This is a genomic window from Bradyrhizobium sp. 930_D9_N1_4 (assembly GCF_052076015.1).
Lineage (GTDB): Bacteria > Pseudomonadota > Alphaproteobacteria > Rhizobiales > Xanthobacteraceae > Bradyrhizobium.
On the sequence record NZ_CP197236.1, the window covers coordinates 4879392 to 5101809 of the forward strand.

The 222418-nt window shown below is 64.5% G+C and carries 225 protein-coding genes, 2 tRNA genes, 1 pseudogene and 1 riboswitch (2 of these 229 only partly in view); of the genes and pseudogenes, 105 read left to right on the plus strand and 123 right to left on the minus strand.

Going from position 1 to position 222418, the window contains the following annotated elements:
• On the plus strand, positions 1 to 1032 hold the 3' portion of the coding sequence (locus AB7532_RS23235) for a restriction endonuclease (RefSeq protein WP_441237026.1). It extends 51 nt beyond the left edge of the window; only the last 1032 of its 1083 coding nucleotides appear in the window; its start codon lies beyond the left edge, outside the window; its stop codon occupies positions 1030 to 1032.
• Between the two features lie 51 nt (positions 1033 to 1083).
• Here the strand turns inward: AB7532_RS23235 and lepB are convergent, their stop codons facing one another.
• From lepB to AB7532_RS23260, 5 genes are all read right to left on the minus strand, one after another.
• A complete protein-coding gene (gene lepB, locus AB7532_RS23240) occupies positions 1084 to 1827 on the minus strand; it encodes a signal peptidase I (protein WP_441237027.1) in 744 nt (247 codons plus the stop codon).
• A 156-nt stretch (positions 1828 to 1983) separates the two neighbouring features.
• Positions 1984 to 3135 carry an SPFH domain-containing protein gene (locus AB7532_RS23245; RefSeq protein ID WP_441237028.1) on the minus strand — a complete coding sequence of 384 codons (1152 nt, stop codon included), beginning with the start codon at positions 3133 to 3135 and terminating at the stop codon, positions 1984 to 1986.
• Between the two features lie 333 nt (positions 3136 to 3468).
• A tRNA-Asn gene (locus tag AB7532_RS23250) sits at positions 3469 to 3536 on the minus strand.
• A 5-nt stretch (positions 3537 to 3541) separates the two neighbouring features.
• Positions 3542 to 3610: transfer RNA gene (locus AB7532_RS23255), tRNA-Leu, on the minus strand.
• Between the two features lie 193 nt (positions 3611 to 3803).
• Positions 3804 to 4643 (minus strand): LysR family transcriptional regulator, encoded by an 840-nt coding sequence (locus AB7532_RS23260; protein WP_441237029.1) that lies wholly within the window; start codon positions 4641 to 4643, stop codon positions 3804 to 3806.
• A gap of 127 nt (positions 4644 to 4770) precedes the next feature.
• Between AB7532_RS23260 and AB7532_RS23265 the strand changes: the two genes are divergently transcribed.
• The 3 genes from AB7532_RS23265 (at position 4771) to AB7532_RS23275 (ending at position 7468) form a co-directional block, all read left to right on the plus strand.
• Positions 4771 to 5364, plus strand: coding sequence for a cysteine hydrolase family protein (locus AB7532_RS23265; protein WP_441237030.1), 594 nt, complete (start codon positions 4771 to 4773; stop codon positions 5362 to 5364).
• Positions 5365 to 5376: 12 nt separating this feature from the next.
• Positions 5377 to 6006 (plus strand): glutathione S-transferase family protein, encoded by a 630-nt coding sequence (locus AB7532_RS23270; protein ID WP_441237031.1) that lies wholly within the window; start codon positions 5377 to 5379, stop codon positions 6004 to 6006.
• 109 nt (positions 6007 to 6115) lie between these two features.
• Positions 6116 to 7468, plus strand: coding sequence for a caspase family protein (locus tag AB7532_RS23275; protein WP_441237032.1), 1353 nt, complete (start codon positions 6116 to 6118; stop codon positions 7466 to 7468).
• Positions 7469 to 7486: 18 nt separating this feature from the next.
• On the opposite strand, the gene AB7532_RS23280 is transcribed toward AB7532_RS23275, so the two are convergent.
• The 7 genes from AB7532_RS23280 to AB7532_RS23310 form a co-directional block, all read right to left on the minus strand.
• Positions 7487 to 8923 (minus strand): NAD-dependent succinate-semialdehyde dehydrogenase, encoded by a 1437-nt coding sequence (locus tag AB7532_RS23280; protein WP_441237033.1) that lies wholly within the window; start codon positions 8921 to 8923, stop codon positions 7487 to 7489.
• A gap of 12 nt (positions 8924 to 8935) precedes the next feature.
• Positions 8936 to 9595, minus strand: a complete 660-nt coding sequence (locus AB7532_RS23285) for an ATP-binding cassette domain-containing protein (protein ID WP_441237034.1) — start codon at positions 9593 to 9595, stop codon at positions 8936 to 8938.
• Complete coding sequence (locus AB7532_RS23290) at positions 9596 to 10297, minus strand: ABC transporter ATP-binding protein (RefSeq protein ID WP_441237035.1); 702 nt, start codon at positions 10295 to 10297, stop codon at positions 9596 to 9598.
• A complete protein-coding gene (locus AB7532_RS23295) occupies positions 10294 to 11037 on the minus strand; it encodes an ABC transporter ATP-binding protein (RefSeq protein WP_441237036.1) in 744 nt (247 codons plus the stop codon). The genes AB7532_RS23290 and AB7532_RS23295 overlap by 4 nt, the downstream gene beginning before the upstream one ends.
• Entirely contained in the window at positions 11034 to 12077 is a 1044-nt protein-coding gene (locus AB7532_RS23300; protein WP_441237037.1) for a branched-chain amino acid ABC transporter permease, read from the minus strand. The genes AB7532_RS23295 and AB7532_RS23300 overlap by 4 nt, the downstream gene beginning before the upstream one ends.
• A 3-nt stretch (positions 12078 to 12080) precedes the next feature.
• On the minus strand, positions 12081 to 13001 hold the full coding sequence (locus AB7532_RS23305) for a branched-chain amino acid ABC transporter permease (RefSeq protein WP_441237038.1): 921 nt from the start codon (positions 12999 to 13001) through the stop codon (positions 12081 to 12083).
• Positions 13002 to 13101: 100 nt separating this feature from the next.
• Positions 13102 to 14394, minus strand: coding sequence for an ABC transporter substrate-binding protein (locus AB7532_RS23310; RefSeq protein WP_441237039.1), 1293 nt, complete (start codon positions 14392 to 14394; stop codon positions 13102 to 13104).
• A gap of 136 nt (positions 14395 to 14530) precedes the next feature.
• On the opposite strand from AB7532_RS23310, the gene AB7532_RS23315 reads away from it, so the two are divergent.
• Both AB7532_RS23315 and AB7532_RS23320 read left to right on the plus strand, forming a co-directional pair.
• Entirely contained in the window at positions 14531 to 15364 is an 834-nt protein-coding gene (locus tag AB7532_RS23315; protein WP_441237040.1) for a MurR/RpiR family transcriptional regulator, read from the plus strand.
• Between the two features lie 22 nt (positions 15365 to 15386).
• Positions 15387 to 16208, plus strand: a complete 822-nt coding sequence (locus AB7532_RS23320; RefSeq protein ID WP_441237041.1) for an SDR family NAD(P)-dependent oxidoreductase — start codon at positions 15387 to 15389, stop codon at positions 16206 to 16208.
• Between the two features lie 63 nt (positions 16209 to 16271).
• Here the strand turns inward: AB7532_RS23320 and AB7532_RS23325 are convergent, their stop codons facing one another.
• Positions 16272 to 17345 carry a DUF2778 domain-containing protein gene (locus AB7532_RS23325; protein ID WP_441237042.1) on the minus strand — a complete coding sequence of 358 codons (1074 nt, stop codon included), beginning with the start codon at positions 17343 to 17345 and terminating at the stop codon, positions 16272 to 16274.
• A gap of 775 nt (positions 17346 to 18120) precedes the next feature.
• Between AB7532_RS23325 and AB7532_RS23330 the strand changes: the two genes are divergently transcribed.
• Positions 18121 to 18645 (plus strand): FecR domain-containing protein, encoded by a 525-nt coding sequence (locus AB7532_RS23330; RefSeq protein WP_441237043.1) that lies wholly within the window; start codon positions 18121 to 18123, stop codon positions 18643 to 18645.
• 92 nt (positions 18646 to 18737) lie between these two features.
• Positions 18738 to 20624: a CHASE2 domain-containing protein gene (locus AB7532_RS23335; protein WP_441237044.1), complete on the plus strand. Its 1887-nt coding sequence runs from the start codon at positions 18738 to 18740 to the stop codon at positions 20622 to 20624.
• 181 nt (positions 20625 to 20805) lie between these two features.
• Here AB7532_RS23335 and AB7532_RS23340 read toward each other — a convergent pair whose 3' ends face one another.
• The 4 genes from AB7532_RS23340 to AB7532_RS23355 form a co-directional block, all read right to left on the minus strand.
• Positions 20806 to 22308, minus strand: coding sequence for a glycosyltransferase family 39 protein (locus tag AB7532_RS23340; RefSeq protein WP_441237045.1), 1503 nt, complete (start codon positions 22306 to 22308; stop codon positions 20806 to 20808).
• Between the two features lie 7 nt (positions 22309 to 22315).
• On the minus strand, positions 22316 to 23443 hold the full coding sequence (locus AB7532_RS23345) for a glycosyltransferase family 2 protein (protein ID WP_441237046.1): 1128 nt from the start codon (positions 23441 to 23443) through the stop codon (positions 22316 to 22318).
• A 261-nt stretch (positions 23444 to 23704) separates the two neighbouring features.
• On the minus strand, positions 23705 to 23908 hold the full coding sequence (locus AB7532_RS23350) for a hypothetical protein (RefSeq protein ID WP_441237047.1): 204 nt from the start codon (positions 23906 to 23908) through the stop codon (positions 23705 to 23707).
• 88 nt (positions 23909 to 23996) lie between these two features.
• Positions 23997 to 24377 carry a hypothetical protein gene (locus AB7532_RS23355; protein ID WP_441237048.1) on the minus strand — a complete coding sequence of 127 codons (381 nt, stop codon included), beginning with the start codon at positions 24375 to 24377 and terminating at the stop codon, positions 23997 to 23999.
• A gap of 101 nt (positions 24378 to 24478) precedes the next feature.
• On the opposite strand from AB7532_RS23355, the gene AB7532_RS23360 reads away from it, so the two are divergent.
• Both AB7532_RS23360 and AB7532_RS23365 read left to right on the plus strand, forming a co-directional pair.
• The gene (locus tag AB7532_RS23360) at positions 24479 to 25315 is read left to right on the plus strand and encodes a DUF72 domain-containing protein (protein WP_441237049.1); all 837 of its coding nucleotides are present in this window, start codon (positions 24479 to 24481) and stop codon (positions 25313 to 25315) included.
• Positions 25316 to 25324: 9 nt separating this feature from the next.
• Positions 25325 to 25786 (plus strand): DUF488 domain-containing protein, encoded by a 462-nt coding sequence (locus AB7532_RS23365; protein WP_441237050.1) that lies wholly within the window; start codon positions 25325 to 25327, stop codon positions 25784 to 25786.
• Positions 25787 to 25964: 178 nt separating this feature from the next.
• On the opposite strand, the gene AB7532_RS23370 is transcribed toward AB7532_RS23365, so the two are convergent.
• From AB7532_RS23370 to AB7532_RS23395, 6 genes are all read right to left on the minus strand, one after another.
• Entirely contained in the window at positions 25965 to 26879 is a 915-nt protein-coding gene (locus AB7532_RS23370; protein ID WP_441237051.1) for a PhzF family phenazine biosynthesis protein, read from the minus strand.
• A 566-nt stretch (positions 26880 to 27445) separates the two neighbouring features.
• Complete coding sequence (locus AB7532_RS23375) at positions 27446 to 28753, minus strand: adenylate/guanylate cyclase domain-containing protein (protein WP_441237052.1); 1308 nt, start codon at positions 28751 to 28753, stop codon at positions 27446 to 27448.
• Between the two features lie 30 nt (positions 28754 to 28783).
• Positions 28784 to 29947, minus strand: coding sequence for an ABC transporter permease (locus tag AB7532_RS23380; protein WP_441237053.1), 1164 nt, complete (start codon positions 29945 to 29947; stop codon positions 28784 to 28786).
• Positions 29944 to 30876 carry an ABC transporter ATP-binding protein gene (locus AB7532_RS23385; RefSeq protein ID WP_441237054.1) on the minus strand — a complete coding sequence of 311 codons (933 nt, stop codon included), beginning with the start codon at positions 30874 to 30876 and terminating at the stop codon, positions 29944 to 29946. The genes AB7532_RS23380 and AB7532_RS23385 overlap by 4 nt, the downstream gene beginning before the upstream one ends.
• Positions 30873 to 31781 carry an HlyD family secretion protein gene (locus AB7532_RS23390; protein ID WP_441237055.1) on the minus strand — a complete coding sequence of 303 codons (909 nt, stop codon included), beginning with the start codon at positions 31779 to 31781 and terminating at the stop codon, positions 30873 to 30875. Before AB7532_RS23390 ends, AB7532_RS23385 begins: the two co-directional genes overlap by 4 nt.
• The gene (locus AB7532_RS23395; protein ID WP_441237056.1) at positions 31778 to 32470 is read right to left on the minus strand and encodes a TetR/AcrR family transcriptional regulator; all 693 of its coding nucleotides are present in this window, start codon (positions 32468 to 32470) and stop codon (positions 31778 to 31780) included. The genes AB7532_RS23390 and AB7532_RS23395 overlap by 4 nt, the downstream gene beginning before the upstream one ends.
• Before the next feature lie 107 nt (positions 32471 to 32577).
• On the opposite strand from AB7532_RS23395, the gene AB7532_RS23400 reads away from it, so the two are divergent.
• The 3 genes from AB7532_RS23400 to AB7532_RS23410 are packed head-to-tail and all read left to right on the plus strand — an operon-like array spanning position 32578 to position 33809.
• Entirely contained in the window at positions 32578 to 32913 is a 336-nt protein-coding gene (locus tag AB7532_RS23400; RefSeq protein ID WP_441237057.1) for an ArsR/SmtB family transcription factor, read from the plus strand.
• Complete coding sequence (locus AB7532_RS23405; RefSeq protein ID WP_441237058.1) at positions 32910 to 33383, plus strand: SRPBCC family protein; 474 nt, start codon at positions 32910 to 32912, stop codon at positions 33381 to 33383. Before AB7532_RS23400 ends, AB7532_RS23405 begins: the two co-directional genes overlap by 4 nt.
• A gap of 12 nt (positions 33384 to 33395) precedes the next feature.
• The gene (locus AB7532_RS23410) at positions 33396 to 33809 is read left to right on the plus strand and encodes a GFA family protein (protein WP_441237059.1); all 414 of its coding nucleotides are present in this window, start codon (positions 33396 to 33398) and stop codon (positions 33807 to 33809) included.
• 120 nt (positions 33810 to 33929) lie between these two features.
• On the opposite strand, the gene AB7532_RS23415 is transcribed toward AB7532_RS23410, so the two are convergent.
• The 10 genes from AB7532_RS23415 to AB7532_RS23460 all read right to left on the minus strand — a co-directional run bounded on the left by AB7532_RS23415 (position 33930) and on the right by AB7532_RS23460 (position 41886).
• Positions 33930 to 34340, minus strand: a complete 411-nt coding sequence (locus AB7532_RS23415) for a DUF2000 family protein (RefSeq protein ID WP_441237060.1) — start codon at positions 34338 to 34340, stop codon at positions 33930 to 33932.
• Between the two features lie 80 nt (positions 34341 to 34420).
• Entirely contained in the window at positions 34421 to 34810 is a 390-nt protein-coding gene (locus tag AB7532_RS23420; protein WP_441237061.1) for a DUF4189 domain-containing protein, read from the minus strand.
• Positions 34811 to 35038: 228 nt separating this feature from the next.
• Positions 35039 to 36643, minus strand: a complete 1605-nt coding sequence (locus AB7532_RS23425; RefSeq protein ID WP_441237062.1) for an NTP transferase domain-containing protein — start codon at positions 36641 to 36643, stop codon at positions 35039 to 35041.
• Positions 36640 to 37341, minus strand: a complete 702-nt coding sequence (locus AB7532_RS23430; protein ID WP_441237063.1) for an XdhC family protein — start codon at positions 37339 to 37341, stop codon at positions 36640 to 36642. The genes AB7532_RS23425 and AB7532_RS23430 overlap by 4 nt, the downstream gene beginning before the upstream one ends.
• Before the next feature lie 2 nt (positions 37342 to 37343).
• Positions 37344 to 37667: an XdhC family protein gene (locus AB7532_RS23435; RefSeq protein ID WP_007602422.1), complete on the minus strand. Its 324-nt coding sequence runs from the start codon at positions 37665 to 37667 to the stop codon at positions 37344 to 37346.
• Positions 37668 to 37678: 11 nt separating this feature from the next.
• A complete protein-coding gene (locus AB7532_RS23440; protein WP_441237064.1) occupies positions 37679 to 38881 on the minus strand; it encodes a vWA domain-containing protein in 1203 nt (400 codons plus the stop codon).
• 126 nt (positions 38882 to 39007) lie between these two features.
• On the minus strand, positions 39008 to 39913 hold the full coding sequence (locus AB7532_RS23445) for an AAA family ATPase (protein WP_441237065.1): 906 nt from the start codon (positions 39911 to 39913) through the stop codon (positions 39008 to 39010).
• Between the two features lie 61 nt (positions 39914 to 39974).
• Positions 39975 to 40781 (minus strand): FAD binding domain-containing protein, encoded by an 807-nt coding sequence (locus AB7532_RS23450; RefSeq protein ID WP_441237066.1) that lies wholly within the window; start codon positions 40779 to 40781, stop codon positions 39975 to 39977.
• A gap of 33 nt (positions 40782 to 40814) precedes the next feature.
• Entirely contained in the window at positions 40815 to 41300 is a 486-nt protein-coding gene (locus tag AB7532_RS23455; RefSeq protein ID WP_008137528.1) for a (2Fe-2S)-binding protein, read from the minus strand.
• A 139-nt stretch (positions 41301 to 41439) separates the two neighbouring features.
• On the minus strand, positions 41440 to 41886 hold the full coding sequence (locus AB7532_RS23460) for an SRPBCC family protein (protein ID WP_441237067.1): 447 nt from the start codon (positions 41884 to 41886) through the stop codon (positions 41440 to 41442).
• Between the two features lie 170 nt (positions 41887 to 42056).
• On the opposite strand from AB7532_RS23460, the gene AB7532_RS23465 reads away from it, so the two are divergent.
• The 3 genes from AB7532_RS23465 (at position 42057) to AB7532_RS23475 (ending at position 44717) form a co-directional block, all read left to right on the plus strand.
• On the plus strand, positions 42057 to 43412 hold the full coding sequence (locus AB7532_RS23465) for a 3-carboxy-cis,cis-muconate cycloisomerase (protein ID WP_441237068.1): 1356 nt from the start codon (positions 42057 to 42059) through the stop codon (positions 43410 to 43412).
• Between the two features lie 19 nt (positions 43413 to 43431).
• Positions 43432 to 44214, plus strand: coding sequence for a 3-oxoadipate enol-lactonase (gene pcaD / locus AB7532_RS23470; protein WP_441237069.1), 783 nt, complete (start codon positions 43432 to 43434; stop codon positions 44212 to 44214).
• Positions 44215 to 44324: 110 nt separating this feature from the next.
• Positions 44325 to 44717 carry a carboxymuconolactone decarboxylase family protein gene (locus AB7532_RS23475; RefSeq protein WP_441237070.1) on the plus strand — a complete coding sequence of 131 codons (393 nt, stop codon included), beginning with the start codon at positions 44325 to 44327 and terminating at the stop codon, positions 44715 to 44717.
• Here AB7532_RS23475 and AB7532_RS23480 read toward each other — a convergent pair.
• Entirely contained in the window at positions 44679 to 45203 is a 525-nt protein-coding gene (locus AB7532_RS23480) for a hypothetical protein (protein WP_441237071.1), read from the minus strand. The genes AB7532_RS23475 and AB7532_RS23480 overlap by 39 nt on opposite strands.
• A 195-nt stretch (positions 45204 to 45398) precedes the next feature.
• On the minus strand, positions 45399 to 45560 hold the full coding sequence (locus AB7532_RS23485) for a hypothetical protein (RefSeq protein ID WP_441237072.1): 162 nt from the start codon (positions 45558 to 45560) through the stop codon (positions 45399 to 45401).
• Between the two features lie 285 nt (positions 45561 to 45845).
• Between AB7532_RS23485 and AB7532_RS23490 the strand changes: the two genes are divergently transcribed.
• The 5 genes from AB7532_RS23490 to AB7532_RS23510 all read left to right on the plus strand — a co-directional run bounded on the left by AB7532_RS23490 (position 45846) and on the right by AB7532_RS23510 (position 50951).
• Positions 45846 to 46763: an ABC transporter permease subunit gene (locus AB7532_RS23490; RefSeq protein WP_441237073.1), complete on the plus strand. Its 918-nt coding sequence runs from the start codon at positions 45846 to 45848 to the stop codon at positions 46761 to 46763.
• Positions 46764 to 46772: 9 nt separating this feature from the next.
• A complete protein-coding gene (livM, locus tag AB7532_RS23495; protein ID WP_441237074.1) occupies positions 46773 to 48092 on the plus strand; it encodes a high-affinity branched-chain amino acid ABC transporter permease LivM in 1320 nt (439 codons plus the stop codon).
• On the plus strand, positions 48089 to 48934 hold the full coding sequence (locus AB7532_RS23500) for an ABC transporter ATP-binding protein (protein WP_441237075.1): 846 nt from the start codon (positions 48089 to 48091) through the stop codon (positions 48932 to 48934). Before livM ends, AB7532_RS23500 begins: the two co-directional genes overlap by 4 nt.
• Positions 48931 to 49671, plus strand: a complete 741-nt coding sequence (locus tag AB7532_RS23505; protein ID WP_441237076.1) for an ABC transporter ATP-binding protein — start codon at positions 48931 to 48933, stop codon at positions 49669 to 49671. Before AB7532_RS23500 ends, AB7532_RS23505 begins: the two co-directional genes overlap by 4 nt.
• Before the next feature lie 161 nt (positions 49672 to 49832).
• The gene (locus AB7532_RS23510; protein ID WP_441237077.1) at positions 49833 to 50951 is read left to right on the plus strand and encodes a branched-chain amino acid ABC transporter substrate-binding protein; all 1119 of its coding nucleotides are present in this window, start codon (positions 49833 to 49835) and stop codon (positions 50949 to 50951) included.
• A gap of 75 nt (positions 50952 to 51026) precedes the next feature.
• Here AB7532_RS23510 and AB7532_RS23515 read toward each other — a convergent pair whose 3' ends face one another.
• A complete protein-coding gene (locus AB7532_RS23515; protein WP_441237078.1) occupies positions 51027 to 51413 on the minus strand; it encodes a response regulator in 387 nt (128 codons plus the stop codon).
• Between the two features lie 268 nt (positions 51414 to 51681).
• Between AB7532_RS23515 and AB7532_RS23520 the strand changes: the two genes are divergently transcribed.
• Entirely contained in the window at positions 51682 to 54462 is a 2781-nt protein-coding gene (locus tag AB7532_RS23520; protein ID WP_441237079.1) for a PAS domain S-box protein, read from the plus strand.
• Between the two features lie 54 nt (positions 54463 to 54516).
• Complete coding sequence (locus AB7532_RS23525) at positions 54517 to 55515, plus strand: P1 family peptidase (protein WP_441237080.1); 999 nt, start codon at positions 54517 to 54519, stop codon at positions 55513 to 55515.
• Positions 55516 to 55670: 155 nt separating this feature from the next.
• On the opposite strand, the gene AB7532_RS23530 is transcribed toward AB7532_RS23525, so the two are convergent.
• The gene (locus AB7532_RS23530; protein ID WP_441239342.1) at positions 55671 to 56423 is read right to left on the minus strand and encodes an EF-hand domain-containing protein; all 753 of its coding nucleotides are present in this window, start codon (positions 56421 to 56423) and stop codon (positions 55671 to 55673) included.
• Between AB7532_RS23530 and AB7532_RS23535 the strand changes: the two genes are divergently transcribed.
• The 5 genes from AB7532_RS23535 to AB7532_RS23555 all read left to right on the plus strand — a co-directional run bounded on the left by AB7532_RS23535 (position 56305) and on the right by AB7532_RS23555 (position 58712).
• Positions 56305 to 56562: a hypothetical protein gene (locus AB7532_RS23535; RefSeq protein ID WP_441239426.1), complete on the plus strand. Its 258-nt coding sequence runs from the start codon at positions 56305 to 56307 to the stop codon at positions 56560 to 56562. The two genes, AB7532_RS23530 and AB7532_RS23535, sit on opposite strands and share 119 nt — an antisense overlap.
• Positions 56563 to 56736: 174 nt before the next feature.
• Positions 56737 to 57438, plus strand: coding sequence for a ribulose-phosphate 3-epimerase (rpe, locus tag AB7532_RS23540; RefSeq protein ID WP_441237081.1), 702 nt, complete (start codon positions 56737 to 56739; stop codon positions 57436 to 57438).
• 49 nt (positions 57439 to 57487) lie between these two features.
• On the plus strand, positions 57488 to 58045 hold the full coding sequence (locus AB7532_RS23545; protein WP_441237082.1) for a hypothetical protein: 558 nt from the start codon (positions 57488 to 57490) through the stop codon (positions 58043 to 58045).
• Positions 58046 to 58315: 270 nt separating this feature from the next.
• Positions 58316 to 58495 (plus strand): hypothetical protein, encoded by a 180-nt coding sequence (locus tag AB7532_RS23550; RefSeq protein ID WP_441237083.1) that lies wholly within the window; start codon positions 58316 to 58318, stop codon positions 58493 to 58495.
• A gap of 25 nt (positions 58496 to 58520) precedes the next feature.
• Positions 58521 to 58712, plus strand: a complete 192-nt coding sequence (locus AB7532_RS23555) for a hypothetical protein (protein ID WP_007602380.1) — start codon at positions 58521 to 58523, stop codon at positions 58710 to 58712.
• 89 nt (positions 58713 to 58801) lie between these two features.
• On the opposite strand, the gene AB7532_RS23560 is transcribed toward AB7532_RS23555, so the two are convergent.
• The 5 genes from AB7532_RS23560 to AB7532_RS23580 all read right to left on the minus strand — a co-directional run bounded on the left by AB7532_RS23560 (position 58802) and on the right by AB7532_RS23580 (position 63150).
• The gene (locus AB7532_RS23560; RefSeq protein WP_441237084.1) at positions 58802 to 60235 is read right to left on the minus strand and encodes a protein kinase domain-containing protein; all 1434 of its coding nucleotides are present in this window, start codon (positions 60233 to 60235) and stop codon (positions 58802 to 58804) included.
• A gap of 6 nt (positions 60236 to 60241) precedes the next feature.
• Positions 60242 to 60982, minus strand: coding sequence for a metallophosphoesterase family protein (locus AB7532_RS23565; RefSeq protein ID WP_441237085.1), 741 nt, complete (start codon positions 60980 to 60982; stop codon positions 60242 to 60244).
• Positions 60983 to 61098: 116 nt separating this feature from the next.
• A complete protein-coding gene (locus tag AB7532_RS23570) occupies positions 61099 to 61704 on the minus strand; it encodes a hypothetical protein (protein ID WP_441237086.1) in 606 nt (201 codons plus the stop codon).
• The gene (locus tag AB7532_RS23575; protein ID WP_441237087.1) at positions 61697 to 62383 is read right to left on the minus strand and encodes a hypothetical protein; all 687 of its coding nucleotides are present in this window, start codon (positions 62381 to 62383) and stop codon (positions 61697 to 61699) included. The genes AB7532_RS23570 and AB7532_RS23575 overlap by 8 nt, the downstream gene beginning before the upstream one ends.
• On the minus strand, positions 62380 to 63150 hold the full coding sequence (locus tag AB7532_RS23580; protein ID WP_441237088.1) for a MotA/TolQ/ExbB proton channel family protein: 771 nt from the start codon (positions 63148 to 63150) through the stop codon (positions 62380 to 62382). Before AB7532_RS23580 ends, AB7532_RS23575 begins: the two co-directional genes overlap by 4 nt.
• A gap of 197 nt (positions 63151 to 63347) precedes the next feature.
• On the opposite strand from AB7532_RS23580, the gene AB7532_RS23585 reads away from it, so the two are divergent.
• Together AB7532_RS23585 and AB7532_RS23590 are read left to right on the plus strand one after the other, a co-directional pair.
• Positions 63348 to 64733, plus strand: coding sequence for a sensor histidine kinase (locus tag AB7532_RS23585; protein WP_441237089.1), 1386 nt, complete (start codon positions 63348 to 63350; stop codon positions 64731 to 64733).
• 7 nt (positions 64734 to 64740) lie between these two features.
• A complete protein-coding gene (locus AB7532_RS23590) occupies positions 64741 to 65391 on the plus strand; it encodes a response regulator (RefSeq protein ID WP_441237090.1) in 651 nt (216 codons plus the stop codon).
• Between the two features lie 132 nt (positions 65392 to 65523).
• Here the strand turns inward: AB7532_RS23590 and AB7532_RS23595 are convergent, their stop codons facing one another.
• Positions 65524 to 66108, minus strand: a complete 585-nt coding sequence (locus AB7532_RS23595; protein ID WP_441237091.1) for a TetR family transcriptional regulator — start codon at positions 66106 to 66108, stop codon at positions 65524 to 65526.
• A 557-nt stretch (positions 66109 to 66665) separates the two neighbouring features.
• On the opposite strand from AB7532_RS23595, the gene purB reads away from it, so the two are divergent.
• Positions 66666 to 67973, plus strand: a complete 1308-nt coding sequence (purB, locus tag AB7532_RS23600; RefSeq protein WP_441237092.1) for an adenylosuccinate lyase — start codon at positions 66666 to 66668, stop codon at positions 67971 to 67973.
• A gap of 109 nt (positions 67974 to 68082) precedes the next feature.
• The gene (locus tag AB7532_RS23605) at positions 68083 to 69255 is read left to right on the plus strand and encodes a M20 aminoacylase family protein (protein WP_441237093.1); all 1173 of its coding nucleotides are present in this window, start codon (positions 68083 to 68085) and stop codon (positions 69253 to 69255) included.
• A 90-nt stretch (positions 69256 to 69345) separates the two neighbouring features.
• On the opposite strand, the gene AB7532_RS23610 is transcribed toward AB7532_RS23605, so the two are convergent.
• The 5 genes from AB7532_RS23610 to AB7532_RS23630 form a co-directional block, all read right to left on the minus strand.
• Positions 69346 to 70299, minus strand: coding sequence for an IS481 family transposase (locus AB7532_RS23610; RefSeq protein ID WP_441232939.1), 954 nt, complete (start codon positions 70297 to 70299; stop codon positions 69346 to 69348).
• A 120-nt stretch (positions 70300 to 70419) separates the two neighbouring features.
• Positions 70420 to 71745, minus strand: a complete 1326-nt coding sequence (locus AB7532_RS23615; protein WP_441237094.1) for an LVIVD repeat-containing protein — start codon at positions 71743 to 71745, stop codon at positions 70420 to 70422.
• A gap of 134 nt (positions 71746 to 71879) precedes the next feature.
• Complete coding sequence (locus AB7532_RS23620; RefSeq protein ID WP_441239343.1) at positions 71880 to 73709, minus strand: caspase family protein; 1830 nt, start codon at positions 73707 to 73709, stop codon at positions 71880 to 71882.
• The gene (locus AB7532_RS23625) at positions 73700 to 75502 is read right to left on the minus strand and encodes a caspase family protein (protein ID WP_441237095.1); all 1803 of its coding nucleotides are present in this window, start codon (positions 75500 to 75502) and stop codon (positions 73700 to 73702) included. Before AB7532_RS23625 ends, AB7532_RS23620 begins: the two co-directional genes overlap by 10 nt.
• A 207-nt stretch (positions 75503 to 75709) precedes the next feature.
• The gene (locus AB7532_RS23630) at positions 75710 to 77617 is read right to left on the minus strand and encodes an acyl-CoA synthetase (RefSeq protein WP_441237096.1); all 1908 of its coding nucleotides are present in this window, start codon (positions 77615 to 77617) and stop codon (positions 75710 to 75712) included.
• Positions 77618 to 77863: 246 nt separating this feature from the next.
• Between AB7532_RS23630 and AB7532_RS23635 the strand changes: the two genes are divergently transcribed.
• Both AB7532_RS23635 and AB7532_RS23640 read left to right on the plus strand, forming a co-directional pair.
• Complete coding sequence (locus AB7532_RS23635) at positions 77864 to 78946, plus strand: SecDF P1 head subdomain-containing protein (RefSeq protein WP_441237097.1); 1083 nt, start codon at positions 77864 to 77866, stop codon at positions 78944 to 78946.
• Between the two features lie 263 nt (positions 78947 to 79209).
• The gene (locus AB7532_RS23640; RefSeq protein WP_441237098.1) at positions 79210 to 80016 is read left to right on the plus strand and encodes a Crp/Fnr family transcriptional regulator; all 807 of its coding nucleotides are present in this window, start codon (positions 79210 to 79212) and stop codon (positions 80014 to 80016) included.
• Between the two features lie 7 nt (positions 80017 to 80023).
• On the opposite strand, the gene AB7532_RS23645 is transcribed toward AB7532_RS23640, so the two are convergent.
• On the minus strand, positions 80024 to 80665 hold the full coding sequence (locus tag AB7532_RS23645) for a glutathione S-transferase family protein (RefSeq protein WP_441237099.1): 642 nt from the start codon (positions 80663 to 80665) through the stop codon (positions 80024 to 80026).
• Positions 80666 to 80885: 220 nt separating this feature from the next.
• A complete protein-coding gene (locus AB7532_RS23650) occupies positions 80886 to 81437 on the minus strand; it encodes a cytochrome b (protein ID WP_441237100.1) in 552 nt (183 codons plus the stop codon).
• 159 nt (positions 81438 to 81596) lie between these two features.
• Between AB7532_RS23650 and murI the strand changes: the two genes are divergently transcribed.
• The 5 genes from murI to AB7532_RS23675 all read left to right on the plus strand — a co-directional run bounded on the left by murI (position 81597) and on the right by AB7532_RS23675 (position 85449).
• Positions 81597 to 82388 carry a glutamate racemase gene (gene murI, locus AB7532_RS23655; protein ID WP_441237101.1) on the plus strand — a complete coding sequence of 264 codons (792 nt, stop codon included), beginning with the start codon at positions 81597 to 81599 and terminating at the stop codon, positions 82386 to 82388.
• Positions 82389 to 82448: 60 nt separating this feature from the next.
• On the plus strand, positions 82449 to 83222 hold the full coding sequence (locus AB7532_RS23660) for an HpcH/HpaI aldolase family protein (RefSeq protein ID WP_441237102.1): 774 nt from the start codon (positions 82449 to 82451) through the stop codon (positions 83220 to 83222).
• A gap of 68 nt (positions 83223 to 83290) precedes the next feature.
• On the plus strand, positions 83291 to 83674 hold the full coding sequence (locus AB7532_RS23665) for a cupin domain-containing protein (RefSeq protein ID WP_441237103.1): 384 nt from the start codon (positions 83291 to 83293) through the stop codon (positions 83672 to 83674).
• A gap of 175 nt (positions 83675 to 83849) precedes the next feature.
• Positions 83850 to 84578, plus strand: coding sequence for a HipA family kinase (locus AB7532_RS23670; protein WP_441237104.1), 729 nt, complete (start codon positions 83850 to 83852; stop codon positions 84576 to 84578).
• The gene (locus AB7532_RS23675) at positions 84562 to 85449 is read left to right on the plus strand and encodes a DUF3037 domain-containing protein (protein WP_441237105.1); all 888 of its coding nucleotides are present in this window, start codon (positions 84562 to 84564) and stop codon (positions 85447 to 85449) included. Before AB7532_RS23670 ends, AB7532_RS23675 begins: the two co-directional genes overlap by 17 nt.
• Before the next feature lie 56 nt (positions 85450 to 85505).
• Here the strand turns inward: AB7532_RS23675 and AB7532_RS23680 are convergent, their stop codons facing one another.
• The gene (locus tag AB7532_RS23680; protein ID WP_441237106.1) at positions 85506 to 86006 is read right to left on the minus strand and encodes a hypothetical protein; all 501 of its coding nucleotides are present in this window, start codon (positions 86004 to 86006) and stop codon (positions 85506 to 85508) included.
• A 382-nt stretch (positions 86007 to 86388) separates the two neighbouring features.
• Between AB7532_RS23680 and AB7532_RS23685 the strand changes: the two genes are divergently transcribed.
• From AB7532_RS23685 to AB7532_RS23695, 3 genes are all read left to right on the plus strand, one after another.
• A complete protein-coding gene (locus tag AB7532_RS23685) occupies positions 86389 to 87156 on the plus strand; it encodes an acyltransferase (protein ID WP_441237107.1) in 768 nt (255 codons plus the stop codon).
• Between the two features lie 197 nt (positions 87157 to 87353).
• Complete coding sequence (gene rpsD, locus AB7532_RS23690; RefSeq protein ID WP_441237108.1) at positions 87354 to 87971, plus strand: 30S ribosomal protein S4; 618 nt, start codon at positions 87354 to 87356, stop codon at positions 87969 to 87971.
• Between the two features lie 89 nt (positions 87972 to 88060).
• Positions 88061 to 89128: a threonine aldolase family protein gene (locus tag AB7532_RS23695; RefSeq protein WP_441237109.1), complete on the plus strand. Its 1068-nt coding sequence runs from the start codon at positions 88061 to 88063 to the stop codon at positions 89126 to 89128.
• A 10-nt stretch (positions 89129 to 89138) separates the two neighbouring features.
• Here the strand turns inward: AB7532_RS23695 and AB7532_RS23700 are convergent, their stop codons facing one another.
• The 3 genes from AB7532_RS23700 to grxD form a co-directional block, all read right to left on the minus strand.
• The gene (locus AB7532_RS23700; RefSeq protein WP_441237110.1) at positions 89139 to 90422 is read right to left on the minus strand and encodes a serine hydrolase domain-containing protein; all 1284 of its coding nucleotides are present in this window, start codon (positions 90420 to 90422) and stop codon (positions 89139 to 89141) included.
• Entirely contained in the window at positions 90403 to 91689 is a 1287-nt protein-coding gene (locus AB7532_RS23705; protein ID WP_441237111.1) for a serine hydrolase domain-containing protein, read from the minus strand. The genes AB7532_RS23700 and AB7532_RS23705 overlap by 20 nt, the downstream gene beginning before the upstream one ends.
• Before the next feature lie 145 nt (positions 91690 to 91834).
• Positions 91835 to 92161 carry a Grx4 family monothiol glutaredoxin gene (gene grxD / locus AB7532_RS23710; RefSeq protein ID WP_085404302.1) on the minus strand — a complete coding sequence of 109 codons (327 nt, stop codon included), beginning with the start codon at positions 92159 to 92161 and terminating at the stop codon, positions 91835 to 91837.
• A gap of 238 nt (positions 92162 to 92399) precedes the next feature.
• Here grxD and egtB point away from each other — a divergent pair, with 238 nt between their 5' ends.
• Positions 92400 to 93695 carry an ergothioneine biosynthesis protein EgtB gene (gene egtB, locus AB7532_RS23715; protein WP_441237112.1) on the plus strand — a complete coding sequence of 432 codons (1296 nt, stop codon included), beginning with the start codon at positions 92400 to 92402 and terminating at the stop codon, positions 93693 to 93695.
• Positions 93696 to 93745: 50 nt separating this feature from the next.
• Positions 93746 to 94717 carry an L-histidine N(alpha)-methyltransferase gene (gene egtD / locus AB7532_RS23720; protein WP_441237113.1) on the plus strand — a complete coding sequence of 324 codons (972 nt, stop codon included), beginning with the start codon at positions 93746 to 93748 and terminating at the stop codon, positions 94715 to 94717.
• 178 nt (positions 94718 to 94895) lie between these two features.
• Here the strand turns inward: egtD and AB7532_RS23725 are convergent, their stop codons facing one another.
• Complete coding sequence (locus AB7532_RS23725) at positions 94896 to 96089, minus strand: low temperature requirement protein A (protein WP_441239344.1); 1194 nt, start codon at positions 96087 to 96089, stop codon at positions 94896 to 94898.
• A gap of 38 nt (positions 96090 to 96127) precedes the next feature.
• Entirely contained in the window at positions 96128 to 96364 is a 237-nt protein-coding gene (locus AB7532_RS23730) for a BolA/IbaG family iron-sulfur metabolism protein (protein WP_441237114.1), read from the minus strand.
• 200 nt (positions 96365 to 96564) lie between these two features.
• Between AB7532_RS23730 and AB7532_RS23735 the strand changes: the two genes are divergently transcribed.
• Positions 96565 to 96924, plus strand: a complete 360-nt coding sequence (locus AB7532_RS23735; protein ID WP_441237115.1) for a DUF427 domain-containing protein — start codon at positions 96565 to 96567, stop codon at positions 96922 to 96924.
• Positions 96925 to 97057: 133 nt separating this feature from the next.
• Here the strand turns inward: AB7532_RS23735 and AB7532_RS23740 are convergent, their stop codons facing one another.
• Positions 97058 to 97231, minus strand: a complete 174-nt coding sequence (locus AB7532_RS23740; protein ID WP_441237116.1) for a DUF1328 domain-containing protein — start codon at positions 97229 to 97231, stop codon at positions 97058 to 97060.
• Between the two features lie 182 nt (positions 97232 to 97413).
• On the opposite strand from AB7532_RS23740, the gene AB7532_RS23745 reads away from it, so the two are divergent.
• The gene (locus AB7532_RS23745) at positions 97414 to 98601 is read left to right on the plus strand and encodes an acyltransferase family protein (RefSeq protein ID WP_441237117.1); all 1188 of its coding nucleotides are present in this window, start codon (positions 97414 to 97416) and stop codon (positions 98599 to 98601) included.
• Positions 98602 to 98715: 114 nt separating this feature from the next.
• On the opposite strand, the gene purL is transcribed toward AB7532_RS23745, so the two are convergent.
• A complete protein-coding gene (purL, locus tag AB7532_RS23750; RefSeq protein ID WP_441237118.1) occupies positions 98716 to 100926 on the minus strand; it encodes a phosphoribosylformylglycinamidine synthase subunit PurL in 2211 nt (736 codons plus the stop codon).
• 184 nt (positions 100927 to 101110) lie between these two features.
• Here purL and AB7532_RS23755 point away from each other — a divergent pair, with 184 nt between their 5' ends.
• On the plus strand, positions 101111 to 101590 hold the full coding sequence (locus AB7532_RS23755) for a PaaI family thioesterase (protein WP_441237119.1): 480 nt from the start codon (positions 101111 to 101113) through the stop codon (positions 101588 to 101590).
• A gap of 75 nt (positions 101591 to 101665) precedes the next feature.
• On the plus strand, positions 101666 to 102634 hold the full coding sequence (locus AB7532_RS23760) for a DMT family transporter (RefSeq protein WP_441237120.1): 969 nt from the start codon (positions 101666 to 101668) through the stop codon (positions 102632 to 102634).
• A 10-nt stretch (positions 102635 to 102644) separates the two neighbouring features.
• Here AB7532_RS23760 and AB7532_RS23765 read toward each other — a convergent pair whose 3' ends face one another.
• Both AB7532_RS23765 and AB7532_RS23770 read right to left on the minus strand, forming a co-directional pair.
• Complete coding sequence (locus AB7532_RS23765; RefSeq protein ID WP_441237121.1) at positions 102645 to 104000, minus strand: NAD(P)H-dependent oxidoreductase; 1356 nt, start codon at positions 103998 to 104000, stop codon at positions 102645 to 102647.
• A 211-nt stretch (positions 104001 to 104211) separates the two neighbouring features.
• The gene (locus AB7532_RS23770) at positions 104212 to 105102 is read right to left on the minus strand and encodes a LysR substrate-binding domain-containing protein (protein WP_441237122.1); all 891 of its coding nucleotides are present in this window, start codon (positions 105100 to 105102) and stop codon (positions 104212 to 104214) included.
• Positions 105103 to 105386: 284 nt separating this feature from the next.
• On the opposite strand from AB7532_RS23770, the gene AB7532_RS23775 reads away from it, so the two are divergent.
• Both AB7532_RS23775 and AB7532_RS23780 read left to right on the plus strand, forming a co-directional pair.
• Entirely contained in the window at positions 105387 to 106409 is a 1023-nt protein-coding gene (locus AB7532_RS23775; RefSeq protein WP_441237123.1) for a TRAP transporter substrate-binding protein, read from the plus strand.
• On the plus strand, positions 106406 to 108286 hold the full coding sequence (locus tag AB7532_RS23780; protein WP_441237124.1) for a TRAP transporter large permease: 1881 nt from the start codon (positions 106406 to 106408) through the stop codon (positions 108284 to 108286). The genes AB7532_RS23775 and AB7532_RS23780 overlap by 4 nt, the downstream gene beginning before the upstream one ends.
• A gap of 15 nt (positions 108287 to 108301) precedes the next feature.
• Here the strand turns inward: AB7532_RS23780 and AB7532_RS23785 are convergent, their stop codons facing one another.
• From AB7532_RS23785 to purQ, 3 genes are all read right to left on the minus strand, one after another.
• Complete coding sequence (locus AB7532_RS23785; RefSeq protein ID WP_441237125.1) at positions 108302 to 109039, minus strand: hypothetical protein; 738 nt, start codon at positions 109037 to 109039, stop codon at positions 108302 to 108304.
• Between the two features lie 181 nt (positions 109040 to 109220).
• Positions 109221 to 110192: a tripartite tricarboxylate transporter substrate binding protein BugD gene (locus tag AB7532_RS23790; RefSeq protein ID WP_441237126.1), complete on the minus strand. Its 972-nt coding sequence runs from the start codon at positions 110190 to 110192 to the stop codon at positions 109221 to 109223.
• A complete protein-coding gene (gene purQ / locus AB7532_RS23795) occupies positions 110189 to 110890 on the minus strand; it encodes a phosphoribosylformylglycinamidine synthase subunit PurQ (RefSeq protein WP_441237127.1) in 702 nt (233 codons plus the stop codon). Before purQ ends, AB7532_RS23790 begins: the two co-directional genes overlap by 4 nt.
• A gap of 168 nt (positions 110891 to 111058) precedes the next feature.
• Between purQ and AB7532_RS23800 the strand changes: the two genes are divergently transcribed.
• On the plus strand, positions 111059 to 112075 hold the full coding sequence (locus tag AB7532_RS23800) for a magnesium and cobalt transport protein CorA (RefSeq protein WP_441237128.1): 1017 nt from the start codon (positions 111059 to 111061) through the stop codon (positions 112073 to 112075).
• 16 nt (positions 112076 to 112091) lie between these two features.
• Here the strand turns inward: AB7532_RS23800 and AB7532_RS23805 are convergent, their stop codons facing one another.
• From AB7532_RS23805 to purC, 3 genes are all read right to left on the minus strand, one after another.
• Positions 112092 to 112631 carry a hypothetical protein gene (locus tag AB7532_RS23805; protein ID WP_441237129.1) on the minus strand — a complete coding sequence of 180 codons (540 nt, stop codon included), beginning with the start codon at positions 112629 to 112631 and terminating at the stop codon, positions 112092 to 112094.
• Positions 112632 to 112811: 180 nt separating this feature from the next.
• A complete protein-coding gene (gene purS / locus AB7532_RS23810; RefSeq protein WP_008135030.1) occupies positions 112812 to 113054 on the minus strand; it encodes a phosphoribosylformylglycinamidine synthase subunit PurS in 243 nt (80 codons plus the stop codon).
• A 13-nt stretch (positions 113055 to 113067) separates the two neighbouring features.
• Positions 113068 to 113835, minus strand: coding sequence for a phosphoribosylaminoimidazolesuccinocarboxamide synthase (purC, locus tag AB7532_RS23815; RefSeq protein WP_172782948.1), 768 nt, complete (start codon positions 113833 to 113835; stop codon positions 113068 to 113070).
• 331 nt (positions 113836 to 114166) lie between these two features.
• Here purC and AB7532_RS23820 point away from each other — a divergent pair, with 331 nt between their 5' ends.
• Positions 114167 to 114490 carry a DUF1476 domain-containing protein gene (locus AB7532_RS23820; protein WP_441237130.1) on the plus strand — a complete coding sequence of 108 codons (324 nt, stop codon included), beginning with the start codon at positions 114167 to 114169 and terminating at the stop codon, positions 114488 to 114490.
• 62 nt (positions 114491 to 114552) lie between these two features.
• On the opposite strand, the gene cynS is transcribed toward AB7532_RS23820, so the two are convergent.
• On the minus strand, positions 114553 to 115041 hold the full coding sequence (cynS, locus tag AB7532_RS23825) for a cyanase (protein ID WP_011088475.1): 489 nt from the start codon (positions 115039 to 115041) through the stop codon (positions 114553 to 114555).
• A gap of 84 nt (positions 115042 to 115125) precedes the next feature.
• Entirely contained in the window at positions 115126 to 116691 is a 1566-nt protein-coding gene (locus AB7532_RS23830) for an alpha/beta fold hydrolase (protein ID WP_441237131.1), read from the minus strand.
• Between the two features lie 147 nt (positions 116692 to 116838).
• Here AB7532_RS23830 and mddA point away from each other — a divergent pair, with 147 nt between their 5' ends.
• From mddA to AB7532_RS23850, 4 genes are all read left to right on the plus strand, one after another.
• Positions 116839 to 117621, plus strand: a complete 783-nt coding sequence (gene mddA, locus AB7532_RS23835; protein ID WP_441237132.1) for a methanethiol S-methyltransferase — start codon at positions 116839 to 116841, stop codon at positions 117619 to 117621.
• A complete protein-coding gene (locus tag AB7532_RS23840) occupies positions 117618 to 118271 on the plus strand; it encodes a helix-turn-helix transcriptional regulator (protein WP_441237133.1) in 654 nt (217 codons plus the stop codon). Before mddA ends, AB7532_RS23840 begins: the two co-directional genes overlap by 4 nt.
• Positions 118271 to 119248 carry an NADPH:quinone oxidoreductase family protein gene (locus AB7532_RS23845; RefSeq protein ID WP_441239345.1) on the plus strand — a complete coding sequence of 326 codons (978 nt, stop codon included), beginning with the start codon at positions 118271 to 118273 and terminating at the stop codon, positions 119246 to 119248. The genes AB7532_RS23840 and AB7532_RS23845 overlap by 1 nt, the downstream gene beginning before the upstream one ends.
• A gap of 123 nt (positions 119249 to 119371) precedes the next feature.
• A complete protein-coding gene (locus AB7532_RS23850; protein ID WP_441237134.1) occupies positions 119372 to 120124 on the plus strand; it encodes a PaaI family thioesterase in 753 nt (250 codons plus the stop codon).
• 103 nt (positions 120125 to 120227) lie between these two features.
• Here AB7532_RS23850 and AB7532_RS23855 read toward each other — a convergent pair whose 3' ends face one another.
• Positions 120228 to 121427: a TrmJ/YjtD family RNA methyltransferase gene (locus AB7532_RS23855; protein ID WP_441237135.1), complete on the minus strand. Its 1200-nt coding sequence runs from the start codon at positions 121425 to 121427 to the stop codon at positions 120228 to 120230.
• Between the two features lie 351 nt (positions 121428 to 121778).
• On the opposite strand from AB7532_RS23855, the gene AB7532_RS23860 reads away from it, so the two are divergent.
• Positions 121779 to 122993 (plus strand): NADP-dependent isocitrate dehydrogenase, encoded by a 1215-nt coding sequence (locus AB7532_RS23860; protein ID WP_441237136.1) that lies wholly within the window; start codon positions 121779 to 121781, stop codon positions 122991 to 122993.
• Positions 122994 to 123093: 100 nt separating this feature from the next.
• Positions 123094 to 123588, plus strand: a complete 495-nt coding sequence (locus AB7532_RS23865; RefSeq protein WP_441237137.1) for a DUF3455 domain-containing protein — start codon at positions 123094 to 123096, stop codon at positions 123586 to 123588.
• 4 nt (positions 123589 to 123592) lie between these two features.
• Here the strand turns inward: AB7532_RS23865 and AB7532_RS23870 are convergent, their stop codons facing one another.
• Together AB7532_RS23870 and alaS are read right to left on the minus strand one after the other, a co-directional pair.
• Complete coding sequence (locus tag AB7532_RS23870; protein ID WP_441237138.1) at positions 123593 to 124819, minus strand: cyclic nucleotide-gated ion channel; 1227 nt, start codon at positions 124817 to 124819, stop codon at positions 123593 to 123595.
• A gap of 5 nt (positions 124820 to 124824) precedes the next feature.
• Positions 124825 to 127503 (minus strand): alanine--tRNA ligase, encoded by a 2679-nt coding sequence (gene alaS / locus AB7532_RS23875; RefSeq protein WP_441237139.1) that lies wholly within the window; start codon positions 127501 to 127503, stop codon positions 124825 to 124827.
• A gap of 235 nt (positions 127504 to 127738) precedes the next feature.
• A riboswitch (glycine riboswitch) is annotated at positions 127739 to 127830 on the plus strand.
• A gap of 143 nt (positions 127831 to 127973) precedes the next feature.
• Between alaS and gcvT the strand changes: the two genes are divergently transcribed.
• The 3 genes from gcvT (at position 127974) to gcvP (ending at position 132594) form a co-directional block, all read left to right on the plus strand.
• On the plus strand, positions 127974 to 129122 hold the full coding sequence (gene gcvT, locus AB7532_RS23880; RefSeq protein WP_441237140.1) for a glycine cleavage system aminomethyltransferase GcvT: 1149 nt from the start codon (positions 127974 to 127976) through the stop codon (positions 129120 to 129122).
• Positions 129123 to 129133: 11 nt separating this feature from the next.
• Positions 129134 to 129502, plus strand: coding sequence for a glycine cleavage system protein GcvH (gcvH, locus tag AB7532_RS23885; RefSeq protein WP_441237141.1), 369 nt, complete (start codon positions 129134 to 129136; stop codon positions 129500 to 129502).
• A 227-nt stretch (positions 129503 to 129729) separates the two neighbouring features.
• Positions 129730 to 132594, plus strand: coding sequence for an aminomethyl-transferring glycine dehydrogenase (gcvP, locus tag AB7532_RS23890; RefSeq protein WP_441239346.1), 2865 nt, complete (start codon positions 129730 to 129732; stop codon positions 132592 to 132594).
• A gap of 619 nt (positions 132595 to 133213) precedes the next feature.
• On the opposite strand, the gene recA is transcribed toward gcvP, so the two are convergent.
• Complete coding sequence (recA, locus tag AB7532_RS23895; protein ID WP_441237142.1) at positions 133214 to 134302, minus strand: recombinase RecA; 1089 nt, start codon at positions 134300 to 134302, stop codon at positions 133214 to 133216.
• Between the two features lie 241 nt (positions 134303 to 134543).
• Here recA and AB7532_RS23900 point away from each other — a divergent pair, with 241 nt between their 5' ends.
• Positions 134544 to 134942, plus strand: a complete 399-nt coding sequence (locus AB7532_RS23900; RefSeq protein WP_441237143.1) for a response regulator transcription factor — start codon at positions 134544 to 134546, stop codon at positions 134940 to 134942.
• A 148-nt stretch (positions 134943 to 135090) separates the two neighbouring features.
• Positions 135091 to 135366 carry a hypothetical protein gene (locus AB7532_RS23905; protein WP_441237144.1) on the plus strand — a complete coding sequence of 92 codons (276 nt, stop codon included), beginning with the start codon at positions 135091 to 135093 and terminating at the stop codon, positions 135364 to 135366.
• 336 nt (positions 135367 to 135702) lie between these two features.
• Here AB7532_RS23905 and AB7532_RS23910 read toward each other — a convergent pair whose 3' ends face one another.
• The gene (locus AB7532_RS23910) at positions 135703 to 136032 is read right to left on the minus strand and encodes a hypothetical protein (protein ID WP_441237145.1); all 330 of its coding nucleotides are present in this window, start codon (positions 136030 to 136032) and stop codon (positions 135703 to 135705) included.
• A 474-nt stretch (positions 136033 to 136506) separates the two neighbouring features.
• On the opposite strand from AB7532_RS23910, the gene AB7532_RS23915 reads away from it, so the two are divergent.
• The 4 genes from AB7532_RS23915 to AB7532_RS23930 all read left to right on the plus strand — a co-directional run bounded on the left by AB7532_RS23915 (position 136507) and on the right by AB7532_RS23930 (position 138290).
• Positions 136507 to 136845 carry a hypothetical protein gene (locus AB7532_RS23915; RefSeq protein ID WP_441237146.1) on the plus strand — a complete coding sequence of 113 codons (339 nt, stop codon included), beginning with the start codon at positions 136507 to 136509 and terminating at the stop codon, positions 136843 to 136845.
• 99 nt (positions 136846 to 136944) lie between these two features.
• Positions 136945 to 137400, plus strand: a complete 456-nt coding sequence (locus tag AB7532_RS23920) for a hypothetical protein (RefSeq protein ID WP_441237147.1) — start codon at positions 136945 to 136947, stop codon at positions 137398 to 137400.
• Between the two features lie 243 nt (positions 137401 to 137643).
• Positions 137644 to 137829 (plus strand): hypothetical protein, encoded by a 186-nt coding sequence (locus AB7532_RS23925; RefSeq protein ID WP_441237148.1) that lies wholly within the window; start codon positions 137644 to 137646, stop codon positions 137827 to 137829.
• Between the two features lie 293 nt (positions 137830 to 138122).
• Positions 138123 to 138290, plus strand: coding sequence for a hypothetical protein (locus AB7532_RS23930; protein WP_441237149.1), 168 nt, complete (start codon positions 138123 to 138125; stop codon positions 138288 to 138290).
• A 721-nt stretch (positions 138291 to 139011) separates the two neighbouring features.
• On the opposite strand, the gene AB7532_RS23935 is transcribed toward AB7532_RS23930, so the two are convergent.
• Positions 139012 to 139251 (minus strand): DUF2798 domain-containing protein, encoded by a 240-nt coding sequence (locus AB7532_RS23935; protein ID WP_441237150.1) that lies wholly within the window; start codon positions 139249 to 139251, stop codon positions 139012 to 139014.
• On the opposite strand from AB7532_RS23935, the gene AB7532_RS23940 reads away from it, so the two are divergent.
• From AB7532_RS23940 to AB7532_RS23950, 3 genes are all read left to right on the plus strand, one after another.
• Complete coding sequence (locus tag AB7532_RS23940; protein ID WP_441237151.1) at positions 139250 to 139543, plus strand: hypothetical protein; 294 nt, start codon at positions 139250 to 139252, stop codon at positions 139541 to 139543. The genes AB7532_RS23935 and AB7532_RS23940 overlap by 2 nt on opposite strands.
• 511 nt (positions 139544 to 140054) lie before the next feature.
• Positions 140055 to 140243: a hypothetical protein gene (locus tag AB7532_RS23945; RefSeq protein ID WP_441237152.1), complete on the plus strand. Its 189-nt coding sequence runs from the start codon at positions 140055 to 140057 to the stop codon at positions 140241 to 140243.
• 125 nt (positions 140244 to 140368) lie between these two features.
• Complete coding sequence (locus tag AB7532_RS23950; RefSeq protein ID WP_441237153.1) at positions 140369 to 140602, plus strand: DUF6894 family protein; 234 nt, start codon at positions 140369 to 140371, stop codon at positions 140600 to 140602.
• A gap of 9 nt (positions 140603 to 140611) precedes the next feature.
• On the opposite strand, the gene AB7532_RS23955 is transcribed toward AB7532_RS23950, so the two are convergent.
• Together AB7532_RS23955 and AB7532_RS23960 are read right to left on the minus strand one after the other, a co-directional pair.
• On the minus strand, positions 140612 to 140866 hold the full coding sequence (locus AB7532_RS23955) for a hypothetical protein (RefSeq protein WP_441237154.1): 255 nt from the start codon (positions 140864 to 140866) through the stop codon (positions 140612 to 140614).
• Positions 140867 to 140969: 103 nt separating this feature from the next.
• Positions 140970 to 141266 (minus strand): hypothetical protein, encoded by a 297-nt coding sequence (locus AB7532_RS23960; protein WP_441239347.1) that lies wholly within the window; start codon positions 141264 to 141266, stop codon positions 140970 to 140972.
• 380 nt (positions 141267 to 141646) lie between these two features.
• Between AB7532_RS23960 and AB7532_RS23965 the strand changes: the two genes are divergently transcribed.
• Positions 141647 to 142111: a PaaI family thioesterase gene (locus tag AB7532_RS23965; RefSeq protein ID WP_441237155.1), complete on the plus strand. Its 465-nt coding sequence runs from the start codon at positions 141647 to 141649 to the stop codon at positions 142109 to 142111.
• A gap of 122 nt (positions 142112 to 142233) precedes the next feature.
• On the opposite strand, the gene AB7532_RS23970 is transcribed toward AB7532_RS23965, so the two are convergent.
• Complete coding sequence (locus tag AB7532_RS23970; RefSeq protein WP_441237156.1) at positions 142234 to 142527, minus strand: HdeA family protein; 294 nt, start codon at positions 142525 to 142527, stop codon at positions 142234 to 142236.
• Between the two features lie 184 nt (positions 142528 to 142711).
• Between AB7532_RS23970 and AB7532_RS23975 the strand changes: the two genes are divergently transcribed.
• Entirely contained in the window at positions 142712 to 142954 is a 243-nt protein-coding gene (locus AB7532_RS23975; protein WP_441237157.1) for a PilZ domain-containing protein, read from the plus strand.
• 483 nt (positions 142955 to 143437) lie between these two features.
• On the opposite strand, the gene AB7532_RS23980 is transcribed toward AB7532_RS23975, so the two are convergent.
• The gene (locus AB7532_RS23980; RefSeq protein ID WP_441237158.1) at positions 143438 to 143674 is read right to left on the minus strand and encodes a hypothetical protein; all 237 of its coding nucleotides are present in this window, start codon (positions 143672 to 143674) and stop codon (positions 143438 to 143440) included.
• Positions 143675 to 143842: 168 nt separating this feature from the next.
• Here AB7532_RS23980 and AB7532_RS23985 point away from each other — a divergent pair, with 168 nt between their 5' ends.
• Together AB7532_RS23985 and AB7532_RS23990 are read left to right on the plus strand one after the other, a co-directional pair.
• Positions 143843 to 144247, plus strand: coding sequence for a hypothetical protein (locus AB7532_RS23985; protein WP_441237159.1), 405 nt, complete (start codon positions 143843 to 143845; stop codon positions 144245 to 144247).
• A 112-nt stretch (positions 144248 to 144359) separates the two neighbouring features.
• On the plus strand, positions 144360 to 144689 hold the full coding sequence (locus tag AB7532_RS23990) for a hypothetical protein (protein WP_441237160.1): 330 nt from the start codon (positions 144360 to 144362) through the stop codon (positions 144687 to 144689).
• Between the two features lie 57 nt (positions 144690 to 144746).
• Here the strand turns inward: AB7532_RS23990 and AB7532_RS23995 are convergent, their stop codons facing one another.
• The gene (locus tag AB7532_RS23995) at positions 144747 to 145214 is read right to left on the minus strand and encodes a DUF6691 family protein (RefSeq protein ID WP_441237161.1); all 468 of its coding nucleotides are present in this window, start codon (positions 145212 to 145214) and stop codon (positions 144747 to 144749) included.
• A 5-nt stretch (positions 145215 to 145219) separates the two neighbouring features.
• A complete protein-coding gene (locus AB7532_RS24000) occupies positions 145220 to 145648 on the minus strand; it encodes a YeeE/YedE family protein (protein ID WP_441237162.1) in 429 nt (142 codons plus the stop codon).
• A gap of 169 nt (positions 145649 to 145817) precedes the next feature.
• On the opposite strand from AB7532_RS24000, the gene AB7532_RS24005 reads away from it, so the two are divergent.
• Positions 145818 to 146987 (plus strand): GNAT family N-acetyltransferase, encoded by a 1170-nt coding sequence (locus AB7532_RS24005; RefSeq protein WP_441237163.1) that lies wholly within the window; start codon positions 145818 to 145820, stop codon positions 146985 to 146987.
• A 7-nt stretch (positions 146988 to 146994) separates the two neighbouring features.
• Here the strand turns inward: AB7532_RS24005 and AB7532_RS24010 are convergent, their stop codons facing one another.
• Together AB7532_RS24010 and AB7532_RS24015 are read right to left on the minus strand one after the other, a co-directional pair.
• A complete protein-coding gene (locus AB7532_RS24010) occupies positions 146995 to 147660 on the minus strand; it encodes a DsbA family oxidoreductase (RefSeq protein ID WP_441239348.1) in 666 nt (221 codons plus the stop codon).
• Between the two features lie 76 nt (positions 147661 to 147736).
• On the minus strand, positions 147737 to 148558 hold the full coding sequence (locus AB7532_RS24015; RefSeq protein WP_441237164.1) for a helix-turn-helix domain-containing protein: 822 nt from the start codon (positions 148556 to 148558) through the stop codon (positions 147737 to 147739).
• Positions 148559 to 148659: 101 nt separating this feature from the next.
• Between AB7532_RS24015 and AB7532_RS24020 the strand changes: the two genes are divergently transcribed.
• Both AB7532_RS24020 and AB7532_RS24025 read left to right on the plus strand, forming a co-directional pair.
• A complete protein-coding gene (locus tag AB7532_RS24020; RefSeq protein ID WP_441237165.1) occupies positions 148660 to 148890 on the plus strand; it encodes a hypothetical protein in 231 nt (76 codons plus the stop codon).
• 35 nt (positions 148891 to 148925) lie between these two features.
• Positions 148926 to 149324 (plus strand): hypothetical protein, encoded by a 399-nt coding sequence (locus AB7532_RS24025; protein WP_441237166.1) that lies wholly within the window; start codon positions 148926 to 148928, stop codon positions 149322 to 149324.
• A gap of 171 nt (positions 149325 to 149495) precedes the next feature.
• Here AB7532_RS24025 and AB7532_RS24030 read toward each other — a convergent pair whose 3' ends face one another.
• A complete protein-coding gene (locus AB7532_RS24030) occupies positions 149496 to 150056 on the minus strand; it encodes an SET domain-containing protein (RefSeq protein WP_441237167.1) in 561 nt (186 codons plus the stop codon).
• Positions 150057 to 150216: 160 nt separating this feature from the next.
• On the opposite strand from AB7532_RS24030, the gene AB7532_RS24035 reads away from it, so the two are divergent.
• Complete coding sequence (locus tag AB7532_RS24035) at positions 150217 to 150822, plus strand: hypothetical protein (protein WP_441237168.1); 606 nt, start codon at positions 150217 to 150219, stop codon at positions 150820 to 150822.
• Here the strand turns inward: AB7532_RS24035 and AB7532_RS24040 are convergent.
• Positions 150819 to 151427, minus strand: coding sequence for a DUF6321 domain-containing protein (locus AB7532_RS24040; RefSeq protein ID WP_441237169.1), 609 nt, complete (start codon positions 151425 to 151427; stop codon positions 150819 to 150821). The genes AB7532_RS24035 and AB7532_RS24040 overlap by 4 nt on opposite strands.
• A 74-nt stretch (positions 151428 to 151501) precedes the next feature.
• On the minus strand, positions 151502 to 152239 hold the full coding sequence (locus AB7532_RS24045) for a TetR/AcrR family transcriptional regulator (protein WP_441237170.1): 738 nt from the start codon (positions 152237 to 152239) through the stop codon (positions 151502 to 151504).
• Positions 152240 to 152346: 107 nt separating this feature from the next.
• Between AB7532_RS24045 and AB7532_RS24050 the strand changes: the two genes are divergently transcribed.
• The 7 genes from AB7532_RS24050 to AB7532_RS24080 all read left to right on the plus strand — a co-directional run bounded on the left by AB7532_RS24050 (position 152347) and on the right by AB7532_RS24080 (position 157794).
• Positions 152347 to 153744, plus strand: coding sequence for a carotenoid oxygenase family protein (locus AB7532_RS24050; RefSeq protein WP_441237171.1), 1398 nt, complete (start codon positions 152347 to 152349; stop codon positions 153742 to 153744).
• 74 nt (positions 153745 to 153818) lie between these two features.
• Positions 153819 to 154082 carry a hypothetical protein gene (locus tag AB7532_RS24055; protein ID WP_441237172.1) on the plus strand — a complete coding sequence of 88 codons (264 nt, stop codon included), beginning with the start codon at positions 153819 to 153821 and terminating at the stop codon, positions 154080 to 154082.
• A gap of 76 nt (positions 154083 to 154158) precedes the next feature.
• Positions 154159 to 154734, plus strand: a complete 576-nt coding sequence (locus AB7532_RS24060; protein WP_441237173.1) for a hypothetical protein — start codon at positions 154159 to 154161, stop codon at positions 154732 to 154734.
• A 14-nt stretch (positions 154735 to 154748) separates the two neighbouring features.
• Positions 154749 to 155303: an inner membrane-spanning protein YciB gene (locus AB7532_RS24065; protein WP_441237174.1), complete on the plus strand. Its 555-nt coding sequence runs from the start codon at positions 154749 to 154751 to the stop codon at positions 155301 to 155303.
• Positions 155304 to 155407: 104 nt separating this feature from the next.
• Positions 155408 to 155704, plus strand: coding sequence for a hypothetical protein (locus tag AB7532_RS24070; protein WP_211397620.1), 297 nt, complete (start codon positions 155408 to 155410; stop codon positions 155702 to 155704).
• 13 nt (positions 155705 to 155717) lie between these two features.
• Positions 155718 to 156638 carry an SH3 domain-containing protein gene (locus AB7532_RS24075; protein ID WP_441237175.1) on the plus strand — a complete coding sequence of 307 codons (921 nt, stop codon included), beginning with the start codon at positions 155718 to 155720 and terminating at the stop codon, positions 156636 to 156638.
• A 142-nt stretch (positions 156639 to 156780) separates the two neighbouring features.
• Entirely contained in the window at positions 156781 to 157794 is a 1014-nt protein-coding gene (locus tag AB7532_RS24080; protein ID WP_441237176.1) for a DUF3616 domain-containing protein, read from the plus strand.
• A 39-nt stretch (positions 157795 to 157833) separates the two neighbouring features.
• On the opposite strand, the gene AB7532_RS24085 is transcribed toward AB7532_RS24080, so the two are convergent.
• Positions 157834 to 159489 (minus strand): fumarate hydratase, encoded by a 1656-nt coding sequence (locus AB7532_RS24085; protein WP_441237177.1) that lies wholly within the window; start codon positions 159487 to 159489, stop codon positions 157834 to 157836.
• Between the two features lie 245 nt (positions 159490 to 159734).
• Between AB7532_RS24085 and AB7532_RS24090 the strand changes: the two genes are divergently transcribed.
• The 3 genes from AB7532_RS24090 to AB7532_RS24100 all read left to right on the plus strand — a co-directional run bounded on the left by AB7532_RS24090 (position 159735) and on the right by AB7532_RS24100 (position 161426).
• The gene (locus tag AB7532_RS24090; RefSeq protein ID WP_441237178.1) at positions 159735 to 160208 is read left to right on the plus strand and encodes a hypothetical protein; all 474 of its coding nucleotides are present in this window, start codon (positions 159735 to 159737) and stop codon (positions 160206 to 160208) included.
• 253 nt (positions 160209 to 160461) lie between these two features.
• The gene (locus AB7532_RS24095; protein WP_441237179.1) at positions 160462 to 160635 is read left to right on the plus strand and encodes a hypothetical protein; all 174 of its coding nucleotides are present in this window, start codon (positions 160462 to 160464) and stop codon (positions 160633 to 160635) included.
• A 116-nt stretch (positions 160636 to 160751) separates the two neighbouring features.
• Positions 160752 to 161426, plus strand: coding sequence for a methyltransferase family protein (locus tag AB7532_RS24100; protein WP_441237180.1), 675 nt, complete (start codon positions 160752 to 160754; stop codon positions 161424 to 161426).
• A 282-nt stretch (positions 161427 to 161708) separates the two neighbouring features.
• Here the strand turns inward: AB7532_RS24100 and AB7532_RS24105 are convergent, their stop codons facing one another.
• The 10 genes from AB7532_RS24105 to flgB all read right to left on the minus strand — a co-directional run bounded on the left by AB7532_RS24105 (position 161709) and on the right by flgB (position 171022).
• A complete protein-coding gene (locus AB7532_RS24105; protein ID WP_441237181.1) occupies positions 161709 to 162416 on the minus strand; it encodes a glutathione S-transferase in 708 nt (235 codons plus the stop codon).
• 192 nt (positions 162417 to 162608) lie between these two features.
• Complete coding sequence (locus AB7532_RS24110) at positions 162609 to 163289, minus strand: lectin (protein ID WP_441237182.1); 681 nt, start codon at positions 163287 to 163289, stop codon at positions 162609 to 162611.
• 146 nt (positions 163290 to 163435) lie between these two features.
• Positions 163436 to 164467 (minus strand): Tim44 domain-containing protein, encoded by a 1032-nt coding sequence (locus AB7532_RS24115; RefSeq protein ID WP_441237183.1) that lies wholly within the window; start codon positions 164465 to 164467, stop codon positions 163436 to 163438.
• 325 nt (positions 164468 to 164792) lie between these two features.
• The gene (cckA, locus tag AB7532_RS24120) at positions 164793 to 167363 is read right to left on the minus strand and encodes a cell cycle histidine kinase CckA (protein ID WP_441237184.1); all 2571 of its coding nucleotides are present in this window, start codon (positions 167361 to 167363) and stop codon (positions 164793 to 164795) included.
• 157 nt (positions 167364 to 167520) lie between these two features.
• Positions 167521 to 168597 (minus strand): flagellar biosynthesis protein FlhB, encoded by a 1077-nt coding sequence (gene flhB / locus AB7532_RS24125; RefSeq protein ID WP_441237185.1) that lies wholly within the window; start codon positions 168595 to 168597, stop codon positions 167521 to 167523.
• Between the two features lie 9 nt (positions 168598 to 168606).
• Positions 168607 to 169377 carry a flagellar biosynthetic protein FliR gene (gene fliR / locus AB7532_RS24130; protein WP_441237186.1) on the minus strand — a complete coding sequence of 257 codons (771 nt, stop codon included), beginning with the start codon at positions 169375 to 169377 and terminating at the stop codon, positions 168607 to 168609.
• A gap of 17 nt (positions 169378 to 169394) precedes the next feature.
• Positions 169395 to 169658 (minus strand): flagellar biosynthesis protein FliQ, encoded by a 264-nt coding sequence (fliQ, locus tag AB7532_RS24135; protein ID WP_007612284.1) that lies wholly within the window; start codon positions 169656 to 169658, stop codon positions 169395 to 169397.
• Between the two features lie 169 nt (positions 169659 to 169827).
• The gene (fliE, locus tag AB7532_RS24140) at positions 169828 to 170154 is read right to left on the minus strand and encodes a flagellar hook-basal body complex protein FliE (RefSeq protein ID WP_441237187.1); all 327 of its coding nucleotides are present in this window, start codon (positions 170152 to 170154) and stop codon (positions 169828 to 169830) included.
• Positions 170155 to 170170: 16 nt separating this feature from the next.
• A complete protein-coding gene (flgC, locus tag AB7532_RS24145) occupies positions 170171 to 170596 on the minus strand; it encodes a flagellar basal body rod protein FlgC (RefSeq protein ID WP_441237188.1) in 426 nt (141 codons plus the stop codon).
• A 21-nt stretch (positions 170597 to 170617) separates the two neighbouring features.
• Complete coding sequence (flgB, locus tag AB7532_RS24150) at positions 170618 to 171022, minus strand: flagellar basal body rod protein FlgB (RefSeq protein WP_441237189.1); 405 nt, start codon at positions 171020 to 171022, stop codon at positions 170618 to 170620.
• A gap of 352 nt (positions 171023 to 171374) precedes the next feature.
• Between flgB and AB7532_RS24155 the strand changes: the two genes are divergently transcribed.
• Entirely contained in the window at positions 171375 to 172364 is a 990-nt protein-coding gene (locus AB7532_RS24155) for a flagellar biosynthetic protein FliO (RefSeq protein WP_441237190.1), read from the plus strand.
• Entirely contained in the window at positions 172361 to 173140 is a 780-nt protein-coding gene (fliP, locus tag AB7532_RS24160) for a flagellar type III secretion system pore protein FliP (protein WP_441237191.1), read from the plus strand. Before AB7532_RS24155 ends, fliP begins: the two co-directional genes overlap by 4 nt.
• Positions 173141 to 173306: 166 nt before the next feature.
• Here the strand turns inward: fliP and AB7532_RS24165 are convergent, their stop codons facing one another.
• The 6 genes from AB7532_RS24165 to fliL form a co-directional block, all read right to left on the minus strand.
• On the minus strand, positions 173307 to 173543 hold the full coding sequence (locus tag AB7532_RS24165) for a hypothetical protein (protein WP_441237192.1): 237 nt from the start codon (positions 173541 to 173543) through the stop codon (positions 173307 to 173309).
• Positions 173544 to 173625: 82 nt separating this feature from the next.
• Positions 173626 to 177393, minus strand: coding sequence for a tetratricopeptide repeat protein (locus tag AB7532_RS24170; protein WP_441237193.1), 3768 nt, complete (start codon positions 177391 to 177393; stop codon positions 173626 to 173628).
• Positions 177394 to 177495: 102 nt separating this feature from the next.
• Positions 177496 to 178257 carry a MotE family protein gene (locus AB7532_RS24175; RefSeq protein ID WP_441237194.1) on the minus strand — a complete coding sequence of 254 codons (762 nt, stop codon included), beginning with the start codon at positions 178255 to 178257 and terminating at the stop codon, positions 177496 to 177498.
• Positions 178258 to 178266: 9 nt separating this feature from the next.
• Positions 178267 to 178713 carry a DUF6468 domain-containing protein gene (locus tag AB7532_RS24180; protein ID WP_441237195.1) on the minus strand — a complete coding sequence of 149 codons (447 nt, stop codon included), beginning with the start codon at positions 178711 to 178713 and terminating at the stop codon, positions 178267 to 178269.
• A complete protein-coding gene (gene fliM / locus AB7532_RS24185) occupies positions 178710 to 179912 on the minus strand; it encodes a flagellar motor switch protein FliM (RefSeq protein ID WP_441237196.1) in 1203 nt (400 codons plus the stop codon). Before fliM ends, AB7532_RS24180 begins: the two co-directional genes overlap by 4 nt.
• A 30-nt stretch (positions 179913 to 179942) precedes the next feature.
• On the minus strand, positions 179943 to 180440 hold the full coding sequence (fliL, locus tag AB7532_RS24190) for a flagellar basal body-associated protein FliL (RefSeq protein WP_441237197.1): 498 nt from the start codon (positions 180438 to 180440) through the stop codon (positions 179943 to 179945).
• A gap of 380 nt (positions 180441 to 180820) precedes the next feature.
• Here fliL and flgF point away from each other — a divergent pair, with 380 nt between their 5' ends.
• From flgF to flgH, 4 genes are read left to right on the plus strand one after another with little or no spacing between them, the layout of a single operon-like run.
• Positions 180821 to 181582, plus strand: a complete 762-nt coding sequence (flgF, locus tag AB7532_RS24195; protein ID WP_441237198.1) for a flagellar basal-body rod protein FlgF — start codon at positions 180821 to 180823, stop codon at positions 181580 to 181582.
• Between the two features lie 16 nt (positions 181583 to 181598).
• Positions 181599 to 182387, plus strand: coding sequence for a flagellar basal-body rod protein FlgG (flgG, locus tag AB7532_RS24200; protein ID WP_441237199.1), 789 nt, complete (start codon positions 181599 to 181601; stop codon positions 182385 to 182387).
• A gap of 10 nt (positions 182388 to 182397) precedes the next feature.
• Complete coding sequence (flgA, locus tag AB7532_RS24205) at positions 182398 to 183537, plus strand: flagellar basal body P-ring formation chaperone FlgA (RefSeq protein ID WP_441237200.1); 1140 nt, start codon at positions 182398 to 182400, stop codon at positions 183535 to 183537.
• A 3-nt stretch (positions 183538 to 183540) separates the two neighbouring features.
• The gene (gene flgH / locus AB7532_RS24210) at positions 183541 to 184305 is read left to right on the plus strand and encodes a flagellar basal body L-ring protein FlgH (protein WP_441237201.1); all 765 of its coding nucleotides are present in this window, start codon (positions 183541 to 183543) and stop codon (positions 184303 to 184305) included.
• A 363-nt stretch (positions 184306 to 184668) separates the two neighbouring features.
• On the opposite strand, the gene AB7532_RS24215 is transcribed toward flgH, so the two are convergent.
• Together AB7532_RS24215 and AB7532_RS24220 are read right to left on the minus strand one after the other, a co-directional pair.
• Positions 184669 to 185448 (minus strand): 2-keto-4-pentenoate hydratase, encoded by a 780-nt coding sequence (locus tag AB7532_RS24215; RefSeq protein WP_441237202.1) that lies wholly within the window; start codon positions 185446 to 185448, stop codon positions 184669 to 184671.
• An 84-nt stretch (positions 185449 to 185532) separates the two neighbouring features.
• Positions 185533 to 186560: pseudogene (locus AB7532_RS24220) on the minus strand (SDR family oxidoreductase).
• Between the two features lie 91 nt (positions 186561 to 186651).
• Here AB7532_RS24220 and AB7532_RS24225 point away from each other — a divergent pair.
• Positions 186652 to 187050, plus strand: a complete 399-nt coding sequence (locus tag AB7532_RS24225; protein WP_441237203.1) for a winged helix-turn-helix transcriptional regulator — start codon at positions 186652 to 186654, stop codon at positions 187048 to 187050.
• 282 nt (positions 187051 to 187332) lie between these two features.
• Here AB7532_RS24225 and dksA read toward each other — a convergent pair whose 3' ends face one another.
• Positions 187333 to 187698, minus strand: a complete 366-nt coding sequence (dksA, locus tag AB7532_RS24230; protein WP_008554760.1) for an RNA polymerase-binding protein DksA — start codon at positions 187696 to 187698, stop codon at positions 187333 to 187335.
• 215 nt (positions 187699 to 187913) lie between these two features.
• A complete protein-coding gene (locus tag AB7532_RS24235; protein ID WP_441237204.1) occupies positions 187914 to 188525 on the minus strand; it encodes an NAD(P)-dependent oxidoreductase in 612 nt (203 codons plus the stop codon).
• A gap of 148 nt (positions 188526 to 188673) precedes the next feature.
• Here AB7532_RS24235 and AB7532_RS24240 point away from each other — a divergent pair, with 148 nt between their 5' ends.
• Entirely contained in the window at positions 188674 to 189045 is a 372-nt protein-coding gene (locus AB7532_RS24240; RefSeq protein WP_441237205.1) for a winged helix-turn-helix transcriptional regulator, read from the plus strand.
• 161 nt (positions 189046 to 189206) lie between these two features.
• Here the strand turns inward: AB7532_RS24240 and AB7532_RS24245 are convergent, their stop codons facing one another.
• Positions 189207 to 189620: a flagellar assembly protein FliX gene (locus AB7532_RS24245; protein ID WP_441237206.1), complete on the minus strand. Its 414-nt coding sequence runs from the start codon at positions 189618 to 189620 to the stop codon at positions 189207 to 189209.
• A gap of 282 nt (positions 189621 to 189902) precedes the next feature.
• Between AB7532_RS24245 and AB7532_RS24250 the strand changes: the two genes are divergently transcribed.
• The 4 genes from AB7532_RS24250 to AB7532_RS24265 all read left to right on the plus strand — a co-directional run bounded on the left by AB7532_RS24250 (position 189903) and on the right by AB7532_RS24265 (position 192435).
• Positions 189903 to 191027: a flagellar basal body P-ring protein FlgI gene (locus AB7532_RS24250; protein WP_441237207.1), complete on the plus strand. Its 1125-nt coding sequence runs from the start codon at positions 189903 to 189905 to the stop codon at positions 191025 to 191027.
• Positions 191027 to 191407, plus strand: coding sequence for a flagellar assembly peptidoglycan hydrolase FlgJ (flgJ, locus tag AB7532_RS24255; protein ID WP_441237208.1), 381 nt, complete (start codon positions 191027 to 191029; stop codon positions 191405 to 191407). Before AB7532_RS24250 ends, flgJ begins: the two co-directional genes overlap by 1 nt.
• A gap of 11 nt (positions 191408 to 191418) precedes the next feature.
• Positions 191419 to 191916 (plus strand): hypothetical protein, encoded by a 498-nt coding sequence (locus tag AB7532_RS24260; RefSeq protein ID WP_441237209.1) that lies wholly within the window; start codon positions 191419 to 191421, stop codon positions 191914 to 191916.
• Between the two features lie 159 nt (positions 191917 to 192075).
• On the plus strand, positions 192076 to 192435 hold the full coding sequence (locus tag AB7532_RS24265) for a hypothetical protein (RefSeq protein WP_441237210.1): 360 nt from the start codon (positions 192076 to 192078) through the stop codon (positions 192433 to 192435).
• Positions 192436 to 192438: 3 nt separating this feature from the next.
• On the opposite strand, the gene AB7532_RS24270 is transcribed toward AB7532_RS24265, so the two are convergent.
• The 6 genes from AB7532_RS24270 to AB7532_RS24295 form a co-directional block, all read right to left on the minus strand.
• On the minus strand, positions 192439 to 192804 hold the full coding sequence (locus AB7532_RS24270) for a hypothetical protein (RefSeq protein WP_441237211.1): 366 nt from the start codon (positions 192802 to 192804) through the stop codon (positions 192439 to 192441).
• Positions 192805 to 192817: 13 nt separating this feature from the next.
• Complete coding sequence (gene flaF / locus AB7532_RS24275; RefSeq protein ID WP_441237212.1) at positions 192818 to 193186, minus strand: flagellar biosynthesis regulator FlaF; 369 nt, start codon at positions 193184 to 193186, stop codon at positions 192818 to 192820.
• 286 nt (positions 193187 to 193472) lie between these two features.
• Positions 193473 to 195755, minus strand: coding sequence for a DUF1522 domain-containing protein (locus tag AB7532_RS24280; protein WP_441237213.1), 2283 nt, complete (start codon positions 195753 to 195755; stop codon positions 193473 to 193475).
• 231 nt (positions 195756 to 195986) lie between these two features.
• Positions 195987 to 198266 carry a DUF1522 domain-containing protein gene (locus AB7532_RS24285; protein ID WP_441237214.1) on the minus strand — a complete coding sequence of 760 codons (2280 nt, stop codon included), beginning with the start codon at positions 198264 to 198266 and terminating at the stop codon, positions 195987 to 195989.
• Positions 198267 to 198600: 334 nt separating this feature from the next.
• Entirely contained in the window at positions 198601 to 200880 is a 2280-nt protein-coding gene (locus tag AB7532_RS24290) for a DUF1522 domain-containing protein (protein WP_441237215.1), read from the minus strand.
• A gap of 369 nt (positions 200881 to 201249) precedes the next feature.
• Positions 201250 to 203529, minus strand: coding sequence for a DUF1522 domain-containing protein (locus AB7532_RS24295; protein WP_441237216.1), 2280 nt, complete (start codon positions 203527 to 203529; stop codon positions 201250 to 201252).
• A 321-nt stretch (positions 203530 to 203850) separates the two neighbouring features.
• Here AB7532_RS24295 and flbT point away from each other — a divergent pair, with 321 nt between their 5' ends.
• The gene (gene flbT, locus AB7532_RS24300) at positions 203851 to 204288 is read left to right on the plus strand and encodes a flagellar biosynthesis repressor FlbT (RefSeq protein WP_441237217.1); all 438 of its coding nucleotides are present in this window, start codon (positions 203851 to 203853) and stop codon (positions 204286 to 204288) included.
• An 84-nt stretch (positions 204289 to 204372) separates the two neighbouring features.
• On the opposite strand, the gene AB7532_RS24305 is transcribed toward flbT, so the two are convergent.
• From AB7532_RS24305 to AB7532_RS24345, 9 genes are all read right to left on the minus strand, one after another.
• Entirely contained in the window at positions 204373 to 205872 is a 1500-nt protein-coding gene (locus tag AB7532_RS24305) for a pyridoxal phosphate-dependent decarboxylase family protein (RefSeq protein WP_441237218.1), read from the minus strand.
• The gene (locus tag AB7532_RS24310; protein WP_441237219.1) at positions 205869 to 207122 is read right to left on the minus strand and encodes an ATP-grasp domain-containing protein; all 1254 of its coding nucleotides are present in this window, start codon (positions 207120 to 207122) and stop codon (positions 205869 to 205871) included. The genes AB7532_RS24305 and AB7532_RS24310 overlap by 4 nt, the downstream gene beginning before the upstream one ends.
• A 1-nt stretch (position 207123) precedes the next feature.
• Positions 207124 to 208746, minus strand: a complete 1623-nt coding sequence (locus tag AB7532_RS24315) for a hypothetical protein (RefSeq protein ID WP_441237220.1) — start codon at positions 208744 to 208746, stop codon at positions 207124 to 207126.
• Between the two features lie 10 nt (positions 208747 to 208756).
• On the minus strand, positions 208757 to 209539 hold the full coding sequence (locus AB7532_RS24320; protein ID WP_441237221.1) for a hypothetical protein: 783 nt from the start codon (positions 209537 to 209539) through the stop codon (positions 208757 to 208759).
• Positions 209540 to 209611: 72 nt separating this feature from the next.
• Positions 209612 to 211495 (minus strand): flagellar protein, encoded by a 1884-nt coding sequence (locus tag AB7532_RS24325; protein WP_441237222.1) that lies wholly within the window; start codon positions 211493 to 211495, stop codon positions 209612 to 209614.
• A 20-nt stretch (positions 211496 to 211515) separates the two neighbouring features.
• Positions 211516 to 213399 carry a flagellar hook-associated protein FlgK gene (gene flgK, locus AB7532_RS24330; protein WP_441237223.1) on the minus strand — a complete coding sequence of 628 codons (1884 nt, stop codon included), beginning with the start codon at positions 213397 to 213399 and terminating at the stop codon, positions 211516 to 211518.
• A 36-nt stretch (positions 213400 to 213435) separates the two neighbouring features.
• A complete protein-coding gene (locus AB7532_RS24335) occupies positions 213436 to 215688 on the minus strand; it encodes a flagellar hook-basal body complex protein (RefSeq protein ID WP_441237224.1) in 2253 nt (750 codons plus the stop codon).
• A 250-nt stretch (positions 215689 to 215938) separates the two neighbouring features.
• Complete coding sequence (gene msrB / locus AB7532_RS24340) at positions 215939 to 216451, minus strand: peptide-methionine (R)-S-oxide reductase MsrB (protein ID WP_441237225.1); 513 nt, start codon at positions 216449 to 216451, stop codon at positions 215939 to 215941.
• 87 nt (positions 216452 to 216538) lie between these two features.
• Entirely contained in the window at positions 216539 to 217996 is a 1458-nt protein-coding gene (locus AB7532_RS24345; protein WP_441237226.1) for an NAD(P)/FAD-dependent oxidoreductase, read from the minus strand.
• Positions 217997 to 218192: 196 nt separating this feature from the next.
• Here AB7532_RS24345 and AB7532_RS24350 point away from each other — a divergent pair, with 196 nt between their 5' ends.
• The 3 genes from AB7532_RS24350 (at position 218193) to AB7532_RS24360 (ending at position 220315) form a co-directional block, all read left to right on the plus strand.
• Positions 218193 to 218723 (plus strand): SixA phosphatase family protein, encoded by a 531-nt coding sequence (locus tag AB7532_RS24350; protein WP_441237227.1) that lies wholly within the window; start codon positions 218193 to 218195, stop codon positions 218721 to 218723.
• Between the two features lie 100 nt (positions 218724 to 218823).
• Positions 218824 to 219249 (plus strand): universal stress protein, encoded by a 426-nt coding sequence (locus AB7532_RS24355; RefSeq protein ID WP_441237228.1) that lies wholly within the window; start codon positions 218824 to 218826, stop codon positions 219247 to 219249.
• 112 nt (positions 219250 to 219361) lie between these two features.
• On the plus strand, positions 219362 to 220315 hold the full coding sequence (locus AB7532_RS24360; RefSeq protein WP_441232939.1) for an IS481 family transposase: 954 nt from the start codon (positions 219362 to 219364) through the stop codon (positions 220313 to 220315).
• Positions 220316 to 221221: 906 nt separating this feature from the next.
• Here the strand turns inward: AB7532_RS24360 and AB7532_RS24365 are convergent.
• A complete protein-coding gene (locus AB7532_RS24365; RefSeq protein ID WP_441237229.1) occupies positions 221222 to 221458 on the minus strand; it encodes a DUF1127 domain-containing protein in 237 nt (78 codons plus the stop codon).
• A 185-nt stretch (positions 221459 to 221643) separates the two neighbouring features.
• Between AB7532_RS24365 and AB7532_RS24370 the strand changes: the two genes are divergently transcribed.
• Positions 221644 to 222418: the 5' portion of a PLP-dependent aminotransferase family protein gene (locus tag AB7532_RS24370; RefSeq protein WP_441237230.1), read on the plus strand. Its footprint extends 569 nt past the window's final position; 775 of the gene's 1344 nt are visible here — the first part of the coding sequence; the start codon lies at positions 221644 to 221646; the stop codon falls past the right edge of the window.

Genomic DNA, 222418 nt, shown 5'->3' on the forward strand with positions numbered 1-222418 from the left:
GTCACCTCCGACAATGCTGAAATTTCATGGAATGAAAAAATCAACGGACGTCAATTCGATGTCGTCGTTCGATTCAAATTAGGCACGCTATCATATCTCGTTCTAATTGAAGTAAAGAACCGATCAAGGAAAGCCTCCGCATCAGATCTTGAAGCCTTTGCGCTCAAAGCTCGCGACCATCTCGCCAGCAAATCGGTCTTCGTGACAACGGCAGGCTTTCAAAGTGGAGCACTCGACGTCGCTAAACGACACGGAGTCGATCTTTTCACGGTATCCTTCGCGGACAAACCCCAACTCGCGAAGCAGGGGAGTTGGATCACTCTCAGAAAAACGGAAGACACCGCTCCGCCATACATTGAGGTTGGAGAAGCGCAGACTGTCAACCAAATCGAAAAAATCACTCTTCTGTATTTCGGCGGGCAAGCCGTCACGTTTCCTGACGAACCGTCGCAAATGATGTACTACGCAGCGAAAAGCAAGCTGTCGGACGGGCGAACGCTACATGACGTACTTCAAGCAGTATTCATTCCTCACCTTGAACTGACTAAGAGCTATTCTGGCAAGTTTGACTTTCGACCACCACTCGAACTTCAGCCACCAGATGAGCTATTCTATCGTGCGGGCTTACTGAGCGGCATAACTTACGAAGCAACTGCACGCCTCGGACGTCCCATCAAGGGCAACGCTCAGATTGAACCGACCGCTTTCAGTTCGCCCGTCGTCTACACGGACGTGATAGCTGGCCAGACAACTGAGTTTAACCTGAGCACGCTCCCACTTGGGGACGCAAGCGCTACACCCGATCGGTATTATCTTCTACTCAATCCACTGAGATATTTCTACTGCGCGTCGATCGACCGCACCAAAATTACTTGGCATCTAATCGAAAGCTTTCAGAATGCAACTCTTGTCAGAGGAACGTTCACACAGGACCTGAAATATTCTCGATTTTATGTTCCTGTAACCGACATACAGACGCTCAAGCGGCTAAGAGTTAGGCTAGATCTGTACAATGCTCTGCGCTCAAAGTGAGCTAACGACGCGAACTGTCCAGGCTTTCGCACCGCCCGGAATAACTCCCCCTCACCGCACCTTCCCCATCCGCTCGAAGCGCGGCTCGCCGTCGTCGTCGAGGGACCAGATGATCCGCGTCACTCGGCCGACGAGATTGTCCATCGGGATAAAGCCCATCGTGGCCATCACGCGGCTGTCGGTGGAGTTGTCGCGGTTGTCGCCGAGCACGAAGAAGTGGCCTAGCGGGACCGTGAAGACGCCGGTGTTGTCGTAATAGCCATTGTCGACGCAGTCGTAGGTGACGTAGGACGCGCCGTTCGGCAGCGTCTCGCGCCAATTCCTGACTTTCGCGTCGTCGGCGCCGCAGGCGTCTTCACCGTCTACCTCCTTCAGCGCGACACGCGTCACCGGCCTGTCGTTGAGGACAAGTTGCCCCTGCCGCATCTGGATGCGGTCGCCGGGCAGACCCACCACGCGCTTGACGTAGTCGACCGAAGTGTCCTTTGGCGTCCGGAACACCACGACGTCGCCACGCTCGGGCTCCGCGGCGAAGACGCGGTGCGTGATCAGCGAGGATGCGAAGGGAAACGAATAGGGCCCGTATCCATAGGCGCCCTTCGACGCAAAGACATAGTCGCCGGTCATCAGCGTCGGCGTCATCGAGCCGGAAGGGATGCTGAACGGCTGATACAGGAAGAATCGAAACAGGAACGGCGGCGACCACAGGAAGGGCACGAGCAGGATCAGGACGACGATCGCCTTCCATTCCCGCGACCTGGCCTGTGGGCGGATCGATTGTTCAAGAGTGGTCATGCGCCTGCCTGATCGAGATCGTCGTCGCGAGATTACGCAACCTTCGCGCGCGCGCAATCCCCTCTCAGGATATTGGTCGCAGGGGCGCGCTCACGCGTTCACGGCTAGCAAATACAACAAAAATATGAAGGGCCGCCCGTGGGCGGCCCTTCCGTTTCACGTGCTCTCGGGCGCCTTCAGGCGCACGAGCTTGGTCAGGAGGGCATCGAGACCCTCGCCGTTGCCGGCGTGGAGATCGATGCGGCCGACCTTCTCGACCAGCCGCTCCAGCGACTCCAGCTCCTTGAGCCGCAGCAGCAGCGGGTTCTCCTCCATCAGGCGGGCGGTGTTCAGAAGCGAACGCGTCGCCGCGGTCTCCTCCTGCCGGCGGATCAGGTTCGCCTTCGCGACCCGCTCCGCTTCCACCACCTTGTTCACCAGCTCCCGGATCTCGCCGGGCAGGATCACGTCCTTGACGCCGAGCTCGGTGACCTCGACGCCGGAGTCCGCGACGCGTGCACGGACGTAGTCGCGCAGCTCCGCATCCAGCGCCGCCTTCGCAGACAGCACCTCGTCCAGCGTCCGGCCGGCCACCGCCTCGCGGATCGCGAACTGCACCAACCGGTACAGCCACGCATCCACGTCGGGCACCGTCGCCACCGTGCGCTCGGGATCAACCACCCGACGGAACGCCGTCAACGTCACCCGCAGCGCGATGCGATCCTTGGTCAGCATCTCCTGCGCCGTGATCTCGACCGCCTGGGGCCGCAGGTCGAGGCGCTTCACCTCGATCTTGCGGCCGACGGTCCAGAAGGCGTGCCGGCCGGCCGCGAGCCGCTCCACGAGCCGGCCCTCGACATAGAGCAGGCCCGCCTCGTGGTTCTCGACCACCGCCTCCATCGAGACGGTCGACCGGTTGCGCTCGATCATGGTCAGATGCCGCGCGCCGATCCTGACATCGCTCGACACATCGATGCGCTCGACATCGATGCGGGTCGCGACCTTCCAGTAGACGCGCACCTGCCAGGGCGTCATCAGATGCATGGGCCGGCCGTCGAGGCTGACGATGGCAACCTCGTCCGCCGTCGTCTCCACAGCCTCGAACAGTTCGGCTGCGAGATCAGGGCGCGCGGCCTTCAGCACCGCGTAGCGATCCGCGGGGAATTCGGTCGCCACGACATTGTACACGGTCGCCGTCAGCTCGTTGCGCAGGTCGAACAGGCGATGCCGTCCCGGCGCGAGCACGCGCTCGAGCTGGCCGTTTCGCGTGAGTAGTGCGCGCTCACCGTCCTTCACGGTGATCTTGGTTGTCAGCAAATGCCAGTCCATGGCACGCCTCCTTCGTTTGCGCCCGGCCGGATGCCGGACAACAGGTTTCGTTTGCAAAGGACGTAAGGACGCGGACGACGCTTCCTGTGACATCGGCGGACCGGGGTGTGAGCTTGCACGACGACGGGCGCACGCGCGCGATCGCCCGACGGGTGCCGAGCGGTCGTGCGGAGCCCACCCGGCATCAACGCAAGCGGTATCTACCCGCGGCGCGAAGCCGGTCTCACAGTGTTGTTGTTCGGACGAAAGCCTTTTGGGCAATGCGGCCGGACGGCAACTGAAGCGCGCGTCCGGTCCTCTTCAGAGGTGTCAGTTTTTCAGGCTGACCCGTAGCGCTGGAGCGGGATTCGAACCCGCGTCACGATGATTAACAGTCATCTGCTCTACCAAGCTGAGCTATCCTTTGTGCAAGAGACCGGAATCGAACCGATGCCTTCGGGTTTTACCCCGACGCTCTCCATGAGCTACGTCCCGCGTTTGGCCTTCATTCGGCGGAACACGAAACCGGAGACCGGATCGCGCCAGCCGGGATCTCAACGAGCCCGGACACATGGCCTAGCGAAGGAGCGCGTCAATAGACTAAGCACGTTCGGGTTGCAAGGCCCATCGCAAAGTTTTTTCGTCGCGCACCACATACTGTGACGCGATGAGCACAACGCGATGTGACGTCAGGCGCGCGACATGTCCTGAAAGCACGCCCTCACCCAGTCGATCGTTACACGCGTCGCGGGATCGCGCTTGAGGTGGTTCTGCACCAGGAGCCACACGTCGCGACGTCTCGGCAACAGCGTCGCGCGCAAGCCGCGGTCGGCGAGCAGTTCGCCGCAGCTGTGCTCGGGCAGCACGCCGATGGCCTGATGCGACTGGATCATGGTGCGGGCAATGCGGACATTGTCGGTGATACAGCGCGCGTTTGTCAGCCGCCTGGCGCGCAAATACTGCGCCTCGGGAATGGCGTCGAGCTCATCGGGAAAGCCGCACACGACGGGCTCCTCGCCGGTGCGATCGACCGGCTCGAAGAAGTACAACCGCATGTCGCCCAGTTTGGAGATGGTGAAGTCGCCCTTGTCCGGCTTGCGCAGGCGGATGGCGAGGTCGGCCTGCCAGCGCGAGAATTTGACGTTGCCGCTGGAGGTCAGAAACGCCAGCGTCAGTCCGGGATGATCGCGCAGGAAGCGGCTCGCGTGCGGCGCCAGCAGCTCCTCGGCGACCGCATTGGTCGAGGCGATGCGCAGGCGGCCGACGGGGCCTGGCTGGTTCTCCTTGATGCGATCGATCGCCGCGACATGCGCGGCCATCGCGCCGACATGCTCCAGCACCGCCTCGCAATGGCGCGTCGGACGGCGCAAGCCGTCCACCGCGTCGAACAGCGGCACGCCGAGGTCGCGCTGGATCCGCGCCAGCCTGCGGCCGACGGTGGTCTCGTCGATGCGCAGCCGCGCGCTGGCGCCGGCATAGGTGCCCTCGTCTCTCACCGCGGCGATGATGCGCAGATCGTCCCAGTTCATCGGGCGAGCCTAGCAGGCGGCGCGGTGTCCTGCAAATTTGCAGCCATATGCTGCAATAGTCCTGCACAATGGCAGGCCGTGGCCGCGCTAGTGTCAGGGCATCCGATTTACCCAGAGGCTGACCAGCATGACCGCTCCCAAGACCCTGCTCGAACTCTCCGGCGCCGATCTCAATCCGCCGAAGCTCTCCGATTCCTGCCTCGTGCTGATCGACATCCAGAATGAATACCGCGCCGGCCCACTCGCCCTGCCCGACGCGGAGCCGGCGATTGCAGTTGCCGCAAAACTGCTCGCGCGTGCACGGCAGAGCGGTGCTACGATCTTCCACATCGCGCACAAGGGCCGCGCGGGAAGCCTGTTCGACCGCGAGGCCGAGCGCGGTGCGATCGTCGAGAGCCTTAAGCCGCTCACGAACGAGGCCGTGATCGAGAAGGGGTTGCCGAACGCGTTTGCCGGCACCGATTTGCAAGCTCGCCTCGCCGCGACCGGCCGCACCAACATCGTGCTGGCGGGCTTCATGACCCATATGTGCGTAAGCTCGACCGCGCGTGCCGCACTCGATCTCGGCCTGCGCATCACGATTGCGGCGGATGCCTGCGCCACGCGCGACCTGCCGGACGGACGCGGCGGTGCACTCTCCGCGAGGACCATTCACGAGGTCGCGCTGGCCGAATTGTCGGACCGCTTCGCGATCATCACGCCAGGCGAAGCACTGACCTGACGGAACGATGCGATGCTGCAACTCTATTTCTTTCCGATGGCCTGCTCGCTTGCCAGCCGCATCGCACTGATGGAGGCCGGCATCGAGGCGCGCTATCACCTCGCCCATATCTGGACGAAGACGGTCGTGGATGACGGCAGCGATTTCCGCGGCGTGTCGCCGAAGGGCGCGGTGCCGGTCCTGGTGCTGGAGAACGGCGAACGGCTGACCGAGAGCGCGGCGGTGCTGCAATACATCGCCGACGCGAAGCCGGAGGCGGGCCTCGCGCCGCGCTTGGGCGATCCCGACCGCTACCGCCTCCAGGAATGGCTGAGTTTTGTCGGCGCCGAGATCCACAAGGCGTTCCTGTTTCCGACCTTCTGGTACAAGGACGATGGCTCTCTGGCCAAGCCGCGAGCCCGGATCACGCACACCTTGGCAGTGCCGTCAGCGCATCTCGCGGACCGCGAATTCCTCGTCGGCGACAGTTTTAGCGTCGCGGATGCCCACCTGACCTGGGCGCTGCTGCTGCTTCGCCCGGCAGGCGTCGACATCGCGCAATGGCCTTCCTTGTTCGCCTATCTCGGCCGCATGCAGGCGCGCCCCGCAGTGCGGGAGGCGATCGCAACCGAGGTGGCGCTGCGCAAAACCCTGACGGCGTGACAGGATGCCACGGCCGCGAAATTTGAGGGTTCCATCGCGAGGGCATTGATGCCGGCGCGGCATGCGCTAATCTCGGGGGATATTTTTTGATTTTTCCCGGACGGCTTTCATGCGCACCCTTTCCAGACTTCATATCTCCGGCATTTTCTTGGCCCTCCTCGCCTGCTGGCTTGACCCCGCTCCCGCATCGGCGGACACGCGGGTCGCGCTGGTGATCGGGAACGGCGCCTATGTCTCGACGGCGCAGCTTCCCAATCCCTCGCACGATGCCGAGGACGTTGCGGCCTCGCTCAAGCGCAGCGGCTTCGAGGTGATCCAGGGCATCGATTTGCGTCAGGCCGACATGCAGGACCTGACCATCCGCTTCGCGCGCGCCGCGAGCAAGGCCGACGTCGCCATGTTCTACTACAGCGGCCACGCCATGCAGTACAACGGCGTGAACTACCTGATGCCTGTCGACGCCGCGCTGACCGACGAAGCCGACCTCAAGCGCTTCGTGCGGGTCGACGACATCATCAACGATTTGCAGCAGGCCAAGAATTTGCGCATCCTCATCCTCGATTCCTGCCGCGACAATCCTCTGGCGGACATGCTCAAGCGCTCCGCCACGCGCGCCGCCTCGGTCGGGCGCGGCCTGTCGAAGGTCGAAGCGCCGCGCGGCACGATCGTGTCGTTCTCGACGCAATCGGGACAGGTCGCCGCCGATGGCACCGGCCGCAACAGTCCCTATACGACCGCGTTCCTGAAGCACATCGAGGAGCCGCAGGAGATCGGCGAGGTCTTTCGCGACATCAGCAGCGACGTCTACGATTCCAGCGGCAAGACCCAGCTTCCGGAGCTGTCGCTGTCGATCATCGGCAAGTTCTATCTGAACGGACCCGTGACGGTTACGGTTGCCCCTGCGGCGCCGCAGGCCGCGCCGAAAGCCGACCCGTGCGCGGCCGCGGAAGCGCACTGGAAGGCCGCCGACGGCATCGGCACGCTGGGTGCCTTCGAGGATCATCTCGCGAGATTCCCGAACTGCATCTTCGCCACGCTCGCCAAGGCGCGCGTTGAAGGGCTGAAGCAGAAGGTGGCGCTGGCGCCCAGCGGCAACGCCAAAACCGCAGGAAGCAAGGATTTTGACGGCAGTTGGGACGTGACCTTGAATTGCCTGGCCACCGGCAAGGCGCAGGGCTTTACCCGGCCCCTGGTCGCCACCGTGACCAACGGTGTGTTTCACGCCGAGGCGCAGGGCCCGGGCAACAATATCAACCGGCTGGAGATCGACGGCCAGATCCCCGCGGACGGCAAGACCACATTGAGCGCGCGCGGCACGACCGGGGCGAGCACGTACACGCTGAATAACCTCGCGCCCGGCTCGCCTTACGCCTTTACGGTCGATGCGCAGTTCGATCGCACCCGCGGCACCGGCAAGCGCAACGAGGCGCGTGCCTGCAATCTGGTGTTCGTGAAGCGGTAGCTGCGCATCACCCAGCGCTCACACGCCGGTCTGGCTGATGAACTTGGTGTTGAAATAACCCTCCATCGCCTCGGTGCCGCCTTCGGAGCCGTAGCCGGAATCCTTGATGCCGCCGAACGGCACTTCGGGCAGCGCGAGCCCAAAACTGTTGATCGACATCATGCCGGCCTCGACCGCCGCGCCGACCGCGGCCGCCGTCCTGGCCGAGCTGGTGAACGCGTAGGACGCAAGGCCGAAGGGCAGACGGTTGGCCTCCTCCACCACCTCGTCGAACGACGAGAAGCGCGAGATCAGCGCGAGCGGGCCGAACGGCTCCTCGTTCATGGCACGGGCATCCTTCGGCACATCGCTCACCACCGTCGGCTCGAAGAAGTGCCCCTTGTTGCCGACGCGCTTGCCGCCGGTCTCGAGCGTCGCGCCCTTGCCGACGGCGTCCTGCACCATGCCTTCGATCGCGGTGACCCGGCGCGGATTGGCGAGCGAGCCCATCTTGGATTCGGGATCGAGGCCGTTACCGACCTTGAACGCCTTGGCGCTGTCAACGAACGTATCGACGAATTCGCGGAACACGTCGTCCTGCACCAGCATCCGCGTCGGCGAGATGCAGACCTGGCCGGCGTTGCGATATTTCGCGGCCGCCAGAATCTTCGCGGCCGACTTCACGTCGGCGTCCTTGAAGATGATCGCCGGCGCGTGGCCGCCGAGCTCCATCGTGGCGCGCTTCATGTGCAGGCCGGCGAGCGCGTTGAGCTGCTTGCCGACATGAGTCGAGCCCGTGAAGGAGATTTTCCTGATCACTGGATGCGGGATCAGATATTCGGAGATTTCCGAGGGCACGCCGTAGACGAGGTTGATGACACCGTCGGGTACACCCGCGTCCGCGAACGCGCGGATGAGCTGCGCCGGCGAAGCCGGTGTCTCCTCCGGCGCTTTCACGATAATCGAGCAGCCGGCGGCGAGCGCGGCCGAGAGCTTGCGCACGACCTGGTTGATCGGGAAATTCCACGGCGTAAACGCCGCCACCGGGCCGACCGGCTCCTTCATCGCGATCTGGTAGATGCCGGGCCCGCGCGCCGGGATCAGCCTTCCATAGGCGCGCTTGGATTCCTCCGCGAACCATTCGATCACGTCCGCGGCGGCCATTGCCTCCATCCTGGCTTCGCCGAGCGTCTTGCCCTGCTCCATCGTCAGCAGCGGCGCGATCTCGTCATTGCGCTCGCGCATGATGGCGGCGGCCTTGCGCATGATCCGGCAGCGCTCGAACGGCGCGACATTGCGCCAGACCTTGAAGCCGGCACTCGCCGCCGCCAACGCCTCGTCGAGGTCGGACTGGCCGGCATGGGCGACGGTCCCGATCACCTCCTCAGTTGCGGGATTGCGGACCTCGATGACTTGGCCCGAATGGGCCGGTCGCCATTTTCCGGCAATGAAAAGCTGGGTGTTCGAATAGGCCAATGGAGTCTCCTTCTAGGTCGAGCTGTGAGCAGCGCCGTGACGAATCGCGTCCGCCGCCTTTGTCATGTCCGGCCCGAGATACGCGCGGCAGCGCGGATCGGCGACGAGCGAGCCGAAATCCGCCATGGGCGTCACGCCGCCACCGGCCACGAACAGGAAGCGTCCTGCGATCTCGGAGAGGATGTCGAGATGCCAGCTCGCTGTCGGATGCATGCAGAGGATGACCAGCTTGCCCTCGTCGCGCAGCTTGCGGAAGAAATCGAGCATGAAGCCGATATAGCCGTCCTGCAGGTTGAATTGCGGCTCGTCGAACAGATGAACCAGCGGCGCCTTCGTTGGCGACGGCGCCAGCAACGCAGACGGCACGCGCTTGCGGAAGCGCCTGACCTGGTAGGACTGGTGATAGTGGATCGCGAGCCGGTCGCGCTCGCGATATTTGACAGCGTGGATATCCGTGCCCGCGACCAGCACCCGCCCCGAGGTCGGCGCGTTCGAGCCGGTCATCATTTCGAACAGTGTGGTCTTGCCGGCGCCGTTCGGCCCGACGACGCCGACGATGCCGGGTTCGTCCAGCGACAGATTTGCCTGAAGCGTGAAGGTCGGACGGCGGACGATGCGGCCCCGCGTATAGACCTTGCGGATATCATCGAGAACGAGCAGCGGTGCGGCCACTTAGTGTACTCCCAGCAGGCGCTGACGAAGGGCGCGGTCATCGCGCAAGGCGGCGGCCTCCCCGGTCCAGACGATCCGGCCGCGATCGATCACCGCGGCACGGTCCGCGACCGACAGCGCGATCTCGGCATTCTGCTCTACGACCAACGAGGCGATGCCTTCGTCCTTCATCCGCAAAATTGTGGCGAGCACGTCGCCGACGATCTTTGGCGCCAGACCCTGGCTCGGCTCGTCGAACAGGACCAGCCCCGGCGATCCCACCAGCGCGCGCGCAATCGCGACCATCTGCATCTCGCCGCCCGACAGGTTTTCGCAGTCGCGCTCCATGAGGTATTCGAGCGGCGAAAAGATTGCGCTCGCCTCCTTGACGCTCCAGTGGCGAAAGCGCGTGCGCTTCTGCGCGATCGAGAGATTGCGCGCCACCGACAAGGTCGGACACAGCCGCCGGTCGTCGGGCACCCAGCCGATGCCGGCGCGTGCGATCTCGTGGGTCGGCTCGCGCGTCACGTCGTGACCGTCGAACCGGACAGCGCCGCGGCGCGGCCGCGTCAGTCCGAGGATCGAGCGCAGCATGGTGGTCTTGCCGGCGCCGTTGGGCCCGAGCAGGGCAAACACTTTTGCGCTCTCGATGGCGAGCGAGGCGCCAAACAGCGCCTGGGTCTCGCCGTAGAAGGTATCGACCGCGTCAACTTCGAGGATCATGCGAACTTCCCGAGATTGGAGCGGCGCACCCATTCGTTCTGCTGCAACTCTTGCGGCGTGCCGCGCGCCACCACCTGGCCCCAATGGATCACCGAGATGCGGTCGGCGAGCGAGAACAGGAATTCCATGTCGTGCTCGATGGCGACGATGGTCAGCCGACCCTTCAGGCGCGCGACCAGCGTGGCGAGCCGCTGCACGCCGTCGGAGCCGAGGCCGGAGGTCGGCTCGTCCAGGCAAAGCACGCGCGGCGCCTGCGCCAGCGCCACCGCAATCTCCAGCGCGCGGCGGTCGCCATAGGAGAGGTCCTTGGCGCGGATATCGCCCTTGTCGGCGAGGCCGACCGCGGCAAGCGCTTCGGAGGCCTGCTCGGCAAACCTGCGGTCCGCGGCTGCGGCGCGCGCGATATCGAGGCCGCGGGCGCGAAATTCGGGCAAGCCCATCATGACGTTGTCGCGTGCCGAAAACTCGTCGAACAGCGTCATGATCTGAAACGAGCGGGCAATGCCCTTGTTCGCGATGCGATGCGGGCTGAGGCCCGTGACGTCTTCGCCACCAAGACGGATCTTGCCGCGGCTTGGCTTGACCCGACCGGTAAGGACATTGAAGAACGTGGTCTTGCCCGCGCCGTTCGGGCCCATCACGCCGTGAAACTCGCCTTCGGCCACCGCGAGATCGACGCTTTCCAGCACGACGCGATCGCCGAAGCGGACGTGGACGCCTGCGGCCTCCAACATACTCATCGCCCGCCTCCGACCAGCAGCCGCATCGCGGATGTGCCGCGACGCCTCAGCGCGTTGAGGGAATGCTGCTGCACGGCGGCCGAGAGCGCGCCGGCAATGCCTTCAGGGCGGAACAGCACGATCGCAATGAACAGCAGACCGAAATAGAGCATCCAGGCATTGGTCAGCGCGCCGATCACGTCGCGGGCGGTGAGGAAGAGAAACACCCCGATCACCGGACCCCAGAAACTGACGAGCCCGCCGCCAACCAATGTCATCATCACGACGTAGCCGGATTGATGCAGGCTCATGACGTCGGGGAATGCGGCCAACTGCGCCATCGCGAATAATCCGCCGGCAAAGCCGGAGACAGCCGCCGACAGCGCAAACACCGATGCCTTGTAGAGCCACACGTTATAGCCGAGATGGGATGCGCGAACCTCGCTCTGCCTGATCGCAGCAACCACGCGGCCATAGGGCGAATGCACGAGCCGCCACAATGCGGCAGTGCCGACCGCGAACACCGCGAGCACGAAATAGTAGAACGCGACATTGTCGGTGAGATCGAACGACACCAGCCCGAAATCGGCTGGCAGCCGCTTGATCTTGAGCAGGCCGTCCTCGCCGCCGGTGATCCGGTGCGACTTGATCGCCAGCGTCCAGAAAATCTGGCCGAAGGCGATGGTCATGAAGGCATAGTAGATGCCGCGCCGGTGCGAGATGAACAGCGCCACCAGCACGCCGGCGAGCCCCGCGACCACGGCCGCGGCCGTGAGGCAAATCCAGAGATTGGCGACGATATCGAGCTGACAGAGCCCGAACGCGTAGGCGCCGATGCCGAAATAGGCGCCATGTCCGAACGACGGAAGTCCGGCCGTGCCCAGCACCAGATTGAACGCCAGCGCATAGAGCGACCAGATCAGGATTTCGATCCCGAGATAAGGATAGAGCCCGACCTTGGTGATCCAGAGCGGCACCGTTGCAAGCACGAGCCAGAGCACCAGCATCGTCGGCGTGACGAGGCGTGCGGCGTCGGATGAAGACTTTGATCCCACAATCATTCCCTAGGCCTCGAGCACGCTTTTTTTGCCCCACAGGCCGCGCGCGCGGAATGTCACGACGGCGACGAGCAGGATGTACATCGACAACAGCGACCATTCGGACGCGTAGGCGCCGGCAAGACCGACACACAGTCCGACCAGAAGACCAGCCACGACCGCGCCCCAGAAGCTGCCGACGCCGCCGAGCACGATCACCAGGAATGCCGGGATGACCGCATCGACGCCCATATGCGGACGAATGCCCCAGATCGGCGCAACGATGATGCCGGCGACCGCGGCCAGGATCGTGCCGAACACGAACACCAGCAGCCGCAACCGCGACAAATTGATGCCGAGCGCGCGGACGATCTCGCTGTCATGCGCACCGGCCTTGACCGTCGCGCCGAACGAGGTCTTCTCGATCAGCAGCCAGACCAGGCCGATGATTCCCGCCGCGATGCCCGCCGCGTAGAAGCGATAGGTCGACCAGATCAAATCGCCGAACAGGAAGCCGCCATTGATGGCGGACGGCACCTGCAAGACGTAGTCGCGGGTACCCCAGACCAGCCGGATCAGTTCCTCGATCACCATCGCCGCGCCGAAGGTCAGCAGCAGTCCGTACAGCGGATCCTTGCCGTAGGTGCGCCGCATGCAGAGCTCGATCAGCATGCCGACCAGACTCACGGTCACGGGCGCGATGACCAGCGTGGCCGCATAGCGCCAGCCGAGCGGCAGCGCGAGCCACATCGTGGCGAGATCGGCCGGCAATGGCGGGCGCGGTCCGGTCAGTTGCATGGCGACATAGGCCCCGAGCGCGAACAGGGAGCCGTGCGCGAGGTTGATCTGCTCCATCAGCCCGACAATGAGCATGAAGCCGAGCGCGATCAGTGCGAACAACAGGCCGAGCGTCAGGCCGTTCAGAAGATGCGGAAGAAGGTCGAACAAGGTTTTGGCTCTCGCAACTGGCATTGCTCGCCGGACGGATGGCCCGGCGCGCGGCGCACGAGATTGCGCGCCGCTCGGTCTGCGACGTGACGTACCGGCTCTAGGAGTCGACGGTCGGCACCTGCTCGTAAGGCGTGAGCTTGCACTTAGCCGGAGCGGCGTCATCGGCAGCCGATTTCGGCTCGGTCCAGCTGATGATCTCGAACAGGTCGGTATTGTCCGCCGGTTTGGCGTTGCGCCGCGCCAGATAGATCGTCTGCTGCATCTGATGCGTCGCTGGATCCATGTAGGCATCGAAATGCTGCATGCGGTCGGTCGCCGAGACCTTGAGGTTCTCGAGCTCCTTGATGATCTTGACGTTGTTGGTCGACCCTGCCCGCTCGATCGCACGCAGCAGTTCACGCGTCGACATGTAACCGTTGTAGGAGACGTTGCCCGGCACCGGGATCGGGCCGTCCTTGTTGGCGGCCTGCCACTTCTTGACGAAGTCGGCGACGCCGGGCAGTTGCAGCTTGTGATACCAGGTGGTGCCGAACACGCCGAACAGGCTGTCGGGCGCCCCCCAGACGTCGGGCCAGTCCTGCTGGTTGTTGATCCAGGCCGGCTTGCCGTCGAGCTTGAGCTGCGCCACCTGCTCGCGCAGCGCCTTGATGTCATCACCGCCGATCGCGGTCGCGACCACGTCGGGCTTGGCCTGCTGGATCTTCAGCAGGTAGGCGGTGAAGTCGCGCGTGTTCTGCGGCACCAGCAGATTGTCGACGATCTTGCCGCCGGCAGCCTCGACCTGCGCCTTGGTCGCAGCGGACGTGGTGTGACCCCAGACGTAATCGTTGGTCAGCAGCATCCAGTTCTTGCCGATGGAATCGACCGAGTTCTTGACCGACGCCTTGGAGAAATTGGTGCCGTTGCCGTCCCAGACGAATTTCACGCGCGAGCAGTTCTCTCCGGCTTCGCTCGGCGCGGAGGAATTGGTGTTCATGTAGATCACGCCGTATTTGCTGGCGACCTGCGTGATCGCGTTGGCGACGCCGGAATGCAGCGCGCCGATCAGGATGGTGCAGTCCTCGCGGGTGATGAAGCGCTCGGCGACGCGGCTGCCGGTGGCCGGCGTCGTCTCGGTGTCCGCGGTGATGAACGAGACCTGACGGCCGAGCACGCCGCCTTTGGCGTTGATCTCGTCGATCGCCATCTTGATGCCGCGGAAATCATCCTGGCCGCTGTTGCCATATTGGCCGCTGGCATCGCAGGTCAGGCCGAGCTTGATCGGCTTCGCGCCTTGCGCCCACGCGTGATTCTCTTTCCACGGCCCAAAGAAGCTGCCGGTGCCGCCGATGACGCTCGCCATCAAGCTGCCCTTCAGAACGCTTCGCCGTGAGATCTGACGCCCTCTCATCGTTTCCTCCCGTTTTCGAAGTCTTTTGCTTTTTTGTGCACTTAGAATATTCATTCCATTTGTTATGTAAAGTGGAATATTTGATCCAAACAGTGAAATGCCGTTAAACAGGCGACCGATCAGGAGACCCGAGACGATGAACAAGGCCCAGGGCGCGATGAGCTACGACGAGTTGCGCGGCGCCATTGCGCAGCGGCACCGGGCGCTGTCCGGCCGGCTGCAGCAGATCGCGGAGTTCGTGCTCGATCATCCGACCGATGTCGCGCTCGGCACCGTCGCGGAGGTGGCGCAGCGCTCGGGCGTGCCGCCATCGGCGATCGTCCGCTTTGCCCATGCGCTCGGCTTCGGCGGCTTCACCGAGATGCAGCAGGTATTCCGCTCCCGCCTCGTCGCCGGCGTCGCGCCGAGCTACAAGGCGCGGCTCGCCCGCATGAAGAGCGAGGAAAAATCCGTGCTCGGCCGCCAGCCGGCGGCGGTGCTGTCACGTTTCGTCTCGGAAGCGCAATCGTCGCTCGTCGCGCTGAGCCAGTCCGTGCATGCGCGCGAGCTGGACACGGCAACCGCGATCCTGGCGAAAGCCCGTGACATCTATCTGCTCGGCCTCGGCGGCTCGTTTCCGGTCGCGATCCACCTCGCCTACGTGCTGCGCAAACTCGGACGGCGCGTCGTCCTGCTCGACGGTCTGGGCGGCAGCATTCACGAACAGTCGCATGCCGCGACCACGGAGGATGCGCTGGTCGCGATCAGCTTCCGCAATTACTATCCGGATACGGCGCGGCTGTTTCCCGAGCTTGTCGCGCGCGGCGTGCCGACGATCTCCATCACCGACAGCCTGTTGAGCCCGATCGTCGAGGGCGCGCGCGTGGTTTTCGAGATCCAGGACATGCCCGAGCCGGCGTTGCGCACGCTGGTCGCCCCGATGTGCCTGGTGCAGGCGATGGCGATCAGCCTCGATCTCGCGGCCGACTGACATTTCACAACAGGAGAAGATCATGGCATCGCATGACGGAAAAGTATTGTCAGGACAGGTCGCGCTGGTGACAGGCGCGGGCCGCGGGCTCGGGCGCGCCTTTGCGGAGAAGCTGGCCGCGCTCGGCGCCGACGTCGCCATCCACGGCATGCGCGAGAACGGCCCGGCGGAATATGGCGAGGGCACCACCCTCACCGCCGTCGCCGCCGAGATCGGCCAGCAATTCGGCGTCCGCAGTCAGCGCGTGCTCGGCGATCTCACCAAGGGTGAGGACATCGCGCGCGTGATTGCGGAGACCGAAGCAGCCCTCGGCCCGATCGACATTCTCGTCCACAATGCCGGCGGCGATATCGCGGCTGCCGGCGGCAAGCCCGACCCGAACGATGCGGTGAACATCAAGGAGGCCGACGTCCGCGCGGTGCTGGAGCGCAATTTGCTCTCGACCATCCTGACCTGCCAGGCGGTCGCGAAGGGCATGATGGAACGAAAACGCGGCCGCATCGTCACGCTCGGCTCGGTCGCCGCCTTCAAGGGGCGCACCCAGGGCTCGATCTATGCGGTGTCGAAGGCAGGCGTCACCCATTACACGCGGTGCCTTGCCGACCAGCTTCGTTCCTACGACATCGCCGTCAACTGCATCGCGCCCGGCGATACCCGCACCGGCCGCTTCCTCGGCACGCGCGCGGTGGACGCGAACCGGATGGTCGAAACCGGCACACTCGACCGCATCGCGACCGTCGACGAAGTCGCGCGCGTCGTCGAGTTCTTCGCCGGTCCCATGGGCGCGTTCGTCTCCGGCCAGGTGCTTCGTATCGACGGTGGCGGGCAGTGCTGGCCGGGCTGACGCACAAAAGAAAAGGGCCGCTGAGAGCGGCCCTTTTGCACGATTTGAATGAGCCAGCTGAGCTTATTCGACCCGCGCCAGCACCGCGAGCTTGCGGATGCCCTTGTTGCGGTAGGCGTCGAGGAATGCGTAGTAATCCTTGAACGACACGCAGCCGTTGGAGTCGCCGTTCGGCCCGAGCATGAAGGTGTGCGCGAGCAAACCGTCGCGGCCGTAGATCGCACTCTCTCCGCCGATCGGGGTCAGGCGCAGCGCCGGCACGCCGTGGAACAGCGCCTCGCGCGGCTTCAGCGTGTAGATGTGCGGCGGCGTCACGCCGCGCATGCGGGTGCGCGAGGAACGCGGATCGTCGAGATTGGGGCCGAGGCCGGAATGCGCCTCGAGCTTGGTGCCGTCGGGCAGGTAAACCGTCTTGGCGGTGATGTCATAAACTGCGGTGTCGCGCTCATAGGGGTACGAACCACCGAGCATGGGGTTCTGCTCCTTCGGCGCGATACTCGCGGTGATGCTGGCGTCGGCCGATGCATAGGCCAAAAGCCCGCCGGACGGCTCGCGCTTGCCCCAGAGCTTCTCGACCATCGACTGACGTGGGCCGGTGATCGACATCACCGCGGCCTTGGCGCGATCGGCGATGGATTTCGGCTTCGCCTCAGGCGCCGGGACGATTTCGGCGGAATCGGCCGAGGCCAGTTGCACCGGCGCGTCAGCGCGCTTGCCCTTGACGGCGTCGGTGATCTTTTCAGTGACCTTGGCCGCGGTCGGCTTCAGCACTTCCGCGACCTTGGCGATCACGGTGGGCTTCGGAGCCTCGGCAACCCTGGTTGCGGGCGCAGCACTCGCAGCGTTCGACGCAACGCCCTGCGTCGCAGCCGCGGCGAAGCGCTCGTTGAACATCTCGCGCGAGATCGGGGCTGCGACCTGGAGCCGGTCGGGCAGCAGCGCGAAAGTCTCCCTGATGGCGTCGCCGGCCTCGCGCAGCGCGACCTTGGGGGCGCGCTTGATCACGGGCTCGTCGTAGCCAATGCTGCCGACGGTCGGAAAAGCGCTCGCGCCGAAGACGTTGCTGTAGATGGTCCAGCCGGCGCCCATCACGGCGCAGCCGATGGCGGCGGCGCCAAGCCAATTGGTCGTGGTCATTTTCCGGGAAGGTTTCCGCGAATTCTGCTTCGAGAAATTTTTGGACTTCCGTGCCGCGTTACTCTGCGCAGCGATACTCATACTCATTCGCCTAGCGTCCAGGACGGTGTCACTCAGTCCCCCTTCGAAGTGCCGCTGGTCACGATCCGGGAACAGCATCTCGCAGAAGGTCGGAGCGTCATTAGGGCGACTTTTAGTTAAATGCGGATTAAGTTCGGGCAGATGTGAGGCACCGCGTTAACGCTGTCCCATTTCGAGAAAAAAGCCCGCAGAACTACGGACTTAGGCAAAACTGTTAACCACGATTCTCGGCCGGTTCAGCACGGTTGGCGGGCGTCTCCGGCCGCACCTCTAAACCCACCAACCGAGTCCTTTTCGTGTCTTCAATACCCCGGACGATAACGGTGAAGCGTTGCGCGGGGCTGGTGCGCGATGGGTGTCCCTCGCCGCCAATGGGGAAGCCCACGCGCGGCCATCCTTCGGGACGCCCGCCTGCGGCGGGCCCTCAGGATGAGGTCTCGTTTTGCGGCCAAATATCAGACCCTCATGGTGAGGAGCCCGCCAAAGCGGGCGTCTCGAACCATGCAGGCCGGGCTCGTCCGGCAGCCTCTCGGCGTCATAGGGCGCCTTGACTGAAAGTTGATCGCGACGGTCTGGAAAAGGCCGCTCCGAGAAAATAGCTGCGAGAGCGGCACTTTTCAGCAGCCTCTGCGGGTGATACGGTACCGTATCGACATCGCCTTGAACTGTGCCGAGCACGCAAACGGAGGCTGGCATGAGAGGGTTCGCGCGCGCAGGGCTTTTCGCCCTGGCGGGGTTATTTCCGTTGATTGGATCTGCAATCGCACAGCCCGCCGCCAATGCGGGCTGCACGGCATCGCCGTCGGCCGCCGGCACGCAAGTCTGGCGCTGCGACAACGGCATCACGATCGTCGCCGAAAGCGGCGCCCGATTTGAACTAAAGGACGCCAACCGCGACGGACATATAGACTCCGTGGAGTTGAGCAGCAAAGCGCTGCTGGTCGAGGTGCCCAAGAAGCCCGGCGGCAATCCCTTCAAGGTGCTGACGCCGCAAGCGATCGCCGCCGTGCGCGGCACCAAATGGGCCGTCGATGTCGCTGAAGCCAAGACTTCGGTGTTCGTCGCGAATGGCCGTGTCGGCGTGACCCGCAGGGCGCGTGGACGTGGTGTCGTGCTTGGCCCCGGCGAAGGCGTCGATGTCGAGGCAACCGGTCCGCTGACCGTCAAGACATGGGGCCAGCCGCGCGTCGACGCGCTGATGGCAAGACTGGGTCAATAGCGACTGGGTCAATAAGACTTGGTCAATAGACCCTGGTCGATACGGCCTGCCCGGTCAGGCCCTGACAACACAGAAGATTGCAGTACGACGGTATGAAGAGACGCGTTCAGATCCTGGTGGCCCTCGCCCTCACCGCGCTGTGGGGCGCGGGTATCTATGCCGGCCACGCCAACGGTCATCTGCGCTTCCTCGATCGGCTCGAGGCGACGCTGACGGACTGGCGAACGCAGGTCCGCGGCGTGCAGGCGCCGCCCGATCTCGTCACCATCGTCGCGATCGACGACACCGTCGTGAAGCGTGGCGGCAGCTATCCGCTGCCGCGCGCCGATCTCGCCCGTGTCGTCGACACCATCGTGCAGTTCAAGCCGAAGGTCGTCGCCATCGATCTGCTGCTGCTCGACCGCAGCGCTGCGATCGGCGACGCCACGCTCGCCAACACGCTTGCCACCGGCCCGATGGTCCTCGCCGCCGCGGCAATCTTTCCCAGCGCCAGCGAGACCGTCGAGCCCAGCAGCCAGGGTCCCCTCGCCGTCCTGCCGCAGGCCGAGCGCTTCCTGCTGCCGCTGCCGGCGTTCGCCGATCACGCCGAGGTCGGCGTGGTGAACGTCGCGACGGGACAATCGGGCTCGCCGCTGTCGGTGCCGATGCTGTTCCGCACCCGCGACAAGGTCGAGCTGTCGTTTCCCTTGCGTGTCGCGACGCGTGCGCTGGACAAGCCGCTGACGATCGCACCGGATCATCTCATGCTCGGCGACCGCATGGTGCCGACCGACACCGATTTCGCGCTGCCGATCACTTATTACGGTCCGCGCCGGACCATCCGCACCGTCAGCGCGCAGAGCATCTTCGACGGCACGCTCAATCGCGCCGCGATCGAGAACCGCATTGTCGTGATCGGCGCCTCGGTCGCCGGCGGCGGCGACTTCTATCCGACACCGTTCGATTCCCTGATGCCCGGCGTCGAGGTGGTCTCGACCGCGATCACCCATCTCGTCGCCGGCGACGGCATCATGCGCGACCGCAAGGTCCATATCGCCGACGCGCTCACCGCGATCCTGCTGCCGCTGCTGCTGGTCGGCCTGCTCGCCTGGCGACGCAGCGCGCTCGGCATCATGGCGGCGGCCGTGGTGATGATCGCCTGGGCCGGGCTCAACCTGTTCGCATTCACGCACGGCGTCTGGCTGAATGCCGCAACCACGCTCGCCGCCGCCGTGCCACCGGTCGTGGTCTTTGCCGGCGTGCAATTGTGGGCGGGAGGCCGCCGCACGCAATATCTCGCCGCCAAGAGCCGGTCGCTCGCGCAATTCCAGGCACCCGCCGTGCAGGAGTGGCTGGCGCGCGATCCCGATTTCCTGTCGAAGCCGGTCCGGCAGGACGGTGCCGCCGTCTTCATCGACCTCTCCGGCTTCACGGCGCTCACCGAAAAGATCGATCCGGACGAGCTCCAGGACATCCTCAAGGCGTTCCATGTGCTGATCGACAAGACCGCGGTCGATTGCGGCGGCATGATCACCAGCTTTCTCGGCGATGGCGCCATGATCCTGTTCGGCCTGCCACGCGCGATGCCCGATGACGCAGCGCGCGCGCTGAAATGTGCGATCGAGCTGCACCGCGGTGCCGAGCGCTGGATCGCGTCACTGCCGCCGGCGATCAGCGGCCGGCTTAGTTTCAAGATTGGGGCGCATTGCGGCCCGATCGTTGCCTCCCGTCTCGGCGAGAGCCACCAGCACATCACGGCGAACGGCGACACCGTCAACGTCGCGAGCCGGCTGATGGAGGTCGCGGCCCAGAACAATGCGCGGCTCGCGCTGACCGATACGCTGCTCGATGCGGCTGACTTTCAGGGCGCTTCCGACGGCATCCTGACAGGCCCCCTGCTGACGCAGGTTCGGGGCCGTTCGGGCGTGGTGACCGTCTGGTTCTGGCGGGATCATGGCGGGCCGGATCAAGCCGCGACCAAGGCCGAGATGATCGACTGACGCCCCTGCTGCGCGGCTCATTGTCAGCTGTCGTCCCCGCGAAAGCGGGGACCCATAACCACAGGGAGACGTTTGGCGAAGGCTGCCAGTACGCAGCTTGTTACCGCGGTACGAACACTTGCGCCCATCGATACATCACGCGGTGTGGGTCCCTGCGTTCGCAGGGACGACAGCGAAACCGTTACCGCGCTTCCGGCGGCGGCGAGCGGTCCAGCACGTCGCCCTTGGCGCCTTCCAGCAGATCGATGCCGTAGGTCTCGACGACCAGCGGGCCGCGCTTGCGCTGCAATTGGGCCACGCGCGTCACCTGCGTGAACAGATCGTTGAGGGCGGGATGGCCGTCCGGGCGCAGCTCATCGATAAAGATCAGCTTGCCGGCGAGCAGCTTGGGATCAGGCTCGGGCATGTTGACCCAGCGGATGCGCTGGTTCTGCTGCACCACGCACGTGCCGGGCGGCAGATAAAAGGCGAGCCAGCCGGTGGTGCCGTAATCCGGCGCGAGAACACAGGTCGCACCGTTGCGGGCACGCACGGCTTCGATCTCGGTGGCGAGCTCGCGCCAGCCGACGCCGACGCTGCGCACGGTGGCATCGCGGCGATAGCCCGACAGCCAGCCGGTATTGGCCTGCACGATCAGCGCGGCAAACATCACGATGCCGGTTGGCGCGGCCCAGCGCAGGCAGAAATCGACCAGGCGGCGCGCGCGCGGCTTCCACTGCGCGAGATTTGCCGCCGCAGCCGCGGCCACGACGAAGGGCGGGTACACCGGCGCGAACCAGTTGGCCTCGACGCGGGCATGCAGCGAATGCCAGACGAAATAGGCAACGATGGTCCAGAACAACGTCTCGATCAGCACGCGCGAAGCCAGCGCACCAGCCCGGCGCCAGGTCAGCGCATGCAGGCCCATCGCGCCGAGGATGAAAACCAAGGGGGTCGCGAACGCGATCTGGGTCGGGATCAACTCGGCGATGAAGACCGGGCGGAAATCCTCGATCTTGGCGCGGCCGAGTTGTTTGGCGAACGACACCCATTGATGATCGGCATTCCAGAGGATCACCGGCGAGAACAGCGCGAGCGCAACGAGGCCGCCGAGATAGGGCCAGGGCGAGAGGAACCAGCGACGCAGCTTCGGCACGACAGCGAGCCAGATCAGGATCGCGGCGCCAAAGAACATCGCGGTGTATTTTGACAGCAGCGCGGCGCCGACAGCAGCACCGACCGCGAGCCACCAGACGCCGCGGCCGGTTTCAAGCACCTTGGCGAGGAAGAACAGCACGAAGCTGGAGGCAACCAGCAGCGGCGCATCCGGCGTCACGATCAGCGTGCCGACGGAGGCCATCATGGTGACGTTGAGCAGGATGGCGCTGGTCGCCGCCACCCGCGCGCCGCCGAACAGGATCGCGGCCGAGCGATAGATCGCGTAGCTCATCGGCAGTGCGAGCAGGATCGAGACCAGGCGGACGCCGAGCTCGGTATCGCCGGCAATCATGGTGCCGGCGCGGATGACATAGGCGACCATCGGCGGATGGTCGTAATAACCACCCGCGAGATTCTTCGACCACATCCAGTAATAGGCTTCGTCGAAGGTGATCGGCGTGAAGGCGGCCGCGACGAGACGCAAGCCGACCAGCGCGAGGATCACCAGCGCGGTATTACGGACGATCCGCGCGTCAGCCCCGCCCATCCCGCGGCTATTTCTTGCGCCAGACGAACAGTCCGGACATCGCGTAGTTCCACACCACGCCCATCAACGCGCCTGCCATGCCGGCCAGCCACCAGATCGGCTCCTGATCGTAGACCGAGAACGCGACGCCGACATTGGCGAGCAGGCCGACGCTGCACACGATGTAGAACGCGATCAGGCCGCGCAGCAGCCCAAAGCCCTTCAGCCGCTGATCGCGATAGGTGAGGAAGTTGTTGAGGATGAAATTGCCGGTCATGGCGACGAGTGCGCCGGCGGCCTGGGCTTCCGCGAACGGCACTTTGAACAGCTGAAGTCCGATGAACAGCGTCGTCAGATGCACGACGAGGCCGATGCCACCGACCATCGCGAACAACAGGAAGCGCAGCGAGACAGCGTCGTTGGTGAACTTGGCCAGCACCAGGCCGAGAAAGTCCAGCGCGACCATGGAATCGAGCTTGCTTTCGCCGTGCTGGCGCTCACCGAAAGTGTAGGGAATTTCAACGGCGCGCAAGGTTCCGTTAGCGCTGGCGACGACGTCGAGCAGGATCTTGAAGCCGTGCACCGACAGTTTGGGCGCGAGCTCTTCAAAACGGTCGCGGCGGATCATGAAGAAGCCGCTCATGGGATCGGCGATCTCGACCCGCAGCGCCTTTCTGGCGAGTTCGGTCGCCAGCGCGCTGGCGCCGGCACGCTGCTTGTTGAAGCCTTCGCTCTTGTAGCCCTCGATGTAGCGGCTGCCGACCACGAGATCGGCCTGGTCGCTCGCAAGCAGCAACAGCATCTTCGGCAGCTGCGTCTCGTCATGCTGGAGGTCGGCATCGATCACGGCTGCAAAGGGCGCGCTCGAGGCCAGGATGCCCTCGATGCAGGCGCCCGACAGGCCGCGGCGGCCGATACGGCGGACGCAGCGCACGCGGCTGTCCTGCTGCGCCAGCGCGCGTACGACGTCCCAGGTGCCATCAGGAGAATTGTCGTCGACGAACACGACTTCCCAGGCGACGTTGGCGAGCACCGCCTCCAGCCGCCGGTACAGCACCGTGACGTTGTCGCGCTCGTTGAAGGTCGGGACGATGACCGACAGTTCCGGCCCCTCGTGAGCCTGATTGTCGACGCCCGGTCTGATCGCTTCGTTCATGACGGCAGCGTATATCCGCCGCGTCTTGCGATGCCAAGTTCTTGGGCTACAGGGCCGGGGTTTCTGTGGGGAACGGCCCCAAAAGGGGTCCCAAAATGCCAACGACCCCGGAACGGCGGACCGCGCGTACATCCGGCGCAGCCCAAGCTATTCCAAGGTCGTTCCAGCGTCGGAGTTTTCGCTCAACGTCGCCGTTAGAAGCTAGATAGGAACGCCAAACCCGGTTCGCAAGGGGGCAAAAGAACCTTTTTCAGAACCTTCCTAGTTCGGGACTTCCTTGATCACCGGCCCGCGTGGCGCCGGTGCGGCAGGGGTTGCCGGCGCCATGGCGGTCGGGGCCGGCTCGACCTTCGCCGGCTTGGGCGGCTTGCCATATTGTCCGATCGGCCCGAAGACGACGGCAACCGCAAGCACCATCGCCGCGACGATCGCGCCCAGAATGCCACCCACCGACTCAGACGACATCGAAATCCATCCCCGTTCCAGATGTGCCCAGTGATACCATGGATGAGCGCGGCGCCGGAAGGGCTCCCGGGCGGTATCGTTTAATGGGCTATTTCTGCGGCGGCCGGTGCTTGACGAAGGCCGTCACGATGTCCTTCTGCGCCGACTCGACCGCCCGGTTCGCGGTGGCGAGATGGGCGCCGGCGTCAATGTTCGGATATTGCGTGCTGAGATAGTCGAGCAGCGCGACCCGGTAATATTGCCGCTCTGACGGACAGGCACCGGCAACCGAGCGGCCAAAGTCCTGTTCCGACAGGCCCTGATTGCTGTCACGCGAATATTCCCGCGCCAGGCAATGCCAATAATCGTCGCGGCCCTGCTGGGCGATCTTCCGCGAACCCATGTCGTCGTCGTCATCCGCCATCGCAGACATTGTCATGGCAGCAGATGTCATCATGACGAGCACGGCTCCCAGCATCAGCATCCGCATCTTGTTCTCCTTTTTGCGCGGCTCCCGTTTCGAGCTTAGACGGGACCGGCCAACTGGCCAATCACATCTGGTTTGATTAGGATGAGGTCCCTCCCCCGTCGATGCGAGATCCTCCCGTGGCCAAAGCAAAAACCGCGTCCAAAAAATCCGGCAACATCTTCATCGGCATCGGCGGCTGGACCTTCGAGCCCTGGCGCGGCGTGTTCTATCCGGAGAAGCTGACGCAGGCGAAGGAGCTGTCCTACGCGGCCTCGAAGCTGACCTCGATCGAGATCAACGGCACCTATTACGGCTCGCAGAAGCCTGAGAGCTTTCGCAAATGGGCGCGCGAAGTGCCCGACGGTTTCGTGTTCTCGCTGAAGGGACCGCGCTTTGCCACTAACCGCCGCGTGCTCGCCGAGGCCGGCGATTCCATCAAGCGGTTCTATGATTCCGGCGTGCTGGAACTCGGCGACCGGCTCGGGCCGGTGCTGTGGCAATTCGCGCCGACCAAGAAATTCGACGGCGCCGATTTCGGTGCGTTTCTGGAATTGCTGCCGCGCAAGCTCGACGGACGCGCGCTGCGCCATGTCGTCGAAGTCCGTCACGACAGCTTTTGCACGCCTGATTTCGTCGCGCTGATCCGCGAGCACGAGACGCCTGTGGTGTTCGCCGAGCACGGCAAATATCCTGCGATTGCCGACGTCGCCAGCGACTTCGTCTATGCGCGGCTTCAGAAGGGCAACGACGAGATCAAGACCTGCTATCCGCCGAAGCAACTCGACGCCTGGGCCGAACGCCTTCAGGCCTGGGCCGAGGGCGGCGAACCCGATGATCTCCCGAAGGTCGACACGGCCAAGCCGAAGAAGGAACCGCGCGACGTGTTCGCCTATGTCATCCACGAGGGCAAGGTGCGCGCACCGCACGGCGCGATGGAACTGATCGCGCGGGTGAGTTGAGGATGGTTCATGGCCAAGGCGAAAAAGCTCTTCACCATCGGTTATGAGCAGACGCCGCCCAAGGCGGTGCTGGACGAGCTGGAACAGGCCGGCGTCAAGCTCGTGGTCGACGTGCGCGCGGTGACGTCGTCGCGGCGGCCGGGCTTTTCCAAGAAGCAGCTGTCCGCAGGTCTCGACGAGCGCGGCATCGCCTATGTCCATCTCTCAGCCCTCGGCACGCCGAAGGAGGGTCGGCTCGCGGCGCGCAGCGGGCAATACGATGTGCTGGAGAAGATCTATTCAAAGCACCTGAAGACACCGCAGGCGCGCGAAGAGATGGACGAGCTCTCGGCGCTGGTGAAGAAGGCCGGCCCCGTGCGCCTGCTCTGCTACGAGCGCGACCACACCCACTGCCACCGCCAGATGATCGCCGAGATCATCGAGGAGCGCGATGGGGTGACGGTGAGGAATTTGGCGGGGCGACAGGTTTAGCTGCAGTCGTCGGCGTTAGCCGTAGCCGTTATCCTGAGGTGCCGTAGCGAAGCGGAGGACTCGAAGGACGACGGCGTGCCACTGACGCTGCGAGAACTCGGCCGTGCATCCTTCGAGGCTCGCAAGGGCTCGCACTTCGGGATGACGGGTCTTGCACGAGGTCGCTTGGTCGAAGGGCCTACCCCTCCCCCGCCAGCTCGAACGTCCCTTCCATCATCTGTACGCAATTGCCGCCGACATAGGCATCGAGAAGGGCGTCGCCCTCCTTTTCCACTGTCGTCCGCAGGATGCTTGGCCGGCCCATGTCGAAGCCTTGACCGATGGTGAGCTTCAGCTCGCCGTCGCGGAGCGGATCAAGCTCGGCGAGCAACGCGGCGGCCGCGACCGTCGCGCTACCCGTGGCGGGGTCTTCGATCAGCCCGCTTGCGCCCGGAAAATACATCCGCGCCTGGAGGTCGCAAGGCGCCTCGGCCTCGGGAATGTCGCGCGTGTAGAAATAGATCGCGAAGGCGCCCTCGCGCGGGAGCGTCCGGGCGAACGCCGCAGCATCGGGCTTTGCCCGCCGAACCGCATCGCGCGAATGCAATTCCGCGACCACGAACGGCGTGCCGACGCCGACGACCTCCGGCAAATGACGATCGGTCCTGACGTCGTCCGCGGTCAATGACAGGCACGCGGCGACCTCGGCGGCGGACAGCTTTGCAAGACGCGCCAGCGGCTGCGGCGCGGTCAGCTCGGCGCCGACGACCTTGCCCTGCTCCCGCCAGATCTCGACCGGCACGATCCCGGCCTTCTCTTCGAATAACAACCGCGGCCAGGGCTCATTGCCGCGCCGGGCCAGCACGAAGCCGGTGCCGACATTGGGATGACCCGCGAAGGGAAGCTCCCTCACCGGCGTGAAGATGCGGACCTCCGCGTCGTGGCCGGGATTATGCGGCGGCAGCACGAAGGTCGTCTCGGAATAGTTGAACTCGGTCGCAATCGCCTGCATCTGCGCGGTCGAAAGCCCGCTGGCATCGAGCACCACGGCCAGCTGGTTGCCGCCGAAGGCGCGGTCGGTGAACACGTCGACGGTGACGTAGCGGCGCTGCATCTTCACTTCCTCATGCCAATCGCGGCCACGACCAGCCGCATCGCGCAGCAGTCTACAAGCCGGCAACATCGCTCGTCATGCCCCAAAATTCGGAGCATTCGGAGCAATCGCGATGACGTATTGGAAGCGAAGAATCTGAAAACGTTGGCGACGCCGGGCTGGCAGGATTCACCAGTCCGGCATCGTCGCGATTGTCAGTAGGCGTACGCGTACGGGGACGCGTATCCCGTGTTCGGCAGGCAGGGCGGCTGCCGGTAGGGCTCAGACGCATACGCGCCCTCAGCCGGCGCCCTGACGCAGGTGTCGGTCGTCACCTGCGTTGCGGCGGCGCGCTGGGGAGCGATGTGGCGCGCGGATGCGGCCTGCGTCTGGGTGACAGCGGCAGCGATCAGGGCGGCCGCAACAAGGGTCATTCGGGTCATTGGCTTTCTCCGGATTGCAAACGGAAACCGAGATGTTTCGGCTTCCACTGTGCGAGACCTGAAAGCTAGCAGAGATCGTTCATCACGCGTGTTCAACGCAGCGCGACTGGCTTCAACGAAACGCGACTCGGACTTGAAGACGCGTTACCCCAATTGAAAGACCGCAACCGGCCTCTCATAGCCGCGCACCGCGACCTCGCCGAGCGCAACGGCATCGTCGCCGTCGTTGCCGAGTGCTTCGCGAACGGACGCCGAAATGAGAAGCTGCGTGCCGAACTCCTTGTTCAACGCCTCCAGCCGCGAAGCGAAGTTCACGGTGTCGCCGATCACCGTGTACTCCTTGCGGCGAGGCGAACCGATATTGCCGGCAACGACCTCGCCGAAATGGATGCCGATGCCGATACGCAGCGGCCAGCTGGTTTCCGCGTTGATGCGATCCATCGCGGCCAGCATCCCGCGGCCCGCGGCGACCGCGCGATGCGCGGCGTCGGAGGCTTCCAGCGGCGCGCCGAACAGCGCGAGAAAGCCGTCGCCGAGAAACTTGTTCACGATGCCGCCCTCGCGGTCGAGGATGTCGACCAGCACGGCGAAGGCACCGTCGAGCCGATCCACTACCTCCTGCGGCGTGCGCGTCTGCGCGCCGGCGGTAAAGCCGCGGAAATCGACGAACATGACCGCGACGCGACGGAGATCGCCGGCCGCGCTCGTCCCCGCCGCCATCAGCTGTTCCACCACCTGCGGCGAGACGTGCTGGCCGAACAGATTCGTCACGCGGTCGCGCGCGGTCGCTGCGGCAATGCTCGCGGCAAACTGGCGCCGCAACTGTGCGCCGACTGCGCCCGCCAGCACGCCGCAGATCAGAATGATGGTGCTGCGCACGGCGTGGAAATAGATCAGGGGCTCGCCGGTGTCGCTAGCCGAATTGTAATATAGCGCGACGGCCAGGAGTTCGGCTGCGGCCACGAATCCCGTGAAGGTGGACAGCCAGAAATCGAGCCGCAGCGTCGAAAGAATGACGAAGATGAAATAGACCAGCGGCAACACGAAACCGAGCGCCTGGCTCGCGCCCATGCTGTGGATCTGCAGGATCAGGATGATCGTCGGCAGCGACGTTTCGATAAGGGCGCCGATATAGCGCCGGATCACCGGCAGGTCGCGATCGAGCTTGAGGTTTCGCCTGATCTGGCTGTGGACCCAGACCTCGAAGAGAATGAAGCCTCCCAGAAGGACATATTCGCGGACGAGGCCCTCCGTCCCGCGCCAGACCCGGTTCACCAGAGCAGGATCGATCAGGAAGGTCGCGGTCAGGAACAAGACCATGACGCAGCCAGTGATGATCAGGGTCCGCACCCGCAACAGCTCGGTGCGCAAGACCTCCCGCGTCAGCTCGCGCTCGAAATCCTCCGACAGCACGGCATGCTGCCGCGCCTTCCTGCTCGCAAACCTGGCCATTCCACCCCTCGATTCCGGGGGCATTGTGCCTCAATCCAGCGTGCGGCGGAAGCGCGTCACGGCGATGGTCATGGCGACCAGCATCAGGATCGCCAGCGCCAGCGCGTCGAAACGCAAATTCTGCATCGTCGCCCCCTTCAGCATGATGGCGCGGACGATCCGCAGATAATGCGTCAACGGCAGGCACTCGCCGAAATATTGCGCCCAGGCCGGCATGCCGGCGAACGGAAACATGAAGCCGGACAGCAAAATGCTCGGCAGGAAGAACATCATCGACATCTGCATGGCCTGAAGCTGGTTCTGCACCAGCGTCGAGATCGTGTAGCCGATCGAGAGGTTGGTGGCGATGAACAGCGTCGACAGCAGCGCGAGCAGGAACAGATTACCCAATATCGGCACGCCGAACAGGAGCACGCCGATCCCGATGATGAGGAAGGCCTGGACGAAGCCGACCAGCACGTAAGGGATGATCTTGCCGAACATCACCTCGACCGGCTTGATCGGCATCGACAGGAGAGCCTCCATGGTGCCGCGCTCGACCTCGCGCGTGACCGAGAGCGCGGTGAAGATCAGCATGGTCATGGTGAGGATGGTGCCGACGAGGCCCGGCACGATGTTGAGGCTGGAGGACGCGGCCGGGTTGTAGCGGGCATGGGCGCGGATCTCGAACGGCATGTCCGGGGGATCGCCGATGTAGAGATCGTGCTTGAGAGCCGTCTGCACGATCATGCCGAGCGAGCCGAGCGCGGCGCTCGCCGCCACGGGGTCGGTGGCATCGGCCGCGACCAGCAGCGCCGGCCTGTCGCCGCGCCGGACCGCCCGCTCGAAGCCGCGCGGGATCTCGACACCAAACAGCACCTTGCCGGATTTCAGCAGGTTGTCGAAATCGTCGATGTCATGCACCTCCTGGACGAAGCGGAAATATTTGGTGTTCTCCAGCGCCTTCAGCACCGAGCGGGCGAGATCCGAATCCTCCTGGAGCAGCACTGCGGTCGGCAGATTGTGCGGCGTGGTGTTGATGGCATAGCCGAACAATAACAACTGCATCACCGGCAGCATCACGATCATCGCGAACGAAACGCGGTCGCGCTTGAGCTGGATGAACTCCTTGATCAGCATCGCATAGGAGCGCTTCCAGAAGCCGAAACGTTCCCGGATTTCGTGCGCCGAGACCGATCGATTGGCGGCGCTCATTGGAAATTGTCCTTGGATCGGCTCATCAGCTCGATGAACACGTCCTCCAGCGACGGCGAGGATTTGTGCCAATGCAGGCTGCTTCTGTCGCGCCACGGCGCAATGCTGGCTTCGAGCGCGGCGACGTCGCGCCCCGAAACGTGCAAGGACGTGCCGAACGGCGCCACCATGTCCACGCCAGGTTTGCCGGTGAGCGCGGCCGTGAGCTCGTTCAGGTCGTCGCCTGTGACCGTGTAGGTCGTCAGCGCCGATCCCGCGATCACCTCCTCCACCGTGCCATGCGTGAGCAAATGGCCGTAGGCGATATAAGCGATCTCGTGGCAGCGCTCGGCCTCGTCCATGTAGTGGGTCGAGACCAGGACGGTGAGCCCCTCGGCCGCGAGCGCGTGGATCTCGTTCCAGAAATCGCGCCGCGCCTTCGGATCGACGCCGGCGGTGGGCTCGTCCAGCAGCAGCAATTTTGGACTCGGCAGCGTGCATGCCCCCAGCGCCAGCCGCTGCTTCCAGCCGCCGGAAAGCTCGCCCGCGAGCTGCTCTTCGCGGCCCGAGAGCCCAAGCCGCTTGATCATGTCGCGCGCGGCGCCGCGCGCATCGTCGAGGCCATAGAGCCGCGCGACAAATTCGAGGTTCTCGCGCACCGAGAGGTCCTGATACAGGCTGAACCGCTGCGTCATGTAGCCGACCTGGCGCTTGATCTTGTCGGCGTCGCGCCGGATGTCGTAGCCGAGGCAGGTGCCCTCGCCGCTGTCGGGCGTCAGCAGGCCACAGAGGATGCGGATGGTGGTGGTCTTGCCCGAGCCGTTCGGCCCGAGGAAGCCGTAGATCGAGCCGCGCTTCACCTGCATCGACAGATCGTGCACGACCTCGCGGCCGCCGAACGACTTGGTCAGGCCCTTGACGTCGATCGCGATGCCATTGCCGCCGTTCATCGCTTGTCCGCCACCGGCGTTTTTGGATTGAGATAGACGTCGATCGGTTGTCCGACCCGCAGGGCATCGGGCCTTGAGGGCCGCGCCTGGATGAGATAGACAAGCTTGTTGCGTTCCTCGAGGCTGTAAATCACAGGCGGGGTGTATTCGGCCGAGGTCGCGATGAAATAGATCTTCGCGGTGAGGTCGGCCGCGCAATTGTCGCAGGCGATGCGCACGGTGTCGCCGATCGCAAGCTTCGGCAGCTCGGTCTCCGGCACGAAGAAGCGCAACTTCATGTTGCCGGGCGGCATGATCGAGAGCACGGGCCGCTGCGCCGCCACCATCTCGCCCTCGCGGAAATAGATCTGCTGAATGGTGCCGGCAACAGGCGCGAAGCCCTTGCGACGCGCCATCCGCGTCTCCGACGTCGCGACGCGCGCTTCGGCCACGCGCAAGGACGACACGGCGGAGTCGAGATTGGCCTGCGTGCCCGAACCGGTCTTGCTCAGCGAGGCCGCGCGGTCATAGGTCTGCTGCGCGTTCGCGAGCGTCGCCTTGTTCTGGTTGAGATCGGCGAGCTGCAGATCGTCGTCGACGGAATAGATCTGGTCGCCGACCTTGACCTCGTCGCCTTCGCGGACGCTGAGCTTCGTCACCCGGCCTGCTTCATCCGGGCTGACATAGATCATGTCGGCCTCGACCCAGCCCTGGAAACCGGGATCGCGCTTTTCCTTGCAGCCGGCAAGTGCTGTTGCGAGGACAAGAACCGCGATTGAACAAAGGCGCGGCAGATATTGCTGTATCTCCCTCACCCTGAGGAGCTGCGAAGCAGCGTCTCGAGGGGCGAGGAGCCACAGTCGGGCCTGCATCCTTCGAGACGCGCGTGCCGCGCTCCTCAGGATGAGGTGAGAGATCGACCTCATGTCGTCCTCCGTTCGCCAAAAATCAGATCGAGATGGACGCGCAGCATGTCTTGCGCGTCGAGCGGCGCGTGCCGCGCAAACAGGCTCTGCCAGATCACCGCGATCATCGCGGGCGCGACCAGGATCTGGGGATAGCGCGCGAGGTCCTTCTCGCGGATCTCGCCCCGGGCAATGCCGAGCTCGATCAGCGCGCGCATCCCGGCGATCCCGCGCGAGACGACCTCACGGTAGTAGAAATCGGAGACGGATGGAAAGCGCGGCCCCTCCGCCACGATCAGGCGCACGAGATCGCCGCGCCTGGTGCCGATCACCTCTTTCAGGAAATTGTTGGCGAAGGCCTCGACGAGATCGCGCACCGACCCCGTCGGCGGCGGCAGCGCGTTCAGCTTCGCCACCACGGGCACGATCACCGTGCGCACCAGCTCCTCAAACATCGATTCCTTGTCTTTGAAGTGCAGGTAGATCGTGCCCTTCGCCACGCCGGCGCGCTTGGCAATGTCGTCGAGTCGCGTCGCGGCAAAACCGCGCGCGATGAACTCCTCCATCGCCGCCTCCACGATCGCCGCGCGCCGTTCTGCTGCGCGCGTGGCGCGGTTCGAGGCCGGCGCCTTTTCACGGCTTCCGGGCGCAGGTGCCTTCGCGTCGGCGCGAGCTGCGGACGGGGTGGCTTTGGTTGGCTTTTTCGTCATCGTCAATTTATGACTGACCGGTCAGTCACAGTCAAGACAGCGACGCATACCCATCGCAAATCGAATTAGCATTGACTAATGCATTAGCAGCGACTAATTTAATCGTCATGATCGAAGCCGTCCCAAACCCCATCACCACCGTCATGCGCGCCCTCGCCGATCCAACCCGCCGTGCGGTGTTCGAGCGCGTGTTCGAGAGCAAGGAAATCAGCGTCGCCGAGCTGACCCGCGGCAGCGGCGTCACCCAGGGTGCGATCTCGCAGCACCTGAAGTCCCTCAAGCAGGCCGGCCTCGTTGCCGAGCGCGCCGAGGGCCGCAACGTCTATTACCGCGCCGCGCCTGAAGGACTCGAGCCGCTGGTCACCTGGATGGACCATTACGGCGTGTTCTGGCGCGAGCGCTTCCAGAACCTGCGTGACCTCTTGAAGGAGATCGAACCGTGAGTGCAGCCGCGTTGAAAGCCGAGACCCAAGACAAAAAGCAGGACATCGTCATCGACGAGGTCTTCCCTCACGCGCCCGAAACGATCTGGAAGGCGCTGACCAACGCGCAACTGATCGCGCGCTGGCTGATGCAGCCGACCGGTTTTGAGGCCGTCGAAGGCACGGCCTTCACATTCCAGACCACGCCGGGCGGCAATTGGGACGGCGTCATCCATTGCCGCGTTCTCGAGGTCGTGGCCAACAGCCGCCTCGTCTATGCCTGGAAAGGCGGCGACGAACGCAACACCGGTTACGGCGCACCGCTCGACACCGTCGTGACATGGTCCCTCGCCCCGGTCGAGGCCGGCACCCGGATCCGCCTCGTGCACGCGGGCTTCGTCCTGCCGCGGAACGAGAGTGCCTACACGATCATGAGCGGCGGCTGGAAGAAGGTCGTCAGGCAGCTCGACGACATCAGCGGCGAAAAGTGAGGAGTTATCGCGATGACAAAACCCTTTACCGGCGGCTGCGCCTGCGGCGCGATCCGCTATGCGATCACCAGCGAGCCGCTGTTCAGCAATCACTGCCAGTGCCGGGACTGCCAGCGTGAAAGCGGCAGCGGCCACGGCTCGTACATGACGTTCGCGCGCGCAGGCGTTACGCTGACGGGCGATGCCAAACACTGGGACATGGTCGGTGACAGCGGCAATGTGAAGACGCGCGGCTTCTGCACCCAGTGTGGCGTGCCGGTCTACCTGACCTTCGCCGCCATGCCCGACATCTTCACCATCCGTGCCGCCAGCCTCGACGAGCCCGCCCGCTACAAGCCGCAGGTGGTGACATATGCCGCGCGTGGGCATGAGTGGGATCGGCTTGATCCGGAGCTGCCCAAGTTTGCAGGGATGCCGCCGGGTTAGCCACACACTCCGTCATTGCGAGGAGCGAAGCGACGAAGCAATCCAGAAAGCCTCCGGGGGAAGATTCTGGATTGCTTCGCTGCGCTCGCAATGACGACGTGGGGCTGTCGCGTGCGCCCACTAGCTATGAAACTTCAACCCGTCGACGATCTTGTCGATCACCTTGCGCTCGGTGCGCATGGCGATACCGACGAGATTGAGATCGGTGCGCGCCACCGCTCTCACCGCCTCGCGATTGGCGGCGTCATGCGTGGTCTTGAACATGTCCTCGGTATAGACCGCCGGTTTCACGTTGCGCGTCAGCGCACGGTCGAGCGCGCGCGACAGTGCCGGCCCGTCGGCGCCGTAGATCAGGATCGGCTGGCCGATCAGCGACAGGTACTTCGTACCCGAGGCGTCTTCATAGGGCTCGCCGATACAATCGGGAAACGCAGCCGCAATGCCGCTGGTGAGAAAGGCCGCAACGTTGAGCTTCTGCCAGGCCTGAAGATCGGTGCGGATCACGATGGCGATCTTGGTGTCGAACTGCATGCAATTCCTCGAATGTCATTCCTGACGCAATGCTAAGCAGCGCCCCGGAATGACAGCAAGAGAAATCAGCGTTCGAAGAATTATCCCTTCGCGTCGCAGGCCCAGGCGCGGATTACGCATTCCTTGCCGCCGTATTTGTAGCATTCGCGCGTGGCGGCATTGAGCGTCGCCGAGATCTTCGGCTTCACGGCATAGCCATAGGCGCCGCAAGGATTGGACAGATCGACCGACATCGCCGCGCAGGCGCGCTTCATCGTCACGGTCGTGCAATCGCCCTTGCACTGCTTCTGCGCCGCGGCGCGGGCCTCGCGCTCGGCGCCATAGTCAAAAGCCTGGCCATAAGCGCCGCACTTGCCGACGGCAATCGCGCCGGCGGCATGGGCTTCGGTGATGTAACGGGCGCCGGCCACACAGACCGACAGCGCAAAGAAAAACATCGCGCAGCGGCGCGCGACGACGTTCGAAGCCATGGAAAAACCCCTCCCCCCAAGGCAGGTGGAAGAGACTCTAAGCGAGGGACCGTTTCCAGTTGGTGAACGGGGCGTTGAAATCAGGAGGTTCGGGAGGTGTCGTAGGGTGGATTAGCCCGCGGCTGCGCGAAGCGCAGTCCGCTGGCGTAATCCACCTCTTTTGTTTCCGCCGAGACACAGTGGTGGATTACGCCTACAGCTAATCCACCCTACGCAGCTACGGCACCGTCACCCGCGTCGTGCCGCTTCCAAGGCCTGCGGCGTGTCGATATCCAGGAAAGCACTCTCGCCATCCACCGGCACTTCGGCCACCGCCTCTGTGTGCCTGGCGATCAGATGGCGCGCGCCGACGTCGCCGTCGAGTGTCATCAATTCCTGGAAGAAGCGGCGCGACCACAGCACGGGATTGCCGCGGCGGCCCTCGGCTACGGGCACGACAATGAGATTGCCGCGATCCGGCGCAAAACCGTCGATGAGACGGTCGATCAGGCCAGCGTCGATCAGCGGCATGTCGCCGAGGCAAACGACGGCGCCATCGCATGTGTCAGGCACGGCCGCGATGCCTGCCTTGACCGAGCTTGCGATGCCGCCGGCAAAATCGGGATTCTTGACGAAGCGCACCTTCAGGCCTTGCAGCGCCTGCTCGACCAGTTCGGTCTGATGGCCGGTGACGACGATGACCTCGGATGCTTTTGAAGCCAGCGCCTGCTCGGTCGCGATCCGCACCAGCTTCTTGCCGTCGAGCTCGGCGAGCAGCTTGTTCGGCCCGCCCATCCGGGTCGAGCGACCCGCCGCGAGCACGATGGCGGCAACCTGCCTGTTGCCTTCGGTCTCGGGTTTTGCCCGCGGCTGCGGCCGCGTCACGATCTCCATCAGGAGGCCGCCGACGCCCATGCCCATCAGCTCGGAGCGCGTCACCTTGATGCCGGCGAGCAGCCGCATCAGCACCCAGTCAAAACCGTTCTCGACCGGCGAGCGCGCGCAGCCCGGCGCGCCCAGCACCGGCACGCCGCCGGCGCGCGCGATCAGCAGGAGATTGCCGGGATCGACCGGCATGCCGAAATGCTCGATCTCGCCGCCGATGCCCGTGACCGCCGCCGGAATGACGTCGCGGCGATCAGCGATCGCGGAGGCGCCGAACACGATGACAAGCTCGGCCCCTAAGCCGAGCAACTCCTTGATTGCCGCCGATAAGGCGTGCTCGTCGTGCTGCACCCGCCGCTCGGCGATGATGCCGGCGCCCGCCGGCGCGAGCCGCTCGGCGGTGACGCGCAGCGTCTTGTCGATCACCTTCAACGACAGACCCGGCAGCAGCGTCGAGACGATGCCGACGCGCTTGATGACGTAGGGCGCTATTCTGAGCACGTCCTTGCCCGCCGCCTTCACTGCGGCATCGCGCAAATCTCCCTCGACGCCGAACGGAATGATCTTGACGGTGCCGACCATCTCGCCCTCGACCACCGGCTTGTAGGCTGCGAGCGTTGCAAAGGTGATGGCCTCGTCGATGTTGTTGATGCGGTCGACCGCGGCGCGGTCGATCACCAGCACGCCCGGACTTGCGGCGAACAGGTTCGCACGGCCGGTGAAGGCGCGCTCGACATCGATGCCCGCGCCGCCGACGGCCAGCGCGATGCTGGCGGCCGCGACGTCCTCGGAGACGTCGCCCGCCTCCATCCGCACCACGACGACGTCCTTGATGCCGGCGCGCTCCAGCGACTCGACCTCGGCCGGGCCGATGGTCGTGCCCTTCTTCAGCACCAGCGGTCCCTGGCGCAGGGTGTGGACGGTCACCCCGCCGATCGCATCCCTGGGGCTCGCCGGTCCAAATTTCATGCCGCTTCTTCTTTTTCTTTTGGTGGCAGGCGGAGCACCGCCGTGATCTCGGCCATGATCGACACCGCGATCTCGGACGGCGAGACCGCGCCGATCGCAAGGCCAATGGGCGCGTGGATGCGCGCGATGTCGCTATCCTTGGCGCCTTGCGCCCGCAGCCGGTCGCCGCGCTTGGCGTGCGTCTTCCGCGAGCCCAGCGCCCCGATATAGAAGCAGTTGCGCGCGAAGGCATGCAGCAGCGCAGGATCGTCGATCTTGGGATCGTGCGTCACCGCGACGAAAGCCGTGTAGGCATCGACGTTGAGTGGCGGCAGCGCCGTGTCGGGCCATTCGGCGACCAGCGGAATGTCCGGGAAGCGCTCGGGGCTTGCAAAGGCCGTGCGGGGATCGACTACCGTGACGTCATAGCCGAGCGAGCGCGCCAGCGGCGCCAGGGCCTGGCTGATATGGACCGCGCCGACGATGACGAGCTTTGCGGTCGGCGCGTAGACGTTGAGGAACAGTTTTTTGCCGGCGGCCTCCACATTGCCGCTCTTGCCCATGCGAAGCTGCTTGTCCAGCTCAGTGCGCAGCGGGTCCTTGGCAAAATCCGCAGCCTTCACCAGCCGTTGCTCGCCGCTCTCGGTGTCGGTCACCAGAATCGCCGCCCGGCGCGCGGCGCGTTCGACGTTGAGTTCGTGCAGGATTGCGAGCTTCACTTCTAGCCGACCTTCTCGACGAAGACGCGGATGGTGCCGCCGCAGGAGAGCCCGACATTCCAGGCGGTCTCGTCGGCGACGCCGAACTCCAGCATCCGCGGTTTGCCGCTCTGGATCACGTCCATGGCCTCGGTGACCACGGCGCCCTCGACGCAGCCGCCGGAGACCGAGCCCAGGAACGTGCCCTCGTCGTTGATGACGAGGCTCGAGCCCGCCGGGCGCGGAGCCGAGCCCCAGGTCTCCACGACGGTGGCCAGCGCGACGCCACGGCCGGCCTTCTGCCAGTCCTCCGCCGCCTTCAGGATATCCTCGTCACGATCGAGCATGGTTTTGCCTCTCAGGCTGCGGAGCGGATCAGGCTGCGGTGATGCGGCGGCAGCGGCCGGGAGAGCGTGCTGATCAGCTCGTGAATTGAACTCAAATTATGCACGGGGCGGAATTCGTCAACGTGCGGGAGCATCATTTTGATGCCCTGGGCCTTGGCCTCGAAGCCGCCGAACCGCAGCAGCGGGTTGAGCCAGATCAGCCGGCGGCAGGACCGGTGCAGCCGGTCCATCTCGAAGGCGAGCTTGGAATCGGCCTCCCGCTCCAGCCCGTCGGAGATCAGCAGCACGATCGCGCCCTGGCTCAGCACCCGCCGCGCCCACAATTTGTTGAAGTTGTGCAGCGAGGCCGAGATCCTTGTGCCGCCGGCCCAGTCCTCGACCGAGGCCGAGCAGCTTGCCAGCGCCTCGTCGGGGTCGCGCTGGCGCAGCGCGCGGGTCACGTTGGTCAACCGCGTGCCGAACAGGAACACCGAGACGCGTTTGCGGGCGTCGCCGACGGCATGGAGGAAATGCAGAAACAGGCGGGTATACTCGCTCATCGATCCCGAGATATCGAGCAGGGCTACGATCGGCGCAGGCTTCTCGATCCGTCCGAGGCGATGGATGTCGATGATCTCGCCGCCGGTCCGCAAGGACGCGCGCAACGTGCGGCGCAAATCGATGCGCAGGCCATGGGGATCGGGCCGGTGCCGGCGTGTCAGAAGCTCGGCCTGCGGCAGCCGCATCCGCTCGATGGCACGCAGCGCCTCGGTGATCTCCGCCGCGCTCATCTGCGCAAAATCCTTCTTCTGAAGGATTTCCTTGTCGGAGACGGACAGACGCAGATCCTGCTCCTGATGCTGCGGTGTCTCCGTCATCCGCGGCTGCGACATTGCCTCCTGCACGCGGCGGGAGCCCGCCTGCGGCTTCTTCTTGGCCTGCTCCGGCAGCGGCACCGAATCCAGCATGTGCTTCCACTCTTCCGAGGCACGGAAGAACAGGTTGAAGGCCTGCCTGAAGATCAGCGCATGCTCATGACGCTTGACGAAGATCGCCTCCAGCGTGGTGAAGACGTCGGCGCGGTTGCCGATGTCGATCACCTGCAGCGCGTTCATGGCATCGATGACAGCGCCCGGGCCCACCGGCATGCCGGCGGAGCGCAGCGCACGGGCGAAGCCGACGATGTTGTCGGCGAACTGCTCGGTCTGCTCGGGCGCAAGGTGGTTGATGGCCATGGTCTCGTATCCATCCCCTCGTCATTCCGGGGCGCGCCTCTTGGCGCGAGCCCGGAATCCATTCATCCACCGTCACCGCTGCACAATGGATTCCGGGTTCGCGCTGCGCGCGCCCCGGAATGACGGCTAATCGCTCGTCGCTTCCTTCAGCACCTTTTGCAGGGTGTCGCCCTGCATGCGGGTGATGTCGTCCTGGTACTTGAGCAGCGCGCCCAGCGTGTCACCGACCACTTGCGGCGTCAGCGAGCGGGCATCGAGCTCCGACAAAGCCGTGGCCCAGTCGATGGTCTCGGCAACGCCCGGCGACTTGTAGAAGTCCTGGTTGCGCAGCGCCTGCACGAAGCGCACGACCTGCTGCGACAGCTTTGCGGAAATGCCGGGCACGCGCGACTTGACGATCGCGAGCTCGCGCTCGGCGGCGGGATAATCCACCCAGTGATACAGGCAGCGCCGCTTCAGCGCGTCGTGGATCTCGCGGGTGCGGTTGGAGGTGATGATGACGATTGGCGGGGCCGGCGCCTTCACGGTGCCGAATTCGGGGATGGTCACCTGGAAGTCGCTGAGGATTTCGAGCAGATACGCCTCGAACGCCTCGTCCGCGCGATCGAGTTCGTCGATCAGCAGCACCGGTGGTCCCGCGACGTCAGGCTCCAGCGCCTGCAGCAGCGGCCGCTTGATCATGTAGCGGTCGGCAAAGATGTCGGATGAAAGCTGGTCGCGATCGGTGTCGCCGGCGGCTTCCGCCATCCGGATCGCGATCATCTGCGCGGCGCTGTTCCACTCGTAGACCGCGGAGGAGACGTCGAGGCCCTCGTAGCACTGCAGGCGGATCAACTTCCGCCCCAGCGCCGCCGACAGCACTTTTGCGATCTCGGTCTTGCCGACGCCGGCTTCACCCTCGAGGAACAGCGGCCGGCCCATGCGCAGCGACAGATAGGTCACCGTGGCCAGCGACCGCTCGGCGAGATAGCCGCTCGATGTCAGAAGTTCGAGCATCGCATCGACCGATGCCGGCAGGGTAGCTGAAGTCATGAAAAAGCCAGTCTCGCTACGCCCTCACCGGGGACAAGTTTGGCCGAGGCGTGAGGTTCACTCACTCCTTGGCGTTGGCGGCATCGAGCGCGCGCCGGGTCAGCACGCCGATGAGATGCGCGCGGTATTCGGCGCTGCCGTGGATGTCGCTGTTGAGGCCGTCCGCGGGCACCTCGATGCCTTCGATCGCCTTGGAAGCGAAACGCTTCTTCAGGGCTTCCTCGAATGCCGTGACGCGGAACACGCCGTCAGATCCCGCGCCCGTGACCGTAACGCGCACGTCCGACGGACGGCGCGCCACGAACACGCCGACCAGCGCATAGCGCGAGGCCTGGTTGCGGAACTTGATGTAGGCCGCCTTCTTCGGCAGCGGGAACATCACCTTGGTGATGATCTCGTCGGCTTCCAGCGCCGTCGTGAACAGACCCTGGAAATACTCTTCCGCCTTGAGGCGGCGCTTGTTGGTGACGATGGTGGCGCCGAGCGCTAGCACCGCCGCCGGATAATCCGCGGTCGGATCGTTGTTGGCGAGCGAGCCGCCGATCGTGCCCTTATGGCGCACGGCGGGATCGCCGATCTGGCCGGCGAGATTGGCCAGCGCCGGAATGGCCTCACCGACAATCGCGGAGCCTGCGACCTCGGCATGCTTGGCGGTGGCGCCGATCACGAGCGCGCGGCCCTTCATCTCGATCGTGTTGAGCCCCTCGATATGGGAGAGGTCGACCAGATGCGGCGGGCTTGCAAGGCGCTGCTTCATGACCGGAATCAGCGTGTGGCCGCCGGCCACCAGCTTGGCGTCCTCGTTCTTCACCAGGAGGTTGGCGGCCTGCCGCACGGTCCCGGGGCGATGATATTTGAATTCGTACATCTGAATGTCCTGATCGCGGGATGCGTGCGCGGGTTAGGCGAGATCGGATTTCGCCATCGCCTTGGCGCCGGCGGAGATCGAGGCGACGATGTTCTGGTAGCCGGTGCAGCGGCACAGATTGCCTTCCAGTTCTTCCCGGATCGTATGGTCGTCGAGCTCGTTGCCCTTGCGATGGACGATGTCGATCGCGGTCATGATCATGCCGGGCGTGCAGAAGCCGCACTGAAGGCCATGGTGCTCGCGGAAGGCTTCCTGCATCGGATGCAGCGGTGCGCCGTCGGCGGCCAACCCTTCAATCGTCTTGACCTCGTGGCCGTCGGCCATCACGGCCAGCGTGGTGCAGGATTTCACGGCCTTGCCGTCGAGATGCACGACGCAGGCGCCGCACTGCGAGGTGTCGCAGCCGACATGGGTGCCGGTCAGGCGCAGATTCTCGCGCAGGAACTGCACCAGGAGGGTGCGGGGATCGACGTTGGCCGTAACAGGATTGCCGTTCACGATGAGGGAGATTTTTGCCATAAGCACTCTCTATCAGCGCCCCGACGGGTCCCGTCGAAGCGGTTCTTTCTTATAATTATTCCAACCTATCATATGGGCCATTATGCCCGGGGGCAACATCGCCCGGGGCGCAAGGCGCCATGCCGAAAGGCCATAGTGTTCAGCCCTGTACCGCCTTGACGAAATTCGAAAAAAATTCGTCGGCCAGCTTCTTGGCGGTGCCGTTGATCAGGCGCTGGCCGAGCTGCGCCAACTTGCCGCCGATCTGGGCCTCGACCTCATAGGACAGAAGCGTGCCGCCGTCCTTCTCCGCGAGCTTGACCACCGCACCGCCCTTGGCGAATCCGGCCACCCCGCCCTCGCCCTCACCGGAGATCTTGTAGCCGTTCGGCGGGTCGAGATCGCTCAAGGTGACCTTGCCCTTGAAGCGCGCCGACACCGGCCCGACCTTCATTTTCGCGGTCGCGCGGAAACCGCCGTCGTCGGTCCGCTCCAGCTCCTCGCAGCCGGGGATGCAGGCTTTGAGCACCTCGGGATTGTTGAGCTTCTCCCACACGGCCTCGCGCGGCGCCGCAAGCTGGACTTCGCCGTTCATCGTCATGGCCATGGGGTGCCTCCCGGATCGCATTACTATAATTCTGCTCAAGTAACGCACGAAGGCGGCAAAGGAAAGGGTGGCACCCGGTCACGTGCAATGCATATTCGCACCTGCAAAAAGCTTGCGGTGATGGTTTGGGATTGGCAGAGCCGGGCCATGGTGATTAGGTCCCGCGCAACATGAGCACAGCCCTCTCCCCCCTGCTCGCGCCGATGCTGTCCAGCGCAGCCATGCGCGCCGTCTGCGACGACCGGTCTACGCTCCAGAACATGCTCGATTTCGAGGCAGCCCTGGCCAGGGCCGAGGCCGCCACGGACGTGATTCCCGCGTCCGCCATTGGCCCGATCGAAGCCGCCTGCCAGGCCGATTCCTTCGACATGGCCGCCCTTGCCGAGGCCGCGACACGGTCCGGCAACCTCGCGATTCCCCTGGTCAAGGCGCTGACCGCCAATGTCGCGAAGGCCGACGCCGAGGCCGCGCGGTATGTGCATTGGGGCGCGACCAGCCAGGACGTCATCGACACCGCGACCATGCTCACGCTTCGCGCCGGCATCGATGCGCTGGACGCCGACCTCGGCCGCGCCATCAAGGGTTTTGCCGCGCTGGCGCGCAACCACCGCAACACGGCGATGGTGGCACGGACCTGGCTCCAGCACGCGCTGCCGATGCCGTTCGGGCTGAAGGCCGCCGAATATGCCTCGAGCCTCGCCCGCGCCCGCTGCCGTCTGCGGCGTCTGCGCAGCGAAGGCCTGGCGCTGCAATTCGGCGGTGCCGCCGGCACGCTTGCCGCACTCGGCGACAAGGGCCTCGCGGTCGCCGAACGGCTGGCGCAGGGGCTCAACCTGCCACTGCCGGAAGCGCCCTGGCACACCCATCGCGACCGGATCGCCGAGGCCGCATCGGCCTTCGCGATTCTCACTGGTAGCTGCGGCAAGATCGCGCGCGACGTCTCGCTGATGATGCAGACCGATGTTGGCGAAGCGTTCGAGCCCGCCGGCGAAGGCCGCGGTGGCTCCTCGACCATGCCGCACAAGCGCAACCCGGTTGCGGCCGCGAGCGCGCTGGGCTGCGCGACCATGGCCCCGCAACTCGCCGCGACGATTTTTGCAGCCCAAGTGCAGGACCATGAGCGCAGCGCCGGGCCGTGGCATGCGGAATGGCCGACGCTGCCGCAACTGATGCTGGTGACTTCTGGCGCCCTCGCCGCCATCGTCGACATCGCGGAGGGCCTTGACGTCGATGCCGCGCGGATGCGCAGCAATCTCGATGCGACCCACGGCCTGATCATGGCGGAAGCGGTCACCTTTGCGCTGGCCGACAAGATCGGCAAGAGCGATGCGCATCATCTCGTCGAAGCCGCCAGCAAGCGCGCGGTCGCCGAGAAGAAGCATCTGCGCGACATTCTCGCCGCCGATACGCAGGTCACCGCGCATCTGACGCCGGAAAAAATTGCGGCATTGTTCGAGCCGATGGCCTATCAAGGGGCTTCCCAAGCCCTGATCGACCGGCTGCTCGACAGCCTCGACCGCGAATAAGATACGACGGAGACGCCGCATGCCCATGATCGATGCCGACGGTTGCCTGATCAACGTCTCCGTCGAGGGCCGCGACGGCGGACCCACGCTGATGCTGTCGAATTCGCTCGGCTGCACGCTGCAGATGTGGGAGCCGCAGATGAAGGCGCTGACGCAGATATTCCGCGTCATCCGCTACGACCGCCGCGGCCACGGCAAATCGAACGTGCCGCCCGCTCCCTACACGCTGGAGCGTTTCGGCCGCGACGTGCTGGCGATCCTGGACGACCTCAACATCGAGAAGGTGCACTGGTGCGGCCTGTCGATGGGCGGCATGGTCGGGCAATGGCTGGGTGCGAACGCGCCGGAACGTTTCGGCAAGCTCATTCTCGCCAACACCTCCTGCTATTACGCCGAACCGACCAAATGGTTGGAGCGCATCGACGCCGTGAAGAAGGGCGGCATCGCCGCTGTCGCCGATGCGGTCGTCGCGGGCTGGCTGACGCAGGATTTCCGCGAGCGCGAGCCCGACATCACGGCCAGGATGAAATCGATGCTGCTCGCCACTCCCGTCGAGGGCTATCTCGCCTGCTGCGAGGCGCTTTCCACGCTCGACCAGCGCGCGCTGCTGCCCAAGATCAAAAGCCCCACGCTTGTCATCGCCGGCCGCCATGACATGGCAACCCCGATCTCGGCAGGCGAGCTGATCCGCTCCAACATTCCCGGCGCCAGCATGACCATCATCGACGCCGCGCACATTTCCAATGTCGAGCAGCCGCATGCGTTCACCGACGCGGTGGTGGGGTTCCTGACGCAGCGCTAACCACGGCCGTCATTGCGAGGAGCGTAGCGACGAAGCAATCCAGACTGCCTCCGCGGAAAGATTCTGGATTGCTTCGCTACGCTCGCAATGACGGAGAGGAGGAAAGAAACATGGACGACCAGAAGCGCCGCGATGGCGGCATGAGCGTACGCCGAAAAGTGCTGGGCAATGCCTGGGTCGACAAATCGATCGCGAACCGCAATGCGTTCAACACCGACTTCCAGGACATGATCACGCGCTATGCCTGGGGCGAGATCTGGACCCGGCCGCATTTCGACGAACGCACGCGACGGGTGCTGGTGATCGGCACCATGGTCGCGCTCGGGCAATGGGACGAATTCCGCCTGCATGTGCGTGCGGCGCTTGCCGAGGGCGGCTTCACACCCGACGACATCAAGGAAATTCTGCTTCAGCAGGCGATCTATTGCGGCGTGCCGGCGGCGAACCACGCCGTCAAGGAAGCCTCAGCGATTGTGCAGGAGCTCGGCCTGCTCAAGGCCTAGCGGCGGAGTTGCCTCGACGGTCTTTGGTGCGGCGTCAGGCCGTTCGATCACCACCACGATGGCCGCACCGAGCAGCAGCAGCAGCTCGGTGGCGTGCAGCCGTAGCGCGGCCAGCTCGCCGACCTTCGAGGCCATCAGCATGCTCGCAAACGAGATGATAATGCCGATTGCCAGTGCAATGCCGAGCGCCTCGTCGCTGCCACCGTTCTTGCGGGTCCGAGGAATGCACAGCAGCACGAGATGGATCGCGAAGAACGTCACCGCGGTTGCCCGTCCCAGCGCCAGCAGCCAGGCAGCGCGGACCGTGTCCATCCCCGCCATCTGGAGATGGTCGCTCAGGTACAGCGCGACTGCGACGCTCGGCCGCTCGTAGAGGCCGTGCACGGGCGCGACCATGATGTTGAAGGCGACCAGCGTCCAGGCCGGGATGAAATAGGCCGCCAGCAGCGCGCCGTTGACCGAGCCGATCCGCCAATTCCTGAACATGCCGCTTCCCGCTTCGCCTGCCTCGCGCCTTCGCTGGGAAGGCTTTGCGGGGAGCTAACTCGCATCAGACTGTGGCGGCAATTTAAACCCTTTGTTTACCTTAACCGGCCGATTGACGCGTGTGGGCAAGGAAAAGGCCCCGCCTTTCGGCGGGGCCAATCTCAAGGACCAGGATTCATTCCTGGGCTCCCAAATCTACTTGTTGTCCTGACCGTGCTGGCCACCCTGCTGCTGGCCGGGCTTGTCGCCCTGACGCTGCGGGTCCTGCTGCTGCTGGCCGGGCTTCTGACCGCCGCCCTGCTGCTGACCGGGATTCTGGCCCTGCTGGCCCGGATTTTGGCTCTGCTGCTTCGTCATTGGGAAACTCCCTTGTTGGACGTCAGAGGAAAACCAACAGCCGGCATCCGTTTTGGTTGCTGTGCGGAACCAAGTTCCTCTAACCTGCGGGAACCGGTGACAGCCGTAACCAAATGACCTCTGTACAAGCCGTTGTGCCGCGGCATGGCCAGTTGCAGCGGCCAGTTCCCTCCTGTTACAAAACGGGAAGAATGCTTGAGGGCTTGCCGGGGCCCGAGAAGAAACTCAACATCTCTCTCGAAGACCTCTCTTTGAGCCAGCGTCAGGTTTTGGTAACGGCAGCCCATGGATTATTTCGCCCAGCAGCTCATCAACGGTCTCGTTCTGGGCTCGATCTACGGCCTGATCGCCATCGGCTACACGATGGTCTACGGCATCGTCGGCATGATCAACTTCGCCCATGGCGATGTCTTCATGATCGGCGGCTTCATCGCGCTGATTACCTTCCTGCTGCTGGTCTCGACCGGCCTGACCGCGATCCCCGTGATCCTGCTGATCGTGCTGCTGGTGTCGATGGCGATCACCGCGCTTTACGGCTGGACCATCGAGCGCATCGCCTACCGGCCGCTGCGGCATTCCTTCCGCCTGGCCCCGATGCTGTCGGCGATCGGCATGTCCTTCGTGCTGACCAACTATTCGCAGGTCGCGCAGGGCGCCCGCGTCAAGCCGATCCCGCCCTTCATCACCGGCGGTTACACGCTGCATGAGAGCAACGACGGCTTCGTCATCCAGCTCTCCAACATTCAGATCATGGTGGTCGTCACCACCGTCGTGCTGCTGGCCCTCTTCACTTGGCTGGTGTCGCGGACCCGGCTCGGGCGCGACATGCGCGCCTGCGAGCAGGACCAGACCATGGCCGCACTGCTGGGCGTCGACGTCGATCGCACCATCTCCATGACGTTCGTGATCGGCGCGGCGCTCGCCGCGGTCGCCGGCCTGATGTACCTGCTTTATTACGGCACGGTCGATTTCTTCATGGGCTTCGTCGCCGGCATCAAGGCGTTTACCGCAGCCGTGCTCGGCGGCATCGGCTCGCTGCCCGGCGCCATGCTCGGCGGCCTCGCGATCGGCCTGATCGAGACATTCTGGTCGGCCTATTTCTCGGTCGGGTACAAGGACGTCGCGGCGTTCTCGATCCTGATCGTGGTGCTGATCTTCATGCCGACCGGCCTGCTCGGCCGTCCCGAAGTCGAAAAAGTCTGACGGGCCCGCGTGACAACTCCTCCGACCCATTCGGCCAAATCTGCAACGGGCATTCCTGGTCTCCTGAAGACAGCCTTCATCAACGCACTGATCGCACTGGTGCTGTTCTCGCTGATGGTCGGCATCCGCACCGAGGCAGGCTCCGACGGCCAGCTCACCTACTGGACGCGCTTCGGCGAGCTCGCCTCCCTCGTCGCCGCGGTGTTCGGCGGCTCGATCGTGATCGAGCTGCTCAGGCAATGGATCGGTTCGTCCGGCGCCGAGAAGCTGGTGCCCCCGGCGGTGCAAAGCGGCATGTCGTTCATCGGCCGCTACCTCGCGCCGGCACTTCTCGTCTTCACTGTGCTGGTGCCTGTGATCTTCTATGACCAGCGCTACATGCTCGACCTCGCGATCCTCGTGCTCACCTATGTCATGCTGGGCTGGGGCCTCAATGTCGTGGTCGGGCTCGCGGGCCTGCTCGATCTCGGCTACGTCGCCTTCTATGCGGTCGGCGCCTATTCCTACGGGCTGCTTGCCACCAATTTCGGCTGGTCGTTCTGGGTCTGCCTGCCGCTCGCCGGTATCCTCGCCGCGTTCTGGGGCGTGCTGCTCGGCTTCCCGGTGCTGCGCCTGCGCGGCGACTATCTCGCCATCGTGACGCTCGCCTTCGGCGAGATCATCCGCCTCGTCATCATCAACTGGCAGGAGCTCACCGGCGGCCCCAACGGCGTCTCCGGCATTCCCCGTCCCTCCTTCTTCGGCATTCCGCTCGACAACAGCGATAACGGGCTGGCGGCAAAACTCGGCATCGAATACTCGCCGACCCACCGCATCGTGTTCCTGTTCTACCTGATCCTGGCACTTGCGCTGCTCACCAACTGGGCGACGATCCGGCTGCGACGCCTGCCGATCGGCCGGGCCTGGGAGGCACTCCGCGAAGACGAGGTCGCCTGCCGCGCGCTCGGCATCAACACCACGACCACCAAGCTCACGGCGTTCGCGATCGGCGCCATGTTCGGCGGCTTTGCCGGCGCGTTCTTCGCGACGCGCCAGGGCTTCATCAGCCCGGAATCCTTCACCTTCCAGGAATCGGCGCTGGTGCTCGCCATCGTCGTGCTCGGCGGCATGGGCTCGCAGCTCGGCGTGGCGCTAGCAGCGCTCGCCATGATCGGCGGCTTCGAGCTGTTTCGCAGTCTCGAGACCTACCGCATGCTGGTGTTCGGCATGGCGATGGTGCTGATCATGATCTGGCGGCCACGCGGCCTGATCGGCCATCGCGCACCGACCGTGTACCTGACCAAGGCGAAGGCGATCTCCTCCGACCTGGTCAAGGAAGGGCACGGATGAGCGGCGACAAGATCAGCGACAAGATTCTTGCTGTCGACCGGCTGACCATGCGCTTCGGCGGCATCGTCGCCGTGCAGGACCTGTCGTTTGCGGCCGAGCGGAAAAAGATCACCGCGCTGATCGGACCGAACGGCGCCGGCAAGACCACCGTCTTCAACTGCATCACCGGTTTCTACAAGCCGACCGGCGGCGCCATTCGGCTCGCCCATGACGACGGCAACGTGATCGCGCTGGAGCGGCTGAACGATTTCCGCATCGCCAAGCAGGCCAAGGTGGCGCGCACCTTCCAGAACATCCGCCTGTTTCCCGGCATGACCGCGCTGGAAAACCTGATGGTGGCGCAGCACAACGCGCTGATGCGCGCCTCCGGCTTCACCTTCCTGGGCCTTGTCGGCGCCCCCGTCTACCGGGAGGCCGAAAAGCGCGCGATCGATCAGGCGACCGACTGGCTCAAGCGGATCAATCTGCTCGATCGGGCCGACGACGCCGCCGGCAATCTCGCCTATGGCGACCAGCGCCGGCTCGAGATCGCGCGCGCGATGTGCACCGAGCCGGCGCTGTTGTGCCTGGACGAGCCCGCCGCCGGCCTCAATGCGCGCGAGAGCGCTGCGCTCAGCGAACTCCTGCTCTCGATCCGCAACGAGCTCGGCACCTCGATCCTGCTGATCGAGCATGACATGTCGGTGGTGATGGAGATTTCCGACCACATCGTGGTGATGGACCATGGCGTCAAGATCGCCGAAGGCTCGCCGCGCGAGGTTCGCGACGATCCCAAGGTGATCGCGGCCTATCTCGGCACCGACGAGGACGAAGCCGCAGCGGTGATGGAGAGCGGGTCGTGACGTCGCCCACGCCCCTGCTCGCGATCCGCAGCCTTCGCGCCGCCTATGGCAAGATCGAGGCGCTGAAAGGCGTCGACGTCGAGATCAATGCCGGCGAGATCGTGGCGCTGATCGGCGCCAACGGCGCCGGCAAGTCGACGCTGATGATGACGATCTTCGGCAAGCCGCGCGCCCGCTCGGGGCAGATCCTGTACGAAGGCCGCGACATCACCGACGTTCCCACCCACGAGATCGCGCATCTGCGCATCGCGCAATCGCCGGAAGGCCGGCGCATCTTCCCGCGCATGAGCGTCGCCGAGAACCTCCAGATGGGGGCGGACGCCACCGAATGCACCGATGCGGAACGCGAGGCCACGCTGCAACGCGTGTTCTCGCTGTTTCCGCGCCTGAAGGAGCGCTACGCCCAACGCGGCGGAACGCTGTCGGGCGGCGAGCAGCAGATGCTGGCAATCGGCCGGGCCCTGATGAGCCGGCCCCGCCTGCTTCTGCTCGACGAGCCCTCGCTCGGGCTGGCGCCGCTGATCGCGCGCCAGATTTTCGATGCGATCCGCACCCTGAACCGGCAGGACGGCCTGACCGTGCTGATCGTCGAGCAGAACGCCAACCATGCGCTCAAGCTCGCCCATCGCGGCTACGTCATGGTCAACGGCCTGATCACGCTGGCGGGCACCGGGGCCGAGTTGCTGCAGCGCCCCGAGATTCGCGCCGCCTACCTGGAAGGCGGCCGGCACGGCTGAGCCTGCCCGAGGCCGGAGCACGTGCGGCCGAATGCGGCGAGATATCTCCGCCAATGCCCGTATTTTGCCGGTGACTTCTCCCGAGATTCATTCAAGAATGGCGCCGGTTTGGACCGGGCGTATCCGGCAACTTCCACAGGCGACCACCCGCGAGGTATCTCATGAAATCACTGAAGCTCATCGGTCTGGCATTCGGCGCGTCGATCGCGCTGTCGAGCGCGGCGTTCGCGCAGGATGTCACCGTCGCAGTCGCTGGCCCGATGACCGGCGGCGAGTCCGCCTTCGGCCGCCAGATGAAGAACGGCGCCGAGATGGCCGTGGTTGACATCAACGCCGCCGGCGGCGTCAACGGCAAGAAGCTCGCGCTTACCGTCGAGGACGACGCCTGCGATCCGAAGCAGGCGCGCTCGGTCGCCGAGAAGATCGCCAGCGCGAAGATTCCGTTCGTCGCCGGGCACTATTGCTCGTCGTCGTCGATCCCGGCATCCGAAGCCTATGCCGACGGCAACGTGCTCCAGATCACGCCGGCCTCGACCAATCCGAAGTTCACCGATAGCGGCCTGTGGAACGTGGCGCGCGTCTGCGGCCGCGACGACCAACAGGGCCTGGTCGCGGCGCAGTACATCGCCAAGAACTTCAAGGGCAAGAACATCGCGATCCTCAACGACAAGACCACCTACGGCAAGGGTCTCGCCGATGAAACCAAGAAGGCGCTCAACAAGGCCGGCATCACCGAGAAGATGTACGAGTCCTACAACAAGGGCGACAAGGACTTCAACGCGATCGTCTCGCGCCTGAAGCGCGACAACATCGACCTCGTCTATGTCGGCGGCTACCATCAGGAGAGCGGCCTGATCCTGCGCCAGATGCGTGACCAGGGCCTCAAGACCATCCTGATGGCCGGCGACGCGCTCGCCGACAAGGAATACGCCTCCATCACCGGCCCGGCCGGCGAAGGCACGCTGTTCACCTTCGGTCCCGATCCGCGCAACAAGCCGACCGCCAAGAAGATCGTCGACGCCTTCAAGGCCAAGAACATCGACCCCGAGGGCTATACGCTCTACACCTACGCGGCGATGCAGGTCTGGTCGCAGGCAGCAAAGAAGGCCGCCACGACGGACGCCAAGAAGGTTATGGCGGCGATCAAGGCCGGCAAGTGGGACACCGTGATCGGCCCGATCGAGTATGACGCCAAGGGCGACATCAAGCAGCTCGACTACGTCGTCTACAAATGGGACGCCAAGGGCGGCTACGCCGAGATCAAGGGCAACGGTACTTGAGACAGGATGTCTGACCATTTGGCCAGATCGATCCCAACGCCCCGGTTCGCCGGGGCGTTTTCTTTTGCCGGGCGGTCAGACGGCTGCGGAGAGCTCGCCGCCCGCCGCGGCCTGGGCCTTCCGGAGCGCTTGCAGCAGATCGTTCGGCCGAAACGGCTTTTGCAGGCACACCACGTCGGCCAGATCCGGCGCCTCAACCATGAAATCCAGCGCGGTCATGCCGGAGACAGCCACGATCGGGAACCCGGGAACCTGCTCGCGGATGGCCACCATGACGTCGACGCCGCTGGTCTCGGCCAGGAAAATATCGACGATCGCGGCATCGAAAGCGCCCTCGCCGAAAGCCTTCAGGCCCGCCGCGCCGCTATCCGCCTCGATCACGTCATAATGGTTGACCCGAAGCACGATCGCGACCATGGCGCGGACGTCCTTCTGGTCGTCGACAATGAGCACGCGGGGCATGGGAACAACTCCCGGATCCGTATCATTAATTGGTTCAATTCACCGCAAAAGGGCGGCAAGGCAGTATGAGTCCGTGCCAGTAAAGCACCTCTTACCAGTTACCTATTCCGCGTCCCCCTCCAAGTTAAGTAAGCTGTAACCCTCGGTTGAGTCGCAAGCGCTTTTTGTCACGATAGGCGCCCAGAGCCGGCTACCATTGAGGGAGCGGCAGTCTGGGCTGGAAAAGACTGACGAGCGAGATCACCATGCCGGCTTACGAGAGACCAAAGTGCTAGCCCCCAACGACCGAAGCACATTCCTGTCGACCTTGCCGGCAACGCGGAGCGACCGCACGTCGGCCCTGGCGATCGTCGGCATTTCCGCGATCCTGTTCGCGCTGGCCGTGCCGTTTGCAGGCATGCCGCTCCCACACGTGCCGGCCTTCGTGGCGAGCTACCAGTCGGCGCTCGCGGTCAGCGACATCATCACTGCCGTTCTGCTGCTGTCACAGTTCGCCGTGCTGCGCAGCCGCGCTATCCTGCTGCTGTCGACCGGCTACCTGTTCACGGCAGCCGCCGCGGTGACCCACGCCCTCACCTTCCCCGGACTGTTCGCCCCGACGGGGCTGCTGGGTGCGAGTTCGCAGACGACAGTCTGGCTCTATATGATCTGGCACGCCGGTTTCCCGCTGTTCGTGCTGACCTATGCCTTCCAGAAGGACGGCAACGGCGGCAACCGGGTTACGGGCCCGACGGCGCCCGCGATCACGCTCGCCGTCGCCGGAGCGCTGGTGGTGATGACGGTCTTCACCTGGCTGGTGACCGCGCAGCACGACCTGCTCCCCGTTCTGCTCAAGGATGGCCACTACACCACCACCATGATCGGCGTGGTGTCGTTCGTGTGGTCCCTGAGTTTCGCCGCGCTGGTCACGCTGTGGTTTCGCAAACCGCACACGGTGATCGACGTCTGGCTCATGGTCACGATGTGCGCCTGGCTGTTCGACATCGCGCTGTCGGCGATCGTCAACGTCGCGCGCTTCGATCTCGGATTCTATGCCGGCCGGCTCTACGGCCTCGGTGCGTCGAGCTTCGTGCTCGCGGTGCTGCTGATCGAGAACGTGCGGCTCCAGGCCAACACCGCAGGCATGGTCGGCGCGCTGCAGCGACAGTCGAGCACCGAGCGAAACTACTACGCCGAGCGCGAACGGCTGTTCAGCGCCGTCGTGGAGTCCTCCAACGACGCCATCATCACCAAGTCGCTCGACGGCACGATCACGTCCTGGAACCATGCGGCCGAGCGCGTCTTCGGCTATTCCGCCGAAGAAGCGGTCGGCCGTCAGGTCGACATCATCATGTCGGAGGCACAGCGCGAGGAAGTCGCCGAGATGCTGGCCCGCACCCGCAATGGCGAGGTGATCGACCTGCACGAGACCATCCGGCTGCACAAGAGCGGCCAGCCCATCGACGTGGTGCTGAGCCAGGTTCCGCTGCGATCGCGCGACGGCAACATCATCGGGGCCTCCAAGGTTGTCCGCGACATCACCGAGCGGAAGCGGGCGGAGTCCGCTCTCAACCGCGAGATCGAGGAGCGCCAGCGCATCTTCGAGACCTCACAGGATCTGATCCTGGTCACCGACGGTTTCGGCAATTTCATCCAGATCAGCCCGAGCGTGAAGGACATCCTCGGATTCAGTCCGGAGGACATGATCGGGCACAGCGCGACCGAGTTCATTCATCCGGATGACCTCGACAGGACCAGGAGCGAGATGCGCGCGGCGCGGCGCGGCGCGGTCAAGCGCAGCTTCGAGGCGCGCTATTATCACTACGACGGTCACGAGGTGACGCTGAACTGGATGGGCACCTGGTCTGATCCGGTGAAGCGCCATTTCTTCATCGGCCGCGACCTCACCGAGAAGCAGGCCGCCGAGGCCCAGCTCAGGCAGGTCCAGAAGATGGACTCCATCGGTCAGCTCACCGGCGGCGTCGCCCACGACTTCAACAACGTGCTCACCGTCATCACCGGCACGATCGGCATTCTGTCGGATGCGGTGGCCGACCGTCCCGAGCTTGCCGCCATCACCAAGCTGATCGACGATGCCGCCGAGCGCGGTGCGCAACTGACAAAACACCTGCTTGCCTTTGCCCGCAAGCAGCCGCTCCAGCCGCGCGAGATCGACGTCAACGCATTGACGCTCGAAGCCGCCAAGCTGCTGCATCCGACCCTCGGCGAGCAGATCACCATCATGCCGCAGCTCACCGAGGATGCCTGGCCTGCCCTGGTCGACCCGGGTCAGCTCTCCACTGCGATCCTCAATCTCGCGCTGAACGCGCGCGACGCCATGCCCGACGGCGGCACGCTGGTGCTGGAGACCCGCAATATCTTCCTCGACGACGGCTACGCCAGCATGAATCCCGACGTCGTCGCGGGCAGCTACGTGATGATCGCGGTCAGCGACACCGGCACCGGCATCCCGCCGGACCTGATCGAACGCGTGTTCGATCCCTTCTTCACCACCAAGGAGGTCGGCAAGGGCACCGGGCTGGGCTTGAGCATGGTGTTCGGCTTCGTCAAGCAGTCCGGCGGACACATCAAGATCTACAGCGAGGAAGGCCACGGCACGAGCGTGAAGATCTACCTGCCGCGATCCAGCGGCGTGCAGGAGACCGAGTTCGAGGCGCTCCAGAACGTGCCCATCACCGGCGGCAGCGAGAAGATCCTGATCGTCGAGGACGACGCGCTGGTGCGGCAATATGTCGTGACCCAGATCAAGAGCCTCGGCTATGCCGCACTCGAAGCCGCCAACGCGGCGGATGCCCTCGCCATCATCGATGCCGACAAGGGGATCGACCTGCTGTTCACCGACATCATCATGCCGGGCAATATGAACGGCCGCCAGCTCGCCGACGAAGCGGCGCGGCGGCGTCCCGAGTTGAAGACGCTGTTCACCTCGGGCTACACCGAGAATGCCATCGTCCATCACGGCCGGCTCGATTCCGGCGTGCTGCTGCTCGCAAAACCCTACCGCAAATCGGAGCTCGCCAAGATGCTCAGGACGGCGCTTGCGAGTTGAGCCTGCGGCATCGGTGCGCTATCGCAGACGCCTGAAGCGCATGGAGTGCCGGCCTTGAAAAATCTGCTCACCGATATCGCCGGTGTCCGCGTCGGTCATGCCGAGGATGCCAAAGCCGCCTCCGGCGCGACCGCGATCATCTTCGATACCCCTGCGGTTGCGGCCATCGACGTTCGCGGCGGCGGCCCCGGCACGCGCGAAGACGCACTGCTCGATCTGGCCAGCACGCAAGAACGGGTCGATGCGATCGCGCTGTCGGGCGGTTCGGCCTTCGGGATCGAGACCGGCGGCGGCGTCCAGGCCTGGCTCGCCGAGCAAGGCCGCGGCCTTCGGATTCGCGAGGCGGTGATCCCGCTCGTTCCGGGCGCGATCATGTTCGATCTGCTCAATGGCGGCGACAAGGCCTGGGGGCGGTTCGCGCCCTATCGCGATCTCGGTTACGAAGCGGCCGTGGCCGCCGGCCACGACTTCGCATTGGGCAGCGTGGGCGCGGGCCTTGGTGCCACCACCGCAACCTTCAAGGGCGGCCTCGGCTCGGCTTCAGCGGTCCTCGCCAATGGCATCAAGGTCGCGGCAATCATCGTCGTCAATGCGGTCGGCAGCGCCACCGTCGGCGACGGCCCGTGGTTCTGGGCCGCGCCGTTCGAAGAGAACGGCGAGTTTGGCGGCCGTGGCCTGCCGCCCAAATTCACGCCGGAGATGCTGGCGATGCGGATCAAGGGCGGCCCCGCCGCGAGCGCGCGCGAGAACACCACGATCGGCGTCGTCGTCACCGATGCCAATTTGACCAAAGCGCAAGCTAAACGGCTTGCGATGATCGCGCACACCGGTTTTGCCCGCGCCATCTATCCGGTGCACGCACCGACCGACGGCGACGTGCTGTTTGCGGCCGCGACCTGCGAGAAGCCGATCGAGCCGCTGGTGGGCCTCACCGAACTCGGCACGGTCGCCGCCAACGTGGTCGCGCGCGCGATCGCCCGCGGCATTTACAGCGCGACGGCGCTGCCGTTCCCCGGTGGGATGCCGGCGTGGAAGGACCGGTTTGGCGGGTAGTCGGACGCCCATCAAAACACAGCTGTCACCGCCCGGCGAAGACCGGGCGATCCAGTATCCAAGAGGCTGCGGTGATTGAATCGGGAGGCCGCGGCGTACTGGATGCCCCGCTTTCGCGGAGCATGACGGCGTCATTTGCGGAGAGGACTTCTCGCTCACACGCTCATCGACATGGACGAGCCGGCACTCGCTGAGGCGCCCTGCCCCTGCCCGCCCTGCCGCTGCATCAATTGCGCGAACAGATCATAGGCCGAATTGCCGCGAGCGTTCGCATTTGAGGAGCTCGACGCGCCCGGGACCGTCGTCGACATCTTGAAGCCGTCGGCATAGGTGACGGTGGTGGTGGTCGAGCCGTCGGCCGCGGTCGTCGTGGACGAGGTCGAGCCGCCGCTCGACTGCGACGAGGAATCCGAGCCATCGCCCGAGCCGTCCGCGCCCTGCGCCTGGTGGCCGTGATGACCGCTCTTCAGCGCCTTCGACATCTCATCGAGGCTTACGCTGCCGTCGGAATCCGAATCCATCTTCGAGAAGACGTCGTCGGCCTGAGCAAGGTTGGTGCCGCCGGCGCCGAGCGCGTTCTCGAATTCGGACTTGGTGATGCTGCCGTCGCCGTCTGCATCGATCTGCGAGAACAGATCCTTGAGCGCCGCGTCCCGGCTGGTCGAGGTCGAGGAGGTCGCGCCCGACGAGGTCGAGCTGGCCGTGCTGCTCGTGCCGTCCGAGGACTGGCTTTGGGCTGCGAACAGCGCGTTCATCGTCTCCGGCGAGATTTGCGGAGTTCTACCCGCATTGACCGACGAGGTTGCGCCTGATGTCGAGTTGCTGCTGCTATCAATCGCGAACGGATTGGTCGCGCCTTTCGAAGACCCCGTCTTCTGGGTCGACGAGGACGATTTCGAATTCGTCAGCGACTGGATCGCGTCGAGTGCACTCGATACCGCGCCAAGGGCAAACAACATTGCACAACTCCAACCGATGCGGCACGCCGCAGCCAATGTTCTGGCGGTGAAGTCAGCAAACGTCGTGCCAGCGCAAAAACCTCAATGAAATCCGCCTTGGCAACGCTTTGCGCAGCCCGGAACACCGGCAATTCGTGCCGGTCGCGGCAGAAATTTCCGCCCACAGGAAGCACGCCGCCCCTGCATTGCCCGGCGTGGAGGCCCATGTTAGGCGGGGTCCATCTTTCACGGCCGCCAAGGGAAACCTAAGGGAAACCGCGCCATGACCCAAGCCTTCACCCCTCGCCCGCTGGCCATTGCGCCCTCGATCCTGGCCTCGGACTTCTCGAAGCTCGGCGAGGAGGTGCGCGCGGTGGACGCCGCCGGCGCCGACTGGATTCATCTCGACGTGATGGACGGGCACTTCGTTCCCAACATCTCCTACGGCCCCGACGTCATCAAGGCGATGCGCCCGCACACGAAGAAGATCTTCGACGCGCATCTGATGATCTCGCCTTGCGACCCCTATCTCGAGGCCTTCGCCAAGGCCGGCTGCGACCACATCACCGTGCATGCGGAGGCCGGTCCGCACCTGCACCGCTCGCTCCAGGCGATCCGCGCGCTCGGCAAGAAGGCCGGGGTCTCGCTCAATCCGGGCACGCCGATCGGCGTGCTCGAATACGTCATCGACCTCGTCGACCTCGTGCTGGTGATGTCGGTCAATCCCGGATTCGGCGGCCAGGCCTTCATCCCCTCGGCGATCTCCAAGGTCCGCGACATCCGCGCCATGACGGCGGGCCGTCCCATCGACATCGAGGTCGACGGCGGTGTTGGCCCCGATGTCGCGGGTCCCCTCGCCGCGGCCGGCGCCAACGCCTTCGTCGCCGGCACCTCCGTGTTCAAAGGCGGCACGCAGGACGCTTACAAGACCAACATCGCCGCGATCCGTAACGCGGCGGCCACCGCGCGCGGCGAGGCCATCTGACGGCCATTCGCGGCCCGAACCGGCCCCGTGGTCGTTGCGACCAATGGGAATGGATGAAATCCGCGCCACTCTGTTTTCCGCGGGCTTGCGGCGCCTGCGCGGCGAGGCCTTGCAGGACGGCGAGAAGGTCCTCTGGCAGAGCCAGCCCGACGGCATCGCCCGCATGCTCATGTGGCGATTTCTGTGGTGGATCGGATTCCCCTGGCTGTTGCTGACCGTCATCGCCATCAGAAATGACTGGATCGGCCAAGCGGCCCAACCACTCGCGATGGTCGGCATTGCGATGGTTGCAGCGCCCCTGGTGATGTTGCTGCAAGACCTGCAGACGCTCTATCTGATCACCGATCGCCGCGCGCTGATCCTGCGAACGGCCTGGGGCCGGCGGGTGATCGGCCAGACGTCGTTCAAGGCGATGGACGCGATCTTCGAAATCCTCGACATCGGCGGTGGCGTTGGCCACCTCAATTTCGCGTCAGGGCGATCGACCCGTTCGCCCGATACCGACTACACCGGCCGCTACGGGTTTCGCTGTGTTCGAAACGCACCGCGCGTCAGGGATATCCTCGAAGGCGCACGCGCTGGCACGAGGCCGCGGTCGCGCACGTAAAAGCCTGCGGCTCTTACGGTGTTGCGACGCGCAATGCCTAAAATTGCAACCTTGATCCGTACTCCTCCGGGCTTCCCTGATTCGCGCAAATCACCGCATGTGATTCTTGCCTGTTTTCGCGGGAGCACATCATGACGACGACCCTGGTTTGGACTGGCGTGGCGTTGTGGCTTGGTTTTTGTGGGTTTGTTGTGTTTGGCCCGTCGGCCGGACCGGTACAGGTCCCGGCACGTTCGGCGCGTAGCCTCCGTCGCCATCGGATCTGACGCCATGCAGATCTCCCTTGTGAAGCGTCAGCCGAAGCGCAGGTGCCGCATCCCGCGGCGCCCGCATCCCAGCCTCGACTATTTCTTCGGACGGCTCGAACGCACCGAAGGCGAGATGCGCGACGATCCGGGCGCCGAGACGGCGGACCTGGACTATCCATTCCGGTCACCGCGCCGGCATTGAAACTATGAATCGGACTTTTGACCTGATGAAACCGCACTGCCCGAACTGCCTGAAGGAAATGACCAAGGCATCCGCGTCGCGTAACCTCTTCAACTGCGAGCCCTGCCGCGAGATCATCCAGTTCTTCGGCGGCAGCGCGGATCACGGCGAGCCCGGCCCCCAGTTCTCCTGGCCGATCCGCCGCAAGCGTTCGGTCCACACCGCCCACGCGGCCTGATCTTTTCTAAAGCGCGATGAGATCGCGCTTTGGGTTCCTGTTTGAGCATGATCTTTTCGGAAAAACGCTTCGCACTTTTCCGGATCATGCTAGCCCCACACCACGCCGGCGTCTGGTTTCGCCGCCGCCATTCGCGGCGGCCGCACCACCGTGACGGTGCAGGTCGCCTCCGCAGCCACCTTGGCCGAGACGCTGCCGAGCCAGGTCCGCCTGAACGAATTTTGCCGCGCCCCGATGATGAGATGGTCGACCGAGTTCATCTCGGCGAATTCCAGCAACGCCGTGGCGGGATCGACCGCTTCCAGCACATGAACAGACAGCCGGCTCTCGTCGAGCTTCAAGGGCATCGCCCAATGCCCCAGCGCGACAAGGCGGTCGATGTGCTTGTTGGACCCCTGCTCGTCCAGCGTCTTGTCGATGGCGATGCGGTTGAGCTTCAGCACATTGAGACAGGCAAGCCGCGCTGACGGCAGCGTGGCCAGGATGCGTTCCGTCGTCACGCGCAGCGCCTCGTTCAGTTCCTCCGTACCTTCCACCGTGTCGAGCGCGACCGCGAGGATCGGGCTGGAGGCGATTTGCGCGGCGACATCCGATTTCGCGCGCGGCGCCATCACACCCTGGTTGAAGCGGCGTCGCCACGCCACGCTGAGTGGATCACGCTTCAGCCGCTCCGAGCGCGCGGTGAGTTTGACCTGGTCCGGATGGGCGAGATCGAAGGCGAGCTGGGACGCAGTCGGATAGCGCCACACCGGCTCGATCTCGAGACACCGCAGCACCACCTCCTGGAGCCAGGGCGGATAATCCGCACGCAGTTTGCGCGGCGGATGCGGATCGCGCCAGAGCCGGCGCCGCATCGCGCGCAGTGTCTCGCCCTCGCCGAACGGACGCTCGCCGGTGGTGAAGAAATACAGCAGCACGCCGAGCGAAAACAGATCGCTGCGCGGGTCGTCGCGAACGCCCAGCAGCCGCTCCGGCGCCATGTAGGGCGCGGTGCCGTAAGGCAGGCGGAATTCCTCCTGCAGGAGATCAGGCAGATGGTTGTGATGCGACAGGCCGTAGTCGATCAGCACCGCTTCGCCGCTCTCGCGAAACATGATGCTGCTCGGCTTGAGATCGTGATGGATCACGTTCTGCCGGTGCAGATCGGCGAGCGCGGTCGCAATTTTGGCAACGAGCTGCCGCGCCTCCTCGTAAGGGAGTGGCAAGTCCGGCAGCCGCTTGTAGAGCGTGGTGCCGGGAATGCGCTCGATCACCGCATAGGCCTGGTGCGCAAAATCGCCGGTGCCGAAACACGAGGGCACGTGCGGGCCTGCGAGCCGCGGCAGGATCATCATCTCCATCTCGAAGGACACGATCGCGGCGGGGTCCTCGCCCTCCGACACCCGGGGAATCTTCATCAGCAGCGGCACGTCGATGCCGGGATGAGTGACGGTCCACAGCGTCGCCATGCCGCCGGCGTGAACGCATTCGCCGATGGTGTAGCCGTCGATCTCGGCGCCTGATGTGACCAGGGATTGCGGCATCGGCCTCTAGCGCCCCTGCGACAGCCGGTCGGCCAGCCAGTGCGGCAGGCCGTTCTCGCGGATGCGGCCCGCAGCCGTCGCGATGTCATAGGGCGCGCGGCAATAAGTGATCTGGCATGACACGGTGTCGAACAGCGCGAAGGCTGCGGACGGATCGCCGTCGCGGGGCTGGCCGACCGAGCCGAGCACGGCCAGCCATTGCCGCCCGCGCAGCAGCGGCACGGAGACGTCGGTCTTGGGCACGAGGCCGGTCATCTTCGCCGTCACCGACATCGAGTACAGCGCGGGGCGATGGACATGGCCGCAGAAGGTGACGTGTGCGGGCGTCGCGATCAGGCTCTTGGCGGCGTCCGCCGTCGAGCGGACATAGTGCCAGCGCTGCGGGCTGGAGGCTTCCGAGTGGACGTAAAGGCGCTCCTTCTCGTCCACCAGCATCGGCAGATCGGCAAGGAACCGCCGCTGCGCGACGTCGAGCCGTCCGCGCGTCCATTCGATCGCGATCTGCGCCTCGGCATTCATGGTCTCGGTCGTGGTGTTGACGGCCTCGTCATGGTTGCCACGGACAGCGATAGCGCCCTCCTTGACCAGAGCCATCGCGGTCTCCACCACCCATTCCGGATCGGCGCCATAGCCGACGAAGTCACCGAGCAGGACGAACCGTTCCGCGCCCTTCGCGCGAGCAACCTTCAGGCAGGCCTCGAACGCCTGCCGGTTGCCGTGAATATCCGAGAAAACCGCGAGAAGCACGCACCCTCCACCCTCGAACCTTATTGGGAGCCGATAAGGCCAAATTGAGGGACGTCAAGAACATGCGCCAGCGGAGCGCGGTTTGCCAGCGCTGCGCTGTCACGATGGTGAAGAGCCTATTGCTCGTCTTTCGGCGGCATCCGGGGCGGCGGAATCGGGGTGAACAACGCGCCTTGCGCACCGGCTGGCGGCGCCAGGAATTCGCCGGTCGAGGAATCGCCGCCGGTCGTCTCCAGAATGGTCTTGGGCGTCACATATTCCCGCACCATGTCGATCAGGCTGCCGTCACCGCCGCCGAAATCGGCGGCACGGCCGCCTTGCGGATGTCCCAACGCGATCTCGTTCTCTGCGGCATGGGTCTTGTCGGCCAGCCGGTCATTGTAGGGCACACGAAAGGCGCGCGGGATGCCGCTCGGGCGATTCTCCTCGTCGAGCTGCTCGACCCAGAGATAGATCGAGCCGGGATCGCCCTCCAGCGAATGCGGCTCGACGACGCGGGCCTTCAGCAGCTTGAAGGTCGCAGGCAGCCGGTCGGTGCTGGCCCAGCCGAGCAGGCCGCGCATCTCGGTGAAGCTGACGACGTAGAACGCGCTGGTGACCACCACCGCGACCGCCTTGAACGACCAGTGCAGCCGCGCATAGACCAGCACGACGAGCAGCAGCGCGCCGATCACGGCGTAGGCGACCGATAGCGTGAAGATGACCGTTTGCAGATTAATCACGGCGCACCCTCTTGGCGTTACTGCTCACGCCGGTGTTCGGATCGAGATCGGCTCCGTTGCGCCAGGTGCTGCGAAACGTCTCAAGCAGCGATTTCGGCCGCTGGCTCACGTCGACGACCTTACCCTCAGCATCGAGCCGGAACCGCACGGCAGTCTTCTCGTCACCGGTGTGGTCGAGCGTAAACTTGTTGTCGAAGACCACCTGCGCAGTCGGATTGAGTTTCTGCACCTTCACATTCGCCATCACGGGCTCACCGGTCGTGGCAACGAAATGCGAGACGTTCACCGTGTATTCGCCGGGGACGATGCCGCGCAGCGTGACGATTTCCTCGCGGATCGGCGAGGCGATCTTCTTGCCGTTGACCATGATGAAGTCGTTGGCCCCGCCCCGGTCGTCGCGGTCGAGCGTGAGGAAGCCGGCCTCGCGATGGCGGTACCAGGCGATGTTGCCGGCGGGATCCTGCACGAACAGGTCGAGGTCATCAGGGTGGCTGTCCGGCCAGTCCAGCGTGATGATGAACTCCGCCTTGGAGTCGATCTTGCCTTCCTTCGCGTCCGGTGACACCGCGAGCAGCGCGAGGAAGAACAGGAACGCGATCACCTGGAGCGCCTTGAACAGCATCACGCCCAGGGGATCGAACGGCTCCTCGCGCGGATAGAGACCAAAGTCATCCATCATGGCGCGGTTCCAGCGCCTTTACGTTCCAACACCGGCGTCACGTAGGTCTCGGTCAGCACCACGGCATCCGAGAACACCCGCTGGGTCGCGGCGTCCAGCATGTAGTACTGGATGCGGACCAGGATCGAGCCGACAAGACCCGCCAGCGTCGTGTACATCGCGACCGCCATGCCGTCGCTCATCAAGCCCATCGAGGAGCGCATCGCGACCTTGTCGGCGGCATCCAGCCCCGCGATCGGCGCCAGCATGATGATGAAGCCGACGATGGTGCCGAGCAGACCGAGCTTCATCAGCGTGTCCGAGACGAACGCGCCGAACCCGTTGGAGCCGCGCAGGCGGTCGGCCAGCGTGCGCAGCAGCAATGTCTGGTCGACAGGGCGATAATCCTGCGCGGCGGCCTTGGTCACCAGGCTTTCGATGTGATCCCGCACCAGCCCGCGCGGCAGTGCCGCCGCGCCCGCATCCAGCGTCTTGCCGCCTTCGGGCGCCGCGAGCATCGCCCGGCAGCGCTGGGCCGCCGCGCCCTCACGCGCGATAGCCCGCGTGCGCAGGAAGCAATGGCCGCAGGTCAGGACGTAAAGCAGCGCGATGATGCTGGAGATGTAGGTGCGATCCGAGGTCAGCATCAGGCGGATCAGGCCGAACCGCCACAGCAGCACGACGGCGAAGATCGAAAGCCCGGTGAAGATCATCCAGAACAGGAGCGCGCTGCGCTCGGATGGGTCGGTCGTTACAGGCGCGATCGGTCCAATCGTCATCGAACTCATGCTGCACTGCTCCCGGCCTGCAAGAATCGGCCTGCAAAATTCCACCCGATTAGATCAAAGCCGCCGCGCCCAGTCCAAAGACCCATGCCCAATCCGGCTTGGGAAATTTGCCCGAGCTGCATTCCTGCCGTTCCCCGCAATTGGCAAGGCGCGGCGGCGTTGTTAGGCTGACCCTATCAAACGTTGAGGGTGATCGCATGCGCCTCGTGCTTCAGCTTGTCGCCCGTCTGCTGCTTATTGTTTCGCTGTGCCTTGGCGCGGCGACCGTATGGGCCACGTTCGATGCCTATCGCAGCGTCGACCGGGCAACAGCGGCCTCGGCGCAACGGGTCGCGCAGGCGCTTCAGGCGATCTACTGGCACGAGTTCTTGTTGCGGAGCAGCAGAACGCGCGAGCAGCTCCTGCCGGTTCCGGAGTGGCGCACGCTGGAGACGATGAAACTGATCTCGCCCGGCGTCTGCGTCGAGTTCCAGCCGGCCATCGCCTTCGAGAAGCCGCTCTGCGGCCAGAGCGAGGGACTGGGCAAGGTGCCGCCGCGCTGGTTCACCGCGATCGTGCCGATCTTCCTCGGCAGCCACGCCGAAGTGGTGCGGCCGGTCAGTCCCCGCGCCGCAGCCGCAGGAACGGTCGTCGCGACACCGGATGCCGCGGCCGCGATCTCGCTCGCCTGGGAGTACATTCTCAATGTGATCGACGTCGCGCTGTTGATGGCGGCGGCCATCGCGATCCTGGCCTCGCTTGCCATCGCGCACGCCCTCGCACCGGCGCGGACCATCGTCACCGCGCTTCAGCGCATGGCGCGCGGCCACTACCGGACAAAGCTGCCGCGCTTCCGCTCGATGGAGCTGGCGATGATCGGAAGCGCCGTCGGCGAGCTCGGCGGCCGGCTCGAGGAAGCCACCGAACAACGCGCGGCGCTGACACGGCGGCTGATCGAGATCCGCGACGACGAACGCCGTGCCCTCGCCCGCGAGCTGCACGACGAGTTCGGCCAGAATCTCTCGGCCATCCTCGCCTTCGCCAACACGATCGAAACGGCGAGCGCGAAGGAGAGCCGGGATAAGGGGAGCAAGGACAACGGCATCGCGCAGGACGCACGCATGATCTCCCAGGCCACCCATCATCTGATGGCCTCGCTGCGCGACGCGCTGAAGCGGCTGCGCAATCCGCTGCCCGACGAGCTTGGGCTGGAGGCGAGCCTCGTGAATCTGGTGGATAGCTGGCGCTCGCAGAGCGCGGCACGGCCGACGATCCAGCTGGATCTCAGGGGCGACCTCACCGACATCAGCGGCCCGGCCGCCACCACCGCCTATCGCGTCGCCCAGGAGTGCCTGACCAACGCATTGCGCCACGGCGCGGCACGCGAGATTTCGCTGCGCGTCGAGCGACGCACGGGCGATGACGATGCACTGCTGATCCGCGTCGAAGACGACGGCGGCGGCGATGCGGCACGCGTGGCGCAGTCGGCGGGCTTCGGCCTCACCGGCATCCGCGAGCGTGTCGCAGCAGCCGGCGGATCGTTGTCGATCCTGCCCGCCAATCGCGGCCTCAGCGTCGCCGCCACCATCCCGCTCGCCGCGTGAGGCCGCGATGAGCGAGGTCGCGGCAACAGGCATCTCGGTCTTGCTGGTCGACGACCACCCGATCGTGCGGCAAGGCTACCGGCGTGTGCTGGAGAGCCAGGGCGATCTGCATGTCGTGGCGGAAGCCGACAGCGCGGCGGACGCCTACAGTGCGTTCAAGGCGCATGATCCCGATGTCGTCGTGCTCGACATCTCGATGCCGGGCGCCAGCGGACTGGAAGCGATCCGCAACATCCGCGCGCGCAATCCGCGGGCGCGCATTCTCGTCTTCACCATGCACAACGAAGCCGTGCTGGTGAAGGCCGCCTTCGGCGCCGGCGCCTCCGGCTTCGTCACCAAGAGCAGCGAGCCGTTAGCGGTCGTCACTGCGATCCGCAGCGTCGCCCGCGGCGAGCGCGCCATGAGCGACGACATCGCGCATATTCTGGCGGAGGACAGCCTGTCGGCGGGCTCGGTGCTGGATCAACTGGGCGAGCGCGAGATCGAAATTTTACGGCAGTTCGCCGGCGGCGCCACCACCGAGCAGATCGCAACGCATCTCAATCTCAGTGTGAAGACGGTGCAGAACTATCACTACCTCATCAAGACCAAGACCGGCGCACGCACCGACGCGCAGCTGGTGCGGCTGGCAGCGAGTTGCGGGCTGACGCGGATTTAAGACTGCGTGGCCGGACGAAACTGGTTCCCAGTCGTCATGCCCGGGCTTGTCCCGGGCATCCACGTTCTTGGTGCAGTGCTGCAACGCGGAGATGGCCGGGACAAGCCCGGCCACGACGGAAAGAGCAAAGCTCTAAGCCTTCAACCCGCGCAGCACCAGCGCCAGCGTCGCATCGACGCGCGCGGACAGATCGGCATCCTTCCACTCGTCGGCATGGGCCGGATGATGGAAGCGGACAGTCGCATCGAAGATCGCGCGCGCGGTAACCTTGACGTCATCCACGTCGAAGACGCCCTGCTTCACGCCGTCGGCCAGGATCGCCGCGATCTGGTCGATCATGGTGTCCTTGTGGCACTTCACGGCAGCGCAGGCTTCGCGCGCCAGCGTCAGATAAGTCTCGAACATCTCGGGGTCGTCGAGCACGCGCGAACGCTTGGCGGCGAACAGCGTGCGCAGCCAGCGGTCGAGCCTGTCGGGCGCCGGGCCCTGCTCCTGGGCGATCGCCAGCAGCGGCGCGTCGATGCGGTCGAGCCAGCGTTTGGCGACGGCCTCGCGCAGCGAGGCCTTGCTCGGGAAATGGCGATAGACGCTGCCGTGGCTCACATCGAGCGCACGGGCAACGTCGACCACGGTGGCCTTGGCAAGTCCGAAACGCCGCAGAACGTCCTCGGTAACTTCGAGGATCCGCTCCGGCGTCAGGATAACGGCTTCATTCATGCCAGCACCTTGTTCCCGTTCAGGATTCACCGGCGATCGAACTGCTTCCGAAGCGCCCCTACCGGTCGTTTCGGAAAGCTCTCGCCTTAATGAGGCAGTTTTGCAGCCTGCGCCGCGATCTGGCGTGCGACCAGCACATTGAGCCAATGCCCAATTGCGCCGGTGAGATTGATGATGTCGGTCGTCATTGTCTTAAGTCTCCATTCGTCCGCGGTCCCCTCTCTCAATTTCGTCCCTCGATCCGTATTTGTTTCGGACGTCGGAACTCTGGGGGTGGCCGCGGGACGCCCAATCGGAGCGTCCAGAACGGATATACACGTCCCGCTGACAGATTTCAATATCTGTCAGTCAATGATCCGTGATTGACAGTTAATATTTGTGGGGTGGGCCTCCTCCGTCCAGGCCGGCCGGTCCGGTGGATAGCCCGGCGATCGCGCTCTCTCCCAGCCCGGATTGTTTGTTTCGCCCCGCCCGCTCTGCTAAATCACGGCGTAAAAAGCATTTGGCAGGTCAAATCCCCTTTGGGGGCCGCCCGCCCACCTTCCTGGAGCCGTCCAATGATCCCGCGTTATACTCGTCCCGAAATGGCCTCGATCTGGGAGCCGCAGACCCGGTTCAAGATCTGGTTCGAGATCGAGGCGCATGCGGCGGACGCCCTCGCCGAGCTCGGCACCATCCCCAAGGAAGCCGCCAAAACCGTCTGGGCCAAGGCCAAGGACGCCACCTTCGACGTCGCCCGCATCGATGAGATCGAGCGCGAGACCAAGCACGACGTCATCGCCTTCCTCACCCACCTCGCCGAGATCGTCGGTCCCGAGGCGCGCTTCGTACACCAGGGCATGACCTCCTCCGACGTGCTCGACACCTGCCTCAACGTCCAGCTCACCCGCGCCGCCGACCTCCTGCTTGCGGACCTCGATAAGGTGCTCGCCGCGCTGAAGAAGCGCGCCTTCGAGCACAAGATGACGCCGACCATCGGCCGCAGCCACGGCATCCATGCCGAGCCCGTCACCTTCGGCCTCAAGCTCGCTTATGCCTATGCCGAATTCACGCGCGCCAGGGAGCGCCTGATCGCGGCGCGCAAGGAAGTCGCGACCTGCGCCATCTCCGGTGCCGTCGGCACTTTCGCGCAGATCGATCCGCGCGTCGAAGCGCACGTCGCCAAGGCGATGGGCCTCGTGCCGGAGCCGATCTCGACCCAGGTGATCCCGCGCGATCGCCACGCAATGTATTTCTCGGTGCTCGGCGTCATCGCCTCCTCGGTGGAGCGCATCGCGGTGGAAATCCGTCACATGCAGCGCACCGAAGTGCTGGAGGCCGAGGAGTTCTTCTCGGAAGGACAGAAGGGCTCGTCCGCGATGCCGCACAAGCGCAACCCGGTGCTGTCCGAAAACCTCACCGGCCTGTCCCGCATGGTGCGCGCCTATGTGACGCCGGCGCTGGAGAACGTCGTACTCTGGCACGAGCGCGACATCTCGCACTCCTCCGCCGAACGCATGATGGGCCCGGACGCGACCGTGACGCTCGACTTCGCGCTGGTGCGCCTGGCCGGTATGATCGACAAGCTGCTGGTGTATCCCGCCAATATGCAGAAGAATCTCGACCGCCTCGGCGGCCTCGTGCACTCGCAGCGTGTGCTGCTGGCGCTGACGCAGAAGGGCGCGAGCCGCGAGGATTCCTACAAGCTCGTGCAGCGCAACGCGATGCCGGTCTGGCGCGGCGAAGGCGACTTCCTTGTTCTGCTGAAGAAGGACGCCGAGGTGAAGAAGTATCTCAACGATGCCGAACTCGAGGAACTGTTCGACCTCGGCTATCACCTCAAGCACGTCGACACGATCTTCAAGCGCGTGTTCGGCGAGAGCTGACAACTTCCGTAGGGCGGATTAGCGCAGCGTAATCCGCCTTCCGTCCCCGGCAACGCGGCGGGTTACGCTACGCTGACCCGCCCTACGAAGAAAAAACGGATCCCAACTCATGCCCATCGTCAACCGCGTTGCCGCCCTCTCCGACGAAATGGCCGCCTGGCGCCATGACTTCCACGAGAACCCGGAGCTGCTCTACGAAGTCCATCGCACCGCCGGCATCGTCGCCGACAAGCTGCGCGAGTTCGGCTGCGACGAGGTGGTGACGGGCATTGGCCGCACCGGCGTGGTCGGCGTGATCCGCGGCCGCAAGTCCGGCTCCGGGAAGACCATCGGCTTGCGCGCCGACATGGACGCGCTGCCGATCATGGAAACGTCGGGCGTCGCCTACGCCTCGAAGGTGCCGGGCAAGATGCATGCTTGCGGCCATGACGGTCACACCGCGATGCTGCTGGGCGCCGCAAAATATCTCACCGAGACGCGTAATTTCGACGGCACCGCGATCGTGATCTTCCAGCCCGCCGAGGAAGGTGGCGGCGGTGGCAAGGCCATGGTCGAGGACGGCTTGATGACGCGCTGGAACATCGACCAGGTCTACGGCATGCACAACATGCCGGGCCTGCCCGAAGGCCATTTCGCCACCACCCCGGGTCCGTTGCTCGCCTCCTCCGACAACATCCAGATCACGGTCCGCGGCAAGGGCGGCCATGCCGGCGCCACCCCGCACCAGGCGATCGACAGCGTCCTGATCGGCTCGCAGATCGTGAACGCGCTGCAATCGATCGTCGCGCGCAATGTCGATCCGCTGAAATCGGCGGTGATCTCGATCACCCAATTCCACGCCGGCACCGCCTTCAACATCATCCCCGAGACCGCCGAGCTCGGCGGCACCGTGCGCACGCTCGATCCCGACGTGCGCGATCTGGTCGAGCGCCGGATCGGCGAGGTCGCAGACAGCGTCGCCCGCGCCTATGGCGGCACGGCGGAGACGAAGTACTCCCGCATGTATCCGGTGACCTTGAATCATGCTCGCGAAGCCGGCGTCGCCGCCGACGTGGCCCGCGACATCGTCGGCGCCGAGCGCGTCAACGACCGCATCATCCCGATGATGGGCGCGGAGGATTTCTCGTTCATGCTGGAAGCGCGCCCCGGCGCCATGGTGCTGGTCGGCATGGGCGACAGCCCGGCGTGCCACCACCCGGCCTACGTCTTCAACGACAACATCCTCGGCCACGGCGCTTCGTTCTGGGTGCGCCTGATCGAAACGGCGATGCCGGCGAGTTAGCGTCGGTCGCAGTGTCGTAGGGTGGATTAGCGAAGCGTAATCCACCGCTTTAGCCTCCGCGGAGACGGAAGTGGTGGGTTACGCCTTCGGCTAACTGTGGAATCTCAGGAGGTCGTCCATCGGTAGGCCGAGGCGGCTGATGGGTGGTTTGGCTTGCAGACTGCCGTGCGGGCGATGCCAGTTGTAGTGATGAAGCCAGATTGGCAGGTTTTTGGCGCGCTGATCTGAGGTGTCGTAGGCCCGAGCATAAGCCCACTCACGGAGCACTGTCTGGATGAAGCGCTCGGCCTTGCCGTTTGTTTGCGGTCTGTAGGGCCTGGTGAAGATGTGCTTGAGGCCGAGCTTGCTGCACGCTCTGGCAAAGGCCTTGGCGCGGTAGCAGGAGCCGTTGTCGGTCATGATGCCGGTGACCTTCATGCCGAGGCTGCGGTAGTAGGTGACGGCCTCCTTGAGGAAGGCGATGGCGCTCTCCTTTTTTTGATCTTGCCGGATCTGGGAGAAGGCCAGGCGCGATGCATCGTCGATGGCAACGTGGACGAACTCGTGGCCGGCGCCACGGCTTTCGCCCATCTGGCGATCGTGTGTGATGCGGTGGCCTGGTCTGACGAACCTGCCGAGCTTCTTGATGTCGATATGGATGAGTTCGCCGGGCTGCTCGCGTTCGTACCTGCGCACCGGTTCGGCGGGCTCCAGATCGCGTATCCGGCTTAATCCCAAGTGACGAAGGATGCGGCTGACAGTGGCCGGCGACACCTTAACCTCGGCTGCGATCTGCTTGCCGGTGTGGCGCTGCCGGCGCAACGTCTCGACGGCGGCGCGCGTGGCTGGCGGGGTTTGGCTTGGCGATGAAAGAGGCCTCGAGGAGCGATCCCGCAACCCTTCGACACCCTCCGCGCGGAACCGCTTGACCCATTTGGCAACGGTCTTCGCTGTCGTGTTGAACTGGTGGGCCGCGTCGGCTGGGCTCAGCCCGCCCTCGACGACGCTGCGCACCATCGCCTCTCGACCTTTGGGCGTCAAAGGCGCATTCTTGTGGACGTTCATCTGGTCTTTCCTTGGAATACTGAAGCTTCGCAACCTCAGCTTCCTCGGTTCAGACCAGATGGACAACCTCCTGAGAGACCAAAGCTAACCCACCCTACGGCAGCGTCACCTGGGCGTCCCTCATCCCTCGTACTGCAGCACGTGCATGCCGGCGTTCCAGTCGGAAACGAACATCAACCCGTCGGGCCGGACATAGGCGTCGCAGGTCTTGGCTGCGACCGCGACGTTGGGGCGCGGGTCGATCAGCTTCTTCGGCACCGGCGGTACCCAGTACGCGATTTCCTTCGGCGCAAAAGCATCCCTGATGTCGAACACCCTTACGCCCGCATTGTTGTAGGTCGCAAAGATCGTCTCTTCGCTCTGAAATGCGCCCGGGCGGTTCTCGTGCAGATTATGCGGACCGAAGGTGCCTTTCGCGCAGAAATCGCGGTCGCGTGGCGTCGGCAGGGTTGCGATCGGCACCGGGTTTTGCGGCGCGCGCACGTCAAGCACGAAAGTGTGGAACAGGCCCTTCGCGCATTGATCCGCATTGGCTTCGTCCGCAACGATCGCAAGCTGACGCTTCGGCAACGGCAGCGGCGTATGCGTGCCGCCGGCAAAGGGGGGCGACCAGTTGATGTGCGACAGCAGCTTCGGATTGGTGGGATCGCTGATGTCATGGATGGTGAAGCCGCCGTCGCGCCAGGCGGCATAGCCGCGATCGCCCGCCGTGATCATGTGATGGAGCGCAAAGCGCTTGCCCTTCGGCGTCGCCGGCTCGCCGGCCGCGCGGTTCATGCCCGGCAGCCACCATTTCGCGACGATCTCCGGCTTGGTGATGGTCTTGAGGTCGACCACGCAAAGGATGTGGTCGGTGAACCCGTCGAAATGCGCCGACACATAGGCATAGCGGCCGCCCGGCCACCAGAGACGGTTGATGCCGAAGCCCGGCATTTCGAGGAACGCGATCTCGCGCATCTCGCCCGGTTTCGAGATGTCGTGGATCGAGAGGCCGCAGCGGAATTTCTTGGCCTTGGTGATGCTGTCGGCCAGCGTGTTCTCGAAATAGCCGCGCATGTTGTCGTAGGACTGCATCGCGACGATGTTGGCGCCATTCGCAAGCAGCAGCATGTCGTCCGCCACCTGGAGATGGTGGGTGCGGGTGTATTGCCCTGCGGTGAAGAAATTGACCGGCTTCAGCGCCCGCGGATCGGAGGCGTCCAGGATCGTCACGCCGTCGCTGAACATGTGCCCGACATAGACGTGCTGCCGGTTGAACATCACCTGCACGGTGTCGGGCCGGCCGCCGACGTCGCTGTAGGAGATGTGCTTGATGCCCTTGCCGATGCCTTCTGGCGGGATGTCCGCTTCCACAGCCGATGCAGACCTCGACCATCCCGAGAGCGCAGCGGCTCCGAACACGCCCGACAATTGTTGAAGATGACGGCGGCGCGAGAGTTGAGACATCGGTTTCCCCAATTTTTTGGGGATGATGCTCGCTTGCGGCGAGGCGTGCAAGCCTCGTGTCGTCCGCTCTCACTCAGGAGGAACGCGTCAGGCCAGGCTGCTCTGATCAGGAACACCTGGCCGCGCGAAACTCTTCAATTACATTCTTCCTGCTGTCCAACGGTGGACTGTCCCGCCATTCTGTTGACGATCCGGCATCCAGATCTGACCGGGCGACAACCGGTACTGGTGCAAATGACCTGCCCGGTGGCCTGCGGCTTCGCCGGCGCAGCCTCGATCTGTTTTCGCCCGGCATCACGCTTTTGGGAGTCCTCCCGCGTGGCGACCGGCTTCTTGTCCTGCACCTTCTCACATTCGTTGTCTTCGTTGATGCGGTAGCCCGCGCGACAGGTGATCTTCGCACAGGCATCGCCATCAGCCTTGAAACCGCGCTCACAGACCAACGGACACACGCGCCCCGGCTTGGCCTTCAGGGCGTCGAGCACATCGGCATTCGCAAGCTTCGCATCGAATTTCGTGCCGGCGTATTTGTTGAACAGCGTCAGCGAGCGTTGTGCCGTCTCGCTCCACTCCGTACCGGCCTCGACCTTCATGCAGCCGACGCGGCGCAGCTCGAGCTGGACTGATCTGGGGAGATCGGCGGACGGCGGGGCGCTCGGCGGCGGCGACAACGCTGCAAGCTTCCTGCTCTCGGCCTCCGCGGCTTGCTTGTCAGCGGCCTGCTTTGCCCTCGCATCAGCCGCCGCCTTCTCGACCGCCTGTTTCTCCGCGAGCGACTTCGCGGCCGCGGCCTCCGCCGCCTTGCGTTCGCGTTCGGCCGCCTCGGCCTTCGCCTGCTCGATCTGTTTTTGCTTCTCCGCCGCGATCCGGGCGTCCTCGGCTACTTTCGCAACGGCTGCGGCTTTTTCCAGCTCCGCCTTCTGAGCGCGTTCGGCGGCGAGCCTCACCTTGTCCTGCTCAGCGAGCCGCGCCTTCTCCGTCGCGGCCATGCGATCCTCTTCGGCCGCAATCTTCTTCAACTGCACGCGGGCGAGGTTGGCGTAAAAGCCGTCGGGATAGGCCTGGAGAAATGCTTCCCAAGCCTCACGCAGGCCGGCCTGAAGCGCAAGCTCGTAATCCCGGCGGATGCTGTCCTGTGGATTCGCCTGCGGCCCTGCCACGCCGGTTGGCTTCGCCGGGACCAGCGCAACGTCATCGCCGCCCAGCGAACCGTAAACGAACGGCTCCTGCTTGTTGCCTGTCGCCTTCAGCACGTCGTCGCGCACGAAGCCAAAGGCCTTGCGAAGGTCAAGACCGGGCTTGGGAAGATGGTCGGCCAGCGCGGTCGCGAAGGGACTGTTGCGGGAGTTGCCATCAGATGCCGTCGATCCCGCCTTGGCCGCGAATGCGATCATCGTGTTCGGACTGGTCGGCTCGACCTTGGCCAATCCGCGCCCGATCGCCCGCGACGCCACCGTGCGCTTCATCGTCTTGGCAAATGGATTGTCGCGGCAAGCATCGAGAATGACCAGCCGCAGCCGCTTCGCTGGCTCGACCGCGAACAGCGCCCGATCGAGCGCAACCGTCTCGTCGAGGACATCCCCATCGGTCTCGAGCATGGCATCGGTCGGGATGAGGTAGTTGTTGCCGTCGAGCTCGATGCCGTGGCCGGCATAGTAAATCACCGCCATGTCGGCGTCCCGGACCCTGCCGGCGAAGTCACGCAACGTCCGCCGCATTTCGGAAGCATTCAGGTCGACCTTGACGTCGACCGCGTCGAAGCCCGCCTTCCTGAACATGTCACCAATCAGCGTGGCGTCATTCACGGGATTAGGAAGCTGCAGCGTGTTCTTGTAGGCGGAATTGCCGATCACGAGCGCGACGCGCTTGTCGGCAAGCGCCGGGCCGCAGCACAGAACGAAATAAGAGAGAACTCCAAGCGCGAGGGAGCAAGTCCAAAGGCGATGTGCGAGCGTCAATTGCATATTTCGGCCGGGACCCTGACCGTAGGGGTGGCAATATGATTGGCCGTTCCGAGCCGGCATCCTTTGGCAATCGGCCGGCATCCGGCGGCATTGCAGATCATTTGTCCCGAGGCCTGCGGCGCCGATGGCGCGGCTTCGGTCCGCTTTCGCTCCGTATCCCCCCGCCGGGAGTCCTCGCGCGTCGCGACCGGCTTCTTCTCCTGGATCTTCTCGCACTCGTTGTCGTCGCCGACGCGATAGCCGGCGCGGCAGGTGATCTTGACGCACTGATCACCGTCGGCCTTGAAGCCGAAATTGCACACCAGCGGGCAAACGCGTCCCGGCTTCGCCTTCAACGCGTCGAGCGCATCGACGCTGGCGAGCTTCGCGTCGAACTGGGTGCCGGCATATTTGTTGAACAGGGTCAGCGAACGCTGCGCGGCGGTGTTCCAGTCGCCGTCGGCGGCACCGGACAGGCAGCCGACGCGGCGCAATTCGCTCTGGACGGACTTTGTGAGCTCAGCCGCCGATAGCGTGGACGCCGGTGCGGGCGAAAGAGCTGCAACTTTTTGCTCGACCTCGGGGATCTGCCGGTCGGCCGCCGGTTTGGCAGCCTGCTCCGCCTTCTCGGCGGCCTGTTTCGCAGCGAGTTCGGCTTTCGCTTTCTCAGCGGCCTGCTTCTCGGCCTGCGCTTTCGCAGCCGCTGCCTCGGCCACCTTGCGCTGCTGCTCGGCCGCGTCGGCCCGAGCCTGCTCGATCTGCTTCTGCTTCTCCGCCGCGATCCGGACCTCTTCGGCGGCTTTGGCCGCCGCGGCCGCCTTGTCCTGCTCGGCCTTCTGGGCGCGTTCGGCAATGAGTCTCGCCTTCTGCTGCTCGGCGGCGTTCGCTTTTTGCTCGGCCGATGCGCGCGTCTCTTCAGCGGCGATCTTGTTCATCTGGCCCTTGGCCAGATTGGCATAGAAACCTTCGGGATATTGCGCCAAGAAGGCTTCCCAACCGTCGCGCGTGGCAAGCTGCAGCGCGAGCTCGTAATCCCTGCGAATCGAATCCTGCGGGTTGGCCTGCGGCCCGGTCGCGGCCGGCTTGGTCGCAACCAACGGCACGTCATCGCCACCGAGCGAACCGTAGACATAGGGCTCCTGCTTGTAGCCCGTGCTCTTGAGCACGTCGTCGCGCACGAAGCCGAAGGCCTTGCGCAGATCGAGCCCGGGCTTCGGCAAATGCTCGACGAGAGCGACCGCAAACGGACTGTTGCGAGAATCGCCGTCGGATGCGGTCGAGCCGGCTTTCGCGGCGAAGGCGATCATGGTGTTGGGGCTGGTCGGCTCGACCTTCGCCAGGCCGCGTCCGATCGCGCGCGAGGCGAGCGTGCGTTTCATCGTCTTCGAGAAGGGATTGTCGCGACAGGCATCGAGGATGATCAGGCGGAGCTGCTTGGCCGGCTCGACCGCAAACAAGGCGCGCTCGACCGGGATGGTCTCGTCGAGAACGTCGCCGTCCGTCTCAAGCGTGGCATCGGTCGGGATGAGATAATTGGTCCCGTCGAGCTCGATGCCGTGGCCGGCATAATAGATCACCGCCATGTCTGCATCGCGCGTCCTGGCGGCAAACTCGCGCAGCATGCGCCGCATCTCGCTGGCGCTGAGATCAAGCCTGACATCCACGGAATCGAAGCCGGCCTTCTTGAACATGCCGCCGACCAGCGTGGCATCGTTCACGGGATTGCCGAGCTTCGGCGCGCTCTTGTAGGCGGAATTGCCGATGATGAGCGCAACCCGCCGGTCGGCATGTGCCGGTCCGCAAGCCAAGCCCATCGCCAATATCAATAAAGCAAATAGCCGAAGCGGAATCACGTGCGTCCCCCCGGATGCAATTCCATGAGACTATTCGGTAGCATGGCAGAATGCCAATTCTTCCCATGTGACGTCTGTCACATAAGCCTTTTGAACGGCTTTATTGACGGTGCGGCGAAGCGACACCCCAAGCCAGCTGAGGTGACACCGTGACCCCGGCTGGGTTCCCTAAGCCTGCACCACCTCGTGGCGCATCACGAACGGTGCAAGCAGCGCGTGCACCTCGCCCGCGACCACCTCGCGCTGGCCCGGCGGCAGGCCCGCCAGCGTCACGGTGGCAATCGAGCCGTGGCTGCCATGCGCGCCGACCTTCACCTTGCAGTCGACGCCGCGCGCGATGATCGGCGACAGCACCTTGGTGAAAACGCGTTGCGCCGCGTCCCAGCGCAGTTGCGGCTTGAACACCTTGCCCACGCCGGTCACCGGCATCGGATCGATCGGAATGACCTGTACGGGAACGGCGGCGCGCTCCGGCGTGCGCTCGCGCACCCAGGATTCGAGTTCGCCCGGCTCGATCGTCGCGCCCGGCTTCAACTGCACATAGCCGACGGGCAGTTCGCCCGCATAAGCGTCGGGCTGGCCGACCACCGCGGCAAAGCCGACGGCGGGGTGGCGGAACATGATTTCCTCGATCGGCGCCGGATCGATGTTGTGGCCGCCACGGATCACGAGATCCTTGGCCCGGCCGGTAATCCAGAGATAGCCGTCCGCGTCGAGCCGCCCGAGATCGCCGGAATTGACCCAGACCTCGTCGACGAAGGCCCCCTTGTTGTGCTCGTCGTTGAGATAGCCGCCGAACACGCCCGGCCCGGCCATGATGACGACGCCGATTTCATCAGGCGCACAGTCGCGGATCAGGCGGCCGTCGGCATCGAGTTGCACGATGCGCACGCGCGCATAAGGCATGGGCAGGCCGACCGAGCCGAGCCGGATCGGCCGTGAGGGATAGGCGAGCGTATGCACGCTCGAGGTCTCGGTCATGCCGTAGACCTCGACGACCGGCAGCTTGAGCTTCTCCTGGATCGCCGAGCCCACCGCGACCGGGATCGCCGAGCCGCCGCCGGCTGCATATTTCAGGCTGGAGATGTCGGCATTGCCGGGTGGCACGCCCAGTGTGGCCGCGAGCACCGTCGGCACGCTCGACAGCGCCTCGGGCTTGAAGCGTTCGACCAGTCCCCAGATGTTCTTCACCGAATTCGGATTGCGCCAGCCGCTCGGCGACAGCACGACCAGCGATCCGCCGCTCGACAGCGTCAGCAGCACCTGCGTCAGGGAGCCGCCGACGTGAAACAGCGGCATGCCGAACAGCAGATTGGAGCCCGGCCTGGTCTTCAGCAGCAGATTGAGCGCCCAGGCCTGATAGACCTGATTGGCATGCGTGTGCCGCACCAGCTTTGGCGTGCCGGTGGTGCCGCCGGTGTGGAAATAGGCGGCGATGTCGCTGCCCGAAATCTTGCGCCCGCTGACAAGCCGGTCGGACGGCTGCTGCTTGATCAGATCGTTGAAGGCAAAGATACCCTTGTCCGGATCGCCGCCGCCGAACACCTGCACGATCGCCTTGAGGTGCTTCAGCTGCGGGCGGATCTGCTCGACCTTCTGCCAGATGTCGGTGCCCGGCATCGGCCCGAGCGCGACCAGGATCTTCGTGTTCGCGGCTTCCAGGATCTCCGCGATCTGGTGCGGCTCGAGCAACGGGTTGACGGGATTGGCGATGCCGGCGGCTTCCGCGCCGAGAAGCGTCACGAAAGCGTCGGGCACCAGCGGCAGCATGAAGCTGACGACGTCGCCCTTCTCGACGCCGAGCGCGTGAAACATGTTGGCGGCCTGCGTCACGCGCGCGATCAGATCGCGATAGGTGACCACGAGCGGCGTGTCGGCCGGATCGGCATTTTGCAGAAACTGTATCGCCGCCCCGTCCGGATTGCGCGCAGCCCCGAGCCTGACAGCGTCATAGGTGCTCTCGGCCGCGACCCGATCGGCATAAGGGACCTGCTCGAACGCACGAACCTCCGCGTCGGTCGCCAAATCCGGATAGTCGTCGCCGATGAACCGATCGAGCGCGTGGATGCCCGCCATGGAATTCCGTCCTCCCTCAGATGCATGTCCCCGCCCCTGTCTTTTGACATTTTGTTCGGCGAAGCCCCGACCGATGGCCGGTCGAGCGCAGACAGAATGATGGATGATCGAGCGTTCGTCCATCGCTTAACGGCTACCGTCGTAGCCCGCGCGTGCGAGGCCTTTGAACCTGCGCGCCCGATGCGGGGACCAAGGACAGGCATCGGATTCGTCTGCCAGCGTCCTGCCGCAAGACTCGAGGTAATTATGACCATGCCCCTGCGGGACCGCGCCACGCGACTGATCCTCGCCTTCGCCATGACGTCGGCGATCGCCCTGCCTTGCAAAGCGCTCGCCGCGGACAGCCAGTTCGACAAGATGCGCGCCAAGATCGCGGCCTTCGTCGGCGACAAGATGGAGAAGCTCGGCGGCTCGCGCATCGTCTACAAGGTCGACACCGAGGCCTTGCGCGAGAGCGTCGTCACGGATTTACGCGATGACGTCTACAGGACCCTGCGCGAGGGCAAGATCGCATTTTCAGGACTCGCGATCCGTGACGGCGGCGTCGAATTGAAGATCGCGGACGCCAAGGGCCGCGACCAGCTCGTGCGCAAGCTCGCGTCGGCCGCGGAGGGATTGCCCTCGCATGCGCTCGCCGTGACCGACGGCGGCGACGGGCAGGTCAGGCTCGCGCCGACCGATGCCGCGTCCGCGGCACGGCTGCGTGATCTCGTCGAAGATGCCGTCGTCATGATCGAACAGCGCCTCAAGGATACCGACGTCAAGCTCGCCAGCGTCCAGCCCGACGGCACCGACCGCATCCGCATCTTCATTCCGGGCATGATGGAGCCGGAACGCGTGACCGCGGTCTTCGCCAAAAAGGTGCGCGTCAGCTTCCGCCTGATCGACCTGTCGATGCCGGGCGAGCAGGCGCAATCCGGCACGCCGCCTGCGGGCTCGGAAGTCCTGTTCGGCTTCAAGGACAAGCTCCCCTATCTGGTCGCCAGGGACAGCGCACTGGACGGCGACGACATCAGCTATGCCGGTCCCGGCTTTGCGGCCGGCACCAAGGAGCCGATCGCCTCGTTCCGCTTCAACGGCCGCGGCACGCGGCGCTTCGCCCACGTCACCGCAGAGAACGTCGGAAAGCCCTTCGCCATCGTGCTCGACGACAAGGTGGTTTCCGCCCCCGTGATCCGCGAGCCCATCACCGGCGGCTCGGGCCAGATCTCCGGCAATTTCACCCTGGAGGAGGCCAACAGCGTCGCCATGCTGCTGCGCGCCGGTTCGCTGCCGGGGCACCTTGGCCTGGTCGAGCAGCAAGTGATCCAGCCCGCAGCCAAGCCGTAAGGCGGAGATCGCGCCAGGCTCCCACCGCCCGGGGCGCTCAGGTCCATCCGCGACGCCGAAGCCCGCACCAGCCCCCGAATCACGGGCGTATCACCCCCATACGCGCAACCAACGGGCAATTGCCGAAACGCCCGATCAGGCTAAAATTTGCCTCTTGCGGCATGACGGCCGAAGGCTTCATTTCAGGCGGTCGTCATTCGATTTCGGCTATAGGTGCCGCGAATACCGACCAGGACTGAAGACCTTACGCGGGGTTTAGTACCATGCCGTCCGGCAGCGCAGACATTTCCTCAATCCTCGACCGCATTCTCGATGCGGCCACGGACAATCTCAGGATCGCGAAGATCCTGGTCCAGATGGGCCTCGATCCCAACAACGTCACCTACGACGCGATCTTCAACCGGATGCTGGAGATCTTCATCCACAACATCACCCTGGCCAATCTGTTCGCCGCGGTCGGTGCCGGATTCTTCGTCGCCACCCTCCTGATGCGGACCATGGTGCCCCTGCGCGTCGCCAACATGGTCGGCTGCGCCTTCTTCGCCGTGTTCGGCGCGCTCACGGCCAATGTCTCGACGTTCCTGCTCTATCTGCTGCTGCTTCCGATCAACGCCCTGCGTCTGCGGCAGATGCTCAAGCTGGTCAAGAAAGCCCGCCATGCCGCCGAAGGCGACATGTCGATCGAGTGGCTCAAGCCGTTCATGACCGAGCGCAAATATCGCCGCGGCGACACGCTCTTCAAGCTGGGTGATCCGGCCAAGGAAATGCTCCTCACGGTCACCGGCAAGTTCCTGGTCAAGGAAATCAACATCGAGATCCAGCCTGGAGCCCTGATGGGCGAGCTCGGCTTCCTCACGCCTGACAACCGGCGCACCGGAACGATCGAATGCATCGAGGATGGCCAAGTGCTGACGATCACCTATGACCGCCTGCTCGAGATCTACTTCCAGGACCCGCAGTTCGGCTATTACTTCCTGGTGCTGACCAGCCAGCGCCTGCTGCAAAACATCGATCGCTTGCAGAAGCAGCTGGCCACCGCACGGGCCCCCACCACGAACCGGATCGCGTGATCGCCGCTCAGCTCAGCAGCAGCGCCATCCCGGGATCGCCCTTCTCCATCGCACGCCGGTAGGCCGGACGTGCGCTGACGCGGCCGAGATACTTCACCACGTTCGGACAGCGCTTGATATCATAGGGCTGGAAGTAGCGCATCGTGGTGAGCGAGAAGCCCATCATGATGTCGGCGGTGGTGAAAGTGTTGCCCGCCAGATATTCGGCGTCACGCACGCGTGCATCGACCAGATCGAAGGCGCCGTCGACGCGCGCCCTGATCGCAGCCAGCATCGGATTGTCCTCGGCGAGCTTGAGCCGGTTCAGGATCATCAGCCGGCCCATTCCGGCCTGCAGCGTGCCGTTGGCGAAGTGAAACCAGTACAGGAACTGCGCGAAGTCCGGGTCATCGGCGCGGAGCACGAGGCGGCCGTTGCCGTATTTGGCCATGATGTAATCGACGATCGCGCCGGACTCGGCGAGCACGAGAGCGCCGTCCGTGATGACGGGCGCCGCTCCGATCGGATGCAGCGCCTTGTACTCGGCCGGCGCCAGCATGGTCTTGGCGTCGCGTGTGTAGCGCTTCAGTTCGTACGGGATTTCCAGCTCCTCACAGAGCCAGACGATGCGCTCGGACTGCGACTTGCCGAGATGATGGACGGTGAGCATGGGGACTCCTGCGATCAGTCGTGACGCTGCATGATACTCCGTCATTGATACAGAATGCGTCCAAAAATGCTGGTCTCGTGCCCCGGACGCTGCGCAGCACGAAGTGATGCGCTGCAGAGCCGGGGCCCACGTTGCGGTCGGCACCGTGGCCTCCGTGGGTCCCGGCTCTGCGCAGCAGCGTTGCACGCTGCTGCGCGTCCGGGACACGAGACCGACATCCCTACCCCGCCTCATCCGTCACCATCCTCGCCACCACGCGGTCGCGGCGGATGAAGTGATGCCAGAGGGCTGCGAGCAGGTGAACCGCGATCAGCGCGAGCAGCACATAGGCAAAGAGGATGTGGCGATCCTCATAGGCGCGCGCGGCTTCGCGGTCGGGGGTGGTGAATTGCGGCACGTGAAACAGGCCGAAGAAATCCGAATAGTCGGGCGCATGCGCGCCGGAATGCGCCCAGCCGAGCACGATGACGATGACGACGGCAAGGTAGAGCGCGCCGTGGCTGACATGCGCGGCGATCTTCTGCCAGCGCGAGGTCTCGGCCGGCATCGCCGGCGTCGGGTTGATGAGACGCCAGACCAGGCGCAGCACGGTGAGCAGCAGGATCACGTAACCGATGTCGGCGTGGATCGAGCGGTAGAAGAAGCGGTCAGGACGCGCCGGGATGTGGTTCATCCACCAGCCGAAGCCGATCATGCCGATGATGGCCAGCGCCAGGCCCCAGTGCAGCCATCGGGCGACGCTGCCCCAGCCGGCCGTCGTGTTTCTGATCATGTCGGCTCTCCGGAGTTTTGCGGGCCCGTTCGCACCGCAGCATTGGCTGCTGATACCGGGAACATGCGGCAATCACGAAATTGAATCGTTCCAAACTGGCACCAGCCGCAAAACCGCCCCAAAAACCGAATGGTAACCATGAGCTTTTAAGGTAGCGACGTGACCGATTCCCCGACGATCCTGGTGTTCGATTCCGGCCTTGGCGGGCTCACGGTGCTCCGTGAGGTCGTGGCGGCACGCTCCGACGCCCATTATGTCTACGTCGCCGACGATGCCTTCTTCCCCTACGGCCACCACAGCGAGGACGAGATCATCGCCCGCGTCGTGCCGCTGATGGGAGAGCTGATCGGCACCCATGATCCTGACCTCGTCGTCATCGCCTGCAACACGGCGTCCACCCTGGTCCTATCTCACCTGCGCGCCGCTTATTCCCTGCCCTTCGTCGGCACCGTGCCGGCGATCAAGCCGGCCTGCGCGCAGTCGAAGACCCGCCGCGTCTCCGTGCTCGGCACCAAGGGGACCGTGAAGCGAGAATATACCAAGGCGCTGATCCGCGATTATGCGCAGGGCTGCGAGGTGACGCTGGTCGGCTCACCCGATTTGGCCTCGCTCGCCGAACGCGAGCTCGGCGGCCATGAGATCAGCGACGGCGACATCCTCGCCGAACTCGCTCCCTGCTTCGTCGGTGAAGATCCGACTTCGCGCACCGACACAGTGGTCCTCGCCTGCACGCATTATCCGCTGCTGCTCGACCGGATGAAAAAGCTCGCGCCATGGCCGGTCGAATGGATCGATCCGGCCCCCGCGATCGCCCGGCGCGTCTCCGACCTGCTGGGCGCGCGGACCGGCGGCATCGCACAGTCCGGCGCCGAGATGTTTTTTACCTCGAACCGCGTGCATGGGCTCGGCGCCACGTTGACCCCGTTCTTCGGCGGCCGCGCGCTCGCCTGACTTTTCGGAGACACGGCGCGCTGCTAGGCTCCGCCAGCGTCATCTCCGCAGGTCATCCCCATGTCGGTCCCCGCCACGCCGCTCAATCGCCTCCGCCAATTGTGGAGCGAGGGCCGCCCCGCCTTCGGCGCGATCGCAACGATCCCCAGCGTGCAGATGGTGCAGATCATGGCGCGCTCGCTCGACTGGATCATCGTCGATCTCGAGCATGGTCCGATCGGGCTGACCGAAGCGCATGCGATGATCGCAGCGACGACGGGCACGCCGTGCACGCCGCTGGTGCGGATCGCGGCCAACGAGCCGTGGCTTGCAAAAGCGCCGATGGACATCGGCGCCTTCGGCATCAATTTTCCAATGATCACCAATCGCACTGATGCCGAGAAGGCCGTGCGCAGCGTGCGCTATCCGCCGCGCGGCGATCGTCTCTGGGGTCCGTTCCACGCGCCGTTCCGCTGGGGCCAGTCGATGCCGGACTATATGGCCAGCGCCGATGACGAAATGATCTGCATGATCACCATCGAGCATGTCGAGGCCGTCAACCGCATCGACGAGATCATGGCGACACCGGGCATCGACGTCGCGGTGATCGGCCCCGGCGATCTCGCGACCTCCATCAACAAGCGCGGCCAGATGGACGATCCGGAACTGCTGGAGCTGGTCGCCCGGGCCGAAGCCGGCATCCTCAACAGCGGCGTGCCGATCGGCGGCGTGGCGCGCACCGCCGACCAGGCCAACGCCCTGGTCGACCGCGGCTACCGCGCCATCGCGCTCGGCTTCGACTGGTCGCTATTCCAGCGCGGCATCATGGCGGCCTTTGACGGCATCAGCCGCTGAGCAGGCCGATTGCCACCTTGCCGGGAGCGGCGGCGCTGCTAGGGTTCGGCCGTTCCAGGGAGGAAACAATGCTCAAAAAGACTTTGCTCGCTCTTGCCTTCACCGGCCTCGCCGTGGCCGCCTTCGCCCAGCAGCCCGGCATCAAGCGCACCCCGCTCCAGAAGGTCGAATTTCCGGACGGCTACGCCACCATCACCGCCATAGCGGAAGTGCCCGCAGGCGGCGCGGCCGGACGCCATACCCATCCGGGCATCGAGACCGGCTACGTGCTCGAAGGCGAGCTGAATCTTCTCATCGACGGCCAGCCGGAAAAAACCGTCAAAGCCGGTGATTCCTACCAGATCCCGGCAGGCGTCGTGCACGACGCCAAGGCTCATGGCGACAAGGCCATGAAAGTGCTTGGCGTTTACGTCGTCGACAAGACCAAGCCGCTGGCCTCGCCGGCGCCCTGATGCGGCGAACCGACTGGGCTCGACCGGGCTGGTCAAGCATAAAGCGTTTCATATAATTCTGTAAAGCTGTCAGTAGTTTACTTGAGAACGAACCAAGGCTCCGACGGCAAGAATGCCGGCGGAGCCCCATCGGGGGCCACTTGTGTCTCAATTGCAGATGTTCCCACGGAAGGCCTTGGTCCAATTCCCCAAGGTCGAGCCAAGCGCCGACAGTCTAGGCGAGGTTGAGGCTGACGATAGCTTCCTCTATTACATCAAGGGTGATGTCGCGGGGAAAGCGACCAGAGCCAGCGAATGGCTAGGTACCCAAATCGCCGAAGCAGTTGGCCTTGCTGCTCCTGCACCTTGCGTAATCGAACTTCAAGACGGCAGCACCGTATTCGGCTCGCGACGAATCGCCGGCGTGGCCGATGCCGCGGTAACGATGGCCTTCTTGACGGCGCCAACAGCTTCGAATCAGTCTAGCCCCGTCGCTGGTCTGTCGGCGTTGCTCTCGAAGATCTACGCGCTCGACATGTTCTGCTACAATGATGATCGACACCTCGGAAACTACCTTTCCGTTGATGACCGCGGCCGCCGACGGTTGTACGCATTCGATTTCAGTCGAGCTTTCTTTTGGACTTGGCCATGGAACGGCGGCTACCCCAGCCCTCAATCCAACACCAGACGGTGGGGATCTTTCCTTCGGCGGTTTCATGGGTTTGATGAAGTAGCCGCCGGATCGACGTTGGACGCTATCGGAAATATTGCGCCGGCGGCCATAAGCGGTTTTATTAATCAGATGCCGTCAGATTGGATGGGCGCCACGCTCAAAGCGGAATTTTCAGCCGTTTGGGAGGGGACCGCGTGTGCATCCAGGGTCGACGCGCTTCGCAAGGGGTTTCAAGATGGCACACTCTTATAGCTTCGCCATCATCCGGCTTGGCACTACCGACGCTCGCGATGAGAGGCTCAACGTGGGCGTGGTGGTTTTTGACAGACAGGGCTTAGACGTCCGCGTCGGACGGCGCGTCGAAAAAGTGCGTGCTCTATCGGCCGGGGTCGAGGTCGACACTTTGCGCGAACTCGTAGCCAATCTATCTGCCATGGACGAAAGACTTCACGGAGGCGGCGACGTCGATGTCAATGATCGGCATGCGGATCTCAAGGCCCTCGGTCCCTTGTCTCTCTCTCCCTTAGGAACGTTCGTCGCTGAACACGCAAGTGAATATGAAGACCGTGTGAAATCGATCCTCTCAGCAATGGTTGACGTCGAACCTGCTCCCCGCATTGTTCGTGAGAAGCGATCGAAATTACTGACGCAAGTGAAGCGCGTATTTAAAGAACAGCGTGTGATGGCAAAAAGAGATGAAGACCTCTCGTCTCATCGTATCTTAACCGCCTTCGAGCTTGACGACGGCTTGGTGGCCGATCTCGTCTTAAAGAATGGCGCGATGCACGTTGTTGAGACGGTCGACGCGACCAGCGAGGAAGAGACGGTAAGGCGAGCTATTGCCGAAGTAGCAGTATCGGCAATCGTTCTCGAGCGCGCACGCATGCGATTTGGCAAAGACAACACAAAGGCGAGGCTGGTCTACAGTGCATCCGCGAATTTGGAGAAGGCGGCCCGCCCATCGCTTGAAGCTGTCCAAAATCAAGGTGCAGAGTTGATCAACTGGGAAAGCTCGGACGATCGCGGCAAGTTCATCCATTCAATGGCTATGCTGGCCACGCCTATTCCGACGAAGCGGAAACGGAAAATAGTCGGCGTCACAGGGCCCGCGTTTGGTTTTTGAACCTTAGGGCCCTGCCCGCCGAGAACCAGCGGGCAGGAGACCGACTAATTAGGTACTTAGACCTTCTCGGCTACTTGATCCCAGATATCGGAAGCGCCCTCCAAAAACGACAACACATAGACGTTCTGAGGAACTGAATAGATGCTCTCACTGGGATCAAACCAGAAGCTTGCTTCCTTTCCCTCGTCCTTCGTGTTGCGCTTCAAGCGGGCGTCCACACGAGCCGCCAAGGCGGTCTCGTCGTCTTCATCGTAATGCGTCACGCCGTCATCGATGTCGTCCCAAAGCTTGGCGAGACGTTTGAGGTCAGAGTACGACGCCGCGTTTTTTGCCCACTCGCGCCCGTCGTTCAACCCCTCGTCTCTCTGCTTGGCTTCCAGGTCCCGCTTCGAGGCCCTTAGCCTCTCGATCACGTTATCCATGTTGTCTCCATCAAAAGTTGCAGTTGCTATCTCACGATCGAAGGCCGCCCGAGCAACCTCCGACCAGTTCACGGTCTCTAGGGCGTCCATTGCCGACTTCGTGGCGTCCGGGATCGATAGGTTGATTCTGGCCATAGAACCTCACTTATGCGCATCAGATTTAGATATGCGCATCAAAATTGCACGCAAGACTAAATGCGCATAATTTTTAATTATGCGCATAAGAGTCCGCCCTGCCCCGCTCACCAGTCCAGCGTCGCCTGCCTGAATTTCTTCCCATATTGCTCAGGTTGCCCGACCACGGAGCGCGGCAAATCGGCCAAATAGTCAATCACCGTCTGGGCGCAATGCACGCCTTCGTCAAAATTACAATTATTTCAATAGCTTGTGCAAAGCTATGGAATGCCTTGCGACGATATATTCCCAGCCCCAAGCAAGCCGGTTTCATGCTAGAGCAGGCGGCGAGCGGGAACCTCGCTCGCTTACACATATTTTGATCGGCGGGAACCGGAGACCAATGCGCGGGACGCCCAAGACCATTTCGCTGCCGCGCCGCCTGATTTGCGATCTCATGCGCGCGTCGATGGACGTGCCGTTCGTGTCGCTCTCCCGCTCGCTCAATATCCGCCCCCTGCTGGAGGCCCGCGCCGGCGCGATGGCGCCCGCCGGCTGGGCGGCGATATTCGTCAAAGCCTTCGCCCTCGTCGCCAGGGACGAGCCGGTGCTGCGCACCGTCTATGCCAAATGGCCCTGGCCCTCGCTCTACGAGCTGCCCAATAGCGTGGCGTCGGTGGCGATCGCCCGGGTCCAGGACGGCGAGGAATGCGTGATGCCGCAGCGAATCGCGGCCCCCGAAGCCATGGCGCTGGCCGCGGTCGACGCCGAAATCCGGCGCGCCAAGACGGCGCCGATCGATGACGTTCCCATGTTCCGCAAGGTCATGCGAGCCACCCGCCTGCCGCTGCCGTTACGGCGGCTGTGTTGGGCGATCGGGCTGAATTTCGGCCGGCAGCGCGGCAACTGGTTCGGCAGCTTTGCGGTGAGCTCGGTGGCAGCCTATGGCGGCGGTGAGCTCCATCCCATCACGCCGGGCCCGTTCATCGTCAGCTATGGGGTGGTCGAGGGCGACCAGACCATCCATGTCGTGATCCGCTGGGACCACCGGGTCACGGACGCTGCCCCCATCGCCCGGGTCCTGAGCCGGCTGGAACAGGTCCTGAACACTGAAATCGCAGCCGAATTGCGCGCAGCCGGCCCAAAGGCGATCCGGGCGGTCGGAACGTGATTCCGGGGCCATTCGCATTGACAGCAAACCCCAAACTCTCCTAAAAGCCGCTTGCTCGCGGGCCGATTTCGGCCCGCGAAGCGTTTCGCGACCCGTGGTCCACTCCCTTAAGCTTTGGGATCGGACCTGTCAGTGCCGGGCTTGCCCGTCACCCAGGAGGGCGCGTTTCCTCAAACCATGAACCTCTCGAGGACGCGATGACTAAGCGCAGTGAAGCCAAGTACAAACTCGACCGCCGTATGGGCCAGAACATCTGGGGCCGCCCGAAGAGCCCCGTCAATCGCCGCGAATACGGTCCCGGCCAGCACGGCCAGCGCCGCAAGGGCAAGCTCTCGGACTTCGGCGTGCAGCTGCGCGCCAAGCAGAAGCTGAAGGGCTACTACGCCAACATCAGCGAGCGCCAATTCCACAGCATCTATGTCGAGGCCAGCCGCCTCAAGGGTGACACCGGCGAGAACCTGATCGGCCTGCTCGAGCGCCGTCTCGACGCGGTCGTGTACCGCGCCAAGTTCGTCTCGACGATCTTCGCCGCGCGCCAGTTCATCAACCACGGCCACATCAAGGTGAACGGCCGCAAGGTCAACATCTCGAGCTATCAGGTCAAGCTCGGCGACGTGATCGAGGTCAAGGAAGCCTCCAAGCAGCTCGCCCACGTCCTCGAAGCCAGCCAGCTTCCCGAGCGCGACACCCCCGACTATCTCGAAGTCGACCACGGCAAGATGACCGCGAAATATGTGCGCATCCCCCACCTCTCCGACGTGCCGTTCCCGGTGCAGATGGAGCCCCATCTGGTCGTCGAATTCTATTCGCGCTAAGATCTGAATATCGAAAGGCCCCGGTTCGCCGGGGCCTTTTTGCTTAAGAGCCACACTTCAGTGGCCGCAGTGCTTTCAGGAGCCGTCGCATGCTCTACACCCCTCCCCCGATCGATCCCAAGGCGCCGCCGGTGCGCATCAATCTGCTCTCGGATACGCAGACGAAGCCGACGGCTGCGATGCGCGAGGCGATGGCGCGTGCAGAGGTCGGCGACGAGCAGGTCGGCGATGATCCGACCACCAACGCGCTGTGCGAGCGCGTCGCCGCGCTGATGGGCAAGGAGGCTGCGGTCTACATGCCCTCCGGCACGATGTGCAACGTCACCGCGACGCTGGTGCATTGCCGTCCCGGCGACGAGATCCTCGCGCATGAGACCGCCCACATCATCGCCCGCGAAGGCGGCGCGCATGCCGCACTCGGCGGCTTCCAGGTCACGCAGCTCAAGGGCCCCGACGGCCAGTTTACGCCGGAGACGTTCCGGAAAGCGCTGCATCCGCGCACGCGCTACCAGCCGGCGCAGACTGTCGTCAGTGTCGAGCAGACCGCCAATATCGGCGGCGGCACGATCTGGAAGAAGGCGGCGCTCGACGAGATCGTCGCGATCGCCAAGCAACATGGCCTCGTCACCCATATGGACGGCGCACGCCTGCTCAACGCCACGGTCGCGAGCGGTATCTCTCCGCGCGACATGACGGCGGGCTGGGATTCGGCCTGGATCGATTTCTCGAAAGGCCTGGGCGCGCCGATCGGCGGCGTGCTCGCGGGCACGCGTGCCTTCATCGACGCGGTCTGGCAATGGAAGCAGCGGCTCGGCGGCTCGATGCGGCAGTCCGGCGTCTGCGCGGCCGCCTGCATCTATGCGCTCGACCATCACGTCGACCGCCTCGCCGACGACCACGCCAATGCGCGTGCGCTGGCCCGCGGTCTGTCGCAGATCGCAGGCTTCGAGGTGCAGGAGCCCGAAACCAATCTCGTGTTCTTCAAGCCGGATGGCGCGGGCGTTGCCGGCGACAAGATGGTTGCCGCATTGCGTCAGCGCGGCGTGACGCTCGCGATGATGGACGGCCGCATCCGCGCCTGCACCCATCTCGACGTCAATGCAGCCCAGGTCGAGGAGATGATCGGCCACGTGCGCGAGATCGTGCGCGGAGCGTAACTGGCTCTCGTCATCTCCCCATCGCCTGATAGATCAGCGTCTTCAGCGCGAGCTGGATCCGCCCGCGTTGCGACGGCGTCTGCACCATGAAGATCCCGAAAAGGTCGTCCTCGGGATCAATGAAAAAGAACGTGCCGCCGACGCCGTCCCAGCGATATTCGCCCAGCGGCCACGAGGTCCCCTGCGGCACCGACGTACGCACGGCGAAGCCGAGGCCGAAGCCGGAAGACCCGCCCGGATAGTAGTTCTGGTCACGCACGACCTTCGTTTCGGGGCCGATATGATCCGACGCCATCAGCGCGATGGTCTCGGGCTTGAGATAGCGCCGGCCTTCATAGCTGCCGCCGTTCAGCAGCATCTGCGAGAAGCGCGCGTAGTCACTGACCGTGCCGACCATGCCGCCGCCGCCGGACTCCCACCTCAATGGTTTCCTGGGATCGCGGACCTGCGTCATCGGGCTGGTTGCGCGATCCGTCGGCATCGGCTCGGCGATGCGCGGCCATTTGGCGGGATCGGCGACATAGTACGCGGTATCGATCATCCCGAGCGGATCGAGCAGCCGCTCCTTCGCGAACTCAAACAGCGTCTTCCCCGAGATCACCTCGATGATGCGGCCGAGCACATCGGTGGAATGGCCGTAATCCCAGATCGTGCCGGGCTGTTCGGCAAGCGGCAGCGCAGCGATCTTCGCGACGAGCTCGGCATTGGTCAAAGCCTTGTTGTCGAACAGACCGGCATCGGCATAGAGCTTGTTGATCAGGCCCCCGCCATAATAGCCGTAAGGCAGCCCGGCGGTGTGGCGCATCAGATCCTCGATCGTCACCGGACGATTGAGCGGCTCCAGCGCCAGCGACACCTTGCCGTCTTCGGCCTTCTTCTCGACGCCGACCTTCATCACGGCGAAGGCCGGAATGTATTTCGAGACGGGATCGTCGAGCGAGAGCCTGCCCTCCTCGACCAGCATCATCGCCAGAACCGTCGTGACCGGCTTCGACATCGAGTAGAGGCGGAAGATCGTGTCCGCGCTCATCGAGATTTCGGTGGCGACGTCGCGGACGCCGAAATTCTCGTAATAGACCGGCTTGCCGTGCTGCTGGAGCAGCAGGATGGCGCCCGGAAACGTGCCTGCGGCGATCTCGCTCCGGATGTACTCGGAAACCTTTGCCAGGCCCTCAGGCGAGAAATTGTGGGCGCGCCCTTCGGAGCCCGCCCGCGCACCGACGACGCCAAACAGAAGGACGAGCGCCGCGATCAACCCGCGGCGCCCGAACCTGTCACTTCTCCATGGCTTCATAAACCAACTGCTTCAATGTCCGCTGCACGCGCTGGCGCTCGGTCGGGGTCTGTTCCAGCAGCACGAAGAACATGTCCTGCTTGGGGTCGATCACGAAATAGCAGCCGGAGGCGCCGTCCCACTTCAATTCCCCGAGATCGCCGGGCGGCGGCGGCTTTGCGTTGCCGGGATCGGTGCGGACCGCGAGCCCGAGGCCGAAGCCGAAACCATCGCCGGGGAAATAGAAATAGTCGCGATCGACGCCCGACTTCGGGCCGATCTGGTCGGTCACCATCAGCTTGAACGTCTCGGGCTTGAGGATGGTCTTGCCGTCGAGGCTGCCGCCGTTGAGCAGCATCTGCGCGAACCGCTCATAGTCCGCCATGGTCGAGACCATGCCGCCGCTGGCCGACTGCCATTTCTTGACGACGGTCGGATCGTTGATGCGGCCGACCCGGAAATCGCTGTCGTTCGGCACCGGCTGCGCGAGAAGTTTTTGTTTCTCGGGATCGGTGACGAGGAAGCCGGTGTCGACCATGCCGAGCGGACCGAGCAGCTTCTCGCGTTCGATGTCGAGCAGCGGCTTGCCGGCCGCAACCTCCATCACGCGCGCAAGGATGTCGGTGGAATGGCCGTATTGCCAGAGCGCGCCCGGCTGATTGTGCAGCGGCAGTTTGGCGATGCGCTCGGCGAACTCGGCGAGGTCGAAATCGCCGTCATAGATCTTGGCGTCGCGATAGGCCTTGCGGACCAGGCTGTCGCCATAGAAGCCGTAAGTGACGCCCGACGTGTGCGTCATCAGATCGTGCACCGTCATCGGCCGGTTCAGCGGCACCAGCTCCAACGACTTGGTGCCGTCGTCGGCCTTCTTCTCGACGCCGACTTTCAGATTGGCGAAGGACGGAATGTATTTCGAGACCGGATCATCCAGCTTGATCGTGCCGTCCTCGACCATCTTCATCGCGACCACCGAGGTGATCGCCTTGGTCATGGAGAACAGGCGGAAGATCGTCTTGTCCGTGATCGGCGCCTTGCTGGCGACGTCCTGCACGCCGAAGGCTTCGCGGAAGACCGCCTTGCCACCCTGCTTGATCAGCACGGTTGCGCCGGCAATCTTGCCGGTCGCGACCTCGTTCTTGAAGAACTCGCTGATCTTGCCGAGCTTCTCCGGGTTGAAATGCGCGCCGGCGGGAATCTCGTAGGTGCCCTCGGCGCGCGCGAATGATATCGCGCCAAGCGACAGAAGCGCACCGCAAGCGAGCGCACGTAGTCCAGATCGTAAAATCATATCCCCTCCCCGGAACATGGTCCGGGGGAGTGTACCGGCCGCGCCATCAGGCACAAGGGCTGGCATGCCGCGCTAAACCGGAAGCGCCACGATGGTCGCAAGGACCACGGGCGCCGCCGATCGGGCGCGTCGGGCCGGTCATTGATCAGGCCGCGACAGCGACGCCCTTCTCGGACAAGAGCTGCTGCAATTCGCCGGCCTGGAACATCTCGCGGACGATGTCGCAACCGCCGACGAACTCGCCCTTCACGTAGAGCTGCGGAATGGTCGGCCAGTTCGAGTAATCCTTGATGCCGTTGCGCAGTTCGGCGGATTCGAGAACGTTGAGGCCCTTATAGCCGACGCCGATATGGTCGAGAATCTGGACGACCTGGCCGGAGAAACCGCACTGCGGGAATTGCGGCGTACCCTTCATGAACAGAACCACGTCGTTCGACTTCACTTCGTTGGCGATGAATTCCGCGATGCTCATATCCGTGTCCTTCTGGGGCGAAGCCCTCAAATCGCTTCGGGCTGGCTCAGCCGATTTAACCCGATCCCTGCCTATATATGTAGCCCAAACCGTTGTGCATCCAAAGTAAAATGGCGGCGAACAGCCCCTGGGCGTCCGGTCCGGAGGCCGCCAGATTCATTGCATGATGGCACGAATATCATGACCGGGGAGGACTTTCATACCGTAGCGGAGCCCCTATCTAGGACAAACCCCGGCTTTGGAACCGGGCAACGCCAACAACGTTCTCTTGTCCTGTCTGGAGAAAAACGTGACGAAACAAGCCTCCGCTACGGCCAGTCCGCCGCTTTCGTCACCGTCTTTTGACCCGGGCAGCCTCGCCCGGAGGCTGGAAGAGGCGTTCCTCACCGTGCGCAACGAGACCGAGCGCCGGGCCGCGCCGCTCTCGCCCGAGGACCAGCAAATACAGTCCATGGCGGACGCGAGCCCGATCAAATGGCACCGGGCTCACACCACCTGGTTCTGGGAGCAGTTTCTGCTCGGCGAGCATTCGCCGGGCTACCGGCCCTTCCACCCCGACTTCGCCTTCCTGTTCAATTCCTATTACGTCAGCGCCGGCCCGCGCCACGCACGCGGCCAGCGCGGCGACATCACCCGGCCCAGCGCCAGCGAGGTCGGCGCCTATCGCAGCTATGTCGATACTGCCGTCGCAAAATTCTTCCGCGACGCCGGCGAAGACAAGCTTCGTGAGATCGCGCCGCTGGTCGAGGTCGGGCTCAATCACGAGCAACAGCATCAGGAGTTGATGCTCACCGACATCCTGCATGCCTTCGCACAGAACCCGATTTATCCGGCCTACGATCGGGACTGGCGCTTCCCCGCCTCGACAAGTGCCGGCGAAGACTGGCTGACGCTGAACGAGGGCATCCACACGGTCGGCCATGTCGACGACAGCTTTCATTTCGACAACGAGAAACCGGCCCATCGCGCCCTCGTCGGCCCGGTCAAGGTCGCCCGCAATCTCGTCACCAACGCCGAATGGCTCGCCTTCATGCGCGACGGCGGCTACGCGAAGGCAACCCTCTGGCTGATGGATGGCTTCGCCGCCGCCAGCAAGGACGACTGGCTGGCCCCGGGCCATTGGCGCGAGATCGACGGCCAGTGGCAAACGATGACGCTCGCCGGCCTCAGGCCGGTCGATCCGGACGCACCGGTCTGCCACGTCAGCTATTACGAAGCCGACGCATTCGCGCGCTGGGCCGGAAAACATCTGCCGACCGAGATGGAATGGGAAGTCGCCGCGCGTGCCGGCCAGCTCAACGATGCCTTCGGCATCGTATGGCAGTGGACGCGCTCATCGTACTCACCCTACCCCGGCTATCGCGCCATCGAAGGCGCGCTCGGCGAGTACAACGGCAAGTTCATGATCAACCAGCTGGTGCTGCGGGGCTCCTCGCTTGCAACTCCCGAGGGCCACAGCCGTATCACCTATCGCAACTTCTTCTATCCGCACCATCGCTGGCAGTTCACGGGACTGCGGCTCGCCGACTACTAGTTCTTATCCGACGACAAATGCGCGCCGGACAGCGCGTTCAGGAGAGTATCATGAATGTGCACGCCAGCGCTTTGGCCGAAGCCCATCTCCCCGACGAACAAACCACTGCCTTCGCCCGCGAGGCGATCGAAGACCTCTCGCAGCAGCCGAAGAAGCTGTCGCCGAAATATTTCTACGACGCGACCGGCTCGGAGCTGTTCGAAGCGATCACGCGCCTGCCGGAATATTATCCGACGCGCACCGAGCTATCGATCCTGAAGGAGCGCGGCCGTGAGATCGCAAAGATCATTCCCGAGCATGCAGCGCTGGTCGAGTTCGGCGCGGGCGCGACCACGAAGGTCCGCCTGCTGCTGAATCAGTGCAAGTTCGCAGCCTATGTCCCCGTCGACATCTCCGGCGATTTCCTGAAGGCGCAGGCCAACGGCCTGAAGCGGGATTTTCCCTCGCTGGGCATTTATCCTGTGGCGGCCGACTTCACCACGCCGTTCGAGCTGCCCAAGGCGGTCGCGTCGATGCCCAAGGTCGGCTTCTTCCCGGGCTCGACCATCGGCAATTTCGAGCCGCAGGAAGCACAGGCCTTTCTGAAGAGCGCACGCAGGATTCTCGGCAAGGGCGCGCAGATGATCATCGGCGCTGATCTCGAGAAGGACGAGCGCGTGCTCCATGACGCCTATAACGATGCGGCCGGCGTCACTGCGCGCTTCAATCTCAATGTTCTCGTACGGATCAACCGCGAGCTCGGCGGCAATTTCGACCTGTCCGCCTTCACCCATCGCGCGATCTACAATCGCGAGCGGCACCGGATCGAGATGCACCTCTTCAGCAAGAAGACCCAGACGGTGCGGTTGCTGGGCACGACCTTCTCGTTCCGGACCGGCGAGAGCATTCATACCGAGAACAGCTACAAATACAGCATCGAGCGCTTCGCCGCGCTGGCGCAGGGCGCGGGCTGGACTGTGCGCGAGAGCTGGACGGATGCGGCCGGGATGTTCTCGGTGCATGCGCTTGAGGTGGCGGAGTAGACGCTCGGGCGCTGCTTGCGGCCCATCCTTCGAGACGCCCGCTAGGCGGGCTCCTCAGGATGAGGTCGGAGTATGTGGCTGCAGGTTTAACGGGCACGGACCCTGATCAGCCTCATCCTGAGGAGACCGCGCAGCGGGCGTCTCGAAGGACGAGGCGCTAGCTCAGGCCGCCCCCGATTCAATGCTCCTCCGCCTCCTCCGGCGCCGACCCCAGCGAGACCGACTCCCACACCGCGACCACGATCATGATCACGCTCGTCGCCACCGACAGCCAGAGCGGCGACAAATCCGACGCGAACCACCACAGCGCCAGCAGTAGCACGATGCCGATGCCGTGGGAGAGCTGGAGGAAGCCGCGGATCGCGTGCTTGAACAGGACGGTGCCGATCAGGAAAATCATGGGACCACCGATCGTGCTCAAGATGGTGCGGATATCGGAATGGCCGGTCGGGTGCTTCAGCACCAGTTCGTCCGAGACCGCGGTCAGGATGATGCCGGCGACGATCGGCAGGTGCAGATAGGTATAGGCGAGCCGCGCCAGCCGGCCGGATTCGGCAGACTTCGAGAGCCGTTCTGAACCGGCCTCGGCGCCCTTGTGGAAATAGACCCACCACATCGCGATGGCGCCGACCAGGCACGAGACGAAAGCCAGAATGTTATCGGCGGTCCACTCCAGCTCGGCAAAGGTGGCGCCGTTGACGACGACGGCTTCACCGAGCGCGATGATGATGAAGCCGGCGCAGCGCTCGGCCATGTGGCCGCCCTCGACGGCCCAGGCCTCGACCGAGGAGAAGCCGAGCTTCGGGACCCAAAAACGCACCGCGGGCGAGATATATTCGATCGCGAGCGCCGCGATCCAGAACCACAGCCGTGCCTCGTCATGCGCGAGGCCGCCTGATATCCAGAAGATGGCGGAGGCCGAGAGCCAGACCAGGATGCGGATCGCATTGTGCCGGACTGCCGTCCGGTGGCGCGGGGTGGCAAACAGCCAGAACGCGGTGCGTCCGACCTGCATGGTCGCATAGGCGATCGCAAACCACAGGCCCCGCCCCTCGAACGCGCTCGGGATGGTCGTCGACAGCACGAGGCCGCCCAGCATCATCAGGAAGATCATGATGCGGACCGGCGTCAGCTCGGGATTCAGCCAGTTGGTGACCCAGGCGGTGTAGACCCAGACCCACCACATCGCGAGAAACAGCACCGTGACGTGCACGGCGCCGAGCGGGGTGAAATGGTGCAGCAGCGTGTGCGACACCTGCGTGACGGCGAAGACGAAGACGAGGTCGAAGAACAGCTCGGCATTGGTGACGCGGCTGTGCTGGTTCGGCAGGATGACGCGAAACATCGCGCCGCGCGGGTTGTCCGCAGCCATCATCGTGCCCCCGTCGCGATCAGGTCAGCTGCAAGTTCTCAACTACCCGGTACGCCGGTTTGCAGCGCCAGCGCGTGCAGCACGCCGCCCATCTGGCCTTGCAGGGACTGATAGACGATCTGGTGCTGCTGGACGCGGGACTTGCCGCGGAAGGATTCCGAGATCACGGTCGCGGCGTAGTGGTCGCCATCGCCGGCGAGGTCACGGATGGTCACCTCGGCATCGGGGATCGCTGCCTTGATCATCGCCTCGATATCGTGGGCGTCCATGGGCATTCGGGTCGTGCTCCTTGATCATCTCGGCCGCAGGGCAGCCTGTCGTCGAATCGCTCGCCGGGGTCCCCTCGCCGACAGGGCCAAACTTAGCGTGAACGGCCTTCTAGGTCACGCTCCCAGGCATTATATCCCTGATCCCATCAGGATAAAGGCACGACAAAGTGCCGCGCGCGGCGGTTTGATCGAAAAGGCGTGAAATCATGAAGCTTCCAGGGCCGGACCACCCCATCACCATCACCCCAAACCCCCGGCGCGTCCGCGTCACGGCCGGCGACATCGTGATCGCCGAAACCAGCAAGGCGCTGACCTTGAAGGAAGCCAGATATCCGGCGGTGCAATATGTGCCGCGGGAGGACGCCAACATGGCACTGCTGGAGCGCACCGAGCGCGTCACCCATTGCCCCTACAAGGGCGATGCGAGCTATTACAGCGTCAAGGCCGACGGCAAGACACTCGACAACGCCATCTGGACCTACGAGACGCCCTTCCCCGCGATGACCGAGATCTCCGGGCACCTCGCGTTCTATCCGGACAAGGTGAAGATCGAGGAAGTGGGCTGAGCGCACCCGCCACGGAGTATGCGTCATGGCCGGGCTTGTCCCGGCCATCCACGTTCTTTGGCTCGGAAAAGGAAGACGTGGATGCCCGGGTCAAGCCCGGGCATGACGAAGGTGTGCTTGGGTCGCCGCCGAGCTACGCCCTGAAGATCGTAAGCCCGAGTATCAGCAGCACCAGGAAGATCACGACGAAGATATAGAACAGGAAGCGGGCGATATCGGCGGACGCCGCCGACAGGCCGGTGAAGCCGAGCACGCCGGCAACGATCGAGATCAGTAAAAAGATAAGCGCCCATTTCAGGATCGTCATCGCCAACTCCGACCAGAGGGCGCCGTTCGCGGCCCTCAACTTGTACGTGATCCCTAACTTCGCTGCGCGGAACTGGTTCCTGACAGTGCCGCGCCTCCGGGGCTTGGCACAAACTGCGCTTGCTGAATCCGGTTCCCGGCGGCAAAGTCCGTCCGGGACGGAAAGCGCAAGCCGGGGCGATCATGATCACGATGTCACATACCGCGGCAATCGGCGCAGAGGCGCACGCTGTGCCGAAGACCAAGGCGCGCAATGTCTCGCTCGATCGCGCCCGCACCTTCCTGACACTGGTGGTGCTGCTGCATCACGCCGTCATTCCCTACACCTATTTCGGCCACACCGATCCGGCGTCGTGGATCGGCTTCGACGTCGTCGTGCTCGCCACCGACAGCTTCTTCATGGCGATGTTCTTCTTCCTGTCGGGCCTGTTCACCTGGCCCGGCATCGCACGCAAGGCGCCATCGGTGTTCCTGCGCGACCGCCTGCTGCGCCTCGGGCTGCCGTTCGCGATCGCCGCCCTCACCGTCATCCCGCTCGCCTATTACGCCATCGCGCTGCGGCAGGATCCCGAGCTGAGCTTCGGTGCGTTCTGGTGGAAGACGGTCACCGTTGGCCCTTGGCCGAGCGGCCCGATCTGGTTCGTGTGGGTGCTGCTGGCGTTCGACCTCACCGCAAGTCTGCTCTACCGCGTCTCGGCGCACTTGGTCGATCCCGGCAACCGCATCTCGCTGCGCGGCTTCGAGCAACCCGCCGTGTTCTGGCTGATGCTCGTCGCCGTGGGCGTCATCGTCTATCTTCCGGCGCTGATCTATTTCGGCACCAACAAATGGTTCGAGTTCGGGCCGTTCTCGGTGCAGGCGAGCCGTATCCTGCTCTACTTCGCCTATTTCTTCATCGGCGCCAGCGTCGGTGCCGCGAACTTCGATCGCGGCATCCTCAGCGCCGAGGGCCAGTTGCCGAAGCGCCGCTGGACGTGGGTGATCGTCACGCTGACCCCCTACTGCCTGATGTGGTGCATGATCTACGTCAAGCGGGAGATCCTCGGTAATCCCGGTCACCTGCCCGACTGGTACCATGTGTTCTACGGCACGTTCTTCGTGCTGTTCTCGGCCTCGATCCTGCTCGCGATCCTCGCCTTCTTCCTGCATGAGAAATCGCCGGGACCGAACCTGCTCGACCGCATGCAGGCGGATGCCTACGGCATGTTCCTGGTGCACTACCCGATCGCGCTGTGGATCCAGTACGCGCTGTTCGATTATTCGTGGCCTGCGATCGCGAAAGCCGCGATCGGCTTCGTGCTCACGGTGATGCTGAGCTGGGGACTGACGGCGGCGTTGCGGAAGATTCCGGGAGCGTCGCACGTGTTGTGAGGCACGGTCTCTCAACTCGTCATTGCGAGCGCAGCGAAGCAATCCAGAGTCCCTCCGCGGAGACGGTCTGGATTGCTTCGCTACGCTCGCAATGACGGAGTGTGTGGCAGCGCCTCAGGCCGCCTTGCCGCCCATATACTCCGGCAACCAGCGCTCGTGCGAAGTAAGCAGCGTGTCAATCCCAACCGGCGCCTCGCCGGCGATGGCGATCGCGTCGCCGCCGGTGGTGCCGATGCGCACGCAGGGCACCTCGCAGCCGCGCATCTTGGCGAGCACGCGGCCGGCTTCGGTTTCCGGCACGGTGACGAGATAGCGCGCCTGGTCCTCGCCGAACCAATAGGCCTGCGAGACCAGCGACGTCGGTGCCGCCAGCAGCTTCGCGCCGATGCCGCCCGCCATCGCCATCTCGGCGAGCGCGATCAGGAGGCCGCCGTCGGAGAGGTCGTGAACGGCGGTCGCGGTGCCCGCATGGATCATGCCGCGCACGCAGTCGCCATTGCGCTTCTCGGCGGCGAGATCGACCGGCGGCGGCGCGCCCTCCTCGCGGCCGCAGATGTCGCGCAGATACACCGACTGGCCGAGCCAGCCATGCGTGTCGCCAATCAAGAGGATCGCCTCGCCCTCGGCCTTGAAAGCAAGTGACGCCGATTTGGTGAAGTCGTCGAGCAGGCCGACACCGCCGATCGAAGGTGTGGGGAGGATCGCGCGGCCGTTGGTCTCGTTGTAGAGCGAGACGTTGCCTGACACGACCGGGAAGTCGAGCGTGCGGCAGGCTTCCGAGATGCCCTTCAGGCAGCCGACGAACTGGCCCATGATCTCGGGCCGTTCAGGATTGCCGAAATTGAGATTGTCGGTGATCGCGAGCGGCTTGCCGCCGACGGCCGTGATGTTGCGCCAGGCTTCCGCCACCGCCTGCATGCCGCCCTGATAGGGATCGGCCTCGCAATAACGCGGCGTGACGTCGACGGTCAGCGCCAGGCCCTTCGGCCCGTCCTCGATGCGCACGACGGCGGCGTCGCCGCCCGGACGCTGCATGGTGTTGCCGAGGATGACGTGGTCGTACTGCTCCCAGACCCAGCGCTTGCTGCACATGTCGGGCGTGCCGATCAGCTTCTCCAGCGCAGGCCCGAGGCCCATCGGTGCCGGCACCTCGCGCGCATGCACGACCGGCAGAGCGGCGGAGGGCACGTGCGGGCGATCATAGAGCGGCGCTTCGTCGCCAAGCTCCTTGATCGGCAGATCGGCCATGACGTCGCCGCCATGCTTGACCACGAAGCGCTTGCTCGGCGTGGTGTAGCCGACCACGGCGAAGTCGAGGCCCCACTTCCTGAAGATCGCCTCGGCTTCCTTTTCCTTCTCGGGCTTGAGCACCATGAGCATGCGCTCCTGGCTCTCCGAGAGCATCATCTCGTAGGCGCTCATGCCGGTCTCGCGGGTCGGCACCGCATCGAGATCGAGGTCGACGCCGAGGTCGCCCTTGGCGCCCATTTCGACCGCCGAGCATGTGAGCCCCGCCGCGCCCATGTCCTGGATCGCGATCACGCAATCGGCTTCCATGATCTCGAGGCAGGCTTCGAGCAGCAGCTTCTCCGCGAAGGGATCGCCGACCTGCACGGTCGGGCGTTTCTCCTCGGACTTGTCGTCGAACTCGGCCGACGCCATCGAGGCGCCGTGGATGCCGTCGCGACCGGTCTTGGAGCCGAGATAGACGATCGGCATGTTCACGCCGGAAGCCGCCGCGTAGAAGATCTTGTCGGCATCGGCGAGGCCCACGGCCATCGCGTTGACGAGGATGTTGCCGTCATAACGGGTGTGGAAACGCACCTGGCCGCCGACCGTCGGCACGCCGAAGGAATTGCCGTAGCCGCCGACGCCGGCGACGACGCCGGAGACGAGATGCCGCGTCCTGGCATGCTCGGGCGCGCCAAAGCTCAGCGCGTTGAGGCAGGCGATCGGGCGCGCGCCCATGGTGAAAACGTCGCGCAAAATGCCGCCAACGCCGGTGGTCGCGCCCTGATAGGGCTCGATGTAGCTCGGGTGGTTGTGGCTCTCCATCTTGAAGACCACCGCCTGGCCGTCGCCGATGTCGATCACGCCCGCGTTCTCGCCGGGGCCCTGGATCACCCAGGGCGCCTTGGTCGGCAGGCCCTTCAGATGGATGCGCGAGGATTTGTAGGAGCAGTGCTCGTTCCACATCGCCGAGAAGATGCCGAGCTCGGTGAAGGTCGGCTCCCGCCCGATCAGCTTCAGGATGCGCTCGTATTCGTCGGGCTTGAGCCCGTGGGCGGCAACCAGTTCCGGGGTGATCTTGGGTTCGTTCTTCATGGATTCGGGGCTTTCGGCGGCGGTTTGGCCGTTCTTAGGAACATCGGGGGCTCACGAAAAGCCCTTTATGGCGCATTTTCCCGCTGTCCCACGTTTTGCGGCCGGGGGCTGCGGGAACAGGAATTGCACCGCGCTGACAGATCGGATTTAAGGGCAAAACACCCGCAATTGAAGGCCCATTTCCTTGCACGAATTGACCAAAACGCCCCCGCCCCGCCGTCCCGACCTCCACATCGCCACCGAGGGGGAATTCCAGGGCTGGCGAACCTGGATTCGCGACAGTTTTGAGTCCCATGTCGGTCCCTTCTGGCACCGGATCGAGGCGGACGGCAGCGTCCGCAGCGCCTTCCGGGTCGAGAAAAAGCACCTCAACGGCTCGGGGAACGTCCATGGCGGCTGCTACATGGCCTTTGCCGACTACTCCCTGTTTGCGCTCGCGACCCAAGTCCTGGACAGCCGGGCCGTGACGACCAATTTTGCCTGCGAATTCCTCGACGCGGCACGGGAGGGCGAACTGATCGAATGTACCGGAGAAGTGAGCCGGGCCGGCGGTTCGCTGATCTTCGTGCGCGGCAAGATGATGTCCGGCGAGCGGCAGCTGTTCACCTTCTCCGGGACGATCAAGCGGGTGAAGCGGAAGCCGCAGCCTCAGCCAAACGCATAGCTCGACGCCTTCCCTTTTGTCGTCCCCTCGCCCAGAGTTGGGTTAAGCGCTGTTGCGCCGGGGAGCAGAAACAAGGTGCCGCAGAGCACATCGCCGACGGGCCGCAGCACAGCGGCCTCCGCGACATCGCCATTGCCGTCCATGCCCGCCACCGGCGCGCGCAACTGGCGCGATTATGCGCTGCTGTTCGCGCTCGCCTGCTGCTGGAGCTCGACCTATCCGCTGGCCAAGCTCGCGCTGGACACGATCCCGCCCATCACCTTCATCTCGGTACGCTCGCTGATCGCGGCTGCGTTCCTGTTCCCCATCCTGCGGATGCGCGGCGTCAAGCTGCCCACCGATTTGAAGGCCTGGAAGCTGTTCGCGACCCAGCAGCTGATCAACTCGACCTTTCCGTTCCTGATCATCACCTGGTCGCAGCTCTATGTGCCGGCGTCCAACACGGTGGTGCTGGCCTCGACGACGCCGATCTTCGCCTTCCTGATCACATCGCTGATCACGCGGCATGAACCTGCGACGCTGTTGAAGCTCGCGGGCGCGATCCTCGGCCTCGCCGGCACCATCGTCATCGTCGGGCTGGACGCGCTACGCGGCTTCGGTAGCGAGATCATTGCGGAGATCGCGATCCTGCTCGCCACCATCTCCTTTGCTTGCGCGACGATCTTCGGCCTCCGGCTTTCGGAGTATGACCCGATGGTGGTCGCGACCGGCTCGCTGCTGTTCGGCGGGCTGGTGCTGCTGCCGCCCTCGTTGATCATCGACCAGCCCTGGACGCTGCACCCGACGCCGACGGCGATCGTCGCCACCATCGTCATGGGGATCGTCTCCAGCGCACTGGGGCTGTTGCTGTTCTACGTCTGCCTCGGCCGGCTCGGCACGCTGACGACGAATGCGCAAGGCTATTTGCGCATTCCAATCGGTGTCGGCCTGTCGGTGCTGCTGCTCGGCGAGAGCGTGCCGTCGAACCTCGCCCTCGGCCTGCTGCTGGTCATGGCCGGCGTTGCGGCCATGACGGTGCCTGCTGAACGGTTGAAGTGGCGCTAGCAAGCGCCAATCAAGCCGCAATATTGGGTTGCCGGAAGGCTGCTTCCATCTCGCGGCGCACCCGCACGGCAAGACTGTTGGGATCGTACTCCACGTCCTCCCATCTCAGGCGCTGGCCTTCCGCGATATCGGTCTTGAGCTTGACCTGGTGGGCGAGGCCGAGCGGCAGATAGCCCTGCTTCAGGGAGGCGTCAGCCGGGGTCTGCTTGCCCCACACGCAGAAGCCGCCTTCACCGTCGAGCATCTCGCCGGCCTTGAGCTTGCGCTTCGCGGTCGCGATCACGTCCGAGTTGAACGTGATCGGCGCACCGGTCGGCTCCTTGCGCAGTGCTGCGGACGCCACGGAGATGCCGAGCTCAAGGCCGATCATGTGGATCGGCCGGTACAGCGAGGCATATTTGCCGGTCTTGTCGGGCAGCATGCTGTATTCGCGGAAACACTCCTCGGTATAGGCGCTGTCGGTCTCGAACACGACATAGGTGCCCATCACGAGGCTCTGCGGGACGTCGGTGCCGTCACGGTAGACCGAGGACGTGACCTCGGTGACGCCGGACTTCTCCAGCATGCCGCCCTCGGATTTCGGCTTGCAGATTTCGGCGTGCTCGAACCGCGTGGCCGGCGGGAACGACAGGCCCTCGCTCTGCGCATGCAGCCCGGTCGCATTGCACACCGCCGTCATCTCGATGCCCGACTTGGTGCCGTCGACGAAGGAGTTGAACATCTTCGGGTTGATCGAGTTGCGATCCTTGATCTTCATGTATTTGTCGAGAATGTCCCAGACCGTATCCGGCGTCGACTGGTGATAGGTCGGGTGATAGCGCGTCCCCTTGCCGGCGGCGACGACCTTGAAGCCGGCGGCACGCGCCCAATCGACGTGATCGGCGATCAGCGCCGGCTGGTCGCCCCAGGCGAGTGAATAGACGACGCCGGCCTGCTTCGCCTTGCGCGCCAGGATCGGACCTGCGACTGCATCCGCCTCGACATTGACCATCACGATGTGCTTGCCGTTCTCGATCGCCTTCATCGCGAAGCGGATGCCGGCGGCGGGATCGCCGGTCGCCTCGATGATGACTTCGATCGCCGGGTGGGTGATCAGCGCATCCGCGTTGTCGGTGACAACGGTGCGGCCATGCTTGAGCGCGTCGTCGATGGAGGCTGCCGCGTACTGCTCTTCCGGCCAGCAACCGAGCTTGAGCTGCGCCCGGGCGCGGGCGGTGTTCAAATCGGCGACGCCGACCAGATGCATGCCGTCGGTCTGGCGTACCTGCGACAGGAACATCAGGCCGAATTTTCCGGCCCCGATCAGGCCGATCGTGACGGGTTTGCCGGCCGCCTTGCGCTCCAGCAGCATGCGATGGAGATTCATCTGGATTTCCTCAAACGTTCCTCGGGTGACGGCGTTGTTGCGGCCATGAAGTCCGGCCGCGCTCGCCTTGCATGGAACGTTAGGCAGCGGAGAATCCGAGGGCAATTCAGATTATCTGCCGCGACGATGTAGGCACGCTAAACAATCGGAGCGGCTTGGCTCTTAGTTTGCGCATGATCTTTCTCGGAAAACCGCTTCACACTTTTCCGGATCATGCGCGCGCGTTCCAGGCGTCGCGCTCCCCGCGCAGCCAGTCGAGAAAGGTGCGGGTCTTGCGGTGGCGCAGATGGCCGTGCGGGCAGACGATCCATTGTGTGGTCAGCGCAACCTCCGGCGGGTTCTTCACGGGGCAAACCAGGCGGCCGTCGCGCAGTTCGCGCCAGGCCAGCAGCTCGCTTTCCAGCCCGATGCCAAGGCCGTCGACGGCCGCGTCGATCGACATGTGGCTGCGGTCGAACAGCACGCGCTTCCAGCGTTGCGCAGGCTCGATGCCAGCCGCGGTGAACCAGCGCGGCCATTGCATCTGCGATTTCACCGAATGGATCAGCCGGTGCTCGAGCAGGTCTTGGGCTACGAGGCTTCCCGCGGCAAAGGACGAAGGTGCACACAGCGGAATGAACCGCTCCTTGCCGAGGCTCTCGACGAACAGACCAGCCCAGCCGCCTTCGCCGTGGCGGATCTCCAGATCGACATTCTCCTTGCGGAAATCCGTCGGCTCATTGGTGCCGTCGAGCCGCAGCTCGATATCGGGATGGGCATCAACGAAGCTTGCAAGCCGCGGCAGCAGCCATTTGCTCGACACGCTCGGGGCTGCGCGCACCGTCAATGTGGTGGCGGAGCGGATGCCGCGAACATGCTGCGTCACGTCGGTGACGTGCTCGATCTCCCGGCTGATCATCTCGAAATAGCGCTCGCCGGCTTCGGTCAGCGTGATGTTGCGCCCGACCCGCGAGGTCAGGGCCGTGCCGAGGTGCAGCTCGAGCGCCTGGATCTGCTGGCTGACGGCCGAGGGTGTCACCCGCAATTCGTCCGCCGCGCGGGAAATGCTGCCCGCGCGCGCCACCGCGTGGAAGACAATGATGGCGCGGAACGGTATCTGCATCAGGAAACCTTTTAGGCCAGCTAAAGTGACGGCGAATATAATTCAATTGTCGTGCATGACCAGCAATCTAGGCTTCAGCCTCACGGCAACCCGCGACAGACGGGTGCCGAAAGAGGAAACAAGACGGCGCAGCGCGCCGGTCTGCCCCGGGGGAAGGAGCGCAAGGCTAGGCCCTTTCACCAGCTACAGCGATTTTGACGACCGGCGCGGCAAGGCCTGCGCGCGGCAACGAGCACGTGCGCCGACAAAGGCGCCGCAAGAGACCATCAAGGGAGGGCTAACAAATGTCGGGCAAGGTCCACAGGATTTCACGGCGCAACTTCATAGTGGCGGCTGCGGCCGTTCCACTGGTCGCGATCCGCACCAGGTCGGCAGAGGCGGCGGAGTTCGAATACAAGCTTGCCACCGGCCAGTCGCTGACGCAGCCGATCAACACCCGCCTCGATCAGGCCGTGAAACGGATCAAGGAGGCGAGCGGCGGCCGGCTGGAGATCAAGTTCTTTCCCGCCTCGCAGCTCGGCTCGGACACCGACCTCCTGACCCAGATCCGCAGCGGCGGCGTCGATTTCCTCAACATCGCCGGCTCCGTGCTGTCGACGGTGGCACCGATCGCCGGCATCGCCAATGTCGGCTTCGCGTTCTCGGACTACGGCCAGGTCTGGAGTGCGATGGACGGCGACCTCGGCAAGCTGATCGCAAGCCAGATCGAGAAGACCGGCGCGCTGGTGGTGGCCAAGCCCGCCGACAACACGTTTCGGCAGATCTCGTCGTTCACCAAGCCGATCAAGACGCCTGCCGATCTCGCCGGCTATCGCATCCGCGTCCCGGTGTCGCCGATCTTCACCTCGCTGTTCAAGTCGCTGGGCGCCAACCCGACCTCGATCAACTTCAACGAATTGTACACGGCACTCCAGACCCATCTCGTCGACGGCCAGGAGAACGGCCTCGTGACGATCGAATCCGGCAAGATCTACGAGGTGCAAAAATACATCTCCGAGACCAACCACATCTGGGATCCATTCTTCATTCTCGGCAACCGCCGCTCGGTGAAGGCGCTGCCCGACGAGTTGCAGGCGATCGTGCGGCGTGAATTCGACCAGGCCGCGATGGAGCAGCGCGCCGATACCGCCAAGCTCAATCTGACACTGAAGGACCAGCTGACCGCCAAGGGCATCACCTTCGAGGTCTCCGACAAGGATGCGTTCCGCAAGGGGCTATCGGCCGCCGGCTTCTACAAGGAATGGCGGGGCAAGTTCGGCGAGGACAATTGGAAGATCCTGGAGGCCGCGGCCGGAGCACTGGCATGAGCGCGGTGATCGGCATGCAGGAAACGGCAACGCTCGATCAGGTACAGCCGTTGCGGGGACGCTGGCTGGACCAGTCGCTGCGCTGGCTGGTCGAGATTCCGGCGGCGATCGCCGTGGTCGCCGAGGTCGTCATCCTGTTCGCCGGCATCGTCGCGCGCGGCGTCTTCCACAAGCCGATCATCTGGTCGGACGAGCTCGCCTCCATCCTGTTCCTGTGGCTGGCGATGCTCGGCAGCGCGATCGCCGTGCAGCGCTCGGCGCATATGCGCCTGACCTTCTTCACGTCCTATCTGTCGCCGCGTGCGGAAGCCTGGGCCTCGACGCTCGCGGCCGGCGGGGTTGCGCTGTTCCTCGCGATCATCCTGCATCCGGCGCTGGACTATGTGGAGGACCAAGCCTTTGTGGAAACGCCAGCGCTCGGCTGGTCCGGCGTGGTGCGCGCCGCGGCAATTCCGGTCGGCTGCATCATCGCTCTCGCCAGCATCTGCCTCACCCTCGTCAAGCGGTCGGCGAAGGACCTGCTCGGCGTCGCCGTGCTGTTTGCGGCCATCGCCGGCGTGCTCTATTTCGCAGGTCCATTGCTGAAATCGCTCGGCAACTGGAACCTGCTGATCTACTTCGTCGGCCTGCTCGGCTGTGCCGTGATGGCCGGCGTGCCGATCGCGTTTTCCTTCTGTCTGGCGACCGTCGCCTTCCTGCTGACCACGACGCGGACGCCGTTGCTGGTCGTGGTTGGGCGGATCGACGAGGGCATGAGCTCGCTGATCCTGCTCGCAGTGCCGCTGTTCGTGCTGCTGGGACAAATGGTCGAGCGGACCGGCATGGCGCGCGTCATGGTCGCGTTCCTCGCGTCGGTGCTCGGCCATGTCCGGGGCGGGCTCTCCTATGTGATGTTGGGCGCCATGCTGCTGGTCTCGGGCATCTCCGGCTCGAAGACGGCCGATATGGCGGCGATCGCGCCGGTGCTGTTTCCCGAAATGCGCAAGCGCGGCATGAAGGACGGAGAGCTGGTTTCGCTGCTCGCTGCGTCTGGCGCGATGAGCGAGACCATTCCGCCGTCGATCGTGCTGATCGCGATCGCCTCCGTCACCGGGGTGTCGATCGCGGCACTGTTCACCGCCGGCATCCTGCCCGGGATCGTGCTGGCGATCGTGCTTGCCTTCGTCGCGCGCTATCGCGCCGGCGGGGAGGAGAATGCCGCGATCAAAATCGCGCGGGCACCCATGTCGGTCGTTGCAAGGACGTTGTGGGCGGCGTTGCCGGCGCTGGCGTTGCCGTTCCTGATCCGCAGCGCTGTGGTCGAGGGCTACGCGACCGCGACCGAAGTCTCGACCATCGGCATCGCCTATTGCCTCGTGCTCGGCCTGATCATCTATCGCGGCAGCCTGACCTGGAAGAACGTGCTGCCGATGCTGGTGCAGACGGCCTCGCTGTCCGGCTCGATCCTGTTCATCGTGGGCGCTGCGAGCGCGATGGCCTGGGCGCTGGCGCAATCCGGCTTCTCCCATGATCTGGCGGCGCGCATGGCCGGCGTGCCCGGCGGCGCCTGGGGCTTCCTGTTGATCTCGGTGCTCGCCTTCATCGTGCTCGGCAGCGTGCTGGAGGGAATCCCGGCTATCGTGCTGTTCGGCCCATTGCTGTTTCCGGTGGCCGCAACCTTCGGGATCAACGAGGTGCACTATGCGATGGTGGTGATCCTCGCCATGGGCCTTGGCCTGTTCGCACCGCCATTTGGCCTCTGCTATTACGCCGCGTGCAGCATCGGCGGCGTGTCCCCGGACGCCGGCATGCGCCGGATCTGGATCTATCTCGCCTGGCTGTTCCTGGGCCTGCTGCTGATCACCTTCGTGCCCTGGATTTCGCTGGTGTTCCTGTGAGGCTCCTAACCTGGCTCACGCCGAGAGCTGTTTCTCCGCGATCGACAGCCACTCGGCCTGCGCCTGCCGCAGATATTTCGGCGCGCGGCGCATCTGGATCAGCAGCTCGTTGAAGACGACGCGCGCCTCGGCGCTGCGGCCGACCATTTGCAGCAGCATGCCATAGCGCACCCGCGCTTCAGCGCCGGGGGCATAACCAGTGAGTGCGTGATATTCCTCGAGCGCCTCGTCGAGACGCCCGACCTCGGCGAGCGCGCGGGCATAGAGCAGATGGGCGTCGGCCGAGTCGAAATCCGGCCATTGCTTCTGGAGATCGTCCAGCGTCGCGAGCGAATCGGCGGGACGCTTCGCGGAAAACTCGGCCTGCGCCTTGCGAAACGCATAGGCGGGATCGTGGCCCATCGGCAGGCTCAGGACGTGACTGTAATGCTGCTCGGCTTCGCCATAGCGCCCGATCGCCGCGCACTCCTCCGCCAGCGCCGCGCGATTGGCGATGGTGTCGGTGCCGGCCAGCCGGTCGGAGAGCTCGCGATAGCGCTTCTCGGGGTCGAGCTTGTTGGCGACGCGCTGGCGCGCCTGCCGCGCACCGGGGCTCGCAAACCATTCCGGGGCGAGTTCGACCGCGATATAGGCGAGCGCGCCGATCAGCGGCACCATCAGGATGATGAAGGCCCAGGGTTGCAACCGCCCGGTTCGCGAGGCGTGATAGATCAACGTGATATCGAGCAGCAGAACGACCAAAGCGACGGGCATGTGACATCCAGAAGCACAACGACAGCGCACGCTCCGTGATATCGCAACCTGCGCAGCGAAACAACTTTGAGTTGCCTCCTCCGCAGAAAATCAGCTAGCCGGACGCGCGCCTTGATGGCAACGAGGAGTCAGTCGTCTCAAACGCGATCGAGGTTCACGAGACAGCAGGCCGAAACAGCTGTTACTTGGCGTCGTCCGCCAGCATCTTCCGATACTTCTCGACGTCGCGCGTCACCAGCGTCTGGAGCACCTCGGGCGCGTGCTCGTCGGGATCGGGCGCGACGGTCGAGAGGTCGGCGAAACGCTTCTTCACGGCTTCGGTCTCCACCGCGGTACGCGCGGCGGCATTCAGCTTGGCGATGATCGCCGGCGGCGTCCCCTTGGGCGCGAACAGGCCGTTCCAGCCCTGCGCCTCGAACTCGGTCAGGCCTGCTTCGGCAGACGTCGGCAGATCGGGCAGCGTTGCGAGCCGCACGGTCGAGCCGACCACGAGCCCTCGCACCAGCTTCTCGTTGATCGACTGGGCAACCGAGGCCGCAGCATCGCAGACGCCGTCGATCTGGCTGCCGATCGCATCGGTCAGCGCGGGCGCTGCGCCGCGATAGCCGACCAGCGTCGCGTCGATGCCGGCGGCGGTGACGAAGCTTTTGCAGATCAGATAGTTCGACGAGCCGACGCCGGCATGGCCGAGATTGATCTTGCCGGGATTGGCCTTGGCATAGGCGATGAACTCTTTCAGGTCCTTCGCGGGAAAATCCTTGCGCACGGCGATGATGCCGAACGTCTTCGCCACCATGCCGATCGGCACGAAGGAGTCCGGCGTGAACGGCAGCTTCGGATAGATCGTGTAGGTCGCCGCATTGGTGCCGGCGTTGCCGATCGCGATCGTGTAGCCGTCAGGCTCGGCGCGCGAGGCCCGCGCCAGCGCGGTCGAGCCGCCGGCCCCCGCAACGTTCTCGATCACGATGGTCTGGCCGAGCGCGATGCCCATCTGCTCGGCGACCGTGCGTGCGATCACGTCCGAGGTGCCGCCGGCCGCGAACGGCACGATCATGGTGACGGGACGCTTGGGAAAATCCTGGGCGAAGGCAGCCGTTGCAAACGACAGCGCCGCGAGCGCGGGAAGAAGCCGCTTCAGCACGAACGAGGTCACGCGGCTTTGTCCAGATGCGCGGTGAGGCCTGCGAACAGGCCGCGGCCGTCGGTGCAGCCCATGATGTCTTCGACGTGGTTTTCCGGATGCGGCATCATGCCGAGCACGTTGCCCTTGTCGTTGACGAGGCCCGCGATGGAATGCGCCGCGCCGTTGATGTTGTGGGCTTCGTCCACGACGCCTTCGGCGGAGCAGTAGCGATAGAGCACCCGCCCCTCGCCTTCGAGCCGCTTGATGGTCTCCTCATCCGCCTCGTAATTGCCTTCGCCGTGGGCGACGGGCACGCGGATCACCTGGCCGGCATTGTAGCCGCGGGTGAACGGCGTGTCGGAGCGCTCGACGCGCAGATGCACGTCGTGGCAGATGAATTTCAGTCGCGCATTGCGCATCAGCACCCCCGGCAGCAGGCCGGATTCGCAGAGGATCTGGAAGCCGTTGCAGACGCCGAGCACGAGGCCGCCCTTGGCCGCATAGTCGCGCACCGCGTCCATCACCGGAGACCGCGCCGCAATCGCGCCACAGCGCAAATAGTCGCCGTAGGAGAAGCCGCCTGGAACCACCACGAGGTCGGTGCCTGACGGCAGCGAGGTCTCGGCGTGCCAGACCATCGCGGGCTCGTGGCCCGAGATCAGTTTCAACGCCCGCGCCATGTCGCGCTCGCGGTTGATTCCGGGAAAAACGAGGATGGCGGCTCTCATGGCTCAGGGTTCCGACAATGGCTGGAATCGGGTTGGCCCGCGGGCCAAATCGTGGAGAGACATAGCCATTTGACGGGAATTTTACCAGTGCTAGCCTTGCCGGGCGGCCTTGTACACAGGCCATGGCCACGGCAGGTCCACCCCACGATTGAGCCCGGGATTGAGGTCATGAACGTCCCGTCGCTGCCCGCATCCACCTCCGAGCCGGTCACCACCGTGGGCGTCGTCGCCGCCGGCGCCTATGTCGACGGCCGGCGCGTCGCCAACATTGCCATCAGCGAGGCCTCGAGCTGGCGGGCCAAGCCCGGCCATGTGGTCTGGATCGGGTTGCATGAGCCTGACATGGCGCTGCTCCGCGCCGTGCAGAAGCAGTTCGACCTGCACGACCTCGCCATCGAGGACGCCAACAACGCCCACCAGCGGCCGAAGATCGAGCAGTATGGCGAGGCCCTGTTCATCGTGGCGCGGTCGGCGCAATTGATCGAGGGCCGGATCGCCTTCGGCGAGACGCACATCTTCGTCGGCGAAGGCTATCTGGTCTCGGTGCGCCATGGCGCCTCGACGTCCTACACGCCGGTGCGCGAACGCTGCGAAAGCTGCCCGCGGGCGCTTGCACGCGGCGAGGACTACATCCTCTACGCCATCCTCGATTTCATCGTCGACAATTACTCGCCCGTGCTCGAGAGCATTCACGACGAGGTCGAGGGCATCGAGGACGACGTGCTCTCCAAGCCGATCAGCAAGGCGCAGATCGAGCGGCTCTACATGCTGCGCCGCGACCTGTTGCGGCTCAGGACTGCGATCGGCCCGCTGGTCGAAGTCTGCCGCCGGCTGGAGCATGACGAGCTTTCGATGGTGCGGCAGGCCATGCAGCCGCTGTTCCGCGACGTCACCGACCACGTCCGCAACATCCAGGAGCGCATCGATTCCATGCGCGAGGTGCTGGCCTTCGCGTTCGAAGCAAGCCTGCTGGTCGGCCAGGCGCAGGAGACGGCGGTCTCCAAGAAGCTCGCCTCGTGGCTCGCCATCATCGCGATCCCGACCGCGCTGGCCGGCATCTACGGCATGAACTTCAAGCACATGCCGGAGCTGGAGTGGGAATACGGCTATTACCTGCTGCTCGGCGTCATGCTGACCGCGTGCGGCGGGCTGTATTGGCGCTTCCGCCGCGTCGGATGGCTGTGAGCGCCGCGCACGCTCCTCAGCGACTCGCCGGCGCCAGAACCAGCATCACCCAGATGGCGAACTGCGCAAAATTGTCGGAGCTAGCCTTCTCGGTGTCTGCCGAGCTGATCAAGCTGGCGGCGCCGCGCGCGCCGAACCTCCAGCCGCTGACCTGATACTCCCTGGTGCCGTCAGGTTTCACCATCAGCCGCCGCGCCTTGAACAGGCGCGGCACCTTGGTGCCACTGTCGCCGTCAATTCCGAGAATCGAGATCTTCTGCCCCGGCGTGCGCTGCTCCAGCACCTTGACGATCTGCGCCTGCTCTTCGCGGAATTGCTCCAGCGTCATCGTGTTGCCGGGCGCGTAGAGCCGATAGCTCACCCTGGACTGCGCACCGCAGCCGGGCTGCCCGCAAACGAACATGTGGACGTCGTTGGGGCGCAGCTCGTAGCGGAATCCGCCGACCGAGAATGGCGGACCTCGGTCCGGCTGCGATTTCGGAGCTTGGGCGAAAGCGCTGCCGCTCGCGAGCACCATCGCGGCGAGCAACGACAACAAGCGAACGCAGAACCGCATCGACACTCCCGCAACCCCGGCCTATTGGCCGCCCCGCCAAAACTTATAGTTGGGGGCCTCGGGGTACGCTAGTGCTGCGCCGGTTAAAATCTCAGCGCGCGTTGCGCGTGCTGGTCATGCTCAATGGATGCGTCACGACGAAGACAAGAAGGATCGCGGCCCCGGCGGGGCCGCGCATCATCACCCGAGCAGCTCCACCCGGTAGTTCTCGATCACGGTGTTCGCCAGCAGCTTGTCGGCGGCGTCCTTCAACGCCGCCTCCGCCTTGGCCTTGTCGGCGCCGGCGAGCTCGATGTCGAACACCTTGCCCTGGCGGACGCTGGCGACGCCGTCGACGCCGAGCGACTTCAGCGCGCCTTCGATGGCCTTGCCCTGCGGATCGAGGATACCCGTCTTCAGGGTAACGGTCACACGTGCCTTCACGTCAAAATCCTCTTCAGCTCTTCACCAGCACCGGGCCCGTGCCCTGCGGACGCTCGTTCTCCATGAGGATGCCGAGGCGCTTGGCGACTTCCGTGTAGGCCTCGAGCAGGCCACCGAGGTCGCGGCGGAAACGGTCCTTGTCGAGCTTCTCGTTCGACTTGATGTCCCACAGGCGGCACGAGTCCGGCGAGATCTCGTCGGCGACGATGATGCGCATCATCTCGTTCTCGAACAGCCGGCCGCACTCCATCTTGAAGTCGACGAGACGGATGCCGATGCCGAGGAAGAGGCCGGTGAGGAAGTCGTTGACGCGGATGGCGAGCGCCATGATGTCGTCGATCTCCTGGGGCGTCGCCCAGCCGAACGCGGTGATGTGCTCTTCCGACACCATGGGGTCGTTGAGCTGGTCGTTCTTGTAATAGAACTCGATGATCGAACGGGGCAGCTGCGTGCCCTCCTCGATGCCGAGCCGCTGCGACAGCGAGCCGGCGGCGACGTTCCGCACCACCACCTCGAGCGGCACGATCTCGACCTCGCGAATCAACTGCTCGCGCATGTTGAGACGGCGGATGAAATGGGTCGGCACCCCGATGTCGTTGAGGTGCTGAAACAGGTACTCCGAGATCCGGTTGTTGAGGACACCCTTGCCCTCGATCACCTGATGCTTTTTGGCATTGAACGCGGTCGCGTCGTCCTTGAAGTGCTGGATCAGGGTACCGGGCTCGGGACCTTCATACAGAACCTTTGCCTTGCCTTCATAAATGCGACGCCGACGGCTCATGGGGATGTACCGTGTTTTGTTGAAATCCATGTATTTGGTGTGCTCCGGTTGACTAGAACGACGACACACAGCGGAGCTGCCGTGAACGGCCTGGAGCCCATCTGGAACCCAAGGAAACCTTGAGGAAACAGAACAAGAACCAAGCCTTTGGCAACGTATCCGATTGGCCGTCCCAGTACAATCGATCCGGCTCATCCGATGCCAACTTATACCGCCTTGCCTGCGGCTTAACGGCTCGTTGTTTTGCCGATTCGTGCTCCCTATCTAGGCATGCGCCGGGGCCCTCGCAACGAGGGCCGCCCGGTCCGGTCAGCAGGGAATTGGAACAGGCATGAGCGAGTTCGACAAGCGCCAGGAAGGCTTTGAAAAGAAGTACGCCCTCGATGAGGAGCAGAAGTTCAAGGCGGAAGCCCGCCGCAACCGGCTGCTCGGCCTTTGGGCGGCCGAAAAGCTCGGAATCACCGGCGATGCCGCCACCGCCTATGCCAAGGAGGTCGTCGCGGCCGATTTCGAGGAAGCCGGCGATGCCGACGTTCTGCGCAAGATCGTGGCCGATTTCGCCGCCAAGAACGTCGCCGTCACCGAGCAGGCGATTCGCGCCAAGATGAGCGAGCTGATCGCGGTCGCGGCGGCCGAGGTGAAGGCAGGGAAATAGGCGAAACAGGGAGTGGCGGGTCGCGAACGGTAACCCTGTTCGCGACCCGCCATTCGCGTCCCTCAGCCTTCCTTGAAGCCGTACTCCGGTACGTTGCCGCTGGCGCCGTAATATTTGTACGGCAGGAATTTTCCACTCATCGTGATCTTGACGCGGTCGCCCTTCGGGTTGGCGACGCGCTCGATCCCCATGTCGAAGTCGATCGCCGACATGATGCCGTCGCCGAATTCCTCCTCGATCAGCGCCTTCCAGGCGGGGCCGTTCACCATCACCATCTCGTAGAAGCGATAGATCAGCGGATCCGTCGGCGGCATCGGCGTGCCGGTGCCGCGCATCGGCACCTCGTTGAGCATCGCGGTCTCCGCCTTCGACAGGCCGAACAGCTCACCGGCATTGGCAGCCTGCGGTTTCGTCAATTTCATCTGGCCGAGGATCGCGCCCACGATCAACACCTCCGCATAGCCGCCGATTTGCTCGCAGATGTACTTCCAGCTCCAGCCCTTCTCGCGCTTGATATCGAGCAGCTTTTCGGTGAGGTCTTCGCGTTTCATGGTGAGGTCTCCTTGGGCCAGGCATCGTGATGCACCTGCCGCTTTGGCAGGCAGGAAACGTGCCAATAAATGAGGCTTGGGGCTTCACACCCTCCCCCGCCCCTCGAGCGGCAAAGTCGCGGTGAACCGCCCGATCGCATCGAGCACCGGCTGCTGATCGCCTGCAAAGAACCAGTGATCATGGCCGTCGAGCTCGACGAATTCCGCGCCCTTGATCCGGCTCGCGATATCGCGGCCCGCGGCAATGCGCACCGCCTTGTCGTCCCGCCGGTGCAGCACCAGTGTCGGCACGGCAATCTTCGGCAGAAGGTGGCGCACATCGGCATCGCGAAAAGCTTCCAGCACCGCCGAGATGCCGCCGGGGCTGGAGGCCGCGCGCAACAGCCCGGCCCACCAGGCGCGCGCCTGCGGATCATTTGCGAGGGTCGGCGCAAAAGCCTCGATCCCGACCGGGCCGCCCCATTGGGCGATGAGATGCCTGCTCCACGCGTCGTACTGACTTGCGCGCAACGCGTGCGGATAGTCCTCTGACCAGCATCCCTTCGCCAGTGCGCCGAACAGTATGAGGCCGGCCACGCGGCGCGGTTCATCGACCGCGAATTTGACGCAGGCCGGCCCGCATTCGGATGCGCCAAACAGCACGACGCGGCGCGAGTCCGCCGCGCGCAGCACGGTGCCGATATCCTCCGCGGTGACGTCGATGCCGGGCGCCGCTCCCACCCGGTCGGACAATCCGATGCCACGACGATCGAACACGATCAGACGCCCCAACTTCATCAATGACGCCAGAAACGTCCGGCTCGCCGGATGCTCCCAGGCGCGCTCCACATGCGAGACGAAGCCGGGCATCACCAGGATATCGAACGGACCGCTGCCGTAGGTCTGATAGGCCAGATGCACCCCGGCGCCCTTCACGTAGCGCGTTGCCGGGATGGCATCGCGCGGCGCCGTCGCTGGGCTCATGAGCGCCTCGGTCTCGGCTTCCGGCGAAACGCCGAGCTCGTCGCGCAGCCGCTGTGTGAGCGCTGCGTGATACCGCTCCGCAGCACTTCGGTCACCGGCAAGCAGGAGACTACGGATCAAGTGCCTCGCGTAGACCTCGCTGAGCGGGTCGAGCTCGACCAGACGCCCCGCATGCGCAGTGGCGCCAACATGATCGCCGGCCGCATTCCTGTCCTGCACCAGACGCTCCAGCGCATGCACGAGCCGTCCCCGCAGCGCCTCGCGGCGAAAGAACGCCCAGTCGTCGAACTCGGACGAGTCCTCCGGAGAGAAGCCGGCGAGGAAATCGCCGCGATAGATCCTGCAGGCCTCCTCGAACACACCGCGATCGCAGGCGCTCTCGAACAGATGCGTATCGAGCTTCAGCTCGACCGCTGGAGACCATCGCAAGGTCGCGCGGTCGGTCTCGAACACCGGCTGACCGAGGGTGAGCTCGATGCGGTGAAGCAGCCGCCGCAATCGCGCAAGGCCCGTCTCGCGGTCGGCCTCCGGCCACAGCAGCGTGGCCATGACGTCGCGCGCGACGGCACCCTTGGCCTCGGCGAGATAGACCAGCAGCGCAAGACCCTTGCGCAAGGCCAGCTTGATCGGCCTGCCGTCGGCCTGGACCTCGGGGAACCCGAACGTTCCCAGCGAGAAAACCGTCATGAAAGTCCTCTCTCCCCGGCAGACCGCCCGGGGGACGCGCAGGGGACGGTGCGGCCGGTACGGTCGGGCCAGAACGAGCCCGCCCGCCGGCGAGCGGCTCATGCTCCTGCATGCGGCCCCGCTGCATCAGGCACAATAGGAAAATCCATGGTCGCGCGCTTCGCAATCCTGCTCTACGCTCTCGTGAGCTACGGCATTTTCACCGCATCATTTCTCTATGCGCTCGGTTTCGTCGGCAATTATGTCGTGCCCAAATCAATCGACATGTCGATCGATACTGGCGCCCCTTCGCATGTGAGCGAGGCCATCCTCGTCAACCTGCTGCTGATGAGCCTGTTCGCCATCCAGCACACCGTGATGGCGCGGCCATCCTTCAAACGGTGGATGACAAGATTTATTCCCGTGGCCTGCCAGCGCAGCACCTATGTGCTGCTCTCCAGCCTGATCCTCCTGCTGCTGTTCTGGCAGTGGCGTCCGATCCCGACACCGGTCTGGCAGACGAGCGGCATGGCCGCCTCGTTGCTGACCGCCATCCATTGGCTCGGCTGGGTGATCGCACTTTCCTCGACCTACATGATCGATCATTTCGACCTGTTCGGCCTGCGCCAGGCTTTCTCGGCGCTGCGCGGCACCAGGATGCCGGATCAATCCTTCAGGACGCCGCTGCTCTACAAGATCGTGCGGCATCCGCTGATGCTCGGCTTTCTGATCGCGTTCTGGGCCACGCCCGAGATGACCGTTGGTCACCTGCTGTTCGCACTCGCCAACACCGCCTACATCCTGGTCGCATTGCAGTTTGAAGAGCGTGATCTGGTCGCCGAGTTCGGCGCGACCTACCAGGAGTATCGCCGGCGCGTTCCCATGCTGGTGCCGCGCCTTTTCACGCGCCGCCGGACAGACGAGCGTCGGCCTGCTGGATCGTCCCGGTGAACGCGCTGCTCCCTCTCCCCGCAATGTCCGTGGACGCCGCGACATTCGCCGCGACGCTCGACGGGCTTGACGTCGGTCTCTATCTCGTTGCCGCGGACGCGCGCCTCGTTCACGCCAATACATCAGGGCAAGCCCTTCTCGACGCATGCAACGTCCTGCTTGAAATCCGCGGGCATCTGATGGCCTGCGATCCCATGGTCAGCCAGACATTGCGGCGGGTCTTCGCGACGGGCCGGCACAGCGACCCGGCCCTTGGTGCCGGTGGGATCGCGATCCCGATGATCGGATTGGACGGGCAGCGCTACGTCGCCCATGCCCTGCCGCTGGTATCAGGCGCGCGCCTGGGTGCGGGCGCCGCTTATAGCGCCGTCACCGCCTTGTTCGTCCGCAAGGCGACGCTGACGATACCGCCTCATTCGGAAGCCCTCCGCCTCGCATTCAGGCTGACGCCAACCGAATTGCGCGTGCTGCTCGCGATCGTCGAGCTCGGCAATATTCCCGAAGTGGCCGTAGCCCTTGGTGTTGCCGCAAGTACGGTCAGGACGCATGTCCGCCGCCTGTTCGAGAAGACCGGCGCGTCGCGACAGGCTGATTTCGTCAAGCTCGTCGCGGGCTATGCGACGCCGCTGAGAGACATGGGAGAGGCATGATGAAGGCCGTTCTGTGCCATTCGTTCACCGGCCCAGGCGATTTGCGCGTCGGCGAGATCGATGCGCCGCAGCCTGCCGGTGACGAGATCCTCATCGACGTGCATGCAGCCTCCGTCAGCTTCATGGACCAGTTGATCGTCTCCGGCCTCTACCAGATGCGGCCGCCGACGCCGTTCGTGCCCGGCACGGAAGCATCCGGTGTCGTCGTCGCGGTCGGCGACAAGGTCACGACATTCGCGCCCGGCGATCGCGTCGCGTGCAGCGCCTGGACCGGCGGCTACGCCGAACGGATGATCGCCAGGGAATCGAAGAGCGTGCATCTGCCTGATGGCGTTGCATTCGAAGCGGCGGCGACGGTGCTGCACAATTACGGCACGGCCTGGTATGCGCTGGTCGAGCGGGCACGGGCGCAGCGTGGCGAAACCCTCCTCGTCACGGGCGCGGCCGGCGGGGTTGGCCTCGCCGCCGTCGATCTCGGCAGCCATCTGGGCCTGCGCGTCATCGCCGGTGTCGGCTCCGACGACAAGGCCGCGCTGGTGCGCAGCTACGGCGCCAGCGACATCGTCAACTATCGCAACGAGGATCTGCGCGACCGCATCAAGTCGATCACGGGCGGGAACGGCATCGACGTCGGCTTCGACAATGTCGGCGGCGCGATCTTCGAGCAGATGGCGCGGCTGATGGCATGGGGCGGACGCCTGATGCCGATCGGCTTCACCGGCGGCGAGATTCCATCGATCCCGATGAACCTGCCGCTGCTGAAGAACTATTCCATCCTCGGTGTCTTCGTCGGCGCCTGGGCGGAAAAATTCTCGTCCGAAGCTGCGCGGATGAACGACACATTGATGCAATTGCTGGCCGACGGCAGAATCCGCCCGCATATCGACCGGGTCCTCCCTTTGGAGGAGGCCGGCAACGCCATGCATGCCGTGGCCGGTCGTACGGTTCAGGGGCGAATTGTGCTGAAGATCAGATAGAGTCACCGCGGAAGGTCGTCATGCCCGGGCTTGTCCCGGCATCCACGTTCTTCCACGTGCAAGGGCGTGGATGGCCGGGACAAGCCCGGCCATGACGCCGAGGAAACCTCAGGAATGTAACCGTTGACAGAGATCATCATCGACAAGCGCTTTTGCGGCCCGCCGAACTCCGGCAACGGCGGCTATGTCTGCGGCCGGCTGGCGCAGCACATTCCCGGCGGCGCCGAGGTGACCCTGCGCGCCCCGCCTCCACTGGACACGCCACTCGATGCGGTCGCGACAGACGATGGCACCTGGGAGCTGCGCGACGGTGCCAAAGTTGTCGCGACGGGGCGCGCGGCCCGCGTCGAGCTTGCGCGCGTGGAGACGACCAGCTTCGAGCAGGCTTGCGCGGCCGAATTATTGACGCCGGTGAAGCCGCACGAACATCCCCTGCCGACATGCTTCGTCTGCGGACCCGCAAGGGCGAAGGGAGACGGCCTGCGCATCTTCGCGGGATCGCTCGGTCGTCATGCGCACGCACCCGTTCTCGCCGCAAGCTGGACCCCCGATCCAAATCTCGCCGCCGAGGATGGCTTCGTCGCCCCGGAATTCCTCTGGTCAGCGCTCGATTGCCCGACCGGCTTTGCTTGCAATTGCGATCCGCAAAGCGACAGCTACGACAAGACACCGCTGCTGCTGGGCCGCATGTCAGCCCGGATCGAAGCCCGCCCGAGCCCCGGCGACCGCTGCATCATCACGGCCTGGCCAACCGGCCGCGACGGCCGCAAGCGCTCCGCCGAGGCCGCGCTCCATGATGAAAGCGGGAAGTTGTTGGCCGTGGCGAGATCGACATGGATTGCGGTGGAGCGCGAGATTCAGCTCGGGCGGGGATGACGGTCTTGTAGGGTGGGCAAAGGCGCGTAGCGCCGTGCCCACGACTTCCAGATGGTGGGCACGCTACGCTTTGCCCACCCTACGAGACCGTGCGTTACGAAACCTACGCGCTCTGCTCCACCATCCCCTGCAACCGCACCAGCTCCGCCTCGATATCGCGCTCGACATCCGCCGCCCGCATCTCGATCACCCGATAATCACGCGCCTCGAGCCACGCCCGCCGGCCCGCCCGATCTGCCGCGATGGCCTCCCCCTCGCCCGGGTTGACCAGCTCGATCGCAATCCGGTGCGGGAACGAGACAAAGTCCGGGATGTGCCGCCCCACGGGGGTCTGGCGCTTGAACGCTCCCGCGAAGCGGCGGTCGCGGGTCAGCGCCTGCCACAGCAGGCGCTCGGCATCGGTCGGGTTGCGGCGAAGCAGGCGGGCAAGCCCGCGCACGGTCGAGCCGCTGTCGGGGACGCCGCCGCCCTGCCCGTGTTCGGCCAGCAGCGCGCGCAGGCGCGTGGCCTGCTCGCCGTCGAGCACGCCGCCCTTGGCCGGGCCCTTGCGGCCCTCGGCGATCGCCATCACCACGCCGTGCAAGGTGTGCATGTCCTGCTTGGTCGGCTCCATCCGGCTGAAGATGTTGCGCAGGTTCACCAGCATGGTGTCGCGCTTCTCGGCCGGGCGCAGGAATTCGACCCGGTCGAGCTCGCGGATGAGGTTGTCGAAGAAGGCCTGCATCTGGTGTTGCGAGGCGCGCTCGGAGCGCTCCGGCATGGCGTGCGGCAGCTCGCCCGATGTCGCCCGCTTAAACCATTCATAGCCGACCAGCAGCACGGCCTGGGCGAGGTTGAGCGAGGCAAAGCCCGGATTGACCGGGAAGGTGACGATCCGGTTGGAGAGCCCGACCTCCTCGTTGGTCAGCCCCCAGCGCTCGCGGCCGAACAGGATGCCGCATTTGCCGCCGGTGGCGACGTGTCCGGCGATCTCGGCGGCCGCAGCCTCCGGCCCGACCACGGGCTTGGCCTGGTCATGGGGGCGAGCTGTTGTGGCGAACAGCAGGTCGATATCGGCGACCGCCTCTTCGACCGTGCCAAACAATTCGACCTTTTCCAGAATGTGGTCCGCGCCGGCGGCCGCGCGCTGGGCGGCGATGTTGGGCCAGCCGTCCCTGGGATTGACGATGCGCAAGGCGCCAAGCGCAAAATTGCCCATGGCGCGCGCGCACATGCCGATGTTCTCGCCGAGTTGCGGCTCGACCAGGATCACGATGGGACCGTCGAGGGTGAGACCCGCCTTGCTCTTGTCAGTCCCCGACATCTCGTTTCGCTTTCACACCGGTTCTTAAGGCCTTGAAAAGGCTCTCTTCAGAAATTGATTCAAAGCCGGCCCTGCCAGGGTCTCGTCCAGGGCTTGGGGCCGTTCGCCTGTCGTTTGCCTGTCCTGACGAAATTCTCAAGGGAAATAACGGGTTGGATTCGACTTTTGAATCTCGCCTGAAACGTCACCCCGGCCCCTGCGGCAAGGCGGCATCCCGCCCCCCATCTGCGGAGGCTGGATCGGCTAAAAGTGCATAATCACTTGGCTTTCGCCCGCTGCTATCAGGTGCTAAGAGGCGGCGGATATTCAATTTGGCGCCAAGGGCGCCGTTCCAAGAAGGCTTCTCCGATCATGGCAAAAATCAAGGTGTCCCAACCCGTCGTCGAACTCGATGGCGACGAGATGACCCGGATCATCTGGCAGTACATCAAGGACAAGCTGATCACCCCCTACCTCGATGTCGATCTGCTCTATTTCGACCTGGGCATGGAATACCGCGACGAGACCAACGATCAGGTCACGATCGACGCCGCCGAGGCGATCAAGAAGGTCGGCGTCGGCGTCAAGTGCGCCACCATCACCCCGGACGAGGCCCGGGTGAAGGAGTTCAACCTCAAGCAGATGTGGAAGTCGCCGAACGGCACCATCCGCAACATCCTCGGCGGCGTGATCTTCCGCGAGCCGATCATCTGCAAGAACGTGCCGCGCCTGGTTCCCGGCTGGACCAAGCCGATCATCATCGGCCGCCACGCCTATGGCGACCAGTATCGCGCCACCGACATCAAGTTCCCGGGCAAGGGCACGCTGACGATGAAGTTCGTCGGCGAGGACGGCACCGTCATCGAGAAGGAAGTGTTCAAGACCCCGGGCTCCGGCGTCGCGATGCAGATGTACAATCTCGACGATTCCATCATCGACTTCGCCCGCGCGTCGCTGAACTACGGCCTGCTGCGCAACTACCCGGTCTATCTCTCGACCAAGAATACGATCATGAAGATCTATGACGGTCGCTTCAAGGACATCTTCCAGGACGTCTACGAGCGCGAGTTCAAGAAGGACTTCGACGCCAAGGGCCTGACCTACGAGCACCGTCTGATCGACGACATGGTGGCCTCGGCCCTGAAATGGTCCGGCGGCTATGTCTGGGCCTGCAAGAACTACGACGGCGACGTGCAGTCCGACACGGTCGCGCAGGGCTACGGCTCGCTCGGCCTGATGACCTCGGTGCTGCTCACCCCCGACGGCAAGACCGTGGAAGCCGAAGCCGCTCACGGCACGGTGACCCGCCACTACCGCGAGCACCAGAAGGGCAAGGAGACCTCGACCAACTCGATCGCGTCGATCTTCGCCTGGACCCGTGGCCTGTCGCACCGCGCCAAGCTCGACAACAACGCCGAGCTCGCCAAGTTCGCCTTGACCCTCGAGAAGGTCTGCGTCGACACCGTCGAGGAAGGCTACATGACCAAGGACCTCGCGCTGCTGGTCGGCGCCGACCAGCGCTGGCTCTCGACCACCGGCTTCCTCGACAAGGTCGCGGAAAACCTCACGAAGGCGTTGGCGGCCTAAGCCGTCCGCAATTTCGCCCGACTGGGCCAGACATCATCACGGGCCGCGCCAAAGCGCGGCCCGTTTCTTTTTTTGAGACCCCTCGCGCGGAGATGCGACCATGTCGATCAAGCTTGCCGTCCCCTGCCTGTTGCTGCTCGCCGGACCGGCTGTGGCCGCCGATCCCCTCCCCGACGCCATCGCCGCATCAGGCGAGAGCACAGTCCTCAGCGTCCACGCCGAGGGCGCGCAGGTCTATGAGTGCAAGGCCGGCACCGACGGCAAGCTCGCATGGAGCTTCCGCGAACCGATCGCGACGCTGCTGTCCGATGGCAAGACCATCGGCCGGCACTATGCGGGCCCGAACTGGGAGCACGCCGACGGCAGCGCCGTCGTCGGCAAGGCGACCGGCAACGCGCCGGGCGCGACGGCGGCTGACATCCCCTGGCTGAAGCTGGAAGTCACCGCCCACCGCGGCAGCGGCGTGCTGACGCCTGTTACCACCGTCCAGCGCATCAACACCCGCGGTGGCAAGCTCGAGGGTTCTTGCGACAAGGCCGGCGAGTTCAGGAGCGCGCCGTATTCGGCGGAGTATGTTTTCCTGAAGAAGGGCTGAAAGCTCAGCGGTCCGTGACCTCGCGCTCGGCCTGCGCCAGCTCTGCCGCCGCGAGATCGCCGGTCTCCTCGAGCCGCGCTTTCGCGGTCATCTGGACGTGGGCGGCGAGTGTCGGCATGCGCGCGATCAGGGCGTGAAAGTCCTGGGCGTCGAGCAGCAGCAGCCGGCTCTTGCGCGTCGCGGTGACCGTCCCGCTGCGCTTCGTCTTGTGCAGCAGTGCGATCTCGCCGAAGAAAGTGCCGTCACCGAGCCGCACCTGCTGGCTCGGTAGCGCGATCTCGACCTCGCCGGCGGTGATGAAATACATCGACGAGGCCGCATCGCCGCGACGGACCAGGATCTCGCCCTGCTCGATGGTGCGCGCCCGCAGGAGCCGCATGATGTCGGCGATCTCCGCCGCCGACAAATGCGAGAACAGCGGCACCCGCGCCAGCATGCCCCAGGTCACGACGAAGTCGCGGCGCCTCACCTCTTCCGCAAACGCAGAGGAGATGATCGCGACCGGCAGCGCGATCATGGCGAAGCCCGAGACGATCGCGAACACCGAGATGAATTTGCCGAGCGGCGTTACCGGCACGACGTCGCCATAGCCGACGGTGCCGAGCGTCACGATCGCCCACCACATCGCGTCCGGAATGGTGCCGAGCTTGCTGGGCTGCACATCACGCTCGATGGCGTAGAGCAGCGAGGCAAACGTCAGGACCACACCGAACAGGATGACGACGCATCCGATCAGCGCTCGCCGCTCGGCATGGACGGCGGCGAGCAGCGAGCGCATCGCCGGCGAATACCGAATGAGCTTGAAGAACGGCAGCACGCCGAGCGCCGCCAGCGTCGCGTGGCGGCCCGTGGCGAGCACGATGGCCGCGGGCAGGAACGCCAGGAGGTCGATGATCCCGAGCGCTGAGAAGGCATAGCCAAGCCGGTCGGCGAGCGCGGAGCCCTTGCGCGGCGTGTGGCCCGCCACCGTCCAGAGCCGTGCGGCATATTCCAGCGCGAACACGATCACCGAGAGGATGGTGATGCCCGCGAACAGCGCACCGTAGTGATCGTCCAGCTCCGGCACCGAGGCCAAAATCATCGCGGCGACGTTGAGCACGATGACGCCGATGATGAGCTGGATGAAGCGCGATCCAGCCGAATAGGCCAGCGGATCGTGCTCCAGCAATTCGTAGAGGCGATCCCTCAAATCGGGATCGCGAAGCCCAGTTCCTCGCGGAACGAGGCGCATCGGGATTAAGCGCCTGCCATCGCTTTTTCGATCGCCGCCAGCGCTTCGGTTGCCTTGGCGCCGTCGGGGCCGCCGGCCTGCGCCATGTCGGGCCGACCGCCGCCGCCCTTGCCGCCGAGCGCTTCGGAGGCGATCTTCACCAGATTGACCGCGTTGAAGCGCGCGGTCAGGTCGGCTGTGACGCCGACCACGACGCCGGCTTTGCCGTCCTCGGTGACGCCGACGATGGCGACCACGCCGGAGCCGATCTGCTTCTTGGCCTCGTCCGCGAGGCTCTTGAGATCCTTCATCTCGATGCCTTCGACCGCACGCGCCATCAGCTTGACGCCGCCGGCCTCGCGCACGCTGGAAGCTGCGCCATCGCCGCTTGACGCGCCGCCGCCCATCGCGAGCTTCTTGCGGGCGTCTGACAATTCGCGCTCAAGCTTCTTGCGCTCGTCCATCAGCGCGGTGATGCGCGCGGGGACGTCGTCGATCGAGGTGCGCAGCTCGTGGGCCGCGGCCTTCGCCAGCGCCATGGTCTCGTTGGCGTGACGGCGGGCGTAATTGCCGGTCAGCGCCTCGATGCGGCGCACGCCGGAGGCGACCGCGCTCTCGCCGGTCAGCGTGATCAGGCCGATATCGCCGGTGCGCCGCACATGGGTGCCGCCGCAGAGCTCGACCGACCAGCCAAGCGCATTGACGCCGCGCTCACGCGCGGTGCGGCCCATCGAGACGACGCGAACCTCGTCGCCATACTTCTCGCCGAACAGGGCGCGCGCCCCGGCCTCGCGGGCCTCGTCAACGCCCATCACGCGCGTGGTGACTTCGTCATTCTCCAGCACCACGTCGTTGGCGATGTCCTCGACGCGGGCGAGCTCTTCGGCCGTGATCGGCTTCGGATGCACGAAGTCGAAGCGCAAACGATCCGGCGCGACCATCGAGCCGCGCTGGGCGATGTGATCGCCAAGCACCTGACGCAGCGCCTCGTGAATCAGATGCGTCGCCGAGTGATGTGCGCGGATCGAGGAGCGCCTGGAATGATCGACCTCGAGCTGGAGCGCGGTGCCGAGCTTCAGCTCGCCGCTCTCGACCGTGCCGACATGCACGAAGAAATCGCCGAGCTTCTTCTGCGCATCGGTGACGCGGAACTTGATGCCGCCCTCGCCCAACAACACGCCGGTGTCGCCGACCTGGCCGCCGGACTCCGCATAGAACGGCGTCTGGTTCAGCACGATCGCGCCGGTTTCGCCCGCCTTGAGGCTGTCGGCTTCCTTGCCGTCCTTCACCAGCGCGGTCACCACGCCTTCGGCGCTCTCGGTCTCGTATCCCAAAAATTCGGTGGCTCCGAGCTTCTCGCGCAGCGGGAACCAGATCGCTTCGGAGGCGGCTTCGCCAGAACCCTTCCAGGATTCGCGCGCCTTGGCCTTCTGGCGCTCCATCGCATCGGTGAACGAGGCCTGATCGACGCCGATGCCGCGCGACTTCAGCGCGTCCTGCGTCAAATCCAGCGGGAAGCCGTAGGTGTCGTAGAGCGTGAAGGCGACGTCGCCGTCGAACATGTCGCCTTTCTTCAGGCCGGCCGACTTCTCGTCGAGAATCGACAAGCCGCGCACCAGCGTCTTGCGGAAGCGGGTCTCTTCCAGCCGCAGCGTTTCCTCGATCAGATTTTCCGCGCGCATCAAATCGGGATAGGCCTGGCCCATCTCGCGCACCAGCGCCCACACCAGCCGATGCATCAGCGGCTCCTTGGCGCCGAGCAGCTGCGCATGGCGCATCGCGCGGCGCATGATCCGGCGCAGCACATAGCCGCGGCCCTCGTTCGACGGCAGCACGCCGTCCGCAACCAGGAAGGCCGAGGAACGCAGATGGTCGGCGATGACGCGGAACGAGGCCACGGTCTGCTCGTTCGGCCCGTGGCCCAGCGCCGACGAGGTCGCGTCGATCAAATGACGGAACAGGTCGGTCTCGAACACGCTGTCGACGCCCTGCATGATCGAGGCCATGCGCTCGAGGCCCATGCCGGTGTCGATCGAGGGACGCGGCAGGTCAACGCGCTGCTCCTTCGTCACCTGCTCGTATTGCATGAACACGAGATTCCAGAATTCGAGGAAGCGGTCGCCGTCCTCTTCCGGCGAGCCGGGAGGACCGCCCCAGATGTGGTCGCCGCGGTCGATGAAGATTTCCGAACACGGGCCGCACGGGCCGGTGTCGCCCATCGCCCAGAAATTGTCCGACGTCGGGATGCGGATGATGCGGTCCTCGGAGAATCCGGCGATCTTCTTCCAGAGGCCAGCCGCCTCGTCGTCGGTGTGGTAGACGGTGACGAGCAACTTGTCCTTCTTGAGCCCGTATTCCTTGGTGATCAGCTTCCAGGCCAGCTCGATCGCGCGTTCCTTGAAATAGTCGCCGAACGAGAAGTTGCCGAGCATCTCGAAGAAGGTGAGATGGCGCGCGGTGTAGCCGACATTGTCGAGGTCGTTGTGCTTGCCGCCGGCGCGCACGCATTTCTGCGACGTGGTGGCGCGCTGATACGGCCGCTTCTCGACGCCGGTGAAGACGTTCTTGAACTGCACCATGCCGGCATTGGTGAACATCAACGTCGGATCGTTGCGCGGCACCAATGGCGAGGACGACACGATCTCGTGGCCGTTCTCGGCAAAGAAGTTCAGAAAGGTCGACCTGATCTCGTTGACGCCGCTCATGTTCATCCAATCGGGTGTGCTTGGACCCGCCAATTTGCCATCCAAACCTGTCGATTTGGGCTGATATCTGCGGGCCACAGCGCTTTTAGACAAGGCCAGCTTCGCTGTCCAGAAACTGTGCAGAGAGATCAGTGGGTTGCCGCAGGCGCGCAATCCCGTTGCAATCCCTTTGGAAAGCCGCAAAGGCCGCGTTGACAGGCTTGGCCGGCCTGTGGTCTGTACCCATCTGTATCGTACGGCCACGTCGGGAGAGACCGGCAACTTGGTAGCCGGCGCCGAAGGAGCAACCGCCCCGGAAACTCTCAGGCAAAAGGACCGCGTGGCTTTGACGACATCTGGAAAGAGGCGCCGACGGGCTTAGGTCCGGACTGCGTCCGCCGACGGGATAATACTCTCAGGCACAGCGACAGATGGGGCTTCGACTGGTGTCCACGGGAAATCGTTCCCGGGGAACCGCCGAGGACCCTGTAATGTCAGTACGTGACGACAAAGACTCCCTGAAACGTACCCCCCTTTACGACTTGCATGTCTCCCTCGGCGGCAAGATGGTGCCGTTCGCGGGCTATGACATGCCCGTGCAATATCCTGCCGGCGTGCTGAAAGAGCACCTCCAGACCCGCACCGCCGCCGGCCTGTTCGACGTCTCCCACATGGGCCAGCTCGCACTTCGGCCGAAATCGGGCAAGGTCGAGGACGCCGCCCGCGCGCTGGAGCGGCTGGTGCCGCAGGACATCGTGGCGATTGCACCGGGCCGCCAGCGCTACGCCCAGTTCACCAATAAGGATGGCGGGCTTCTCGACGATCTCATGGTCGCCAATTTCGGCGATCATCTGTTCCTGGTCGTCAACGCCGCCTGCAAGGACGCGGACGAGGCGCATCTGCGCGCGAATCTCTCCAGCGACTGCGTCATCGATTCGCTTGCCGACCGCGCACTGATCGCGCTGCAGGGCCCGAAGGCGGAATCGGCGCTGGCGAAATTATGTGCAGAAGCGCCCGCCATGAAGTTCATGGATGCCGGTCCGCACAAGGTTGCGGGTATCGACTGTTTCGTCTCGCGCTCGGGCTACACCGGCGAGGACGGTTTCGAGATTTCGGTCCCCGCGGCCGATGCCGCGCGTCTCGCCAGGACGCTGCTCGACAATCCCGACGTGATGCCGATCGGCCTAGGCGCCCGCGACAGTCTGCGGCTGGAAGCCGGGCTCTGTCTCTACGGCCACGACATCGACACCGCGACCACGCCGGTTGAAGCCGCGCTGGAATGGTCGGTGCAGAAGAGCCGCCGCACCGGTGGCGCCCGTGCCGGCGGCTTTCCGGGCGCCTCGAATATCCTCGCTCATTTCGATCACGGCGCATCCCGCCGCCGCGTCGGCCTGCTCGCGCAAGGCCGCGCCCCGGTGCGCGAGGGCGCGCTGCTGTTTGCGGACGACGCAGGCGGTGACGCAATCGGAAAAGTCACCTCGGGCGGTTTCGGCCCGAGCCTGAATGCGCCGGTCGCGATGGGCTATGTGCCCACGAGCCTGAGCGCGCTCGATACAAAGCTCTTTGCCGAGGTGCGCGGGCAACGCTTAGCCCTCACCGTCGCCGCCATGCCCTTCGTGAAAAATACCTACAAACGCTGAGGACTGAGACAATGACCACGACGCTGTACACCTCCGACCATGAATGGCTGGCCATCGACGGCGACGTCGCCACCGTTGGGATCACCGACTACGCGCAGTCCCAGCTCGGCGACGTCGTGTTCGTCGAGCTGCCCAAGGTCGGCCGCACGCTGAAGAAGACCGAAGCCGCCGCCGTCGTGGAATCGGTCAAGGCCGCATCAGACATCTACGCGCCCGTCTCGGGCGAGGTGACCGAGATCAACGACGCACTCGCCGCAGAGCCGGCGCTGGTGAACTCCGACGCGCAAGGCAAGGCGTGGTTCTTCAAGATCAAAATTGCCGACAAGAGCGAGCTCGGCGGCCTCATGGATGAGGCCGCGTACAAGGCGCATACGGCGTGAGATGAGAACTCCAACCTCATTCTCAGTGTCATCACCCGCGCAGGCGGGTGATCCAGTACGCCGCGGCTTCTCGGTTAAATCACGAACGCCTGCGTCTACTGGATGCCCCGCCTTCGCGGGGCATGACAGCGGAGTGATGAGGCGAACCGCTACCACATCATCGCCCGCCCGAGTGCGCATTGCGCACAAGGCGGGCGATGACAGCAACTCCTAAGCGAGGACCCATGATGACCGCGCACCGCAAATCCAACGGCGACACCGCCACCTTCGTTCGCCGCCACATCGGCCCCTCCGCGCGCGATGTCACCGCGATGCTGGAAGCCGTCAGCGCCAAAAGCGTCGACGCGCTGATGGCGGAAACGCTGCCGGCTTCGATCCGACAGGCCGCCCCGCTCGATCTCGGCAAGCCCTTGAGCGAGACCGAGGCGATCGCGCACATGGCCGAGCTCGCACGTCAGAACCAGGTGTTCACCTCGCTGATCGGCCAGGGCTATTCCGGCACGATTTTGCCCGCGGTGATCCAGCGCAACATCTTGGAGAACCCGGCCTGGTACACGGCGTACACGCCCTACCAGCCCGAGATCAGCCAGGGCCGGCTGGAAGCGCTGCTCAACTTCCAGACCATGATCTGCGATCTCACCGGGCTCGACGTCGCCAACGCCTCGCTGCTCGATGAAGCCACCGCCGCCGCCGAAGCCATGGCGCTGGCGGAGCGGCACTCGCGGGTCGAGGCAAAGGCCTTCTTCGTCGACAAGGACGTCCATCCGCAGACGCTCGCGGTGATGCGCACCCGCGCCGCGCCGCTCGGCTGGACCCTGGTCGTCGGCGATCCCCTCACCGATCTCGACAAAGCGGACGTGCTCGGCGCGCTGCTGCAATATCCGGGCTCTTCGGGCGCGGTGCGCGACATCAGGCCCGCGATCGCGGCACTGAAAGCCAAGGGCGCGCTGGCCATCGTGGCCGCTGATCTCCTGGCACTGACATTGCTGGCGTCGCCCGGCGAGCTCGGCGCCGACATCGCGATCGGCTCGGCGCAACGCTTTGGCGTGCCGATGGGCTATGGCGGACCGCACGCGGCCTATATGGCGGTGCGCGATGCGCTGAAGCGCTCGCTGCCCGGCCGCCTCGTCGGCCTCTCCGTGGATTCGCGCGGCGCACCGGCCTACCGCCTCGCGCTCCAGACCCGCGAGCAGCACATCCGCCGCGAGAAGGCGACCTCCAACATCTGCACCGCGCAGGTGCTGCTCGCCGTGATCGCCTCGATGTATGCGGTCTATCACGGCCCGGAAGGACTGGCGCAGATCGCGCGCAACGTCCATCGCCGCGCCGCCGTGCTCGCGGCCGGCCTGCGCAAGCTCGGCTTCACGCTGCAGTCCGAAAGCTTCTTCGACACGCTCAGCGTCGATGCCGGCGCCAGGCGCGCCGAGATCGTCGCTCGCGCGGCCGCCCAGACAATCAATCTCGGCGTCGGCGAAACGAGCTTGCGCATCGCGCTCGACGAGACCACGACATCAGCCACGGTCGAAGCCGTCTGGCGCGCCTTCGGCGGCACGCTTGCCTATGCCGAGGTCGACGCGACCACGCGCGAGGCGCTGCCGGACGCGCTGAAGCGCGCGACCGAATTCCTCACCCATCCGGTGTTCCACGCGCATCGCTCGGAAACCGAGATGCTACGCTACATGCGCAAGCTCAGCGACCGCGACCTCGCGCTCGACCGCGCCATGATCCCGCTCGGCTCCTGCACGATGAAGCTGAACGCGACCACCGAGATGATGCCGCTGACCTGGCCGGAATTCGGCAGCCTCCACCCGTTCGCCCCGCGCGAGCAGGCCAAGGGCTATCACGCGCTGTTCGCGCGGCTGGAAAAATGGCTGTGCGACATCACCGGCTATGACGCGATCTCGCTGCAACCGAATTCGGGCGCGCAGGGCGAATATGCCGGCCTGCTCGCGATCCGCGGCTATCACGCGGCACGCGGCGAGACGCACCGGAAAATCTGCCTGATCCCCTCCTCCGCCCACGGCACCAACCCGGCCTCGGCCGCGATGGTCGGCATGGACGTGGTGGTGGTCGCCTGTGAAAAGAACGGCGACGTCGACGTCAATGATCTCCGCGCCAAGGCGGAAAAGCACTCGGCCAATCTCGCCGCTGTCATGATCACCTATCCCTCGACGCATGGCGTGTTCGAGGAGCACATCCGCGAGATCTGCGACATCGTCCATGGCCATGGCGGCCAGGTGTATCTGGACGGCGCCAATCTCAACGCGCAGGTCGGCCTTAGCAGGCCCGGCGATTACGGCGCCGATGTCAGCCACCTCAACCTGCACAAGACCTTCTGCATCCCGCATGGCGGCGGCGGCCCCGGCATGGGCCCGATCGGCGTCAAGGCGCATCTCGCGCCGTTCCTGCCCGGTCACCCCGCGACGCAAGGCGATGCGCCGGTCGGTCCGGTCTCGGCCGCACCGTTCGGCTCGGCCTCGATCCTGACCATCTCCTACATCTACATCCTGATGATGGGCGGCGAAGGCTTGAAGCGCGCCACCGAGATCGCGATCCTCAACGCCAACTACATCGCCGCGCGCCTCGATGCGCATTTCCCGGTGCTCTACAAGAACGCCAGGGGACGCGTCGCGCATGAGTGCATCGTCGATCCCCGCGCGCTGAAGACGACGTCAGGCGTTACGGTGGACGACATCGCAAAACGCCTGATCGATTACGGCTTCCACGCGCCGACCATGAGCTTCCCGGTGCCGGGCACGCTGATGATCGAGCCGACCGAATCCGAATCGAAGGCGGAGCTGGACCGATTCTGCGACGCCATGATCGCGATCCGCAAGGAGATCGCCGAGGTCGAGGCCGGCCGCTTCAAGATCGAGGCCTCGCCTCTGCGCCACGCCCCGCACACCGTGCACGACATCGCCGATGACGACTGGGCGCGCGCCTACACCCGCAGCGAAGGCTGCTTCCCCGCCGGCACCTCGCGCACCGACAAATACTGGTGCCCGGTGGGCCGCGTCGACAACGTCTATGGCGACCGCAATCTGGTGTGCTCGTGCCCGCCGGTGAGCGATTACGCAGAAGCCGCGGAGTAGGCCCCAACGGAGGTCTCGTAGGGTGGGCAAAGCGACTTGTCCGCCGAAGCTCGCAGAGCGAAGGCGGAAGCGTGCCCACCACCTTTGCATGACGTGACAGATCGTGGGCACGGCGCTTGCGCGCCTTTGCCCACCCTACGGCACTAGTCGTCAGGCCAAAGCATCAGGCTTCCCGACCGAGCCACAAGGCTCTGGCAATGGGTGCCTGCGAGCGTGAGTGCCCAGGCTTGGGATTCATCGATCTTTCCCTGGAGTTCCGCGGGCGCGCTCGCTTGCCAGCGCCCCCTTTCGCGTCCCAGCGGCAAGGCCTCGGTCTCCGAAGCAATTCCAACGAAGGGCAAGATATCGGAATCGTCTTCAAGACGGGCCTCGAAGCTGTGCCTTGCGATTGCTCTGGCACCTTCTATCGGAGACACGCCTCCAGAAAGTATGCTTTTCGCCGCCTCAATAATGATCCGGCGAGCGGCAATGACCGCGGATTGATTCAAACTCACAACGATCCCGGGCTCAACAACTGATCCGATATCCCTTGTACCCCAAAACGAAACGGGCACTGACGACGTCGGCAACTCAACGTCCTCAGCGCCCGCTCCTCGCGAAAAACTCTTCGCGTTAAAGTTTACTCGTCCCCCGGCTCCTCACCGTCGGCGTCGCTCTCGGGCGTGCCGGCCAGAATCTGCTCGGAGATCAGGCCGGAGTTCTGGCGGATCGAGGTCTCGATCTTGGCGGTGATGTCGGGGTTGGCCTTCAGGAACGCTTTCGAGTTCTCGCGGCCCTGGCCGAGGCGCTGGCTGTCATAGGAGAACCAGGCGCCGGATTTCTCGACGATGCCGGCTTTGACACCGAGATCGAGGATCTCGCCCATCTTGGAGACGCCCTCGCCGTACATGATGTCGAACTCGACCTGCTTGAAGGGCGGCGCCAGCTTGTTCTTCACCACCTTGACGCGGGTGGTGTTGCCGACCACTTCGTCGCGCTCCTTGATCGCGCCGATGCGGCGGATGTCGAGGCGGACGGAGGCGTAGAACTTCAGCGCGTTGCCGCCGGTCGTGGTTTCCGGCGAGCCGTACATCACACCGATCTTCATGCGGATCTGGTTGATGAAGATCACCATGGTATTGGACTTGTTGATCGAGGCCGTCAGCTTGCGCAGCGCCTGACTCATCAGACGGGCCTGGAGGCCCGGCAGCGCATCGCCCATTTCGCCTTCGAGCTCGGCCTTCGGCACCAGCGCCGCGACCGAATCGACCACCAGAACGTCGACCGCCCCCGAACGCACCAGCGTGTCGCAGATTTCCAGCGCCTGCTCGCCGGTGTCGGGCTGCGAGATCAGGAGTTCGTCGATGTTGACGCCCAGCTTGCGGGCATAGACCGGGTCGAGCGCATGCTCGGCGTCGATGAAGGCGCAGATGCCGCCCTTCTTCTGCGCTTCCGCCACCGTGTGCAGCGCCAGCGTGGTCTTGCCCGAGGATTCCGGCCCGTAGATTTCCACGACGCGCCCCTTTGGCAGGCCGCCGATCCCGAGCGCGATATCAAGCCCCAGCGAGCCCGACGAGACCGCCTCGACATCCATCGAGCGGTCGTTCTTGCCGAGCTTCATCACCGAGCCCTTGCCGAACTGGCGCTCGATCTGGGAGAGCGCGGCGGCCAGGGCTTTACTCTTGTCCATGGAAGATCCTTCGACGATACGCAGGGCAGAGGTGGACATTGGGTCGTGCTCCTTATGGCGAGGATTCGGGTGCGGGACAAACGATTGGCAGGGCGGCTCGTCGATAAAAACAATGTACCCTATATGTTCTCTGTTCGCAATATGTTCTTTACGGCGACGAGTGGGCCTTTCACCCCCTGGTGGCTTTTGATTTTCGCAGCGGCCTAAGTTCACTTTGGCGCATTGGAACCTTTTTGCTTGCTCCGCGTCGGGTCAAGGGCTGCCGGGGGGAGCATTTTTTGTGTCAGAACAGCTATCGCTTGCGATTCTCGTCGTGGAAGACGAACAACTGATTTGGGCAATCGTTGAAGACGCTCTTGTTGACGGCGGCTTTGAAGCGGAGGTCGCAGCCTCAGGCGAGGAAGCCGTTACATTGCTACAGGGCACCAACAGCAAATATCGCGCGCTCGTCACCGACATTAACTTGGCCGGCACCGTGGACGGCTGGGAGGTAGCAAGATGCGCCAGAGCCATCGACCCTAATTTCCCCGTTGTCTACATGTCAGGGGGCAGCGCCAACCAATGGCCGGTACACGGGGTTCCCAATAGCCTTCTCCTCGCCAAGCCATTTGCGCCGGCACAGTTGGTGACAGCCATTTCCAATCTGCTGAACGCAACCCCCATTCCTCCGACAGAGTAAGGCCGCCCTCAGTGGGCGGCCTCTTTCTTATTCCAGGGCGGCATCAAGCCCGGCTTTCCCGGGCTCTTTTTGGGGCTTCTTGTCGTCCTTCTTTTCGTCGTCCTTCACCTTAAAGCTTCTATTCGGGTACCATTCCTTCAGGCCCCAAGTGCCGCGCCCCTACGCCAATCCCGAAGTCGCCGCGCGCAAGTGGATCGAGATTGCCGCTGGCATCGAACCGACTAAGGATGGCCGCAAATTCATCGAGAAGATCAATGCGCCGTTCCTGTTCACGCTGAAGGCAAAGGGAAGCGAGCGATGCGAAGCGCCGCGACCGCTTCAGGTCGCAAAACCGCAGAGTAAGGTCGCCGCGAGGCGGCTCATTGGCCGCTGCCTCTCTTCTCTAGCGATGAAACCTAAGCTTGGGCCCGCGCTTGTAAGATAATGCAGCGAGTTCATTTGGTTCGTGTGATGACTGACAGCGGCGAGCGGCAAATTTGGCTCGCAGCAACCGGTCGTGACGAAGCCGTTGACCGCGTACTGGACGTCATTCCCGAGGGTTGGAGCGCCAGCCTGATACAACGCGAACTTAGCGCCGATGATGCTGCAGCGTTGAACTTGAATCCTGGAGAGGTTCGGCAACACCGTGTGTCCTGATCTGGCTTCCTGATCGAGTTCAGCCGGGCCGTCGCCTTTGGCCTCCCTGGGATAAAGGGTGATGCACCGTTTGCGACAATGTCGAGGGCTTCAAGACAGTGTTCGACAAGGACGGCTGGACGGTTCACGGAGGGCTCGTTGCGTTCTGCGGGGCGTCTCTGGTCTGGTCAAATCGTCGCAAAGCTCGCTCGCGCTTTGTTGCGTTGCGCCGGTTCTTTTCGATTGACGCATTCCAAGCTCGCATTTCCTGCTCGTTGAATGATCTTTGTCTCTCGGCTTCACGCTGCAGAGTTGCCGTCACGTTGGCTTGCGTTCGCGCACTCTTCCATACGAAGTAAATCGCTAGCCCCACGCAGGCATAGAAAGGAACCATAACGACCAGCGCCCAAAAGAGGCCGACCATAAAAGCGGCAAATAACAGCACGCCAAGAACAAGCGCTATCGCAACATGCATCGAACTCTCCCAGAGGACCCGCACTACTGGGGCTCGGTTGGCTTGTCTCGCTCGTGGCTTTCGGCCTCGGCGGCTGCGCACGCGTCCATGCCATGGCACTTGCTGAAGTAATATCGGGCGCTTGCCCCTACTGACACGGTGAGCGCCACGATCAGGAGTACAAAGATCCACCGTCGATTAAACATCAGCATCCTTCGATCTGCGGGGTTGAGGTCAACGCGCCGACAAGCGAGTGGTCCCCTCAAGAAAGTTGATTTTGCTTCCGATTCTCCCCAGCGGACTGCAGTCGCACAAAATGCCGCCCAGGTGTAGTTGCAGCCAAATGCGCTCAACCGCGAGCTGCCAGCCCGGTGTGTCAAACTCGCGAGGAACAAGTCGCGCTGCATTCGATTGTTCACACTGCAGCCCCTGCACTTCAGCGCGATATGATGGCCGTTCGGTTTTGCCGCGCGGGCTTTCAGTTTGGAGCCCAAAATGAACGTTCAACGTTTACGTCATGCGCTTGCGATGATCGTGGTTTGCGCCTGCGTCGAACCTGCATTGGCGCAGACTCCAAATCCCGAGTTGGAAGCATGCCGAACAACAGGATTGCTGGCTCTTCGGGAACGCAACCCGGCAGTTAAAGATATAACGTTCGATGTTGATGGCATGACGGTTGCGAAGGCAAACACGAAGGTCGAGGATACTCCGATCAAGACAATCGTCATCGGTGACGCCTATCTGGACAAAGGGAAGAACGATACGCGAAGAACGTTTCTGTGCCTGATTGGCGAAAAGGGGAAGGTGCTGTTGACATTCTTCACTGACAAATAGGTCGGCTGGCAGACACAACCACAGCGGGACCAGCCGCCAAGAAAACACAGTCGTGGCAGATATTGTCTACTTGGTCATAAAGGCCTCAAGGAATTAAGAATGAACGCCGAGGAACTCGCTGCGAAATTCAGAAACAAAACCGCCTCCGCCGCTGCGGAAAGAGACAGACAAATTGGAATCGCTGCCGATAATTCCGGGAAACGCCACGCTGATGTCGAGCATTGTAAAGTGGCCTTGGAGCGACACGTCTTGCCATTCCTGGCTGAACTGAAGCAGCACATGGGCGCGGAACAGTTCTCGTTCGCGCCGCAGATCGAACTCAACGATCATCGCCCGGTCGGTGTATCTTTCAAGATCGGCGACGGCGCACCCACGACTATCACGACTGCGTTCGGAAACATCGTTGTAACGAGGATTGGTGACAGCGGTACTTCCAAAGGTGTTCCGTTCGTCTATGCGCCGGACGTCGAACCATACATCTCCAACTCCGGCGACCTTACGCGCGAAAAGATGGCAAAGCTCGTGGAGATGGTAATCGATACTGCCGGGAATTGAGACCCCGTCCCCGATTGGCTCCCCATGCAAGGCCGGTTTTGGTGTTGGGTAACGTCACGTCGTTGGCCTGTGTTTTCAGAGTGGATCATTCAGGCCAGTGCCGGATGACGGCAAATTCCGCCCCAGCGGCGGGACGCGCCGATTGCTCGTTCCAAGCGGAGCTTGCATTTCAATGCTACAACTGGTAACGCTTGTTCTCGTAGCGCTACGAGACGTATCATTCGAACAACCTCTGGAGGAGACATGAAGTCGATTGTCAGGATCGCGCTGGTGCTGGCTGTCTTCGCCGGCTCGGTGCCGGCAGACGCGGCATGCGGTCCGATGTCATCAAGCGCGCCGAAAGCCGGCGTCAAGATCACGAAGAGGTGGCAGCTGCACGACGGCTGTCACAGCCGCTACGCGCAGATGCTGGGCAAGCCCTGCCACTGACGCGGAGGCCGTTCGAAACGACGAGAGGCCGCCTGGAATGGCGGCCTCCGTCATTTGAGGACCCTGCCGTCCGGGTGATCGCCTTCAACATGGTGATGACGAGAGGATCCGGTCTGCTCGCGTGCGGACTCGAAATCCTGCTCCGCCGCTGCCCTGATTCTCCTCGGCGCTGACGCGCATCAAAGACGTGCATCGCGCGTGCCGTCAGAATTCCGCAATGCTGCGGCTTCGAACTTTTCCGCGATGAGCGGCTTTGTCCGGAGCCGGCGCCGCTTCAGTTGGGGATCTCTGTCATGACGGAAAATACGCATCACGTTGCCGCCAGGCGCAATCACCTGCTGGAGGCCGCGCGGGAGGAGATGGTGAAGTTCGAGCGGAAGGAAAACGAGTTTCGCAGGAAGGATCGCGAAGAGCGCGCCGCCGCGCTCCGCCTTCCCTTAGGCGAGATCAAGGTCCATTAGACCGCGAGGGGCAAGCGCCGGAACGAGCCGCCATCGGGATGCGTCCCCAAGGTGGATTTCGTGCGACATGGTGTCTGGATACCACATCTAAGCCATTGATAAGGCAGAGAGACGTCCCAACCGCCTACTGTGCATGGGGTTGTTTTCAACGTTTTGTTTGAGGACACGGCCGCGCGTGGCCGCCCTCACCGCGCTACATCAGCGCCAGCAGCACGATGCCGATGACCAGCACGACGAAGCCAGCCGCGGTCGCGGCGGCGAATGACCGCTCTACGTTGTCCATGATGCCACCCCGTTGCCGGCGCGCCACGTTCCCCCATGGCTTCGCCGGACAGGTGGAATCTCGCCGACAGGTGTGGCTCCAGTTGTGCGATCGGATGGCAAAATTGGGACCGGTGCTGGGCCAGTCTGCGGCCTCCCGACGCGCGGTTTTCGATGCTGCCGTCAGGCGCCCGTAAGCCTGGTCTCCTAATCTGGTTTTGCCCGGTGGACCAACACCGGGCCTCCATACCCAGCCGAGGACCCCGCTCTTCCCCGAGCGGGGTTTTCTCGTTTCAGGTCCGCAGGCCGGGCCAATCTGCGCCCCTGTCAGACTGTCGTAAGCTCAACCGGCTAGGGTCGTCTGGCTATGGTGTTGCAGCCCAGCACCTCAGCCTCCAATAACCTTCCACCCGCTTGGCTCTCCCCAAGCGGGTTTTTTTCCGTGCCTGCCGGCCGGTACTCACGCGGCCCCCTCCTCCCGCGTCAGCCGCAGCGAGAAGGCACGGATCGCGGGCGCAGCCAGCAGCACGATCGGCAGCATCGCGGCCCACGCGATCAGCCACGACAGCATCCAGTGCTCGAAGAAGATGGTCGCACTGACGGCGGGAAAGCTGGCGATGCCCGCCGCGATCAGCGAGGTCAGACCGGACTGGATGACGCCGAAGACGAAATGAGAGTAGCGGCGGGGAATGCCGAGCATGACGCGCGCCCATGTTGTTGAACATGGCGTGCCGAGCAAGGCACATGCCAGAGCCGGCATCACCGCGGGCTTCGGGCGCCCGATCGCATCACCCGTGCAGGATCAGTGCCGCTGGTCGGACAGCGGCGCGCGCGCCATCGCTGCGGTGCAATCGGACCGGCCCGACAGTCCTTCGAATCGCCAGAACGTGACGACGCTGGTCTCCCCGCACGCCTCGCAAGACAGCGTCTCGTCACCCAGCATGAAACGCCCGCGCCGGAACGTCGGCGACGAGGCAGGATGCTGGCAATGAGGACAGGCCAACGAGAAATTCCGTGCCCACCAGCGCAGCGCAAGATGTCTCAGCCAGTTCACGCCTTCCCCTTCGCGACGTTGGGTTTGAACCGTCATTCACGAGCAGAGCATAGATGCATGACACGCAAAAGTGGAAAAGAGTCGAACACTCCTGTTCGCTTCGAATGGACGCGGCGGCAACCGCGCCTGTGGTTTCGGGCTCCACAGCCTGCGCGATGGAACTTCGGACCCGCCGATGGTCCGCGGCTGCTACCGCACCGTCCGTGGTTCTCCGACCATGAACAGAGTTCCTTCGCATGTGCGTTGCGGCGGCGAGACCAGGCGGATCGCCCCTGCCTTGCCGGATTCCGAGCATGCCTTTCGGAAATTGTCTTCGTTTGTTTCGGACCGTGCGCGATTTCGAGATTTCCGTGAGCTATCCAAGACTTACCGGCAAATTTTGCTTGTCGCCGGAATATCGAGACGGCTTACATGTTCACAATCATGGACAGTGAATCGTGGAGGCGACCATGAATCACAGGGGCGTTGAGTACACCGTTGCCAAGACGGCGATCCCGGGAATCTGGCAGTGGCAGTTCCGCATCGGCGAGGAGATCAGGTCCGGCAAGACCGAGACCAAGATCGATCTGCTCGCGATCCGGCGGGTGCAGCTGCGCATCGATCGGGAGCTGAAGGCGATCGGGCGCAAGACGGCGTGACGGCGCCACGACACCGTCCGCGGTGGCGTCCGTAGCGGCCCGGAATTGATCTGTCCCAGGTTTGGGATTGCACTGCGCGCGCCCACGGCCCGGGAGGCAGGGCTTTCACGCGACCGGTGCCAGCCATGCCGCTCTACTTCTTTCGAACCCGGAACGGCCGTCATTCCGGCTGCGCGGACCAGGCGACGGAATTCGCCAATCGCAATGCCGCCTGGAAGGAAATGACCCGCGTCTGCGCCGACATGGCCGCCGGCATCGCCCGCAAGCTCCACGAAAATTCCGAATGGCACATGGAGCTGCTGGACGAGACCAAAGAACCGTTGTTCCGGATCCGCATCGTCGCGGAAAGCTTCGAATAGGCTGGATGACTAGTCCGCGCTGGGCAGCCGCCGCATGGTGAACTCGATGTCGCCGCCGGGCAGCTCGCGCCAGGTCTCGACCACGCTCATGTAGCCGGCCTTGGGATAGCGGGCGAAGAACGCCTCTGCCCTCGCCCGCGCGGCCGCACGCGGCAGCGTGAAACTCTCGCGCAGATAACCGTCACCGCTGCTTTGGCCGGGCTTGCCGCCCAACCCGCGCCGGCGCGCCATTCGTTCGGCGAGATCCCGCGGACGATCGGCCATGCCTGTCCTCCTCGACGCAATACGCATCAGCGAGATGTAGGAAGCGGCCGAACGAAGGGGAGTCCCGTCCGGAGGCGTCTGTCACTTCGAAGCGGGCGAACGCTCAGTTGGCCGACGTGCCGGACTTCTTCTTGGGCGCTGTGGTCGCAGCGGAGGCCTTCGGCGCAGCCGGCTGCTTCGGTGGGTCGGAACGCATCCCGCCCCAGGGATCGTTGGAGGCCTTGGAGTCCGGAATCTTCTTCAGCGTTTCCTTATAGGCCCTTTCGCGCTCGGCGTCGGCGGCCTTCTCTTCCGGGGTCTTGCTCGGGCCGTCCTGCAGCAAATTGAGATTGGGCATTTGCGCGTAGGCCGGTCCCGCCAGCACAGCCAGCGCCACCGCCGCCATACGGAAAAGCTTCATCATGTACTCCTTGGTCTTCCACAGAAGGGCGGATCAACCGCGCCTTGTCATTTCTCTCAACGGCCCGCCTGTCAACAGCCCGCTCCGGGCCGAATGCCGCGCCTAGAGCCGGTCCGATCTGCACGATTTCGGCGCGTGCAGCCAGTCGTCCCAGATCGGGCCGCAGCGGGTGCAGCCGTTCAGCACCAAGCCAAGCGCCACCAGCGAAACCACGAGGACACACCGACGCAACATCGTCCACCCGCTCCCAAGCAAGCCATCATATCGGGCGAAGTCGGGCATTTTCAAGCCGACCGGCTGGCGCAAGACCGGGTGACTTTGCCGCGCCAATCCGCGCAAGATGGCCGAAACATCCGGCAACAATGGAGGGAACGACAGCAATGCCATCGCAGCCAGAAGCCGAGTTCGGCATCGACGACGCCCGACGCATCCTCGGCGAGGTGTTCGCGCCCTGGGTCCAGGATCTCAATCTTTCGGTCGAGCGCATCGACCACGTCGCGCCTGCGGCCGTTCCGGACTGGCAGCCAGGCGCGCTGCTGCGCATGCCGTTCTCGGAACGGCTCTGCCGCAACGGTGGCGTGGTGTGCGGCCAGGCGCTGATGGCGCTTGCCGACACCGCGATGGTGATCGCAAACCTCGCCGCCAACCGCGGCTATCGTCCGATGACGACGGTCGACCAGACCACGCATTTCATGCGCGCGGTCTCCTCCTCGGACGTGCTGGCGGATGCGAAGGTGGTGCGGCTCGGACGCACCATGAGCTTTGGCCGGGTCACGCTGCTCTCGGCCACCGACAACAAGCAGGTCGCGATGGTGTCGAGCGCATTTGCGATGCTGCCGGGCTGAGCATCATCCAAAAAGAAGAGAGCCGCGTGAGCGCAAGGCGCACGGCGGCTCTCAATCACGCTCGCATCGCGGCGAGAGATCGAAGCGCGTGCATCCGCGCTTCAATCGGCCCGCTCCAGAAATTACTTGCCGAGCACTTCGTCGGCCGCGGTGACGATGCTGGCGGTCGGATTCTTTCCGCAATAGGCACCGAACTTCTTTGCGTTCTCGATGAACACGTCGGTATCGATGATCGCGTTATCCTCATCGCCCTTGTACCAGCCGTCCATCCAGGTCAGCACGACCTGGATGTTGTCTTCGCCGCTCTCGAGGAACTGCTTGCAGCTCATGGTCGAGAGGTCCCACTTGACGGCGTGAGCGGGCATCGACGACAGCGCGAACGCTGCGGCGAACAGAAGCGATAGCGTGGTCTTCATCGGAAATCTCCATCGGCGCGAAACGCCATGAATGAAAGGCTTGTGGGCTAAACTCGGCAGAGTGACTCGCCGCTCCAACGTCGTAAACGAAATATGAAGCGCGGTGCAAGTAGCGCCAGTATTGAGTTTATTTCAACGTAATTTCTACGCACTACTTTACAATCGCCATTATGGATTAATGCCGATGATCGAGAAACGCGCAGCGCAGCGTCACCGTGTTTTCAAGGGTGGCACGATCACCTTTGAAAACAGGGGTGTAGCGTGCACCGTGCGCAACATGTCGGCAGGCGGCGCCGCGATCGATCTCGATTCGCCCGTCACATTACCGCAATCGTTCACGCTTGCGATCACGCGCGACAATTTCGTGCGGAATTGTCGCGCTGTCTGGCGCAGCGACAGGCGTATCGGCCTCGCTTTCGTACAGTAGTACATATCGTGTGAATGATCGTTCGCATCGATCGCGCGATGTCCGATTGATGATCGCCAGCGACGACGATGGTGACGCCAGCGCAGGCCTGCGATCACAAGCGCGATGATCGCGGGTGCGATCGAATGAACGGCTCAATGGTCCAGCGCGCTTGACCGGCGCGCACATCAAATGCGCGCACTACGCCGCTTGGCGCGGCGATTGAAATTCCTCGTTGAAGGATGAGCAGAGATCGGGCTGTCGTCGACGAAAGCGGCGTCGCCTGGAATTTGGTCCGCCGCATCAATTCGGGCGGACGCGCGGCGAAATCTCCGGCGTGGAATTCGAAGGCCCGGACCCGACTGCCGACATTGTCGGGCGTGATCCCTCGCAATGGCGAGAAGCGCGAGCCGCCGGCATCCGCCGCCCAGGCGATCCCAGGCGATGCATGGGCCGGGGCAACTCGGGAAGGAGCATCAGGGGGCAACCGAATACCCGTCCCGCTTATTTCGTCTTCTTGGCAGGCTCGGCCGGCCGGGCACCACTCCACGGGTCGTATTTTTCCTTGGGTTCAGGAATGCGCTCCAGCGCCGCCTTGTAGGCCTTCTCGTCGACCTTGGGCTTGTTATCCGTCTTCTGCTGGCCGCCGGGTTCATTCTGCTGGCCCCTGCCACGCCCCTGTGCCTCGGCCGAGGCAGCCGTCAGCACCAGCACTGCGGCTGCTATGACCAAAATCCTCATTGGTGCAATCCCCCTCGTCTGGGGTACAAATTAGCCTGCATTCCCGTAATAGCAAATGCCGCGGGCACCGGGCCCTCAAGAGGCCTTGCCTTCAGCAAATCTTGATCGCCCGGGACTCCGCCGGATCGCATTCCTGCCTATCTGTTGGCCCGCAGGGGACCTTCACGGATGTTGCGGATTGTTGCTCATGCGGCGCTGATAGCCAGCGCCCTCGCACTCAGCGCCTGCGGCTTTGCCGACAGCCGCGCGCCGGTGCCGGAGTTCATGCGCCTGAAAGAAGCCGAGCCGCCGCCGGCCGAGCCGGCTCCCGACGTCAAGCGCGTGGTGCGCGAGCAGATCAACATCGTCTTCCTGAACACGTCCTATCCGCGCGAGGTGCACGTCGCCCCGCCCCATCGCGAGGTGCGAGGACCGGGCTGGACAGCCTGCGTCCGCGCGCAGCTCACTTCGGCCACCGGCTCTACGCTCGGCACCCAAATCTACATCGTGACGATATCAGGCGGAAAGGTGGTCGATCGCCGCCGCTCGGAGGCGGACGACATCTGCGGATCGGAAAGCTACGAGCCGATCTAGGAACAATCGCATCGACACGCGATCGGGTTCCAGGAAAAACCTGCCAATCGACCGGAACGATCGACGCCTCCCATTCTTGTTACCGCCAAGGGCAGTTTTGGAGGAGGACACGATGAGGACGTTTACGATTGCATTGCTGGCTGGCGTCGGGGCCCTCGCTGCGGCGAGCGGCGCAAAGGCTGCCGACGTTTACACGACCAGCGAATACACCAACCCCGAACTCGTTCAGCAGGTCCGGCTCGTCTGCGACGATGCCGGCAACTGCTATCGCAGCCGTGGCGGCGCCCGCGTCGTCGTTCGCGACTCCTATAACTCGATGCCGCGCGAGCGCTATTACGAGCGCCGCAGCTATCGCGATTGGGACGACGGTCCGCGTGGCGGCGTCGGCATTCGCGCGCCAGGCGTCAGCGTGGGCGTCGGTGTCGGCGGCGACCGCTGGTAGTCGATGAGAGCATGAGAGGTGGGGCCGGACGAGACAACTCGTCCGGCCCCATTCTTGTCAGGTTTCGAGCGGATCGGCCGGCGTGACGATGCGCGTCGATGACGGCAGGTTCGCGATGAAGCGCGCCAGCACCATGCCGGCGCACATCGCCGCGATGAAGATGAAGGCGGAGACCGAACCGAATCCGAGCGCGGTGAGTGCCGCTCCCGGACAAAAGCCAGCCAATCCCCAGCCGACGCCGAAGATCGCGGGCCCGACAATGATCCTTGGATCAATGTCCCTTCGCGTCGGAACGTAAAAGCGTTCGGCGAAGACCGGTCGCGTGAGCTTCAGGACACGGCTGAAGCCGATGAAAGTCACTGCGACAGCGCCCGCCATCACGAAGGCAAGGCTCGCATCCCATGTGCCTGCCGGGATGCCGCCGACATCCAGAAAATTCAGCACCTTTGCCGGGTTCGACATGCCGGAGATGATGAGGCCGATGCCGAAGATCAGGCCGATCGCGAATTGAATGAGGATTGTCATCGCCCTTAGCTCCAGTGCCGCATCACGAAGACCGTCATGACGCCCGTCGCCATGAAAGTGCCGGTGGCAACCAGTGAGCGCACCGACAGTCGCGACAGACCGCAGACGCCATGGCCGGACGTGCAGCCGCTGCCCCACACCGCACCGAAGCCCGTGAGCAATCCGGCGACAACCAGTACCGGGATTCCTGCCGCGATCGTCTGCACCGGCAAGCTTCCGGTGACGATGCGCACCAGAACGGGCGCAGCAATGAGGCCTGCGACGAATGCGAGCCGGCCGGCGAACTCGCGGTCCTCATAAGGCGGGAACAGCCGCGATGCGATACCGCTGACCCCGGCGATCCGTCCCGTCGCCCACATCAGGAGCACGGCGGACAGACCGATCAACGCGCCACCCAGCAGCGACGCAATCGGCGTGAAAGATGTGGCGGTCATTGTGATCCCTCCGGAGCGAGAGCCATTCTCGCCTATCCATCCCGCATCCGGCCGCCTGCGGCCCGCATGCCTAATGAAACGTTAATATTACCACTCGAATTGAAGTGGCGTCCCAACGGTATTTTTCCAGTCTTTGCGCTAAGCATGGCCTCCTGAACGGGGAACGGACGTGGTCGACATCGCGCAGCAGGCGGCGATCAAGCCGGCATCGGCAAGGCATGCCGTGGCCGCGCCTGCGCTCGTCCCGCTCAAATCCATCGAATCCGGTCAATGGCGCGCGCTGGCGCAGCGCGCGGTCGAGCCGAACGGATATTACCTGCCGGGCTGGGCGCTCGCCGTCAGCGCAACCGCGCGCGGCCGCACCGATGCCTCGGCGCTTGCCGCATTCGACGGATCGTCGAAACGGCTGATCGGCTTGATGCCGGTGACCTCGCTCCGGCGCGCCTGGAAGATCCCCCTGCCCGCGCTGGTGAGCGCGCATCCCTATGGCACATTGTGCAGCCCGCTGATCGACCGCGATGCCACGGTCGAGGCGGCCGCGAGTCTGTTGCGACAGGCACGTGAGGCCGGCGCGCACGCACTCGTGCTCAACGATGTTGCGCTCGACGGCGCCGCGATGAATGCGCTCAAGCAGGTTCTCGATCGGGACGGCCTGAAGCCGCGCGTGCTTTCTTCCTACATCCGCGCCAGCCTCGACGCGACGCAGGATAGCGAGACGCTGCTGCGCGACGCACTCGGCACCAAGAAGCTCAAGGAACTGCGCCGCCAGCGCCATCGTCTCGAAGAGCACGGCCCCGTCGTGTTCGACGTCGCGCGCAAGCCCGAGGAAATCACGCCAGCGCTTGAAACATTCCTGCAGCTCGAAGCCAGCGGCTGGAAAGGCAAACGCGGCACCGCGCTGCTGCAGCATGCCGGCGATGCGACCTTCATCCGCCGCGCCATCCCGGCACTTGCCGAAACTGCGCAATGCGAGATCATCACGCTTCGCGCCGGCACGACCCCGGTCGCCGCCGGCATCGTGCTGCGGCATCAGGACCGCGCGTTCTTCTTCAAGCTCGGCATCGACGAGCGCTTTGCAAGATATTCGCCGGGCGTGCAGCTCACGCTCGACCTTACGCGGCATCTCTGCGCCGATCCCGCCATTTCCAGTGCGGATTCCACGGCGAGCGCCGACCACCCCATGATCAACCCGATCTGGCGGGAACGCTTTGCGATTGGTGACGTGCTGATCCCGCTGCGGCGGCACGATCCGGTCGTGGCGCTCATTCACGGAGCGCTGGTTGGCCTCAACGTTGCGCACGAAGCCGCGCGACGCGTGATCCGTCTGCTCCGTAAATAAGCGAAAGCTACTCCGCCGCCTGCGCGCTGATCTCCGCCGAGACCTCGCGAATGGCGCGCGCGAGCATGTTCGGATCCTGCGCGCCGGACACGGCGTATTTCTGCGCGAACACGTAGGTCGGCACGCCGGAGATGCCTTTCTCGGCGGCTTCCTGCGCATCGGCCGACACGCGCGCGACGTCCTCGTCGGTGGCGAGGCGCTTGCGCACGTCGTTGGCATCCAGGCCGACATCGGCGGCCGCCTGCACCAGCACGTTCGCATCGGTGAGGTCGCCGCCGTCGCGGAAGTAGAGCTCCATCAGGCGCTGCTTCATCTCTGGCGCCTTGCCGATCGCCTCGGCCCAGAGGATCAGTCGGTGGCAATCGGTCGTGTTCGGCTGGCGCGCGACCAGCTCGGGCTTGTAGACGAGGCCCTCCTCGCTCGCTGCCGCGACGACGCGGCCGGCAATGCCCTTATAGGCCTCGACCGAGCCGAACTTGGTGGTGAGGTATTCCTCCCGGCTGATGCCCTGGGGCGGCACCCAGGGATTGAGGAAGAAGGGACGGAAATTCAGCTTCACGGGAACGTCGGGCACGAGCGCGAGCGCGCTCTCGATCCGGTGCTTGCCGATATAGCACCACGGGCACACCACGTCGGAGACGACATCGATCTGGAGCGGTTTCAGGGTGCTCACATCAGACATTGGCGCCTCCTTCGGGCACGTGCGGTTTTGTCCGAAGATAAGCCGAACGCGCCCTGAGGCAAGGGCGCTAGGCCATATTTGCGGCGGTCTGCTTGAGCCATTCGGCGGTGCGCTCATCCGCCGGAAAGAACGTCTCCAGCGCCAGCTCGGACAGGGTGATGTCCACGGGCGTTCCGAACACCATGGTGGTGGAGAAGAAACTTAGTATCCCGCCGTCATGACGCAGCTTGAACGGGATCGCGACATTGTCGCTCGACAGCGGCACTGAGCGCGCCGGAATGGGATAGCTCTTGAGGTCGTTGTAAAGCTTGATCAGCTCGGGATCGGCCGTGGCCTCGCATTGCCGGTGCAGCCGCTCCAGCAGATGCCCGCACCATTCCGCGAGATTGACCGTGCGCGGCGCCAGCGCCTCCGGGTGAAAGGCGAGCCGCAGCACGTTGAAGGGCTGGCCGAGCAGCCGCTGCGGGAGGCCGTCGAGCAGCGGCGCCACCATGCGGTTGGCGGAGACCAGATTCCAGTGCCGGTCATAGGCCAGCGCCGGATTGGGTTCATGCGCCTTGAGGACGAGGTCGATCGCCTGGCGGGCTGATTTCAAGGCGGGGTCCTCCAGCGGGCGCTGCGGAAAGGCCGGCGCATAGCCGGCCGCGACCAGCAGCACGTTGCGTTCGCGCAGGGGCACGTCGAGGCGCTCGGCGAGCCTCAGCACCATGTCGCGCGAGGGCGCGGCGCGGCCGGTCTCGACGAAGCTCAGATGCCGCGCGGAGATTTCGGCTTCGCCGGCGAGATCGAGCTGGCTCATGCGGCGGCGTTGCCGCCATTCGCGCAAATGGTCGCCGATGTGAACCGGCTGGCTGCGTTCGGCCTGTGCCGTGGATGCATGTGCGTTCATGGTCGAAAACCTAGCATGCGGATTTCAGCCCTTCTATTACCCGCGAGGTAATCGAAATGGCCCCCGGGAGCGCGCATCTTCGGTCGCAACAGGAGATGATCATGATCGCGCTGCTGCTCTACCGGACCGTCGCAGACCACGTCCTGCCCTGGGTGACGGCATTCGCCACCCGCATGCTGGCGCGCAGCCTCAACATGCCGGAGCCGCTGGTGCTTTCGACCGGCGATTATGTCGTCGCGCAAGTCATCGCCTTCGAACACGGCGTCGGCAGAAGCCTCTGCCCGTTCCGTCTCGCCCGCCTGCTCCGCGCCTGGTGGCGCGGATTGCGCTGAGTTCACCCCGAGCCCCCCAACCATGGAGACCCACGATGATCGACGCATCCACCTTCCTCCGCCGCGCACTTCTCGCCGACGCCGTCTTCAGCGGTGTCGCCGCCCTCGGCTTTACCTTTGGCGCCAGCGCATTCGCGGCATTGTTCAACTTGCCCGAAGCGCTGCTGCGTGAAACCGGCCTGTTCCTGATCGCCTACACCGCGCTGGTCGGCTGGCTCGCCTCGCGCGCCTCGGTCATCAGGTCACTCGTGCTGCTGGTCGTGGTCGGCAATGCGGCCTGGACGGTCGGCAGCATCGCGCTGCTGTTGTCGGGCGCGGTGTCGCCAAACCTCGCGGGCGAGTTCATGGTCGTCGCGCAGGCGATCGCGACCGGCGTGTTCGCGGAGCTGCAATATGTGGGATTGCGGAAGAGCGAGCGTGTGGTCGCGGCGTGAGGCCACATCCAGTGCTGTCGGCGCCAGGCCTTGTGCGCAATTGCGCACTGGGCCCCGGGCTACCCAATATTCCAGAGACGTCAATGATCGAATTGAGAAGCTGCGGCGTACTGGATGCCCCGGTCGAGCCGGGGCATGACAGCGGAGCTAGTCTAGGAACGAGCGCGCTGGCTAAGCCCGCGCGCGGGTCTTGCCAACGGCGTGGCCGTTGAGCTTCTTCTTTTTGGCAGCCTTGGTCTTCGAACTCTTGGCCACCACCTTCTTGGCCTTGCGCGCCTTCACCTTGGCACGCTCGGCCCGTTCTTCTGCGCGCTGCTTCTTGCGCTTGGCCTCGCAGGACGGGCACTTGCAACCGATCGGCTTCAGATAGGCTTTGAAATAGTCGGTGCCGTAATCGTAGTTGATCTCGTCGCCCGGCTCGATGTTCCTGATGGCGCGGATGAAGACCTTGCGCTCGCGCGGCCGGACGTCGGATTCGGCGTTGGGCCGGCAGGAATGGTTGATGTAGCGGGCGAGATTCTTGCGCACTGAACCGTCGATGGTCCAACGGTTGTTGAGCTCGAACAGGTACTTGTTCTCGATGTCATCCTGTTCAGGGATCCGCGAGTCCAGGATCGGTCCGTGATAGCGGATGATCCGGGTGCCCTTCTTGATCGGCATGGTGGCGAAGAGGCCAAGGCCGGTCTTGGAACGGCCGACGCGATAGGATTTGCTGGAAGCGATGATGGGCATGATCGAATGAGATGGCGCGAACGAAGCGCGGTGAGCGCAGGCGGAAGGCGTTCTTCTAGAACGATTCCGCGCCGCTGTCAGGTCTATCCCGCCTCTGTTTGAACCTTGCCCACAATGAAGACGTCTGATGGGGAAGTTCCCATTGCATCGAGGCGTCATCATGAGGCGTATCGCGTTGGTTTGCCTGCCCTTGCTGCTGTCCTGCTTGAACGCGGGCCATGTCGCCGCCCAATCGCTAGGCAGCACCTACACCTCGACCGCACCGAAAGCCTGCCGACAGATCGGCAAGCCCAGCGAGCTCGACGGCAGCACCACGCGGGTCTGCCCGGGCAAGGACGGCCTCGTGGTGCTGATCGCCGAGGACGATCTGCGCGAAATCGTCTCCGTCGGCCGCAATCGCAAGATTGCGGCCGAGGAACCGGCCGCAAAGGTCTGGTTCGCCCCGTTTAATTCCTCGGAGACGACGATCGAATGGCGCGCCGCGGGCACCAAGCCGTTCGCCACCATTCAGCGCTGGCACATCGCCGACAACGCCGATCCCGACAAGCAGGGTCGGCCGAACACCAAGGCCATTCTCGTGGTGACCCGGTTGCCGCCAGGCCCGGTCTGTCACGTCGCCTATGTCGACGCTATCGCCAACTCCACCGCCAATGAGCTTGCCCGCAAGGCGGCCGATGAGGTCGCCCGCGGCTTCACTTGCGGCAAGGATGAAGTGAAGATCATAGGCGCGAGCGGCCGCGCCGTCGAACTGGCGAGGATGCGCTAGGCCCTCGCCTTGATCCGACGATAGCGCGCCAGCAAGCGCTCCCCCTTCGCGGCAATGCGCCGCGCGGCTGCGACTGTCTTTGGCACGGGCTCGCCCCAGGCATGTGCCGACAGCGCGTGGCGGGTCGGCTGCCCCCCGGCATCGACCAGCGGCGGCAGCTTTGCGCGACCATAGAAGCGCACCGCCCAACTTCCCTTGCGCCGCATCTCCTGCGGCGTCATCTCGGAGGCTTTCCTGATGACGCCGGGCTTCAGATGCGCACCCTGCTTGCGCGCAAACGCTTTGCGGCCCGCTGCGGTCAAGCCGCCGCGCGGATCCTTTTCGGGCGCGGAAGTGCGGCGTTTGCCCGATGCCTTTGTGGATTTTTTGGTGGTCTTCTTTGCGGATTTCCGCTTGGACTTTTTCTTGGCCGATTTCTTCTTCGATGCTTTTGCCTTGGTGGTCTTCTTCGCTGCCATGCGCATGTTGTCCACGAGGTTGGGATAGCGGCGGCCTGCACGTCGGGCGCGCTTCTTCGCCGCCGATTTCTGCGCGGACGTCAGATGCTTCGAGGCCTTGCCTGCGCGTTTGCGCGGGTTGGCGCGTTTCCAGGGTGCTTTTGCCATGCCGCGTCAACGCCTGACGAGGGCAAGGGTTGCGATGGCAAGGGTTACGACGGCGAGGGTTGCTTTCGCCTCGATCAGGGCCCGGGCAGCTTGCTCGTGACGGGCGCCATCAGCATCGTCTCGAGCAGCCGTTCGGCCGTCGTGCCCTCGGGCAACCGTCCCAGAATATCCTCGAGCCGGCCGTCGAGCAGCAGCATCGTGAAACCGTGCACCATCGACCAGGCGCGCGCGATGGCGGCGCCCTGGTTCAGCGTCAGTGCATCTTCGCTGATCTGCTCCTGCCGCATCATGCCGACGGCATTGGCGAGCCCGGCGAAAGAGGATTCGGCCGCCTCGTGCAGCGAGGGCCTGGAATAATCGAGCCGCTCGGTACGGAACATGATGCCGTACATGCCGGGATGGGCCTGCGCATAGGCGACATAGGCCTTCGGCCGCGCCAGCGCCCGCGCGAGCGGCGTGGTGGCAGCATCGCAGGACGAGGCCATCGCCGCGTTGAACTGGCGGAAACCGACCGCCGCGAGCTCGCTGAGCAGGCCGGTGAGATCACCGAAATGATGGGTCGGCGCGGCATGCGACACGCCCGCCTCGCGCGCCACCGCGCGGAGCGTCAGGCCGGACAACCCCTCGCGCTCCAGCACCCGCTCAGCGGCCTGAAGCAGCGCCTCGCGCAGGGCGCCGTGATGATAGGGCGTCTCGGCTTTCGCAGCCTCAGCACGTCTCGCAGGACGCGACGGCGCGCTTGCGGCTGACGACGTCTTTCCGGGAGTGCGCGGGCTGCGCGCGGTTTCGCTCTTGGTCTGGGTCTTGGCCATGGGACAAGCTATATGACGCGATATTGACAGTGTAAAGATTTCACTTGACCGGCGCGCCGATCCACTTTATCTGATCTTTACGATGTAAAGATAAAGGGAGGTACGCCGTGCAGCACGACGCCGCCATTGAGCGCCGGAACAATCTCGGTCCGATTCCGTTCGAGGCCGACGCGCCCTTCCTGAAAACCGTCGGCGAATTGCCGCGAGATCTGAACGGCGTGCTCTATCGCAACGGGCCCAATCCGCAATTCGACGCGCCCGGCGCGCATTGGTTCGTCGGCGACGGCATGCTGCACGCCTTCCATCTCGAGCAGGGGCGCGCCAGTTATCGCAACCGCTGGGTCCGCACGCCGAAATGGCTCGCCGAGCACGACGCCGGCCGCGCCTTGTTCGGCGGCTTCGGCCGCAAGCTGCCGGATGCGCCGCAAAACCTCACCGACGGCGGCGTCGCCAACACCAACATCATCTTCCACGCCGGCAAGCTGCTCGCGCTCGAAGAAGCGCATCTGCCGACCGAGATCGAGCCGGGCACGCTCGCAACACGCGGCTATCACAACTATCAGGGCCGTGTCGCCGGCAGCTTCACCGCGCATCCGAAGGTCGATCCGGTCACCGGCGAGCTGGTGTTCTTCGGCTACAATGCCGCGGGTCCGCTGACGCCTGCCCTCTCCTACGGATCGATCGATGCCTCCGGCAAGGCAACGCGCTTCGAACGTTTCGAGGCGCCCTATGCCAGCATGGTGCACGACTTCATCGTCACCGAGAACCATGTGCTGTTTCCAATCCTCCCCATCACCGGCAGCATGGAGCGCGCGATGAGCGGACGGCCGCCTTATGCCTGGGAGCCGGACAAGGGCGCCTATGTCGGCGTGATGAAGCGCAACGGGACGGCCAAGGATATCGTCTGGTTTCGCGGTGAAGCCTGCTACGTCTTCCACATCATGAATGCGTGGGAGGAGAATGATCGTATCGTCGCCGACGTCATGCAGTTCGAGGAGGCACCGCTGTTTCCGCATCCCGACGGACGACCGACGGATCCGGAGAAGTCGCGCGCCCGGCACTGCCGCTGGACGTTCGATCTCGCAGGCAATACCGACCGCTTCCAGCAGACTTATCTCGACGATCTCACCGGCGAATTCCCCCGCATCGACGATCGCCGCGCCGGGCTGAAGAGCCGTCACGGCTGGTACGCCTGCGCCAATCCGAAACTACCGATGTTCGGCGCATTGTCCGGCATCGTTCATGTCGACGGCAACGGCAAGCGGCTCGGCCACTATCTGCTGCCGGCCGGCGACACTATCTCCGAGCCCGTGTTCGTCGAACGATCGAAAGACGCCGCGGAAGGCGATGGCTGGCTGCTGGCGGTGGTTTGGCGTGCGCGGGAGAATCGCAGCGACCTCGCGGTGTTCAATGCCACCGACGTCGAGGCCGGCCCTGTCGCGCTGGTGCAGCTCGGCCATCGCGTGCCCGACGGCTTCCACGGCAACTGGGTGGGGCCGCAATAGCCCTCGTTCATTCCGGGGCGCGCAAAGCGCGAGCCCGGAATGACAGCGGATCTTGTGTCACCAGCGAGGGCCCCATGCACATCTCCCCGATCACCGCGGATTTCCTCGCCGTCCTCGCACTCGCTTGCGCCGCGCTCACGCTCGTGAAAGTCCGACTGCAGCGGCGCAGCTCGACCATTTTCAACGGCGGCATCTTGCTCGCTGCCGGCCTTGCGATCGCCGCCACGCTGCCTTTTCTGTCGCACTTGCCCTGGGCGGAATTGGCCGACGAGATGTCCGACCAAGCCATTGCAGCGCTTCATTTTTTGGAAGTTACCTACGTCATTTTGACACTGTAAAGATTTCACTTGACCCGGCGCCGCCCCTGACTTATTCATCTTTACATCGTAAAGATTGGCCTGATCGAGGCGGACCATGGCGATTTTCCTGATCCTCGCGCCCTACGGCGCCTTCACCTTTCTGATGCTGGTGACTTCAGCCACGACCAGCGTGTTCGCGGCCTCCGCGATCTGTCTCGCCACCGTCGCAATCGATGTTGCGCGAGGCCGCTCGGTCAAGATCCTGGCCGCGGGCTCGGCGATCGTGTTCGCCGCAATCGGCCTTTACCTCGCGCTGATCGATCCCGCGTTCGGCACGCTCGGCGTCAAGCTGTCGGTCGATATCGGCATCTTCGTCATCTCGCTCGGCTCCTTGTTGATGCGCCGTCCGTTCACGCTGCAATACGCAGTCGAGACCGTGCCGGCCGAGACCGCGGCGATGCCCGGCTTCCTCACCGCCAACTACATCATCACCGGCGCATGGACCGCGGCCGCGCTGCTGATGGCGGCCGCCAACGTCGCCCTGCTCTACTTCCCCGGCCTGCCGCTCTGGTCGAGCCTCGCGGTCGCCTTCGCGGCCCGCAACAGCGCGATCTACTTCACAAAGTGGTATCCCGAGTATCGCCAGGTCAAGTACGGTACGGCCGCCCGCGCACTGCCCCACACCCGCTGAAAACAGGACAGACGATGAAAGACGTATTCCGCCGGCTCGTCTCCGACTTCCTTTCCACCATCGTCTTCCTGGTGGTCTATCTCGCGACCGACAACGTCATCCTCGCAACCACAGTCGCCATCCTCGGCGCGATTGCCCAGGTGGCCTGGTCGCGGATCAAGGGCCAGACCCTGGGTTATATGACCTGGGCAAGCCTCGGCCTCGTCATCGTGCTCGGCGGCGCAACGCTGCTCACCCACGATCCGCGCTTCGTGCTGGCAAAGCCTGCGATCGGACATGTCGCGATCGGCTTCATCATGCTCAAGCGCGGCTGGATGCTGCGCTATCTGCCGCCGATCGTGACCGAGACCATTCCGGAATACGTCACCGTCGCGGGCTACGCCTGGGCCGCGCTGATGTTCGTGCTCGCCGCAGGGACCGTTGCGGTCGCCATGACCGGGGACATGAAGCTGTGGGCTTTCTATATTTCGGTGGTGCTGATCGGCGCCAAGATCGCCGCATTCGCGATCCAGTACGTCGCCTTCCGTCTTCTCGTCGGCAGCCGCATGCGCGCGGCCGCGCGCGCCTGAGGCCGCGTCAAAGAGAGCGTTAGGAACGCCCCGCGAGTTAGGCTATAGGCGTTCCCGGCCTTGCGGATTGTCGCAAGCCGCCGGGAAAAAGTCGGGAGATGCGAATGGCCGTGGACGGCAACTGGACTCTGACCATGACGACGCCCATGGGCGAGCGCAAGGCGACGCTGAGCCTGACGGCTGCCGGCGGTACGCTCACGGGCACGCAGGGTGCGGAAGGCAATACCGCCGAGATTTTCGACGGCACCGTCTCCGGCGACGCCGTCAACTGGAAAGTCTCGATCACCAATCCGATGCCGTTGACGCTCGAATTCATCGGAACGGTGTCCGGCGACAGCATGAGCGGCGAGATGGGTATCGGCCCGATGGGCAGCTTCCCGTTCACGGGCGCCCGCGCGTAAGCGCGCTGCACCCATGCGTGCGCTCCGTCTCATCGCGGCAACGATCCTGTGTGTCGCGACACAGGCCGCGCGCGCGGATGACAACGAACCGGCGTGGCGCGCAAGCGCGCTCGCCCTGGTGCCCGCGGGTTATGCCGCTGGCATAGCCTACCGGACCGAAGGTTCGACCGGCACTCTCGCAATCTATCCCGCGACGTCGAACGATCCGAAGACACCGGCAAGCGTGTTCACTGCGCGTCAATCGCTTGTGGTCACGCTGACACCGGATGCGACGCGCGCAATATCAGCCGAGCTGAAGCCGCGCAGTGCTCCGGATCCTGACAACGACGACACTGACTTCGCAAAGCTGCACGCCGACCTCGCCGCCAAACGCGCAACGCTGCCCGAGGGCACCGAGCCCTGCGACCTTGGCGCCTGGTCGATCGACAAGGATCCCAACGGACTCAACGTCCGCGCCGAGCCGTCGGTGAAGGCGCGCGTGCTCGGCACGCTGCCGCCGCCCTATCGGCTCAAGCTCGGCGGCGCCGAGAACACGCCCGACGGCGGCTGGCTCACCGAATTCCGCATCATCGGTTTCAAGGACGGCTGGTTTCTGATCGAAGGCGCCAAGCCGCCGGGCAAGGACTACGAGGACGAGAAGCGCTATCCGCGGAGCGCACCGAAACCCTATGCGGGGCGCGGCTGGGTCGCCTCCAACAAGGTCGGCGCGTCCTACGCCAATGGTGCCACCCGCATGGGCGGCCTGTTTCAGGCGCCCTTTGTCGATGCCAAATGGATGCCGGCCCAGCGCGAGCTCGGCGGGGCGATCGACACCGACGGCGGCCCGAAGCGCATCCTGGCCTGCAGCGGCCTCTGGGGCCTGGTCGAGAGCCAGGACGGCGTCCGCGGCTGGTGGCGCGCGCTGTGCTCCAACCAGGTCACGAACTGCAGCTGACGAACCGCTTCGTGATTGGCTGCTGCGGTTTTACGCCACGCAGGGCGCGCCCTCGGGCCGTTGACCGTCGTCGGCTTCGGGGGCAGGATCACAACCCTAAATTTTCGATTTCAGGCGATACATTTTCAGCATGGTGATTTGCATGTCCTCCTTTCTCTTGCGCCACTGCATCAGTCTGGTCGTGGCTTCCGCTATCGTCGCACTGGCCGGAGCGACGCCGGCGCTCGCCGATATGCTCGAGCCCCAATCACCGGCGTGGCAATTGAGCGAGCCGTTCGAGAAGAGCAAGGAAGCACGCACCAACATCAGCGGCGCAGCCTGTGCCACGACGTCCCCGCCTCTCTCGTCCTGTCTCGTGGTCAATGACGAGAAGAAGTACGCGCAGTTTTTTGCGATCGAAGGCACCACAATCAAAACCGGCAAGGTGATCCGCCTGATGAGCGATCAGGCCAGGGGCGATCCGGACATCGAGGGTGCGAGCTACGATGACGGCTATTTTTACGTGATCGGATCGCACGGCCGGAAACGTAAACATCCCGAGGACAGCAACCTCACGAGCTATCACCTGTTTCGCTTTACCGTCGACAAGACAACTGGAAAACCACGCTTCCCGATCTCCGCGGATGAAGTGACCGGCGTCGAAGCATCATTGATACGTCTGCCGAGTGCCATCAAGGAGGCGTTGCCCAAGGCTTACGACCGGCCCCTCGGCGAAAACGGCGCCAACATCGAAGGAATCGCCGTCGCAGGTGGACGGATGTATCTGGGCTTCCGCGGTCCTTCCGACGACGGGAACGCCTATATTCTCGCAGTCGATGCGAAGGCCGTCTTCACGGAGAGCGCGCCGCTGAATGCCGAGCTGAAGACGGTACCGCTCGGTGCCACGACCGGCATCAGGGATATTGCGGCCGTCACGGGCGGCCTTCTCCTCCTGACCGGACCAGTCAACGAGCAGCAGATCACGCCTGCAATCGTGCTTTACGATCCCAAGACAGGCAAACTTGGAACAAGCCATCCGATCAAGGTCGCCGACGCCACGGCCAAGGCAGAGACCTTGCTCCTGCTCAGCGACACCGCCGGCGAGCCATGGCGCGTGCTCGTGATGTTCGACGGGCCGGAGAACGGCGCACCGACACAGTACACGGTGCCGCGCTAGAAAGGCCAGCGTCCGGACGCCGGCCAATCGCTCCGAGCCTCAGCCCAAATTCAACTCCTTGAAGAAGTCGTTGCCCTTGTCGTCGACGATGATGAACGCCGGGAAGTCGACGACTTCAATGCGCCAGATCGCTTCCATGCCGAGCTCGGGATATTCCAGCACCTCGACCTTCTTGATGCAGTGCTCGGCGAGGTTCGCCGCTGCACCGCCGATCGAGCCGAGATAGAAGCCGCCATGCTTCTTGCAGGCCTCGCGCACGGCCGGCGCGCGATTGCCCTTGGCGACCATCACCATCGAACCGCCTGCAGCCTGGAACTGCTCGACGAAGGAATCCATGCGGCCCGCGGTGGTCGGACCGAACGCACCGGAGGCGTAGCCGTCGGGCGTCTTGGCCGGACCGGCGTAATAGACCGGATGGTTCTTGAAATAATCCGGCAGCGGCTCGCCCTTCTCCAGCCGCTCGCGCAGCTTGGCATGCGCGCTATCGCGGGCGACGATCATGGTGCCGGTCATCGAGACCCGCGTCTTGATCGGGAATTTCGAGAACGTCGCAAGGATGTCCTTCATCGGCTGGTTGAGGTCGATCTTGACGACCTCGCCGCCGAGCGACTGCTCGACCTGCGGCAGATATTGCGCCGGGTTGTGCTCGAGCTCCTCGAGATAGACGCCGTCCTTGGTGATCTTGCCGAGCACCTGGCGGTCGGCCGAGCAGGACACCCCTAGCCCGATCGGCAGCGAGGCACCGTGGCGCGGCAGGCGGATCACCCGCACGTCGTGGCAGAAATACTTGCCGCCGAACTGCGCGCCGACGCCGAGCGACTGCGTCATCTTCAGAATTTCCTGCTCCATCTCGAGATCGCGGAAGGCATTGCCGTCGGGCGAGCCGTGGGTCGGCAGCGCGTCGAGATAGCGGGCGGAAGCGAGTTTCACCGTCTTCATGCAGAGCTCGGCCGAGGTGCCGCCGATCACGATGGCGAGGTGATAGGGCGGGCACGCGGCGGTCCCCAGCGTCAACACCTTCTCCTTCAGGAAGGCGAGCAGCCGGTCCCTGGTCAGCACCGAGGGCGTGGCCTGGAACAGAAAGCTCTTGTTGGCGCTGCCGCCGCCCTTCGCCATGAACATGAACTTGTAGGCATCATCACCCTCGGCGTAGATCTCGCACTGCGCCGGCATGTTGTTGGCGGTGTTCTTCTCCTCGTACATCGACAAGGGCGCGACCTGCGAGTAGCGCAGATTGCGGCGCAGGTAAGCATCGCGCGCGCCTTCCGACAGCGCCGCCTCGTCGTCACCGTCGGTGATGATGTTGCAGCCCTTCTTGCCCATGATGATCGCGGTGCCGGTGTCCTGGCACATCGGCAGCACGCCGCCGGCGGCAATGTTGGCGTTCTTCAGGAAGTCCAGCGCGACGAACTTGTCGTTCGGGCTCGCCTCGCCGTCCTCCAGGATCGCGCGGAGCTGTTTCAGATGGCCGGGCCGCAGGTAATGGTTGATGTCGCCGAAAGCCGCCTCCGACAGCGCCCGCAGCGCATCGCGCGACACCACCAGCATGTCCTTCCCCAGGACCTTCTCGACCCTAACGCCCTCGGACGTGATCTTCTTGTAGGGCGTCTCGTCCTTCCCCAGCGGGAACAGCGGGGTGTGCTTGTAAGGCGGAACGGGCTTTGCGGGATCGGGGAAGGCGGTGGGAGCGTTCATGGGCGAATCTCGGGGTTTTGGAGCCCTCGCGGGCCTCTCAGCATAGAAGCGTTCTAAGCTTTTTTGCCGTAAAGGGAAGGCGTTCTGGCGCGGCCGGGGCATCCCGATTCGGCGGTATGGCGGCCGTTTTCCGCCGGGTGTCAGCGTAGCCCCGTTGCCATCATCATGCTCGGGAAGACCGGGGTGCACCCCTTGCGCTCCGCGCGCGACGACGGTTGAATGCGCGCCCTAAGGGGCTTTTCATCATGATTTTCAAACTGAACGTCCGCGGCGCGATCCTGGTCGCCGCCGCCATCACCGGCCTTGTGACCCTCACCTCGCCTGCGCGCGCCGACCGCTGCGACGACAGCGCCAAGGAGCTGGCGAACCAGGTCGATCGCGTCAAGGTGAACTTCCGCGCCGCCAATGTCGTGTACCTCACGCACCCCGCAGCCAAGGAGCTGTCGGTGGGTTGCCGCGGCGACAAATATTCGATCGAGCTCTATGCCAAGGGCGACCGCAAGCCCAAGCCGGAGTTCTTTGCCCTGGTCGGCTCGATGGCGGCGATCGTCTTCACCGTGACGAAGGACGACACCACGACGGGCGCGACGCGCTGCCTGAAGCGAATGGGACTGTTGCGCGGCGACAAGGTCGTCATGCGCTACCGGCGGCTCAACATGGAATGCACCCGCACCAAGACGGACGCGTCGATCGCGATCACGCGCGGCAAGGACGAATAGGAAGGACTCGCTCCTTCCACACACTCCGTCATTGCGAGCGTAGCGAAGCAATCCAGAATCTCTCCGGGGAGACAGACTGGATTGCTTCGCTGCGCTCGCAATGACGGGAGAGATCTCGTCGTCTCACTCAAATCGCGCCATGAGAGGCGCGCGTCACACCGCACAAACTCCCTCGCATTTTAACGATTGCCTTGAAGGAAATTTCGCTCCTCGTGGCGCAGGGTCAATCGTTTCCATGTGTGAGGATTTGTGGATGAGCGTTTCTACCATCGCGCCGCCGCCGATCGCGATCGTGGTGCCAAGCTACGACACGACCAGGCAGCAGGACGACCAGACCAAGACCAAGGACACCGACCCGACCTACAAGCCGCAGCCGCCCGCGCCGCTGCCGCCGGGTCAGGGCACGCGGATCGATCAGCTCGCCTGATCGTCCTTGCCAAGGATGAAACGCCCGATCCGGTCGATCGGGCTTTTCGCGTGTCCGGCCGCAACTTCGCCGGATAGCGGGACCAGTATCATGCGCGGCTATTCCGGAATCCGCGCATGATCGCAAAACTGCTGTTGCAGAACACGATCACCACCGTCGGGATGGGCGCTCTGCTGTTCGCCTGCGCCGGGACCTTGCACTGGCCGTCGGCCTGGGTCTTCCTCGCCACCTGCGCCCTGCTGGGCCCGCTCTGCGGCTGGTGGCTCTACCGGATCGACCCCGCGCTGCTCGCCGAACGTCTTCGGCCGGTCCTGCAAAAGAATCAGCCCGCCGCCGACAAGGCCTTCATGATCGTCTTCGTCATCGCGATGCTGGCCTGGCTGGCCGCGATGGGGCTCGACCGGCGCGCGCTCTCCTCGGAGATGCCGGTCGCGCTCCAGGTGCTCGGCCTCGCGTTGTTCGTAGCTTCAACGCTGTTCATCCTCTGGGTCTTCCGCGAAAACTCGTTCGCCGCCCCCGTGGTGAAGTTGCAGGCCGAGCGCGCACAGCGCGTGATCTCGACCGGACCCTACGCGCGGGTGCGCCATCCCATGTATAGCGGCATGGTCCTGTTCTTCGCCGGCGTGCCGCTGTTGCTGGGCTCGTGGTGGGGCCTGGTGATGCTGCCTGTCATCGTCGCCCTGTTTGCGGTCCGCATCGGCATCGAGGAGCGCACGCTGCGCGAGGGCCTGCCGGGATATTCCGACTATGTGACGCGGGTGCGCTATCGCCTGCTGCCCGGCGTGTGGTGAGGCCGCACGGAAAAGCGCATCCTCTCCTCCAATCGACTGACGTCGCCGCACACGAACCTCGCTAGAGGGAACCCGCATTCACCCAGCGGGAGACGCGACGATGTTCTGCAAGCCCCCCTGCCCCGACGAACACGATCTCACACCCGTTTCTGATGCATCGGACAATCATGCCGGCCCCGAGCGCGCGCAGCGCACCACGAGCCAGCAAGCTTTCGGGCGATTGATCGCGCCCGAAACGGCCGGTCCGGAACGGGGGCTGCCGCCAGCTCCCATCCGGACCGGCTAATTATCGAGCTCCTTGTAGCGACGGAAGATGCCCTGCTCGTTGAAGGGAATACGGCGCTCGCTGGCGAGGTACGCCTTGATGTTCGGCCGCGCGGCGATGCGATCGTGCAGACCGACCAGGCCCGGAATATCTTTCTCGAACGCCGTCATGCGTTTTGGAAACGCATAACGCAGCCCGTCGACGATCTGGAACAGCGAGAGATCGACGTAAGTCAGCCTGCGACCGGTGAGATAGGCGCCGTCATTGTCGGCAAGAAGCTGCTCGAAATAGCCGAGATATTTCGGCACACGCTCATCCCAGAACTCGGCCGTGCGTTTCTTCGCCGGCGCCTTCTGGTCTTCGTAGTATTGTGACGGCCCAATGGGATGATGGGTGTCGTGGATCTCGACCACGAGATCGGTGATGGTGAGCTGAAGCTGGTGCACCCAGAGTTTGCCGGCTTCCGTCTTCGGTGCGAGCCCATGGCGGCTGCCGAGATAAAGCAGGATGTTGGCGGTCTGGCCAATGACGAGGTTGCCGGCCTTCAGGAATGGCGGCGCGAAGGGCGGCGTGCCCTTGTGTGCGTCCATCATCTTCATCATCGCAGCTGAGCCGCGCGGGCCACGCGCGACGTCGACATAGGCCGCGCCCGCTTCCTCCAGCGCCAGCCGCACATATTCACCGCGGCCCTGGATCTCGGGCCAATAGTAGAGCTCGTATTTCATGGGAGAGGTCCGTGCGCGTGGGAGCGATCGGACCAATGTAACATGCGACTCCCGGTTCCGTCAGGATGGGACGGAACTCGGTCGTCACACGCTCGTCATTGCGCGGAGCTCTTGCGACGAAGCAATCCAGGGTCTTTCCGCGGAGAGATTCTGGATTGCTTCGCTCCGCTCGCAATGACGGAGGAGAGAGCCTCAATTCGACGCGAAACAGTAGAAGAGGCCGTCACCGCCGGTGCTCTTCAGATCGGCCTGCGAGCAGCCGCCGTCGGGGCCGCGCGAGGGGTGAGAGCTGTTCCAGGATTTCGACGGCTCGTCGTCGCGCAGGCCCTGGCGATCGGCATGGCCGACGACCGCCGCGCCTTGCGTGCTCGACGTCCAGTTCTTGCAGGTCTTGTCGTCACCGGCGCCAAAGGCGGTGCCGTCGGGTTGCGATCCCGTGAGGATGTCGTGCCGGTTCGGCGTGTCGCCACGGCCGTTGGTGACCTCACCCTTCTCGCTGAGCGCGGTCTGTTTGGTGAGGTTGTTGGCCGTGCCATGCAGGTCGGCAACATCCTTGGCGATCACAGCGCCCTTGGCGTTCTGCCACGGTCCCTTGCCGATGCGGTCCTTTGCGTTGACGGCCGGCTTGCCGTCGGCGGCCTGCGTCGAGAGATAGGCGCGCCAGATCTTGGCGCCCACGCCGCCGGCCTGTGCCAGCTTCTGGCATTGCGCATCGGCTCCCTCGAGGCCGCCGAGATCGGCGCCCTTGCCCGGGCCGCTGGAGGTCACGAAGAACGTCATATCGGCCGACTGAGCTTGCGCCGATGGCGCGGCAAGCAAGGCTATCGCCAGCGCGAGGCCTGACATCGTCACGGATCTTTCGATGCGGATCATCCTGTCCTCCCAATTGTGTTTGTCGTTGGCCGCCTGATTTCAACCCGACGCGCGCCCGCTTATTCCGATGCCGCGATGCGAGACGTCCAAAAGAAAAAAGGCGCCGTGCTGGAAGCACGACGCCCGATGTCTCATATGCGATGCGATCAGTTGGTCTGCTGGATCGCCGACACTTCCCAGCCCGCGTTCGGACGGCGGGCAAAGGTCCAGACCTCCGTCGCCTCGCCCGGCTGCTCGCTGCCGGCGACGACTGTGCCGCTGTTGCGGTCGAGCGTCTTGTCCGTGAGCGCGAAGCGCAGCGCCACCGTGGCGTACTCGGTCTCGCCTTCGCGCCAGGCTTCCGCGAGGTCGCCCTGCAACAGCTTGACGTCGGTCACCTTGTTGACGACGTTGCGCGCGCGGTTCTGGCCGAGATCCTGCTCGAAATAGGAGACCATTTCCGGCGTCGCGAGCGTGTGCAGCTTGGCCACGTCCTCGTTCGACCATGCGGCCTGGACATCGCCGAGCAGGCGCTCGAACGCCTCGTAGTCATCGGGCTTGATCTCAAGCGGCGCGTTGTTGGCGGCGCCGAAACCGAAGCCGCCGCCAAGACCGCTTCCCAGACCGCCACCGAGGCCGCTGCGATAGTTCGTCTGCGGTCCGGGACCGGCTCCCGGGCCGGCGCCGGCGTCAGCATTGGCATAGGCCGTCTGCGGGGTATGGCGGCGCTGCCACCACGACATCGCGAGCCGGACCACCAGCACCACCAGCGCGATCTGGATGACCAGGCCAATGATCGACGACAGGCCGCCGAGACCGCCGAACAGGCCGCCTCCGAACAGCATGCCGAGCAGGCCCGCGCCGAGGAAGCCGGCCGCAAGGCCGCCCATGAAACCGCCGGCGCGGCCGAACAGCCCGCCGCGTGCGGGCGCAGCCGCGGTCGAATTCATGCCCGCACCCGGCTGGGTGTAGGTGCGGTTGAACTGCGAGGTCGAGCCCGGCGCGGTCGTGGTCGACGGCGGAGCCGTATAGGTGCGCGAGCCGCGCGAACCCGACGACATGCCGCCACCGACGCGCGCGTCAGCGGACGAGATCGCGAGGGCGGTCGGCAGCGCAAGCGCCAGCACGACGGCGATCGTCTTGAAGAGACTTCGGGAGCGTTGCGAGAACTTCATGTGCGTTTCCCAAATCCCCGGCATGGGGACGTGCCCCTAAGATGGGCAGACTTCCCGAAAAGTGAAGACGGTTTCGGAACTTATGGCTGCGGCCCTCAGTCGCGGGGATGTGACAAAAGCCCATATCTGGCGGGGGTTTGGCGGGGTCCGTGGAGGGACAATGGTCGCTGGTTACCGGCGGGTTTCAGGCGGGAATTCCGCTTTTTCCCCGTCGAATTGAACACAGCTCCCTCAACACCGTCATTGCGAGGAGCGAAGCGACGAAGCAATCCAGATTCTTTCCGCGGATGCAGGCTGGATTGCTTCGCTGCGCTCGCAATGACGGAGAGCGCGGAAAAAGCACTCGTCCTTACCCCTGCTTCGCCATCGTCTCCTTCACCGCCGCGACGAGCTGACTGAGCGTGAACGGCTTCGGCAGGAAGTCGAACTGCTGCCCCTCGGGCAGGCTCTTCTCGAAGGCGTCCTCGGCGTAGCCGGAGACGAAGATGAACTTGATGTCGGGATTCTGCTCGCGCATCGCCTTGAGCAGCGTCGGGCCGTCCATCTCGGGCATCACGACGTCGGAGACGACAAGATCGATCCCGCCGCTCTGCTCCGCCAGCACTTCCATCGCTTCGACGCCGTTCTCGGCCTCGACCACGGTGTAGCCGCGCGAGCGCAGGCCGCGCGCGTTCAGCGCGCGCAGGCCTTCTTCGTCCTCGACGAGCAGGATGGTGCCCTGTCCGGTGAGATCGGTTCGGGCCTTCGCCTCGGCCGCGGGCGCTGCTTCCTTCGCGGCACCGTTCGTAACCGCCGGCGCCGGCTGCTCGACCTCGGGCTCGGCGTGATGGCGCGGCAGGAAGATGTGGAACGAGGTGCCCTGCCCGGGCTCGGAATCGACGTAGATGAAGCCGCCGGTCTGCTTGACGATGCCGTAGACGGTCGAGAGACCGAGGCCGGTGCCCTTGCCGACTTCCTTGGTCGAGAAGAACGGCTCGAAGATCTTGTCGCGGATGTCGGCGGGGATGCCGGTGCCGGTGTCGGCGACCTCGATCCGCACGTAATCCGCGGCCGGCATGCCTTTGTAGGCGAGCTTGGCCGCTTCCTCGGTGGTGACGTTGGCGGTGCGAATGATCAGCTTGCCGCCCTCGGGCATGGCGTCGCGCGCGTTCACCGCGAGATTGACGATCACCTGCTCGAACTGGGAGACGTCGACCTTGACCGGCCAGAGGTCGCGGCCGTGGATGGTCTCCTGCTTGACCTTCTCGCCGATCAGCCGCCGCAGCAGCATGGCAAGGTCCGAAAGCGCGTCGCCGAGGTCGAGCACCTGCGGCCGCAGCGTCTGCCGCCGCGAGAACGCCAGCAGCTGCCGCACCAGCGTCGCGGCCCGCGTCGCGTTCTGCTTGATCTGCATGATGTCCTGGAACGACGGATCGGTCGGCTTGTGCGCGTTCAGCAGGAAGTCGTTCGCCATCATGATGGCGGAGAGCACGTTGTTGAAGTCGTGGGCGATGCCGCCGGCGAGCTGGCCGACCGTCTCCATCTTCTGCGACTGGTTGATCTGGTTCTCCAGCGCGCGCCGCTCGGTGGTCTCGAGCATGTGCACGATGGCGGCTTCCGCGTCGTTCTCGGCGCCGTCCACCGGCGTGACGAAGAACTGGCCCCAGCGCTCCTTGGTTCCCTCCAGCGCGACCTCGACCGGGGCGATGTCGGCCTGGTTTTCGGCAGCCTGGTTGATCGCCGCGATCAGCAGATGACGGTCGCGCGAATTGACCGCACGGAAGATCGACTTGCTGCTGGTGTCGAGCCCGAGCGCCTGCCCGAGCTTGGCGTAGCGCGCATTGGCGCGCACGACATTGCCGCCGCGGTCGACGGTCGCGATCGCCATCGGCGTGTGGTCGAAGAAGCGCATGAAGCGTACTTCGGCAGCGCGATCAGGGTCGCTGCGCTCGTCGCGCGCGCGGCTGATGACCAGCGTGCGCGAGGGCCCCGGCGCGCCGTCGGCGCCGAAGGCGAGCTTGTGATAGAGCCGCACCGGCATGGTCTTGCCGGTGCGCATGCGCAGATCGATGTCGAAGACTTCGGTCTTCACTTCGCCCGGCACCGCCACGATCGCGGTGAGCAGCGAGGCGCCGTCGCCGGAGACGATGTCGGTGAGCTTCAGCCCGCCCGAGCCGATCTCGGCGAGGTCGTAGTCGAGCCAGTTCGCCAGCGTCGCGTTGACATAGGCGAGTTCTCCGGCCGGATTGACCGAGAAGAAGCCGCAGGGCGCGTGATCGAGATATTCGATCGCGTGCTGGAGCTCCTGGAACACGTCCTCCTGGCGCTCGCGGTCGCGGGTGATGTCGGCGATCGACCACACCGCGTATTTCGCCTCGCGCTTGCCGGTTCCGAGCGGACGCACGCGCATGCGCAGCCAGCGGCCCTGGCTGCCATCCTGGCCGGAGATGCGCACCTCTTCCTGCTGCCGCTTGCCTTCGCGGGCCGCCTTCAGCAGGCGGAACACGGCTTCGGAAACATCGGGGTTGCCGATGAAGACACGCTCGACGGGACGCACCTCCTGCGGGCCGGTGGCGCCGGTCAGGGTCAGATAGGCCGCATTGGAATAGACCACATGGCCACGCGGATCGGTCACGGCGAGGCCGTCGAAGGCGTGATCGGAGATGCGGCCGATGATGGGGTCGTCGAGATTGCGGTCGGCGAAGCGGATGATGCCGGCGGCGAAGGCGAACAGGTTGAACAGGCCAACCATCGCCAGCACGGCGAGGATGCCGAGGATGTAGGGCTGCGCCTGCGCGCGGCCGAGCGTCATCAGGCCGATGGCGACCGCGACGAGGCCGGCGGCCACCAGCAGGACCAGCGCAATGCTGCCCGAGCGCGGCGACGGTTCGTGCGCCGCAGCGGGCTCGCGTGTGAGGTCGTGGTCGGTCTCAGCAGTCATTTCGAGCTGGCGCAGCCTGTCGGCAGAGAATCAACGCGCTGCGGCGCGCGCGGTGCCTTCCCTGCCTGAATTGGACCCGCAGACGCAAGGGCAGCAGGGGCGAAAGGTACTCTGATTCCCAGCTTACGGCCATTTCCGGTGATTTTCGGGTGTTTTGTCACCGCCCGGCGCCGAATCCGCGCTTCAGCCGCATGACGTAGCCGATGACTTCGGCGACCGCATGGTAGTGCTCGCCCGGAATTTCCTGGTCGATCTCGACGGTGGCATAGAGCGCGCGGGCGAGCGGCACGTTCTCGACGATCGGAATGTCGTGCTCGCGCGCGATCTCCCGGATCTTGAAGGCGAGGTTGTCGACGCCCTTGGCGACGCAGATCGGCGCAGACATGCCCCGCTCGTAGGACAGCGCCACCGAATAGTGGGTCGGGTTGGTGATGATCACGGAGGCCTTGGGAACCGCCGCCATCATGCGCTTCCTGGAACGCTGCTGGCGCAATTGCCGGAGCTTGCCCTTGATGTGCGGGTCGCCTTCGGACTGCTTGAACTCTTCCTTGATCTCCTGGAGCGACATCTTCTGCCGCTGGAACCAGCTGCGGTACTGGAAGAAGTAGTCGCCGATGGCGATGATCGCGAGGGCAGCGACCACCGCGCCAAGCAGATGGATGGTCATGCTGGTGCCGGCGCTCAGCATGGCGACCGGATCGAGCTTGACCATCGCCTCCATGCGATGCCGCTCCGGCCACAGAACCACGGTCATGACGACGCTGAGGATGACCAGCTTGCCAATGCCCTTCAGGAAGTTCGCCGCCGCCTGCTTGCCGAAGATGCGCGCGAAGCCGGCCGCGGGCGAGATCTTGCTGAATTTTGGGGTGAGAGAGTCGGTCGACCAGACCAGGCGATGCTGGAGCATGTTGCCGGCAATCGCCGCCAGCACCAGCATCAGCAGCGGCACGCCGACCGCCGCGAACACGGCGACCTCGATCTGCTGCATCAGCGCGATCAGATTCCCGCCGTCAATCTTGATCATCCAGGAATTGGCGAGCAGGTTTCGCATCGGCGTCAGCAGCCCGCTGCCGACCGAACCCGAGAAGGTCGAGACCGCGAGCGTGGCGCCCGCGATCATGAACCAGGTGTTGATCTCCTGGCTTTTCGCAACGTCGCCGCGTTCGAGCGCGTCGTCGAGACGCTTTTGTGTCGGGTCTTCTGTTTGACTCTCTGGATCCTTGTCTTCCGCCATCGACCCCTCTTATTTCAACGGCATCATCTGGTGCATGACACCGACGAAGTAGTCGAGATAGGTGCCCATCATCGCGGTGAGCACCACGGCGAGCACCAGGAAGCCGGCGAAGATCGACAAAGGCACGCCGACGAAATAGACCTGCATTTGCGGCATCAGCCGCGCCAGCACCCCCAGCCCGATGTTGAAGACGAGACCAAACACCAGGAATGGCCCGGAAAGCTGCAGGCCGAGCAGGAACGCAGCGGAAAAAGCCCGCGTCGCAAGCGCAGCGACATCGCCGCTCGACACGGTCTCGCCGGGCGAAAAGATCCTGTAGCTGTCGTTCAGCGCCGAGATCACCAGGTGATGGCTGTCGGTGGCGAACAGCAGCGTCACGCCGAGCATGGTCAGGAAGTTGCCGACCAGCACGCCCTGCTGTCCCTGCGTCGGATCGACCGAGGTGACGAAGCCGAGCCCCATCTGCTGCGCGATCACGGCACCCGCGACCTGGAGCGCCGACAGCGTCACGCGGGCCGTTGCCCCCAGCACGATGCCGATCACGATCTCATGCAGCATCAGCACCAGCAGCGGCGCGAGCGAGCCCATGTCGACCTGATAGGCGTTGCGATGCAGCGGCAGGATGATCAGCGTGAGCAACAGCGCGATCGACAGCTTGATCCGTGTCGGAATGTTGGTCTCGCCGAGCCCCGGCAGCAGCATCACCATCGCGCCGACCCGGGCGAAGGCGAGCATGAAGGCCGCGGCAAGCGCCGGTAATAGCGAGACGTCGATGCGCATGACGGGCGCATTGTGCCTCAGCCGCCGATGATTCGCGACGATATCCGCAGCATGTGGGAATGCAGTGCGTCGGCCATGAACGGCAGCGCCAGCAGCATCGTGGCAAAAATGGCCAAAATCTTCGGCACGTAGATCAGCGTCTGTTCCTGGATCTGGGTCAGCGCCTGGAACAGCGACACCACGACGCCGACCACGAGGCCGACCACCATCAGCGGCGACGACACGATCACGATGGTCCAGATCGCATCACGCGCGACGTCGAGGGTTTCGGGTCCGGTCATTGCAGAATTCCTTGTTCAACTTTCATCCCCGCCGCTCCTGCGGGGAACGAACGCCTTCTCCCCCGTCATTGCGAGCGAAGCGAAGCAATCCAGACTGCCGCCTGCGGAAAGACTCTGGATTGTTTCGCTTCGCTCGCAATGACGATGGGGCGAGCGCCAGCGCCTAAAATCAGATCGGCATCTTCATGATGTCTTCATACGCCGCGATCACGCGGTCGCGGACCGAGACCAGCGTGGACACCGCGACGTCGGTGTCTGCCACCGCCGTCACCACGTCCATCACATTGGCCTTGCCGGCAGCCATCGCCACGGTCTGCGCGTCGGACTTGCGGCCGGATTCCATGACGCTGCCGACAGCGTCTTTCAGCATCGAGGCAAAGGATTGCCCGCCCGCTTCACTGCCCTTGCCGGCGCTGGCGCCGGCACCGGTGCCGCTGTTTTCCAGCACGCGGGCAAGGCTGGCATAGGCGTTGGCGGCGACTGTCGGTGATGCCATGGCTCAATTGTCCTGTTCAGCTCTTGAGGATGTCGAGCGTGCGCTGGATCATCCGGCGCGTCGCACTGATGATGTTGAGGTTGGCCTCGTAGGACCGCTGCGCATCGCGCATGTCGGTCATCTCGACCACCGAATTCACGTTGGGATATTTGACGTTGCCGGTCGCATCCGCGGCCGGATTGTTCGGCTCGTATTTGGTGCGGAAGCTGGATTGGTCGGGCTTGATCCGGCCGAGGGTGACGACCTGCGCATCGAGCGTACGGTCGAGCGCGGAGGAGAAGGTCGGCACCTTGCGCCGGTAGGGATCGCCGCCGGCGCTCTGCGAGGTCGAATCCGCGTTCGCGATGTTTTCCGAGATCACCCGCATGCGCCCGGCCTGCGCGCGCAGACCGGAGGTCGCAATCGCCATCGAGCGGGCAAAGTCGCTGCTGTCATTCGCCATGATGCGCTTCCTCCTCTAGCTCTAACCCTTGCCGATCGCGGTCTTGAGCAGATGCAGGCTCTTGGAATAGAGCGAGGTCGCCGCCGCATAGTCCATCTGGTTGCTGGCGGACTTCATCATCTCCTCTTCGAGATTGACGGCGTTGCCCGCAGGGCGGGTCTCGAAACCCGCATTCTTGTTCTGGTCGAAACTCGAGGCCGCGCCCGACGGCATCATGTGGGAGCCGCTGGTGCGGGTCATCGCCAGAGGCCCCATCGAGCCCGTGACGGCGCCAGCCTTGTCGAACTTCGGCTCGACCAGGTCGCGCGGCCGGAACTTGGGCGTGTCGGAATTGGAGACGTTCTCGGACAGGACGCGCTGGCGTTCCTGGTGCCACTGCATCTTGGTGCGAAGCGCCGACAGCACCGGCAGATCATTGATGGACATCGTTGCGGCTCCTTCCGCCTCTCCCCGGACCCGAGGTCCGAAGCTAGGCAGAATTTGCCGCGTGTATGGTTAACAGGTGGTTAAAGATACAGCGCGTGCATGTCACGAAGCGGGACACGCGTTTGCGACCCCGTGATTCTACGCCCCCGAAAGCGGCATTAACCCAACTGCTTGGCGGCCGATGCACAGGTCAAGAAGTCGTTTTGGATCGAGCGATTCATAGGTTATTAAGAGTTGGGGACGGCAAAACTTGCCGTGGGACGTTAAGAAATCGCAGTTTGGGGCATCCTACGCCGGTGGTTGGCGCGTCTGACCATGGGCACGAGAAGAGCGCCATTTGCCGGGGACAAGTATGCAAGGCAGCCCTATCACCTTCATCGTGGCGTTCATCGTCGTTCTGGCGTTGATCGGCGTCGCCGCATGGCTGGTTCGCCGATTCGCCACCAGCCGGCTCGGTGCCAACACCCAGCGCGGCCGGATGCCCCGGCTCGCCGTGATCGATGCCGCCGCGGTCGATGGACGGCGACGCCTGGTGCTGGTCCGGCGTGACAATGTCGAGCATCTCCTGATGATCGGCGGCCCCACCGACATCGTGGTCGAGCCGAATATCGTGCGCGCCGCGCCCGGTCGCGACCAGCTTCCGCAACGCTCCAATGCCGCCGAGCCGCCGCGTCTTGCCCCCATGCCGGATACCAGCAGCTGGGCCGACGAAGCCCCGCGACCCGAACTGCTCGATCATCCCGAGCCGCAAATGCCGGAACCGCCGCCGCGACCGGCGCGTCCCTCCTTCGCCGACGAAGTGCGCCGGCCTGCGCCCGCTTTGGCCGAACGCCGCAGCGAGCCGCCGCTGGCCGGCTTTCCGCCCGAACCGATCGCGCCGCGCCCCGAGCGCGAGTTGCGTCCCGAGCCGATGCCGCCGCGCGTTGCCCGCAACGAGCCCCCGCTGATGCCGCGTCCGCCACGCCAGAGCGAGCCGCCGGTGAAAGTGCCGCCGGTGCGCGCCGAGCGCGCGGCCGCACCGCCGCCGCCGCCTCCTCCACCCGTGCCGCAGGCTCCGCCCGTTCCGCCGCCGGCCCCTGCCGCAGCAGCGCCTTCGAGCGCCGAGCAGAACCTCGCCGAGATGGCGCAGCGGCTTGAAGCTGCGTTGCGCCGCCCGTCCGGCGAGACGCTCGCGCCTCCGGTGGCACCGGAGCCGCCCGCTCCGCCGCCGCCCCGTGCTGTCCGCAGCGAGCCGCCGGCACCACCGGCCCCGCCCGCAAAGCCGGTCGCGGAGAAGACCAGCTTTGAAAATCTCGAAGACGAGATGGCCTCGCTGCTTGGCCGTCCGAAGCCGTCTTCGTGAGGCTGCCGGCCCTCCCGCGTAGAGTTGTTCTTCTTTCTGTCCTGATCGCCGCAGCTTCGCTCGCGAGCCTTGTATTTGCGCCCGTTGCGCATGCGCAGGACATCAGCATCAATCTCGGCGGCGGCGGTGCTGGCGGTGGCGGCGTCACCGAGCGCGCGATCCAGATGATCGCGCTGCTCACGGTGCTGTCGATCGCACCGTCGATCCTGATCATGATGACGTCGTTCACGCGCATCGTGGTCGTGCTGTCGCTGCTGCGCACCGCGATGGGCACGGCGACCGCGCCGCCGAACTCGGTGATCATCGCGCTCGCGATGTTCCTCACCTTCTTCGTGATGGGACCGGTCCTGCAGAAATCCTACGACGACGGCATCCGCCCGCTCGTCGCCAACCAGCTCAGCGTCGAGGACGCGCTCCAGCGCGCCTCGGTTCCCTTGCGCGGCTTCATGCAGAAGAACGTGCGCGAGAAGGACCTCAAGCTGTTCCTCGATCTCTCCGGCGAGCCGCCGCCGGCCACCCCCGAAGACCTCGGCTTACGCATCCTGGTCCCCGCCTTCATGATCTCCGAGCTGAAGCGCGCGTTCGAGATCGGCTTCCTGTTATTCTTGCCCTTCCTGATCATCGACCTCGTCGTCGCCTCCGTGCTGATGTCGATGGGCATGATGATGCTGCCGCCGGCCACCATCTCGCTGCCGTTCAAGCTGATCTTCTTCGTGCTGGTCGACGGCTGGTCGCTGGTGGCGGGGAGCTTGGTGCAGAGCTACGGGGGCGGGTAGCCGCCGCGACTTCTGCTGTCATGCCCCGCGAAGGCGGGGCATCCAGTACGCCGCGGCTTCTCGATTCCATCACCGCCGTCTCTGGAATACTGGATCGCCCGATCAAGTCGGGCGATGACACCGTGTATGTCGCGCGTTCAATGTCGCGGCGTTCGAGGCTACGCCTCTACCCCTTCACGTCATACTGCTTGCTGAGATGATCGCCGATCTGCACCAGCATGGCGACGCTTTCCGGGAAGCCTGCCCGGTCCCGCGTCGCCTGGTCGGCATCGGCACGGAACTCCCAGCTGTCGCCATCGCGAACGATGGAGATGGCGAGGCTGTGCGGACCATCGACATGGGCCTTCAATTCGGCCCGCGCCATCGCGATGAGTTCGGCTTCGGTCTTGGCAGGCTTGCTCATTTCAACGCTCTCCCGGCATGAAGATGCTTCAGGTTGCCGCGTTGTGCAGCACCTGTCGAGAGGCCCAGAGGTAGCAGGGTTCCTAGCGCGTCATCTTGATCTGCCGCACGACGGGGATCGTGGGCAGCGAGCCGGTGTGGTCGGTCTCGTCCTTGGCCTGCGGCGAGGCCGGGGCGCGGGCGGTGGCGTCGGGGAAGCGCTGCTTCATCTCGCGGAGGAAGCCATCCAGCGTGTCGACGCTGGCGGCGAGCTTGGCGATCTCGGCGAATTCGGCGCTGGAGGACGCTGCCGGCTTGCTTGCGATGTCGAAAGCGACGCGGTCGGCACTCTCGCTCATCAACGGCGCATATTTCTCGCGGAAGCGCGACAGGCCGATCGAGTCGTCGGCGAGAGCATAACCGACGGCGGCGCGGATGATGTCGCTCTTCTCCACCGCGTTGAGCGGCTTGAAGTCGCGGAAACGGTCGCCGTAATAGAGCTCGATCTGTTCGGCGGCCTCGCGCCAGCGCCGCCCCGCCCAGAAGATGTCGGAGCGCAGACGTAGCACCTCGCGCCCGCCGACGTTGGAGACGATGTCGAGGGCGAGATCGTGACGGCCGACGTCGCTTTGCGCCCGCGCTTCCAGCAGCAGGCGCTGCTGCCTGAGCTCGCCGGAGAGATCGCTGATGCGGCTCGCGCGCAGCGCCGTGATCGCCTTGTCGGGCCTGCGGTTGGCGAGATAGATCATGGACAGGCGCGCGGCGACCTGGGCGCGCGCGGCACCTTCGAGACGGTGGTCAACCTGGTATTGCAGGAGTTCGGCGGCCTGGTCGAGCAGGTCGATCGAGGCGAGACGGTCAGCAAGACGCCGGATCAGTTCGTCGCCGCGGCGGCCGATCGGTGTCAGCTCGCGAAACTCGTAGAACAGCCCGAGCGACTCGACCACCGGCAGTTCGTCGCCCTTGGGGCCCAGGAAGATCTGCGTGAACAGGTCGGAGGCGAGGTCCTGCGCCTGGCGCGAGGCTTCGGCGTTCGGCTGGAGTCTGGTCGCGGTGCGGGCCGCCGTGAGCGCGTCGCGGTAGCGTCCGCTCTCGGCATACAGCTGCGACAGCATCTGGAGCGTCTTGACCTCGATCGAGTCGCCGCGCCAGGTCATCGACAGCGTCTCGAGATCGCGCAGCGCCTCTTCCTTGCTGATCTCGTCGCGCTTCTGCCGCAACGCAACCTCGAGCTGCTTGGCCTCGGCCGCAGCCGGCCGATCGCTCGACGCGACCGCCAACTTGTAGTCGTCGAGCGCGTCCTTGTCGTGGCCGAGCGCTTCGGCGAGCCGGCCGCGCAGCACGGCGAAGCCGGGCGCGGCTTCGGGCGAGATGCCGACCACTTCGATCTCGCCGCGGCGCTTGGAAGCGCCGGCATAGTCCTTCACCTCGAGCGAGGACCGCATCGCCTCCATCGTGACGATGCGCTGGATGTCGATCGGCAGCGAGGCGATGGCGAATTCGACGTTCTTGAACTTCTCGCGCGCATCCGCCCATTTGCCCTGGCGCGCATAGGCCAGCGCCTTCCAGAGCTGGGAATCGTGGCTGTTGCCGATCACGGGATTGGCGAGATCCTTCAGGCCCTGCGCCGGCCGGCCGATCAGGATGCTGGCGATCGCATGCATGATCAGCGCGCCGCTCTCCTCCTTGTTGAGGGGATCGCTCAACATCAGATCGGTGACGGACTTGGCTTCGTGATACATCGCGCGCGACATGTAGAACTGCGCGAGATCGAGCCGCGGCAGCGAGCGCTGCGCCGGATCGACCGCCGAGATCGCCGTCACCAGATTGCTCTGGCGGGTCCAGAAATCCTCCGACTGGCCCTTGCGCCAGCCCTCGGGGCTGAACACCGGCCGCACCGCGGTGGGCGCGCGCTCGGCCGAGATGTCGACCGGCGACAGTGTCAGTCCGCCCTTCTTGCCGAGAATGACCTTGTCGGAACCGACCTCGACACCGATCTCGTCGGAGTTCGGCCGGATCGCGATGCCGTGTGCGGATTCCAGCAGCGAGAGATCGACGAGGTCCTGCCGCTTGATGAAGCCGCGGACCGGCCGCTGCCCGGTGACGACATAGAGCGTGTCGCCGGCGTCGGGATCGGTCAGCTTGTGCAGAAGGCCGGGATTGGCGAAGGGGATCGCGATATTGGCGAGCGCGGGATCGGTGATGTTGCGCGACATCATCAACGGCAGCGGCGTCGCCTGGATCTTGTCGGCGAGCGTCAGGAGCCAGTTGGTCTCCTTGCCGACCTCCTCGCTCGTGAGCGAGTAGACCAGCGGCCGGGTGAGACGGATGCGCACCGCCTGCCCCTTGTCGAGCGGCATGCGGCCGACCTCGCCGATCATCGCGCCGCCCCTGGTGCGGATCGCCTCGACGTCGATCGGCTTCGGCGTGTCGAACACCAGCCACACCGTGTCGCCGCGACGAAACGCTGCCGCCGGCGTCGACACCTGAAGCGGGAACAGCACGCGCAAGCCGTCGCTGTCGCGGCGCGCATCGACGCTGGCAATGGCGGGCTGCGGCGCGGCCGGTGCTTCAGCAGGCGCGGCCTTGACCACCTCTTTCGGTGCGACCTTGACCGGCTCCTGCGCGGCTTCCTTCACAACGTCTTTGGGCGCCTCGACGATTGCAGGCGTCAGCGGCTTGACGGGAGCAACTGGCGCGGCGGCTTCGGCTGCGGGCGCGGCAGGCTTCTGCACGTCCTTGGGCGCTTCCGCCGCAGGCTTGGGAGCTTCGACCACAGGAACCGGCGCCGGCTTCGATGCTTCGACCGGCGGCATCGCAGCGGGAGCTTCGGTCTTGACCTCCGGCTTCACCTCGATCCTGGCTTCGCGCGCGATCGTCTCCGATGTCGGCGGCGCGATCTCGCGATGGACCTCCTTCGGCTTCTCTGCCGCCGGCTTCTCTGCCGCAGGTGCCGGGCCAGAACCAGCGGCGGGTTTGGCCTGCGCGATCACGGACTCGACCGTTGCGGCGGTCTTGCCCTTGTCGGGCTGGAAGGAGATGTCGACGACGTAATTCTTGTCGTCGCGGAACGAGTGCACGTCGGAATCGCCGATCAGCGCGATCTCGACACTGGTCTGGTCGATGTCGCCCTTCTGCTTGATCGAGGCGACGTTCGGGGGCGCGGCGACGACGGCATCCGCGAGATCGAAATTGAGGTTGGCGTTGAAGGCCAGCGTCAGCTTCTGCTCGTTGAGCACCGAGGACACACCGACACCGTCGGGCATCTCGAACACGAAACGCACGAAAGTCGGCTGCATCGACGCCCGGACGCGGATCTGCGGACGCTTTTTGCTCTCGGCCGCGGCGCGCTGGGCGCGAAGTGCGCGTTCGGCGACGCGCGCGCGCTCGGCGAGCTCCTTGACCACATCCATCGGCAGGCTCGGCGGCGGTCCCTTCCAGCCGTCCGGCAACAGGTCGATGAAGGTGCGCTCCCCGGCATTCATGGTGTTGACGGTGACGCGCCGCGCCAGTGAAAGCCGGATGGCGCCGCCGTCGGGATCGCGGCGGGCGGAATTGACGTAGTCGGGCGCCCCTTCCGGAACGCGGTCGACGGGAACGTCGACGGCCCGGTCGAAGCGGATGATCAGAATGGAGCCGGCCGTCGTCACCTCGGAGGGAACGTCCTCGCCGAGCTTGATCACCAGACGGGCAAAGCCGCCGCCGGCCGAGAAAGTCGCCTCGCCCCGGACCGCGTCGGCGGCATGGGCAGGCGCCGTGAAGCCGATCAGGAGGCAAGCCGCCAGCACCGGCGCCGCATGGACATGACGCGACAGCGCCCGCGCGAAAGCGCGGGCCCGCGACCACAATCCATCGGCAGCCTTCTGCGCCATTGGCAGCATATCTTCCGTTTCGACGGGCCACGCCGGCACTGGTGCCGGCCCCTGCCCTCGAATGTAGGTTTTGCCAATTAAGGACTTCTTAAGTATGAGCCCTCAATTCGGCTTTTGCGTCGGCTTGCCGTCGATCTTGGGCAGATCCCCGGCCGAGGCCGATTGATCGCCGCCGCCATTGGCCCGGCGGGCCATCTCGACGGTCAGCCGCTCGGCAGCCTCCGGCGACATCACGCCCATGATGTCCGACATCTTTCGCGGCGCGATCGCCGAGGCGATCTCGATCAGCACGCCCATCTCCAGCCGATCGAACACCCGCGCGGCGTCCTTGGGCTTCATGCCCTCATACATGGTCACGAGGCCCTTCATGCGCTGGGCTTCGGCGGCCTTCTGCTCGGCCTGGGTCGCGGAGATGCGGGACTCCACCGCCTTCATCTCCTCGACCTTGTTCTCGATGCGCTTCTCGGCCGACTTCAACAGGCTCTCGCGGATGTCGATCTCGCGCTGGCGCGACTCGATCTCCTGGCGGCGCGACTGCAAACGCTCCAGGATCGCGCGCTCCGAAGCCGATATCTGCGGCTGGGCCTCGTCGATCTTGACCACGGTGCCCTCGGGCTTGGTCTCGGGCGCGGCGGGCTTGGGCGCCTCCTTCGGCGCGCCATGGGTCGAGCCCGTGATGTCGGGGTCCTCGCGGGCGCCCGGAAAGTTCAGATTCTCCTGCGCCCAGGATTTCTTGACCTGGTTCGGCTTGTAGTCGAACACATAGCCGCCATTGATCACGAGGCCCACGACCTTGAGCGTGGCGAGGCCTGCGACGGCGACCAGGACGACGGGAATGACGCGGATGTTACGAAAGGATTTCATACCCTGACTTTATGCGGCAAGACCGTTGGATCGTCGGCGTTCGGAGAAGGCTTCGGCCGCGGCCGCCACTGCCTTCGCGGATGAAGGCCTGGCCGCCGGCGTCGCAACCGTCTCCGGGTTCGTCACGGGGCGCGCGGCGATCGCGATCTTGGACAGGCGCCGCACCACGTTGTCGGCTTCGCCGAGCTGCTTGTAGAGCTGGTCCGACATCTGCGTCGCCGCCGCAAGCTGGCTGCCGAGGTTCTCGTTGACGTCGCGCACAGCGAGCTTCAGCCCGCCGATCGCGCGCTCGGCGATCTCGGTTGCGGTGATCAGCTCGCCGATGACCGCCTTCAGCGAATGCTCGTCCGCCTTCAATCGCGTCAGCCGCTTGTTGAGCATGACACAATAGACGATGGTCAGCATCAGCAGGATAGCCACCAGCGTCTCGATCGCCATTCCCAGAGAGTGGTTCATGGGGACTCCATCATCTTGTTCTGCTCGTCAACCTTCTCGAACATCGCAAGTGTCGTACTTGGCTTGCGCAAGGGTTTCGTCACGCGGATTGCAACGCGGTCGCCGACCCGGCCCATGCGTCCCTCGGTCAGGGTGACGTCGCCGCAGCGCACGGTCACGTTGGCATCGGCGCGCATGTCGAGCGGCAGGGTGTCCCCGACCTTGAGCCGCATCAGCTGCTTGAGCGGGATGTCGGCCTCGTAGAGCACGGCATCGACCGCGATCTCGGCCTGGTTGATCTCGGTGGCGAAATGGCCTTCCCAGATCGTGTCACGGCCGAATTTTTCGCCCATGAACATCTGGAGCAGGACGCCCCGGATCGGTTCGATGGTCGCATAAGGCAGCAGCAGCTCGATATTGCCGCCGCGGTCTTCCATGTCGATGCGCAGGCGCACCAGGATCGCGGCGTTGGCAGGACGGCTGATCGCGGCGAAACGCGGATTGGTCTCGAGCCGGTCGATCGTGAAGGTCACCGGCGACAGCGGCCGGAACGCCTGCTCGGCGTCGACCAGCACCACCTCGACCAGCCGCTTGACCAGCTCGGTCTCGATGGTGGTGTAGGGCCGGCCCTCGATGCGAAGCTGGCTCGCGCCGCGACGGCCGCCGAGCAGCACGTCGATCATCGAGTAGATCAGGCTGGAGTCGACCACCGCCATGCCGAAGTTTTCCCACTCTTCGGCCTTGAACACCGAGAGCACGGCGGGCAGCGGGATCGAGTTCATGTAGTCGCCGAAACGCACCGAGGTGATGCGGTCGAGCGAAACTTCGACGTTGTCCGAGGTGAAATTGCGCAAAGACGTCGTCAGCAACCGCACCAGGCGGTCGAAGACGATTTCGAGCATCGGCAGACGCTCGTAGGAGACCATCGCCGAATCGATGATGGCGCGAATGCCGCTGTGGTCGTCGAGCGTGACGTCGCCGACGGTGAAGCCGAGGAGGTTGTCGATCTCCTCCTGCGACAGCACGCGCTCGCCGGAGTTCTTGCCGGCGCCGAGATCACGGCTGCCGTCCTCGACCATGGCCGCCCATTGCAGGGCCATGGTCTCCGATAATTCGTTTTCGGCAGCGGCCTTCGCCGCCTCCGCGGGATCCTCGGAATCGAGCGACGCCTCCCATTGGGCGGCAATCGCATCCTGGTCCATTTGCTCGTTGCCGGCCATGACGCTAGCCCGTACCCTTCCGCAGCGTCTTCACTGGATCACGACTTCCTTGAACAGCACCGCGCTGACCTGGATCGGAGAGACCGCCGCGTTGACGCGCTTGGTCAGCTCTTCCTTGAGGCGGAAAACGCCGGCGGAACCGTTGAGGTCGGAGGAGCGCAGTTCGCGCACATAGGTCTGGAAGATGTCGGTGATGCGCGGCATCGTCGGCTTGATCGCCTCGATCTGTTTCTCTTCCTTGAGCTCCAGGACGACCTTCAGCTTCAGATATTGCACGCGCTCGCCGGGCGCGCCGGCGAGGTTGACCATGATGTCGGGCACGTCGACAAAGGCCGGCGGCTTCGGCGGGGGCGCCACCTCGGCGTGATGCTCGTCGCCGCCGTGACGGAAGAAGAAGAACCAGGTCGCGGCGCCGCCGCCGAGCACGGCGAGCAGGCCGACGGCCATGATGATGAGCTTGAGCTTGTTCTTCGGCGGAGCGGCTTCCGCGCCTTCGGCGGCTGCGCCGCCTTCTTCATTCTCTGCCATGGTCGACGGGCCCGCTCATCTCATAAGGGTCGAAAGAGCGAAGCCTTCTGGCAGACAATGACGCGATACAAATGCCCCAGCGCAATGCGCTCCTCTTGCACGCAAACGCTACGGTAATAATGGTTAACGGTTTCTTTCGATTGGGCTCTCACTAGGAAAATTCTGCCGGGCAAACATGGCTAACAGACCCTTTCTGCCGCCTCCCCGCACCCGCCAAAAATCGACAAGATATTGAAATTACACAATTTTCAGAGTTGGCACGGCTTTCGCTGAGAGAGCACCGAGACCGAACGGTTTGGGAGAACCCGACAGTCTCGTTCACGGGTCGGCCAAGGCGCTTGGGAGAGCGAGGTGGCAGGCTCACTCAGGGGAGATTTCCGATGCAGAACGCGCTTCTGATCGGCTTGTCACGGCAGATGACGTTGGAACGGCAGATGGATGTCATCGCCAACAACGTCGCCAATGCCAACACCAACGGCTTCAAGGCCGACCATTCGCTGTTCGAGGAATATCTCAACTCGAACGCGCGTGAGGACAATTTCATCGCGTCCGACCGCCGGGTCTCCTATGTGCAGGACCGCGGCACCTTCCGCGACGTCGGCCCGGGGCCGATGGAGATGACCAAGAACCCGCTCGACATGGCCATCACCGGCGACGCCTATTTCGCGGTGCAGGCCAACGGCGGCGAGCGCTACACCCGCGACGGCAAATTCTCGCTCAACAGCACCGGTCAGCTCGTCAACTCCGACGGCAACCTCGTGCTCGGCACCGGCGGCCCGATCACCTTCCAGCCGACCGACCACGACATCAACGTCGCCCCCGACGGCACCGTCACGGTGCTCGAGGGCACCGCCCGAACCGACTCGATCCGCGGCAAGATCCGCATGGTGTCGTTCGACGATCCGGCCAAGCTGACCAAGCTCGGCGCCAATCTTTATGCCGCCGGCTCCGCCAATCAGCAGCCCGCCACCAAGTCGACCGTGCAGCAGGGCTACGTCGAGAAGTCGAACGTGAACTCGGTCGGCGAGATGAGCCGCATGGTCGAAGTCATGCGCAGCTACACCGCCATCGCCAATCTGCTCCAGCAGCAGAGTGACATGCACAAATCGGCGATCGAGAAGCTCGCCGACGTTCCGTCCTGATTGAAGGAAAACTGACATGCAGGCGCTTCACACCGCAGCGACCGGAATGGCGGCACAGGAACTCAACGTTCAGGTGATCTCCAACAACATCGCGAACCTCCGCACCACCGGCTTCAAGAAGCAGACCGCGTCGTTCCAGGACCTGATCTACGAGCACGTCCGCCGCGTCGGCGCACAGGCTTCGGACCAGGGCACCATCCTGCCGGTCGGCGTCGACATCGGCGGCGGCGTCAAGACCGTGGGCACGCCGCGCAGCATGACCCAGGGCACGCTGTCGCAGACCGGCAACGATCTCGACCTCGCGATATCAGGCGAAGGCTTCTTCAAGATCCTGATGCCCGACGGCACCTATCAATACACCCGCGACGGCACCTTCCAGATGGACAATCAGGGCCGCGTCGTCACCGCGCAGGGCAACCCCGTGCAGCCGACCATGACCATCCCGAACAATGCCTCGGGCATCAGCGTCAGCGAGCAGGGCCAGGTCTCGGTGACGCTGCCGGGCTCATCGACCTCGACCATCGTCGGCCAGCTCGGCGTCACCCGCTTTATCAACAAGGCGGGCCTTCAGCCGGTCGGCAGCAACCAGTTCACCGAAACGCCCTCCTCCGGCGCGCCGCAGGACGGCACTGCGAATGCCGAAGGCTACGGCAAGATCACGCAGGGCAGCCTGGAGCAGGCCAATGTCGACGTCGTCTCGGAGATGAGCGACCTGATCGCCGCGCAGCGCGCCTACGAGATGAACGCCAAGGTGATCAGCGCCGCCGACCAGATGATGCAATCGACGACGGCGCTGTTCCGCTGAGGTGATGACGATGATCCGCACCACATTCGCCACGATCTGCGCCCTGCTCGCGCTGGCGCTGCCCGCGCAGGCCGCCGACGACGTCATCGCGGCGCCGACGCTGCGCGCCAGCGTCACCGTCACCTCGGACGTGGTGCGGATCGGCGATCTCATCGACAATGCCGGGTCGGCCGCGCTGATCCCGGTCTATCGCTCGCCGGATCTCGGCACCACCGGCGCGCTGCCGGTCGCGCAGGTCCTCTCGGCGCTGCGCGCAAAACAGGTGATCGGCGTGATGACCGGCGACCTCAAGGAGGTCCAGGTCACCCGCCTCGCCCGCACGCTCGCCAACAAGGACCTTGAAACCGCAGTCGCCTCGGCGCTCGAGCGCCGCTTCGGCCTTGGCGACTCCGCCAACCTCACCGTCACCCTGGACCGCGGCGTCGCCGAGATGCGGCTGGACGCCTCCAACACCGGTGCGCTCCAGCCAGTCGCAACCCGCTACGACGCGCGCAGCGGCCGCTTCGACCTGACCTTCGAGATCAACAACGACAATCATCCGACGCCGACCAAGCTGCGCTTCACCGGCACCGCGATCGAGACGGTGGAAGTCGTCGTGCTGACGCGCGACATCGACCGCGTCGACCTCCTGAAATCCTCCGACATCGCGCTCGAGCGCCGGCCGAAGGCCGAGATCACCGGCGAACCCGCCTCGCGCGACCGCACCGTCGGCATGCAGCTGCGCCGGCCGATGCGCGCGGGGACACCGATCCGCGTCGCCGACATCGTCAAGCCCGACTTCGTGACCCGCGACCAGAGCGTCACCGTCATCTACCAGGTCCCCGGAATCTACCTCACCACGCGCGGCAAGGCGCTCGAAAACGGCGCCGAGGGCGACACCGTGAGCGTCCTCAACCTCCAGACCAAGCGCACGCTGGCAGGCGTCGTCACCGCCCGTGGCCAGATCACGGTGCAGGGCGCCAGCCAGTCCACGCCGATGCCGGCTGCGGTCGAGCAGACCTCGTCGCTCAAGCGCGACGAAGCGCCCGCTCCCGTCAACACCGATGCCCTCGTCCGTAGCCTGGTCCAGGCCCCCGCGTCGCCGGCTCAGGTCGCACAAGTCCAGATCCCGCAAACTCGCGTTTCGCAAGCTCCAGCCAAGTCAGAGTAAGTCATGTTCAGTTTCAGTTCGGCTTCCCGTCTTCGTCGCATCGCGATCTCCGCCCTGCTGCTGGCCTCTTGCGCGCTGGGCGGCTGCTCCTCGATCGACCGCCTGTCGCAGATCGGCGAGCAACCGAAACTGTCGGCGATCGACAATCCGACGACGCAGCCCGGCTACAAGCCGGTACAGATGCCGATGCCGAAGCCGGAAGTCGCCTCCTACAATCCGAACTCGTTGTGGCGCAACGGCAGCCGCGCCTTCTTCAAGGACCAGCGCGCGACCCATGTCGGCGACCTCCTCACCGTGACCGTGAACATCACCGACAAGGCCAACATCGCCAACGAGACCCAGCGCAGCCGCACCAATTCGGAAGATTCCGGCATTACCGATTTCATCGGCGCCAAGACGCTCGGCGCGCAGGCGCAGAAGGTGCTGCCCGGCCGCATCCTCACCGCCGATTCCAGCGCTTCAAGCGACGGCAAGGGCTCGGTCAACCGCACGGAAGCCTTGCAGACCAACGTCGCCGCCGTCGTCACCCAGGTGCTGCCGAACGGCAATTTGGTGGTCGAAGGCAAGCAGGAAATCCGCGTCAATTACGAGATCCGCGAGCTCATCGTCGCCGGCATCGTTCGCCCCGAGGACATCCAGAGCGACAACACCATCGATTCCACCAAGATCGCGCAGGCCCGCATCGCTTACGGCGGCCGCGGCCAGATCACGGATGTGCAGCAGCCGCGCTACGGCCAGCAAGTCATGGACGTGCTGCTGCCCTTCTAAGCCTCTCCCGAGCTCCCACATCGTGTTCGCGAACCTAGGCGCGAACGACGATGTACTACGCGGCCCTCGCTAGCTCCCCTGGCGAGGGCCGCATGTATTTTGTGATGGCGTTGCTCCACACTCCGTCATTGCGAGCGTAGCGAAGCAATCCAGAATCCCTCTGCGGAAAGACTCTGGATTGCTTCGTCGCAAGGGCTCCTCGCAATGACGAGCTTGGCCGCGCGTCATCTGCTCTCTCGACTGTCATCGCCCGCGGAGGCGGGCGATCCAGTATTCCGAGACGTCAGTGATGAACCGAAAGGCCTCGGAGTACTGGATTCCCCGCCTTCGCGGGGAATGACGATGGAGAGTGCCGAAGCATCCTCACGTAAACTCCGCCTCCACCACGCCCAGCCCATCCAGCTCCATCCGCACCTTGTCGCCGGCTTTCAGCCACAGCGTCTTCACCAGGCTTCCCGTCAACACGAGCTGACCCGCATGCAGCCCCTTGCCGTCGGCGGCGAGATGGTTGGCGAGCCAGGCGAGGGCGTTGTGGGGATGGCCGAGCACGTCGGCGCCGGTGCCGTGGCTGACCTCTTCACCATTGACGATGGCGCGGCCCTTGACCGACTTCAGGTCCGGCACCGACGAGCGCGGCACCCTCTCGCCCAGCACGCAGCCGGCGGCGAAGAAATCGTCGGCGATCAGCGTCGGCGCGCCCATCGTCTCCCACTTCACATAGCGGTCGTCGACGATCTCGATCGCGGGATGATAGGCCTCGACGGCCTCGCCGACCCATTCGGCCGTGAACGGCGCCTCGCCGGCGGCGAGGTCGCGCTTCAATCGCACCGCGATCTCGCATTCGACGCCGACGCGGACATATTTGGCGGCGGCAAGCTTCACGCCGCTGTCGTGCACGCCCTTCTCGAACACGCCGCCGGCGCAGGGATGGGGGATGCCGATGTAATCCTGCATCACCTGGCTGGTGCAACCGATCTTGTAGCCGACCAGCGGTCCGGCGTGCGGCAGCAGCAGATCGTGGAGCGCGCGCTGGACCTGATAGCCGTCGGCCTCGTCCACAGGCGGACGTTCCAGCGCGGCCAACGGCGCATGGTTGCGGCGCGCCAGTGCGATCGCCTTCGCGGCTGCGAGAATATTGTCCATCGGCGCCGCCTCCTACGCATCACAATCGAGGGCGGCACTTCAGCATCCCAGCCGGGGCGTGACAAGCGCGGGTGGCGCGCGCCCTCAGCCCTTGACGAGACCAAGCCGGATCAGGCTTTCGGCGGTGGACAAGATCGCCTCGTCGTTGGAGCGGGCCTGCCAGGCGAGCAGGGACTTCGCCTTGGCGCTGGTGGAATGCCTGACTTTCCGAGCATCGGCACCACCGCACGCAGCAAGGGAATCCGGTTCGCGGCCAGCCGCACCACCCAGTCCGGGGCCTGGAGTCGCGGAACCCGGCGCGCCCGCGGTCCGAGTTCCCGCCGCAGCACCTTGGCGATGTCGAGGATCGACATCGTCTCGCCGGAGACGGCGATGAAGCGCTCGCCCCTGGCCTCCGGCGCCGTCATTGCCCGCAGGTGCAGATCGGCCACGTCGCGCACGTCGACAACACCGAAATAGACTCGCGGCACCGCCGGCATCGCGCCATCGAGCAGCGATTTGACGATCTCGATCGAGCCGGAGAAGTCTGGCCCCAGCACGGGACCGAAAATGCCGGCGGGATTGACGACCGACAGCTCGAGCCCGCCGCCCTCGTGCGCGACGAAGTCCCAGGCGGCCCGCTCGGCCAGCGTCTTGGATTTGATGTAGGGCTGCACGTCGGCGCCACCGAGATGGGTCCAGTCGGTCTCGTCGAACGGCTTTTTGCGCGGCGCATGGCCATAGCCGATCGCGCCCAGCGAGGACGTGATGACGACGCGCCTGACGCCGGCCTCGCGCGCAGCGCGCAGCACCCGCAACGTGCCGTCGCGGGCCGGGATGATCATCTCGTTCTCGTCCTTGGGCACGCTGGTCGACAGGGGCGAAGCGACATGGAGCACGTAGTCGCAACCCGTAACCGCCTCGTGCCAGCCCTCGTCCGCGGTGAGATCGGCGGTGAAGAAGGTCAGGCTGTCAGGCGAAGCCGCCCCGCCCTCGCGCAGCATCGCCAGCACATCGGCCTGCCGGTCCGGCCGGCGCACCGTCGTCCGCACGTCATGGCCCGCCGCCATCAGTTGCAGGAGGACATGGATGCCGACGAAGCCCGACCCGCCGGTGACCAGAACAGTGCTCATTGCCGAAATCCCCTCGTTGCACAGGTCCACGAATTGGGTCCGCCCTGCTCAAGGCCGCATCTGGTCACTATCTCCAGGGGGAACAAGTAGAATGGATTCCGAGACCGGTATGGAAAACCTGACCAGCGTTTGCGACGGCGACTGCGATTGCAGCCCCGACCCTGCCCTCCTCGCCGACTTCAAGCGCGCCATCCATGCGCTCGGCGGCAAGTGGAAACTGGAGATCCTGTTCGCGCTGATGAACGGCGCGGTTCGTTTCGGCGCATTGCGGCGATCGATCGGCCGCATCACCCAGCACATGCTGACCACGCAGCTGCGCGAGCTCGAGCAGGATGGCCTCGTGTCGCGCACCGTCTTCGCGGAGAGGCCGTTGCGGGTCGAGTACGAACTGACCGATGCGGCCTACGGCCTGTTGCCGGCGTTTAAGGAAATATTGAGCTGGTCCAGGCTTTATGGGGATGCGCGCCTCGTGGCGTCGCCTGAAGCCTGATTGCAGCGATGTGTGAAGCTGGTGGATCGGCCTCTCAGCATCCGAGCCGATCTCGTTGATGCGACTCGAAAAATCAACCGCACCTGAAGTGAAGGCTGTTTCTCATCCGAACTCACGTGAGCTCGGAGGAATGGACTCTAGCCCATTGATCGCGATTCACTTTTCGCGATTGCGCTCGCACGCCGAGACGCGTGGCGGCAAGCGACAGGCAAAACGCCGATCATGGCGCGAAACGGCGCCTTGATCCCAAAAACAAAGAGCCGCATCGCTGCGGCTCGGACTCTATTCGTCGCGGTAGACCTTCTCGCGTTTCTCGTGGCGCTCCTGCGCTTCCACCGAGAGCGTCGCGATGGGCCGGGCTTCGAGCCGCTTCAACGAGATCGGCTCGCCGGTGTCCTCGCAATAGCCGTAGGTGTTGTCCTCGATCCGCTGGAGCGCGGCGTCGATCTTGGCGATCAACTTGCGCTGGCGGTCGCGGGCACGGAGTTCGATGGCGCGGTCGGTTTCGGACGATGCCCGATCGGCAAGATCGGGGTGGTTCACATTCTCCTCCTGCAAGGCTTGCAGGGTGAGCTTGGACTCTTTGAGTATCTCATCCTTCCAGGCAAGGAGCTTCAACCGGAAGTACTCCTTCTGCCGGTCGTTCATGAAAGGCTCTTTTTCGGTCGGTCGGTAGTTTTTCAACTTTTCCAAGGGCGGCCTATCTGTCTAAGCAACGACTCGCACACGGAACGAGGTCCGCTGAGCGGGGCCTTATATAGCGGCCTCCCGTGACAGACAATATTTCCCTGATCGCCCGATCGGTGCCCCCAAGCCCTTGCACAGGAAGGTTTATCCTGGAGGGCCCGGGGGCGGCCGAAGGCCTAGTAACCGACCGTGAAACGCTGCCTCGAATGGGCCGGTTTCTCGATCTCATCGGCCAGCGCGATGGCGTAGTCGGCGAAGCTGATCCAGCTTTTCCCGCTCGCATCTGCGAGAAGCTGGTCGGTCCCGAGCCGGAACCTGGCCGTCCGCTCCCCCTCAATGAACAGGGCCGATGGCGAGATGAAGGTCCAGTTCAGCTCCTTTTCCTGCCTCAGCAGATCGAGAAAGGCCCCGCCGGCCTCGGCCTCGGCCTTGTATTGGGCCGGAAACCCCGGGGTTGTGACCAGTTTGACGCCCGGCGCGACTTCCAGACTGCCGGCCCCGCCGACCACGAGGTAACGGCCGACGCCGGATGCCTTCGCCGCGCCGATCAGCTTGAGCGGATCGCTGGTAAGAAAATGCACGGAACTCACGGCGACGTCGTGCCCTGCCCACAGCTTGGCGAGACCTGCCTGGTCGAGCACGTCTCCCTTGGTGGGCGTGACGTTCGACAGGGCTGCGATCTTCTCGGGGTTCCGGGCGATCGCCGTGACGGCATGGCCGCGACGGGACAGCTCCTTGGTGATCTCCGACCCGGCCCGGCCCGAGGCGCCAGCGACTGCGATTTTCATGAAAGGCTCCTTTGCTTCTTTGGTAACTAACAGTAACTAGATATCGCAAAGAATGCTGGTGTTAAGAGAGCACTTTGTGCTTACCTGATTACGCTGGAGTAACCCGCGCATTTTTCGCGCGACCGACTGCGATCCTGAGGACCCGACGATGAAGCCAGACGTCTATGCAGCGAACTGCCCCACGCGCCAGATCCTCGACCGCGTCGGCGACAAATGGGCGGTGCTGATCCTGCTGCTGCTGCGCGAGGAGCCTATGCGCTTCAATCAGTTGCGCCGCACGATTGAAGGCATTTCGCAGAAGATGTTGAGCCAGGTTCTCAAGTCGCTCGAACGCGACGGATTGATCAAGCGTCACGCCATCGCAACCGTGCCGGTGACGGTGGAATATTCGATCACGCCACTCGGTGTAACGCTCGCCGGCGCGGTCGATCCCCTGCGCGACTGGGCCGAGCAGAATCTGAAAGACGTGCTCGCGGCCCAGCGCCGCTATGACGCGCAGCGGGAGGAGGAAGCGGCGTGAATGGCAGCGTCTGGAGCGAGCTGTTCGCGCGCCGTCTCAAACTCCGCTGTCATGCCCCGGCTTGACCGGGGCATCCAGTACGCCGCGGCTTCTCGATTCAAAACGACTGTCTCTGGAATACTGGCTCGCCCGGTCAAGCCGGGCGACGACAACCCGCCCGACTAAGCCTGCCCGGCCTTGGCCAGCTCGACCTCGACGCGCAGCTCGATCTCCGAGAGCACGGAATCAAGACCGGGATCGCCCGAGGACGATTTCAGGTTCGCAGCCGCATCGCGCAGCCGCAGCACGGTCGACGCGTCGAGATTGCCGGCGAGAAGCCCCATCTTGAGATCGTCGAGCACGTCCAGCGCGGTCTTGCCACGGGCGACCGAGCGTTTGCGACGTTCGACCGGATCCTCCTCGATGCCTTGCAGCGCGAGCAGTCCATCGAGGCTGGCGGCGGCCTTCGGTGCCGCAGCGCTCCGTGTTTCCTGCGCTGACGAGCTATCCGGCAGCACGAAGGTGCCGGAGCCCGTCCGCCTGGCCTGGCTGGCCGGCGTTCCAAGCGTGGTGCCGTTCGGTCCGTAGATGCGCATCGCGGGAATCCGGGTGATCGATGCGCCACATTCGCCGTTTTATGGTTAACGGGGCGTAAACAGCCCGGCAAAATCTGCCGACAGGCGGCAGTTTCGCTCCTCAGGGAGAACACCGGCTGACACCGGTCGAAACAGATTTATTCAACCTATTCAACTGACTACCCCCGCCGCCCCGCGTTGGCACAGCGCTCGCAAGGACAGCGTCGGACCAGCTCGACATGGGAGTGTCGGGATTGGTCCGAGATTTGAGGAGGCTTCTCGGAAAGCCTTGGGGAGCAGAGGATGCCAGGCGTTCGTTGGGTGAGGATTGTTGGGGTGGCCTGCGCCGCGCTGTCAGCGCTGGCGCTCTCGGTCGCGCCTGCAATCGCGACATCGCGCATCAAGGATCTCGCCAACATCGAGGGCGTGCGGCAGAACCAGCTCATCGGCTACGGCCTCGTCGTCGGCCTCAACGGCACCGGCGACACGCTCAACAACATCCCCTTCACCAAGCAGTCGCTGCAAGCGATGCTCGAGCGCATGGGCGTTAACATCCGCGGCGCCACCATCCGCACCGGCAACGTCGCTGCCGTGATGGTCACGGGCAATCTGCCGGCCTTCGCCACCCAGGGCACGCGCATGGACATCACCGTCTCCGCGCTCGGCGATGCCAAGGATCTGCGCGGCGGCACGCTGCTGGTCACCCCCCTGCTCGGCGCCGACGGCAACGTCTACGCGGTCGGACAGGGCTCGCTCGCGATCTCCGGGTTCCAGGCCGAAGGCGAAGCCGCGAAAATCGTGCGCGGGGTTCCAACCGTCGGCCGCATCGTCAACGGCGCCATCATCGAGCGCGAGATCGAATTCGCGCTCAACCGCTTGCCGAACGTGCGCCTCGCGCTGCGCAATGCCGACTTCACCACCGCCAAGCGCATCGCGGCCGCGATCAACGACTATCTCGGCGTCAAATCTGCCGAGCCGATCGACCCCTCGACGGTGCAGTTGTCGATCCCGCCGGAGTTCAAGGGCAACGTCGTCGCGTTCCTCACCGAGATCGAGCAACTCCAGGTCGATCCCGATCTCACCGCCAAGATCGTCATCGACGAGCGGAGCGGCATCATCGTGATGGGCCGTGACGTCCGCGTCGCCACCGTCGCGGTGGCGCAGGGCAACCTCACCGTCACCATCTCCGAGAGCCCGCAGGTCAGCCAGCCCAACCCGCTGTCGCGCGGCCGCACCGTGGTCGCGCCGCGCAGCAGCGTCAGCGTCAGCGAGGACGGCAAGAAATTCGCCGTCGTCAAGGACGGCGTCTCGCTCCAGCAGCTCGTCGACGGTCTCAACGGCCTCGGCATCGGCCCGCGCGACCTCATCAGCATCCTCCAGGCGATCAAGGCCGCCGGCGCGATCGAAGCCGACATCGAGGTGATGTGATGCAGACCGGCATGATCAACACCTCGCACGTCGCCACCGCCGCATACGCGAACCCCGCCTTCTCCGTCGAGAGCCGCAACGGCCGCCCTGACTTCGACCTTGCTGCCGCGCTGCAAAAGGTCTCGCCGCAACAGCAGGTCAAGGCGCAGAAGACCGCCACCGATTTCGAGGCGATGTTTCTCAACAGCATGTTCTCGCAGATGACGTCGGGTCTGAAGGGCGCCGGTCCGTTCGGCGACACGCCGGGCACCGGCGTGTGGCGCTCGATGCTGACCGAGCAATATTCCAAGAACTTCGCCAAGGCCGGCGGCGTCGGCGTTGCCACCGAAGTCTACCGCACCCTGATCATGCAGCAGGCGAAAACGATCCGCACGGCATAAGGTCAAACGAGATGAACCACTTCAACGCCTCACGTCAGCCGATGCAAGCGCAGCGCCAGAACACCGCGCCCGGCAGCGCCGAGGCGCGCAAGGTCGCCGAACAGCTGATGGATGCGATGAGCGCCCTGCTCGGACTGATCGAGCGCGAGACCGAGCTGGTCCGCGCCGGCAAGGTGCGCGAAGCCGTGTCTCTCGAGAGCAAGAAGCAGGAGCTCTCGAAGAATTACGTCCTCGCCGTCAACGAGTTGAAGGCGAACCAGCCGCAGCTGGCGAAATCCGCGCCTGAGCTGCTCTCGACGCTGCATCGGCATCATGATGCGTTCCGCGCGATGCTCCAGGTCAATCTCACCGTGCTCGCGACCGCACACGCGGTCTCCGAGAGCGTCGTGCGCGGCGTCAATGCCGAGATCCAGAAGCGCAACGTGCCGAACACCTATACCGCCGCGGGTCGCCGCGCGACGCCGGGCCCGCGCCACATCACGCCGCTCGCAGTCAGCCGCTCGCTCTGAGCGCGCGCCAAAACTGCGTCCAATTTTACGAAAAACCGCGCGGTGATATCGCCGCGCGGTTAGTCACGTTTCCTTACCGGGTGTTCAATCCTGGTGGTCCATGGTTGCGTATTGAGAGGGGTTGGGATTTGACTCACGTGAGGCAACCAGGAGGCTGCCATGAGTACAGATTTCAGCATCAGGCCGGTGGGGATACCGGTCCCAACGCAGATCGTAACGACGTCGAATTCGGCGGCGAACGAGGCGGTGCAAACTGAGTTGCCGGTGAGCCAGGCTGTCGCCGCAAGCGACAGCGGTGCGCCCGTGCGCGCGGATCCCCATGCCCACGAGAATGTCTCGCGCCAGGTCGTGTTCGACCAGGCGGCGGCATCCTTCGTGTTTCAGGTGGTCAACGACAAGACCGACGCGGTGGTCAACCAGTTCCCCGACGAAGCGATGCTGCGCCGGCGGGCCTATTTCCATGCAGAGGATTTGAAGTCCCAGCCCACGCGTCCGCTCAATACGGACCTCAGCGCCTGACGCTCACGTGGAGCGCGTGGCGATGGCGGTGTCGAGATAGGTCGAACCGGTCGCCGGATCGGTGACGACGTTCTTGATCTGGGCCTGGCTGTTACCGGTCAGCGTGAACTTCGTGTTTCCGAAACGAAACGACGAATCCTTGATCAGCACCTGCTGGTACTGCGACGTGCCGCCGCTCTCGTAGTGGACCTGGGCGCGAAAGCCGTCGACCTGCGAGACGCTGATCGAGAACTTCTTGCCGTCCGAATACTTGCCGGACCAAGCGCCTTGATAGAGCGCCGGGTCGACCGCAACGCATTTAGTCTTGCTCGGCACCGCGATGCCGGCCGCCTTGTACGAGCTCGACAGGATGCTCAGGACGTCGGCCACGGCACGTGTCCGCTTACGACCTGCCGGACAGGCCGGCGGCGATGTTGCGGTTGATCTCGATCAAGGGCTGGAAATGATCGAACTGCGGGCTCATCTGCAGCGCGGCGGTCTGGCTGAGCACGAACACGCTGATGTTGGCGATCTTCTGCCGGACATCGAGCGGCTGCGGATTGGTGTCGCGCATCGCCTCACTCAGGAAGATCGTCCAGAGCTTGCGGTTGAACATCAGGGCCTGCGTCGTCTGCTCGCTGAACGGATCGGCGTTGTTGATCGCGTCCTGGAGCTTGTTCGCCGCCTTGAGCAGGGTCTGCGCCTCGACGTCGCGAGGGGATGCGGTGGTCGTTGCAACACGCGCGTAGGCCGAGGCAGCGGAATTCGACATCAATCACACCTTGGAGTTTACCTAGCCCGTTGAACGCGCTTAAGGATTTCTTTCCCAACCCTAGGCAGCACCGCTTAAGATTTGCTTACATGTGTGCTTGGAAGCACTCCGGACTATTACGGGTCGCAGAGTCCTTCGCTGCAAAGCTAGATGCGCGCATGCACGCTGTAAATGGTGTCGCGTGACGCGCATCAATCTCGGCTAATCCTGCCTTAGCGATCTCCGTAAAAAGAACGGCGGAGCGTTAGCTCCGCCGCGAATTCGCGTTAAGTCTTGCGCTGCGGGATTAACGCAGCAGTTGCAGCACGCTCTGCTGCGACTGGTTGGCCAGCGACAGCGCGGACACTGCGATCGACTGGCGGGTCGACAGCGCCTGGCTGTTGGCCGCTTCCTCGTTGGTGTCCGCCAGCGTCAGATTGGACGAGCCGGTCTGCAGCACGTTGATCAGGTTCTTCGAGAAGTCCTGGCGCACTTGCACGATCGAGAGATTCGAACCGAGCGCGGAGCCTTGCGAGCGAAGCGTGCTCGAGGCGGCATTGAGGCTCTGGAGAACCTTGTTGGTTGCACCATTGTCGATAAAGTCCGTGCCCGGAACGAGATTGCTGAGGCCGAGACCCGCCGCGTTGAAGACGACGCCGTTGATGCCGAGCGTGGAACTGCCGGTCTCGTTGAAAACCAGCTTCAGCGTGTCGCCGTTGAGCAGGTTGACGCCGTTGAAGGACGAGTCCTGCGAGGTGGTGTCGATCTGCGCCAGGATGTTGTTGAACTGGCTGACCAGGCCGGAGCGCGCCGTCTGCGCGACAGGATCCTGGACCGGCGGCTGCGCGGTGGTGAAGGCCAGAACGCCGGTAAGCGTTCCGCCGACCGCGCCGCCTGCAGCCGTCGAACCCAGGGTCGAAGAGGCGTATTCGTTGACGGTGGTGACCGTGAGCACGCCATTGGCGTCGATCGTCGCCGTCAGGTGATTTGCCTGAAGCTGCACGTTGAGCTGGTCGAGCGTCTTGACCGTCCCGTTGGTCCCGTCACCGAAGGTGACGTTGACAGGCGTACCGCCATTGAACGAGCTGAAAGTGAGTGTCTTGCCGCTGACGCCGCCGACGCCCGAGGTGCGCGCCGCCGTGAAGGCGGTCGCCGTTCCGGTGTTGCCGCTGAGGCCCAACGCGTTGAGCGCGTTGCCGGTGCCGGTGATCGAAAGATCGGCGTTGATGCCGGTCGAGAGCGCCAGCTGACCGCTGGTATTCACCGACGACGGGATCTGGCCCGCGGTGGTCGAAAGAGTCGCGGAGCCAAGGAAGATGCTGGCGGTCTTCACACCCGTGGCAAGATCGACCGAATTGAGCAGGTCGGTCAACGTCGCGCTCTGGAGATAGACCGTCGAGTTGCCGTTGCCGTCGGTGACGATGTTGCCGTTGACGCCACCCGGGGTCACGCTCGTCGCCGTTTGCGGCGTCTCGGCGTTCTTGAAGGTGATGGTGTGGCCGTCGATGTTCAGCGTGGAGCCGTCCTTGACCAGACTGCCGAGCGAACCCGCGGTGGTCTGCCGGTTCGCGGTGACAGTGGCGTTACCCGCACCGGTCGCCGAGGTCACGCCGAGCGCCTTGAGGAAGTCGGCTTTGCCGGTCACGCTCAGGTCTGCGCCGGTCGAGCTCTTCAGCGTAATAGCGCCCGCGGTGATGGACGATGGAGTCTGCGCCGTACCGACAGTCGCGCCACTCGTCGCGATCGTCGCAGCACCGGCGCTGATCGTCGCACTTTTGACGCCGCTTGCAAGATCAATAGCGCTGAGCAGGTCGTTGACGGTCGCCGTCGGAGTACCGGTTGTGCCCATGTAGACAATGGAATTGCCGTTGCCGTCGGTGGCGATATGGCCGCTGGCGTCGAGGCCCCAACCGGTCGGCTGGGCTGAAGGTGCCGTACCGGTGCGGAAAGTGACTGTCTTGCCGTTCACGGTGATCGCGTCACCGTCGGCCGGCGACGATCCGAACGTGGTCGCCGCGGTCGCGCCGATCAGCGTGTTGGTGCCGGCCAGGTTCGTCGTGCCGTCGGCGGCTTTGGCAACCGCGCCGGTCAGCGTGCCCGCGGTCGATCCGAGCGACGCGCCGAGCGCGGCGGCTGCGGTTACGGGAGTCACACCGCCGGGTGCGCCGGTATAGAGCACGTTGCTGTTGGCGGTCGCGCTCGCATAGGAGGTCGTGCCGCGGAGGTCGGCCGGGCTCGCACCGGGAATTGTGGTGGAGACGTTGGACTTGGTGGAGTAACCGACGGTGGTCTGAAGCGCCTGGTTGGCGATCGACTTGGCGCTGTCGATCAGCTTCTGCAGCGAGGTGATGCCGGTATTGGCGGCCTGGAGCACCTGCACACCGTTGTTGATGCCGTCGAGCAGGTTGCTGATGTCGCTCGCCCGGTTGTCCAACCCCTGAGCGGTGAAGAAGTTTGTGGGATTGTCGAGCGCCGTGTTGACCTTCTTGCCGGTCGACAGCCGCTCCTGCGTCGTGGCCAGCAAGTCGGCCGTCGACTGCAGCGACAACAGGTTCTGGCGAACGGACGCCGAGAGAACGATGTTGGACATTGGCAGGTCTTCCTCTTGAACCGGATACGAATCGGCCGCGCGATCTGGGAAGCGGGCTTTTGACCAGTCTTAGGGGCTGTCCTTTAAAACATGGTTAACGGCGGTTTAAGAGATAGGGTTAATGCAGGGTTAGCGTCCTCTCCGCCGGTTTCACAAGGGCTTGTTGCCCAATAAGAAACGGCGGGGCCGAAGCCCCGCCGTCGCATTTTCTCTAGTTTTTTCAGCTGCTTATTAGCGGAGCAGCTGAAGCACGCTCTGCTGCGACGTATTGGCCAGCGACAGCGCGGAGACCGCGATCGACTGGCGGGTCGACAGCGCCTGGCTGTTGGCCGCTTCGACGTTGGTGTCGGCCAGCGTCAGGTTGGACGAACCGGTCTGCAGCACGTTGATCAGGTTCTTGTTGAAGTCCTGACGGATCTGCACGACCGAGAGGTTCGAACCGAGCGCCGAGGCTTCCGACCGCAACGTGCTCGAGGCAGAGTTGAGGTTGGTCAGCACCCGGTTGGCCGCCGCGTTGTCGATGAAGTCGACACCGACGGTCAGCGCCGCGAGGCCCAGACCCTTCGAGTTGTAGGTCACGCCGGTGATGCTGAGGCTCGACTTCGCAGTTTCGTCGAACACCAGCTTGAGTTGGTCGCCGTTCAGGAGGTTCACACCGTTGAACGAGGAGTCCTGCGCAGTCGTGTCGATCTGGTTCAGGATGTTGTTGTACTGGGAGACCAGATTGGCACGGGCTGTCTGGGCAACTGCGTCCTGAACCGGCGTCGATGCCGTCGAGAACGTCAGCGCCGAGGTCAGCGTACCGCCGATCGTGCCGCCTGCCGTGGTCGAACCCAGCGTCGAGGAGGCATAGTCGTTGGACGTCGTGATGGTCAGCGTGCCGTTCGCGTCGATGGTGGCGGACAAATTATTCGCCTGCAGCTTCGAGTTGAGCTGATCGAGCGTCTTGACGGTGCCGTTGGTGCCGTCGCCGAAGGTGACGTCAACCGCGGTGCCGCCGTTGAAGGAAGTGAAGTTCAAGGTCTTGCCGGCGATGCCGCCGATGCCGGAGGTACGAGCCGCGGAGAAGGCGTTGGCGTTGCCGGTGTTGCCGGCGAGTCCGAACACGTTCAGCGCATTGCCGGTGCCGGTGATCGACAGATCGGCGTTGACGCCGGTCGCGATCTTGAGCTGACCGGAGGTGTTGATCGACGATTTCGACTGGCCGGTGGCGGCCGCAAACGTCGCAGTGCCGTTGGCTGCGATGGTTGCGGTCTGCACGCCGGTGGCAAGATCGATCGCGTTCAGCACGTCGGCAACCGTGCCGGCCTGCAGATACACGGTGGAATTGCCGTCGCCGTCGGTGACGACCGCACCGCTCGCACCGTATCCGCTGGCGACGGCCGGAGCACCGGTCGAGCCCGGGGTCGGCGCGTTCTTGAAGGTGATGACGTGACCGTTGACGTTCAGCGTCGAGCCGTCGGTGAGCGTCGCGCCGAGCGAGGCCGCGCTGGTCGCGCGGTTGACGTTGACGGTGGCATTGCCGCCGCCGACAGCCGAGGACAGACCGAGAGCCTTGAGAAGGTCGGCCCGGCCGGTGACGGCGAGATCGGCACCCGTCGAGCTCTTCAGCGTGACGGCGCCCGCACCAACGCTCGAGGCGGTCTGGCTGACGCTGGTGGCGATCGTCGCGGCACCCGCCGAGATTGCAACTGTCTTGACGCCGCTGGCGAGATCGACCGCGGTCAAGAGATCGTTGACCGTCGCGGTCGGCGTAGCCGTGGTACCGAGATAGACAATGGTGTTGCCGTTGCCGTCGGTGACGAGGTTGCCGCTGACGCCCGAGCCGGACGGAACAGCCGCGGTGGCCGGGGCGGAGCCGGAGCGGAAGGTGATGGTTTTGCCGTTGACGGTGAGCGTGTCGCCATCAGCGGGCTGGGCGTTGCCGACCAGGCCGGTCGCGGTCGCCGCACCGTTCGCGATCAGGGTGATCGCACCGGTCAGCGCGGTGGTGCCGTCGCCCGCCGTTGCCGCTGCACCGGTCACGGTGCCGATCGTGGCACCGAGCGTCGTGGCGCCGGTGGCTGCGGTCGTGCCGCCGGCAGTGCCGTTATAGAGCACGTTGCTGCTCGCAGTGGCGCTGGCGAAGCTCGTGGTGCCGCGCAGATCGGCTGCCGTCGCACCGGAGATGGTGGTGGAGACGTTTGACTTGGTGGAGTAGCCGACGGTGGTCTGCAGCGCCTGGTTGGCAATCGACTTCGCGGAATCGATCAGCTTCTGCAGCGAGGTCAAACCGGTGTTGGCGGCCTGCAGCACCTGCACGCCGTTGGCGATGCCATCGAGCAGATTGTTGATGTCGCTGGCGCGGTTGTCGAGCGACTGTGCCGTGAAGAAGTTGGTGGGATTGTCCAGGGCCGAAGTGACGCTCCTGCCCGTCGACAGACGGTTCTGAGTGGTGGCGAGGAGGTCGGCGGTGGACTGGAGAGACAGGAGGTTCTGACGAACCGACGCAGAGAGAACAATACCGGACATAACTCTTACCCTTCTGGTTTACGCGTCTTCGTTCGACCGCTTCGGATCGAGTGACAGGGACAGCGTGCCTCGACATGGCTAACAAAGGGTGAAACGAACCTCGCCTGCGTAAGCGCCGGTTCACCATAAACCGCCGCAATGCGTGGGCGGGGCCGGCAATCAAACTGAAATCATTGGAAATTCCCGGCGCTTACGCTCCATTAACCATAACTTTCAGTTACTTTTTCGAGCGACGAGCAAGACGCCCCTGCTCTCCTCCAGGCAAAAGAAAGCGGCGGGGCCGAAGCCCCGCCGCCATGTCTTGCTCGGAATGTCTTGCGATGTCGTCCGCCTATTAGCGGAGCAGCTGCAGCACGCTCTGCTGCGACTGGTTGGCCAGCGACAGCGCGGAGACCGCGATCGACTGGCGGGTCGACAGCGCCTGGCTGTTGGCCGCTTCGGTGTTGGTGTCGGCCAGCGTCAGGTTGGACGAACCGGTCTGCAGCACGTTGATCAGGCTCTTGTTGAAGTCCTGACGCACCTGCACGATCGTGAGGTTCGAACCCAGAGCCGACGCTTCCGAACGCAGCGTGCTGGACGCGGTGTTCAGGTTCGTCAGCACCTTGTTGGTGGCCGCGTTGTCGATGAAGTCGACACCGCTGGTCAACGCAGCCAGGCCCAGACCCTTGGAGTTGTAGGTCACGCCGGTGATGCTGAGGCTCGACTTCGCGGTTTCGTCGAACACCAGCTTCAGCTGGTCGCCGTTCAGGAGGTTCACACCGTTGAACGAGGAGTCCTGCGCAGTCGAGTCGATCTGCTGCAGAATGTTGTTGTACTGGTTGACCAGGTTGGAACGGGACGTCTGCGCCACGGAGTCCTGGACGGGGCTGGAAGCCGTCGAGAACGTGAGCGACGTGGTCAGCGTACCGCCGATCGAGCCACCCGCGGCGCTCGAACCGATGGTCGAGGACGCGTAGTCGTTGGTGGTCGAGATCGTCAGCAGGCCGTTGGCGTCGATGGTGGCGGACAGGTTGTTCGCCTGCAGCTTGGTGTTGAGCTGATCGAGCGTCTTGACGGTGCCGTTGGTGCCGTCGCCCAGGGTGACATTGACCGCCGTACCGCCATTGAAGGAGGAGAAGGTCAAGGTCTTGCCGCTGATGCCGCCGATGCCGGAGGTACGGGCCGCGTTGAACGCGGTCGAGGTCCCGGTATTGCCGGCGAAGCCGAGTGCGTTCAGCGCGTTGCCGGTGCCGGTGATCGACAGGTCGGCATTGACGCCGGTCGAGATCTTGAGCTGACCCGAGGCATTGACCGACGATTTGGTCTGCCCCGTGGCGGCCGCAAACGTCGCGGTACCGTTGGCTGCGATCGTCGCAGTCTGCACGCCGGAGGCAATGTCGATCGCGTTCAGCACGTCGGCAACCGTGCCGGCCTGCAGATAGACGGTCGAGTTGCCGGTGCCGTCGGTGACGACTGCGCCGCTCGCACCGGAGCCGCTGGCGACGGCCGGCGCACCGGTCGAGCCCGGGGTCGGCGCGTTCTTGAAGGTGATGACCTTGCCGTTGACGTTCAGCGTCGAACCGTCGGCGATCGTCGCGCCGAGCGAGCCCGCACTGGTGGTGCGGTTGACGTTGACGGTGGCATTGCCGCCGCCGACAGCCGAGGACAGACCGAGAGCCTTGAGCAGGTCGGCCTTGCCGGTGACGGAGAGATCAGCACCTGTCGAGCTCTTCAGCGTGACGGCGCCCGCACCAACGCTCGAGGCGGTCTGGCTGACGCTGGTGGCGATCGTCGCAGCACCCGAGGTGATCGAGGCCGTCTTGACGCCGCTGGCCAGATCGACCGCGGTCAAGAGATCGCTCACCGTCGCGGTCGGCGTACCCGTGGTGCCGAGATAGACGGTGGTGTTGCCGCTGCCGTCGGTGACGAGGTTGCCGCTGACGCCCGAGCCGGACGGAACAGCCGTGCTCGCCGGGGCGGAGCCGGAGCGGAAGGTGATGGTCTTGCCGTTGACGGTCAGCGTGTCGCCGTCAGCGGGCTGGGCGTTGCCGACCAGGCCGGTCGCGGTCGCTGCGCCGGAAGCGATCAGGGTGATCGCACCGGTCAGGGCGGTGGTGCCGTCGCCCGCCGTTGCCGCTGCACCGGTCACGGTGCCGATCGTGGCGCCGAGCGTCGTGGAGCTGGTGGCTGCAGTCGTGCCGCCGGCAGTGCCGTTATAGAGCACGTTGCTGGAGGCGGTCGCGCTGGCATAGGAGGTGGTGCCGCGCAGATCCGAAGCCGTCGCACCGGAGATCGTGGTGGAGACGTTGGACTTGGTGGAGTAACCGACCGTGGTCTGCAGCGCCTGGTTGGCGATCGACTTCGCGCTGTCGATCAGCTTCTGCAGCGAGGTGATGCCGGTGTTGGCGGCCTGCAGCACCTGCACGCCGTTGGCGATACCGTCGAGCAGGTTGTTGATGTCGCTGGCGCGGTTGTCGAGCGACTGTGCGGTGAAGAAGTTGGTCGGATTGTCCAGGGCCGAGTTGACGCTCTTGCCGGTCGACAGACGGCTTTGCGTGGTGGCGAGAAGATCAGCGGTGGACTGGAGGGAGAGGAGGTTCTGACGAACCGACGAGGAGAGAACAATACCGGACATAAGCTGTTACCCTTCTGGTACGCAACGCAACAAACTTCGATTAGGATTAATCGATGCCGAGACGGTGAACGTAGGTGGCTAACAAAGCATGAAGTGCGTCGCGCCAGTCCTTGCGCGGATTCACCATACGCGCGACCGGAGCGAAATCGAGCTCAGTTGTATCACCATGATGGAATGATGCTTTTTCGCGCAATCGCGAGACGTTTGCTACTTGTCAACCATAACTCAGAGTGAGCAAACGGCTGCACCTGGATGCACCCTCTTCTCCCCGCCACGCAGCCTCGCGAACACTTGCGCAAAAAGAAAGCGGCGGGGCCGAAGCCCCGCCGCCATGTCTTGCTCGGAATGTCTTGCGATGTCGTCCGCTTATTAGCGGAGCAGCTGCAGCACGCTCTGCTGCGACTGGTTGGCCAGCGACAGCGCGGAGACCGCGATCGACTGGCGGGTCGACAGCGCCTGGCTGTTGGCCGCTTCGGTGTTGGTGTCGGCCAGCGTCAGGTTGGACGAACCGGTCTGCAGCACGTTGATCAGACTCTTGTTGAAGTCCTGACGCACCTGCACCACCGAGAGGTTCGAACCCAGCGCCGAGGCTTCCGACCGCAACGTGCTCGAGGCAGCGTTGAGGTTCGACAGCACCTTGTTGGTGGCCGAGTTGTCGATGAAGTCGACACCGTTCGTCAGCGCGGCGAGGCCCAGACCCTTGGAGTTGTAGGTCACGCCGGTGATGCTGAGGTTCGACTTGCCGGTCTCGTCGAACACCAGCTTGAGCTGGTCGCCGTTCAGGAGGTTCACACCGTTGAACGAGGAGTCCTGCGCAGTCGTGTCGATCTGGTTCAGGATGTTGTTGTACTGAGAGACCAGATTGGCACGGGCCGTCTGAGCGACGGTGTCAGCCACCGGAGCCGAAGCGGTCGAGAACGTCAGCGACGTGGTCAGCGTACCGCCGATCGAGCCACCCGCGGCGCTCGAACCGATGGTCGAGGACGCGTAGTCGTTGGTGGTCGAGATCGTCAGCAGGCCGTTCGCGTCGATGGTGGCGGACAGGTTGTTCGCCTGCAGCTTCGTGTTGAGCTGATCGAGCGTCTTGACCGTGCCGTTGGTGCCGTCGCCGAAGGTGACATTGACCGCCGTTCCGCTATTGAAGGAGGAGAAGGTCAAGGTCTTGCCGCTGATGCCGCCGATGCCGGAGGTACGGGCCGCGTTGAACGCGGACGAGGTCCCGGTGTTGCCGGCGAAGCCGAGTGCGTTCAGCGCATTGCCGGTGCCGGAGATCGACAGATCGGCGTTGACGCCGGTCGAGACCTTGAGCTGACCCGAGGCGCTGACCGACGATTTGGTCTGGCCGGAAGCGGCCGCAAACGTCGCGGTGCCGTTGGCTGCGATCGTCGCGGTCTGCACGCCGGTGGCAATGTCGATCGCGTTCAGCACGTCGGCAACCGTGCCGGCCTGCAGATAGACGGTCGAGTTGCCGGTGCCGTCGGTGACGACCGCACCGCTCGCACCGGAGCCGCTGGCAACGGCCGGCGCACCGGTCGAGCCCGGGGTCGGCGCGTTCTTGAAGGTGATGACCTTGCCGTTGACGTTCAGCGTCGAACCGTCGGCAATCGTCGCGCCGAGCGAGCCCGCACTGGTCGCGCGGTTGACGTTGACGGTGGCATTGCCGCCGCCGACAGCCGAGGACAGACCGAGAGCCTTGAGCAGGTCGGCCTTGCCGGTGACGGCGAGATCAGCACCTGTCGAGCTCTTCAGCGTGACGGCGCCCGCACCAACGCTCGAGGCGGTCTGGCTGACGCTGGTGGCGATCGTCGCAGCACCCGAGGTGATCGAGGCCGTCTTGACGCCGCTGGCCAGATCGACCGCGGTCAAGAGATCGCTCACCGTCGCGGTCGGCGTACCCGTGGTGCCGAGATAGACGGTGGTGTTGCCGCTGCCGTCGGTGACGAGGTTGCCGCTGACGCCCGAGCCGGACGGAACAGCCGTGCTCGCCGGGGCGGAGCCGGAGCGGAAGGTGATGGTCTTGCCGTTGACGGTCAGCGTGTCGCCGTCAGCGGGCTGGGCGTTGCCGACCAGGCCGGTCGCGGTCGCTGCGCCGGAAGCGATCAGGGTGATCGCACCGGTCAGGGCGGTGGTGCCGTCGCCCGCCGTTGCCGCTGCACCGGTCACGGTGCCGATCGTGGCGCCGAGCGTCGTGGAGCTGGTGGCTGCAGTCGTGCCGCCGGCAGTGCCGTTATAGAGCACGTTGCTGGAGGCGGTCGCGCTGGCATAGGAGGTGGTGCCGCGCAGATCCGAAGCCGTCGCACCGGAGATCGTGGTGGAGACGTTGGACTTGGTGGAGTAACCGACCGTGGTCTGCAGCGCCTGGTTGGCGATCGACTTCGCGCTGTCGATCAGCTTCTGCAGCGAGGTGATGCCGGTGTTGGCGGCCTGCAGCACCTGCACGCCGTTGGCGATACCGTCGAGCAGGTTGTTGATGTCGCTGGCGCGGTTGTCGAGCGACTGTGCGGTGAAGAAGTTGGTCGGGCTATCCAGAGCCGAGTTGACGCTCTTGCCGGTCGACAGACGGTTCTGCGTGGTGGCGAGAAGATCAGCGGTGGACTGGAGGGAGAGGAGGTTCTGACGAACCGACGAGGAGAGAACGATACCTGACATGACTCTGTTACCTTTCTGGTAAACGACGCTTACTGTTACGCGTCTGCTTGGATCGAGATTGACCCAGCGACCGGCGGACCGTGGCGCCGAGAATCTAACGAAGCATGAAATGAAACCGGCGCTTTTGCTGAGTCGCGGGATGATTCGGAAGGGCAAACGGCGTCTACCGGCGGGCTGTCGCACGATTCAGCCATTGAATTGGTTGAGTTTTTTCGCCTGCAAACCCAGGATTCACAACTCGTTAACTAGTCTTGAGAGAGTATTGCGCCCTGACCCGCCGCAACACCCGCTCGGTTACAAAAGGGTTGATGGAGAACAGGCATGGCTCTCAAGGTCGAGCTCAAACCGCACGAACGCATCATCGTCGGTAACTCCGTGATCACCAACACGGACCAGCGCGCTCGCCTTCTGATCGACGGCGAGAACGTTCCGATCCTGCGCGAGCGCGACATCCTCACGCCCGAGACCGCCGATACGCCGGCCAAGCTGGTCTACCTGGCGGTGCAACTCATGTACATTTCGCCGGATCCGCAGAGCCAGCACGGCACCTATTTCAACCTGGTACGCGACATCGTCACCGCGGTGCCGAGCGCCTGGCCGATCATCGAGGACATCAACAACAACATCCTGAACGGCGACCTCTACCGGGCGCTGAAGGATGCCCGCAAGCTGATCGCCTATGAGGATAAGCTTCGCAGCCATCTCGATAGCACTGCGGACAAGAGCGAGCCGGCCCACAACGTCAGCTCGGCGGCCTGATCCCGCGCCTGCTTCAACGCTCTGAAACGACAACGGCCCCGGATCATCTCCGGGGCCGTTGTCGTTTCGACTTGCGCCTGCTGTTCACTGCGCCGCGATCGGTGGCGCCTCGATCTCGATCAGCCCGCCATGGCTCCGACGCCCCCCGAACTCGAGTACCGCAGCCACGAGCGCGTCGATGTCCGTCTCTTCGGTCCGGTGATTGACGATGGCGGCGCGGATCGCAAACTTGCCGTCCAGTGTCGTGCTCGACGGCGCCGCGATACCGGACTCCTGAACATCGGCGACGATCTCGCGGTTGACCGCATCGTCGGCGCGGTAGCGGAAGCAGACGATGCTGAGGTTGACCGGCGCCAGCAATTCCAGCCGAGGCTCGGCCAGAACGCGCGACTCCAGATATTTTGCGAGCGCGCAGCTTCGCGCGATCACGGTGCCGAGGCGATCGGTGCCGAACGTCTTCAGCGTGAACCAGGTCTTCAGCGCACGGAAGCCGCGCGACAGATCGGGGCCGAGATCGCACGGCCAGACCGCACCCGCCGCGAGCCCCCTCGCCTCGCGACTGAGATATGCGGCCGGTTGCGCGAACGCCTGCCGATGCTGCTCGCCATCACGTACCAGCAGGAAGCCGGCGTCGTAGGGCACCTGCCCCCATTTGTGGAAGTCGAGCGCGATGGAATCGGCGAGCTCGATGCCGCCGAGCAAGGGCGCTAGCTCGGGCGAGAGGATCGCGAGCGCACCGAAGGCGCCGTCGACGTGAAACCAGATTCCTTCTTCGCGGCACAACTCCGCGACCGCCTTGAGATCGTCGATCGCGCCGATGTCGACCGTGCCAGCAGAAGCGACGACGAGGAACGGCTTGAAACCAACTTCGCGATCGATCGCGATCTGGGCCCGCAGCGCTGCGACGTCGATGCGGTGATCGGAATCCATATCGATCTTGCGCAGCGCATCGGTGCCAAATCCCGCAATGTCCATTGCCCGCGATATGCAGCCATGCGCGGCGCGCGACGTGTAGGCCGTGAGCAGCGCGCCGTCATTGCCGACGCCGTGCTGCCGCGCCAGCGTCCCGAGCGCAGCGGTGCGCGCCACCAGCACAGCCATCAGATTGGCCATCGACGTGCCCGTGACGAAGATGCCGCTCGCATTCTCCGGAAACGCGAACAGATCGCGCATCCACGCGACGATTTGGCGCTCGACCTCGATCGGCATGTGGTCGCGTCCGCCGAGATTGGCGTTGAGGCCGGCTGCGAGCATCTCTGCAAGCATCCCGACCGCGGTGCCGCCGCCGTGCACCCAACCCATGAAGCCGGGATGAACGTTGCCGGTCGCGTAGGGCGCGACGTGCTCAGCGAATTCGCGATAGACATCGGCGAGAGCGCTCGCCTCGCGCGGCACGTCGGCTCTCATCGCCGCGCGAGGGCCGTCGGGGATCGGCTGCCACACCGGACGCGCGCGAACATTGGCGATGCCATCGATCGACTCGTCCAGCATGCGATGGGCAAGCGCGCGAAACTCGCTCCAGTCCTGCGGATCGAGCGAGGTGTGCGTGACGGAGCTTTGCGTGTTGCGAATGATCTCGTTCATGCAGCTCTCCCCTCGCCCGCCTTTGCATGTCGCGACAGCATTGCCGTGAACGCGGCAAAGATCTTGCGCATCTGCGGCGGCTTGTAGGGAAACACGGCCGGCGGATCCATGTTGTGCACGACGGCGGTGTTGTCCGCCTCGAACACCAGCAGCTCGCCGTTCTGGTTCTCTGCGCAATCGACGATGAAATAATCAAGACCGACGCGCCGGCTCATCTCGTCGAGCGCATTCTTGTGGCGCGCCGCGAAAGCGTGATCGAAGTCTTGCATGAAGATGGCTTCTTCAGCGCGCTTCTCCTCGCTGAACGCCATGTAAGCGTTGAGATACCAGATGTCCCAGCGGTCGGCGATCGCCATGTGGCAGGCATAAGGTTTGCCGTCGACCATGGTGAGACGATATTTGCGATAGAGCCCGTCGGGGTTTGCATAGTCGACGAAACGCGCGACGAAAAAGTCCTGCTCCTGGCGTTCGGCGAGATAGGCTTTGAGCGCCGCAGCGTCATCGACCTTCGCGAGCCCGACGCCGGCATGCGTGCCGCGAGGCCGCACGATCATCGGAAAGCGCAATTCGCCCGTGATGTCCGCGCAGGCAATCTTGCCTTCGAGAAGCTCCGACAACTGCGCGCGCGTCGCATGGGCGGTCACGGGAATGTCGAGACCGGCGATGCCCGCCAGCAACCGAAACAGCTTGTCGCGATCGAGGTTGCCGATCAGCTCAGGACGATTGAGCAGCGGCCGCGGCCAGCGCGGCGCAGCCTGTTCGATCACGGCGAGCGTCTCGCGACATTCCTCGGAATCGGAGGCGACCACGATGGCGACGTCGTGATCGGGCAATGTCTCGGGCAGACCGACGCCCTTGACCACGTAGAGCGTCAACAGCTCGATGTCGGAGCCTTCGAGCAGGAATTCAATCGGCGTATTGCCGCCCATGTCGATATCGGCCGCGAGCGCGAGCACGCGCAGGCGCGGTTTCGAAACCGCGCACGGTGTGCGAAACAATTGGTGGAAGGACAGCACCTCGGTCTGGATCACGAGGCCGGCCTCTTTTTCACCGAGAAGCTGGGCAATCAACGACAGGTCGAGGCCTTCGCCCGCCTCCGCCGTTCCCTCCGTGATCCGCGCCAGAAGATGCTCGCGCAACGGGTGCAGGTCACCGCCCTCGAAGGCCCGGCGCGTCAATTGCGCAAAGCCGATGCGGTCGGAATAGTTCGGCGTGGTCACGCCATCAGGCGCGGAAACAGGATTCAGCATCTCAAGCCTCGAGCACAAACTGCCCCGGCGCAGCCGTGGCACGGTCAAGCAGCAACTCGATCTTCACCAGGACGTGGGCGATGCGATCAAGGATGTGCTGCACATTACGTTGGGCCTGCGCCGTATCCGGCGACCAGGCTTCGGTCACGAGCCGCGCGCCGACGCAGAGCCGAAGCACGGTCAGTGGCGCCTCATGCTCCCGCTCCAGCCTGACCGGCTGGCCGATCAGGCAGCGCTGTGCGGCAACCTGCCGGTCCGCCGCGCTGCCGCTGATCTCCTCGTTCATGTCGCGCGCCAGCGCTCGATGAACGGCGCCGGTTTCGGCGATCGAGACCGGCTTGCCGTCGCGCAGCAGCATGAACGGAAAGATCGTGGCTTGCGCGAACTCCTCGTCGTCCGCGCAGATCTTCCCGGCTGCATCTGGAATGGCGCGAAGCGACGGCGACAAGGCGATCATGCTGTCGATGCCGGCGGCAAGCTCGGCGAGCGCCCTGGCGCGAAAGGCTCCGGGCACGGCATAGTATCGGCCCATCTCCGCGAGCGCCGCCTCCCATCGCAGCCATTGTCCGAAATTTGGCCGACGCTCGAAGCGCGAGCGCAACGCCGTCCAGGCCATCGGCCAATCGCAGCGGCCGGCATAATCGAAGAATCCCGGCGCGATGCCCTCGATACGGTCGAGCGACCGCGACAGACCTTTCGGCACCAGCAGCGCACCGCTGAAGGCCGGCCCGCCGAAGAACTTCGAGCCGGTCATCAGCACCATGTAGCCGCGATCGAGATAGGCGCGCAGCCGGCGGCGGCCGAGCCGTGCCTGACAGGCATCGACGACCACCTGAACCTTGCGCGGCCAGCGCCGCGCGATCTCATCGAGACAGGCAGCACTCGGCGCGCGCCAGCCGAGCTTTGACGAATCCATGACGTGCAGGAGAACGCATCGGCCTTGCGCGAGGCTGGTCTCGACTGCATGGATTACCGCAGCATCGGCATCGGCGCGCATGGTGATGCCGGATGCGGCATCAAGCAACGGCACCGCGATGCTATCGCCGCCAAGGCCTGCGACCGCGCCGTCCTTGCGGACCGCAAAGCCGCTCGCCGTCATCGTGCTGAAATGGTGTCCGCGCGCGGTATGGACCGTGCCGCTGCCGGTCTGGTCCGCGCCGACCACGATCGTCACCGGAGGCACCCCGAGCACCGCGCGTGCCAGGAACAGCGCATGAAGCTGGGAGTCTGTGCCGGACGGCGAGAACACCACGTCAACCCGCGGCGAGAGCTGGAGATGACCCCGCAGCTCGTCGCGCATGTCTTCGCAGCGCGCATCGAAGGCGATTTCGACCTCATCGAACAGGCATTTGTGCATCAGCTCTTCGCGCGCCAGCGCGGCGCGGTCATAGGCCGCTTGCGAGATCGTCGACGCCGTCGAGGAAGCGAAATTCCAGATCTCCGGCTCCGGCGAGGCCGCACAGCCATAGGCGTTGACGCGATCCCTGGGGTCGAGCGCCAGCCGCGGATCGCCGCCGGAGACGAGCAGCGTGTCCAGCGGCGTGAAGAGATCGCGCAGGCGGTAGCGCGAGCCGCCTTCGATCGTGCGCTCGGGGTCTGGCAGACGGGATGCGCCGGTGCTCATCCCGGAACGCTCACGCCGCGTCGGCGGCCGCCGCGGGCGCGGCTGCGAATTGCGAAGCGATGTCACCATGGAACACCGACGGCCCGACATGATCGAGCGAGCTCTGGATGTCGGCCCAGATCTCGCCGCCGATGTCGGTCCAGCGCTTGCAGAAGGCGAAGTCCTCGGACAGATATGTTCCGGTCGCCGGATCGATCATGCATTCGAACAGCGCGAACCGGTTCGGGCTCGCCGCCAGCGTGTCGTGCGAATGCTCGCGGAAGAATTGCAAATTGGCGTAGTCCGGATGGCGGCACATCGCCTCCAGCACCTGGCGGCGGATCATCAGGAAGCCGGTGCCGGCGTAGCGCACGCGGGTAAAGCCGTTGACCACCACGATGCGGTCGGGGTCCTCGATCTCGAGCACGTAGTCGAGCGAGGCCGCCGGCACATCGGTCCGCCCGGACTCGATCGCCCGCTTCGCCTTGTCCCAATTGACCCGCTTGATCGGATAGCAGCCGGCGACGACATCCGCACCGCACTCGATCAGGCGGAACACCTGCTCCGGCTTGAAGCCGATGTCGGCGTCGATGAACAGGAAGTGGGTCGCGTTTGGATCGTCCAGGAACATCGCGGCCAGATTGGCCCGCGCCCGCGTGATCAGCGCGTCACCGTCGCGCAAGAGCACCTTGAGCTCGAGATTGGACATGCCGTGCACGGCACGCTGGAGCGCGAAGATCGAGCTCGCGTAAATGCTCGACACCTGCCCGCCGAAGCACGGCGTGGCCACCACCAGTTGCATCTTGTCCGACATTGACGGCTCCGCCCCCGCTCAAAACCTCACCAAGAGGTAAAGAGGCATGGTTAACGGCGCCTTAATGCGCGCCTACAGGAACTTGACGAGCGAGAGCTGCGACAGGTTCGAGGTAACCTGGTAGGAGGCCTGGAGCGCGTTCTGGAGCGACAGGATCTCGCTGGCCACCTGGTCGGGCGAGGCCGATTCCGCCTGGTCGATGATGGACTGGAGCTGGGCCTTGGCCTGGGTCTGGCGCGTGCTCGCGTCCTTCATCGTGTTCTGGGACATCGCCAGATCGGTCTGGATGTCCTCGATCTTCTGTTGGCCCGGCTGCGACGTCAGCGCCTGGGTCGTGCGCAGGCTCAGCGCCGTCACCTGCCCGCCGGAATATTGGCTGGTCGGCGACGTCGAGAACGTTCCGAACACTGCGATCGCCTGCAACTGCTTGCGGATCGCGTCCTCGTTGGCCTGCGCGCCATATTGCACCGTGACAGAATCGTCGACCCGCGCCACCGCGGTGGAGCGCGGCGAGCCGGGCCCGTCATTGCCGGTGTACCATTTCACGGTGTTGGCCGAGCCGTTGACGAGCGACGTCGCCGAACTCGCCGGCGAAGAGCCGACGCGCAGCGGCGGCTGCGTCGCGGTGACCGGCGTCGCGCTGAAGCCGAGCGCGCTCAGCGCGCCCGTATTCGAGGTGGTGATGTTGAGGCTCGCCGCATCGTCGGTGTTGATCGTGATCGAGCCGCCGTGGATCGTCGAGGGCTTCGACGTGCCCGTGATCGCGTCGATCTTGCTCATCAGCGTCTGGATGCTGTCACCGACATTGAGCTGGTTGCCGGTCGCGCCCGAGGCGACGAAGGTCAGCGTGGTCCCGTTCACGGTGATGCTGTCGCCGGCGACGAAGCCGGGCGAGATCGAATCCGAGGGGCTCGCGCCGGCCAGCGTGGTCGCTCCGGTAATCGGAGCCGGCGTCGTCGCCTGGTTGTTGACGGGCGTGCCGATCGCCGAACTCGCGGTGTTGAAGAAGTTGTCGCCGGCCGTGATCGCGGATGCCGCCACCAGCGAGGTGTTGGCGAGCTTGGTGATCGCGGTGTTCAGCGCCGTGTTGAGGTTCGCTGCGGTGTTGTCCGGGTTGACCGGGACGCTCGCGTCGATCGCGAAACTGCCGAGCGGCGTCGGTGTGGCCGAGGATGCCGTCAGGTCGATTTGCTCGGTCGTGCCGTCCGGCAGCGTGAACTGAATGCTCAGCTTGTCGCCATTGCTCGGATTGGTGCCGTTGAGATCGACCGAGAACGACACCGGCGAGCCGCTCGGGCCGGTGACGGTCGCGCCCGTCAGCGTCGAGGACACCGCCGCGATCTTGAGCCCGAATGGCGATCCCGCGACGTCCTCGGACACCTGCACCGAGCTCGGCGTCGGCTGCGTCTGCACCAGCCGGCCCATGCCGTTGGCGCCGAGGTCGGCGGCCTGGCGCTCCGCCATGACGGTCTTGAAGCCCGCCTGTGTGGTGGTGCCGTTGATGATGTCGCCCGCATTGGCGACCGGCTGCGTGTTGAACGCCGTCCCGGAGAACAGATAGCGGTTGCCCGCCTGCGTGTTGAGAACGCCGACCATCGAGCCGAACTGCGCGGCCGCCGTGTTCTGCGCGACGGTCTGGCCGTTGACGTTGAGATTCTGCGCAGTGCTGGCGGAACCGGTCTGCGTGGTGTTGCGGATCGTCGTCAGCGACTGCAGCGCGGTGTTGGCGAGGTTGATGTTGACGTTCACGTTCGTGATCGTGTCGCCATAGGCGGCGATGTTGGAGAGCTGCGAGCGCCCGGCGATCGCAAAACCCTCGTTGGTGCCCATGCCCGAATAGGTCTGCGACAGCTTGCCGGTCGAGAGCTGCGTCGACAGGTCGGTGAGCTGCTGGTTGATGTTGCGGATCTGCGCGCCGAGAACCGACGAAGAGTAGTTGATGCTGCTGATCGACATCTTTCAGAGCCCTGTACTGGTTACACTTGAGCCTGGATCAAGGTGTTCATCATGCTCTGCACCACCGACATGACGTGGGCGTTGGCGGCATAGGCATTCTGAAGCTGGATCAGGTTCGACATCTCGGAATCGAGGTTGACGCTGGAGGTCGAGTTGAACTTCGCCTGGAGCGTCGAGACCACGACGCTCTGGCCCTGCTGAAGCTGGGTCGCCTGCGTCGCGGCATTGCTCTGGACGCTGAGGAACTGCTGGAGGTAGTTCGAGATGCTGCCGGTGAACGGCTGGCTCGACGAGCCGAGTCCGGTCTGCGGCGAGTAGGAATACACCGCCGTCGTGAGCTGCGAATAGAGATAGTCCGAGCGCGTGGTGTCGCCCGCGGGCGTCACCGGCGAGGTGTTGTAGACCGACAGCTTGCTCGGATCGGTGACCAGCTGGGTGTTCACGGCAATGCGCCCCGCAAGGCCGGTCATCTGCGAGCCCGATGCCGTGATGGCGCCGGTGTAGAGCGCCTGCCCGCCGTCGGTGAACAGCGGCAGTTGCGGATTGCCGGAGGCCAGCGACGAGATCGTCGTGGTGGTCGAGGACGAATTGACCTTGGCAAGGCCGGTGTTGTCGTCGGTGACCCGCAGCGTCGTCGCCGTCGCCGGCGAGGGCGCCGCGGAGAATGTCAGATGCGAGCCCGACAGCGCGGTGTTGAGCGCGGAGGCGATCGCACCCATGCCGCCGGAAAAGTTCACGCCGATCTTCATCGGGTTGGCGCCGGTGGCGTTCTGGAGCGGCAGCGCGGCCGGATCGGTCACGTTGACCAGCGTGACCTGGCGCTGGGTGTTGGTGGCCGTGTCCGTATAGGTGATGTTGACGGTGTTGCCCGGTTGCGCGCCGGCAAGGTCGAGGTTGAAACCGGCCGGCGGGCCGGAGACCGTGCTGCCGGCCGTGGTCTTGTCCGAGAGCGCGCTCGACATCGCGGCGGCAAGCTGGTCGATCTGGTTCTGCGCCTGCACCAGCGTCTGGTCGCGCAGCTTCAGATCGGCCGCGATCTGGCCGGAAGAGACCACGTTGTTGGCGACGACGTCGACCTGCGAGCCGTTCGGCAGCGTGATGTTGAACGCGCCGACGCCGGACTTCGCCGGATCGAGATTGTATTGCGAGGTCGCCGACAGCGCACCGGCCGACGAGAACGAGAATTGCGAGGCCAGCCCCGCGCCGACCAGCTGGATGCCGGTGGTGGTGTAGATGTTGGCCTGGTTCGAGCTGTCGGTGGTGACGCGGACGTCGACATATTTCGACAGCGTGTTGATGGCCTGGTCGCGCTGGTCCATCAGCGTCGCGGCCGAGGGGTCGTTGGCCGACAGGCCCTGGAGCTTGGTGTTGATGTCGGCGACCTGCTTCATGGCGGCGTTGGCCGCCTGCGCCGAATTGCCGAGATCCTGCTCGACGTTGGAGCGCAGCGACTGGATGCCCTTGGTGGTCTGGTTGAGCTGCTGCGCCAGCGCCTGCGCCGCGCCGAGGGCAACCGTCTGCGCCGACGACGAGCCTGCGCTGGTCGACAGCGCCTGGAGCGCGGTGGTGAAATTGTTCAGCGCGGTTTCGAGCGTGCCGTCATTGCCGGGCGTGCCATAGACATTCTGAAGCTGCTTCAGGATGTTGGCCATCTGGTCGGCGTAACCGCTGCCGCCGGTCTCGGTGCGGAGCTGGTTCAGCACATACGTGTCGAGCTCCCGGCTGACGCCGGTCGTCATCGCCGTCGAGCCGAAGTCGCCGGTGGAGACCTCGATCTGGTTTGGCGTCTGGACGACGTAACCCGGCGTCTGCGAATTCGCGACGTTGGAGGAGACGATCGACAGCGCAGCCTGGTTGGCACGCAGACCGCTCATCGCACTGGCAAGGGCTGAACTCAAACCCATGTGTACTTACCGCCTTTGGGTTACGTTACGCGCCACTCAGCGCAACACGTTCAGGAGGTCCTGCACCATCGAATTCGCCGTCGTGATCACCTTGGTGTTGGCCGAATAGGCCTGCTGGGTCACGATCAGCTTGGTGAATTCGTCGGCGATGTCGGTGTTCGAGCCTTCCAGCGACGAGCCGCTGATGCTGCCCGAAGCGCCGTCGATCGCGGCGCCCGACTGCTCGGTCGCGGCGTAAGCACCGCCGTCCATCGCCTTCAGGTAGTTGGTGCCGTTGAAGTGCGACAGCGTCACCTGGGCGAGGTTGAGGTTCTGGCCGTTGGAGAAGGTGCCGACCACGAGGCCGCTGTTGTTGACGGAGACGGAGCGGAGCTGACCGGCGGCGTAGCCGTTCTGCGTGATGGTGTTGATGGTCACCGCGCCGCTGGTGCTCGCATATTGCGTCAACCCGCCCGAGGAGATGTTGAAAGCCACCGAGCCGAGCGACTGACCGCTGACGCTGACGTTGTTGATGGTGATGCCCGAACCGCTCGGCGAGGTCAGCGAGCCGTCGGTGCCGAAGGTGAAGGCCTGTCCGGTGTTGACCCAGGCCACGTCGGTGCCGGTTGCGTCCGGGTCGGTCTGGTAAAACAGATTCCAGGTGTCGGCATGACCCGCGCCCAGCGAGGCACTGTCCGTCTTGGCCCAGCGCAATTGCAGGTTCACCGGCGTGCCGGCCGCGTTGTAGGCGGTGACTGCGCCGCCGCTGATCGATTCCTTGGTGAAGGTCGAGACGTCGTTGCCGATCACGCCACCGGTGCCGGCGGTGCCGCCGCCATTGCGGTTCTTGGTGATGGTCGAGGTGAAACCGAGCGCGGCGAAGGCGGCGCTGTTGGAGCTCGACACCGACAGATTGGCCGCCGTGCCGGTGTTCAGCGTGATCACGCCGCCGCTGCTGACGGCCGAGCCCGAAGCGCCGGCGAGCGCATCGATCTTGCCGAGCAGGGTCGTGATGTTGTCGGTGATGTTGATCTGGTTGTTGCCGGAGGCACCCGAGGCCATGAAGGTCAGCGTCTGGCCGTCGACGGTGATGGTGTCACCGGCGGCGAAGCCCGACGAGAGCACCTGAGCGCCGCCGGCCGACGCGGCGCCGCTCAGCACGGTCGCGCCGGAGATCGCGGGCGAGGACAGCACGTTGCCGCCGCGCGTCACGCTGGTGATGCCGAGGGCCGTCGCGACCGTGCCGCTTCCGACCGCCACGTCAGTGCCGGTGCCGCTCGAGATCTGGATGTTGCCGCTCGCACTCAGCGACGCCGTGACGCCGGCGCCGCCGGCGGTCTGGATCGCGTTCAGGATGCTGGACACCGTGGCCGTCGTACCGGCACCGAGGCCGATTGTCGTGTTGCTGCCGCTGGGCGTGACGGTCGTGCTGGAGTCGAAAGTGATCGTGTGGCCGTTGATCGTCAGCGTCTGGCCGCTCAGCGCGGTGAGAATGCTGGAGGCGAGATGGGTGCCGACGGTGTTGTCGAGCGACGTCGTGGTCGAGGCCACGGCCGAGGAGTTGTTCTGGAGTGCAACCGTGCCCGTCCCCGTCGTCGACGAATAGGCGGAGCGGATGTTGCCTGTGGCGGCCGCACCGGACGCCGTCGCGTTGGTGTACGGCGCGGGCGGCGTGCCCACCGGCAGCGGGTTGGCCGCGAAATCGGACGGGTTCAGGCCACCTTCCGCCAGCAGCGTGCCGCTCGCCGCCGTCGTGCTCGCCGAGGTGTTCGGCTGGGTCGGCAGGTTCGCCGCGTACTGGATCGAGGTCGTCGCCTGCGCCGGGATGAAATTGTTCTGGAACTGCAGCACCGTCGACACGCTGCCGGTCGGGTTGCCGGTCTTGGAGTCGACCGCGACGCCCATCAGGTAATAGCCGGCGCCGTTGACCAGATTGCCGTTGGCATTGAGCTGGAAGTCGCCGCGGCGGGTGTAATAGGTGACGCCGCTGAACACCGGCACGTTATCCACGGTGCCGGTCGCCTTCTGGATCGAGAAGAAGCCGTCGCCGGTGATCGCCATGTTGGTGGCGACGCTGGAACCCGAAATCGTGCCCTGCGTGGTGATGGTCGCCTTCGCGTTGGCGGTGACGCCGCCTGCGACCTGCTTGCTCGGCGTGGAGGAGTCGGGGATCAGATCGACGAAGCTGGTGCCGATGCCCTTGTAACCGGTGGTGGATGAGTTCGCGATGTTGCCGGAAATGTTCTGCAGCGCGTAGGACTGCGCCTGCAGGCCACCCACCGAGGTGTTCATTGCATCGAAGATACCCATAACTTTGTCTCCAGATCCGATCTCGGCGGCCGGTCGACCATGGCCGCAGTCGGAAGAGACAGTCGCAAGGGCCATGCCAATGCGGGTCTTCTCAGGAAATCAATGACTTAAATAGACATGCCCAGGTCGGATGACCGGGGCACAATTGCCGGGCCGGCAACAATTGCCGGGGAGAGAGGGCGTTTTCAAGCGAAGTGGCTACCGGTTCGCGTGAAGAAAACGCGTCAAACAAAACGCGCCAAATAAAGCCCTACGTGGCCGACGCCGCCGCGGGGTGGAACACCAGCCCGAAACCGTCGATGCAGTAGCGCAATCCGGTCGGCTTCGGGCCGTCGTCGAAGACGTGGCCGAGATGGCCGCCGCAGCGCCGGCAATGCACTTCGGTGCGGAGCATGCCGTAGGTGCGGTCCTCGGTCTTGCCGACATTGCCCTCGATCGGCTGATAGAAGCTCGGCCATCCCGTACCGCTCTCGAACTTGGTGTCGGAGGCAAACAGCGGCAGGTCGCAGCCGGCGCAGGCGAACACGCCCTTGCGATGCTCCTTGAGCAGGGGGCTGGAGCCCGGCCGCTCGGTGCCCTCCTTGCGGAGGATGTCATACTGCTGGGGCGTGAGCTGGGCGCGCCACTCGGCGTCCGTCTTCTCGATCTCGAATTTTTTCGCGGCCTTCTCTCCAGCCTCGGCCGGCGTTCCCCTCAGCCAGCGGAAGGCCGAAAGGCCGAACAGGCCGGCGACAGTGGTCAACAGGATGCGGCGGTCAAACATCTCATTCTCCGTGCGCGGGACGTCCACGCTCTGAGATACGGGCTCTAACGGCCGACGTTACACTTCCGGGCGAAATTTTTCGCAGGATTATTGCGCAACACCCGCGTCCTGCGAGGCCGGTTCCGCGGTTTCGGCGGCGGGTTTCGGCGGCGGAGCCGGCCGCGGCCGGACGCCGGGCGGTGGCCGGCGCGGACCGGTGCCGGCGGCCCGGTTGGCTTCGGCCAGGCGCGCCTCGCGTTCCCTGTCCTTGACCCGGGCACGCTCACGGTAGCGGGCAAGCGAGCCCGCGGCGGCGGAACTCGCCCTGCCCCACACGCCCACCAACTGGCCTGCGACCCGCCCCGTGGCGCCCCCTGCCCAGACCAGCTCGAACGGCGAGAACAGGCGCCAGCGCTCGTCGCCCCACAGGATGCTGCGTGCGATCAGCTGCCCGGCCATGGCCGATGTGTTCATGCCCTGGCGGCCAAACCCGCTCGCGACCCAGAGGCCTTTGCGCAGCTGTCCGATCTGCGGCATGCCGTGCACGGTCTGGCCGGTGGCGCCGCCGAACGTGTCGGTGACCTCGACATTGCCGAGCTGAGGGAAGATCGCTTTGATCCGCCGCCTGACGCCGCCTGCAAAGCGTTGCGGACGTGCGGCCCAGGTGGTCTCGGGGCTCTCCCACATCAACCGGTCGCCGTCGACGATGCGAAAATGGTCGACGCCGTCGGAGTCCATCACCGATCCCTTGAAGGCGATGATCTCGTGCACGCGCTCGCCGAGCGGCGCGGTAATGCCGGCATAGCGCCAGACCGGGAGCAGCGTTTCCGACAAGCGCTTCAACGGCGCACCGAGATGGATGTTGCCGGCGAGCACGATATGGGTCGCGCGCAGCCGCGCCGACGGCGTGACGATGCGCTTGCGGATGCCGGAATGATCGATGCTGACCACCGGCGTATCCTCGAAGATACGGGCGCCTGCGCGCCGCGCCAGCGCCGCAAGGCCGTGCACATATTTGCGGCCGTCGACCTGAAACGCCCGCGGGTAATAGACGCCGTGGAAGTAGCGATCGGTCTTGAGCGCCTCGCGGACGCGATCGACCTGCCAGCCCTGGACCTCGGTGTCGAAATCCTCGTTGAGCATCTGCAACCGGCTGATCAACCGGTCGCCGGCATCGACGTTGGAGACTTCGAGCACGCCGTCGCTCGGGCCGATCCCCGGCATGTTCTCCTCGGTGGCGTTGGCCCGGACGAACTCGGCACCCTCCCGCGACAGCGTCCACAATTCGCGCGCGTCCTCGAAGCCGATTCGCTCGATCAACTCGGTGAGCGGCAGCGCAAAGCCCGGCATCACGGTGCCGAGCTGGTTGCCGGAGGCGTTCCAGCCGATATGGCGGCCCTCGAGCACCGCGACGCTGGCCCCGAGCCGGGCCGCCTCCAGCGCGATGGAGAGCCCGGCAAGCCCTGCCCCGATCACGCAGATGTCGGCGTCGAGGTCGAATGACAGGCGCGCCCGCTCGCGAAAGCCGGCTTCTTCCTGAGACACGCTTGTGAAAGTCTCGCTCATATCGTTTTCTTAGAGCATGATCCGGAAAAGTGTGCAGCGGTTTTCCGAAAAGATCATGCTCAAAACGAAAAACTTAAAGCGCGATCAGGATTTGTCCCAATCTCACCGCGCTTTGAAGGACTGTGCGGGCGCTTGTCACCTTGTGCTCAGCCGGCGCCTGTAGATTATCCTGGATGTGGAACGATTCGAGAATGCCATGCGCCGTTTGATGCTGCTGCGTCACGCCAAGACCGAGACGGACGCGCCGAGCGGCCGCGACCAGGATCGCCGCCTCGACGACCGCGGTCGCAAGGACGCCGCTGAGATCGGGGACTGGATGGCCACCCACCCGCCCTTCCCCGAGACCGTGCTGGTGTCGCATGCCGTCCGGGCGCGTCAGACCTGGGACATGGCGTGGGAGACGATGAAGGACCGCGTCCCGGCGCCACAGGTCGAAATCCTGCCGGAACTCTACGGCGCCGATCCCGGGCAGATCCTGGACTCCATTCGCACTGCAACCGCCCCGGCCGACCCCAAGCAATTGCTGCTGGTCGCCCACAATCCCGGCATGCACGAGGCCGCCTTGATGCTGATGGGCGGCGGCGATCCGGCCGGTGCCAAGGCGCTGGCCGACAACCTGCCCACCGCGGGGCTTGCGATCTTCGACTTTGACGTCAAGGATTGGGGTGACGTGGCCTACCGCCGCGGCAAACTGGTGCTGTTCGTCAGCCCAAAGTTGCTTCGGTAGCGAAAGGCTGCTTCGATCGGGTTGAGACGCGCGGGCGCCGTCTCGGCCGGTCGATCCAGCCTGGTCACAAGACTTCCTGACGGGAAGACTGGAGGCGCAGATGTTCAAGTCCATCCTCGTGCCCATCGACCTCGCCGACACCGATTTGGCAAAGCCGGCGATCGCGACCGCGGCAACGTTGTCGCAGACCTGGAGCGGCTCCGTGCGCCTGCTCAACGTGCTGCCGATGACACCGGTGATGCTGGCCGAATACGTGCCGGCCGATTTCGACGAACAACAGCGGCAGACCTCGGAGGAAGCCCTCGCCATCGTCGCCCGCGAATCCGGCATCGAGGCACCACGCATCTCCAGCGTGGTGCGTCAGGGCGGCATCTATCACGAGATCCTGGAGGAAGCCGTCCACATGAAGGCGGAGTTGATCGTGATGACCTCGCATCGGCCTGCGATGCGCACCTATTTCCTCGGCTCCAATGCCGGGCATGTCGTGCGCTATGCCAAGTGCTCGGTGCTGGTGGTCAGGCACTGAGGCGCGCCCCGTTTGAAGGGTGGGTTAGCTTTGGTCTCTCAGGAGGTTGTCCATCTGGTCTGAACCGAGGAAGCTGAGGTTGCGAAGCTTCAGTATTCCAAGGAAAGACCAGATGAACGTCCACAAGAATGCGCCTTTGACGCCCAAAGGTCGAGAGGCGATGGTGCGCAGCGTCGTCGAGGGCGGGCTGAGCCCAGCCGACGCGGCCCACCAGTTCAACACGACAGCGAAGACCGTTGCCAAATGGGTCAAGCGGTTCCGCGCGGAGGGTGTCGAAGGGTTGCGGGATCGCTCCTCGAGGCCTCTTTCATCGCCAAGCCAAACCCCGCCAGCCACGCGCGCCGCCGTCGAGACGTTGCGCCGGCAGCGCCACACCGGCAAGCAGATCGCAGCCGAGGTTAAGGTGTCGCCGGCCACTGTCAGCCGCATCCTTCGTCACTTGGGATTAAGCCGGATACGCGATCTGGAGCCCGCCGAACCGGTGCGCAGGTACGAACGCGAGCAGCCCGGCGAACTCATCCATATCGACATCAAGAAGCTCGGCAGGTTCGTCAGACCAGGCCACCGCATCACACACGATCGCCAGATGGGCGAAAGCCGTGGCGCCGGCCACGAGTTCGTCCACGTTGCCATCGACGATGCATCGCGCCTGGCCTTCTCCCAGATCCGGCAAGATCAAAAAAAGGAGAGCGCCATCGCCTTCCTCAAGGAGGCCGTCACCTACTACCGCAGCCTCGGCATGAAGGTCACCGGCATCATGACCGACAACGGCTCCTGCTACCGCGCCAAGGCCTTTGCCAGAGCGTGCAGCAAGCTCGGCCTCAAGCACATCTTCACCAGGCCCTACAGACCGCAAACAAACGGCAAGGCCGAGCGCTTCATCCAGACAGTGCTCCGTGAGTGGGCTTATGCTCGGGCCTACGACACCTCAGATCAGCGCGCCAAAAACCTGCCAATCTGGCTTCATCACTACAACTGGCATCGCCCGCACGGCAGTCTGCAAGCCAAACCACCCATCAGCCGCCTCGGCCTACCGATGGACGACCTCCTGAGATTCCACAGTTAGCCGAAGGCGTAACCCACCACTGTCTCTGTCCGCGGAAGCAGAAGCGGTGGATGACGCCTTCGGCTAATCCACCCTACGCATCTACAAGACCGTGCGTTGCCCGTCGGGCAAAACACCCGACTTGCGGGTCAATCCACGCCGCCAAAAATATTCCACTTTACCGAAATTCGGAAACGGCGTATCCATCGCCGCAACCCGGCCCAAGGAAGAGGGGCGGATCGCGATCGTCACGAACGCGGGCCGGGCGGCGGTGGACGCAGGCCACATCGGCGCGAAGGGTCTTGCAGGGCAGGCAACTGTGAGCAAAGCCCCCGCGCACACGACCGGTGTGATCGGCGTACGGCAAAATCGTGTGGTCCTGGCGCCCGGGGTCTGTGCGCCAAGTCTTGCGGTGACGTGGCGGCCCAACCGGGTCCGCGCGTCAGCAAGCCGCGAGGCGACGGGGGCAATAGTGCATCGCTCCCCGGGGAGAGCGCGACATAAGCTGTAAAACCACCGCGCAGGGAAGGCCGGATGTCCTGGCTACACCTGTATGCCGCTGTGCAGATTTCTGACTGCTACTTTCGCACAGTGGACCGTGGGTGCCCGGCCGGCACCCGGTCTTCCCTGCGCCCTCTTTCAATTGGGGGGGAAGCGACCAGGCAAAGCTCGGGCGAAACAGGCCGCGAGGATGCGAAAGTGTGTCTGCAATGAAGGTGCGACTGATGAAACGACCGTGTCGCCCCACACTCCGTCATTGCGAGCGCAGCGAAGCAATCCAGAATCCCTCCGCGGAAAGACTCTGGATTGCTTCGCTGCGCTCGCAATGACGATGCGGAAATGGTCGTGCGCGAAAACTCGGATCTCAAGCCCCGGACACAACGCAGCAACGCTTGCGCGTTGCAGCGCGTCCGGGACGCGAGATGCTTACAGATACCGCGTCAGCTCGGCCTTGAACTGGCCGTACACCGCGTCCTCGATCTGGCTGCGATTGATCCCGATGTCGCGCAGGGCGCGGTCGTCGAGCTCGTTCAGCGTCTTGATGGCGGTGCGGCGCTCCAGGCGGTCGAACAGCGCCGTGGCGGCGTTGGCGAGCGTGTTGAAAAATCCGCTCGACGATGATGGGCGTAAACTCCGCCCGGCAGTTTGCGAGATCGTGGTCATTTTTCTTCTCCGGCCTGATGTCCGCGCGGCGAAGCAGGTGCCGTTGGCGCGGACGCACTCGGCGTCTGCACCTCATTTGCCGTCGGATTGCTCTCGCTCACCTCGGCTCAATCGCGGAACTTGATGGAACTTAAATGCTCCAGTACACTACTCGGAGCAAGTAAAACATTGCTCTCGGTGCAATAATGTCCAAGTTCGAATACGTGAAGCTTGCCGATGCCATTGCGGCCGATATCACTAAAGGCACGTTAAGGCCCGGCGACCGGCTGCCCCCGCAGCGCAATTTTGCCTATGACCGTGGCATTGCGGTCTCGACCGCCAGCCGTGTTTATACGGAATTGCTCCGCCGCGGCCTCGTCGTCGGTGAGGTCGGCCGCGGCACGTTCATCTCCGGCGACATCCGGCGCGAGGTCGAGGCGTTGAGCGAGCCGCGCGATGCGCGGATCGATTTCGAGGTCAATTATCCGTTATTGCCGCAGCAATGGGCGATGATCGCCAAGAGCCTCGCGGGGCTGGAGCGCGTCGACGCACTCGAATCTGCGCTGCGCGTCTCGACCAGCACCGGCACCAAGAGCGCGCGCAACGCCGCCGCCGCGTATCTCGCGCGCAAGGATTTCACGCCGCAGGCCGAGCAGATCGTCTTCACCGCCAACGGCAAGCAATCGCTCGCGGCCGCGCTCGCCGCCCTCGTTCCCACCGGCGGCCGCTGCGGCGTCGAGGCGCTGACCTACCCTTACGTCAAGAGCATCGCGGCGCGGTTGGGCGTGACGCTGGTCCCGATTCCGATGGACGAATTCGGCGCGCGTCCCGACGCGATCCAGAAAGCGCATCGCGAGGCGCATCTGTCGGCGCTGTACCTCCAGCCCATCATCCAGAACCCGCTCGGCGTCACCATGAACGCGACGCGGCGCGCCGACATCATGCGCGTCGCCGAAAAGCTCGACCTCACCATCATCGAGG

Excerpts from the sequence above, each read along its gene's own strand:
- flgF (WP_441237198.1), top strand. The coding sequence starts at position 180,821 with ATGCAGAACGCGCTTCTGATCGGCTTGTCACGGCAGATGACGTTGGAA.
- AB7532_RS24025 (WP_441237166.1), top strand. The coding sequence starts at position 148,926 with ATGATCGACGCATCCACCTTCCTCCGCCGCGCACTTCTCGCCGACGCC.
- AB7532_RS23545 (WP_441237082.1), top strand. The coding sequence starts at position 57,488 with ATGGATGAAATCCGCGCCACTCTGTTTTCCGCGGGCTTGCGGCGCCTG.
- AB7532_RS23335 (WP_441237044.1), top strand. The coding sequence starts at position 18,738 with ATGAAGAGACGCGTTCAGATCCTGGTGGCCCTCGCCCTCACCGCGCTG.
- AB7532_RS23515 (WP_441237078.1), bottom strand. The coding sequence starts at position 51,413 with ATGCCCCGCGTGCTCATTGTCGACGACCAGAAGGACGTCCGCGCCATG.
- AB7532_RS23685 (WP_441237107.1), top strand. The coding sequence starts at position 86,389 with ATGCGCGGGACGCCCAAGACCATTTCGCTGCCGCGCCGCCTGATTTGC.
- AB7532_RS23585 (WP_441237089.1), top strand. The coding sequence starts at position 63,348 with ATGCGCCTCGTGCTTCAGCTTGTCGCCCGTCTGCTGCTTATTGTTTCG.
- AB7532_RS23310 (WP_441237039.1), bottom strand. The coding sequence starts at position 14,394 with ATGAGAGGGCGTCAGATCTCACGGCGAAGCGTTCTGAAGGGCAGCTTG.
- AB7532_RS23265 (WP_441237030.1), top strand. The coding sequence starts at position 4,771 with ATGACCGCTCCCAAGACCCTGCTCGAACTCTCCGGCGCCGATCTCAAT.
- cckA (WP_441237184.1), bottom strand. The coding sequence starts at position 167,363 with ATGACTGCTGAGACCGACCACGACCTCACACGCGAGCCCGCTGCGGCG.
- AB7532_RS23955 (WP_441237154.1), bottom strand. The coding sequence starts at position 140,866 with ATGGCCGATCGTCCGCGGGATCTCGCCGAACGAATGGCGCGCCGGCGC.
- rpsD (WP_441237108.1), top strand. The coding sequence starts at position 87,354 with ATGACTAAGCGCAGTGAAGCCAAGTACAAACTCGACCGCCGTATGGGC.
- AB7532_RS23940 (WP_441237151.1), top strand. The coding sequence starts at position 139,250 with ATGACGCGCGCCCATGTTGTTGAACATGGCGTGCCGAGCAAGGCACAT.
- AB7532_RS24350 (WP_441237227.1), top strand. The coding sequence starts at position 218,193 with ATGCGCCGTTTGATGCTGCTGCGTCACGCCAAGACCGAGACGGACGCG.
- AB7532_RS23765 (WP_441237121.1), bottom strand. The coding sequence starts at position 104,000 with ATGAATCTCCATCGCATGCTGCTGGAGCGCAAGGCGGCCGGCAAACCC.
- AB7532_RS23465 (WP_441237068.1), top strand. The coding sequence starts at position 42,057 with ATGAGCACAGCCCTCTCCCCCCTGCTCGCGCCGATGCTGTCCAGCGCA.
- lepB (WP_441237027.1), bottom strand. The coding sequence starts at position 1,827 with ATGACCACTCTTGAACAATCGATCCGCCCACAGGCCAGGTCGCGGGAA.
- AB7532_RS24250 (WP_441237207.1), top strand. The coding sequence starts at position 189,903 with ATGCCAGGCGTTCGTTGGGTGAGGATTGTTGGGGTGGCCTGCGCCGCG.
- AB7532_RS24360 (WP_441232939.1), top strand. The coding sequence starts at position 219,362 with ATGAACGTCCACAAGAATGCGCCTTTGACGCCCAAAGGTCGAGAGGCG.
- AB7532_RS23645 (WP_441237099.1), bottom strand. The coding sequence starts at position 80,665 with ATGCTCACCGTCCATCATCTCGGCAAGTCGCAGTCCGAGCGCATCGTC.
- AB7532_RS24040 (WP_441237169.1), bottom strand. The coding sequence starts at position 151,427 with ATGGCAAAAGCACCCTGGAAACGCGCCAACCCGCGCAAACGCGCAGGC.
- egtD (WP_441237113.1), top strand. The coding sequence starts at position 93,746 with ATGAATGTGCACGCCAGCGCTTTGGCCGAAGCCCATCTCCCCGACGAA.
- AB7532_RS23410 (WP_441237059.1), top strand. The coding sequence starts at position 33,396 with ATGACAAAACCCTTTACCGGCGGCTGCGCCTGCGGCGCGATCCGCTAT.
- AB7532_RS23820 (WP_441237130.1), top strand. The coding sequence starts at position 114,167 with ATGAGCGAGTTCGACAAGCGCCAGGAAGGCTTTGAAAAGAAGTACGCC.
- flgH (WP_441237201.1), top strand. The coding sequence starts at position 183,541 with ATGTTCAGTTTCAGTTCGGCTTCCCGTCTTCGTCGCATCGCGATCTCC.
- AB7532_RS24075 (WP_441237175.1), top strand. The coding sequence starts at position 155,718 with ATGCGTGCGCTCCGTCTCATCGCGGCAACGATCCTGTGTGTCGCGACA.
- AB7532_RS24055 (WP_441237172.1), top strand. The coding sequence starts at position 153,819 with ATGCACATCTCCCCGATCACCGCGGATTTCCTCGCCGTCCTCGCACTC.
- AB7532_RS23770 (WP_441237122.1), bottom strand. The coding sequence starts at position 105,102 with ATGCAGATACCGTTCCGCGCCATCATTGTCTTCCACGCGGTGGCGCGC.
- pcaD (WP_441237069.1), top strand. The coding sequence starts at position 43,432 with ATGCCCATGATCGATGCCGACGGTTGCCTGATCAACGTCTCCGTCGAG.
- fliM (WP_441237196.1), bottom strand. The coding sequence starts at position 179,912 with ATGGCCGGCAACGAGCAAATGGACCAGGATGCGATTGCCGCCCAATGG.
- cynS (WP_011088475.1), bottom strand. The coding sequence starts at position 115,041 with ATGAAACGCGAAGACCTCACCGAAAAGCTGCTCGATATCAAGCGCGAG.
- AB7532_RS23435 (WP_007602422.1), bottom strand. The coding sequence starts at position 37,667 with ATGCTCGATCGTGACGAGGATATCCTGAAGGCGGCGGAGGACTGGCAG.
- AB7532_RS23800 (WP_441237128.1), top strand. The coding sequence starts at position 111,059 with ATGAACGTCCCGTCGCTGCCCGCATCCACCTCCGAGCCGGTCACCACC.
- AB7532_RS23295 (WP_441237036.1), bottom strand. The coding sequence starts at position 11,037 with ATGAGTATGTTGGAGGCCGCAGGCGTCCACGTCCGCTTCGGCGATCGC.
- AB7532_RS24065 (WP_441237174.1), top strand. The coding sequence starts at position 154,749 with ATGAAAGACGTATTCCGCCGGCTCGTCTCCGACTTCCTTTCCACCATC.
- AB7532_RS23705 (WP_441237111.1), bottom strand. The coding sequence starts at position 91,689 with ATGATTTTACGATCTGGACTACGTGCGCTCGCTTGCGGTGCGCTTCTG.
- dksA (WP_008554760.1), bottom strand. The coding sequence starts at position 187,698 with ATGAACGACCGGCAGAAGGAGTACTTCCGGTTGAAGCTCCTTGCCTGG.
- AB7532_RS23640 (WP_441237098.1), top strand. The coding sequence starts at position 79,210 with ATGCCGTCCGGCAGCGCAGACATTTCCTCAATCCTCGACCGCATTCTC.
- AB7532_RS24355 (WP_441237228.1), top strand. The coding sequence starts at position 218,824 with ATGTTCAAGTCCATCCTCGTGCCCATCGACCTCGCCGACACCGATTTG.
- AB7532_RS23360 (WP_441237049.1), top strand. The coding sequence starts at position 24,479 with ATGCGAGATCCTCCCGTGGCCAAAGCAAAAACCGCGTCCAAAAAATCC.
- recA (WP_441237142.1), bottom strand. The coding sequence starts at position 134,302 with ATGTCCACCTCTGCCCTGCGTATCGTCGAAGGATCTTCCATGGACAAG.
- AB7532_RS23865 (WP_441237137.1), top strand. The coding sequence starts at position 123,094 with ATGTCGATCAAGCTTGCCGTCCCCTGCCTGTTGCTGCTCGCCGGACCG.
- AB7532_RS23745 (WP_441237117.1), top strand. The coding sequence starts at position 97,414 with ATGATCACGATGTCACATACCGCGGCAATCGGCGCAGAGGCGCACGCT.
- AB7532_RS23370 (WP_441237051.1), bottom strand. The coding sequence starts at position 26,879 with ATGCAGCGCCGCTACGTCACCGTCGACGTGTTCACCGACCGCGCCTTC.
- AB7532_RS24175 (WP_441237194.1), bottom strand. The coding sequence starts at position 178,257 with ATGAAATCCTTTCGTAACATCCGCGTCATTCCCGTCGTCCTGGTCGCC.
- AB7532_RS23445 (WP_441237065.1), bottom strand. The coding sequence starts at position 39,913 with ATGACTTCAGCTACCCTGCCGGCATCGGTCGATGCGATGCTCGAACTT.
- flgC (WP_441237188.1), bottom strand. The coding sequence starts at position 170,596 with ATGGCGAATGACAGCAGCGACTTTGCCCGCTCGATGGCGATTGCGACC.
- AB7532_RS23960 (WP_441239347.1), bottom strand. The coding sequence starts at position 141,266 with ATGAAGCTTTTCCGTATGGCGGCGGTGGCGCTGGCTGTGCTGGCGGGA.
- purB (WP_441237092.1), top strand. The coding sequence starts at position 66,666 with ATGATCCCGCGTTATACTCGTCCCGAAATGGCCTCGATCTGGGAGCCG.
- AB7532_RS23290 (WP_441237035.1), bottom strand. The coding sequence starts at position 10,297 with ATGATCCTCGAAGTTGACGCGGTCGATACCTTCTACGGCGAGACCCAG.
- AB7532_RS23635 (WP_441237097.1), top strand. The coding sequence starts at position 77,864 with ATGACCATGCCCCTGCGGGACCGCGCCACGCGACTGATCCTCGCCTTC.
- AB7532_RS23580 (WP_441237088.1), bottom strand. The coding sequence starts at position 63,150 with ATGAGTTCGATGACGATTGGACCGATCGCGCCTGTAACGACCGACCCA.
- AB7532_RS23475 (WP_441237070.1), top strand. The coding sequence starts at position 44,325 with ATGGACGACCAGAAGCGCCGCGATGGCGGCATGAGCGTACGCCGAAAA.
- AB7532_RS23275 (WP_441237032.1), top strand. The coding sequence starts at position 6,116 with ATGCGCACCCTTTCCAGACTTCATATCTCCGGCATTTTCTTGGCCCTC.
- AB7532_RS24095 (WP_441237179.1), top strand. The coding sequence starts at position 160,462 with ATGAGCGTTTCTACCATCGCGCCGCCGCCGATCGCGATCGTGGTGCCA.
- AB7532_RS23780 (WP_441237124.1), top strand. The coding sequence starts at position 106,406 with ATGAGCGCGGTGATCGGCATGCAGGAAACGGCAACGCTCGATCAGGTA.
- AB7532_RS24035 (WP_441237168.1), top strand. The coding sequence starts at position 150,217 with ATGAGGCGTATCGCGTTGGTTTGCCTGCCCTTGCTGCTGTCCTGCTTG.
- AB7532_RS23375 (WP_441237052.1), bottom strand. The coding sequence starts at position 28,753 with ATGGCCAGGTTTGCGAGCAGGAAGGCGCGGCAGCATGCCGTGCTGTCG.
- AB7532_RS24060 (WP_441237173.1), top strand. The coding sequence starts at position 154,159 with ATGGCGATTTTCCTGATCCTCGCGCCCTACGGCGCCTTCACCTTTCTG.
- AB7532_RS24280 (WP_441237213.1), bottom strand. The coding sequence starts at position 195,755 with ATGTCCAACATCGTTCTCTCGGCGTCCGTTCGCCAGAACCTGTTGTCG.
- AB7532_RS23980 (WP_441237158.1), bottom strand. The coding sequence starts at position 143,674 with ATGAGGATTTTGGTCATAGCAGCCGCAGTGCTGGTGCTGACGGCTGCC.
- AB7532_RS23260 (WP_441237029.1), bottom strand. The coding sequence starts at position 4,643 with ATGAACTGGGACGATCTGCGCATCATCGCCGCGGTGAGAGACGAGGGC.
- AB7532_RS23985 (WP_441237159.1), top strand. The coding sequence starts at position 143,843 with ATGTTGCGGATTGTTGCTCATGCGGCGCTGATAGCCAGCGCCCTCGCA.
- msrB (WP_441237225.1), bottom strand. The coding sequence starts at position 216,451 with ATGTTTGACCGCCGCATCCTGTTGACCACTGTCGCCGGCCTGTTCGGC.
- AB7532_RS24180 (WP_441237195.1), bottom strand. The coding sequence starts at position 178,713 with ATGAACCACTCTCTGGGAATGGCGATCGAGACGCTGGTGGCTATCCTG.
- AB7532_RS24215 (WP_441237202.1), bottom strand. The coding sequence starts at position 185,448 with ATGGACAATATTCTCGCAGCCGCGAAGGCGATCGCACTGGCGCGCCGC.
- AB7532_RS23595 (WP_441237091.1), bottom strand. The coding sequence starts at position 66,108 with ATGAATGAAGCCGTTATCCTGACGCCGGAGCGGATCCTCGAAGTTACC.
- flgK (WP_441237223.1), bottom strand. The coding sequence starts at position 213,399 with ATGGGTTTGAGTTCAGCCCTTGCCAGTGCGATGAGCGGTCTGCGTGCC.
- gcvH (WP_441237141.1), top strand. The coding sequence starts at position 129,134 with ATGACCACGACGCTGTACACCTCCGACCATGAATGGCTGGCCATCGAC.
- AB7532_RS23910 (WP_441237145.1), bottom strand. The coding sequence starts at position 136,032 with ATGCATGTTGCGATAGCGCTTGTTCTTGGCGTGCTGTTATTTGCCGCT.
- purL (WP_441237118.1), bottom strand. The coding sequence starts at position 100,926 with ATGAAGAACGAACCCAAGATCACCCCGGAACTGGTTGCCGCCCACGGG.
- flhB (WP_441237185.1), bottom strand. The coding sequence starts at position 168,597 with ATGGCGGAAGACAAGGATCCAGAGAGTCAAACAGAAGACCCGACACAA.
- AB7532_RS23490 (WP_441237073.1), top strand. The coding sequence starts at position 45,846 with ATGGATTATTTCGCCCAGCAGCTCATCAACGGTCTCGTTCTGGGCTCG.
- AB7532_RS24100 (WP_441237180.1), top strand. The coding sequence starts at position 160,752 with ATGATCGCAAAACTGCTGTTGCAGAACACGATCACCACCGTCGGGATG.
- AB7532_RS23915 (WP_441237146.1), top strand. The coding sequence starts at position 136,507 with ATGAACGTTCAACGTTTACGTCATGCGCTTGCGATGATCGTGGTTTGC.
- AB7532_RS23400 (WP_441237057.1), top strand. The coding sequence starts at position 32,578 with ATGATCGAAGCCGTCCCAAACCCCATCACCACCGTCATGCGCGCCCTC.
- AB7532_RS23975 (WP_441237157.1), top strand. The coding sequence starts at position 142,712 with ATGATCGAGAAACGCGCAGCGCAGCGTCACCGTGTTTTCAAGGGTGGC.
- AB7532_RS23785 (WP_441237125.1), bottom strand. The coding sequence starts at position 109,039 with ATGCCCGTCGCTTTGGTCGTTCTGCTGCTCGATATCACGTTGATCTAT.
- AB7532_RS24245 (WP_441237206.1), bottom strand. The coding sequence starts at position 189,620 with ATGCGCATCTACGGACCGAACGGCACCACGCTTGGAACGCCGGCCAGC.
- AB7532_RS23325 (WP_441237042.1), bottom strand. The coding sequence starts at position 17,345 with ATGACCACGACCAATTGGCTTGGCGCCGCCGCCATCGGCTGCGCCGTG.
- AB7532_RS23925 (WP_441237148.1), top strand. The coding sequence starts at position 137,644 with ATGAAGTCGATTGTCAGGATCGCGCTGGTGCTGGCTGTCTTCGCCGGC.
- AB7532_RS23725 (WP_441239344.1), bottom strand. The coding sequence starts at position 96,089 with ATGGCTGCGGACAACCCGCGCGGCGCGATGTTTCGCGTCATCCTGCCG.
- AB7532_RS24365 (WP_441237229.1), bottom strand. The coding sequence starts at position 221,458 with ATGACCACGATCTCGCAAACTGCCGGGCGGAGTTTACGCCCATCATCG.
- AB7532_RS23345 (WP_441237046.1), bottom strand. The coding sequence starts at position 23,443 with ATGAACGAAGCGATCAGACCGGGCGTCGACAATCAGGCTCACGAGGGG.
- rpe (WP_441237081.1), top strand. The coding sequence starts at position 56,737 with ATGACCCAAGCCTTCACCCCTCGCCCGCTGGCCATTGCGCCCTCGATC.
- AB7532_RS23965 (WP_441237155.1), top strand. The coding sequence starts at position 141,647 with ATGCCATCGCAGCCAGAAGCCGAGTTCGGCATCGACGACGCCCGACGC.
- AB7532_RS23675 (WP_441237105.1), top strand. The coding sequence starts at position 84,562 with ATGGCACACTCTTATAGCTTCGCCATCATCCGGCTTGGCACTACCGAC.
- AB7532_RS23455 (WP_008137528.1), bottom strand. The coding sequence starts at position 41,300 with ATGGCAAAAATCTCCCTCATCGTGAACGGCAATCCTGTTACGGCCAAC.
- purC (WP_172782948.1), bottom strand. The coding sequence starts at position 113,835 with ATGAGCCGTCGGCGTCGCATTTATGAAGGCAAGGCAAAGGTTCTGTAT.
- AB7532_RS23860 (WP_441237136.1), top strand. The coding sequence starts at position 121,779 with ATGGCAAAAATCAAGGTGTCCCAACCCGTCGTCGAACTCGATGGCGAC.
- AB7532_RS24165 (WP_441237192.1), bottom strand. The coding sequence starts at position 173,543 with ATGAGCAAGCCTGCCAAGACCGAAGCCGAACTCATCGCGATGGCGCGG.
- AB7532_RS23740 (WP_441237116.1), bottom strand. The coding sequence starts at position 97,231 with ATGACGATCCTGAAATGGGCGCTTATCTTTTTACTGATCTCGATCGTT.
- AB7532_RS23390 (WP_441237055.1), bottom strand. The coding sequence starts at position 31,781 with ATGAGGTCGATCTCTCACCTCATCCTGAGGAGCGCGGCACGCGCGTCT.
- AB7532_RS24085 (WP_441237177.1), bottom strand. The coding sequence starts at position 159,489 with ATGAACGCTCCCACCGCCTTCCCCGATCCCGCAAAGCCCGTTCCGCCT.
- flgB (WP_441237189.1), bottom strand. The coding sequence starts at position 171,022 with ATGTCCATCAATGATCTGCCGGTGCTGTCGGCGCTTCGCACCAAGATG.
- AB7532_RS23330 (WP_441237043.1), top strand. The coding sequence starts at position 18,121 with ATGAGAGGGTTCGCGCGCGCAGGGCTTTTCGCCCTGGCGGGGTTATTT.
- AB7532_RS23605 (WP_441237093.1), top strand. The coding sequence starts at position 68,083 with ATGCCCATCGTCAACCGCGTTGCCGCCCTCTCCGACGAAATGGCCGCC.
- AB7532_RS23510 (WP_441237077.1), top strand. The coding sequence starts at position 49,833 with ATGAAATCACTGAAGCTCATCGGTCTGGCATTCGGCGCGTCGATCGCG.
- AB7532_RS23920 (WP_441237147.1), top strand. The coding sequence starts at position 136,945 with ATGAACGCCGAGGAACTCGCTGCGAAATTCAGAAACAAAACCGCCTCC.
- alaS (WP_441237139.1), bottom strand. The coding sequence starts at position 127,503 with ATGAGCGGCGTCAACGAGATCAGGTCGACCTTTCTGAACTTCTTTGCC.
- AB7532_RS23730 (WP_441237114.1), bottom strand. The coding sequence starts at position 96,364 with ATGCCCATGGACGCCCACGATATCGAGGCGATGATCAAGGCAGCGATC.
- AB7532_RS24265 (WP_441237210.1), top strand. The coding sequence starts at position 192,076 with ATGAGTACAGATTTCAGCATCAGGCCGGTGGGGATACCGGTCCCAACG.
- AB7532_RS24260 (WP_441237209.1), top strand. The coding sequence starts at position 191,419 with ATGAACCACTTCAACGCCTCACGTCAGCCGATGCAAGCGCAGCGCCAG.
- AB7532_RS23615 (WP_441237094.1), bottom strand. The coding sequence starts at position 71,745 with ATGTCTCAACTCTCGCGCCGCCGTCATCTTCAACAATTGTCGGGCGTG.
- AB7532_RS24225 (WP_441237203.1), top strand. The coding sequence starts at position 186,652 with ATGGATTCCGAGACCGGTATGGAAAACCTGACCAGCGTTTGCGACGGC.
- AB7532_RS23440 (WP_441237064.1), bottom strand. The coding sequence starts at position 38,881 with ATGGCCATCAACCACCTTGCGCCCGAGCAGACCGAGCAGTTCGCCGAC.
- AB7532_RS23995 (WP_441237161.1), bottom strand. The coding sequence starts at position 145,214 with ATGACAATCCTCATTCAATTCGCGATCGGCCTGATCTTCGGCATCGGC.
- AB7532_RS23735 (WP_441237115.1), top strand. The coding sequence starts at position 96,565 with ATGAAGCTTCCAGGGCCGGACCACCCCATCACCATCACCCCAAACCCC.
- AB7532_RS24305 (WP_441237218.1), bottom strand. The coding sequence starts at position 205,872 with ATGAACGAGATCATTCGCAACACGCAAAGCTCCGTCACGCACACCTCG.
- AB7532_RS23380 (WP_441237053.1), bottom strand. The coding sequence starts at position 29,947 with ATGAGCGCCGCCAATCGATCGGTCTCGGCGCACGAAATCCGGGAACGT.
- AB7532_RS24345 (WP_441237226.1), bottom strand. The coding sequence starts at position 217,996 with ATGAGCGAGACTTTCACAAGCGTGTCTCAGGAAGAAGCCGGCTTTCGC.
- AB7532_RS23665 (WP_441237103.1), top strand. The coding sequence starts at position 83,291 with ATGCTCAAAAAGACTTTGCTCGCTCTTGCCTTCACCGGCCTCGCCGTG.
- flaF (WP_441237212.1), bottom strand. The coding sequence starts at position 193,186 with ATGTCGAATTCCGCTGCCTCGGCCTACGCGCGTGTTGCAACGACCACC.
- AB7532_RS24320 (WP_441237221.1), bottom strand. The coding sequence starts at position 209,539 with ATGTCGGACAAGATGCAACTGGTGGTGGCCACGCCGTGCTTCGGCGGG.
- flgG (WP_441237199.1), top strand. The coding sequence starts at position 181,599 with ATGCAGGCGCTTCACACCGCAGCGACCGGAATGGCGGCACAGGAACTC.
- AB7532_RS24335 (WP_441237224.1), bottom strand. The coding sequence starts at position 215,688 with ATGGGTATCTTCGATGCAATGAACACCTCGGTGGGTGGCCTGCAGGCG.
- AB7532_RS24070 (WP_211397620.1), top strand. The coding sequence starts at position 155,408 with ATGGCCGTGGACGGCAACTGGACTCTGACCATGACGACGCCCATGGGC.
- AB7532_RS24115 (WP_441237183.1), bottom strand. The coding sequence starts at position 164,467 with ATGCCGGGGATTTGGGAAACGCACATGAAGTTCTCGCAACGCTCCCGA.
- AB7532_RS23385 (WP_441237054.1), bottom strand. The coding sequence starts at position 30,876 with ATGAACGGCGGCAATGGCATCGCGATCGACGTCAAGGGCCTGACCAAG.
- AB7532_RS24170 (WP_441237193.1), bottom strand. The coding sequence starts at position 177,393 with ATGGCGCAGAAGGCTGCCGATGGATTGTGGTCGCGGGCCCGCGCTTTC.
- AB7532_RS24325 (WP_441237222.1), bottom strand. The coding sequence starts at position 211,495 with ATGTCGATCAGCAGCATCAACTACTCTTCGTCGGTTCTCGGCGCGCAG.
- fliR (WP_441237186.1), bottom strand. The coding sequence starts at position 169,377 with ATGCGCATCGACGTCTCGCTATTACCGGCGCTTGCCGCGGCCTTCATG.
- fliL (WP_441237197.1), bottom strand. The coding sequence starts at position 180,440 with ATGGCAGAGAATGAAGAAGGCGGCGCAGCCGCCGAAGGCGCGGAAGCC.
- AB7532_RS23695 (WP_441237109.1), top strand. The coding sequence starts at position 88,061 with ATGCTCTACACCCCTCCCCCGATCGATCCCAAGGCGCCGCCGGTGCGC.
- AB7532_RS23355 (WP_441237048.1), bottom strand. The coding sequence starts at position 24,377 with ATGCGGATGCTGATGCTGGGAGCCGTGCTCGTCATGATGACATCTGCT.
- grxD (WP_085404302.1), bottom strand. The coding sequence starts at position 92,161 with ATGAGCATCGCGGAATTCATCGCCAACGAAGTGAAGTCGAACGACGTG.
- AB7532_RS24290 (WP_441237215.1), bottom strand. The coding sequence starts at position 200,880 with ATGTCCGGTATTGTTCTCTCCTCGTCGGTTCGTCAGAACCTCCTCTCC.
- AB7532_RS23460 (WP_441237067.1), bottom strand. The coding sequence starts at position 41,886 with ATGGCCATGACGATGAACGGCGAAGTCCAGCTTGCGGCGCCGCGCGAG.
- AB7532_RS23270 (WP_441237031.1), top strand. The coding sequence starts at position 5,377 with ATGCTGCAACTCTATTTCTTTCCGATGGCCTGCTCGCTTGCCAGCCGC.
- AB7532_RS23245 (WP_441237028.1), bottom strand. The coding sequence starts at position 3,135 with ATGGACTGGCATTTGCTGACAACCAAGATCACCGTGAAGGACGGTGAG.
- AB7532_RS23485 (WP_441237072.1), bottom strand. The coding sequence starts at position 45,560 with ATGACGAAGCAGCAGAGCCAAAATCCGGGCCAGCAGGGCCAGAATCCC.
- AB7532_RS23775 (WP_441237123.1), top strand. The coding sequence starts at position 105,387 with ATGTCGGGCAAGGTCCACAGGATTTCACGGCGCAACTTCATAGTGGCG.
- AB7532_RS23560 (WP_441237084.1), bottom strand. The coding sequence starts at position 60,235 with ATGCCGCAATCCCTGGTCACATCAGGCGCCGAGATCGACGGCTACACC.
- AB7532_RS23450 (WP_441237066.1), bottom strand. The coding sequence starts at position 40,781 with ATGTACGAATTCAAATATCATCGCCCCGGGACCGTGCGGCAGGCCGCC.
- flbT (WP_441237217.1), top strand. The coding sequence starts at position 203,851 with ATGGCTCTCAAGGTCGAGCTCAAACCGCACGAACGCATCATCGTCGGT.
- AB7532_RS23555 (WP_007602380.1), top strand. The coding sequence starts at position 58,521 with ATGAAACCGCACTGCCCGAACTGCCTGAAGGAAATGACCAAGGCATCC.
- AB7532_RS23660 (WP_441237102.1), top strand. The coding sequence starts at position 82,449 with ATGTCGGTCCCCGCCACGCCGCTCAATCGCCTCCGCCAATTGTGGAGC.
- AB7532_RS24020 (WP_441237165.1), top strand. The coding sequence starts at position 148,660 with ATGATCGCGCTGCTGCTCTACCGGACCGTCGCAGACCACGTCCTGCCC.
- AB7532_RS24015 (WP_441237164.1), bottom strand. The coding sequence starts at position 148,558 with ATGAACGCACATGCATCCACGGCACAGGCCGAACGCAGCCAGCCGGTT.
- AB7532_RS23590 (WP_441237090.1), top strand. The coding sequence starts at position 64,741 with ATGAGCGAGGTCGCGGCAACAGGCATCTCGGTCTTGCTGGTCGACGAC.
- AB7532_RS23610 (WP_441232939.1), bottom strand. The coding sequence starts at position 70,299 with ATGAACGTCCACAAGAATGCGCCTTTGACGCCCAAAGGTCGAGAGGCG.
- AB7532_RS23300 (WP_441237037.1), bottom strand. The coding sequence starts at position 12,077 with ATGATTGTGGGATCAAAGTCTTCATCCGACGCCGCACGCCTCGTCACG.
- gcvT (WP_441237140.1), top strand. The coding sequence starts at position 127,974 with ATGTCAGTACGTGACGACAAAGACTCCCTGAAACGTACCCCCCTTTAC.
- AB7532_RS23950 (WP_441237153.1), top strand. The coding sequence starts at position 140,369 with ATGCCGCTCTACTTCTTTCGAACCCGGAACGGCCGTCATTCCGGCTGC.
- AB7532_RS24110 (WP_441237182.1), bottom strand. The coding sequence starts at position 163,289 with ATGATCCGCATCGAAAGATCCGTGACGATGTCAGGCCTCGCGCTGGCG.
- AB7532_RS23870 (WP_441237138.1), bottom strand. The coding sequence starts at position 124,819 with ATGCGCCTCGTTCCGCGAGGAACTGGGCTTCGCGATCCCGATTTGAGG.
- AB7532_RS24295 (WP_441237216.1), bottom strand. The coding sequence starts at position 203,529 with ATGTCAGGTATCGTTCTCTCCTCGTCGGTTCGTCAGAACCTCCTCTCC.
- AB7532_RS23620 (WP_441239343.1), bottom strand. The coding sequence starts at position 73,709 with ATGCAATTGACGCTCGCACATCGCCTTTGGACTTGCTCCCTCGCGCTT.
- AB7532_RS23625 (WP_441237095.1), bottom strand. The coding sequence starts at position 75,502 with ATGGGCTTGGCTTGCGGACCGGCACATGCCGACCGGCGGGTTGCGCTC.
- AB7532_RS23945 (WP_441237152.1), top strand. The coding sequence starts at position 140,055 with ATGAATCACAGGGGCGTTGAGTACACCGTTGCCAAGACGGCGATCCCG.
- AB7532_RS23395 (WP_441237056.1), bottom strand. The coding sequence starts at position 32,470 with ATGACGAAAAAGCCAACCAAAGCCACCCCGTCCGCAGCTCGCGCCGAC.
- purQ (WP_441237127.1), bottom strand. The coding sequence starts at position 110,890 with ATGAGAGCCGCCATCCTCGTTTTTCCCGGAATCAACCGCGAGCGCGAC.
- AB7532_RS23415 (WP_441237060.1), bottom strand. The coding sequence starts at position 34,340 with ATGCAGTTCGACACCAAGATCGCCATCGTGATCCGCACCGATCTTCAG.
- AB7532_RS24090 (WP_441237178.1), top strand. The coding sequence starts at position 159,735 with ATGATTTTCAAACTGAACGTCCGCGGCGCGATCCTGGTCGCCGCCGCC.
- AB7532_RS23650 (WP_441237100.1), bottom strand. The coding sequence starts at position 81,437 with ATGATCAGAAACACGACGGCCGGCTGGGGCAGCGTCGCCCGATGGCTG.
- AB7532_RS23420 (WP_441237061.1), bottom strand. The coding sequence starts at position 34,810 with ATGGCTTCGAACGTCGTCGCGCGCCGCTGCGCGATGTTTTTCTTTGCG.
- AB7532_RS23575 (WP_441237087.1), bottom strand. The coding sequence starts at position 62,383 with ATGATGGATGACTTTGGTCTCTATCCGCGCGAGGAGCCGTTCGATCCC.
- fliE (WP_441237187.1), bottom strand. The coding sequence starts at position 170,154 with ATGGCATCACCGACAGTCGCCGCCAACGCCTATGCCAGCCTTGCCCGC.
- AB7532_RS23500 (WP_441237075.1), top strand. The coding sequence starts at position 48,089 with ATGAGCGGCGACAAGATCAGCGACAAGATTCTTGCTGTCGACCGGCTG.
- AB7532_RS24080 (WP_441237176.1), top strand. The coding sequence starts at position 156,781 with ATGTCCTCCTTTCTCTTGCGCCACTGCATCAGTCTGGTCGTGGCTTCC.
- AB7532_RS23425 (WP_441237062.1), bottom strand. The coding sequence starts at position 36,643 with ATGAAATTTGGACCGGCGAGCCCCAGGGATGCGATCGGCGGGGTGACC.
- AB7532_RS23350 (WP_441237047.1), bottom strand. The coding sequence starts at position 23,908 with ATGTCGTCTGAGTCGGTGGGTGGCATTCTGGGCGCGATCGTCGCGGCG.
- AB7532_RS24155 (WP_441237190.1), top strand. The coding sequence starts at position 171,375 with ATGCAAGGCAGCCCTATCACCTTCATCGTGGCGTTCATCGTCGTTCTG.
- AB7532_RS24310 (WP_441237219.1), bottom strand. The coding sequence starts at position 207,122 with ATGCTGAATCCTGTTTCCGCGCCTGATGGCGTGACCACGCCGAACTAT.
- AB7532_RS23700 (WP_441237110.1), bottom strand. The coding sequence starts at position 90,422 with ATGAAGCCATGGAGAAGTGACAGGTTCGGGCGCCGCGGGTTGATCGCG.
- AB7532_RS24240 (WP_441237205.1), top strand. The coding sequence starts at position 188,674 with ATGAAGCCAGACGTCTATGCAGCGAACTGCCCCACGCGCCAGATCCTC.
- flgJ (WP_441237208.1), top strand. The coding sequence starts at position 191,027 with ATGCAGACCGGCATGATCAACACCTCGCACGTCGCCACCGCCGCATAC.
- AB7532_RS24105 (WP_441237181.1), bottom strand. The coding sequence starts at position 162,416 with ATGAAATACGAGCTCTACTATTGGCCCGAGATCCAGGGCCGCGGTGAA.
- AB7532_RS23340 (WP_441237045.1), bottom strand. The coding sequence starts at position 22,308 with ATGGGCGGGGCTGACGCGCGGATCGTCCGTAATACCGCGCTGGTGATC.
- AB7532_RS23680 (WP_441237106.1), bottom strand. The coding sequence starts at position 86,006 with ATGGCCAGAATCAACCTATCGATCCCGGACGCCACGAAGTCGGCAATG.
- AB7532_RS23830 (WP_441237131.1), bottom strand. The coding sequence starts at position 116,691 with ATGACGGTTTTCTCGCTGGGAACGTTCGGGTTCCCCGAGGTCCAGGCC.
- AB7532_RS23805 (WP_441237129.1), bottom strand. The coding sequence starts at position 112,631 with ATGCGGTTCTGCGTTCGCTTGTTGTCGTTGCTCGCCGCGATGGTGCTC.
- gcvP (WP_441239346.1), top strand. The coding sequence starts at position 129,730 with ATGACCGCGCACCGCAAATCCAACGGCGACACCGCCACCTTCGTTCGC.
- AB7532_RS23935 (WP_441237150.1), bottom strand. The coding sequence starts at position 139,251 with ATGCTCGGCATTCCCCGCCGCTACTCTCATTTCGTCTTCGGCGTCATC.
- AB7532_RS23845 (WP_441239345.1), top strand. The coding sequence starts at position 118,271 with ATGAAGGCCGTTCTGTGCCATTCGTTCACCGGCCCAGGCGATTTGCGC.
- AB7532_RS23855 (WP_441237135.1), bottom strand. The coding sequence starts at position 121,427 with ATGTCGGGGACTGACAAGAGCAAGGCGGGTCTCACCCTCGACGGTCCC.
- AB7532_RS23990 (WP_441237160.1), top strand. The coding sequence starts at position 144,360 with ATGAGGACGTTTACGATTGCATTGCTGGCTGGCGTCGGGGCCCTCGCT.
- mddA (WP_441237132.1), top strand. The coding sequence starts at position 116,839 with ATGGTCGCGCGCTTCGCAATCCTGCTCTACGCTCTCGTGAGCTACGGC.
- fliQ (WP_007612284.1), bottom strand. The coding sequence starts at position 169,658 with ATGACCGGACCCGAAACCCTCGACGTCGCGCGTGATGCGATCTGGACC.
- flgA (WP_441237200.1), top strand. The coding sequence starts at position 182,398 with ATGATCCGCACCACATTCGCCACGATCTGCGCCCTGCTCGCGCTGGCG.
- AB7532_RS24030 (WP_441237167.1), bottom strand. The coding sequence starts at position 150,056 with ATGCCCATCATCGCTTCCAGCAAATCCTATCGCGTCGGCCGTTCCAAG.
- AB7532_RS24000 (WP_441237162.1), bottom strand. The coding sequence starts at position 145,648 with ATGACCGCCACATCTTTCACGCCGATTGCGTCGCTGCTGGGTGGCGCG.
- AB7532_RS23320 (WP_441237041.1), top strand. The coding sequence starts at position 15,387 with ATGGCATCGCATGACGGAAAAGTATTGTCAGGACAGGTCGCGCTGGTG.
- AB7532_RS24045 (WP_441237170.1), bottom strand. The coding sequence starts at position 152,239 with ATGGCCAAGACCCAGACCAAGAGCGAAACCGCGCGCAGCCCGCGCACT.
- AB7532_RS24235 (WP_441237204.1), bottom strand. The coding sequence starts at position 188,525 with ATGAAAATCGCAGTCGCTGGCGCCTCGGGCCGGGCCGGGTCGGAGATC.
- AB7532_RS24285 (WP_441237214.1), bottom strand. The coding sequence starts at position 198,266 with ATGTCCGGTATTGTTCTCTCTGCGTCGGTTCGTCAGAACCTCCTGTCT.
- AB7532_RS23970 (WP_441237156.1), bottom strand. The coding sequence starts at position 142,527 with ATGAAGACCACGCTATCGCTTCTGTTCGCCGCAGCGTTCGCGCTGTCG.
- AB7532_RS23550 (WP_441237083.1), top strand. The coding sequence starts at position 58,316 with ATGCAGATCTCCCTTGTGAAGCGTCAGCCGAAGCGCAGGTGCCGCATC.
- AB7532_RS23930 (WP_441237149.1), top strand. The coding sequence starts at position 138,123 with ATGACGGAAAATACGCATCACGTTGCCGCCAGGCGCAATCACCTGCTG.
- AB7532_RS24315 (WP_441237220.1), bottom strand. The coding sequence starts at position 208,746 with ATGAGCACCGGCGCATCCCGTCTGCCAGACCCCGAGCGCACGATCGAA.
- AB7532_RS23365 (WP_441237050.1), top strand. The coding sequence starts at position 25,325 with ATGGCCAAGGCGAAAAAGCTCTTCACCATCGGTTATGAGCAGACGCCG.
- AB7532_RS23315 (WP_441237040.1), top strand. The coding sequence starts at position 14,531 with ATGAACAAGGCCCAGGGCGCGATGAGCTACGACGAGTTGCGCGGCGCC.
- AB7532_RS23480 (WP_441237071.1), bottom strand. The coding sequence starts at position 45,203 with ATGTTCAGGAATTGGCGGATCGGCTCGGTCAACGGCGCGCTGCTGGCG.
- AB7532_RS23630 (WP_441237096.1), bottom strand. The coding sequence starts at position 77,617 with ATGGCGGGCATCCACGCGCTCGATCGGTTCATCGGCGACGACTATCCG.